The sequence below is a fragment of the Martelella sp. K41-7 genome (assembly GCF_055808365.1).
The window spans coordinates 3,998,002-4,228,687 of sequence record NZ_CM147867.1 but is presented as its reverse complement, the minus strand read 5'-3'; the positions used below and the strand labels follow the sequence as shown (position 1 = coordinate 4,228,687).

Sequence of the window (230,686 nt, the reverse complement as noted above, 5' to 3'; positions counted from 1 at the left end):
GCTGGCCGTGATTGACCGGCCCGGATCGACCCTGACCTATCTCTCCTCCAAGGCCGCGCGCACGTTCGACAATGCCCGCGTCGCCGAGAAGAATGCACGGGCGCTGGCCCGCATGAGGCCGCCGGCATGGACCTTTATTCACGGCCCGCGCTCCAATGTCAGCTCGACGGCACTCCGGCAGGAAAGCCGCCATGCGGATTGAAACCGTCGCAATCCTGAACGATCCGGGAAAGCCCGGCGGCCACAGCGAGGACCGCGCGGGCGCGACACCATCAAGCGCCTTTGTCATTGACGGTGCAACCGGAATTGCCGACCGGCAGGTGATGGCGGAATTTCCAAGCGATGCCGCCTGGCTCGCCGACCAGGCGCTCGCCACTTTTTCGCAAGCAGACAGCCAAAACCCGGTTTCCGACATCGTGCGCGGGTTGAATGCCGCAGCGCGCGAGACCTATTTCGCCACAGCCGGGGCCGATGATCTGCCACGCCATATGTGGCCGGCCGCAGCCTTCCAGATGCTGAGGATCGAAGAGCAACGGCTCGTGTCCTACGGGCTCGGCGATTGCCGGTTGTTCCTGCGCTCAGAGGCCGATGGGCGGATGTTCGAAACCACGGCGCTCAAGGGCAACCGTGAAAAGGAAATCGCAGCAGCCCGTGCCCATCTTGCCCGCACCGGCGGTTTTGGCGGCAAGAATGATATCGGCGGTGATGCACAAACGCGCGCGGCCCTGCGCGAGAGCCGTTCGAGGCACAACATGCCGGGCGGCCGTATCTTCACGCTCGGCCTTGTGCCGGAGGCTGCAACCGAGATCGTACGAGAGCAAACCGGGATCGCTGCGCCAGCACGCGGCCTGCTTTGTTCGGACGGGTTTGCAGCCCTTTGCGACAGTTACGATGCCTTCAGCCCGGCCGGACTGATCGAGGCGGCCTTTTCCGCAGGGTTGCCGGCGCTGCTCGACCGGCTGCGCGCCATCGAGCGAGTCGACGACCCCGAAGGTCAGCTTTTCCCGCGCTACAAGGTCTCCGACGACGCCACCTGCATCGCCTTTCGCATCGTCTGACTATGGGCATTGATGTCGGATTTCCACGAAAACCTTGCGTCGCTCGCCCAATAACCCTTATCTTGAGAAGGACTCATGCTTGCCACGAGTCGTAACCGTGCTTGTTCCGGTCCATGAAGAAAGGAAGACCCCTGACAACATTGCACGCCAAGGGTGCAGCAGAAAACGCTTCACCGAAGAGCAGGAAAAGCGGCGTTCATGCCGCCGATCAGGCTTTGTCCACCGTTCTCACCAGCCTTGAAGATTCAAAGGCTGAAGATATCGTGACCATCGACATCAAGGGCAAATCGGCACTCGGCGACCACATGTTGGTTGTGTCCGGGCGATCGAACCGTCATGTGATGGCGATATGCGACCATCTGGTCAAGGACATCAAGCAAGCGGGCATTGGCACGCCCAAGGTTGAAGGTCAGGCGACCGGAGACTGGGTGCTGATCGATGCCGGTGACGTGATCGTCCATGTGTTCCGGCCGGAAGTCCGCGAATTCTACAATATCGAGAAGATGTGGTCCGCGCCTGAGATGAACGAAGGACGACTGCACTAGAGCATGATCCGTCCGGAATGAAGCGAGGATCGACAGGATCATACGGCCGAAACGATAATTTGTAGCTCCGATCCGGTTCAACCGGATTGAAGGACGCAGCGACCAGTTTCGCATGTTTTGTCCACCGGTCCCGACCCGAGCGGATTTTGGCGGCGGCGTCATGATGCAGAAAAACCGCCGCGCCTTTCCGGCACCGGTGCGGTCGTGCGATGCCGTATGGCGTCTTCTTGCCTGCCACTGTCCCCGCGAGAGATGACGCACAGGCAGAGGGCTGGTTGATATTCCTCTCGATTCCTGATTTATGGCGGTTCGCTTTTGTCGCTGGCGCCGCGCCGCGCCGCCGGGAGAAAAATGTGCTCAGCCTGGAAAACCTCGACCTGCATATGGTGCAGATCCCGAAAGGAATGCTCACTCTCCGAGACGACCGGCTGGAAACGTCCTGGGTGGCGACTATCGAACCGTACCTCATTTGCAGCATCCCCGTGACCCAGGCATTCTATGCCGAAATTGCCAGACAAAATCCCTCCACTTCGGCATCAGGCGGCAACCACCCCGTTGAAACCGTATCGTGGCTCGATGCCGCGCGGTTTTGCAACCTTCTGTCGAAAATGGCTCGTTTGCCCGAACGCTACCAGTTTTCGACAGACGGGAAGGATACGCAAGCCATCGCGGAAAGCGACGGATTCCGGTTGCCGACCGAGGCTGAGTGGGAATTCGCGTGCCGTGCGGGAGCGCGGGAACCGCGTTACGGCCCGATCGATGCAATCGCCTGGTACCGGGATAATGCCGAGGGAAGCACCAGGCCGGTGGCGACCAGGCGTTCGAACGACTGGGGGCTCCACGACATGCTGGGCAATGTCTGGGAGTGGTGCGAAGACGTCTACGATCCCGCAGTTTATGGAACGTACCGCATCTTTCGCGGCGGCGGATGGGCAGATGGCGAACGGGGCTGCCTAGCCACGAACCGCCGCCGGAGCCACCCCACTTTCGCGATTGACGACCTCGGTTTTCGTGTGGCGCGATCATGCCCGTAGACAATCTGCGGCAGGCATCGGTTTCCCTGGCGCCGCCGATATGTGTTATGTGCGCCTGAAAAACAGCCGTTTCGCCAACTTCCGGGCGTTGCGGAGCATGCATGAAAAAGGTTCCGGTCCTTTCCGCCGGAGTGAAAGGCGACAGGATGCAGATCGGTATTTTCGCGGTCGGACGGCTGAAATCCGGTCCCGAAAAGGAACTTGTGGCGCGCTATCTGGACCGGCTGAAGAAGACCGGCAAGGCGCAGGGCATCGACTTCACTCGTGTCCACGAGATCAACGAAAGCCGCGCCAGCAATGCCGCCACCCGCAAACGCGAGGAGGCCCAGGCTCTGGAAGCGACACTGTCACCGGAAACCGTTTTGGTGCTGCTCGACGAAACCGGCAAATCCTTCGACAGCCCCGCCTTTGCCGAAAAGATCGCGACCCTTCGCGACCAGGGCAAGCGCGAAATGGTCTTTGCCATCGGCGGCGCAGACGGGCTTGATCCGGCTCTTGTCGGGCGCGCCGACCTGACAGTCAATTTCGGCGCGATGACATGGCCGCACCAGATTGTGCGGATTCTTGTCGCCGAACAGCTTTACCGCGCCGTGACGCTGATGGCCGGACACCCTTATCACCGGGCCTGAAAGACCTTCAAAACATTGTGTCTTATAAATATCTTCGGGTTTCGTTAACCTGTCGACGTTCTATATCGTCTGCACCGCAACCGAAAGACGGACCGAATGGGCTTTGCAAGGGCGACTACCGTGCGAATTGTGGCCGCAGGCAGCCTTGCGCTGCTGGCGGTCATGTTTTTGCGCGCGCCCCTGCCGGCATTCGCCGAAATGCGCGGCGAACCGCAGACCGATTCCGAGGAACTGGTGGAAAAGCTCGCGGCCAGGCGCAGCGACACCGAGGTCGAACTCGACAATATTCGCAGCTCGATTTCGCTGTCTGAGGACAAGATCACCGCGCTCCAGACTGAAATCGACAAGCTTTCCGGTGACACCGCCAGCCTGAAACAAGCGCTGGTCGAATCAGCTGATCGCCGCCGGGCACTGGAAGAGCAGATCGGCGAGAGCGAAACCCGGATCGCAGAACTGTCGGATCAGGAAGTATTGCTGAAGGCCGCCCTCAACGAGGAGCGTGATGTTCTGGCAAATGTACTGGCCGCGTTGCAGCGTATGGGACGCGACCCGCCGCCGGCCCTTCTGGTCTCTCCCGGCGACGCGCTCGATTCCGTCAGAAGCGCCATTCTGCTCGACGGCGTGGTGCCGGAAATGCGTACCCGCATGGAGAGTGTGCTTGGCGATCTGCGTTCGCTGCAGGCCGTCAAACAGGAACGTGAAACCACGCGCGATGCGCTGGCCGCCGATCTGGACAGTCTCGCCGAAGAAACCAAGCGCATGGACCTGCTGATCGCCGAAAACGAGAAAACCAGCGCGATAAGTGCCGCAGCCCTTGCCGAAGAGCAGCGCCAGGCCGAAACGCTGGCCGCGCGCGCCACCGACCTCAACGGGCTGATCGCAACGCTCGAGACGGAAATCACCTCCGCACGCAACGCCGCCCTGCTGGCACGGCAGGAGGAAGAGCGCCGCCGGCAGATGAGCGAGGCGCAGCGCCGGGAGGCACGGGAGCGCGCGCTTTCCGCCGCGCCCGATAAAAACCGTATTGCGCCCGCATATCCGTTTTCTGACCTGAAAAACCGTCTGGTTTTGCCGGTGGCGGGCGCTATTCTCCGCCGCTTCGGTGATCCGGACGGAACGGGCCATCAGGCAACCGGTATCACCATTGCTGCGCGTCCGGGCGCACTGGTGACGGCACCTTCCGACGGGACGGTGGTTTACGCGGGGCGCTTCAGAAGTTACGGAGAGATGATCATCCTCAATGCCGGCGACGGCTATCACATCGTGATGACGGGGATGGAAGGACTAAAGGTACATCAGGGCGATTTCGTGTTCTCCGGCGAACCGCTCGCACAAATGGGCACCAGGCGCATTGCAAGCGCTGCAACACTGGCGCTGGAAACAGACAGGCCGACGCTCTACATTGAGTTCCGGCAAGACGGCAAGCCGGTCGATTCTGAACCGTGGTGGGCGGACAAAAATGATGGAAAGGCACGCAATGATACGTAGGGCAACGCTTCTGCTGGCAGGCGCGGTAATCGGGGCTTCGGCAACCGGTATTCTGGTTTCTGCCGACATACCGGCACGCGCGGCAGGTGATGATTCCACCTATCGCGAGATGTCGCTGTTCGGTGACGTCTTCGAGCGCGTGCGCAGCCAGTATGTCTCGCCGCCGGACGAGGAACAAATGATCCAGGACGCGATCAACGGCATGCTGAGCGGTCTTGATCCGCACTCAAGCTACATGACCGCAGAAGAGTCCGACGAGATGCGCGACAATTCGAAAGGTGAATTCGGCGGCCTCGGGATCGAAGTCACGATGGAGGACGAAGTCGTCAAGGTCGTTGCCCCGATCGACGACACGCCCGCCGCCAATGCCGGTGTTCTGGCCGGAGACAGCATTGTCGAGATCGATGGCGAAAGCGTGCGCGGCATGTCGCTCAACGATGCGGTCGACCGGATGCGCGGCGAGGTCGGCGAACCGATCGATGTCACCATCATCCGTGAAGGTGTGACCAAGCCGATCGAAATGACCATCGTGCGTGGTATCATCCCGGTCCAGTCGGTGAAATGGCGGATTGAAAACGACAATATCGGCTATCTGCGGGTTTCGACCTTCATGAACGAAAAGCTGGATGAGAGCCTGAACGAGGCCATCGCGGAAATCCGGGCTGAAGTGCCCGACGATCAGCTCAAGGGTTATATCCTCGACCTGCGCCTCAACCCCGGTGGCTTCCTCAACCAGGCCGTCGCCGTCGCCGATACCTTCCTGGATGAAGGCGAGGTGGTCTCCACCCGTGGCCGCAATTCCAGCGAGACCCGCCGGTTTGACGCCGGTCCCGGTGATCTCACCAATGGCAAGCCTCTGATCGTATTGGTCAATGGCGGTTCGGCATCGGCGTCTGAAATCGTCGCCGGCGCGCTGCAAGACCTGAAACGGGCCACTCTGGTCGGCACCCGCACCTTCGGCAAGGGCTCGGTCCAGACCATCGTGCCGCTTGGTGTCGAAGGATCTCTGAGGCTGACGACGGCACTCTATTACACACCGTCCGGCACCTCGATTCAGGGCACCGGGATCAGTCCGGATATCATCGTTGAACAAGTGCTTCCCGAAGACCTTGAGGGCCTAGTCCGACCGGAAGGCGAAAGCGCTCTGCGCGGCCATATCCAGGGCGATGATGAAACCGAGGAAGGCTCGGGTTCAGTAGCCTATGTGCCGCGCGAGACCGAGGACGACGTTCAGCTGAAATATGCAATCGACCTGCTGGAGGGCACGATCACCGATGAGGCCTTCCCGGCGGACCCTGACAAGGCTGTGCAGGAATTGCAGGCGGCCAAGGCCGACGAGCAGGAGCTTGAAATGGAAGACGCCCATTAAGGGCGCCTCCACCTGCATGAACAGTCAGTGAGAAAGGCCGGGTTTTGCCCCGGCCTTTTTACGTTGACCGGGCAGAAGGCGCAAACTGGGCGACGAGCGTGTGCATGTCGCCGGGATAGGTGAGATGAACCTGGGTGATCGATCCGGACGCATTCCAGGTCCGCCGCGCGATGACAAGGCAGGGCGTGCCTTCGGCAATATCCAGCATTTCCGCGGCGGAAGCGTCGGCCCCCGTGGCTTTGATACGATGCTCGGCGGCGCTCCACGGCACCTGCTCGAGCAGCCACGTGCCCGGTGGATCCTTCCGGAAATCAACGTCCCGCGCCTTCGGCACCTCATCAAGGCTGATCAGCCGGTCTTCGAGGCAGAAGGGCCGCTGTCCTGCACTATGAAGCCCCTTTACGCTCAGGATCTTTCCTGGGCGGTCAAGGATGAGACGTTTGCGCTGCTGATCATCAGCGAGGTGCTCCACCTGTTCGATCAGCCTGAAATCATAGGCCAGACCAAGCGCCCTCACCTCCCGCTCGAGTTGGTGGATTTCCAAAACAGCCGACAACACCTCCGGCTGGCGCACATAGGATCCGGATTTGCGGCGGCGCTCGATCAGCCCCTTCTTAACGAGTTCGGAGAGCGCCTTGTTGACGGTCATGCGCGAACAGCCGTATTCGGCGGTCAGCTCGTGTTCGAAGGGAATGCGGGTGCCGGGAGGCCATTCGCCGGAGACGATCCTGTTTTCCACATCCCGTTGAATGCGGGCATGCAGCGGAAGCGGCACTGGCCTCGACTTTCCCGGAAGCACGTGCAGTCTCGTCGGACATGGGCTCAGCGCTTCCTTCTCAGCCGCGGCTGGCGGCGGCGACCACCTCGGCACGGATTTCTTCGGTCAGCTTCAACCGTATCCTGGCAAAGTCGGGATCGGCCTTTAGATGATAGTCACGCGGATGCGGGAAATCGACGGGTGTGATCGATGAAATTCGCCCCGGCCGCGCCGACATGGTGACGACCCGCGAGGCCATGAACACGGATTCCTCGATATCGTGGGTCACGAAGATCACGGTCTTCTTTTCGCGCTCCCAGATGCCGAGCAGTAGTTCCTGCATCAGCCCGCGGGTCTGGTTATCGAGCGCGCCAAAGGGCTCATCCAGAAGCAGGATCTTCGGATCATTAGCAAGCGCACGCGCAATCGCGGTTCTTTGCTGCATGCCGCCGGAAAGCTGCTTGGGCCAGTGATCGGCAAAGGCGGACAGACCGACACGATCAAGGTAAAGGTCGACGATCTCGCGAACCTCGGCATCGCGCATGCCCTTTTGGCGCAAACCGAAACCGACATTCTCGCGGATCGTCAGCCAGGGAAACAGGGTATAGGACTGGAACACCATGCCGCGGTCTGCACCGGGGCCAGCGATTGCCTTGCCCTCCAGCAGGACGGAACCGCTGGTCGGCTTGTCGAGGCCAGCAACGATGCGAAGCAGTGTCGACTTGCCACAGCCCGAGGGGCCGAGAATGGTGACGAAGTCGTTCTTTTCCAGCGTGAGGTCGGTCGGTGCCAGCGCCTCGATGGGCGTGCCGCCGCGGCGTGCGGGAAAGACGCGGGAAACGCCTTTGATTTCAAGTTCCGGCGCGCTCATGCGAACCTCCAGGCAAACAGGACACGGTTGGCCATCTTGAAGGCAAAGTCCGAGATCAGTCCGATCACGCCGATGACGATGATGCCGAAAATGATCTGGCCGGTGGCCATCAGCGCCTGCGAATTGATGATCATGTAACCGATGCCCGACGATGCCCCGATCAGTTCGGCGACGATTACGTAGGTCCAGGCCCAGCCGAGCACGAGGCGCAGGGTTTCTGCAATATCCGGCGCACTGGCAGGCAGCAGCACACGGCGGACAATGCCGTGGTGCGAGGCGCCGAGCGTATAGGCCGCTTCCACCAGATCACGGCGGGTATTAGCGACATAGACCGCCACCATCAGGATGATCTGAAAGACCGCACCGATGAAGATCACCAGCAGCTTCTGCATTTCGCCAATGCCGGCCCAGAGGATCAGCAGCGGCACAAAGGCCGATGCCGGCAGATAGCGGGCAAACGACACGAACGGTTCCAGCAGAGCCTCGATCGGCTTGTAGGCGCCCATGGCGATCCCGACAGGCACGGCGATGGCCGAGGCCAGAACGAAACCGCCCACCACACGCCAGACGGTGATGCCGATATCTCCAAGAAAGCCGCGCTCCGACAACAACCACCAGCCATTCTTCAGCATGGTGATCGGATCGGCGAGGAAGGTTTTGGATACGAAACCGCCAAAGGTCGCGAACGACCAGCCGGCGAAGAAGATCGCAAAAAACAGGATGCCGAGAGAAATTCTCAGGCGCGGACTGATCGGCTCAAGCGGTTTCATCGCATTTCCGTATGGGAGATACAAAAAGACAGGGGCCGCCGGTTTCCGGCGGCCCCTGTCTGTCGGATTATCATTTCTGGATATAGGACGGGTCGGCGAGCGTCGACAGGTCCGGGATTTCGCGGATCACGCCGGCGCTTAGCAGAAGCTCGGCGGCATCGGAGGAGAAGTCGTTGAACTCACCGCCGAAGAAGGCGATGGCCGCGTCGCGGTCCTGCCATTCGAGATATTGCGCCGAACCGGCAAACTGTTCTGCCGACTGGTTCACGTCGGCACCCATGATGCCATAGGCTTCTTCCGGGCTTTCGGCGATCATTGCGAGCGCTTCATAGTAGGAATCGGCCAGCGCCTTGGCGGCATCCGGGTTTTCTTCGAGAAAAGCGGGTGTGCAGCCGAACGTGTCCATCACGGCCGGGTAGTCAAGCGTGGTGGCGATGATCTTGCCAGCGTCAGGCGCTTCACGCACCGACGACAGATAGGGCTCATAGGTCATGGCGGCATCGTTCTGGCCGGCGATGAAGGCCTGTGCGGCCGGGCCCGGCTCAAGATTGACGACCTTGACATCATCAAGCGTCATGCCGTTTTCCTTGAGAATCCAAGCGAGATAGAAATACGGCGACGTGCCAGGCGCGGACGCCGCAACCGTCTTGCCCTTCAGGTCCGTGATCTTCTCGATATCGGAGCGGACGACCATGCCGTCGGCGCCGTGGGATTTGTCGAGCTGGAAGATCTGCGTGGTCGGAACACCGGCAGAGGCCCAGACAATCCAGGTTTCAACCGTGGTGGCGGCGCACTGGATGTCACCGGAAGCCAGCGCCAGATGGCGGCTTGCCTGCGGGATCTTGACGAGATCGACATCAAGGCCGTTCTTTTCAAAAATGCCGGCTTCTTTGGCCAGCGTCAGCGGCGCGAAACCGGTCCAGCCGGAAAGCCCGACGGAAACCTCGGTCTCCTGTGCCTGCGCGCCGGTGGTCAAAGCCGTGGCGGCGATTGCAGTTGCTGCAAGCCATTTGAAATTCATGTTGGAACCCCTCTTTTGCACGATTTTAAGCAGTTTTGCTTATTGCCATTCCGATGGGCATATTAGCCAGTTACCCAATATTTTGTCTAGACAAAATATTGGCATTACCATCCGCCAAGCAGAAAGGCACTGACCAGTCGCATCACCTACTCAATTCGCCCTGCCAATTCCGGCCATTCGGAAAAGAACTGTTCCGTTGTCAGAACACCGGGGGACGTTTTCGTGTTTTCACGCGCCTGGGTCAACCGCGCGAAGACCAGCGCCCGTCCATCCTTTTCCGCCCAACCAACATACCAGCCCCAGGCCCGCGCATAATCAAAACTGCGATCCGCGCGGCGGGGGTAGGCAGCGCCGGTTTTTCCGTGAACCATCCAGCCATCGACCGCGCGAAACTCGACGAGTTCACGGGCATGCGTCATCGCATCATCACCCACAGGCAATGCATCGAGAACCAAGGCGCGCAGAAAGCGAACCTGTTCATAGGGCGAGATTTGCAGTGAAGAAGCAATCCATGCGCGGTCAAGTCCGTTATTATAGCCCGGATCGCCGCCAAAATCGGCATTGCCGTAGGCGAACATCTCGGCATAGTCCGTCAGCGCTTCGGCACCAAGCGCATGTGTGATCCGTTGCGAATACCAGACGACGGAATAGCGGATCCAGTCTGCGGGGTCGGTATCACGCCGCCAACGGAAACCACCCCAATCAGGATCGCCTTCACGGAAGGCCAAAACAGGATGATCCGCGTCACGAAGAAACCCGGCATCGTAACCCATCACCGCAAGCGGCAGTTTGAAGGTGGAAGCCGGGGTCACGCGCGTGCGGCAATCGCCCTCCTCCACCAGCACAGCCCCCGTCGTCACGTCGGCAACCATTGTGCAGATCTTCACAGCGCGTGCCAAAGCCGGCGATGTTGCGGCAAAGAAAAGAATGAGCATTAAAGCAAATTGACGCATCTGAACCTTCCCGGCATTCATTGCGAAAAGGCCGCGCGAGAGCACAGCCTTTCATGGTCACGTCAATGCACGGGCCGGATAAAGATGTCAAAGACACCTGACCGTTTCGCGATCAGTTCCCGAGAATGCCCGGCAAGCGCAAACCGTTTTCCTTGGCGCAGTCGATTGCAACGTCGTACCCCGCATCGGCATGGCGCATGACGCCGGTCGCCGGATCATTCCACAGCACCCGGCCAATGCGCCGCGCGGCATCATCCGACCCGTCGCAGCAGATCACCATGCCTGAATGTTGTGAAAAGCCCATGCCAACGCCGCCGCCGTGATGCAGCGACACCCATGTGGCACCTGATGCCGTGTTCAAAAGCGCGTTCAAAAGTGGCCAGTCGGAAACGGCATCCGAGCCATCCTGCATCGATTCCGTCTCGCGGTTCGGCGAGGCAACGGAACCGCTGTCGAGATGATCGCGGCCGATGACAATCGGCGCTTTCAGTTCGCCGCTCTTGACCATTTCATTGAAGGCAAGGCCAAGCCTATGGCGATCACCGAGGCCGACCCAGCAAATCCGCGCGGGGAGGCCCTGGAAATGGATGCGCTCGCGCGCCATGTCGAGCCAGTTGTGCAGGTGATGATTGTCCGGCAGCAGTTCCTTGACCTTCTGGTCGGTCTTGTAGATGTCTTCCGGGTCTCCCGAAAGGGCCGCCCAGCGAAACGGGCCGACGCCACGGCAGAACAGCGGGCGGATATAGGCCGGCACAAAGCCGGGGAAGTCAAAAGCGCGCTCAAGTCCCTCTTCCTTGGCCATCTGGCGGATATTGTTGCCGTAATCGACGGTCGGGATACCCAGATCATAAAAGGCGAGCATGGCCTCGACATGGGTGCGCATCGAGGCCCGAGCAGCCTTCTCAACAGCCTTGGGATCACGCTCCGCCTTTTCGCGCCATTCGCCGAGGCTCCAGCCTGCGGGCAGATAGCCGTTGACCGGATCATGGGCCGAGGTCTGGTCGGTGACGATGTCGGGACGCACACCGCGCTTGACCAGTTCGGGCAACACCTCAGCCGTATTGCCGAGAAGGCCGACGGATTTGGCTTCGCCCGCCTTGGTCCAGGCGTCGATCATCGCCAGTGCTTCGTCCAGCGTTTCGGCCATTTCATCGACATAGCCGGTGCGGATGCGAAAATCGATCCGAGTCGGGTCGCACTCAACGGCAAGGCAGCAAGCCCCGGCCATCACGGCGGCAAGCGGCTGCGCGCCACCCATGCCACCGAGCCCGCCGGTGAGGATCCACTTGCCCTTCAGATCGCCGTTATAATGCTGGCGGCCGGCTTCGACGAAGGTTTCGTAGGTGCCCTGCACGATGCCCTGCGCGCCAATATAGATCCATGAGCCAGCCGTCATCTGGCCGTACATCATCAGCCCCTTCTTATCGAGTTCGTGGAAATGATCCCAGTTTGCCCAATGCGGCACGAGGTTGGAATTGGCGATCAGCACGCGCGGCGCATCGGCATGGGTGCGGAACACGCCGACGGGCTTGCCGGATTGCACCAGCAGCGTCTCGTCCTCTTCCAGCGTCTTCAGCGTCTCGACGATTTTATCGAAATCGCCCCAAGTGCGCGCGGCCCGGCCGATGCCGCCATAGACGACCAGTTCATGCGGCTTTTCCGCGACATCCGGGTCGAGATTGTTCATCAACATTCTGAGCGGTGCTTCGGTGAGCCAGCTCTTGGCGTTGAGTTCCGTGCCGGTGGGCGCATGGATTTCGCGGGCGTTGTGTCGCGGATTGTCAGTCATTTTTGTTCCCTCTTTTACATGCGTGCGGAGAACGACAGGCGTTCAATCCGCTCCAGAATATCCTGCAGGTGGCGTCGAATTTGTGCCGCCTTTTCTTCGTCATAGGCAAAAGGCGGTTCTTCGCTCGCCAGATGCGTGGACTGAGCCAGTTCCATCTGGATGGCGTGGATGCCGGTTTCCGGCTTGCCATAATGTCGCGTGGTCCAGCCGCCCTTGAACCGGCCATTGACGGCGTGGTCATACCCCAGTGCCAGCGAAACGACGCTTGTCACCGCGGCCTCGAACTCCGGCGCGCAGGTGACACCGAGATTGGTGCCGATATTGAAATCGGGCAGCCTGCCTTCAAACAGAAACGGAATATGCGAGCGGATCGAATGGCAGTCATAAAGAATGGCAATGCCGTGTTCCTTGCGCACCCGCTCCAGCTCGGCGGAAAGTGCGGCATGGTAAGGACGATGAAAAGCGTCCACACGGGCGGCGATATCGGCCTCATTGGGGGCCTCGCCGTCGTTCCAGATCGCTGCGCCGTCAAAATCGGTCTCCGGCACCAGGCTTGTGGTGTTCTGGCCTGGATAGAGGCTGACGCCTGCCGGGTCGCGGTTGGCATCGATGACATAGCGGTGAAAGTTCGCCTTCACCATCGTCGCGTCCTCGAGCAGACCATCATAAAGCCGGTCGACATGCCAGTCGGTATCGGCAAGTTTGCGGCCATTGTCATTCAGCCGCTTCTTAATATCTGAGGGCACAAAGGTACCGGTGTGGGGAAGGCCAAGAACCACAGGCGATGTGCCATGCGTGACCGTTACGGGATCCATGATTTCCTCCGTCGTTTTCAAAGGCCCGGAAGCAGGGCCGGATCGACCACGCCGGTCAGAAGGCCATCTTCAACCGCGTGCGTGGCCTTTTCCAGATCACCCGCCATATAGCGGTCATCTTCAAGCGCAGGCACAAGAGCACGGAAGGCAGTAATCACGTCGTTCAGTTGCGGACTGGTCTTGAGCGGCGCGCGCAGCTCCACGCCCTGGACGCTGCAGAGCGCCTCAATGCCGATGATCGCAGCAAGGTTCTCCGTCATCGCCAGCAGCCGCCGGGCACCGTGGCAGGCCATCGACACATGGTCTTCCTGATTGGCGGATGTCGGGGTGGAATCGACCGATGCCGGGTGCGTCATCTGCTTGTTTTCGCTCATCAACGCAGCAGATGTGACCTCGGCAATCATCAACCCGGAATTCAGTCCCGGTTTCTTCGACAGAAATGCTGGCAAACCAAAAGACAGCGCCGGGTCCACCAGAAGTGCGATACGGCGCTGGGCGATGGCGCCAAGCTCGGAGACGGCGATGGCGATCTGGTCAGCAGCAAAGGCGACCGGCTCGGCATGGAAATTGCCGCCGGAAACCACGCTGTCATCGGAAAGCACCAGCGGATTATCAGTCGCCGCATTGGCCTCGATCTCAAGCGTGCGGCCAGCCTGACGCAGAAGATCAAGACAGGCGCCATCGACCTGCGGCTGGCAGCGGATGCAATACGGGTCCTGAACGCGTTCGTCGCCTTCGATATGGGACACACGGATCTCGGAGCCTTCCAGCAGCCCCCGCAGCGTTGCGGCCGCGTCAATCTGGCCCTGATGGCCACGCAGCGTATGGATATCCGGGTGGAAGGGCGCGGGTGAGCCCATCGCCGCATCGGTAGACAGCGCACCGGTGATCAGCGCCGTGTCGGCACAACGCAAGGCACGGAACAGGCCGGCAAGCGCCAGTGCTGTGGAAACCTGCGTGCCATTGATGAGCGCGAGGCCTTCCTTGGCGGCAAGCGTGACCGGCGCAAGCCCTGCCTTTTCAAGGGCAGACCCGCCGGAAAGCCGTTCCCCGTTAAAGTACGCCTCGCCCTCTCCCATCATCACGGCGGCCATATGCGCCAGTGGCGCAAGGTCACCGGAGGCGCCGACAGAGCCCTTTTCCGGGATAACCGGGGTCACACCCTTTTCGATCATGCCCTCGATCAGACGAACGAGTTCGAGCCGCACGCCGGAAGCACCGCGTCCGAGCGAAATCAGCTTCAGCACCATGATCAGGCGGACGATATCCGTGACAAGCGGCGCACCGACCCCGCAACAATGCGACAGGATCAGATTGCGTTGCAGCCTGGCCGTATCGGCGGCATCTATCTTGATGGAGGCAAGCTTTCCGAAGCCGGTATTGATGCCGTAAACCGGCGCATTTCCGGCGGCAATCTCGGCAATACGGGCAGCAGCCTTTTGGATTCCCGCGTCACAGGCAGGGGCAAGCCTGACCGCCATATTGCCACGATAGATTTTTTCCAGCACCGAAAGCGTGACGGAACCGGGTTCAAGAATGATGGTCACAGCCGAACCTCCCGGCCCTCAGCGTAGAGGGCCTTCAGTGGATTGAAGCCGATGCGGTAGACAAGCTCGGCAGGCGCTTCGATATCCCATATGGCGATATCGGCGGCTTTACCGGTTTCAAGCGTACCGGTTTCGTCAGAAAGCCCGAGGGCCGCCGCCGCATGGCAGGTAACGCCCGCAAGGCATTCGGCAACGGTGAGGCCGAACAGTATTGCGCCCATATTCATGGTCAGCAGCAGCGACGTCAGCGGCGAGGTTCCGGGATTGCAATCGGTTGCCAGCGCGATTTTCGCACCTGCCTTCCGGAGCTCTGCCATTGGCGGAAGTTGCGTTTCCTTCAGTGTATAAAACGCGCCGGGCAAAAGAACCGCGACTGAGCCAGCCTTCGCCATCGCTTTCGCGCCCGCCTCATCGAGATATTCGAGATGGTCGGCGGACAGCGCCCCAAAGGAGGCCGCCATTTCCGCGCCGTGGAGATTGGAAAGCTGCTCGGCGTGGAGCTTCACCGGCAAGCCGAGGGCTTTTGCCTTTTCGAACACCGGCTTCAGCTCGTCGGGCGAAAACGCGATACCTTCGCAAAACGCATCGACGGCATCGACGAGACCTTCGCCATGGGCCGCCTCAAGGCCGGGCAGAACCACATCCGCGATATAGTCGCGATTGCGGCCCTTGTATTCCGGTGGCGTTGCGTGGGCGGCCAGATAGGTGGTCTTGATGCGCACCGGACGCAGGCCGGCAAGCCGCTTGGCTGCGCGCAACATTTTCAGCTCGGCCTCTATATTCAGACCATAGCCGGATTTGATTTCGACCGTGGCCACACCTTCGGCAATCAGCGCCTCGAGGCGCGACAGCGCGGCGGCGACCAGCTCATCTTCGGAAAGGGCGTTGGTGGCCGAAACGGTGGAAACGATACCGCCGCCGGCACGGGCGATTTCCTCGTAGGGCACGCCGTCGAGCCGCATTTCGAATTCCTTGGCACGGCTCCCGCCGTAAACAATGTGGGTGTGGCAATCGATCAGCGCAGGCGTCACCAATCTGCCACCGCAGTCGACCGTATCAAACCCGGCATATTCGTCAGGCAGCCCGTCACCCGGCCCCACATAAGCGATCCGCCCGTCACGAACGGCCAGAACACCGGAAACGGGCCCGATGTCGCTGCCGGTCATGGTCGTGATCAGGGCATTGGTGAAAAGCGTGGTCGGCGCTGAACGCATCTCTTTCCCCTTATTGTCTTGGTTGATTATTATGTATATACATAACAAGATAATCGGCAACAGTAAAATTCGAGGCGGGACAGGCAGAATGACATCCGTAATCTTCGCAGAAAACGTGCTGACACCAAGGGGCTGGCGCAAAAACGCACGGCTTTCGATCTCCAAGGGCAGAATCTCAGGCCTTGCATTCGATGCCACGCCCGAGGCCGGGGACGTGCGTCACAACATCATCGTGCCTGCTGTTGCCAATCTCCACTCTCACGCCTTTCAGCGTGCCATGGCAGGCCTAACCGAACGCCGGGGACCGGCAAGCGACAACTTCTGGAGCTGGCGCGAGGTGATGTACCGCTTCACCTTCGCAATCGAGCCGCACGAGGCGGAAGCGATTGCCGCCCAGCTCTATATGGAAATGCTCGAAGCCGGGTTTTGCCGCGTCGGCGAATTTCATTATCTCCATAATGACAAGGACGGTCGCCACTACGGAAACATCGGCGAGATGGCCGAGCGCATCGGCGCGGCCGCCTCCGAAACAGGCATTGGCCTGACGCTGCTGCCGGTGTTTTATGCCCATTCGAATTTTGGGGGCGCAGAACCGAATGACGGTCAGCGCCGTTTCATCCATGATCGCGACAGTTTTGCGCGGTTGATGGAGGTATCTCGACAGATCGTCTCAAAGCTAGATGGCGCGGTTCTCGGTGTCGCCCCGCACTCCCTGCGCGCGGTTACGCCCGAGGAACTCGACTTCGCGGCCAGCCTCACAGACGGGCCTGTGCATATGCACATCGCCGAGCAGACGAAGGAAGTCGATGACTGCCTTAGCTGGAGCGACAAGCGCCCGGTCGAATGGTTGCTGGAAAACACCGGCGTCGACAGCCGCTGGTGCCTGATCCATGCAACCCACATGACTGAGGCAGAAACGGCAGATCTTGCAAAATCCGGCGCGGTTGCAGGGCTTTGCCCGGTCACCGAAGCCAATCTCGGCGACGGCATTTTTCCGGCCGAACGTTTTCTCAAAAACGGTGGGCGGTTCGGCATCGGCTCCGATTCCAACGTGCTGATCGGGCTGTCAGACGAGTTGCGCCAGCTCGAATATGCCCAGCGACTGGGAGACCGCGCCCGCAACGTGATTGCCGAACCCGGCGGCACAACGGGCAGAAAGCTGTTCGAGCGCGCGCTTCAAGGGGGCGCTCAGGCCATGGGTATCAAGGCCGGGATTTTCGAGGGCGCGCCGGCGAGCTTCCTGTCGCTCAACAATAGCGCCGCACCATGGCTTATCGACGATCAGACCCTTGATGGCTTCATCTTTGCCGGCCAGGTGAAACCCGATTGTGTGTGGGTGAACGGCAAGAAACAGGTCGAGGGCGGACATCACGTCAAGCGCGCGGCAATCACATCTCGGTTCCGCGCAGCGATGACGGCACTGATGGCGCGCTCGGCCTGAGTTCCCACCTTTGGCAAGGCGGCGAGACGTGCTAGAGCATTTCCTGTGAACACCGGATCACAGGAGCCAAAATGCCTGACACCCGCCCCAAAGCCCACGACCTTCCCTACCGTCCGAATGTCGGCGTGATGATCCTGAACCGCGAAGGCCAGGTCTGGCTTGGCCGAAGGCTTTCGGAAGGCAACTCGGAATCCGACGGTTCGCCGCAACTCTGGCAAATGCCGCAGGGCGGCATCGACCCCGGCGAGACGCCGCTTGCGGCAGCCAAACGCGAGCTTTACGAGGAAACCGGCATGAAGACGGTGGAGATGCTCGGCCGGTCAGAAGGTTGGATCAACTATGACCTGCCCGAACATCTGATTGGTATCGGTCTGCGCGGGCGCTATCGCGGCCAGACCCAGCGCTGGTTCGCATTTCGTTTTCTGGGTAATGACAGCGAAATCGCCATCAAACCGCCGCCGGACGGCCACGAGCAGGAATTCGACGCCTGGCAATGGACCGATATCGATGAACTCCCCGGCCTGATCGTGGAATTCAAACGCGCTGTCTACGATCAGGTGGTTAGCGAATTCCGGCACTTCGCCCAAAACTGAGGCCCGGTGGAAATGAAAAAAGCCCGGACACCAGGGCCCGGGCTTTCTCAAATCAGTTGCGTGCTCTTTTATTCGGCTTCATCGGAGGCGCCGGCATTCAGCTGGGCGTATTTCTTCTCGCCGAGCGATTCCAGCAGCTCAAGCTGGGTTTCGAGGAAGTCGATATGGCCTTCTTCGTCGATCATCAGCTCTTCGAACAATTTCATGCTGACGTAATCACCAGCTTCGTGACAGATGTCGCGAGATTCCTTGTAGGAATTGCGCGCTTCATATTCACCGGCGAGGTCACCTTCGAGCACTTCCTTGACCGTCTGACCAATGCGCAGCGGCGCGACCGTCTGGAGGTTGGGATGGCCCTCGAGGAAGATGATACGGTCGGTGAGCTTGTCGGCGTGCTGCATCTCTTCGATGGACTCGGCACGCTCTTTGGACGCCAGCTTGGTCAGGCCCCAGTCTTGCAGAAGACGGTAGTGCAGCCAGTACTGGTTTACAGCACCGAGCTCAAGAAACAGTGCTTCGTTCAGCCGCTCGATTACTTTTTTGTCGCCTTTCAACGTCCGTTCTCCTTTTTCTTCCTGGAACTTTTTCAGGCGGCTCAAAAAATCACAAAACTCGGCCCCGGTCGAGTCGCGATTGATGTGATACTGCTCGGAGGTACGCACGATGATGTCGATGACGTTGGGAAAGCAGCCGCAACAGCGGCCACGCTTCTGCATTCGATTATAAACCGTGCCCGGCACGATAACGCGCCAGCAGTCCTCATCGAGGAGTTCGGTTACAACCGCCTCGATCTCTTTTTCGGTTACGAAATTGCAACTGCAAACAAGCATGCGCTCTCACCATTGACCTTCGTCAGCGATATTTCTTCCTTTTTGCGAAAGGAGAGGCCAGTTGTCAAGATTAAACGCTACGACGACCGTTCACATCGTATTGAAGCATTTGCCACGCGTTGCGGCCTGCCTACCTGATGGATGCCATAGCGCAAGGATCGACGCCGTAGGCGGGAGCACATCCCGCCTTGCTCGCCGCAATGCTGCCCGGAGCGGCCATAGAAGCCGCCATAATCATCAAAGCCGCGCCCGCAAACAGAACAGCGATTGACTTACCCATTTTCAAAGACACCTTGTTTCAGTAGGTCAGGCAAGGTCATCATCCCGATGATCCTACAATAATTGGTAAAGACGTAAGGCATGTGACGGGTTCCATTCGGCCGCGCTTTTTCACGCAAACACGAGCATGGCGCATGCGCGAACTCGGCATGAAACCCGGATTTATCGGTCAGGCAGCTCGCCCGAACTGACCGTGCTGACGGTATTGAACGAGATAGGTCGGCAAAATTGCATCAAGCTGTGCGGGACGAGATGCCGAGCCCGGCAAGTGTGCGACCGTCAGCTTCAGCTTCCTCGGAGACGACATTGTCGGTTTTCAGAAGCTTGACCTGGTCGGCCGTCAACGGCGGTGCAATCAGCGGGATCGCGCCGGCCACACTACCGAAAAGCGCTGCAAGACCAAAAGGCAACGACACGAGGCCGCGCTTGCGACCGGTGACCTTCAGCACCTCTTCGAGACATTCGCGAAAGCTCAGCACATCGCGACCGCCAAGCTCGTAGACCTTGCCGCCATCAACCTTGCCGTCGACGGAGCGCGCGATAACCTCAGCAACATCGCCGACATAGACCGGCTGGAACTTCGTCTTACCGCCGCCAATCAAGGGCAGCACCGGTGAGATCAGCGACATCTTGCCGAACTTGTTGAAGAAATCGTCCTCCGGCCCGAACACGATCGAGGGGCGCACGATCACGGCATCGGGCACGATTTCCCGGACGGAAGCCTCGGCCTCGGCCTTGGAGCGGGCATAATGCGACTTACTGTCGCTGGAGGCGCCGATTGCCGACACATGGGTGAGTTTGGCGCCCGCATCGCGCGCGGCTTCGGCGACCAGGCGCGCGCCTTCGGTCTGAACCGCATCGAAACCGTTCTTGCCGCTTTCAAACAGAATGCCAACGCAGTTGACGACATGGTCGGCGCCTTCGACGGCGCTCCGCACCGAGTCGGGGTAGCGTAGGTTGGACTGGAAGAAGGTGATCTGCCCGACATTGCCCAGCGGCTGCAGGAACAGCGCCAGATCAGGCCTGCGTACGGCAACGCGAATGCGATAGCCCCTTTTGGCCAGTGCGCGGACTACATACCGCCCGACAAAACCCGATCCGCCGAAGACCGTGACCAGCGGGGGAATGTTCGATAGCGTCATGCCTAGCTCCTGAGATCGTCGAAAGCCGAATTAATTTACAAAGTGCAATAGCCCAAACCGGGCGCAAGGTGAAGGGTCAAGCTGACGCAGTTTACCCGGCATCACCAGCCCGCGACCAAATTCCCGCCTCGCGTGTCGAAAGTGACACATAGCGCGACTTGAGCGTCGGGCGAAAAAGTGGAAACCGGTTTTTCGCCCGACGCGGCAAAGGAAAAATAGAGCGTCAGGCGATTTAAACTAAACACCTGATGCTCTACGCAGGCTGGTCCGTCGAAATAACGCTCTCGATTTCCGCGACAATGGCATCAGCAGCAGCCTTCGGGTCTTCCGCCTTGATGATCGGACGGGCAACAACGATATGCGAGGCACCGGCCGCAATCGCAAGTGCCGGCGTCATCACCCGCTTCTGATCATCGGAAGACGAACCCGCCGGCCTGATGCCCGGTGTCACGATCGCCTTTTCCGGACCGACGATATTGCGCACCAGCCTTGCTTCCGCAGCCGAGCAGACAATGCCGCCCATACCGGCTGCCGCCGCCTGTTCAGCCCGGCGTTTCACAAGCGCCTGAGCATCACCCGGATAACCGGCCTCGGCAAGGTCACCATCGTCCATCGAGGTCAGGACAGTCACACCGAGAAGGCAGAGCCCGGACCCTTCAGCCGCCCCGACCGCTGCGCGCATCGCCTTGGGATACGCATGCAGCGTCAGCATGGACATGCCCATCTTGGCGATATTCTCGACGCCCTTGGCAACTGTGTTGTCGATATCGAGCAGTTTCATATCCAGAAAGATCTGCTTGCCGCCGGCAGCCAGTTCGCGCGCAAAGGAAAGCCCGCCGGCAAAGGCCAGCTGATAACCGATCTTGTAGAAGGATACGCTGTCACCGAGCCGCGCGACCATGCGCGAAGCTTCGTCCACGGTCGGTACGTCCAGTCCCACGATCAAGCGTTCACGTGCGCCCATGCCACTGCCCTCTCTCTTTGCAGCCATTTTCCGCGGTTCAAATCGCACAAAAGCCGCCCGATGAAAAGGGCAAGGGCCGCCCTAGACCCGCATCGGCATCAGCACGTAGAGCGCGTTTTCGGTGTCGGTGTCCCTTACCAGGGTCGGCGATCCGGCATCGGCAAACAGGAAGATCGCCTCGTCCCCGGTGAGTTGTGCGGTAATATCGAGCAGATATTTCGCATTGAAGCCGATATCCATCGCCTCGCTGTCATAACCGACGGCAATCTCGTCGGTGGCGCTGCCCGAATCGGGGTTGTTGACCGTCAGTGTCAACTGCCCTTCGGCAAGCGACAGCTTGACGGCGCGCCCGCGCTCCGACGAGACGGTCGAAACACGGTCAACCGCCTTGGCGAAGGCGCCGCACTCGATCCGCATCTCGCGGTCGTTATTAGCCGGGATCACGCGCTGGTAGTCCGGGAAGGTGCCGTCGATCAGCTTGGAGGTGATAACCACCGAACCGATAGTGAAACGCATCTTGGCATCCGAGACTTCCACGGCGACAATGATTTCGGGATCATCGAGAAGCTTCTGCAACTCGCCGACTGTCTTGCGCGGAATGATCACACCCGGCATGTTTTCGCAGCCGGACGGCGCATCGATTTCGGCGCGCGCCAAACGGTGACCATCGGTCGCAACCGCGCGCAGCTTCAGGTCGGATCCTTCAGCCATGGCGTGGAAGTAGATGCCGTTCAGATAGTAACGGGTCTCCTCCGTCGAAATCGCGAACTGCGTGCGGTCAATCAGCATTTTCAGATCGGCGGCCTTCAGTTTGAAGGCATGGCTGAACGTGCCAGCCGTCAGGTCAGGAAAATCCTCCTGCGGCAGGCACTGCAGCGAGAATTTCGACTTGCCGGAGGCAACGGAAATCGTCTGGCCGTCGGCGGCTGTTGCAAGCGAAACTTCCGATCCATCGGAAAGCTTGCGGACGATCTCATAGAGAAGATGCGCCGGAACGGTGGTCGCGCCCGCCTGCTCGACCATGGCCGGAGCCTTCTCTGTGATCTCCAGATCAAGGTCGGTCGCCTTCATCTCCAGGTCGGCGCCCTCGGCCTTCAGCAGGACATTGGAAAGAATCGGGATGGTGTTGCGGCGCTCGACCACGCGATGAACATGGTTCAGGGATTTCAGCAGATTGGATCTTTCGAGCGTGATACGCATGACTTTCGCTTTCACTCTTTCGCACGTGTCAAAGGCCGGACGGCAGTCGAACAGTGCCAGCGTCCGAAAAGGCCGCAGGCGGGGAGATAAAATGACAGCAATTCAGCGTCGAATGCAAGGCCCGGCATCAAGGCTTCACCTATATTCGTCTCATGCCAGGCCGACGGGGATGCCGCCCCTTGTCGCAGCATCAAGGCCATGTTCAAAGAGGAAAAGGCAATCGCGGGATCAAAAGCATGGTTGAAGGCGACAGCAATCGATTTGAAATCGCGGGGCACTCGATCGAGGCCCGTCCGCTTTCGCCCGGTCTCTACCTGGTCGCCACCCCGATCGGCAATCTCGGCGACATCACGGTGCGCGCGCTTGAAACCCTTGCGGGCGCGGATATTCTCGCCTGTGAAGACACCCGCGTCACCCGCAAGCTGCTCGACCGTTTCGCGATCCGCAAACGCCCCTACGCCTATCACGAACACAATGCGGAAAAGGCCGGCGAACATCTACTGGCGGCGCTGAGGGACAGCAAAAGCGTCGCGCTCGTCTCCGATGCCGGCACACCGCTGGTCTCAGATCCCGGCTACAGGCTTGCAAGGGCGGCGATCACGGAGAATATCAAGGTCGTGCCGATTCCCGGCGCTTCGGCACCGCTGGCAGCCCTTGTCGGCGCGGGCCTTCCCAATGACGCCTTCCTGTTCGCCGGCTTTCTGTCACACAAGGACAAGGGGCGCCGCGACCGCCTTCAGGAACTGGCGCATATCCCCGCAACGCTGATTTTCTTCGAATCACCCCACCGCATCGGGGCGACACTTGAGGCGGCGAGCTCGGTTCTGGGCGAAAGCCGCCAGGCTGCCGTCTGCCGAGAGTTGACCAAGACCTACGAGGAATTCCGGCGCGGTACGCTTGGCGAACTCGCCGAGGCCTACCGCGAGGCAGAGGTGAAAGGCGAGATCGTGCTCGTCATCGGACCGCCGCCCGCGCCGGAAGCACCGGGTGCGGACGATGTCGACGCGCTTTTGAAGCTGCTCGTCGCCGATATGCCGGCGGCCAAGGCGGCCGCACAAGCCGCAAAAGAGACCGGACTACCGCGCAAGGACCTCTACCAGCGACTTCTTGCCATAAAGGACGGCGATGGAGCGTGAGACCGAAACAAGGCGCAAGGCTGAACGCCGCGGACGGCGTGCCGAAAGTCTTGCCGTTTTATACCTGCGCCTCCAAGGTTACCGGATCCTCGCCACACGCTTCAAATGCCATGCTGGCGAGATCGACATCATCGCCCGCAAGAGTGCGCTGGCAGTGTTCGTGGAGGTCAAGGCCCGCAAAAGCGAGCAGATCGCTATCGACGCGGTTACCGCGACAGCGCAGCGTCGAATTCGCGCGGCCTCCGATGTCTGGCTTGCACGGCAGGCCGAGGCCCACCTCATCTCGCAACGCTATGATATTCTCGCCTGCCTGCCGTTCCGTCTGCCCCGGCACTTTCCGGATGCGTTCTGACGATACGAACATTGAAAATGCGCAATTGAAAAGGCAGTCGCGTTCAGTTTTATAAATTTGAAACAAATCCTTCGTTCAGACGTCACGCTGGCGCGGTACCCCGCTTCCATCATCTTCCACGATGATTTCTCATATTCTGAACGGGGACTTTCATTATGAAGAAATTTGTTCTGGCCGCGCTGACTGTCGGCCTTTCGACCTCGACCGCATTCGCGGCCACCGACATCACCTGGTGGCACGGCATGGGCGGCAACAACCAGGCCGTCATCAACGAGATTTCCAAGCGCTTCAACGAAAGCCAGGACACCTGCAACCTGACGCCGGTTTCCAAGGGCACCTATGAAGAAGCACTGGCTTCCGGTATCGCCGCATTCCGTTCTGGCGAACAACCGAACATCCTGCAGGTATTCGACGCGGGCGCAGCAACGATCATGAATGCCAAGGGCGCTGCGATCGCCGCAGAAGACCTGATCAACAACGCCGGTTACGATTTCAACCGCGAAGACTTCATCGAAGGCGTACGCTATTTCTACGCAGACAGCGACGGCAAGTTCGTCGGCATGCCGTTCAATTCGTCGGCACCGATCATGTACATCAACACCGAAGCCTTCGAAAAGGCCGGTGTCGAGCCGCCGAAGACGTGGGAAGAGTTCGAGCAAATCGCGCCCGCGCTCAAGGATGCCGGCTACACGCCGCTCGTCCAGTCGCAGCTGACCTGGGAAATGACCGAGAACTTCTTCTCGCGCAACAATCTTCAGTTCGCCACCAACAATAATGGTTATGACAGCGTCGACGGCACCGAAATTCTCGTCAACACGCCTGAGCATGTCATGATGTATGACAAACTCAAAGACTGGTACGACAACGGCTACTTCGGTTACTACGGTGCCGGCTGGTCCGATAACCAGAAGCCGTTCGAAGAAGACAAGGTTGCCCTTTGGGTCGGTTCTTCGGGCTCCTTCGGCGGTCTGCAGAAGTCAGCCCAGATGCCATTCTCGGCTACTTTCCTTCCCTACTGGGAAGCAATCGAAGGCGCCGGTACCAACTCCTTCATCGGCGGCGCGGCCCTCTTCGCACTCTCCGGCAAGGATGATGCCCAGAACCAGTGCACCGCCGACTTCTTCCAGTTCCTGACCTCGCCGGAAATCCAGTACTTCTGGCACCAGTCGACGGGTTATGTTCCGGTCACCACCGCCGCTTACGAACTGGCCAAGGAAGATGGCTGGTATGAAAAGCAGCCGGTTGCCGAAGTTGGCATCAAGCAGCTTTCTCTGCCGGGTGGCGAATGGTCGAAGGGCTATCGCATGGGCTTTTACCCGCAGATCCGCGAAGTCATGGAACGTGAATACAACAAGATCTTCGCCGGCGAGACCTCCGTTGAAGATGCAATGAACACGATCCAGAAAGAAGGTAACGCCCTTCTCGGTCGCTTCGCCAAAACGGCTTCCAACTGATCTTCAACGATCGATCAGACATCTTCGGTCCGGGGGCATAAAGCCCCCGGACTTTGCCATATCGGAAAGTTGCCATGAAGCGCGTTCAGTTTTCATCGCCCCTGCTGCCCTATCTTTTCGTGTTGCCGCAGATGGCGATCATCGTGATCTTTTTACTGGCCGTCGGTGCAGGCGGTCCAGTCATCGTTCTATCTCGAAGACCCGTTCGGTTTCAGCGCCACCTTCGTCGGCTTCGACAATTACATCGATGCCCTGACATCGGATTATTATCTCCATGTCGCCAAGTTCACCCTGATCTTCACGATCCTGGTGACCTTCTTCTCGCTTGCGCTTGGCCTGCTTCTGGCCGCCAAGGCCGATGATGTCATTCGCGGTTCGAGCAGCTACAAGACGCTGCTGATCTCGGTCTATGCCATTGCACCGCCGGTGGCAGGGCTTATCGGCATGATGTTCTTCGATCAGCATATCGGCCCGTTCGTCAAAATGGCGGCCTGGTTCGGCTGGGACATGAAGGTGGGCATCAATTATTTCGACACCGCCTTTGCGATGATCACCGTCGCCGTGTGGAAACAGATCCCCTATAATTTCATCTTCATTCTCTCAGGCTTGCAGTCGATCCCGGTTTCCGTGCGCGAGGCAGCTGCGATCGACAACCGGTCGCGCTTTGGCCGGTTCTGGACTGTGACGCTGCCGCTTCTGGCGCCAACGGCCTTCTTTCTCCTGATCATCAACATGACCTATTCGCTGTTTGATACCTTCGGCATCATCGATGTGATCGTGAAGGACAAGGCCGCCAACAACCCGATCACGCTGGTCTACAAGGTCTATATGGACGGCTTCCGCGGCAATGACATCGGCGGCTCGGCTGCGCAATCGGTGATCCTGATGCTGATCGTGCTGGTTCTCACCTTCTTCCAGTTCCGCTTCATCGAGCGGCGTGTGCACTACAACTGAGGAGGGGCACAATGCACAAGACAACCTTTTCCGACCATCTCATCCTGCTCTTCGGCGTTTTCATCATGGTCGGTCCGATCTTTGTGGCTTTCATGACGTCGACCCACGACGCAATAGATGTCCACATGAAGGGCCTGCAGGTGGCCTGGGGCGACGATTTTGTCGACACCTACAAGGAAGTCCTGACCAAAAAGGGTGGCTTTACCGGTGACGTGACAGGCGCACGGATGGTGATGAACTCCTTCATCCTCGGCATCGGCTTTGCCGTCGGCAAGATCGTGCTTTCGATGCTGGCAGCCTATGGTCTGGTCTATTTCCGCTCGCGGTTTTCGACGCTGTTCTTCTGGATGATTTTCACCACCCTGCTTTTGCCGCTCGAAGTGCGCATCCTGCCATCCTATGACGTGATGACCAAACTTGGTCTGGTCAACACCTATACCGGGCTGATCGTCCCGCTTCTGGCGTCGGCCACTGGCACATTCTTCTTCCGCCAGTTCTTCAAGTCGGTGCCTGACGAACTTTTGGAAGCCGCCCGCATTGATGGTGCCGGCCCGTTCAAATTCTTCATCGACATTCTTGTACCGCTGTCAAAAACGATGATCGCGGCGATCTTCATCATCATGTTCGTCTATGGCTGGAACCAGTATCTGTGGCCGATGATCATGACCAATGAGGAAAGCTTCTACACGCTGGTGCGTGGCATCAAGCAGATCCTCCTCGTGTGGGTCGGAAGCCAGATCCCCGAATATAATCAGGCCTTCGCGCTGGCGGTGCTCGCCATGCTGCCGCCCGTTCTGATCGTGGTGATCTTCCAGAGCTGGTTCATCAAGGGCCTGACGGAAAGCGACAAATAGGAAAATAACAATGGCTGCTATCGAAATTTCCAGCGTTTCCAAGAGCTATACCGGCGACGCCCTTGCGGTCGATAACGTCGATATCGAAATCGAGGACGGCGAATTCATCGTGCTGGTCGGCCCCTCCGGCTGCGGCAAGTCCACCCTGCTGCGCATGGTGGCGGGCCTTGAGACCATCACCGAGGGCGAGGTGAAGATCGGCGGCAAGGTGGTCAACAAAAAGGACCCGGCCGAACGCGACATCGCCATGGTGTTCCAGAACTACGCGCTTTACCCGCACATGACGGTCTACAACAATCTTGCCTATGGCCTGAAAAACCGGGGCACGCCAAAGGCCGAGATCGCGGCGCGGGTGAATGAAGCCGCCCGGATGTTGGAGCTTGAACCCTACCTGGAACGCAAGCCGCGCGCACTTTCGGGCGGACAGCGCCAGCGTGTGGCCATGGGCCGGGCGATTGTGCGCAAGCCGGCAGCCTTCCTGTTCGACGAACCACTTTCAAACCTCGATGCGAAGCTGCGCGTTTCCATGCGCGGCGAGATCAAGCATCTGCAGAAAAGGCTCGGCACCACATCGATCTACGTGACCCATGACCAGCTTGAGGCGATGACGCTCGCAGACCGGCTTGTGGTGCTCAATGGCGGCAAGATCGAACAGATCGGCACGCCGCTCGATGTCTATCACAAGCCGGCCTCCACCTTCGTCGCCAACTTCATCGGGTCTCCGGCGATGAACCTGGTCGAGGGCAAGCTCACCGGTGGCCAGCTCATGATTGGCGACAACAGCATGCAATTTTCAAGCGCGCCGCCTGCCGATGGCCCGGTCACCGTTGGTATCCGCCCGGAAGACCTGCAGCCAACAACGGGAACAGGCATCAAGGCCCGGCTCGATTACGTCGAAGAGCTTGGCGCCACGAGGCTTGCCCATTGCATGACCGATGGTGAACGGCTGACGGCAGCGCTTTCTCCCGAGATACCGCTTGCCGACGAACTCACCTTCGCGGTGCTGCCGGAGAAGGTGCATTTCTACGACCACGCCACCGGAAAGCGGCTTTCGAACGCCTGAGCGACGCCTGCGATTGCCAAGGGGCGATGCGATGACTAAATATCGGGTCGCCTTAAACAACCGGGACACGCTTTTCATGGCCGCAATCAAAAACGTCGCCGTCCAGATGGACCATATCTCCACCGTGAAGATAGCGGGCGATTCGACCTTTGCGATGAGTCTGGAAGCCCAGAACCGCGGCTATAACCTGTTCCACTACACGCCCGAGCGGCTGAGCCTGCGCGATGGCAAGGTGTTTGCGACCGTCGAACCGATGACGCTGCGCGACAAGGAAGGCGACCACTACACGCTTGGCGCGCCGGAGCGGATCGACCTTTCGACCATGGATGTGGTGCTGCTGCGCCAGGACCCGCCCTTCGACATGGCCTATATCACCGCCACCCACCTGCTGGAGCGCATTCATCCAAAGACGCTGGTGGTCAACGATCCGGCCTGGGTGCGTAATTCACCGGAAAAGATCTTCGTCACCGAATTCGCCGACCTGATGCCGCCGACGCTGATCACCAAGGACGAAGATGAAATCCGCCGCTTCCGCGAGGAAATGGGCGATATCATTCTCAAGCCGCTTTACGGCAATGGCGGTGCAGGGGTGTTCCATTCCACCCGCGACGACCGCAACTTCACCTCGCTGCTGGAAATGTTCGCCCAGATGTTCCGCGAGCCCTATATCGCCCAGGCTTACCTGCCGGCGGTGCGCAAGGGCGACAAGCGCATCATCCTGATTGACGGCGAGTTTGCCGGCGCGATCAACCGCGTGCCGGCCGAGACCGACAGCCGCTCCAACATGCATGTTGGCGGGCGGGCGGAACCTTCCGAACTGACGGCACGCGAGGAAGAAATCTGCGCCCGCATCGGCCCATCGCTCAAGGAACGCGGCTTCATCCTCGTCGGCATCGATATCATCGGTGACTACATGACCGAGATCAACGTCACCTCGCCCACCGGCATCCGCGAAGTGCAGAAATTCGGCGGTGCCGACATTTCGGCGCTGATGTGGGATGCAATCGAGAAAAAGTGCGGCTGAGACGCTATTTCGACTGCCCGACCAGAGCCTGCTGCGTGAGTGAATTGCGCAGCGCGTTTTTCTGGGCGTCGATCATTCCTGAAATCAGAAACAGGTCGACCAGCCACCAGATGCCGAAAATGGCGAGAAACAGAAAGCCGATGAAGAACACGGCGGTCAGCCAGCCGACGACATTCAGCAGCAGCATGGTGATCGCCGATCCAGGCCTTCCGAGATAAAACCGGTGTGCGCCGGCCCAGCCGACAAAAAACCAGAGCAGATAGGCTGCCGCCGCCGATTTCGCGCCATTGGTCACCCGCTGTTCGATCAGGATCTGTTCTTCGGTCGTCAGTCCCATTTCATTCTCCGCCTTATCGAGCCGCAAGCCCGTTTCAGACGGTTTACGTCGCCGCACATGCGCATGTCCATCCCGAAGGACACGCTGCGGCCTGCTGGCACAATAAGTTCTTCTTTTGTTCTTGCAATACGGCGTGCGATATGGAATCATTACAACCATGGGGTTGGATAGAATGCTGTTTTAGGGACACTGATCGGAGCGGAGCTTGTCATGGTTTCCAGAGTACAGACGGTTTCATTTCAGGGTATCGAGGGGGTCCCGGTCGATGTTCAGGTCATGGTGGCCCCCGGCAAGATCGGCATGCAGATTGTCGGCCTGCCCGACAAGGCGGTTGCCGAAAGCCGCGAGCGGGTGCAGGCAGCCCTCCATGCCACCGGCCTTGCCCTGCCGCCCAAACGGGTGACGGTCAATCTCGCACCCGCGGACCTTCCGAAGGAAGGGTCACATTTCGACCTCGCCATTGCGCTCGCTCTGATGGCAGCGCTGGGCGCAGTGCCAGCGGATGCCCTCACCGGCTATGTCGTCATCGGCGAACTCAATCTCGACGGCACGATTGCCGCTGTAGCCGGCGCGCTACCCGCCGCAATGGCCGCAAACGCCATGGACAAGGGGCTGATCTGCCCGGCCGATTGCGGGCCGGAAGCCGCCTGGGCCGGGGCCGATATCGATGTTCTGGCGCCCAAAAGCCTGATCGCGATTGCCAATCATTTCAAGGGTACTCAGGTGCTCTCACGTCCGGTGCCAGCGGTTCGCACACCGGCTCACGGCCTGCCGGATCTTTGCGAAATCAAGGGCCAGGAAAGCGCCAAGCGCGCGCTTGAAGTGGCCGCCGCCGGCGGCCATAACCTGCTGATGGCGGGGCCGCCCGGTGCGGGAAAATCCATGCTTGCCGCCCGCCTGCCCTCCATACTGCCGCCGCTCCTGCCGCAAGAATTGCTGGATATGTCGATGGTACATTCGATAGCGGGAAAGCTTGCAGGCGGCCGCCTGTCCGATAGGCGCCCTTTCCGCGCGCCGCATCATTCCGCCAGCATGGCGTCACTGGTCGGGGGCGGGATAAAGGCACGACCGGGCGAGGCCTCGCTTGCCCATCACGGCGTTCTGTTTCTGGACGAATTGCCGGAGTTCTCGCCGCAGGTGCTCGATGCGCTGCGACAGCCGCTGGAAAATGGTGAGTGTGTGATCGCGCGCGTCAATCACCGGGTGTCCTATCCGGCAGCATTCCAACTGGTGGCTGCGATGAACCCATGCCGGTGCGGTATGGCGGGCGAACCTGGCCATACCTGCGCCAGAGGGCCGCGCTGCGCCGCCGACTATCAGGCGCGGATTTCCGGCCCGCTGATGGACCGGATCGACATCCGCATCGACGTTCCCGCCGTCAGCGCCATGGACCTCATCGGCGCTTCGGCTACCGGAGAGACCAGTGCCACGGTTGCACGCCGGGTCGCCTCTGCCCGCGAGGCCCAGCGCGATCGGTTTGCCGCGCTGGGTGAAAGCCCGGCAACCGTCAATGCGCGCTGTTCGGCCAACCTGATCGAGAAGCTTGCCGAGCCCGACGCGGCGGGGCTGGCATTGCTCCGGGAAGCGGCGGAAAAGATGCAGTTTTCCGCCCGTGGCTATCACCGTATCCTGAAGGTCGCCCGTACCATCGCCGATCTGGACGGCAAGGCAAATGTCGGTCGGGTGCATATTGGCGAAGCCATTGCCTACCGGATCTCGGCAGCCGAACGCATCCACACTGCCGCCTGACACGCGGCATGGGGTTGCACCGCGCGCCCGTCAGCAGCAGCACTTGCCAAGGCGGCACTGCAGGAAACAGCTATTTTCGAACGTTCTCGTCATTCCTGATGCGTTGAAACGCGGCCTTTGCTTTGAAAAGCATGGAGGTCCGCGCCGCGCGCGGCAACCCGGTTGTTCCGCAAAGAATATCCCGCGCTTTTCTTCAGCCATCATGCCGCTCTTCGCGCTTCCCCCACCATTTTTCCCGATCACTCCGGCAGCGTTAGGCTTGTGAGCATCAGGCCACAGGCCCGCAACAGGAGTTTATCATGTCGGATCAGACGGCCACGCTTGGCCTCCCCTTCATTCTGCCCGCCCAGGCACAGAAACATGTGACCCACAACGAGGCGCTTCAGAGGCTCGACGCGATTGTCCACCTCGCCATTGCCGGTGAGGGCAACGCGCCGCCTACAAGCCCAGACGATGGCATCTGCTATCTGGTTTCCGCCGCACCAACCGGCGAATGGGCAGGCCAGGCAGGCACCATCGCAATCTTTCAGGACGGCCACTGGCAGTTTGTAGCACCGGTTGCCGGCTGGTCGGCCTGGTTTGCAACCGATGGCAGCCTGCGCATTTTCGACGGAAGCGACTGGGTTTCACCGCCCCTGCCGGCGAACCTCGAAACCTCCATGCTCGGCATCAACGCAACCGCCGACGCCATCAACAGGCTGGCGATTTCAGCCGACGCGACACTCTTCAACAATGCCGGCAGCGGGCATCAGTTGAAGATCAACAAGGCTTCGCCCGGCGACACAGCCTCATTGCTTTACCAGACGGGCTGGTCCGGGCGCACGGAGATGGGGCTTTCCGGCTCGGACAGTTTTGCCATCAAGACCAGCGCCGATGGCGCAAGCTGGCACGAAGCGCTGCGGATCACCCCGGAAGGCGCCGTCACCATGCCCTCGCGTCCGCTGGCCCGGGCCGCTGCACCGAGCGGTTCGGTGCTGATCGCGGGTCCCGCCAACAGAGGCTTCGGCACGCTTCATGTCGGTGAAGGCGGGTTTGCGCTGGGCGCGGCCGTCACCGGCGGCGGCAACAGACTTACCTTTCCCGCAAGCGGCTATTATGCCCTCAGTCTCACCGTCACGGCCTCAGCAGCAGGCAACTACACCGTATTGCTGGAAAAGAACGGGTCGGAAAACTGCGTGGTCCTGCGCGGCATCGCCACCGGGGGCAGCCCGCTCACCCATTCGGCAACCGCCATCAGCTATTTCACAGCCGGCGATTATGCCCGTCTCGCCTTCACCGGCACGGCGACCTTCGAGTTTGGCTATGGCGCAACCGAGATGACAGCCATGCTTCTTTGATAGCCGTCTTGCAATCGACCGCCCTTCCCCGCTATGCCTTTTGAAACGGTAAACCCGAAAGGCGAAGACATGGCAGGCAAGATCGACTGGCGCGAAAGCCTCAATCTGAAACACCCATCGCTGAAGCCGCTCTGGGTCAGGGTCCTTGCCGTCGCGCTTTGCGGCGGCTGGGCCATTGCCGAGCTTTTCATCGGCACACCGTTCTGGTCGGCGCTGTTTGGCGCGGCCGCAGCCTATATGGCCTATGTGTTCTTCATCTCAGCGGATCGTCACTATTTCAATTCGCGCGAGCCTGAAGAAAAACCGGAAGACTGAGTTCCAGCCTCAAAGCGGATAGCGCCCTGAAAACGTCCGGTCAGCCAGCTTCGGCAGCATAAGCCGGAAGGCGACAGAGCGCACGCCCTGAAACAGCAACATCGCCATCCACAGGCCGTGATTGCCAAAAAGCGGCTGCAGCACGGCCCAGGCGGCGAAGTAGCAGGCCAGCGAAATCAGCATCAGCGTGCGCATTTCGCGTGACCAGGTGGCACCGATGAACACCCCATCCATTTGGAAGGCAATCACGCCAATGATCGGCATGATCGCCGCATAAGGCAGATAGACATGGGCGAGTTCCTGGGTCTCGGCGATCGGTGCGATCAGCGCGACGACCCAGGGCCCGGAGATGAAGAAGGCACCCGAAACGAACACTGCCATCGCCACCCCCCAGAGCGTGGTCAGCCGGATCACGCGGTCGAAGGCCGGGCGATAGAACGCGCCCACGGCGCGGCCGGCCAGCTGTTCGGCGGCGGTGGCAAAGCCATCGAGAAAGGCGACGCCGAAGAAATAGTAGCGGAGCAGCACCGTGTTTGCGGCCAGAACATCGATGCCCAGAACCCCACTCTGCCGGGTGAAGAACGAGATCCCGATCAAAAGCGCAAACGAGCGGATCATCATGTCGCGATTAACCGAAAACAGCCGCTTTACGGTCGAAAGGTCCGGAACTTCCCATTTGCTCCGGTCGGTTCGGCGAACAACCAGCACGACACCGGCAATGGCAGTCAGCCCTTCGGCGACAAGGCTTGCAGCGCCCGCACCGGCCAGCCCGTAGTTCAGCCACAGCACCCATAAAAAACTGAAAAACAGGTTGAGCGCATTGAGCGCGACCTGCAGCGAAAGCGCTGTTACCGCCTCGCCCCGGCCAATAACCCAACCAAAGACAACGAAATTGAAGAGCGCAAACGGCGCCGACCATACCCGCCAGGAATAGTAGGTCCAGGCCGCCTCTCCGACTTCGCCGTCGGCACCGAGCACCAACAATCCAAGATGACCAATCGGCACATGGAGCAGCAGGATGAGAAGGCCTGCGCCGATCGCGATCAGGATACCGCCAAGCAGCATGCGCTGTTCGGCGCGGCGATCATCAGCGCCGACGGCCTGCGCCGTAAAACCGGTCGTGGCCCCGCGCAGGAAATTGAAGGTGGTGAACAACACGTCGAAAATCACCGCCGCCAGCGCCACACCGCCAATCAGCACCTCATCGCGCAACTGACCGACCACGCCGGTGGCCGCAAGGCTCACCAGCGGGGTGGAAAAATGCGCGATCATCATCGGCAAGGCGATGGTGAGCACCTGCCGGTGCGTCACCGAAAAGGGGCGCGGAACGCGGCTGGCGGTGGTTTCCAAAATAACCTATTCCTTGATGTGCGGCTCGCCGAGCGTGTGCATCAGCCGGTTGGCCCAGCCGAAAATGGCGATGGCGTGGATTAGGTCGAGAATTTCCAGGTCGTCAAGGCCGGCCTCGCGCAAATGATAGAACTGATAGACCCCGACATTGTCCGGGTGAGCTGTCAGATCAACGCCGAAATTGAACAACGCCTGATCGTATTCGGGAAGATCCGCCTCAAGGCCCTTTTCGTAGATCGCGTAGATCACCTCGGGGCGCTTTTCCAGCTGGATATGGCGATTGGCGTGGACGGTGGCGCAATAGATGCATTTGTTGACGAAGGAGGCGGCAAGCGCGCCCATCTCCCGGCCGGCCCGCGACAGCCCCTCCTTGGAATACATGATATCGTTGAAGAGCGGCGAGCGCTCCTTCAGCGTCTCCGGTTCCTGCGCCAGCACCAGCACATAGTCCGACACCTTGGTATTTGACGGCGTGATCTTCAGCGCGTCGCGCTGTGCCTCGGTCGCCGTCTCAAGATCAACCGGCGTCACATAGGGGTGCCAGTCGAGTGGTTTCAGCGTGAATTCGTGAACGGGTTCGGACATGTCAGTGGTCCCTCAGCATCTTGAGCCCGGCAACGACCAGGATCTGGTAATTGACGAAGGCGGTCAGGCTCGCCAGCGTCACGATGTCCCGGTCATCGAGCCCCACGGCGTAGAGCTTTTCCACATCGTCGCGCGTCGCTTCCTTCGGCGAGAGCGTGACGGTGTCGACACGATTAAGGATCGCATCCACCTTCGGATCGGAGTCCCTCGCCCGGAAGGCCGGGTCAGGAATGGCATCGAATGCGGTTTCGCCGTAGCTCTTCAGAAGATCGCGATAATGCGCTTCAAGCTCGCCGGCCTTCCAGTGGGCGCACATGCGTGCGGCAAGGGCGGCACGCATGGCATAGCTGAAATTGCCGGGATCCTTCGGCGTCAGAGCGGCCTCATAGCTTGCCTGCGTCTTGGCCTTCAGCGTTTCGCGCCGGTTGCGCAGCGCGATAATGTCGGCATCTTCGCCAAGCGCCTTGTCGATCACATCGACCATTGGTTTCTCCCTTCAGTCCGCAGACAGTGCTTCGTCGAGAAAATCGAGCCGGTCCTGCCCCCAGTAGAGCACGTCCCTGTAGATCCAGGTCGGCGTGCCGAACACACCGCGTGCGGCGGCTTCGGCATGGCTGTCATGCCAGGCCTGAACAATCTCCGGCTGTTCCTCCATCGCCTGCAGCGCCTTGCCGTCAAGACCGATGCGGTTGGCAACGTCGATGCGAACTTCCGGCAGCGTCACGTCCAGTTCCTCGCTCCACAGCGCGTGCAGCAGGGCGTGGGAAAGTTCAAGCGCGGGCTGTCCCTCGCGATCAGCGGCAATCACCATACGCGCAGAAAACTCGTTATTCGTCGGGTAATGCGCCGGCTTCAAAACCAGCGGCATGTTGAGACGCTTGCGCCAGCGATCAAGCTCAACAGCATGGTAATCCTGACGCGGCTCCGGCCGCGAGCGCAGCGGTACACCGCCATTGTCGGTCACGATCCGGGTCGGGCGGACGACGACATCAAGGTCGTGCTTTTCAACCAGCGCCTTGAACTGCGGCCAGCCGAGATACGCCCATGGAGAAGAAAGGGCGTGGTAATAGTAGACGGTTTTCTTTGTCATCATTCTATTCTTTCAGGCCTTTTCGGCTTGGTGGGCATCGGCGTCGGCCCATTCGGACCCGTCGAGCTCCGGCTTTTCATAGGCAATCAGGTCTTCCCAGTGCTGCTCCAGGTCCTTGCGGAACAGGCTGGAGGCCACACCGCGGGCAAGCCAGACGGCACCCTCGCTGATCGCCGGGATGTCACCGGACACCTTGCCGAGGCTCATCGCCGAACTGTAGTTGAAGCAGTGGATATCACCGAGGAACGCTGACGTGCCTTGCGTCTTCGGCGCAAACGAGAAATCGTCATTCAGCCACGGAAAGCGCGCCAACCCCGGGTTCTGCTCTTCGGGCGGCGGGGTGTAGCGGTCCTCCCAGCAAGCAATCTCGCTGTTGAACGGCTCAAATTCCGGGCGCACCATCGGATCGATGGTAAAGCCGGTCCCCAGAACCAGAAAATCACAGCAGAATTCACGGCCCGTCACCGTGGTGATCACCACTTCGGCGCCGTCCTGTTTGATTTTCGCGATACCGCAATTGAAGTGGAAGAACGCATTGTCATGGCGGCTGACGCGCAGCGTGGAGCCGTGCGGTGCCGGCGTCTGCTGCTTGTCACCGTAATCCATAATGCGCCAGCGCCATTCCGGCGACAGATCCGGCAGGCCCGCCGTCACCCCATAGGAACCAATTCCCATCAGCTTGTTGATGGTCGGCATCTGCTTGCGCCGCGCCAGAAGACGAACCTCGGCTGCGCCATGCTCCAGCGCTTCGGCAGCGTTATCGACAGCCGATGCACCGACGCCGATGACGACGACGCGCTTGCCCTTCCATCTGTCGAAATCGATTTCGTCGGCCGAATGCGCCCAGCTTGACCGCGGGAGATCGGAGACAAAGCCAGGTACGGTGCCCTTGCCGAGACCGTCACGGCCCGTGGCCCAGATCAGCTTTCGGGTGATGATGGTCTCGCCATCGACCATTTCAAGCGTCAACAGCCCGTCTTCGCGCGGGATCACGCGTTCGACTTTCATGCCGTTTTCAACCGGCGCGCCGACAACCTTGCGATACCAGATCAGGTATTCCTGCCACATCGGCCGAGGGATGCGGTGAAGTGCGTCCCATGCTTGCGTGCCGAACTGGGCGCGGTACCATGCCTGAAAGGTGAGCGAGGGAATACCAAGCGCGGGGCCAAGCAGGTTTTTCGGCGAGCGCAGTGTCTCCATCCGCGCATAGGTCAGCCACGGGCCTTCCTTGCCCTTTGGCGCCATGTCGATGATGCGGGAGCTATGCATGCCCTGGCGCTTCAGTTGCAGCCAGGCCGCAAGCCCGCACATGCCAGCGCCGACGATGACGATATCGCTGACCGGCTTGCCATCGACCGGAGACACGGGTTTCACCCAGTTGGCCGAGGGAAAATTGAGATAGTCGAGATCCTGCCGGACCCGCTGGTTCAGCGCGTCCAGCGCCTTTTCATTGGTCATGTCTTCAGTCCTTCACGAATTCGCAGGCTTCAGTCGGCGAGCACTACGGCGTCTTCTTCGCGCCAGCCGATCCACACATCATCGCCCTCCAGATGGGCAAGCGCGACCGGATCAAGCTGGGCGACGAGCGATTGGCCTTCATGAAGCCCGACGGTCAGCGCGGTGAAATTACCCTTGAACAGCCGGTTGGTGACCTTGCCCGGCAAGGCGATCTTCCGGTCCGGCTGGCCGCTGACGGCGTAGATCGCCTCGGGCCTCAACGCCACGGTGACATGGCTCCCGACCTTGGCAGCCGGGCCAGTCAGCGTTGCGTGGATGATATGGCCGCACCAGTCGAGCGTGGCGATATTGCCATCAACCGAGCGAACCACGGCATCGAGGAAATTCGACTCCCCGATGAAAGTGGCGACGAAACGGTTGACCGGCCGGGCATAAAGCGCGTGAGGGTCGCCCATCTGCTCGACACGCCCCTTGTTCATCACCACGATCAGGTCGGACATGGTCAAGGCCTCCTCTTGGTCGTGGGTGACGAACAGGAAGGTCTTGCCAGTCTTTTCCTGAATGCTTTTCAGCTCGATCTGCATCTGGTGGCGCAACTTGGCATCGAGCGCGGAAAGCGGCTCATCAAGCAAAAGCACATCCGGGTCTGGCGCCAACGCGCGCATCAGCGCCACGCGCTGGCGCTGACCGCCGGAAAGCTGGTCGGGCATGCGGTCGGCATAGTCCTGTAATTCCACCAATTCCAGAAGCTCCATCACCCGTGCGTGGATCTTCTCTGACGGCATGCCCTTCAGCTCAAGGCCGAAGGCAATGTTGCGGCCAACCGTCAGATGCGGAAACAGCGCGTAGTCCTGAAACACGATATTGACGTTGCGCCGATGCGGCGGCAGATGGGTCACATCCTTGCCGTCGAGTGTGATCGTGCCCGACGACGGCGTCTCAAAACCGCCGAGCATGCGCAGCGACGTCGATTTTCCGCAGCCCGACGGTCCCAGAAGCGTGACGAATTTGCCGCGCTCGATCTGGAGGTCGAGATTGTTCACGGCAAGCGACTTGCCATAGTATTTGTTGACGTTCTTGAAGTGGACGAGGGGTTGCATTTCAGTTCCTTGAACGGCGGACACGGCGTTCGGCATAAAGCCCGATGGCGCCGGTGGCGATGAGGACGAGTGTGGCCATGGCGTTGATCTCCGGCGACATGCCGCCCGAAATCTTGGCGAAGATCAGCATGGGAAGGGTGGTCTGGTAGCCGCCCAGGAAGAAGGTGCGCACGAAGTCGTCGATGCTCGTCAGCGCGCAGAAGATCATGCCGCCGACCAGCGCCGGGCCGAGATAGGGCAGCGTGACGCGGAAGAAGGCGATGAAATTGTCTGCTCCGAGATCGCGCGCAGCATCCACAAGGTTGGACGGCATCGACCTGAGCCGGGTCATCGCCATGATCACCACGAACGGTACGGCATGGACCGTATGGCCGAGGATGATCGCGAAGGTCCCGGTCGGCACATCGATCGCGCGGATAAAAATGCGCATCGAAATCGCCTGGATCATGCCCGGTACGACGGCGGGCAGACAGGCCAGCGCGAAGATCAGGGCCTTGCCCCAGATTGCCTCGTTGGAGGCAAGAAGCGCGATCCACACGCCGATGGCAGTCGCCACGACGGTGACGATAAAAGCGATCATCAGCGAATATCCGACGGCGCTCAGGAACTGCTCGTCCTGAACCACCTGCACATACCATTTCATCGTGAAGCTATCGATCGGAAACGAGATGAAGTTCAGATCCTTGAAGCTCATCGCCGTCATCAGCATCAGCGGCACGAACAGGTAGGCAACGAAGGCCCAGTAGAAACCAGTGAGGAAGACGTTCTGGGGATTTTTCATATAAAGTCGCATGGATCAGCCCCTCACATCAGTTTCACATTGCGCCCGCCGACAACCCGCACGAACAGGCCGACAGTGGTAAGCGAGATCAACAGCATGATGATTGAGAACGCGGCACCGGCCGGCCATTTGTCGTTGGAACCGTGGAAAAGCTGGGCGATGATTTCCGGGAAAATCACGGTATTGGGGCCGCCGAGAAGCAGCGGCGCGGCGAACACACCGATCGTGGTCAGAAACACCAGGCTGCAGCCCGAAACGATGCCGTCACGCGACAAGGGCAGGATGACCCGGCGGAAGCGCTGCAACGGGCCAGCGCCGAGATCGGACGCGGCATCGAGCAGGCTGTTCGGGATCTTCTCGATCGAGGAATAAAGCGGAAGCAGCATGTAGAGCGCGATCAGGTAGACGACGCCGAAGCTCAGCGAGAAATAGGTGTAAAGCATCGGGATCGGCCGGTCGATGATGCCGAACTCGCGCAACAGCGCGTTGACGGCGCCGCGATTGGCCAGCAGCATGATGACGGAAAACACGCGGATGATCTCGCCTGCCCAGAACGGCGTCAGCAACAGCAGGAGCGCCCTGTTGCGCGAGGCCGGACGGATAACCTTGCCGATATAATAGGCAACCGGATAGACCACGATCAGCGTTGCCGCGGTTACCGCCACGGAGAACACAACGCTGCGCAGGAAGGGCATGAAATAGAGGCTTTCCTGAAAGAACAGCGCATATTGGGAAAGCGTGTAGACGGGCTCGTCGCCATCCATCAGCGGGTAATTGGCTAGCAGCGAAATATTCGCCATCTGCAGGATCGGGCCGATATTGAAAAAGGCAATCCAGGCAAGCGGAACGGCAAGCAGGGCGGCAAGCCGGGCAACCCGGCTTTCAGCCAGAAGGCCGATCGTGCCGCGGTAAAGCGGAGAACGGGCCAGCGTACCGATCCATCCGGCGTAGCGCGTCCGTCCCTTTTTCACGCCCTGACCGCTACCGGCCAAAACATCTTTGGTCATTGTTTGAAAATCCATACATTAAAAAGCTGCGGCGCGGCGATTGCTGCAGCCGGCCGGGCAGAACGCGTCCACCCGGCCAGGCGCTGATCAGGCTGCCTTGATTTCGGCAACCGCCCTGTCGATCATCTCGTTCTTCATGTCGCGGTTTTCTTCCGCGAAGAACTGGATGCGGGCGATCTGTTCTTCCGGAAGCGCGATCGCGGCGCGTTCACGATCGGACAACAGCTTGTCGACGCCGCCGAAGGCGCTTGCGAAGCCAGACTGACGCGTCATGGCTGCACCGACTGCCGGATTGGCGAGAAGCGCGGAGAAGAACTTGTAGGCGGCATCCACATTCGGCGCGTGGTTGACGAGATTGAAGGAGTAGAGGAAGCCGTAGGTGCCCTCCTTCGGGATCGACAATTCCACCGGGAAGTCTTCCATGATCAGCTTGGCAGCAGGGCCGGACCAGCCCTGGGCCACATAGACGTCCTCGTTGACCAGCATCTGCTGCATCTCGGAGCCGCCGTCATAGAACTTGCGGACCATGTCCTTGTGCTCGATCAGGAAATCGCGCGCGGCATTGGTGGCGGCCTGCGCTTCTTCGGGCTTGCCGACATAGGACACGAAATCACCGTCATAGCCGAGATATTTCATCGTGATGGAGAGGAAGTCGGAGATGATGTAGGTGGTAAACCCTTTGTATTCCGGGTCGAACATCAGGTCCCAGCTGTCGGACTTCTTGGTGTAGTCGGTGTTGCGGACCATGCCCTCGAAACCGGCGAGCAGCGGCACACCGAAAACTTCACCGTTGCGGATGAGCTGCGGAGCGCCCTTGTACGGGCCTGCGAGATTGTCCCAGGTGGTAATCCGGGAGGGATCGATCGGCTGAAGGAGATCGGACGCCATGAACTGGCTGAGACGGTGACCGGCAACGGTGACGATATCGGTGGTCGGGTCGGAACCTTCAGCGGCCAGCAAGTTGTATTGTTTGCCCTGGTCGTCCGTCAGGCGGATGCGGACCTCGATACCGGTATCGTTTTCAAACTGATCGATAAAATCGTCGGGCAGGAACTTGTCATAGGTGGTGATGTTCAGGACGTTTTCCTGCGCATAGGCCGGACGGATGATGGACGGTGCGGCGAGAAGGCCTGCACCCGTACCCATCATTTTCAGAGTAGAGCGCCGTGTCGGATTGCGAAATGTCATTCTCGATCTCCTGGTTTTTCTATGCCGCGCCCAGTCCCTCTCGGCTGGAACGCCGGCTTTTCGCCAGCCTAATGCATTAAAAGAGGCCGGCTTTCTTTCCCCTCCGCTGAAAGTTCTTCTTCCAGGGAGAATCGTACGGCTGCCTCGGCGTGAAGCAGCGTTGAGTCAAAACTCGGTATATCGAAATCTTCCGGACTAACCAGAAGGCCGACCTCGGTGCAGCCGAAGATGACGCAGTCGGCACCGGCTTGTTTGGCGCGCCCGACAATCTCGACATAGCGTTCGCGCGATGCCCTGCTGATCACACCGCAGCAGATTTCCTCGAAGATCACATCATGCACCGTGGTCCGGTCATCGGCGTCCGGGATAACGGGATCGAGGCCGAAATGGGTCCGCAGGTAATCGACATAGAACGGCTTCTCCATGGTGTAGCGGGTCGCCATCAAAAGCGGTCGCCTCATACCGGCATCCTTCACGGCGCTCCCAGTCACCTCGGCGATATGGATCAGCGGAATGTCGATTGCCGCTTGAATATCTTCGGCCAGAATATGCATCGTATTGGTGCAGATCAGCACCATGGCGCAGCCGCACTGCTCAAGTTCGCGGGCAACCGCAATCAGCGTTTCGGCGGCGAGATCCCAGCGCCCTGCCTTCTGCTGCGCAACGATTTCCGAGAAGTTGACCGAGCGCAGGCAAAGATCCGATGAAGCCAGACCGTCGCCCATCAGACGCCGGACTTCCTCGTTGATGTGCTTGTAATACACTGCGGTGCTCTCCCAGCTCATGCCGCCGATCAGGCCTATCCTTTTCATTGTCTTATTCTCAATTCTGTTTCAGGTACGAACATATTCAATGTACCGAACCTAACAGAAGATAGTTTTCTCATTTTTACAAAAAATGAGGTAATTCAGAATTTTCATCCTACATATTGACGCAAAAAGCGGAAACTCTCTTCATAGCGGCAACTTGACATAAATTCCATACTCATGCACAAATTTTACCCAAGAGATACAATTCGCTAAACTTTAGGCAGACCATGCGAAATTTTCCACGTTTTGACAAGGGTCAACCAACCAATAAAACCATACCTGCTGCCCCATTTCGGCGTCAGTTTTTGTCGAAACAGCCTGATAAATGAAATTTTCATCTCAATTTTCAGATGATTCTGAGAGATTTGTCCCGCCCTGTCGGTGACATTGGGGAGCGTATAGAATGTTTGACCAGATCGACCGCAAGATCATCGATATCCTGCAACGCCAGGCCGACCGAACGGTCAGTGATATCGCCGAAGAGGTCGGCCTGTCGCACACACCCTGCTGGCGGCGGATCAAGCGGATGGAGGATCTCGGCTTCATCCGGGCGCGGGTCGCGCTTATCGACCGCAAGATGGCCAATATACCAATGACAGTCTTTATCTCGGTCAAGGCGCCGCGCCACGCAATCGAATGGCTCGACGAGTTCCGCAAGCATATCCGGGACATCCCCGAAGTGACGGAGGCCTATCGCCTGACCGGCGATGCGGATTACCTGCTCAGGATCGTGGTTCCCGATATTGAAACCTATGACCAGGTTTACAAGAACCTGATCTCGCGGCTGGAATTTTCCGACGTCAACTCCTCGATCGCCATGGAGGAAATGAAATTCACAACCGCGTTGCCCACCAATTACATGTAGAAGACAAAGGCTCGAAGACATCATGAAAATCGCAATTCTCGGCGCTGGCAACAACGCCTATGGCCTTGCTGCCTTTATCGCCGATGCCGGCCATACACCGATCCTGTGGTCGCCTTCGGGAACCAAAGCGGTTGCACTTGCCAAAGGCACCGCGCTGACCGCCACCGGCGCAGTGGAATTTGAAGGCGCGGTGGATGTCGCCGGTTCCTGCAAAGATGCGGTCGCCAGCGCTGACCTCGTGATGATCGCCATGCCGGTGAACGGCCACAAGGCCGCAATCGATGCGATGGTGGATCATCTGAAACCCGCAACACCGGTGATCATCTCCTCCCACAGCTCCTTTGCAGCGCTTTACCTGTCGCGCGCGCTGAAACAGGCCGGCAAAAGATTGCCGATCATCGCCTGGGGCACAACGCTTCTGACCGCCCGACGCAAGGGCGACAGCGCCGTCGTGGTCAATACCGTGCGCCAGAAGGTCGACATGGCAACCGTCCCCTTCAGTGCGATGGATGAGGGTCATATGCTCTGCACCGAACTTTTCGGTGACCGTTTCGTCAAACGCGATGGCCTGATGGCGATCGCACTGTCCAATCTGAACCCGCAAAACCATCTCGGCATCGCAATGATGAACCTGACACGGATGGAAAAGGGCGAAATCTGGGGACAGGGCGAACACATCACCCCGGCGGTTGGCCGCTTCATCGAGGCGCTGGATGCCGAACGACTGGCGATTGCGGAAAAATTCGGCCTGCATGTGAAGACGGTGCGCGAGCATTTCTCGCAGTCCTTCCACGTGCCCCTCGCCTCGGTCTCGGAGATGAACCAGGAGATGCATGCCGAGGGCCGCGGCGGGCTCGGGCCGTCCACGATCGAAAGCCGTTACATCCTTGAAGATGTGCCCTTTGGACTCGTTTCAACCAGCGCGCTGGGCCGCATGGCCGGTGTTCCGGCCACCTTGCATGAGGCTGGCACGGCGATTTTTTCTGCTGCCTATGGCCACGACCTGGCCGGCGACAACGACCTCCTGCCCGCCCTCGGCTTCGACACGATCGACCGGGCTGAGCTCGAACGGCTTTGCCGCGAGGGCTATGCCGGATGAGACCAACGGGAGGCCCGTCGTATCCGGCGGCCTTATCCGCGGTTGCAGTTCAGCGCGTGGAAATAGTCGCCCCAGCCATTGATGCGGATATTGAAATAACGCCCGCCCTCAAAGACCCGGCCGCCCTCCCACACGAACGCGCCGTTTCCGGCAGTGCCGCGCATATAGACAACGCCGTTATCCGTCATGAGGTCGACGAAGCGGCTCTCCCCGGCGTCAACACGGCCGGAAACTTCCGTGAACGCTCCGCTTTCAGCCGCATCCATCGCCCGGTACAGCACGCTATAATCAACAGGAACCTCGCACCTGTTGGTGAGCACAAATGTGATGAAGAGCTTGGGATCGGCTTCGATCGCGCGAAAGAAAGGTGAGCCGACGCCGGTTACAACCCGGCCAATTGCCTCTGCCTCTGCCTTTCCGAGATAACGGCCGCGACCGGAAGAGAGATAGATCCCGACAACGCCGGAAGCCGAGCGTATAGCCGCACCCGCTGCGGCATCGGACAGCGTGCAATTGAGTGACATACTGTCACCCGCCCCGATCGACAGTGCCGCACATGCGCGGCTCAGCATCGGCGCGCCTGAGGCCGCATCGTAAAACCGGACAGCCAGTACATCATCCTGCAGAGCAGCACTGTGCCGGCGAAAGACCGCCTCATCTGTCTCCGAAGCGAATGGCGCGCGACCGGCAAGCTCGCCAACCTCGACAATCGCGATCTGGCCATCCAGCGAACGGCCCGGGCCAAAGGGGGCTTCTTCGACCGGCAGATAGACCCGCATGATAAAGCGGCGCGATACAGGAATGTTCCCCTCTTTGAGATCGAGGCGCGGCATGACCTGCCGGTCCGCAATGACCTCACCGGTGCCCGGATCGATGACACAGGCCGCCGCCGTGATGACATGGCGCGGGCCAATCACGGTCGCACTGCAGACCACCTGATCGATGCCGGTCATGATTGCGGCGAGAGAATTGTCCCCGGCTTCGCGCCCCAAGACGGGATCTGCGGCCGTCTGCGCCCGCGCATCAACCGGAACAACGGCGAGGCAAAAAATGGCAGCTGACACGCCCGTGGCAGCGCAACGAAACCAATTCAACAAGGACAGATACACCCACACGCTCCTATCTCCCCTCGGCAAAGACGAGCAGTGTCGCCGTCTCACCCGCCCTGAGGCTGTATTCCTGAACTGCAGCACCCTTGAGGACGGTTGATTGCACCATGATCGTACAGGTGTTCTGACCAACCGCGCCTTCACCGAGCGCCTTGATCGCAATCCGCACGCCCCCCGGCCTAACGGAAGGCTCGAAACGGGTGCCGCCGCTGACCAGATCCACCGTCTGCGCATAGGCGACACCGGAACTGTCGGTAATCGTCAACTCCACGCGGTCGACATCCTCACGGCCATTATCAATGAGCGTAAAGACAAGTGGCAATTCGACAAAGATCGGCTGCAGGCCGTCTTCTTCGAAAATCATCTCCACTCCGCTGGGAAGCTCTGCACGCAGAGGTCCGGGATCCTCATAGGACGCAACATCTTCTTCCAACAGCGCCATCATTGCGGCGGCATCGTCGCGGGCCTGGTTATAGGCCGTCGGATCGCCATGCTTCAGGCTTTCCGGCAGATTGAAAAGGCGCTCAAGCTTGCGCAACAGCGCGAGCGGCACTGCGGGCCGGAAGGCAGGTTCTTCGAACTGCTTCGGGTCCTCGCGCATCGCCTCGATATCATAGCCGAAACTGCGTTCGGCGCCGGAAAGCAGGCGATTGACCGCTTCAGCTGCGGCGATGGCGCGGTTGCGCATGTTTTTCTCGGCGAGATATGCCATCAGGTCGGCCGTCGACCATTCGATACCGGCGATGCGGACGCCGTCTGGCCGCAAAGCCTCGTCCCAGACCCTTTTCGCAGTCTCTTCGGAGAGCCATTCGCCCTTGGCGACGCCACTTTCCCAGCGAAAAGTCTCTGACCAATCCGGACTTTTCGGCAGATTGAAAGCCCATTCCCCGGACTGGCCCGGTGCCACCACGTTCTGAACAATGCCGACAAAGGCATTTTGACTTTCAACATAGAAGCGAAAAACCAGACTGACCGCGTGGGGATACACAAGCGGGGCGCCATCAGGCAAGGCGGCACTGCCCTCAGCCGCGCCACCCGGCGACCAGAGCTGGACATTGCCCGGACCGAGGCTCGGCAAAGCGTAAAGATAATCCTCGAGACTGTAGCGAAACCGGGTAGAAAACACCGGCTCGCCAGAAAGAAGCCCCATCGTCAGCTCGGCATCCCAGAAGATCATCACGGTCGAAGCAGGCGCGACATCCTCATCAAGGAGCGGGTGCGTGAACGTCGCCTTGTACTGATTCCCTTCGGTCACGATGACACGCTCGCCTTCCGCCATCGCTGCCACCGGCAGGAACAGCAATACCACGACGAAAAGCGCCAGCATCCTGCGTGAGGCCGCTGAAAGGTCATAGGACAACGAAGCGGCCGCCGCGGCCCGCCCCCGCTCAGGAATTGAGCCATTCTTCAAATTCCCTCTGCTGTTCGTCCGATGTGAAAAGCCGGCGTTTTCCGCCCAGCAGATCGTCGTTGACGCGCTTTCCATAATAGGTCTCGGCATGACTGCCATCGAGATCGTAGGGCACATAGGTCAAAACATACCAGCCTGAGGCGAGCACGAGGGCAATAATGCACAGCCCGGCGATGAAACCATACCCCCAACGCTTCGAGCTTGTCTGCGGTGCCGCTACAACCTCTTCTTCATCGCTTGCATCAGCCTCGCCGCCGTTGCTCGCAAAAGTACCACCCGCCAGAAGATAAACACCACTTGCTGTCCCGAGTGCCGCGGCGAGTGGGTCGTCCTCGTCGGGCTCAAGAACCGCAATCGCCCGTTGACGCGTCAGGTTGCGCTTGTCGTTGCTGGAAAGGATCCGACCGGAGAGCGGCATCTCAAGCGGGATCTCCGCACCCGATGCCGTTTCGATCGTGTAGAGCCTGCTGCCACGTTCTATGCGCCCGCCCGGCTCTGCATGCACTTTCAGGATAGTTGCCGGGTAGAGCTCGGCGTCCACGGGTGTGTGCAAATCCACCCGCCGCAGCGAGGCTGTCGCAGTCACCGCTTCAGGGTCTTCATCAGCACCCGCCTCCGACACGTCCCCGCCCCACCTAACGTCTATCTCAGCCAGAGGTTTACGTGAGGGCAGGATCGTGCCTGCCGGATGAGGCTCGGACACCGTCTTCCCGCTCTCGCTGGCGCGGATGCACATCTGCTGGCCGTTTGCAGTCGCCAGATCGTAAAGCGGAGCATCAACGACAATCAGATCGCCCCGCTTGAAATAAACCTTCTCGATCCGGACCGGATAGAATTCGTCGCCTGCCGGGCCCGGTATGATTTTGCGCGCCATCGCTCTCGCCACCCCTGTTGCAGCAAAGCGTAGTCAAGCGCTTGGCTATCGGCAAGTGCCGTCACGAACAAGATCGCTCAAGCCTTTCCGAATGCTTAAGGCTCGATGGGCCGGGCCTCAGAGGAAAGCATAATCGGAACACCATCGCGGATGGGATAGGCCAGCCGCGCCTTTTCGGAAACAAGCTCCTGGCGCTCGGCGTCGTAGGCGAGCCGGCCCTTGGTGACCGGACAGACCAGAAGCTCCAGCATTTTCGGATCGATTGCGCGATCTTTGGATTTCATCGCTCGGGGCACCTATTGCAGCTTGCCGCCGGGGTCGCCGGCAAGCGCAAATTCGATGATCGCGACAAACATCTCAGCGCGGTTCTTCAAATCCGGGGCTTCCAGCAAGGCCTGCTTTTCGGCGGGGCCGAACGGCGCCATCATCGAAAGCGAGTTGACCAGCGTCAGATTGCTCGCCTGCTCGATATGCTCCCACTCCGTATCGAGCCCCTCGGCATCGAGATAATCACGGAAGGCCTCAAGCAAGGCGGCACGATCAACATCGGCCTCCTGCGCCTCGAGGTTGAGATCACCGAGAAACGGCGTCATCTCGAAACTGCGGAACGGCTTGGCGGTGCGCACCTCCTCGATCAGCCGAACCCGGCAGATGCCGGTCAGCGCCACAAGATAACGGCCGTCACCGGTCTCAGCAAACGAGGTGATCCGCCCGACACAACCGATATTGGAAAGCGGCGTCTGATCGTCGACGTTGAGCGAGATCATCATGGTGGGACGGCTGAACCATGGCAATCAGCCGGTTACCGGTAACCGCCTGATCCACCATCGCCAGATAGCGCGGTTCGAAAATATTGAGCGGGAGTTGCCCCTGCGGCAGCAGCAAACCACCCGTCAGCGGAAAGACCGGAACGACGTCCGGCAGATCCTTGCGGGTGATATATCGGGCATTGCCAACCTGCATGACACAATCTCTTTATGAAAACAGGATCGTGGACAGCCTGCGGCGTGCAACAATCGTCGCCGGATCCTTCGGACCCCAGGCCTCGAAGAAAGCGACAAGCTGCTTGCGCGCGCCATCATCTTCGAATTCGCGATCCTTGCGCATGATCGTCAACAGATGATCGGCCGCTTCTTCACGCTTGCCTTCCGCATTCAGCACCTTGGCTAATTTCACGCGGGAAGCGTGATCATCGGGATTATCGGCCAGCGCCTGTTCAAGAACTGCCGGGTCGCCGAACTTGCGGGCTTCCTCGATCTGCGCGATGCGGGCGGCAAGCGCCTTGATTGCGTCGTCCTCTTTCAGCTCTTCCGGTACCTGATCCAGCACCTGCTTGGCGCGATCGAGCTGGCCGGCTGCGACCATGCAGCGCCCGATACCGGCAAGAGCCTTGGGGTTTTCCGGGTCGGCCTGCATGACGGCGGCAAAAAGCTGGCCGGCTTCCTGCAGCTTTTCTTCGGCCAGAAGCTGCTCGGCCTGATCGAGCGCCGAGGCAATTTCGGCCTTGCGATCCTGTTCAGACGGGCTGGCATCGGAAAGCTTGGCAATGAACTCATTCACCTGGCTTTCGGGCACGGCGCCCATGAAACCATCGACCGGCTGGCCATTGGAAAACGCGATGACAGCCGGAATGGACTGGACGCCGAGCTGGCCGGCAACCGCCGGGTGATCGTCAATATTCATTTTGGCCAGCTTGACCTTGCCGCCGGCGCCGTTGACCGCCTTTTCAATGATCGGGCCAAGCTGTTTGCACGGGCCGCACCACGGCGCCCAGAAGTCGACCAGCACAGGCTGATTGCGCGATTCTTCGATGACATCCTTGCCGAAATCGGCTGTCGTCGTGTCCTTGATCAGCCCGCCGGGCGGCGTTGCGTCATTTGTTGCGCCATCGGCCGTTACATTCATTTGACCGCCAAAGGCGCCGCCATATGGATTGTCAAAACCGCTCATCAAATTCTCCCCGTCTGGCCCGAAAGGCCCGTTCCGTCTTTGTTTGTAGATCGTGTGTCACGCTGTCACTTTCAAGACAAGCGGCTCGTGCCCCGTCGTCCGGATGAAGCGCAGCAGATCATCGCGCTGGATCGAGGTTGTTGCCGAATTGCGCAGCGGATGACAGTTGATAATTTCATTCTCCATCAGGTCGGAATCGAGAATAAACGTCACCTGATGTTTCGTATCATTGATGGCCCCGAGCGCGGTGACCGACCCCGGCTCAACGCCGAGATATGCCATCATCGCATCCGGCTTGCCGAAGGACACCCGACCCGACGCGCCAATCAGCGTATGGACCTGTTTCAGATCCACGGTCGCGTATTCTTCCACGGTCAGCAGAAAATAGCGGCTTTTCTTGTCCTTGATGAACAGGTTCTTGGTGTGACCGCCCGGAATTTCCTCGCGCAGATCATCGCCTTCGGCGACGGTGAAGACCGCGCGGTGCTCGCGGTTCTCGTAAGCAATACCGAGCGCATCAAGATGGGCAAAGAGATCGTCGGACGTCTTGGGTGCGGTCATGGCGGAAGACACTTTTCGGCGCGGTCAGCAAGGTTGCGCCTGTTTCACCACCATTCGCAGCCAAATGCAACAATGGCCCCGCTTGCGCAGGGCCATTGTAACAAAATCGCGGCAGGACGCCTCAAACGCCGCAGACGCTGACCGTCATGCCCATCTTCGCGGCAAGAGCGGCCTTTGCCATCATCGCCTTGTCGGCCTCTTCGGCTGAAAGCGCATAGGCGACCTGGATATGATTGGCCTTGTGGCGAGCCATCATCTGATCACGCGAAACGCCGGTCAAAACCGCATTCATGATCGGCCAGGGATAGTCCGTGGCGCGGCTGCGGCGCTCACATTCTTCCGGCGGCAGCTCAACCGCCTGCCCCCGACCAATATCCATGTGAAGCGCACCGTCCTTGATGAAGATACGGCTCCAGACGATTTCGCCGGGCTTGGCATAGCCCTTGAGTGTGCCACCACCGAAGGGGAAGAACATCGCCGGCTGGCGATAGCTTTCTGAACCGGCCCAGCCGCCTTCGTGGTGGGCCGGCGGAACCGCACCGGAAATCTCGAACACCCAGACGAAATCGTCGCGCGAGCCCGACTTGTCGCCGTCGCCCCAGCGCAAATCGTGCAGCGTGGTTTCCACCGGCTGCCCAAGCGCACGGTGCAAACGGTTGGTCAGCACTGCATCCAGACCGGCACATTCATCCACTTCATTGAAGTGCACGATCGCCTGCCCCTCGCGGATGACCGAGCCATCCTCACGGGCCACCGGCGGACGGTCGTCATTGTTGAGCATGCCCTCGACCAGATCGGAGGCCGGCAACAGATCCTTCAGACCCTGCTGATACTGGATGCCGATTGCCTCACAGCCGAAGAAATCAGCCAGACGGACCGCCGCGATATACATCCGGCACTGGTCAATGACCTGATCCTCGGTCAGTTCTTCCTTGGGGTCGGCACCGAAATGGAAGGTCATGCCCTTGTCGAGCATCCACTGGTAAGCCGCTCGGGCCTCGTCATCGGAGATCTGTTTGGTAGCGTGATACAGCGCAGATTGCGACAGCCGCTCCTTGAACACACCGAGCGGCATCAGCATTTCGTCCGGGATGATGGCATTATACATGCCCATGCAGCCCTCGTCGAAAACGCCGAGAATGACCTTGTTGCCTGCCATGTCGGCGGCAATGTCATCGGCCAGGCCGGCAATTTCGGTGGGCACGGTCGTCGCGTCAAACGGGCGGACATGGCTTTCGTCATGGGCAATCGTGCCGGTGTCGAGCCAACTTTTCAGGCCGCTGCGGAAGAAATCATCTTCGAAGGTCTCGCTCCAGAGCGAGGAATAGCCAATACCAGCCTTGGTCAGCGAGCCGTTGAGGTTCAATAGCCCGACAAGGCCTGGCCATTGCCCCGACCAGTTGGCGACCGTCAGGATCGGCCCCTTGTGGGAAGACAGTCCCGGCAGCACGTGGTGCGAATATTGCCAGACGGCCTCGGCTACGATGATCGGCGCATCGGGATCGATCGACTTGAAAACATCCATGCCCTCGCGCTGGGTGGCAATGAAGCCATGGCCAGCGGGCTTTTCCGGATGGGCGCGTTTCAGCGTATGCCCCATCTCAGCGACGACGGCGGCGAGCTTGTCCTCCATCGCCTTTTGCGCGGGCCAGCATTTTGTGTTGGCGCTTTCGCGCAGGTCACCACTGGCAACCAGCATGATATCGGTCATGTCTATTTCCTCCCGATTGTTGTGAAAACGAGATCACGTCTTTTGCTGGCCGGGTCAGAGCTCAGCCACCAGGCAGCCAAACATGCGATAAAACCCCATTTTTCGCTTGCAAATTCGTGTCAGCACCCTTGTTAGCGCCGAAAATTGCACTTGTCCAGTATGAAACGGACGACCGAAAGCACCCCGTTTCTGAGCCCTTTCCAGACAGCTGGAACCGGACAACAAGTGCGCCTTTCAACCACCACCGACGCTGCGGGTTATCGACAAACCACGCCTTCAACCCGAAAAAGCGTCACCACGCGTCCTCCCGCGCCGGATACTTCGCCGGCACCGCGCTAATAAATTGAAAATAATGCGACATTTCGTGGCCGCAAAAAAATGCAAAAATCCGTCATTTGCCTGTTGCATTTGAAATCGGGTTAGGCCATATACGCCCTCGTCGCCGAGACGGTGACATCGCCGGTCAAACACTTACCCCTGACCGGTATGATGAGCGGGTGTAGCTCAGGGGTAGAGCACAACCTTGCCAAGGTTGGGGTCGGGCGTTCGAATCGCCTCACCCGCTCCATTCTTTCCTTAGATATTAAAGTTGTGATTTTCCGCCTACTGGCGGTGTCGTGTTGGGCTTGGTTCTGTCTTGCCACATCGCCCCTTGCTGAGCCGGAGATGGCCGTTCGCGATCGCGGATAAAAAGCGCGCAAGAACAGCGACCTTCGCTCCGCCTCCGTTTCGGCACTCGCAGCTGATCTTGTCGGTCCTTTCAGCGAAAGAACGTTTCATCGCCAACCCAAGATATGCGCCTGGCGCATAACTCCATCGTGCTTACCTCATGACTCAGGCCGCAGGTCGGCACGTAAAAGACGAGTGCCCAAAACAACGGACAAATTTTTCCAAGAAAAAAATCATGATTTTCAATAATTAGGGCGAAAGTCAGCTGACACGTCGTGCAACCTGCGCTTGATATGAAACAAGACAAAGTTCGCAAGGGATTCAGATTCAACAGCAGGCGCTCAAAAACAGGGCTGAAACTGATGACAGCGCGCGCAATACAGGGTATATGTCAGCACATTCAAAATTTATTAATAGTCAACGTAATTGTCCACTTCCGAGGGTTTCCCAGTGAGCGCGGCAGATTTTCAGGCCATGTCAACGGCCCATATTTCAGAAGTAAACACTTTGCCAAAACGAGCATTTGGCCACGAATTGGTCATTTCTGATACGTCGAAAAGACGTACATTCCAGTGCGCACTCAAGCGTCTGTTCGATATCGTCATGTCCTTCGGGGCGCTTGTGACGCTCTCTCCGCTGTTTATCGTCGTTGCAATCCTGATCAAGCTGGACAGTCCCGGCCCCGTATTTTTCAGCCAGTTGCGCTGGGGACGCCACGGCAAGAAGATCAACATCTTCAAGTTCCGCTCTATGCGCACAGATCTTGGTGATAAAAGTGGCATCAAGCAGACTGTCGAAAACGATCCGCGCATCACCAGGATGGGTGCTTTCCTGCGGCGCTCAAACATTGATGAGCTCCCCCAGCTTATCAATGTGTTGAAGGGCGACATGTCGCTGATCGGTCCGCGTTGCCATGCCATCGGCATGCTGGCCAGCGGGATGCTGTTTGAAGAGCTCGTGCCGGAATACCATCAGCGACACATTATGCGCCCCGGCCTGAGCGGCCTTGCGCAGATCAGGGGCTGGCGTGGCCCGACCACACGGCGGGGTGAAGCACGCGCGCGCATCATGTGCGATCTCTATTATGTGTCAAACTACAGCTTCAAGCTCGACATGCAAATTCTCGTTGCAACGCTGCGCTCGGAAATCGGACGCGGAACGGGGTTCTAGGCCGCAACGGCAGGCCGGTATCGGGATGAACGACAGGCGGGACAGTGTTCCGCCTTTTTTTGTGCCCTCAGTTCGCCCGTTTCTCCTGAAAGACAGGCTTTTCTGGTTACCAGAGCGTTACCCCGCCCTTAGGCAAATTTTAAAAGTGTGTTGCTAGCTTGCGGTCATAGGTTGTGAGTTTGTGTAGAGAGTACGATGACCGAGCTAGCCCGCGTTCGCGCAAAATACGTCATAGGTCCCGATGGCAGTCCGCTGACCGTTGCAGACCTGCCTCCCTCCAACACAAGACGCTGGGTCATCCGGCGCAAGGCCGAGGTGGTTGCGGCCGTGCGTGGCGGGCTGTTGAGCCTGGAAGAGGCCTGTGAGCGCTACTGCCTGACAGTGGAGGAGTTTCTCTCCTGGCAGGCTTCGATTGATGATCACGGTCTTGCCGGTCTGCGAACCACACGTATCCAGCAATATCGCAACTGACCATCCGAAACCGGTCGGGGATCAAGCCCCGGGCATGGCCAGAAGACACAAGGCGCTCCCGTCATAAAAGGCGGTTGCGCCATTCTTTTAGATCTTTTTGTCAGGCTATCCAGAAATGAAGAAGGCCGCACCCAGAGGATGCGGCCTTTCTGCCTGCGTTTATGCCAACCTTTTGCGGACGATCAGGCGCGTTTCCTGCTCGGATTGTCGCGCATTTCCAGGGCGGCGGCCCGCTCATAGTCGATTTCCATCTGGGCAAGCTCTGCTTCCGCGACACTGCGCTGCTGGCGCAGGTCGTCCACGGAGACAGCGAGATTGTCCGCCCGTTGACGCGCAGATTTGGCATAGGTGGAATAGGCAAAATGGGCGGGATCGGTGATCCCGGATTTCTTCTCTTCGGCGGCGATCTGTTGCAGGAGCTCGTCCGACATGCGCCCGAACTCATCCATCATAAGTTGCAGCTGCTGCAACTGCCTTTTCTTTTCCTTCACCTGAAACGCCTTCAGACGCAACAGACTGTTTCGTGCCTTCATACGCAAAACTCCCCGGCTGACGAACGCATTGCCGAAAGGCGCCCCCTTTGATTTCTGACTCGCGTCTCCTCTTTCGAGAATGATTAACGAATTCGAAATCCCGGTAACCTTTCATTTACAGTCATGAAAGATCATAGTCTCCATCACTTAAGGGTCGGTAAACCGAAAGCGACAAAAAACCGAAAAATTGCGAGTCGATAGAGTCACTTAGTCAAATTGGTTAATCTTTTTTGTTGATTCTTTTCGTCAAAAAAATCAATAAAATCAACGACCTTGCAATGTTCATTAATAAATTATGTGCGCCTTGCCAAAATGAATCAGAATTTGTTAACCATTAAATGGCAGCTTCGGTATCAGGTCATCACTGAGTCCGTATCGCGTCGGGGCGACACCAGACCTTTCAAATGCGGCGGTTCAAGGGGAAAGACATGCGGGTTCTTTTAATCGAAGACGACAGTGCCACAGCTCAAAGCATCGAACTGATGCTTAAGAGCGAGAATTTCAACGTTTATACGACAGATCTCGGGGAAGAAGGCGTCGACCTCGGGAAGATCTATGACTACGACATCATCCTTCTCGATCTCAATCTTCCCGATATGTCGGGTTATGAAGTGCTGAAGGCGCTGCGCGTTTCCAAGATCGGCACACCGATCCTGATCCTGTCCGGCATGTCCGGCACCGACGACAAGGTGCGCGGCTTCGGATCCGGTGCAGACGACTACCTGACCAAGCCATTCCACAAGGAAGAGCTGGTAGCACGCATTCACGCCATCGTCCGCCGCTCCCAGGGACACGCCCAGTCGATCATCACCACCGGCGAGCTTGCCGTGAATGTCGATGCCAAGACGGTCGAAGTTGACGGCCAGCGTGTTCACCTCACGGGCAAAGAATACCAGATGCTCGAGCTGCTCTCGCTGAGGAAGGGCACCACGCTGACGAAGGAAATGTTCCTGAACCACCTTTATGGCGGCATGGACGAGCCCGAACTGAAGATCATCGACGTTTTCATCTGCAAGCTGCGTAAGAAGCTCGCAAATGCCGCCGGCGGCACCAATTTCATAGAAACCGTCTGGGGTCGCGGCTACGTGCTTCGTGATCCGGACCAGCAGGAACTGCAGAAGCGGGCCTGAGCCCGCCCTCCTCCTCATCCTCCTGAAAATGCGGCGCCTGGCGCCGCTTTTTTTGTGCTGGCCTCAAGAGTGCCTATTCAGCAGCCCCCCGCTGGCGCGCATCATCCCGCCTTTCGCCGGGCGGCGCGCACAGAAGCTGCAAATCCGCCTTGAGGCGGCCGATCCTGTATTCAGCTGCCTCGACCGCCCTTCTGGCCTTGCTGACGTCATTTTGCGCAGAGCACTGCTCCAGCGGTTCAACACCTTTCAGCAGCCGCTCGGCCCGCGCCAGCACCGAACTCGCAGCCGCAAGTTCGCTTTCTCCTGCTGCGATTTCGAGCTGCAACGAGTCAAAATCGCTCATGAAGGCGCGCCGGTTGTCGCGCGCGGTAAGGATGGTATCGAGCAGGGTAAGCCGTGCCTGCTGGGTCATGCGCAGCGCATCCCCCTCGTCGATGATCGGCAGAACATATGAGATCAGGAATTGCAGATTGAAACCGCCGGTCTGGGTCATGAAACTCGGGATCGACGTCGTCAGCCGCGAGAAACGGGACTGTTTGGCGATATCGAGCTGCGCCGCCGCCGCCTCCACAAGCAAATCCTCCAGCCGTTTTTTGCCCGAATCGGCAAAACACGCATCTGCATCATCGCTGGTGAACGGAGGGTAATCCGACAAGGCCGCCAGCACCGAACGCCCCGGGGCGACCTCATAGCCGCCCTCGGCCAGCCCGGACAGACCGAGCAATTCATCACGCTTGGATGTGAGCGAGCGTGAAACAGCCATCGCCTCGCGACGGGCAGCGTCGATCTGGTCTCTGAGTGTTTCAAGCTCCAGTGGACTGGAATTGCCAAGCGCCACCTCAACCTCCATGTCGTCGACGCGGCATTGCAGGCCTTCCCGGTTCAGGGCGACATTCTTGCGCTGGATATCGAGTTCCGTGTACTCGTTATAGGTATCCAGAAGCTCCCGCGTCGCATTACGCTGCGCCACCTGATATTGTACGGGGATGAGCCGTCCTGCGACCTTTACGGTCCTACGGTCCAGCCGCAACAACGCCCGGGAAACATCCCAGTTCACACCGAGGACAATGTTCGACACATGATCGATCTTGTCGAGATCACCTGCAAATGTCGAAATCTGCCGCGCCTCTGCGCTGATGCGCGGATAGCGGGCCGACTTCACTTCGTCCAGTTCGAGAACCGCATGCGCACGGCTGATGCGGGCACGCATGAAGTCCTTGCCCCGACTGTTTGCGCTGGTAAGAAGCTCCGAGGGACCGAGGGCCTTCCCGTCATCCGGCGGCACCGGCGGCGGAGCATCGAGTTCAGCTTCCATCACATCGATCCGCTTCACCGTTTCTTCAAGCTGCGTCGAAGCGCAGCCCGCAAGTGCCGCGCCGCCGCAAAAGACCAGCCCGGCCAAAGCGGAAGCCCGCCGCCGGCGGGGCAACCGGCGTCCAATCGGCATTGGGCGCCTAATCAAGGACAAAATCACCTGGGTTGAGGCCGGAGATGACACGGATATAGTCATCAGACATCTCGCCGAGCTCCACCTTGACCAACTTCGGCTGCCCTCCTTCATCCTTGCGCACGAAGGTCTGGTCGCCCTGAATCACGACCGCGGAAACCGGCACGGCGGGCTCCTGGCTGATGCTTGGTCTGGTGAACCGACAGGTTGCCGTCTGGTTCAAAAGCGCTATCCCGGCGGGGTCACGGAAAGCAACCTCGACGATAGTGGCCAGCTCTCCGCGGGCGCGTTCAGCCGGATTTTCGAGCGGATGAAAGGCGGAAATTTCAGCAGGCCTTGGCGTACCGTCGGGTTTCGGCGTTACGGTGACGTCGGCATTGCGCACAAGGCGCATTTCGACACTGTCAAACTCAAGCCGCGCTCCAAGCTGCTCGGGATCGACCAGCAAAGCCAGACGATCACCTTCATCGACCGTCAGCTTGCCATCTGCGGCAGTGCTGGTTTCCACATCAACGAGCCGCCCTGCCGCACTCGCCTTCACAATTGCCTTGTCGAGCTTGGAAATGACTTCGGCAAGCGCATTTTCGCGCTTTCTGACATCATGGGTCAGCCGGGTCACTTCAAGGTCGGACTCCTGCCGCTCCAGTGCGTTTTGGTGCCGTTCACGCTCAAGCGCCATATCGGCTTCATCGAGTTTGCGCTGCGCCTCCTGATAGCGCCCGAATGCCAGCCGACCCTGGCCATAGAGGCGCTTCATCTCGGCAAACTGGGCCGCGAGATAGTCCCGCACCCCCGCCTTTTCGTCTTCGTCGAGACTTTGAATGGCACGGGTATTTTCCTGATAGGAGCCGGTTCTGTAGGCAAGACGCGCCTTGACATAGTCGAGATCGAACCGGATTTCCTCTGCCCGCCGCTCAAGCGCATAGGTGTCATAGCGCCCAATCACATCGCCTGGCTCGACTTGGTGACCATTGGCGATTTCAAGTTCCAGCCGTCCCGAAACAGGCGCGACCACGGCAAGGGGGCGGCCATACCCGATTTTGCAATTGCGAACGATTTCTTGCGGGAAAGGTCGCATCTCGACCGCAACGCGCCGCACGTCCCGGGAGGGGTCGTCAACAGCGATCTGATCGGTTTTCGTCGGGTCGGCCAAGGCCATTCCCGGCAAGGCAACGGCAAGTATACCCGCTGAAATTTTCAGGGAAACCTGACTAAAACGCATGGCAGAACTCCCTCAGAAACTGACGGGAACAGTGTGATCACAACCTTCACTGAAACGCTGCACCATCGAAATTGTTTCGCGTGCGACCGTTTCCGGTAGGCTGAACCATCAGACGCTAGTGGCAAAGCTTGACGAAAATTGGATTGCGTTTTGTTGCGCTGCAGAATTTCCTCGGGGAGGCGGAGCTCAGACCACGGGCTTCGCCTCGAACACCACTTCGCCCTCATTGACGACGAATTCCACCGACATGCCGGTTTCTTCCGCCAGAAGTGCGGTGAAATAGGGCTGGACATTGTGCGAAGTGATCGGGTCCTCCATCACGCCGCCATAAATGCGGGAAAAATCGGCCGGCAGCTGCACATAGGGACCACGTGTCCGAATGATGAAGGCGAAGATATCGCCGGCCGCATCAAGACCGACATCAATCGTGCCACCGCGCGGGACTGTCGATTGGGCAACCAGAAACAGGTTCAGCAACAGCTTGACCCTGCCTTTGGGTGCATTAACCCTTGGGCCGGTCCAGTTCAGGGTCAAACGCTTGTTGAGCCCGATCAGGTCCTGAGCCGCGATCTCGGCCTCGCCGGTATCGAGCGGCGTATCCAGTGTACCCGACGCACCGAAGGCGATTCGGGCGAACTTCAGGTGGACTGTGGCGCTGAGGACACTCTGACGGACCAGATTAAGCGCCTCATCGTCCATACCGCCCGCATCGAGAAGTTCGAGGCCATTTCCGGCGGCACCGATGGGGTTCACCACATCATGACAAATACGGCTTGCCAGAAGTGCTGCCAGGTCGGCGCCGCTCAGCGTCAGATTCGGATTCTTCATCGCTGCAAATTTCCTTCCGATTGGACCGGACATCAAGCCATGGGCATCTGATACCCTTCCCGGAGGCTCCCGGGAAAAATCACTGTGTTTGGTAAATCCATTGTTAAGAGGTCTCCCTCACAATGGCGTTGGGCACCACGCTTGCCACATCCACAGAAAAAGGCAATGGCGTCGCGCCCGGTCATGCCAGAAAGCAACAGGAATGGAACCGCCATGCTTGCCAGAACAGCCCTGAGGTCCGTTTCGACCCTCTTTATCGCCCTGCTCTTGCTGACGGCGCTTAGCACCCTGCAGGCAAGTGCCCAGACCCAGCAACAGCCGCCAGCACCCGTGCAGCCACATCAAAATGGTGGTTTTACCGCCGATGAAGTAATTGATGCCGGCAATAATTTCTTCGGTTCCGCCAGTTCCGGACTGGCGTCCACAATGCAGAATGCGTTTTCCAAATATGGCCTCCCCAACGGCTATATTCTCGGTTCTGAGGGCTCCGGTGCTTTCATTGCAGGCCTCACCTATGGCGAAGGCCAGCTCAACACCAAGAATGCCGGTGTACACAAGGTGTTCTGGCAAGGTCCCTCTCTCGGCATCGATTATGGCGGCGATGGCTCGCGGGTCATGATGCTGGTTTATAACCTGCCGTCGGTACCAGACCTCTTTCGTCGTTACGGCGGCGTCTCCGGCTCAGCCTATGTCGTTGCCGGTTTTTCGATGCAGGTCTATACCAACCGCAATATCGTTATCGTGCCCGTGCGCTCCGGCGTCGGCGCGCGTCTCGGCGTCAATGTCGGCTATCTGAAGCTGACCCAGAAGCCGACCTGGAACCCCTTCTGAGCGGAGAACTCGGCTTGGTCGTCGATCCTGAAGCACAAAAGCGCGAAATCGAGGCGCGGTACGCTGCGCTTTGCGCTCGGGTGGACGCTGCTGCCGGCTCTTCCCGGGAGGATGAGGCGCTGAGGCAAGCCTTTGCCGAGCTTGCGGCCATGATGATCGCCTATGCGCATGATAGCGGATCAAAACAGACGCTCCTGGACGCACTTTCCCGCGACAACGAGAGCGGCAGTTCTCACACGCGCATCAACCTTGCCGCGCGCGCGCTGAAAAACATCCGGGAAAACGGCAAAGACTGAATGCGGATCAGCCGATGCGACCAGTTGAAAGCGCGAGCTGGTAGAGCGCAATTCCAGCCGCGGTGGCAACATTCAGGCTGTCGAGCCCGGGCGCCTGCGGAATGCGCACCGGACGGAAGGTCTTGAGAATTTCCACCGGCAGCCCCTCACCTTCTGTTCCCAGCACCAGCGCCGTGCGCCTTCCTGGCTGAAGCGCATGAAGCGCCTGATCGCCCGAGGGCGAAAGGGTGACGACCTGAAAGCCTGAGGCGTCGAGCGCCGTCAGAATTTCCTCAACGCTGCCGCCGCGGCTCCACTTCATTGTCAGTACCGACCCGACCGAGACCCGAAGCGCCTTGCGATAAAGCGGATCGCATGAGGTTTCATCGAGCAGCACGGCATCGGCGCCAAAGGCTGTGGCATTGCGGAAAATACCGCCGACATTGTCGTGGTTGGAAAGGCCGACCGCGACCGCAACCAGGGCATTGTCCGGCAGCGCGGCAATCATCCCGGCGGGCGATGGCGTGTCGGCCAGCCGGCCAAGCGCCAGCACACCGCGATGCATGTCGAAACCCGCAATCGCATTCATCACCGCCGCCCCGCAGACATACACCGGCACATCGTCAGGAAAGGCTGAAACGACATCGGCGATGCCGGCAAACCGGTTTTCCAGCACCAGAATGCGATCAGCGACAAAACGGCCCCTGCCATGCGCTTCGCAAAGCACACGCAAAACCACGGTGCCCTCGGCGATAAAAAGGCCGCGGCGTCCGACCAGATCTTTTTCCCGGATCGCCCGGAAAGGCGCTATCCGTTCGTCTTCCGCGTCCAGTATCGAAATCGGGGCAGCTGCCATCAGGGCGTCAGTCGAAACGAATTTCAACGTCGGCCGCCATCCGGCCGGTGTTGAGATCGAACAGGTAGAAGGTCTGCTCGCCATTTTCTTTTTGGCCGTATATCAGTGCCTGACCATTCCCATAACTGATATCGACGATCACAAAACCACGCGGCAGCGTGGCCGTCAGCGCTCGCGGCGCATCGGCCGGCACGATCGCGCCGGATGACGCAACCGCTGCCTTTTCGTCGGCGGATTTATCGAAAACCTTGTAGAGGATCGCGCCGAAAACGGCCATCAGCGAAACGATCATGATCAGGGCGGAAACGATCTGCAGCCTCAGCATCCGACGCCGCACCAGTTCGACGGCCGGATCAAGCGGCTGTTCTTCTTCCTGGTCTTCGATATTATGTTGCGACATTGTCCATTGCTCCACGGCGTTGTTTCGCATACAAGCGCCAGTCTTGAACCAGCCCTTGGCAAACACTCAGATGACAGACGCTCCCTTTAAACAAACAGAGGCCGATAGAAAAGTCTTTCTCGTTCCCGACGGGACGAAAGAGCGCCTCGACGCGTTTGTCGCACGCCAAATGGGTGACGGCATATCACGCACCCGCATCAAGGCGTTGATCGGCAAGGGGGCAGTCAGCATTGACGGCACTCCGGCAACGGAGCCGAGTCGCAAGGTCAAGCCCGGCACCGAAATCACGATTATTGTTCCGGAAGCGGAAGAAGCCGAACCGGAAGGCGAGGATATTCCGCTCGATATTCTGCACGAGGACGATGATATCATCGTGATCAACAAGCAGGCGGGACTTGTCGTCCATCCCGGTGCAGGGAACTGGACCGGAACGCTGGTCAACGCGCTGATCCATCATTGCGGTGATACGCTTTCGGGCATTGGCGGGGTCAAGCGGCCTGGCATCGTCCACCGCCTCGACAAAGACACCACTGGCGTGATGATCGTGGCGAAGAACGACGCCGCCCATCAGGCGCTTGCCGCGCAATTTGCCGATCACGGCCGCACAGGGCCGCTCAAACGCGCCTACAAGGCCTTGATCTGGGGCCGGCCGCGCAGTCTTCACGGCACCATCGATGCACCGCTCGGCCGTGGATCAGACCGGATCCGCCGCGCCGTGAAATCCGCAGACAGCGCCAATGCAGACTTTGCAATCACCCACTACACTGTCGAGAAGCGCTTCGGCGAGCGGCAGGACGGCACTGCGCTTGCAAGCCTTGTCGAATGCAGGCTGGAAACCGGCCGCACCCATCAGATCCGTGTTCATATGGCCCATCTCGGCCATCCTCTGATCGGCGATAATCTTTACGGCTCGGGCTTCAAGACCAAGGCAAACCTTCTGGATGAGCCGGCCAGCTCGCTTGTGCGCGGCTTTCCCCGACAGGCGCTGCATGCGGCCCTTCTGGTCATCGAACATCCAGCAATGGGTGAGGAGATGTCGTTCGAGGCTGCCCTCCCTGAAGACATGGCCGCCCTTTGCAAGGCTTTCGGCGCAGAATAGGCAGAAACATTCCAGTGAATGGAGTGTTCACCCTTTGAGAACCTTGAAACACGGAATTGCCATACTTAAATCCCGTTTTACCTTCATGAAATCGGTAACAGGTTCGCGGGGCAAAACCGCGCTGCCATGCCATGTTTCATGGAACGGTCAGACACACCAAGGGGGTGAAAGCAGTGGCCAATACATTACCCAGCATTCGCGCCGGAGAAAACGGTCTCAACCGTTATCTCGAGGAAATCCGCAAATTCCCGATGTTGGAGCCGCAGCAGGAATATATGCTCGCCAAGCGCTTTCAGGAACATGACGACCGCGGCGCCGCACATCAGCTTGTGACCAGCCATCTCCGCCTCGTTGCCAAGATCGCCATGGGCTATCGCGGCTACGGCCTGCCGATCGGTGAAGTCGTCTCGGAAGGCAATGTCGGCCTGATGCAGGCCGTAAAGAAATTCGATCCCGAACGCGGTTTCCGGCTGGCCACCTACGCTATGTGGTGGATCAAAGCCTCCATCCAGGAATACATCCTGCGCTCATGGTCGCTTGTCAAAATGGGCACGACCGCCAATCAGAAGCGGCTGTTCTTCAACCTGCGACGGCTCAAGGGCAAGATCCAGGCGATCGAGGACGGTGACCTGAAACCTGAGCAGGTTACCGAGATCGCAACCACACTCAAGGTCAGCGAGGAAGAAGTCGTTTCGATGAACCGCCGCCTGTCAGGTGACGCCTCGCTCAACGCACCGATCCGCGCGACAGAGGGCGAAAGCGGACAGTGGCAGGACTGGCTTGTCGATGAAAACGACAGCCAGGAAGACATTCTGGTCAATCAGGATGAACTCGAAAATCGCCGCGACATGCTGTCATCTGCGATGGGTTTGCTAAACGATCGCGAAAAACGAATTTTCGTGGCACGCCGTCTTTCCGAAGACCCTGAAACGCTGGAATCGCTTTCCGGCGAGTTCAACATTTCCCGCGAGCGCGTCCGCCAGATCGAGGTGCGCGCCTTTGAGAAGGTGCAGGACGCGGTGCAGAAGCAGGTTACCGCTAACGCCCGCGCGGTGCGCGCAGTGCGCGACGGCAACGACGCGTCTGAATGAGAAAAGTTCGTTTCAGTCCTGATTGGGATCAGGACCTGTGAACTGACGTCTGCAACTTCTATCGCCCTCGCAGGACACTGCGGGGGCGATTTTGCTCATTCACGCCAGACGCTTCGGCCTTGCCAACCAAACGACGCCGTATCAGATTTCAACGTCCGCATAACCCACGCACATCAGGGCGAGCGGTACAAGCGGCGCTGCCAGCCCGAGGACATCGGCGGTGGCTTCATCGCTGAACCCTCCGACCAGAACGCTGCCCAGCTCCTCCGCCACGGCCTGAAGTTGGATGTTTTGCGCCACCGCGCCGGCTTCCAGATAGACATAGCGCTCGCCGCGGGCCCCATAAGGCCGCTGTTCGGCAAACGCCTGCGCCGGGGTCGCCATATCGCCGCAAATGACAATAATGCAGGCGGCGTCCGCAATCCACTCAGGATTACCGATCGCCGCTTTGCACAAATCCGGCCGCAGATCGGCACGACCGGTAATTTTCAGATCAAGCCCGGCAGGCTCCACCGCATACAGACCGCTGTCGAGACCGCTGACCCTGCTTGCCAGAACGAACAGACGAAGCGGGTAGAGCGCGTGAGCGGAAGGCGCAGTCCTTTCCCCATTCTCGCCGGTTGTTCCCTGTGCAGCCCATATCAATTGTTTCAGGGTGCGCTGCGGTATGGCCTGTTCGGCAAATGCTCTAACGGTGCGACGCCGGGAGAGTGCCTGCGCAAGGGTGATTTCCACCGGATCGTCTCCTTCTCTGGCCCTTCGGAGCGCCTTTGCTGCCGTCAAAAGACAGCGTCAATTGCCGTCATTGATATCGCCGAGCGCCCGCCACTCCTGGATTGCCCTGTTGAAGATCGCCATGCCGGTGGTGCCTTTTTCCAGCGTCAGCAGCGCCCGGCGGCCGTTGCGGTAGGTCACCGGAATATCGATCCAGTTACGATCTCCCAAAAGCGCGAGGTTCTGGGCACGGGCCTGATCGAAATCATTCAGCGCAAGCATATAGAGGTCGTCGGTGATCTTGGCGGAAACCGCGATCAGCGGATCGCCACGCGCGGCCTCGGTTCCCTTCATCGACATCCGCTGCACATTATCGATTGCCCCGCCCTTAAAATCATCGTTCAGCGTAAACGAAATGTCGATGAGGTGGCTGGCTGGCAGCGAGGGATCATCGTTGCGACGGAACGTCAAAACACCGGAAAGACCGGCATCGGGTACATTCAGCACACCTTCGACCACCGGTTCGGAGACCGCCGTTCCGGTATTTTCCTGTTTGAGTTCCCATTCTACCGAACCCTCGAAGGCAGAGGGAACCGACTGGCCAAGCTGCTCCTCATAAAGATACATTTTCTGGGCGGCGCCAACGGGCGGCGAAGGATCGGATGTCGGCGCTGCGGCAACCGTTTCCGCCGGCGCCGATGCCGAGGTCTGATTGGCAACGGACCGCGCCGGACCGGAGGAGGCACCGGCCGCCGGAAGGCCTTCATCGACCTCTGTTCCATCGGGAAGAAGTCGTTGTGTGAAGGGCTTCTCGGTCTCCGCCGTTTCCGTCCCGGCAGGTTCAGCAGGTGTCGCGTCCGGCTGGCTTGCCGTGCTTTCCACGACGGTTTGATCCCGATCGGCCGGCGAGATCGCCGCAATAATACTGTTCCGGTTATCCCAGGCGAAGTAACCGCCTATCGCCAGGACCAGCGCGATAACGGCCGCACCGGCAATCAGAAGAACCCGGCGCTTGCCACCGGTGTCGTGATCGGCGGAATGCTGATGTTCCTCACCGCCCGCCATTTCATCATAATCGCCGAACCCGTCACCCGGATCCTCCGGCTCCAGCCCGAGAAGGCTGTCGACATGTGCCCAGTCCTTTTCAGGGACGGAGCGGCGCGGCGGCGGCGGAGCCGGTTCAAAAGAGGTCGGCGGGACGGCTGTCGCCTCGAGCTGCCATTCGCTGACCGGCTCGTCCAGCTCCTCCTCCCGGACCAGTTCCTGGTCTTCATCATCAGGCTCGACAATGACCGTTCCGACATCACTGTCGTCTTCATCCTCGGGCTCGTCATAAGAATAATTGGCCGCATCATCCTCCGGATCGTCATCCTCATAGGAAACGTGGGATGGCGCACTGACCGCCTCGAAAGTCGCCCCGTGGAGCTTTTCGTTCTCATGCAGCGGTTCTTCGGAATACGGCTCGTCTTCCGCTTCGCGATTGTTATCGCCGTCGGCGGGCATCTGGTCGAAAGACTCTTTATGCTCAGAAGCAGAATGAACAGCGTCCTCGGGTGAGGGTTGCCGCTCTTCTGGCTCATGCTGCTCTGCATCATCCCTGGGGGCATCAGACTGCCAGCGGACGGGCTCATCGCCATCGGCTTCACCGCTCAACTCAGCCGGGGCGTTGTCGGGCGCTTCTACTTCAGGCTCGACCGACAGCTCGTCCTCTACCGGCGGCAGAGCCTCGGCGAATTCGCTCTCGACCTCCGCGATGGCAGCGTCGATCTTGTCGATCTGGCGCTTGATCAATGCCTCGGGCGGGGCCGGAGACATATTTTCCATCTGCCGGACGACGGCGGAGCGCGCTTTTTCATAAACGCGCGCGCGCAACTCTGGAGACTGTTCCGGAAGGCCATCGACGGCACGTCGAATGACTGCTGTGAAATCCGCCATTGATTACCCCTATTGTGCGGGTCATTTCCGCGACAATACTATTATTTTTGCTTAATCTTCAAATGGATCGGTCACAAGAATGGTGTCATCACGCTCGGGACTTGTGGATAGAAGCGCAATCGGTGCACCGATCAGCTCTTCAACCTGTCGTACATATTTGACAGCCTGTGCGGGAAGGTCGGCCCATTTGCGCGCGCCAACAGTAGATTCCTTCCAGCCTTCAAGCGTGATGTAGATCGGTTTGACCCGCGCCTGCGCCCCCTGGCTGGCTGGCAGCGCCTCGACCCGCTCGCCATCAAGTTCATAGGCAACACAGATTTTCAATTCGTCGAGACCGTCTAGTACATCGAGCTTGGTGAGCGCGATACCGGTGATGCCGTTGGTGGCGACGGCCTGGCGCACCAACACGGCGTCGAACCAGCCACAGCGACGCTGACGCCCGGTGACCGTACCGAACTCATGTCCGCGCTCGCCGAGAAACTGACCAACCTCGTCATGAAGCTCGGTCGGGAACGGCCCTTCGCCAACGCGGGTGGTATAGGCCTTGGTGATGCCAAGCACATATTCAAGCGCGCCCGGCCCCATGCCTGAACCGGCGGCAGCCTGACCGGCGACCGTGTTCGAAGAGGTGACGAAGGGGTAGGTGCCGTGATCGATATCGAGCAGCGTGCCCTGCGCGCCCTCGAACAGGATGCGCGCACCGGAACGGCGCTTCTTGTCGAGCAGCAGCCAGACGGTTTCGCGGAAAGGCAAGACCTGATCGGCAACCGAGGTCAGTTCTTCCATGATTGCGGCATGCTCGATCTCCGGCACGCCGAAGCCACGTCTCAAAGCATTGTGATGCGTCAGCATCCGGTCGACCTTTGCCGGCAGCGTTTCCAGATTCGCCAGGTCCATAAGGCGGATCGCGCGACGGCCGACCTTGTCCTCATAGGCCGGACCGATACCACGTCGCGTCGTGCCGATCTTGGTGCCGGAATTGGAAGCGGCATCCTCGCGCATGCCATCCAGCTCGCGGTGCAGCGACAGAATCAGCGTCGCATTGTCCGCTATTCTGAGGTTTTCCGGTGAGATCGCCACGCCCTGGGCTTCCAGACGGCCGATTTCGGCTATCAAAGCATGGGGGTCGACAACGACACCATTGCCGATGACGGCAAGCTTGCCTTCACGCACGACGCCTGAGGGCAAAAGCGACAGCTTGTAGCTGACGCCGTCGATCACCAGTGTATGGCCGGCATTGTGGCCACCCTGATAGCGCACCACGATATCGGCGCGTTCGGACAACCAGTCGACGATCTTGCCCTTGCCTTCATCGCCCCATTGCGAGCCGACCACTACAACATTTGTCATTTTACCTACCTAGAAACCGATGCCTCACCTGCGGCTGAACCGCAGCATCTATAACCACCCACTACCTATATTGCGACTCCCCTTGCCCGCAAGCCCGCAAAATTTTCTCGTGACACCGGCACTTGCGGCGGACTATGCGGGGAGCGCCGTAAAACCATCATCCCTTCTTGCTTGAAGTTACGACCGAGGATGAGCCAATTGAGGGACTATGGCCATGCAATGGCGCGCCTATCTTCTTTTGACGATAACCACACTTTTTTGGGGTGGGAACCTCATCGTTGGCAGGCTGGCCATCGGCCATGTATCTCCGATGGTGATGAATTCGCTCAGATGGGGGATCGCGGCACTCATCATGTCGGCCTTCGCCATGCCGCAGATTCACAAAGACTGGCCCGCCGTCAAGAAGAACTGGCCAATCCTGTTTGCCTTTGGCGCTGTCGGTTTTGCAAGTTACAATGCGTTTCTTTATTCCGGTCTCAGGTTCACCTCCGCTATCAACGGCGCAATCGACCAGGCCGCGACCCCGATCCTGATCTTCGCCCTGAACTTCCTGTTCTTCCGCGTCCGCGCCTCACTGGCGCAGCTTGCCGGTTTCGCGCTCACTCTTGCCGGTGTTGCGGTTACGGTGTTGCATGGCGAACTCGCACGCCTGCTCAGTCTTGATATCAATTTCGGCGATCTTCTCATCCTGATAGCTGTGCTGTGCTATTCGCTCTACACGGTTACCCTGCGTTTCAAACCCAAACTCGACTGGCGGGCGATGGCCATGGCCTGCTTCCTCGGCGCTTTCATCGCCTCGCTGCCGATGGTAGCAACGGAGGCGGCCCTCGGTCTCGCCATGCTGCCACATGACCTCACCGGCTTCGGGGTAATCATCTATATCGGTGTTTTCCCGTCCTTGATCTCGCAAATACTGTTCATCCGCGGCGTGGAGATGATCGGACCGAACCGGGCAGGCCTGTTCATCAACCTCATTCCGGTCTTCGGCATGATCCTCGCCGTCGTTGTGCTTGGCGAGAGCCCTGCCGGCTACCACGCCATTGCCTTCGTGCTTGCCATTGCCGGCATCGCCCTTGCGGAATGGGGAAAACCGCAAGAGACCTGAGAGGCGCGCGCAAAAAGGCAGCGGACGGAACACAAAACGATGCTTTTGCCCGCATGATGTTTTTCTTACACCTGTTTTGAAGCCGCACGCAGGATGCGGCGCGGGAACATCAAAACAGGTTGATTGACATGGCCAAGCGCTTCTACTGGAACGAACTGACAAGCCCGGAATTCAGCGCTCTGGACCCGGCGACCACCGTCGCTATCCTGCCGCTCGCCTCGACCGAGCAGCACGGCCCCCATCTGCCCGTTGCCACCGATGTCGCGATCGCCCAGGGCATGCTCGACACGCTTCAGGCAAACCTGCCGGACAACCTCGGCGTTCTGGTGCTACCGGTACAGGAGATCGGCAAGGCCAACGAACATATCCACGGCCCCGGCACGCTCTCCTTCGGCGCAGAGCTTTTGATCCCCGCATGGACGGCAATTGGCGAAAAGGTGGCAGCGGCCGGCCTTCGCAAGATCATCATGGTCAACAGCCATGGCGGCAATCTCGATGTGATGAGCATTGTCGGGCGCGAAATGCGGGTACGCTTCAACATGATGGCGGTTGCCACCCAGTGGGCCCGTTTTGGTACACCGGAAGGTATGATCAGTGAGGAAGAGCGCACCTATGGCATTCACGGCGGCGAGGTCGAAACCTCGCTGATGCTGCATTTCCGGCCAGAGCTTGTGAAGATGGAAAATGCCGAGAACTTCGTGTCGCTGGCTAAATGGCAGAAGGAAAACACCCGCCGCCTGCAGCCGACACCGCCCAATGCGCTATCCTGGGTCGCTCACGACCTCAACCCGAAGGGCGCACTCGGAAATGCATCAATCGCGACGGCCGAAAAGGGCGCGGCAATTGCCCGCCACCAGATCGACGGCTTCATCGAACTGGTCGAGGATGTCGTCGCCTATCCGCTCGATAAGCTCTACACACCGGCCTGATCCGTTTCCGGCACCGCGCTCAGCCCGGCGACGGCGGCAGATGGTTGCGCTCCTGAAGCGTCTCGATCATCACCGAGATCTCCTTCAGCAGGTAATCGACAAACAGACTGCTCGCCGCATCCAGCGGCGAGCGGGCGCGGGAAAACAGCTTCATCGGCTGATGGCGCACATGCGGATCGGCGAGCGGGCGGAATACAAGCTCACCCTTCTGGCACTCGACATAGACATCGAGCGGATTAAGAAAGGTCAGCCCCGTACCGCGCTTGACCAGACCTTTCAGCATTTCCGAGGCATTGGTCTCGACCACCGGCTCGATCGGCAGCGAAAGCGGTGACAGCGCCAGATTGATGACATGGCGCAGACTGGTGCCGGGCTGCGCCAGAACCAGCGGCTCCTGAACGATATCGGAAACATTGACGCGCTCTTCCTTCGCCAGTCGGTGATCCGGCGGCATCACCGCGCCGATCGGCACATCGAAAGAGGCGAGCGTGCGGATGCCGGGTGTCGGCGGAATGTTGAAGCCGAGACCGAGATCGACATCGCCGGTCAGCACATTGGCAATCGTCGTAGTGCCGCCATCGGAACGCAAATGAATGCGGATACGCGGGTTTTCATCAACAAAACGCCCGATGATGTCCGGCAGCGGGCCCGCCGCCAGCCCGACAGTCGCCACCAGTGTCACCTTTCCGGCCTGCGGCATCTTCAGGGCGCGAATACGCGATTCAAGCCGCTCATAGCCCTTCAGCACCTCGCGAATATGCTCGACGCACATTTCGCCGGCCGCGGTCAGCCGCAATCCCCGCGGCAGCCGCTCGAACAGCGGCGCCCCGAATTCCTCTTCCAGCGCAAGAATTTGCCGATTGACAGCCGACGAGGCGACGTTGAGCCGCTGAGCGGCCTTGCGGATAGACCCGCATCTGGCAATTTCATCGATATATTGCAGTTTCCTGGAGTGCAGCATGGGCGTAAACTCAAGCGAGTTGAACAATTTTTGCGCAGTTCGACTACAATTATAACAATCACAAGGCTTGTGCAAAAAAAGCATCAATGCGGACGAAAATTGATGCTTCTCAAAGAGCGGTGAAGCCGCTCAAATGCAATGATGGAAAGCTTCACGACGAAAAGCGAAGGGGAATAGCTTATGTCGACCACCTCAAAGACCGCCGCGTTTGCCGGTGTTGCCCTTATGGCAGCGTCTGCAACGCCCGCCTTTGCACTGGACGAGGTCACCTACGGCACCAACTGGCTGGCGCAGGCCGAGCATGGAGGCTTCTATCAGGCCGTCGCCGACGGCACCTATGAGAAATACGGACTGGACGTCACCATCGTGCAGGGCGGCCCACAATCCGCCAACCGCGCGCTGCTGATTGCCGGCAAGGTCGATTTCTACATGGGATCGCCGCAGGGCGAGCTTGACGCTGTGGTCGAGGAAATCCCGGTCATCGATGTCGCCGCAATCTTCCAGAAGGATCCGCAGATCCTGATGGCGCATCCCGACCAGGACATCGAGGAATTCGCCGATCTGGCAGAACTGCCGACCATCTTCATGGGCAAGGACGGGTATCTTTCCTACTTTCAGTGGATGAAGTCCAATTTCGAGGGCTTCGACGACGCCCAGTACAAGCCTTACACATTCAACCCGGCCCCGTTCATCGCCGATCCGCAGTCCGCACAGCAGGGTTACCTGACCTCAGAGCCCTATTCGGTCGAGAGGGAAGCCGGCTGGACGCCGAAGGTCTTCCTTCTCGCCGACAGTGGCTATTCGCCCTACTCCACGATGATCACAGCCCAGCAAAAACTGGTTGACGAGAACCCGGACCTGGTCCAGCGCTTCGTCGACGCCTCGATTGAGGGCTGGTACAACTACCTCTACGGTGACAATGCCGCTGCCAACGAACTGATCAAGACCGACAACCCGGAAATGACGGATGAGCAGATCGCCTATTCCATCGAGAAGATGAAGGAATACGGCATCGTTGTCTCCGGCGACGCTGATGAAGGCGGCATCGGCTGCATCACCGACGCCCACTACAAGACCTTCTTTGAAGACATGGTCGATATCGGCCTGTTTGAAGCCGACCTCGACTACACCAAGGGCTTCACCACCGAGTTCGTGTGCAAGGGCGTCGGCATGGACCTGATGAAGTAAACAGGGCTTGCCCCGACATCCGTTTCGCGTCGCCCGGCGCGAAACGGCATTTTGAACTGAATGCAGGATAACCGCATGCCGAACGCAAGTGCCGAGACCCAGGCAGCGCCGCCCCTCCACAAGCCGCTTGTGAAGATGGAGCATGTCACCAAGATCTTCTCCAACGGCACGGTTGCGCTCAACGACATGTCGCTCACAGTGCGCCAGGGTGAATTCGTCAGCCTGCTCGGCCCGTCCGGCTGCGGTAAGTCTACCGCCCTCAGGATCATCGCCGCACTCGGCGATGTCACCCGTGGAGCAATCGACTGGCCAAGCTCGCGCATTTCCGCCAAGGGCCGCCCCGAAGGCGATATTAGCTTCGTGTTCCAGGAACCGACATTGATGCCCTGGGCCACGGTGTTCGGCAATGTTTACCTTCCGCTTAAATTGCGCGGCCAGTCGCAATCCGGCGTGCGCGACCAAATCATGGAAATCCTGAGGACCGTCGGCCTGCAGGATTTCGCCAACGCCTATCCGCGCGAGCTGTCCGGCGGCATGAAAATGCGCGTCTCGATTGCCCGCGCACTGGTGACCAAGCCGAAACTTCTGCTGATGGACGAACCATTTGCCGCGCTCGACGAGATCACCCGCCAGCGGCTCAACGACGATGTGCTGCGGCTCTGGCACGAGACCGGCATCACCGTCGTGTTCGTGACCCATTCGGTGTTCGAATCCGCCTACCTCTCCAATCGTATCGTGGTGATGCGCGCCCGTCCCGGACAGGTTTTTGACGATTTTGCGCTCGACACCAGTCAGATCCGCGATGAGGACTACCGCTCCTCGGATGAATATCACCAGGCCTGCGCGAAAGTGTCCCATGCGCTGCAGGGCGCGATCCACGCGGCAGGAGGAGAACACTGATGAGCGACAAGGTGAGCGCCATTGAGCACGACGGATCCGCTTATGCCAGACCCGGCTTCTGGTCCCGCCACGGCGAGACCATTCTGAAAATCCTGATTCCGGCCGCAGTCCTCGCTCTTCTGGTGGGAATCTGGCAGGCGATCGTGGTCATTTACCAAACGCCGCATTACATCCTTCCCGGCCCGCTGCTAGTGCTTGAAGCCTTCTTCGAGGATTGGGGAACGCTTGCACCGGCACTTTGGGTGACCACCAAGATCACCTTCATTTCGCTCGGCCTTGCCCTTGTCGGCGGGGTCGGCATCGCCGTGATCATGGTGCAGTCGCGCTGGATCGAGACCGCGCTTTACCCGATCACCGTGATCCTTCAGGTCACCCCGATCGTGGCGATTGCGCCGTTGATCCTGATCTACACCCCGACAACCCAGATCGCGCTTCTGATCTGCGCCTTTCTGGTCGCCTTCTTCCCGATCCTCTCCAACATGGCGCAAGGGCTGAAGAGCGTTGACCACAACCTGTTGAACCTGTTCGAGCTCTACGGCGCCTCACGCTGGCAGACGCTGATCCACCTGAAACTGCCGGCCTCGATGCCCTATTTCATGACCGGTCTCAGGATTGGCGGTGGGCTGGCGCTGATTGCCGCCGTGGTTGCCGAATTTGCGGCGGGTTCCGCAGGTGCGGGATCTGGCCTTGCCTTCCGGCTTCTGGAATCGCAATACCGACTCAACATTCCGCGTCTGTTTGCGGCCCTGTTCATGCTTGCCTGTCTCGGTGTAGCGATCTTTGCGCTCACCTCCTTCATTTCCTGGCTGTTCCTGCACCGCTGGCACGAAAGCAGCCTCAAGAGGGAAAACTGATGCCGGATTTCATGAGACTGCCGGAAGCGCGCTCATTTGCGCTCTTACGGGCGAGCGTGCCCGCTGTCTGCCTTGCGGATGCCAGCGGCCTCCAGGCGAAGGAAGGCCTGATTTCTGCCGATATTGTGGTCGAAAATGGCAAGATTGACGCCATCCTGCCGTCCGGCACCGCACCAGCGGCCCTTCCCGCCGCCGATATGCGCGACGGCATGGTGTGGCCATGCTTCACCGACATGCACACCCATATCGACAAGGGCCATATCTGGGAGCGCCGCCGCAATCCCGACGGCACCTTCATGGGGGCGCTTGAAAACGTGATGGCCGACCGTCAGGCAAATTGGTCCGCCGACGATGTCGCCGCCCGCATGGAATTCTCGCTGAAATCGGCCTATGCCCACGGCACGGGCCTGCTGCGCACCCATATAGACAGCCTGCCGCCCCAGCACGAAATCTCCTTCGAGGTGTTTTCGCACATCCGCGAGAAATGGGCGGATCGGATTGAGCTTCAGGCAGTCGCCCTATTTGCCATCGATATGATCTTCGAGCCCTTCTTCGATGATCTGATCACGCTTCTGAAACGCCATAACGGGCTGGTCGGCGGTGTGACTCAGATGTTGCCGGACCTCGATCAGCGGCTTGACCGGATGTTTCAGGCGGCCGGCGAGAACGGTCTCGACATCGATCTGCACGTTGACGAAACCGAAGACCGCGAAGTGCTGACGCTTGGCCGCATTGCCGATGCCAAGCTCCGCAACGGGTTTGAGGGTGCAGTTACCGTCGGTCACTGCTGCTCGCTGGCGCGCCAGGATGACGAAACGGCAAAGCGCACCATTGACCGTGTGGCCGAGGCCGGGCTCTCCGTTGTCTCGCTGCCGATGTGCAACATGTATCTGCAGGACCGCCACGAAGGCCGCACGCCGCGCTGGCGCGGGGTCACACTGTTCAAGGAACTGGCCGCCGCAGGCGTGAAAACCGCCGTTTCCTCCGACAATACCCGCGATCCCTTCTATGCCTATGGTGATCTTGATCCCGTTGAGGTGATCCGCGAGGCCGTGCGCATTCTCCAACTCGACCACCCGCTGGATGAGACCGCCCGGATCATCACCCGCACGCCTGCCGAAATTCTCGGGCGCCCCGAACGCGGTGTGATTGCCGAAGGCGGCCCCGCCGACCTCGTTTTATTCAGCGCACGGCGCTGGAGCGAATTCCTTTCCCGTCCGCAGGCCGACCGCATCGTGATGCGGAATGGCATGGGCATCGACCGCAGCCTGCCGGATTACCGCGAACTTGACCCGCTGATGGATAAGTGAACATGCCGGACTATCAACAGATCAAGACCGAACTCGAGGGCATCGCCATCGAAGACAATCCCAACATGGTTCTGCGCAAGAGCCGGGATTTCTACTGGTATTCGCCCATTCTCAAGCAACAGCTTGAAAGCGTGACCGGTGATCTGGTGGTCTCGCCGAAGAATGAAGACGAGCTGATCAAGATCCTGAAGGTCGCTTTCAAACATGATGTTCCGGTCACCGCGCGCGGCGGCGGCACCGGCAATTACGGCCAGTGCATGCCGCTTTCCGGCGGTATCGTGCTCGACATGACCAAGATGAACGCGATAAAGGAAATCCATCCCGGCCGCGTGGTCGTCGAAGCCGGCATCATCTGTGCCCAGCTCGACAAAGAGTTGAAGGAAAAGTCCGGTCAGGAACTGCGGTTCCATCCCTCGACCACCGGCCAGTGCCACGCTTGGCGGCTTCATTGCTGGCGGTTCCGGCGGTGTCGGTTCGGTTCACTGGGGAGGCCTTCGCGATCTCGGCAATGTGCTGCGTCTCAGGATCGTGACGCTGGAAGAAGAGCCGCGCGTGATGGAGCTGACGGCTCGGGACCTTCTCAAGGTCAGCCATGCCTATGGCACCAACGGCATTATTACCGAAGTCGAGATGCCGCTCGCGCCCGCCTATGACTGGGTGGATGTGATGGTCGGCCACGACAGTTACATGGATGCAGTACGGTTTTCCGACCGGCTGGCAAAATCGAGCGGCATTCTTGTCAAGGAAATCGCCCCGATCGCCGCGCCTGTGCCCTATGCCTATTTCAACCGCCACAAGCCATACCTAAAGGAAGGCGAAGCCGTTTCCGTCGTCATGGTCGCGCCGCATTCCATGGAGCCGTTCGAAGCGCTGGTAAACCTCTACAAGGGCGAAATCCGCTTCCGCTCCGATGAGGCGGAAAGCCTGCGTGGCCTGCCGCGTGCGTATGAACTTGGCTGGAACCACACAACGCTGCGCGCTTTGAAGATGGAGCCGGATGCGTTCACCTATCTTCAGGTTCAGTATCCCGGCCCCGATCATGTCGCCAAAGTTCAGGAAATGACCGAACTTTTCGGCGACGAGGTGATCGGCCATCTGGAGTTTCTGCGTTTTGACGGCGCCATCCAGTGTTCCGGCCTGCCGCTGGTGCGCTACACCACAGCAGAGCGGCTGGAAGAGATCATCCGCATCCATGAGGACCACGGCTGCCCGATCTTCAACCCGCATCGCTATACGCTGGAAGAAGGCGGCATGAAGCAGACCGACGAGCAGCAGCTTGCCTTCAAGAAGGAAACCGACCCGAAGGGCCTGTTGAACCCCGGCAAGATGATCGCCTGGGAAAACCCGGATTTTGACTTCAAGGCCGGCAAGAACTTCCTGTTCAAGGGCCTTTCCGAGACGGGAGCCGAGTGAGATGCGCGTTCTCGTACTTTTCAGCCATCCGGTGGAAACCAGCTATGGCGCGGCACTGCATGCACAAGTCGTTGAGAGCCTGAAAATGGCAGGCCACGAGGTCGATGACTGCGACCTCTACGGCGAAGGCTTCCAGCCGGTGCTGACCCGCGAAGAGCGGATCGGCTATCACGACTATCCGGAAAATACCGGACCGGTCGCCTCCTATGTCGAACGGCTCAGGAAAGCCGAAGCGCTGGTGATTGTCAGCCCGGTCTGGAATTTCGGTTTTCCGGCCATGTTGAAAGGCTATTTCGACCGCGTCTGGCTGCCGGGCGTCTCCTTCGCGCTTGAAGACGGAAAACTGACCCCGACGCTGCGCCATATCACCAAGCTCGCCGCCGTGTTCACCTATGGTGCAACGCCGATGCGGGCCTTTCTGGCCGGCAATCCGCCCAAGAAGATCGTCAAACGCGTTCTGCGCGCACAGATCAAGCTCGGCGCGCCTGTTTCCTTCATGGCGCATTACGACATGAACAACTGCACGGACGAGACGCGCGCCGATTTTCTGGCCAAAGTGAAGGCCGAGATGGAGGCTTTCTGAGCTTTCTGTCACCCTCCCCCTTTACATCACAGCTCAGGCCACTAGGTCTAGACGTGTCCCGCAAGTACGCCTCACAGGCGCTTGCGGGCTCTTTTGAGCGAGGCCGGAGCGCCCGACGCGGCGCATTTGCGCGTGAGATACGCTTTGGCACTTTAGGAATAGCGCATATTTCCGGGCTTTCGGACCCGCCATGCGCCAGACGCGGGAAATGAGGCCGTATGTCCACACTTGAGCAGAAAACCGCTGACGAGACCCGCCTGCGCAAATTGCGCGGCACTGTGCCGGTAAACGCGGTGCTTCATGTCTGGCTGAAGGCGGTTCATCCGCATGCCCCCGCCGAGCTCAGGCTATCGTTGAACGAGCGGGTGTTCGGCGACGTCTATGTGCAGAACTCCGAGGAATATGAATTCCGGATGTTTTTCGTGCCCCATGGCGGCGAACTCGAATGCGCCTATGATCCCGAGACCACGACGATTTCGGTTGCCTACTGGTTCACCGATGCCAAGGTGCTGGAAGAAGGCATTACCGTTCTGCGCACCCATGCGGCCAACGCCCCCGCGCCGGCGCCCGGCAGCTACCACTTCCGCCCGCCCTTCGGTTGGATGAATGACCCGAATGGTTTCGGACGCTTCAACGGTTCGACGCATCTGTTCTACCAGCATTATTCGCACGGTCTGACATGGAACACCATGCATTGGGGCCACGCGATCTCGGAGGACTATCTGCACTGGCGGCACCTGCCGATCTTCCTGTTTCCTTCAGAGGAACTGACCGCCAAACCGGACAAGCGCGGCGGTGCTTTTTCGGGCTCGGCCATTCCACTCGAAAATTCGGCCGGCGTGCGCGTGTTCTTCACCGAAAGCGTGATCGAGCGCGATCCGGAGCGCGAAATCCAGATGGTGGCCACCTCGCAATCGCTGATCTTCGCGGGCGCGGCCAAGCCCTTGATCGACAAACGTCCGGAGCTTGAGGGCCTGACACTCGATTTCCGCGATCCTTATGTCTTCCGCGGGCCGGATGGCTATTGGAAAATGCTGCTCGGCAGCCGCCAGGGCGAAGAGGGCGTTGTCCTGCTCTACCAGACGGCAGATCTGACGGCGGCAAGCGGATGGGAGTTCGTCGACATCCTTCATCGTGAAGGCCGGTTCAACACCCAGGTGGTGGAATGCCCATGCCTTTTGCCGCTCGACGGACCGGCGGGCGATCCCCATACCCATTGGGTGCTGGTCTGTGGCCTGATGCACAGCCATCATGAGGAAACCGGTCGCAAAAACCTGACCCTTGCGACCGTCGGCCATTTCGACGGAAAAGTCTTCACGCCCGACTTCGAGCAAGAACTCGACTTCGTGACCGACAATTATGCCTTCCAGGCCTTCCTCGATCATGGAACACCGGTGGGCATCGGCTGGCTGGCCAACTGGGCTGACGCCGCACCGGAGATCGACTTTCCGACAGCGATGACGCTGCCGCGCAATCTGGTTTATGATGCTGCCGACGGCACGCTGCTGACGCCGCCGATTGAAGGCGTCGAGGTGCTCCGCGACCAGTTGCTGGATGACAGCGCGCTTGCGGCGGGTGATCCTGTGATGCTGGAAGCGGGCCAGGCCGAGATCGTGATTGAACTCGATCCCCATGACGGGCCGTTCGAGCTCGACCTCTACCACAACAATATCGAGATCACGATCAAGGTCGACAACGAAGGCCTGCGGCTGATTTACATGGACGATACCAAGGCACCGACGCCCGACTACGTCGCGCCGGGCGCTAATCCGAGCCATCTGCGGGTGTTTCTCGATATCGGGTCTGTTGAAGTGTTTGCCGATAACGGCCGCTGGGCCGGAACCAAGCGCATCGCCGGTTTCGATCCCGTCCATTCGCTCAGAATTCGCGAAGGCGCGGTCAAAGCGGCGAAGGTATGGTCGCTCGCCCTGTGAGAGGAAACCGGGTTACGGCAGCTTGGCTGCCGTAACCTCGACCTCGACCAGAAACTCCGCGCGGGTGAAGCCAGAGACGATCAAAAGCGTGGATACCGGCATCGGATCACTGATGAAGCGGTCGCGGACACCCATATAGGCCGGGAAATCCTCACGCGTGGTGACATAGCCGGTAATGCGGATCACATCCTCAAACCCCATGTCAGCCTCTGCAAGAATTTTTTCGATTGCCGAAAAACAGAGTTCTGCCTGGGCGCTGACGGAACGCGGAATGACCTCGTCCAGTCCGATGCCGAGTTGGCCGGACGTCACCAGCAGGCCGGCACCCGGCGGCACGTAGAACCCATGGCTGTAATTGCCGAAAGGCTTGCGAACGCCGGCAGGGTTGATGCTCTTCTTCATGTGAAACCGCCTTATGAAAAACTGTCAAACCGCATGGCCGCAGAAAGGCCCGGCTGTCAAGCAGCCATAAGCCCGGACCGTTGGGTAATGTAGAGACCGCCACAGAAATTATAAGGCGGTGCCCGGCTTAATCCCCCGGTTTCACCGGATTTCCGCCGCGAGGTCTATTCTTGCGCCGGGTCTTCCGGCAGTTGCCAGTCCACCGGCTCCAACCCTTGCTCAAGGAGAAACTGGTTGGCTTTCGAAAAATGCCGGCAACCGAAGAAGCCGTTATAGGCAGAAAGCGGCGAAGGATGGGGTGCTTTCAGCACCAGGTGGCGGGACCGATCGACGAAGGACGCTTTTTTCTGCGCATAGGCGCCCCAGAGCATGAACACCACATGGGGGCATTCTTCATTGACCACGCGGATGACGGCATCGGTGAAATTTTCCCAGCCTTTGCCGCGATGGGAGGCGGCGGCGGCCTGCCGAACGGTCAGGACGGAGTTCAAAAGCAGCACACCCTGACGTGACCAATGCTCCAGAAAGCCGTGATTGACCTTCTGGAAACCGACATCGGTTGCCAGTTCCTTGTAGATATTGACGAGCGAAGGCGGAACGCGCACGCCCGGCTGCACCGAAAAGCAGAGCCCATGGGCCTGTCCTGGACCGTGATAGGGGTCCTGGCCCAAGATCACGACGCGAACCTGATCCAGCGGCGTCAGGTCGAGTGCGCGAAAATATTCGGTGCCCTTGGGAAACACGGTCTGACCGGCACGCTTTTCCGCGAGCAGAAAGGATCTGAGTTCTGCCATATAGGCACTCTCGAATTCCGGGCTGAGTTTCTCCCGCCAGCCGTCCTCAAGCCTGATCTCGCCGTGTGTCATTGCTGTGGTCCGTGTCTTCGAATAGCAATCAATCCGCTCATCACTGTGTTACCTGTGCCTTCAGCGATTTGCAAACCGCAAGGGGGCTGGTCAAAGACTTCGAAAACCTGCGAGAAAAAGGCTCTGCAACAACCTCCGGCGTTGACCGGCGAAAGGTGGCAGGCCAAACTGCCCCGCGTGATCACAGCGCGCAAAACCGCGCGAGAACAATCCTGACAGGGGGTTTCGAAATGCTCAATCTGAAGACTGCGGTGCTGGCCACCGCTGCTGTAGCCGCGATGGCGGGTTTCACCGCACCGGTACTGGCGCAGGACAGCGACGAGAAAACGGTTGCTATCACTTACATCGTCGAACATCCCGCGCTTGACGCCGTGCGTGAGGGCATTATCGAAAGCCTCGCCGAAAAGGGCTATACCGAAGGTGATAACCTCACCGTGGTTGCCCGCTCGGCCCAGGGCAACATGACCACCCAGACCCAGATCGCTTCCGAGTTCGCCGGCCTCAAACCCGATGTCACGGTTGGCATTTCCACGCCATCGGCCCAGGCGCTGAAGAATTCGATGGGCGATACGCCGGTCGTGTTTGCCGCCGTTACCGATCCGGTCGCCGCCGGTCTTGTCGAAAACCCGGAAGCGCCCGAAGCCAACATCACCGGCACCTCCGACAAGCAGCCGCCAAAGCCTGCGCTCGAATTGATCCAGGCGCTGGTTCCCGGCGTCAAGACCATCGGCGTGATCTACAATCCGGGTGAAGCCAACTCGGTCGTTCAGGTCGAAGACATCAAGGCAGGCGCGGCCGAACTCGGCCTCGAAGTCGTTGAAAGCCCCGCCGCCCAGTCGACCATGGTGCCGGATGCAGCGCGCAACCTTGTCGGCAAGGCTGACGCCATTCTGCTGCCGACCGACAATTCGGTGATCTCGGTGCTCGAAGCCATCATCACCGTTGGTGAGCGCGCCAAGTTGCCGGTCTTCACCACCGATACCGATTCCGTCGAGCGCGGCGCGGTTGCAGCGCTTGGCTTCAACTATGCCGAAATGGGCAAAGTCACCGGTGACATGGTTGCCGAAATCCTCGCTGGCAAGACACCGTCGGAAATCGCCGTTGTCGTTCCCGGCAATCAGGATCTGTTCCTCAACATGAAAGCTGCCGAAGCCATGGGCATCACGGTTCCGGACAGCATCAAGAACAGCGCCAAGAAGGTCATCGAATAATATGACGCTTTTCGCTCTCGCCGGGGCCTTTGAGACCGGCTTGCTCTTCGCCCTCGTGGCGTTGAGCATTTTTATGTCCTTTCGGGTGCTCGACTTTCCCGATTTGACGGTGGACGGGAGCTTTCCCCTCGGCGCGGCGGTTTCGGCCGCCGCCATCGTCAACGGTATTGATCCTTTCATCGCAACGTTTTTCGGCATGCTCGCAGGGGCTGCCGCCGGTTTCGTTACCGGCCTTTTGAACGTGCGCTTCGGGATCATGAACCTTCTGGCCGGCATCCTGTCGATGGTGGCGCTTTTTTCCATCAATCTGCGCATCATGGGACGCCCGAACCTGCCGGTTTACGGCCAGGACACCGTGTTCTCACGCTTCGAAAGCGTGGTCGATGCAGGGCTGTGGAGCAACACGATCCTGCTTTTGATCATCGCCATTGGCGCGAAGCTGATTGTCGACTGGTTCCTGAAAACCGAGATCGGCCTCGGGCTCAGGGCGTCAGGTGAAAACCCCGCCATGGCCGAAGCCCAGGGCATTCGCAACGGCGCGATGACGCTGCTCGGCATGTCGATTGCCAATGCGCTCTGCGCGCTCGCCGGCTCGCTGTTTGCGCAGATGCAGGGCGTTGCCGACGTGACCATGGGCGTCGGCACCATCGTCACAGGCCTTGCAGCCCTGATTATCGGCGAGGCGATCCTTGGCCGTCGCACGGTGTTTCTGGCAACGCTCGGCTGTGTCATCGGCGCCGTCGTCTACAGGCTTTTCATCGCGTTTGCGCTTTCGGCAGGCTTCATCGGCATCAAGCCGCAGGACCTGAACCTGATTACCGCCGTGGTGGTGGCCGTCGCCGTGGTTCTCTCCCAGAACCGTGGCAAACGCGGACGCAAGCAACTCTTCAATTTCAGGCTGGTGCGTGGCGCCCAGCAAAACGATGAGGGACAGGATTGATGCTTTCCCTTTCCGATATCCGCATCACCTTCAACCCGGGCACGGCAACGGAAGTCAAGGCGCTGCGCGGCATCTCGATGGCAATCGACGAGGGCGAGTTCGTGACCGTGATCGGTTCGAACGGCGCCGGCAAGTCGACGCTTCTCTCCACCGTGGTCGGCACCGTCAAGCCGGATCAGGGCACCGTCAAACTCGACGGACTGGATGTCACCAGCTGGCCCGCCGCCAAACGCGCGCGCTATGTCGGCCGGGTATTCCAGGAGCCACGGCTCGGCACCTGTTCCTCGCTTTCGATCGAGGAAAACCTGGCGCTGGCGGCTGCCCGCGGCAAGAAACGGGGCCTCAGTCTCGCGCTTGGCCGCAAGGGGCAGAAAGCGATGTTTGCCGAGCATCTGGAAAAGCTCGGGCTTGGCCTTGAGCACCGCATGGGCACACCCATCGGCGCGCTTTCCGGCGGTCAGCGCCAGGCCGTCAGCCTGCTGATGGCAACGCTGCTGCCGATGAAGATTCTCGTCCTTGATGAGCATACGGCCGCGCTCGATCCGTCGGCCGCCCACAAGGTGCTGTCGCTGTCTTCCGAGATCGCCGGGGGACGCAAGCTGACGACGCTGATGGTGACCCATTCTATGCGCGACGCGCTGGCCTATGGCAGCCGGACACTGATGATGAATGCCGGGCAGATCGTGCTCGACATCAAGGGCGAGGAACGCTCGAAGCTCAAGGTCTCCGACCTGCTGGAACGCTTCGGCCGCGCCGCCGGCACCGAAATCGACGATGATCAGCTTGTGCTCGCGTAAGGCAAAAAAGGCGGCTGACCTTTCGGCCAGCCGCCAGCCTCGGGAGGAAGGCTTTGTTGTTATTGCCGGGTCAGAAGCTCGGCAAACCCCATCATGAAAGGGCCGACGCCCTTGATATCGTCGGGATTAATCGTCTCGGTCAGATAGTAACCAGGCGTGCCGTCGCGATACTGGCCATTGAAGCCGCCGAGACCGGCGACGCAGACGATGGCGCCAAGCACCCGGCGCCCCTCGGCATTCGTCTCAAACGCATTCTTGTAGAGCGCCTCAAAAGCCTTGCACCCAATACCGGCACTGTCGCCGAGCCCGAGCCGATCCGCCTTCAGGCAGGCATATGCGAACATCGCCGTTGCCGAGCTTTCGGCATAATTGCCGCCAAGGTCGGGACGATCCGGCACCTGCAGCCAGCGGCCATCTGCGGTTTTGAGCGCTGCAAGCCTGTCGGCAAGCGCTACCCAGCGGGCGATAATTGCCGAGCGTTGTTCGCCCTCCGGCAAGTATTCGGCGAGATCGACCATGGCCATCGCTGCCCAGCCAATGGCACGCGACCAGTGGGCGGGTGACTGGCCTGTATCCTTGTCAGCCCAGGGCTGTGCCTTGGCGGAATCATAGGCATGCCGGTAAAGTCGGCTGTCGGGGTCATAAGTCAGCTCCAGGCCGGTCAGCAGTTCGTCTGCCGCCTCGCCGACAAGGTCCGGCCTGTCAAAGGCCAGACCGTATTCGGCCTTGAACGGCAGCCCCATATAAAGACCGTCGAGCCAGACCTGTTCGGGATAACGGTGTTTGTGCCAGTGCGGGCCTTCCGGGACGCGCGGATGGCGGGCAAGCTGAGCGACAAGCTGATCGGCGGCCTTGCGGTAACGCGGATCATTGGAGCGTCGGGCAAGCCAGATCAGCGCACGACCGGAAAGAATGTTGTCGATGTTGAAATCATCCGCCACATAGCCGTTCATCACGCCGTTTTCATCGACCTGGGCATTAATCAGGCGGACGAGGTGATCGAGCCAGCGGCTCTCGCCGGTCGTCTCGTAAAGCGCGATCAGGCCGCGATAAAGGCAGCCGTCCTCATAGCAGAACGATCCGCCCTTATAGGCGTGATAGTCTTCGGTATATTCTTCGCAGTAGCGCAGCAGCGCCTGCCGGTAATAGGGGGCCTCGGCGCCGTCGCGAAAGAAAGTAACGTTGCGGGCGGTGACGGATGCATTTTCGGCAATGATGCCGCCATGGCGGACGGGATCGATCTGGCAGGCCATCACCGGCGGCTGGGCCTCAGCGTCCGGCGCATAGGATACGGTATAGTCCTCGATGGTCACATTCTCGATCGGCATTTCCGGCAGACCGTAGAATGCGGCGGCCGAGGTATGCACATTGCGCGCGACAATGCGACGGAAGGTGATATCCGACATCCGTGGCGTTTCATTACTGACGGGGTGAGGATCACGGGACTGCACATAATCAGACTTGCCGTCGGCATCGCAGAAATAGAACGCGTTCATCACAAAGGGACTGACGACATTGTCCATGTCGCAATCCTCAACCAGAATGCGACTGACAAACCCGCCGCGCCCGCGCCGGGTCTTGACCCGGAGGCCCCGGTCGGTGTCGCGCATCTCGCAGCGCGCAACCGTGACGCCGGAGACCGAACCGCTCATTTCCGAACCGATGACGACGCCGCCATGGCCACGCTCCATGAAGCAGTTTTCGATGCGGATATTGCGCGTCGGGCCATCAAGTCCGCCCTTGGGATCACGCTTGCCGGCCTTGATGGCGATACAGTCATCACCGACGGAAAAGTGGATACCGCGCATGCGCACATTTTCGCAGCATTCCGGATCGAAACCGTCAGTGTTGGGTGAGCCGGGATCGCTCTCGATCTTTACATCAGCGACGAGCATGTCTGTTGTAAAGACCGGATGCACCATCCAGGACGGCGAATTGCGGACCGTCACGCCTGTAACGGTGACATTGCTGCAGCGGTTGAAGAACAGGCTGCGCGGACGGCGCGCGCCATTGCGGGTTTCCTTGTGCCAGCTCCACCAGTCGCCGCGATCACCGCCGGCATCGATGACGCCTGCGCCGACAATGGCGATATCGGATGCATTGATAGTGGTCAGCAGGCTTGCATAGCAGGCCTCGGCGACACCTTCCCAGGTGCCGAGAACCCGGCCTTCCTCATCACGGGCAGGCAGGATCGGATACTGTTCGCGATCGACAATGCCATAAAGCGCGGCTTGCGCATCAAGCATCAGCGTCAGCCCGGACTTTAAAAAAGCGGGCCGGTCTTCCAAACGCCGGGGCCGAAATAAAGCGTGGCTCCTTCCGGCAAGTCATTGATCGTCTGCTGGATCTGGGCTGCATTGTTTTCTGACTGAAGGCTGGCGCCGGACGCCGAAACATCAGCAAAAGCCGTCTCGGCTTTTGTGACGAAATCGAACACCTCATCGCCGATCGCCAAACAGTATGCGGTGTGCGGCTCAAGACCATTGATCGAAAACACCGTGCGCTCGGTTACGCCCTCAGCTGCCGTTGCACCGGTGTTTTCTAAGGCAAGCCGCCATGCCTGCGGCGTCTTCAGGAAATATTTGTTCTCGCCGGAAAAGACGGCAAAGGTCACCGTCCTCGCCGAAACGGCGAGCAACTCAATGGCAGTCATCACAATCGTCCAAAAAGGATTTGGGAAAGAGGGGGCGGCGAGGTTCGCCGCCCCGGCAAGGCTTCAGCTAGTTGCGGACGCGATCCAGTACTTCGTTGACATTGTAGAGGATGTCATCGGCGGCCGTTTCAGCGTCGATCTGGCCATAGGCGAACTCTTCAAGCGTGTCGCCGATCGCCGAGGCGACCTGCGGATGCTCAAAATAGGGCGAGATCGTCGGGCCGGTTGCATCCAGAATGATCTGGTGGGCTTCGATCTGTTCCTGCGTGATGGCGCCCGCAGCCGTCAGCTGGTCAAACGCCGCCTTGGAAGCCGGAATACCGCGGGTCGTGCCGAGGATTTCGATTGCGCCGTCGTCGTTCAGCAGGCAATTGACCACTTCGGCGGCCGCGTCCCCATTGTCGGAATTGCGCGAGATCGAGAACAGCATGGACGGCTTGCGGTAGACACCGTCATTGGTCGCGCCTTCGGCCAGAAGAATCTTAGAGGGAACCAGAACCTGGCCTTCCTGCAGCGGGTCGGAGATCTTGAAATAGACCGTATCCCACTGATAGGTGCCAGCGATATGGCCATCAGCCCAGTTCGGGTTTTCATGCAGAACCAGATTGCCGCCGGCGGCGACTTTCGGCCAGGGGATGATCACGCCTTCGTCCGTATAGCGCTTGTACATTTCCAGCGCGTCGACCAGTTCCTCCATGGAGTAGTTGAACTCCAGGGTTTCCGGATCGATCATCGTCTTGCCGGTCTTCTGGGTCAGGTAAGCCGTCATCAGAAGGCGGGCATCGAGGCCGTCAGTGCCGGTTGCCTCATAGGGATAATAGTCGTCGCCGAGTTTTTCCTTGAACACCTTGCCGGCTTCTTCCAGCTCGACCCAGGTGGTCGGGACGGAAAGTCCGGCCTTTTCGAAGGTCGTCTGGTTGAACCAGGGCAGACGGCCGGTGATCGACAGCGGCAGGCCCTGCAGGTGGCCGTTCACGGTCGAGGTGGCAAGTTCGCCATCGGTCCACTGCGACAGGTCGATGATGTCGGAGAAGTCATTGAGGTCAGCAAAGCCTTCGCCATTCGGCGTGAACAGCGGAAGCCAGGGCCAGTTGATCTGCATGATGTCGGCTTCGGTGCGGCCGGCAAGCTGCGTGGTGATTTTCTCCTGATGGCCAGTCCAGCCGGTGAATTCCGGAGAAATCGTGTGGCCGAGTTTGTCGCCACAATATTTCAGCGCTTCCTGGGTTGCCAGGTGACGGCTGTCGCCGCCCCACCAGGACATGCGGAGATCGGCGGCATTGGCTGCCGTCATTGATGTTGCCGCCATCAGGCCGGCAAGAATGGTCAATTTCATGGTCATATTTTCCTCCCTTTGAAAAAGACGTTTGCGAAGACTTATGCCGACAGCGAGATGTTCTCGCCGGTGCGACGGTTGAAGATGTGCAAGGCGTCTTGTTGCGGCATGATGCGGATTGCATCGTCACGCAGGTACTGACGCTCAAGCCCCGTTGCCGGGACGACGACGATGAAGGACTGATCCTCGACCGTGATGTAGAGATAGACCTCATGCCCCATGAACTCGACATGGGAGATGCGACCAAGAAGCCCCTCTTCGGCATCCTGATCCACAACGGTGAAGTGCTGCGGACGGACGCCGAAGGTCACTTCGCTCGGCGCATCCTTGTCGATACGGGCACGGGCCTTGTCATCGATGGTGAAGGTCTGTGTGCCGATCTTGAGCTTGCCGCCGTCAACCAGCGTAGCATCGCCGATATTCATCTCGGGCGAGCCGATGAAGCCTGCAACAAAGGCGTTGGCCGGCCTCTGGTACAGCGTATAGGGGTCGGCGACCTGCATGATCCGGCCTTCCTTCATCACGCAGATGCGGTTGCCCATGGTCATGGCTTCCGTCTGGTCATGGGTGACGTAGACAACGGTCGAATGCATGCCCTCCGACAGAAGCTGCTTGTGCAGATCGGTAATGCGCACGCGCATCGAGGCGCGCAGTTTGGCATCAAGGTTCGACAGCGGTTCGTCGAACAGGAACACCTGCGGCTTCTTGATCAGCGCGCGACCAACGGCAACGCGCTGGGCCTGACCACCGGAAAGCTGTTTCGGCAAGCGCTCCAGATACTCCTCGATTTCGAGGATATGCGAGACTTCCTCGGTGGAGGCGGCAATCTCGTCCTTCGGTGCATGCTTGAGGCGCAGACCGAAGGAAAGGTTATTCTTCACCTTCATATGCGGATAGAGCGCATAGTTCTGGAACACCATCGCGATGCCGCGCTGGCCCGGAGGTTTGTCGTTGACGAGATCGTCGCCGATGCGGATTTCACCGCCGGAGATGCGCTCCAGACCGGCAATCATGCGGAGCGTCGTTGACTTGGCGCAGCCGGACGGGCCGACCAGCACCATGAACTCCCCATCTTCGATTTCCAGGTCAATGCCGTGGACGGCCTTGAACTTGCCGTAGACCTTTTCGAGACTTTTCAGCTGAACTCTGGCCATGGTTGTTATCCTTTGACTCCGCCAGCGGAGATACCTTCGATGAAATATTTCTGTGCCACGAAGAACACGACGAGGGCGGGTGTGATCGCGAGCACCGACATGGAGAGTATTTTGTTCCAGGCGAATGCTTCGGTGGTATCGATCGACAGTTTGAGGGCCAGCGAGACCGGGTATTTGTCGACCGAGGACAGGTAGATCAACGGCCCGAGGAAGTCGTTCATCGTCCACATGAACTGGAACAGGCAGACCGAAATCAGGGCCGGCGTGAGCAGCGGTACGATGATGAAGAGAAGGGCCTGCCAGCTCGAGGCGCCGTCAACACGCGCGGCCTCTTCCATGTCCCGCGGGATGGCGCGCAGGAACTGAACCAGCATGAAGACGAAGAACGCATCGCCGGCAAGTGCTGACGGCACCCACAGCGGCAGGAAACTATCCAGCCAGCCGAATTCACGGAACAGCAAATACTGCGGAATGCGGGTAACCACGTTCGGCAGTAGCAGGATCGCGATCAATGATGCGAACAGCACCTTCTTTCCGGGGAACTCGAACCGGGCGAAGCCATAGGCGACGGCCGTTGCCGAGATCGCCGTCCCGATCATCTTCGGGATCAGGATCAGGAGGGTGTTGAGAAAGAACCGGCCGAACGTATAGGGCGTCGAGGTCTTCCAGCCTTCGATATAGCCGCTGACGGTCGGGTGCGTCGGCCAGAAGCCGGCGCTCGTGAACATTTCGGCATTGGTCTTGAACGATGCGCCAATCAGCCAGATCAGCGGATAGAGCATGATCAGTCCGACCACGAACAGGATCACGTAGCGAATGATCGACGAAATGAAAATCTTGCGCTGTTCGCGCTTGCGGGCGCGGATGGCTTCCAGATCGTGGGTGGACAGCATGCTCGACAAGGTTTGCTCTGTCATGATCAGCTCCTCTTGTCGCCGGCGTAGTAGACCCAGTGGCGCGACGACCAGAAGGCAATCAGCGTCAGGACCATGATGATGGCGAACATGACCCAGGCAATCGCCGAGGCATATCCCATGCGGAAATTCTTGAAGGCTTCGTCATAAATGTAGAGCGGCAGCAGGTAGGTCGATTTCAGCGGACCGCCATCGGTGATGATGTATGGACCGTTGAACTCCTGGAAAGCCTGAACCGTCTGCATGATGAGGTTGAAGAAGATCACCGGCGTGATCAGCGGCAGGGTGATGAAAAAGAAGGTCTTCCACTTGCCAGCGCCGTCAATGGCAGCCGCCTCATAAAGCGAGTTATCAACGCTCTGCAGTGCCGCCAGGAAGATCACCATTGCCGAACCAAACTGCCACAGACGCAGAAGCGTGATGGTGAACAGCGCATTGCCGGGATCACCGAACCAGTTGACGCCCTGAAGGCCGATGCCTTCAAGCATCATGTTGATCAGGCCGACATCGGCAAAAAGATAACGCCACAAAACCGCAATCGCGACCGAACCGCCAAGGATCGACGGCACGTAAAAGGCCGTGCGGAAGAAGCCGATAAACTTGAGCTTGTAGTTCAGGATCACAGCGATGAAGAGCGCGAAGACCAGCTTCAGCGGCACCGTCGAGAACACGTAGATCAGCGTGACCGACAGCGATTTGTTGAAGGTGCGGTCATGCGTGAACAGGCGGATATAGTTTTTCAGGCCGACGAAATGCGGCGCGCTCATCAGCGAGTAGTCAGTAAAGGACAACACGAATGATGCAAGAAATGGCACTGCCGTGAACAGCAGCAAGCCGATGATATATGGGGACAGATAGGCGAGCCCCATGAAACGATTCTCACCGCTCATGACCGCATTCCCGTTTGTTGATTCCGGCAGGCGCAGCTGCCCCGTGGGAGCGCATCGCCAAGGCCTTGTCCGCCGTCAAGACGGGCATCGCTAGGCATGCGTATAGGCAGCCGGCCCCGAAGGGCAGCACGGATGTTGTTGTGTTCTGATTTGTGCATGGCGCAAAGGCGCAGGCGCGGGATCAACCCAGTCGGGTTTTGATTTTTCCCATACGAGCGACATCCTCCCAGATGTTTATTTCTGCTATACGCCTTTATTTCGGCGTTTCCGCTGTTCATAATCATGTTTTGAAGTCGGTTTGGAATAGAGGGTTTCGGACAAAAAGATGGATAAAATCGAAGGTGGAGTTCTTGACGGTCTCGCGGTGAGTGCACTGAATCTGACGCTGACCCGCTCGGCCATCAGGATGCTGCACACATCGACCTGGAAAGCCGACAAGGTCAACACGGTGCATGACCTCGTCATCTGCCTGACCGGCCGGGCCGAATACGAGATTGCCGGAGAAGCTTTCGAAATGAAGCCCGGCCGTGCCATGCTGATTCCCGCCGGGGAACGCTTCATCGGATGGTCCACCTCCGAAGAGCTCTATACCGGTGTCGCGCAGCATTTCAGGGTCGAGGTTTTCGGCCGCATGGACCTGTTCGAACAGATGGACTGCCGCATATGGGTCGACCTGCCGCGCTGGGAGATGATTGCGCCGCTGGCTCGCCACTACCGCGAGACCGCCCCCTTGTCTTCAACCACATTCACCCAGCATCACATCTTCATGGTGCTGCTGATCGAATTCATCGAGGCCGCCTTCATTCGCTGGCGCCCGCAGCAGGATGTCGCCGTCAACAATCCGGACAGCCTATCGCTTTCGGTGATGGTTGCTGCATCGCAGATCGCGGCCGATCCGCTGAACCCGGAAACGGTGGAACGCGTCCTTAAAGCAATCCCCTACAATCAGGACTATTTCCGCCGCGAGTTCAAGAAACAGGTCGGGCTGACACCGCCCAAATATCAGGAGTTCAAGAGGATGGAGCGCGCTATGGCGCTTTTGGCCAGCGGGCAGACCGTCAAGCAGGCCGCCGCCTTTGTCGGCTATGACGATAGCTATTATTTCTCGCGGATGTTCAAGCGCTATATCGGCGTGAGCCCTGCCGGCTACAAGATGCTGAACAAGCGCCACCAGGAAGGCGCGTTTCCGCGCGGCGAGGAGGACGGCATGGCCGTCTTCCCCCTGCTGAGACCGCGGGAATAGATCTCACACATCCACAAGTGCGCCGCGCGCGCCGATCACACGGGCAGAAAGCGCCGAGCCCTTCGCAAGCGCCTCGACAAGGGGTGCGCCGGTCATCAGCGCGGCAATCAGGCCGGCATTGAAGCTGTCGCCGGCTGCCGTCGTATCAACCACTTTGTCCGATGGGGTGGGCTTGAACGTCACCGGTCCCTCTTTGGCGTCCTCGGCAAAGATCGTGTCCGGACCGTTCTTGACGATCACCGTCTTGACGCCGGCAGCCCGGTAGCGTGCGATCGTGGCTTGCGGATTTTCATCACCGAAGATTGCGCCATCCTCATCGAAGGACGGCAGCACGATATCGCTGACGCCGGCTGCCTGCATGATGGTCTCCGCCATGATCTCACGCGAGGGCCACAGCCGGGCGCGCATGTTCGGGTCAAAGGCGATGACGGTGCCGGCAGCGCGCGCTTCAGCGAGCAGCGCGAGCAGGGTCTGGCGATATTCGGCATTGACCACGGCCATGGTGATCCCGGAAAACAGCACCAGCCCCCTGCCCGCAAGCGCTTTGGCAAGGGCTTCGGGATCTTCGGCCAGAAGCTTTGCCGCTGACTGACCGCGCCAGTAGGAGAAACTGCGCTCGCCGTTTTTGAGCGCGATCATATAGAGCCCGACAGTGCGATCCTCGATGCGGCGCACCGAGGACGTGCCAATGCCAGCTTCATTCATGAAGGCCAGCATCTCGTCGGAAACGGTATCTGTTCCGGCACCGGTAAAATAGTCGACCGAGAGATCAGCCGGCAGCTGACGGGCGAGATACCAAGCGGAATTGAAGGTGTCGCCGGCAAAACCACGGGTATAGGCGCCATCTTCGCGCGGGGCCATTTCGACCATGCATTCGCCGACACACAAGATATTTCTGGGCAGGTTTTTCATTCGTCTTCCGTTTCGAAAAAGGCTGGATGCGAGACATTGATCCGCTCAACGATCTTGGCAATCTGCGACAGATGGCTTCGCATGGCCTTTACGGCCGCGTCTACATCATGCGCTTCGATTGCGTCCAATATCACGGCATGTTCACTGAGTGCGCTTTCCGCACCGAAGGACAGGCTGAGATACCGTACACGGTCCATATGCGCCTTGTGGTCGCGGATCAATATCCATGCGTCACTATGGCCCGAAAGCGCGCAGATCTGCTTGTGAAATCCATCGTCAAGAGCGTGAAAACCGGTCTTGTTCCCCGACCGGATAGCTGCGGACTGCTCGGCCAGATTGGTCCGCAATATATCGGCGTCTTCTCTGTTGCAGCAGGTTGCCGCAGCTTCGGCGGTTGCCAGCTCGAGCGCGCTGCGAATAAAGTGCGCCTGCATCACCGCCCGCTTCGAAATATGGGTCACGAGCGTCGCACGCTGCGGACGGATGAGCAGAAAACCTTGCTGCGACAGGCGATAGAAAGCATCGCGCACCGGTTGCCGGGAAACGCCGAGGATACGAGCAACCTCGACCTCGGAAAGCTTCGATCCGGGCGGCAATTCATTCTCGATGATCTGGCGATAGAGATGATCATAAACCAGATCGGTCACGGTCGGCTGACGCGCTTGCTCCAACGTGCCGATATTTAGTTTTCCGACCATGAACTCCTCCATTGACAGACTTCGCATACTAACATATTAGTTTTCAAGAAAAATGCAATCGCACATTTTCCGACATACAAGAAAACCTGAAGCGGGAGTCTACAAGATGCTCAACAAGGACCGGCTTTTTCCGATCGAACCGAAGACGCGGGACCTGGCGCGCGCGCTGTACAACGAAATCAGTACACTCCCCATCATCAGCCCCCACGGTCACACCGATCCGCGATGGTATGCCGAAAACGAGCCCTTCCCGGATCCGGCCAAGCTGTTCGTAGTGCCCGATCACTACGTCTTCCGCATGCTCTGCTCGCAGGGCGTCAAGCTGACCGATCTGGGTGTTCCCCGCGTCGATGGCGGCGAGACGGAAACCGACAGCCGCAAGATCTGGCGCCTGTTTGCCGAAAACTTCTACCTGCTGCGCGGAACCCCGAGCCGCGGCTGGCTGGAACACGCCTTCGAGCACGTCTTCGGCCTCACCAAGCGCTTCGGCCCCGAGACGGCAGACGAATTCTACGACCATATCGACGAGTGCCTGCAGAAGCCGGAATTCCGTCCGCGCGCGCTGTTTGAACGCTTCAACATCGAAGCGATCGCCACCACGGAAAGCCCCCTTGATGATCTGAAATGGCACGCGATGATCCGCGATTCGGGTTGGACCGGCGGCAAGGTTGTCACCTCGTATCGCCCTGACCCGGTTGTCGATCCCGATTTCGAGGGTTTTGCCGATAACATCGAAAAGTTCGGCGAACTGACCGGCGTCGATACGACAAAATACGACAACTATCTCGAAGCCCACCGCATCCGCCGTGCTTTCTTCAAGCGGTTTGGCGCCACCGCGACCGACCACGGCCACCCGACGGCGCGGACCGAGGACCTTCCGAAGGCCGAGGTTGAAGCCTTGTTCACCAAGGCGCTGAAGGGTGAATGCACCGCAGACGAGGCAGAGGCCTTCCGAGGTCACATGTTGACCGAGATGGCCCGTATGAGCGTCGAGGACGGTCTGGTTCTGCAGATTCATCCGGGCTCGACCCGCAATCATTCGGATGAAATCATGGCCCGCCATGGCCGTGACAAGGGTTTCGATATCCCCGCGCAGACCAATTACGGCAAGGCGCTGCGTCCGCTCCTCAATGCAGTCGGCATGGAGCCAGACCTGACCATCATCGTGTTCACCCTCGATGAGACCGCCTACTCACGTGAACTGGCCCCGCTTGCCGGCGTGTACCCGGCGCTGAGGCTCGGCCCCGCCTGGTGGTTCCACGACAGCCCCGAGGGCATGCGCCGCTACCGTGAAATGGTCACGGAAACGGCAGGCTTTTACAACACGGTCGGCTTCAACGACGATACGCGTGCATTCTGCTCGATCCCCGCACGCCACGATGTCGCCCGCCGCGTCGACTGCGCGTTCCTCGCAACCCTCGTCGCCACGGGCCGCCTCGATGAAGATGAGGCACCGGAAGTCGCACGTGACTTGACATACAATTTGGTCAAACGCGCCTACCGGCTCTAGCCAAAGCCACTTTCAAGCCGGGATAGAACCTCGTGAAGCGCTTGAAAGAATCTGGAATGGAAATAGCAACCGCCGCGCTCGTCGCGGCGGGCTCTGCCAGCGCCGGCTTGGCTTCGTTCTGGCGCTGTCACCAAAGGTGGGAAATCTCAGGACCGCAGCCATGGTGCAGTGGAGATTGGTCCGGCCACCTGTTTCGTCTGGCTGCTTGCCTGCCTCGGTATGGCGGCCAAAATCGTTGCCTTCATGCAGACGGTTTCGGAAATCCCGAGCTTGATCCGCAATCTGGGTATGGAGACGAAAATGGCTGAAACACTCATGCGGGAGTTCCTTCCTGCCGATGACGGCAGGGGAGTGACGCAACAAGTCGTCGCCAACAGCGCCGAACTGCTGGTGGTCGAATTCCGTTTTTCTCGAAGGCGCAGAAGGCGCGCTTTGCTCTTGCGCCACAGCACGTCGGCCTATGTGCAGTCGGGCCGTTTTGCCTTCACCGTCAACCGCGAGACCCTGGAGATCGGTCGCGGTGACAATTTTCGTGCCACCCGCCTGCGCGAGCATGACTTCAAGGCGCAGGAAAAGGGTACGTTCATTGATACACTCACGCTGCGGCGTGATGACGCCGTTTAAAACCTGAGGAGATTGAAATGTTAAATATTGAAATTCGCCACGCCATCGACCCCGTCACAGCGAGCACATTCGACACAAGCGAACTGCGCGAGCATTTTCACGTAGGCAATCTTTTCGTTCCAGGTGAAATCAATCTGATCTACACCCATTATGACCGGATGATCGTCGGCGGTGCTTGCCCGAAAGACGGTCCGCTGGAACTCGATCACGTCGCCCCGTGTGGCACGGCTTCGGTCCTTGACCGTCGCGAGATGACTATCGTGAAGCTTGGTGGTCCGGGCAAGGTCACCTGCGACGCAGAATACGACATGGTCCACGGCGACATGCTCTATCTCGGCATGGGTGCCGGCAAGGTCACCTTCTCCGGCGAAGGCCGTTTCTACATTCTCTCTGCCCCGGCGCACCAGGCCTATCCCTCACGCCTGATCAAGATCGCAGAAGCTGCCAATGTGACGCTGGGTGCCGCCGAAAACTGCAATGAGCGCACCATCTATCAGTTTGTCCATCCCGACGTGATGAAGTCCTGCCAGCTCGTTGTCGGCATGACCAAACTGCAGAAGGGTTCGATCTGGAACACCATGCCGGCCCACGTCCATGACCGCCGCTGCGAGGCCTATCTCTACATCGACCTCGATGAAGAGGCCCGTGTGTTCCACATGATGGGTGAACCCGACGAAACCCGCCACATGGTGCTGAAAAACGAGGAAGGCGCGCTGTCCCCGTCCTGGTCGATCCATTCAGGTGCAGGCACCTCCAACTATACCTTCATCTGGGCCATGGCCGGCGACAATGTCGACTACAAGGATGTTGAGATGGTATCCATGGAGACGCTGCGCTAATGGCTATTTCTTTCTCACTTGAAGGCAAGCGAGCGCTGGTCACAGGCGCCAACACCGGGATAGGCCAGGGCATTGCGATTGCCCTCGGCGCGGCCGGTGCGGAGGTTCTGTGCACCAGCCGTCAGGATAGCGATGAGACGGTGAAGATCATCAAGGAAGCTGGCGGCCAAGCCCTCAGCGAGGTTGTCGATCTTTCCGACCCGATGAATGGCAAGAAATTTATCGAGGCCCATGACAAGCCGATCGATATTTTGGTCAACAATGCCGGTATCATCCGTCGCGATGACGCTGTCGACTTCTCGGAGCAAGACTGGGACGACGTCATGGACATGAACGTCAAGGCGGTTTTCTTCACCTGCCAGGGGTTCGCAAAGAAGGTCCTGGAACGCGGCGGCACGGGCAAGATCATCAACATCGCCTCGATGCTGTCCTTCCAGGGCGGCATCCGCATTCCCTCCTACACCGCTTCAAAAAGCGGCGTTGCCGGTATCACCAAGCTGATGTGCAACGAGTGGGCGGCCAAGGGCATCAATGTGAACGCGATTGCGCCCGGCTATATCGCCACCAACAACACTGCCGCACTGCGTGCTGATGAAGCGCGCTCTGCGGAAATTCTTGGCCGGATCCCGGCCAACCGCTGGGGTGACCCGGCTGATCTGGGCGGCACTGCCGTCTTTCTTGCTTCGCCCGCGTCTGACTACATCAACGGGGCGATCCTTAATGTCGATGGAGGCTGGCTTGCCCGCTAATGCCGAAAGCCTTCCCCGCTTGAAACGTCCGGACTACCCACGTCCGGGCTCGGGGATTGTGCATCTGGGCCTGGGAGCGTTTTATCGCTCCCACGGCGCAATTTATTTTTATGAAGCAATGCAAAAGTCCGGTGGTGACTGGGGCATTGTCGGCGTCAATCTGATGACGCCGCCGAAACAGCGCGAGATCTTCGAACCGCAGGGCTTTGCCTATACCGCGGTGTCGCTCGCGCCCGAAGGCATTGAGCCGCAGGTGATCCCTGTGTTGAACGACGTCATCGATGCTCCCGATGATCCGGAAGCCGTCCTTTCCCTGATGGCCGATCCGAAAATCAAGATCGTCACCTCGACGGTCACGGAAAAGGGCTATTGCCACTTCCCCTCGACCGGCAGACTCAACCGCGAACATCCCTTCATCATTGAAGACCTGAAGGACCCGAACAAGCCGAAATCGGCACTCGGATACATTGTCCGCGCGCTCGACCGCCGCCGCAAGGCAGGCGTTCGCCCGTTCACGATGATGAGCTCGGACAACCTGCCGAACAACGGTCATGTGGTTCATGCCGTCGTCATCGAGCTGGCCGGCATGATCGATCCTGAACTGCAGGCATGGATCGAGAAGGAAGTCACCTTCCCCTGCACCATGATCGACCGCATCGTGCCGGCAACCAAGCCGGAAGACATCGAGCGCGTCGCCGAACTCACCGGCGTTTACGATCCGGTTGCGGTCATGCACGAGCCCTTCCGTCAGTGGGTTGTCGAAGACAAGTTCGTTGACGGTGAGCGTCCCGATATCGGCGCTGTCGGCGCACAGCTTGTCGAGGACGTGACCCCGTTTGAGCACATGAAGCTTCGCTGTCTCAACGGCACGCATTCCTCGATTTCCTATCTTGGCTATCTCGCCGGCAAGGAAACGATTTACGATACGGTTTCCGACACGGTGTTTGCGGCCTACTGCAAGTTCCTGTGGGAAAAGGAAATCATTCCCGCCGTTGACGCACCGCCCGGCGTGAGCCTCGAGGACTACACCGCTGCCCTGTTTAAGCGTTACTCCAACCCCTCGATCCGCCACCTGACATGGCAGATCGCCATGGATGGTTCGCAGAAACTGCCGCAGCGCATTCTCGAAACGGTTCAGGAAGACCTCGATGCCGGCCGTCCGGTCAAAGGTCTTTCGCTCGCGATTGCCGCATGGATGCGTTATGTCGGCGGCGTCGATGAACGTGGCAACCCGATCGATGTTCGCGATCCGCTCGCCGAGAAGTTCAAGGCGCTTTCCGACACCGGGGCAACGCCGCGCGAAAAGGTTGAGGCGCTGATCGGCGTTTCCGACGTTTTCCCCAAGGCGCTTCAGGACAACAAGGACTTCGTGGAGGGCCTCGTTGCCGCCTATGAAGGCCTCGTTGAAAAGGGTGCCCGTGCCATGGCCGAGGCCGTGATCAAGTAAACCAGGATGAAGGCGCCGGGCTCATCCCGCCGGGCGCCTTTTCCCACTTATATGCATTTTGCCAAAGGAGCGACCGTGGCTGATCTCTGTCTCAAACTGCACCCCAAGGACACGGTGTCTATCCTCGCCGGACGCGCCAACAAAGGCGACACGCCCCTTGGCTTCGGCATCCCGCTCGAAGCGCCTGTGACCCGCGGCCACAAGATTGCCAATACCGACATTTCCGAAGGTGGCGGCATTTTCAAATTTGGCCAGCTGATCGGCTACGCAACGCATGACATCAAGGCGGGCGAACACGTTCACGTGCACAATTGCGCCTTCGGCGACCATGGCCGCGATTATGAAATCGGCGCCGATCTGGAAGCCGCAAAGGCGGCAATCCCCACCGTTGCTCCGCGCACCTTCATGGGCTACCGCCGCGCCGATGGCTCTGCCGGCACACGCAATTTCATCGCCATCTGCGGCACGGTCAACTGTTCCGCCACGGTGATCCGCAAGGCAGCCGATATCATCAATCAGTCCGGCATTCTGAACGATTATCCGCATGTTGACGGTGTCGCCGCCTTTGCCCACGGCACCGGCTGCGGCATGGCCAGTTCCGGACCCGGTTTCGACAATCTCCAGCGCGTTTTGTGGGGTTATGCCACCCATCCTAACACCGGTGCCGCTCTCTTCGTCGGCCTCGGCTGCGAGCAGATGCAGCTTGCCCGCATGCGTGAGATCCACGGCGAGATGGACGAGAGCCGTTTCTTCATGATGACGATCCAGGAAAATGGCGGCACCCAGAAATCGATCGACATGATTGTCGAGCACATCAAGGAACTGCTGCCGAAGGTCAACGAAGCGCGACGGGTCGAGATGCCCGTTTCCGAGCTCAAGCTTGCGCTTCAGTGCGGCGGCTCCGACGGTTTTTCCGGCATCACCGCGAACCCCGCGCTCGGTATCGCCAGTGATCTGCTCGTCGGCATGGGCGGAACGGTGATCCTTTCGGAAACACCGGAAATCTACGGCGCCGAGCAATTGCTTCTGCGCCGCGCCGCCAATGGTGCGGTTGCCGACAAGCTTCTTGAGCGCATCCGCTGGTGGGAAGACTACGCCGCAGCCAATCACGGCTCGATGGACAACAACCCCTCACCCGGCAACAAGCAGGGCGGACTGACCACCATTCTGGAAAAATCGCTCGGTGCTGTCGCCAAGGCCGGCAGCACGCCGCTTGCGGGCGTTCTCGAATATGGTGAACAGATCCGCGACAAGGGCCTGTTGTTCATGGACACGCCCGGTTACGACCCGGTCTCGGCCACCGGCCAGATCGCCGGCGGTGCGCAAATCCTGTGTTTCACCACCGGTCGCGGTTCGGCTTTCGGCTCCAAGCCGACGCCAACGGTCAAGCTCGCCACCAATTCCGCCCTGTTTGCGTCCATGCCTGACGATATGGACCTGAACTGCGGCGATATTCTTTCCGATGGCGCAGACCTTCAAAAGAAGGGCGAGGAGATCCTCGACTATCTGATCGCCACTGCCTCGGGCCAGAAAACCAAGTCGGAAACGCTCGGGCTCGGTGACAATGAATTTGTGCCGTGGCAGGTCGGCGCCGTTATGTGATACCGATCAAGATCACTTACATCGTCAAAGGCCGGAAGCGGAAACGCTTCCGGCCTTTTTTCATCCGCTTTTGAGGTGGATAGCGTTTCTTGACGTCAATTATTTCCGGCAATCCAGGAAGAACAGAAACTGACATATGTCAACTTACGCTCACCTTAAATTGACTCCATCTATGCACTCCAGTCAATTTTAGTGCGTAAATACAGCGGATTAGAAAATCTTTCCTGTTCTAGTTAAGTATCTTGCGTACACGCATTCCTCGTGTCATAGAGAAATCGAACGACAGGAAAGGGCAAGTGAATGACAGTTTCCGGTGCCATGGCACCGCTGTTCAAAGAGCTCCTGTTCGGCGACGGACCGCACGCAAATGACGACATCGACCGTGAGATTGTGAGCATGGGGCACGAATGAGCAACGACCCGACCCTTGAGACGCTGCGCGAAGGGCGCATCGTCTCGCTTGAAAGCCTTCAGCCCGGCGAAAGCGGTATCGTCGAAATCGTCGAGGCCGGCAGTTTCGAAAACGGGCTTTCGGTGCGCCTCAGGGCGCTCGGCCTTTCCAGCACCCACCAGGTCTCCATGGTCCGGCGCGCCTGGTTTGGCGGGCCGCTGGTTGTCCGCGCCGGAAAGGCGACCGAAATCGCCATCCGCCGCACAGAGGCCGAACTCGTCAAGGTTCGCAAGATCCAGGACTGACCTCGCATGCGCGGCGCGCCGTGTGCGCCGCAGCCACGACAAGAATGCCGCAAAAGGCGCGCGGGTCAAAACCGAGCAAACATAACAAACGCCGCCGGCGGGTACCTCCGCCAGCTCAAGCTCCGGAAGAAGCCATGTCCCATTGTTCGCCGGCAGACGCCAATCTCGACCGCAACGATGTTCCGCGCATTGCCATGATCGGCCAGCCCAATACCGGCAAGTCGATGCTGTATAACCGTATCACAGGGGCGAGCGCCTATGTCGGCAACTGGCCGGGCATCACGGTCTCGCTCTCCAATGCCCGCGTCAATCTCGGCGGCCGGACACTGGAATTCGTCGATCTTCCCGGCATTTACGATCTTGAGGGCTTCTCCGAAGACGAGACCGTCGTTGCCAACTTCCTGAAGACCTACCCCGTCGATCTCGTCGTGATCGTCATCAATGCCAGCCAGATCGACCGGCAGATCCTGATGCCACTGCAGATCAAACAGCTCGGCCTGCCCGCCGTCGTCATGCTGAACATGGCTGATGAAGCCCGCAAGAATGCAATCGAGATTGATACGGAAACGCTCTCGGCAAGGGTCGGCCTGCCGGTCCACCTGATCAGCGCCAAATATGGCGAAGGTTACCCCGACGCGATCGCCAGCGTCGACAAGGTTCTGTCAGCGCGCGCGGACACGCCGCCCATCTACGCAGACTACGACGCTCTGCGCGAAACCCTGATGACCGAGGAAACGCTGGCCGAAACGCTTTCCGGCGCTGTCTTCTATCCCGAAATACCGCCGCAAACCATCGCGCAGAAGCTCGATCGTTTCCTGTTGCATCCGGTCTTCGGCCTGCCTCTGTTCTTCGCGGTCATGCTGTTGGTATTTTACATTGTCTGGGCCATCGGCCTGCCATCCCAGGGCTGGGTCGGAGCGATCACCGACTGGATCCAGAACCGCATTCTCGAGCCGGTCCTGGGCCTCGGCCCAGCCTGGCTGCAGAATTTCGTGATCAACGGCATATGGCTCGGCGTGGCCACCGTGGCCTCCTTCGTGCCGCTGATCATGCTGTTTTTCTTCTGCATGGCGGCGGTCGAGGATTCGGGCTATCTCTCCCGCGCGGCCTATCTCATGGACACATGGATGCGCCGGATCGGCCTCGACGGGCGCTCCTTCGTGATGCAGATGATGGGTTTCGGCTGCAATGTCCCGGCGCTGATGGGCACACGTGTGATGCGCTCGCAGCCGCTGCGTCTGTTGTCGATGCTGATCATTCCGTTTTCGCTGTGCTCGGCGCGGCTTGCGGTGTTCGTCTTCATCATCGCAGCCGTGTTTCCACCGGCCCAGGGCCCGCTAGTCCTGTTTTCCTTCTACGTCATTTCCTTTGCCGCCGCCTTTCTGGCGGCCGCGATCTTCAGCCGCTCGAAACAGTTCAAGAACACAGAGCCGTTCGTGCTGGAACTGCCGCCCTACCGGGTGCCGACCCTCAGGCAGGTGTGGCTGCGCGGCTACGGCGAACTGCGGGAATTCCTGCGCCGGGCCACCAATTTCATCATCATCGGCACCATAGCTGTGTGGTTTCTCACCAATTTCCCGACCAATGCCACGGGCCTCGACACATGGGGCGGCCAGCTGGGCGAGCTGCTGCAGCCGGTGATGGCGCCAATCGGCATCAATCCCTATCTTACGCTGGCGCTGATCTTCGGCTTCATTGCCAAGGAGGTGGTGATCGGATCGCTGTCGACCATCTACGCCATGTCTGCCGGGCTTGTTGCCCATCAGATCGGCCTCACGGTCTCGCCGGCAGCCGCTTATTCCTTCTGCCTGTTCTGCCTGCTCTACACCCTGTGCCTGACCACGGTCGCCACCGTGAAGGCGGAGAGCCGCTCCTGGGGCTTCATGATCTTTTCCCTGATCTTCTCGCTCCTCTACGCATGGGTGATCGCCTTCCTGTTTTATCAGGGCGCCCTGCTCCTCGGCTTCAACTAGGAGACACCGGCTGGCGCGCCTTTGTTCTCCGCCTCGCAAACGCTCAACGCGTTCGGCAACGCCGTCGGGTATCGTGAAAACGGCGAGATCGAAGCGCTAAGACGAAATGATTTTTTCGCCGGAGGACGCACCCAGCGGTCATCTGCCGGTTTTCAAGCCCGAAGACCGGATCCGCGCACCGTTCAAATCCCGCAACGGCAGGCCACAAAGGGGCGGCGCGCTTTACGCGTTTCTGACCGCGCAGCTTGCAACCTGCCTGCCCCGCAGCGCTGGTTGGCGACAAAACCGGCCGGTTTCAGGCCTGCCCTGCCCGTCACATTGGCCCTGACACAAAACAATCTCTTTCGTTTTCGTCAAAAAATGTGTAAGAGCGCGGCAAGTATAACAGGCGCCCCTCTTTCGGCAGCGGTCCTCCCATCGCTCCAGCATGTCGGTGCCCAGCCCCAGAGACCTATTAAAATGGCACTTCGCAACATCGCGATCATCGCGCACGTTGACCATGGCAAGACGACCCTTGTTGACGAGCTTCTGAAACAATCCGGCTCTTTCCGTGAAAACCAGCGCGTCGACGAACGCGTGATGGACAGCAATGACCTCGAAAAGGAACGCGGCATCACCATCCTCGCCAAGGCGACCTCGGTCGTGTGGAAGGATACCCGCATCAACATCGTCGACACCCCCGGCCACGCCGACTTCGGCGGAGAGGTCGAGCGCATTCTCTCCATGGTGGACGGTGCGATCGTTCTGGTAGATGCCGCAGAAGGCCCCATGCCGCAGACCAAGTTTGTGGTCGGCAAGGCGCTCAAGGTCGGCCTCAAGCCAATCGTCGCGATCAACAAGATCGACCGCCCGGATGCCCGCGCCGATGAAGTTGTCAACGAGGTCTTCGACCTGTTTGCAGCGCTCGACGCCACCGACGAACAGCTCGACTTCCACATTCTCTACGGTTCCGGTCGCGCCGGCTGGATGAACACTTCGCCCGAAGGCCCGCAGGATCAGGGTCTCGGCCCGCTCCTCGACCTGGTCGTCGAGCATGTTCCGGCTCCGACAGTTGCCGAAGGCCCGTTCTCGATGATCGGCACGCTGCTGGAAGCCAACCCCTATCTTGGCCGCATCATCACCGGTCGTGTCAATTCCGGTTCGATCAAGCCGAACCAGCCCGTCAAGGTGCTCGATCAGAACGGCAAGACGGTCGAAACCGGCCGTGTCTCAAAAATCCTCGCGTTCCGGGGCATCGAGCGCCAGCCGATCGAAGAAGCGCAGGCGGGCGACATTATCGCGATTGCCGGCCTGTCCAAGGGTACCGTCGCCGACACGTTCTGCGACCCGGCAGTGACCACGCCGCTGACCGCCCAGCCGATCGACCCGCCGACCGTCACCATGTCCTTCATCGTCAACGACAGCCCGCTTGCAGGCACCGAAGGCGACAAGGTGACCAGCCGCGTCATCCGCGACCGTCTGTTCAAGGAAGCCGAAGGCAATGTCGCGCTGAAGATCGAGGAAGCCGAGGGCAAGGACTCGTTCTACGTATCCGGTCGCGGTGAATTGCAGCTTGCCGTCCTGATCGAAACGATGCGCCGTGAAGGCTTCGAGATTGCAGTCTCGCGTCCGCGCGTTGTGATGCACACGGATGAAGAAACCGGCCAGTTGATGGAGCCCTTCGAAGAAGTCGTGATTGACGTCGATGAAGAGCATTCCGGGATCGTGGTCCAGAAGATGGCCGAACGCAAGGGTGAGATGGTTGAGCTTCGTCCCTCCGGTGGCGACCGCGTCCGTCTGGTATTCTTCGCGCCGACGCGCGGCCTGATCGGCTATCAGTCCGAGCTTCTGACCGATACCCGCGGCACGGCGATCATGAACCGCCTGTTCCACGACTACCAGCCCTTCAAGGGCGAAATCGGCGGTCGCAATCAGGGCGTTCTTCTGTCCAACCAGTCCGGTGAAGCCGTGGCCTACGCCATGTTCAACCTCGAAGATCGCGGTCCGATGATTATCGAACCCGGCGACAAGGTCTATGCCGGCATGATCGTCGGTATCCATACGCGCGAGAATGACCTTGAGGTCAACGTGCTGAAGGGCAAGCAGCTCACCAATATCCGCTCCGCCGGCAAGGACGAGGCCGTCAAGCTGACGCCGCCGATCCGCATGACGCTCGACCGGGCATTGTCGTGGATTCAGGATGATGAGCTGATGGAAGTCACGCCGAAATCGATCCGCCTCAGGAAAATTTACCTCGACGCAAATGAGCGCAAGCGCTTCGGAAAAGCCCGCGCGGCCAGCTAAGCGCTCAGAGCGTGTCATCATGACTGACCCGGCCTTGCGCCGGGTCTTTTTGTTTGAAGGTTTCAGACCTACGCTACAAAGTCGTCGACGCAGATTTCGCTTCCAGTCGTGAAGCCCTGTCTTCTGATGCGAGAAGCAGAGCTACTGCCGCGACCTCGGAGGCATCCCCGTCAACCCATCCGTCCTCTTGATACTCAGTGGCGGCGCGGTTTCTTAAGCTGGGCGATGCCCATGCGCACCAGCGGCCAACACAACGTCATCAGTGTGATGGCGAACAGCAGTGACGCAATCGGGCGCTCGAAAAAGCCCCAGAAATTGCCATGCGTGAGGATCAGCCCCTGGCGGAGCGACATTTCGATGGTCGGCTCCAGCACCATACCGATGACGATGGGGGCGACGGGAAAGCGGAAATAACGCAGCACCACACCCGCAACACCTGCCGCAAACGCGACCCAGACATCGAACACATTGCCATTGACGCCGTAGGCGCCGACCGTGGCGATGATCAGGATCAGCCCGACCAGGATCGGCTCTGGAATACGCAACACGCGGGTGAAAAGCGAGGCACCCAGCGCGCCGGTCAGGAACATCACGATATTGACGAGGATCAGACAGAGAAAGATCGCGTAGATCAGATCCAGATGATTGGCAAAAAGCTGCGGACCCGGCGCGATCCCCTGGACCACCAGCGCACCCAGCATGACCGCAGTAACGGGATCGCCTGGAATACCGAGCGCCAGTGTCGGCACCAGTGCCGAACCGGTGACCGCATTGTTGGCGCTTTCGCAAGCGACTAGTCCATCCGGCTCGCCATGCCCGAAATTGTCCTTTCGTTTGGACGCCCGCCTTGCCTCGGAATAGGCGATGAAGGCGGAGGTCGCGGCACCGGTTCCCGGCAGCGCGCCGACGAACGAACCGATCAGAGAGCCCCGCAGCAGCATGCCGATCCGGGGTCGCCAGTCCTTCCACGGCGGCATGCGGAACCCGACCCGCATTTCGCTCGCCTCCGGGCCCGGCCGGTCGATCTGGAGAACCCTGAGGAACATCTCCGAGAAGGCAAACAGACCGACAATCACCGGTATCAGGCCGATACCGGCTGAAAGCTGAAAACTGTCGAAGGTGAAGCGCAGATCGCCGGTCACCGGGTCATTGCCGATGGTGGCGAGAAGCAGCCCCAGCGCGCCGGCGACCAGCCCCTTGACCAGATTGCCGGACGACACCCCGGCAATGCAGGTCATGGCAAACAAACCGAGCGCAAAATATTCAATCGGCGTGAACTGCAGCGAAAAGGCCGCAAGCGATGGCCCGGTAATCACGAACACCAGAACAGAAAACAATCCGCCAATGGTTGACGCGGTCGTCACCCAGCCGATCGCAAGGTCTGCTTCGCCCCGCCTTGCCATGGGAAAGCCTTCGAGTGCCGTTGCAGCCGATTGCGGTGTTCCCGGCGTGTTCAGAATGATCGCCGTGATCGAACCACCGTAAACGGAGCCGCAATAGACGCCAAGCATCAGCGCGATCGCAGGGATCTGCGGCATCGAAAAGGTAAACGGCAGCACCATGGTCAGCCCGATGACCGAGCCGAGGCCCGGCAAAACCCCGACAATGACACCGACGACGGTTCCGACAATGATCGCCAGCATGGTGAGCGGTGTCGCGATCTGGGCCGCAGCAGAGACGATAAGGTCCATAAAAACTCCCTAGGCCCGGATCACAGCGGCCAGGAAAAACCTGGCAGAAGGATCAGGAAAACCCGCTCGAACAGAAACCACACAGCCAGCGAATAGCTGATAGCAACCGCGACAAGCAGGATGGTATCGCGTCGGCCAAGCACAAGCGGAACGGCGATAGCGAAAAGCACACTTGCCGCCAGAAAACCAATGAAAGGCATCAGCGCGCAATAGGTGGCGGTGGCGGCCATCAGAGCCAACATCTTCCCCGCCGGTGCAAGTGGCGGCAAAGCGCGGCTGCCGCGCCTCAGCCCCGGCAGCAGCAAAAGCAGCAGGAGCGCCATCGCGGCCAGCACAAAGCGGGGAAAGAAAAACGGACCTTTGCCCTGGCTTGCGCGGGCAAAGGCACTGATTTCCTCAAAAGTCTGAATCGTAAAGACGACGACAAGCAGGAAGAGTGCGGCAATGACCGCCGCTTCCGCCGCCCGCGATGCGAGTGATACCGCGCCACGCTTATCCGTTCCGGCCATGCCTCCTCCAAGCTCAAGATATCACCGTGTTCGGAGCGAGATGCCTCCAACATCTCGCCCCGAACATTCTGCAAACAGAAGCGCCATAGACCACTCCCGGATCCGCATTAGTTCGCCAGAAGACCAGCCTTTTCAAGCAGCTTGCGATTGGTATCGTATTTCTCGCGCACAAAGGCCTCGAAATCCGCAGCCCCCATATAGGCGGAGGGTTGTTTCAGCGCTTGCATGCGCTCCTGGAATGGACCGGAATCGATGGCGGCCTTGCAGGCCGTCTCGAATTTGGAGATATCGGCATCATCCAGACCGGCCGGCGCGACAAGGCCACCCCAAATCGGGAAATCAAGTGCATAGCCCTGCTCTTCGGCGGTGACCAAATCGGGCTGCTCCGCAAGACGGCCATCCTTCAAAAGCGCCAGTGATTTCAGCTGATCAGAATTGCTGGTGTAGAACGACACATGTGGAATGAAGATGTCCGCCGTGCCGTCCAGCAGGCTTTTCAGCGCCGGACCGTCACCGTTCACCGGCAGGAAAGTCATTTCGATACCGGCGGCGTCTGCGAGCGCCAGACCGGCAATATGCGGGATCGAGCCGATCGCCTGAACCGCAAAGGTCAGTTCACCCGGGTTTTCCTTGGCATAGGCCACCAGATCCTCAAGATTGGAAAAATCGGAATCCTGCCTGACGGCAATGACCGTTGGCGCAGAATAGGCGAGGCAGATATAGTCGAAGCTGTCGACATCATAGGGCAGCTTGCGCAGATGGGGCTGGGTGGTCAGCGGACCGACCGGCGCCATGCCGAGCGTGGTGCCGTCAGCGCGCGCGCGGGCCACTTCGCCAACACCGATCGTGCCGCCGGCACCGGCCGTGTTCTTGACCGCAACATTGGCTTTAAGCGTGTCGGACAGACTTTCCTGCATCGCCCGTGTAGTAATGTCGGTTCCACCACCGGCCGCGAACGGAACGACCACAGTGACCGGACGGTTTGACTGTGCGGTCGCATTGCCGGCGATCATCATGACCGATGCGGACAATGCGATACCGAGACGGCCTGCGGTTTCCTTGCGAAATCTCATGATGAATCTCCTCCCTTGTTCATCGCCCTCTCCCGTGGGCTGATATAAAAACCGCTAGCATGAAAGCCAAAAGTTTTGCATAGTGGTATTATGTACCATTTTTACCGATGGTCAATCACTATTCAATCCGCTGGGAGGAATGCTTTGAATAGAATGAAGGAAAGAACCGCGCTCGTGACCGGCGCCGCCGATGGTCTCGGGGCCGCAATAGCGGCACGGCTGGCGGCCGAGGGCGCGCGGATCGGTATTATCGACCGCAGCGAGGAAGCGATCGAAAAGGCGAGCCAGAGCGAAGAACTGTCATCGGGCGTCTTTGTGGCTGGCGACCTGACCGATGGCGATGATATTGCCCGGATGATGGCCGTGTTTGCTGACAGGGGCATGATTTTCGATATCCTCGTCAATAATGCCGGCGGCTCACTGCACACCCCGCGCGCCTTTCTGGAGGAAACCGACGAGGACTGGGAGCGGGTGATGTCGCTCAATGTCACGGCAGCCGTCAGGATCAGCCGCCATGTTTTGCCCGGCATGGTTCAGGGCGGCTTCGGTCGGGTGATCAATCTCGGCTCCAAGGCGGGCCGCTATGGCAGCCTGTTCACCGGCGCCAATTATGTTGCCGCCAAGGGCGCAATCCAGTCGATGACGCTGCAGATGGCGCAGGAATTCGGTCCATCCGGCATCACCTGCAATGCGGTCTGCCCCGGAGCAATCTCGACGCCGCGTGTGGAACGCCTCCTGAATGAACGCATGACGCCGGAAGAGCGGCAAAAGGCGATGGAAGGCGTTCCGGTGCGCCGCCACGGGCGCGTGGAAGATGTGGCCGCCGCTGTCGCATTTTTCGCGTCGGAGGAAGCGGGCTTCATCACCGGACAATTGCTCGACGTCAACGGCGGACAGGGAATGGCATCATGAACAATCTGGAGCACCCCCACAAGCCGCTCAGCGTCCTCGTTACCGGCGGTTCAGGCTTTCTCGGCCAGGCGCTGACATCCGCCCTTGCTGCGCGCGGCGACCATGTCACCGTGCTCGACCTCAAATTGCCGCCCGAGGAAACGCGCATACTAGGCGTCACCTATATCGAAGGCGATATCACGCGGCCCGATGCCATCGACCCGGCAATCACCCGCTTCGGTGTTGACGCGATCCTGCATTTGGCGGCCCTCGTTATTCCGGCATGCCGGCTAAACCCGGTGCTGGGCGCGCAGGTGAATGTGATCGGCCATATCAACATCATGGAGGCAGCCCGCAAGGCAGGCATTTCCCGCATCGTCTATGCGAGTTCGCTGGCTGCGCGCCCACGTGGGAAATTCGCCTCGCCGGTCAATCTTTACGGCGCATTCAAGCACTGCTGCGAGGACATCTCGAAAGTCTATTTCCTCGATCACGGCCTCGGCTCCGTCGGCCTCAGGCCGCATGTGGTCTACGGGCCGGGCCGCACCAGCGGCGAGACGGCGGCAATCACGCTTGCGATGCAAGCCGCAGCGCTTGGCGAACCGTATGAAATTCCGTTCTCAGGCGAGATGTGTTTCCAGCATATCGACGAGGTGGCCGAGATCTTCCTGCGCTCGCTCGACAAGCCGGCGCCAGCGCCGATCGTCAGCGATCTCACCACCGAGATCGGCTCGAGCGAGGATGTTGCATCGGCAATCCGCGCCGTCGTGCCCGACGCCGAGATCAGTATTGCCGCGCACAGCCGCCCGATGCCGGACGCCATCGACAATGCGCCGATCCGAGACCTCCTGGGCAGCTGGCCTGCCATTTCGCTTCAGGAAGGCACGCGCCGGACCATTGAGGCCTTTCGCAAGACCGCCCATAGCTGATAGGCATAGACCGTGCGGGAGGCTGGGTGGCCTCGCCGCACGGTAAATGTTCAGCCAGGGGCAATCTTTTGGTGACGATCAAGCCGGCCGGTGATCAGGCCGTGACCGTGGAGTTTGCAGAGATCATTGACGCCGCCGTCAGCGCACGCGTGATCGCGCTCGATGACGCGCTCAAGGCCGATCCGGTCGCGGGCATTACCGAGACTGTGCCGACCTACCGGTCGCTTCTGGTGTTCTACGATCCCGAAATCCTGCGCGGCCATGAGCTGACGGCAGTTCTGCGCGAACGTGCCGCAACCGCCGCCGAGCCCGACGAAGCGCTTGCGCGTCATTTTACTGTTCCCGTCTGTTACCAAGGGGCCGATGCGCTCGATCTTGCGGACCTCGCCGCAGCCCGGGGGATGAGCCCCGATGATGTGATCGCGCTCCACACCGGCGCGACATACCGGGTCTTCATGATCGGCTTCGCTCCGGGTTTCACCTATCTCGGTGGTCTGCCGGAGGCTTTGCATACGCCGCGCCTTGGCGAACCAAGGCAGAAAGTGCCGGCCGGTGCGGTCGGCATCGGTGGCGCTCAGGCCGCGATCAACTCCGTTTCCGGCCCGAGCGGCTGGCGCTATATCGGCCGCACACCGGTGAGGCTGTTCGACGCCGAGCGCTCAGACCCGGCGTTTTTCCGGGCGGGTGATATCATCCGCTTTCACGCCGTCTCCCCCGCAGAGATCACTGACCTAGACAGCCGTGTCGCCGCCGGGGAAACCATTGTGGAGCCGGAACAAGCATGGTGATGCTGGAGGTCGTGAAAGCCGGATTGATGGTCACCGTGCAGGCAAGCCCGCGAGCGGGCTATCTTGCCGCCGGCGTCTCGCCGTCCGGGCCGATGGATGATGATGCCTACCAGATTGCACAAGCGCTGGTCGGCAATGATGAACAGGCCGCAGCCCTCGAATTCGCCCAGTTCGGCGGCAGCTACCGCGTCTCGGAGGCCACACTTTTCGCTGTCACCGGCGGTGCGGCCAGTGTCTCGGTTGATGGCCGCCCCGTGCCATGCTGGGAAAGCCACCTGTTAAAACCGGGCCAGCAGCTCGACGTCGGCGCACTGCGCGGCGCGATGTGGGGCTATATCGCCTTTTCCGGCGGCATCGACGTCCCCGTCCTGCTCGGCTCACGCGCAACCCATGTGCGCAACGCCATGGGCGGCTTTGAGGGCCGTCCGCTTGAAACGGGTGACTGCCTCGGCCTGGCCCCGCCGCTAACGCGGATACCGCGGCGAATGACCGCGATTTTCCACCGGGCTTCAGGTCCGATCCACGTGATCGCGGGTCCACAGTACGATTACTTCGACGCCCGAACCCGATCGCTGTTTTTAAGTGAACCTTTTGCCGTTTCAGCACGGCGCGACCGGATGGCCAGCCTGCTTGTCGGTCCCGCTCTTGTGGCGGCGCGCGGCCACGACATCGTTTCCGACGGCACCCCGGCCGGCTCTATACAGGTGCCGGGATCAGGCACCGCAACCGTGCTGACCGCCGAACGGCAGACAACAGGCGGTTATCCCAAGATCGCCACCGTGATTTCCGCCGACCTGCCAAGGCTGGTGCAAATGCCCGGCGGGCGCCCTTTCAGATTTGCCCTTGTGAAACAGGACGAGGCGGAAGACCGGCTCTTGGCCGAGCGCCAGCGCGTTAAAGCGACCCTGGCACAGATCCGGGCGCCAGCAGCGGCGCTCACTTGATCAACACGTCATTGCGCAGTTGAAAGCGGGAGGGGTCGTAGATCGCCTGCGAAATTTCCACCAGTTCACCGTTTTGGCTGTAAAGATCGGCCTCGATGCTGAGCACGGGCGTGTCCACCGATAGCCCGATAGCATCGGCGGCGGGCTGCGGGCAGGCAATTGCGCTTGCGCTCTGGCTGACCCGGACGATCGGGCGATCGAACATCTCTTCAATGAGGCTATAGACAGATCCGACCCGATGACGGGACAGCGAGGGTTCGATCCCCGCGTATGGCCCGGCGACAAACATGCGAGACCAGTTGAACGGGCGAAGCCGGCCAGGGATGCAGCGGACGCCGATCACTTCCAGCCAAAAGCCGGTTGCGCTTTCCCGCCCGCCGAGCGCAGGGTCATCATGGTTTGCAACGTGACGGGATGTCCAGATTTCCAGAACAGTTTCGCGCGTAACGCGCATCAATTCCGGCATACTGTTTGTTGCCATACGAAAATGTTGCTGCGGCGTTTTCGAGACGATGATCGTCCCTACACGCTTGCGCCGAGCCACCAGGCCTTCCGCTTCCAGTTCGCTCAGCGCGCGCCGCAATGTCGTACGGCTGACGCCGCGCTCCACCGCAAACTCCACCTCCGGCGGCAAGCGGTCTCCGATCTTCCAGCGGCCTGAGGTAATTTCTTCGCGCAAAGAACGGGTTAACAATTTATGTCGCGGTGCGTTCATTCCATCTTTCCCGGCAACCAGAGCACAATCTGTGGGAACATCGCCAGAAGCAGTGCGAAGGCGACGAGGATGAGGAAAAACGGCACGACGGCGCGTACAAGTCTTCCGATCGTCTCGCCGGTCTGCGCCTGAATGACGAACAGGTTGAATCCCACCGGTGGCGTAATCTGGGATATTTCTACAGCAACTACAACAAAAATACCAAACCAAATCGGATCAAAACCTGCGGCTGTAACCAAAGGCAGAGTGATAGGCAATGTCATCACGATGATCGACGTGCCGTCGAGAAACATGCCGATCAGGACATAGAACAGCAGCAGCATGGCGATCAGAGCGAAGGGAGCTAGATCCAGCGCTGCAATCCAGCCCGCAAGGGCACGCGGCAGCCCCAGAAAACCAAGGGCGGCATTCAAAAGCGCTGCACCGATGAGAATAAGACCCATCATCGCACTGGTGCGAACCGCGCTGTTGCCGGCCGACACGAGGTTGGCGAAGCTGAGCTCGCGCCTGAGAGCCGCCAGCAATATGGCACCGAGAACGCCCACGGAGGCTAGCTCCGTCGGACTGGCAATCCCGAAGTAAAGCGCGCCCATGATCCCGGCGATCAAAACCACCATCGGGGCGATTTCGGCAAGCCCGCGCCACCTGTCGCTCCAGGAATAGCGCTGCGCTGTGCTGCGCCCGCCAGATACGGTATGTGCGACAGCGATGTAGAAGCTGTAGAGAACCGCCAGCAATAACCCCGGCACAATTCCGGCGATGAACAGACGGAGGATGCTCTGCTCGGAGACCACACCGTAGATGATCATGATGATCGACGGCGGGATCAGAAAGCCGAGTGTGCCGGCGCCTGCGAGCGAGCCGATTGACAGACGTCGGTCGTAGCCATGGGCCTGAAGCTCCGGCAGGGTCACGCGACCGACGATGGCTGTCGTCGCCGCCGACGACCCCGAAACGGCAGCAAACAGTGTCGAGCCGGCGACATTGACGTGCACGAGCCCGCCGGGAAGCCGGCTCACCCACGGCGCCAAGCCGGAAAACAACGAACGCCCGAGCCGCGCGGTCACCAGAATATCGCTCATCAGGATGAACAACGGCAGGGCCAGCAGTTCCTGTGCCGTTCCGGCCTGCCACATCAGCTTGCCGGCAAAGGCCTCAAGGGGAATATTGGGCTTGTAGACCGACAGAAGGATATAGCCGACGCCGAAAAGCGACAGGCCAACCCAGACCGAGCCGAGCAGAAGCGCGGCGAACAGAACGAGCGTGACGAGCCCGATTTCAACCATCCTGCGCTTCCTTGCTGATTTCCGGTTCCATGCCAAAAACCAGCCGCAAGAGCCTCGACATCAGCGCCAGCACGAATTCACCCGCACCGATGACAGCGACGGCCTGAGGAATGGCAAGCGGCGTGTTCATGTAACTCGACTGGCGAAGTCCGCGCGAAAGCGACGCCTGAAACACGCTCCAGAAGGCTTCGAACATCAGACAGGCGAGGATGAGCCCGCACAGGGTCGCGGCTATATCGACAGCCCGCGTCACTTTTGGCCCGCGTGACAGCAAGAGCGTTACACGAACCTGGGTGCCGTGCTGAAGCGACGGCCCGAGCCCAAGCAGGAAGACGCCGCACATGGCAAAGGCCGAGTATTCCCAGGAAAAAGCAAGGCTGCGGCTCAGAAAGCCCCGGCTTACGATTTCAGCCAGCATCATCGCGCAGAAGCAGTAAAGAAGGATCATCGCGAAGGTCTGCGCGATCCTGGCTGTCCAGTCGGTGAATGTCAGAAAGGCGCGAACCATCGCTTTCCCTGCACAGGCGCTGTCGATCGCACCGCCGCACGGCGGTTTCCGGACCGAAGAAAGGAGACCAAACAACGCAGACGTCCAAAGATCAAGGGGCGGCTGCGCTAAAGGTGCCCGCCAAAACTCTGGCAGGCAATCTGCTGCTAAACGTTATTTTCCAGCCTCTGCGGTATACTGCTCGATGATTGGCCCGGCGGCCGGAACCCGTTCGACAAAGGCATCCCACATTTCCTGGCCGGCTTGCGACATGACAGCCTTCATGGACGCCTCGGCCTCGGTCACGGTGATTCCGTTTTCAACGAGAATTTCGGTCTTTCCATCATCCTCGGCCGCGCTCTGTGCCCAGAATTCAGCCTCCAGCGTTTCGACAACGCCTTCGATTGCCTGGCGATCTTCCTCGGGAAGTGCATTCCACACATCGAGATTGACCGTCACGACGTCCGTCGACGTCGACCACTGAAGCGGGTTGAAATAGGACGTTGTATCCCAAAGCTTTCCGTCAACGCCGGACGACGTCGAGGTCGCAACGCCATCGATCGTGCCAGCGGCAAGTGCGGGAACAACATCCCCCAGGGCATCTCCAGCGGCGCCGCGCCAAGCTTGCTCAGGAACTCGAAGCTTGCGGGATTGAACGCGCGAATACGCTGGCCTTCCAGATCTTCAGCCGTTGTGATCTTGCTCTTGGAGTAAAGCCCCGGAGACGGCCAGGGAACATAATAGAGAATCTTCTGGTTGTGGCTTGCGGCGATTTCATCGAACACCGGCGAAGCCACTTCGAGGAAGGTCGCCATCTGCTCCTGCCCCTGAATAAGATAGGGCAACGTGTCGATGGCCAGCAGCGGCTCTTCGCCTGCCTGCAGGAACAACAGGAAGTCGGCCATCTGCACGATGCCGGTTTCCACGGCGGCCATGCTTTCGGTGCCGCTCACACCGATCTCGCCGCCATTGAAGACATTGATCTGCACATCGCCGTCCGTCGCCACAGTAACGGCTTCGGCAAACTGATGTGCGGCCTTGGCCTGAAAATTGGTGTCTGGCCAAGGCGTTGAAAAATCCCACTGGGTCTGAGCCGCAGCTGCGCCGGCACCCATGACGGCAGCCGTAGCAAGAGCCAATGTGTGAAATGCTTTCATGCGTTCATTCTCCTCTGTCGGTTTCTTGTCGCCTGTCACTACAATTGGTTGTATCATAGCCATATTGTTCGCCCGCAGCCACCTCGCTGATCAGCCCCTTGCGCAAATCTGCGGCCAAACGTTCCGGTGCCCGCCCTTCCGGCGGCCCGAAGCCGCCGCCGCCAGGGGTCCGCAATATCAGCGTTTCGCCCGCGGGGATGGTATAGAGGCCCTTGCTGGCAATCACGGTTCCGTCTGAAATCTCGGCATGGCCCGGCGCTCCGGCCTTGCCGCCATCCCGTCCTTCAGCGCCTTGCTTGAGGCGCTCGAAGGCCGCCGCCGACAGGGTCAGTGCCTGCCCGCGCGATGAGCGGATCCGGATCTCCTGCCCGAGACCGCCGCGCCAGGTACCTGCACCACCACTATCGGGCGCGAACTCCTTCTTCTCATAGATCAACGGCGCTACGGTTTCCGCTATTTCAACGGGAACGGTGCCAACACCCGAGGGAAATGCCGTGGTCGACAGCCCGTCCGAAGCCGGTCGCGCCCCCATGCCGCCAAGGGCGACATTGAGCGATGCAAATCCGCCTTCGCCTTCAACCGAAATCGCAAGAACCCAAAGCGCGCCTGCGCTCTCAGCAAGGATTTCGCCCCGCTTGGCCTGCGACAGGCATCCCAGCATCAGGTCCGGCAGCGCTTGGCCTACTACGTGACGCGCGGTAACTGGCCAGGGTCGCTCGGCGCTGACAATCAGTCCGGACGGTGCACCGATCTGTATCGGCGCAAGCGAGGCGTGATTGTTCGGCACTTCCGGCGCGATGGCGACCTTGATGCCAAAAGAAGCATAGGCCTGGCTGTAATTGAGCGGACAGTTGATGCCCTTCGCCACAGCCGGAGACGAACCGGCAAGGTCGACATGAATTTCGCCGCCCTTGACCGTCATCTCAGCCTTGAGACGAATTGGGGAATCATAGCCGTCAAGCTCGGTCTCGGCATGGTAAACGCCTTCCGGCACCCGTGCGATAGCGGCGCGGGTAGCCTCCGCAGAGCGCTCGAAAATGAACGCGGCAAGCGGTTCAAGCGAGATCACATGATATTCCTCCATCAGCGCAGAAAGCCGCCTGCGGCCTTCGTCATTGCAGCTCATAAGAGAAATAACATCGCCGCGCGCCTCACGCGGAACACGGGAATTGATGGCGATCAGCGCGAGCAGTTCCTCGTTGACCTCACCGGCGCGGCGCAGTCTGGAGACCGGGATCACCACCCCTTCCTCGAACACCGAACGAGCCTCGGCAGACCAGCCAAGTCCGCCGACATCGACCACATGGCATGTCGAGGCGATATAGCCGACAATACTACCCGCGACGAACACCGGCGTGACCAGCACAAAGTCAAAGACATGGCCGGCCCCGAGCCACGGGTCGTTGGTGATCAACACGTCGCCGTCGGCAAGCGTTTCGGCCGGGATATGCGCGAGCATGGCATTGACCGACTTGGCCATGGTATTGACGTGTCCGGGGGTGCCGGTGACGGCTTGGGCCATCATCCGGCCTCGGGCATCGAAGATGCCGGCGGAAAGGTCGCCGGCCTCACGCACGATGGCGCCGAAGGCAACTCGCAGCAGTGCATTTGCCTGTTCTTCGCAAACCGATATCAGGCGGTTCCACATCACATTCAGGGCGATGATATCCGCGTCCGACAATTGCTGTTCTGTCATGACGACGACACCTCCCGTTCAAGTTCGACATGCCCGAGGGCATGGATGCGTCCGCGCCAGCCGGCGGGCACATAGATCGTGGTCTGGTCCTCGATCACCATCATCGGCCCCGCGAAAAAGCCACCGGGCGTCTGCGCCTCCCGCAGACAGCGCGCGAACGCGATTTTTTCACCGGTGAGCGGAGAGAAAACCTCTGTCTTTGCGATTTCGGTCACCGGATGCGCGCGCACCGCGCTTTCCGGCGGTGCAACTATGGCCGGATCCGCCCCCTTAACCGTGATACTGAAGGCAACCAACTCGATCGCATTGGCGTAGTGATAGGCACCATAAACTGCGTGATAGGCATCCACGAAAGACTGGCGCATGTTTTCGACAGCGGCAGTTGTTTCCACCAAACCGTCAAGCGCAACTCTGAGGGCATGCCCCTGCCCCTCGTAGCGCAGTTCCGCTGCCAGCGTCATCGCGGCGCTATCGCCTGCGGCGAGCGCCGGCAGCACAACAGCATTCGCTTCATCGGCCATATCAGCCTGAAGTTTGCAAAGCCGCTTCATGTCGAGACACTCCAGCGGTGCCAGAACGCTGCGGACAACCTCGTAGGCGATCGGCGCACTCAGGAACCCAACCGCTGACCCAACCCCCGCAAAAGACGGAATGACCACTTTTGAAATACCGAGCTTTTCCGCAAGCCGAACGGCATGCAGCGGCCCCGCGCCGCCTGACGCCATGAGCGTATAGGCCGTAACATCCTTGCCCTGCTCGACGGCGTGAACCCGCGCGGCGTTGGCCATGGCCTCCTCTCCGATTTCGGTGATCCCGGCTGCCGCCCATTCCGGAGAACTCATGCCAAGCGGCTCAACAATCTTTTCTTCGATGGCCTTCAGGGCCAGCTCAGGGCGCAGCGCGAGCCGGCCACCGGCAAATCCTTCAGGCGCAAGCTTGCCCAGCACCACATTGGCATCGCTGATTGTCGGCTCAGTTCCGCCGAGCCCGTAGGCCGCAGGACCGGGCACAGCGCCCGCGCTTTTGGGGCCGACCGCGAGCCGTCCGAGTGCGTCGCACCGGGCGATGGATCCACCACCGGCACCGATCTCCACCAGCTCGGTCGTTGGAATCCGAACCGGCAGCCCAGATCCCTTTTTGTCACGCCAGGCGCGCGCCACTTCGAAGCGGCGCGCTGTCACCGGTTCGGCATTCTCGAGGAAGCAAATTTTGGCCGTTGTTCCGCCCATGTCAAAGGCGAGCATTTTTTCAATTCCGATCTCGCGTGAAACCCGCGCACCGAGCGCGACCCCTCCCGCCGGCCCCGATTCCACCAGCCTGATCGGCATGCGTGAGGCCTGATCGACCGTCGTCAGCCCGCCGCCCGATAGCATCAGCATGAACTCGCCACGGAAACCGCGCTCCCGCATCGCCTTGTCAAAACGGCTAAGATAGCGTGACATCAGCGGCCGCACATAGGCATTCGCGGCGACGGTTGAAAATCGCTCATACTCACGGATTTCAGGCGATACATCGCTGCTCAGACAAATGGTGACATCTTCTGGAAGACGCGCCCGCAGCCACTCTGCAACCGCGCGCTCATGCGCATCATTGGCCGTTGCATGGAGAAATCCGATGGCGACGGCCTCAATCCGCTCTTCCATCAGGCGCGCAGCGATATCATCGATCTCGGCTTCCGCCGGCGCGCGAAGCGGCGTGCCGTAGGCATCCATCCGCTCGTCGACCGTCAAACGCAGTTCTCGCGGCACCAACGGGGCCGGCAGCTCCAGATTGACATCATATTGTTCGAAACGGCGTTCATACCCCATTTCCAGGATATCGCGGAAACCCCGTGTCGTGATCAGAGCGGTTTTCGCACCGCGCCGCTCGATCAGGGCATTGGTTGCAAGGGTGGTCCCGTGGATAACGGTGGTGACAGCGCTGAAATCCACATCACTTTCGCCAAGAAGCGCCAAGCTGCCTTCGAGCGCAGCCTTCTCGGGCGCTTCAGGCGTGGTCAGCACCTTGAGCGAGGAGAGCGTTTCGCCTTCCAGAACGACATCCGAAAAGGTTCCGCCAATATCAATAGCAAGTCTGTACATAATTTATTATGTCCGAACTTTTTGGCAGAGGTCAACACAAGAAACGCCTGCTCAGAAGGTTCCAACGGACATCGGAACGGATGGCACCCTGCCACCATTGTCGAGGCGCCAGCAACAAGCGATGCGCCGCCCCCTTATACTAAAATATGCAACGCAGCACGACAGAGGGCTTCCGGCTCTTTCAAGCCCAAAAGCCCGGAAGAAAACAGCGAGGGGACCAAATACAAAGGGCGGCGACTCCTGAAGACCGCCGCCCGTTTTTACGACTGAAGCCGTTGCTCTCAGCGCGGCTCGCTTCTCAGCCCCTTGATGATGGCAAAGCAGGCGAGCAACAGCACGATGGTGAACGGAAAGCCGGTTGAAACCGCCATCGCCTGAAGCGCCGTCAGTCCGCCGCCGAGCAGCAGCGCGATCGCCACCAGCCCTTCGAAGCTTGCCCAGAACACCCGCTGAGGCACGGGCGCATCCACCTTGCCACCAGCGGTAATGGTATCGATCACGATCGAGCCGGAGTCGGACGAGGTCACGAAGAAGACGATGACCAGCACGATGCCGATAACCGAGGTGATCGTCGCCAGCGGCAGAGCCTCCAGCATGACAAAAAGCTTCAGGTCGAGTGGCGCATTGCCCAGCGCCTCGTAGTTGTTGACGATGATCTCGTGGATCGCCGTATCGCCAAACACGGTCATCCACACGATCGAAACCAGCGACGGAATGATCAGCACGCAGGTGAGGAATTCGCGTACCGTCCGGCCACGCGAGACGCGCGCGATAAACATACCGACAAAGGGCGACCAGGAAATCCACCAGGCCCAGTAGAACGCGGTCCAGCCATCGAGGAAGTTCTTGTCGGAGCGGCCGAACGGATTGGCAAGCTCCGGCAGATAGCGGGCATAATCGACGAAGTTGGAGAACAGACCGCCAAGAATGGCGAGAGTCGGCCCGACGAGGATGACGAACAGCAACAGAAGGCCAGCAAGCACCATGTTGATCATCGACAGCCGCTGCACGCCGGCATCCATACCGGCAACAACCGAACCCAGCGCAATACCTGTGATCGCGATGATCAGCACAACCTTCGAAAGGTCATCCACCGGAAGCCCGAAGATGTGGTTCAGGCCAGCATTCGCCTGCTCGGCACCGATGCCGAGAGACGTCGCAAGCCCGAACAACGTGGCCAGCACAGCAAGCACATCGATGATGTGACCCGTCCAGCCCCAGACCCGATCACCAAAAATCGGATAGAACACCGAACGCATGGCGAGTGGCAGGCCCTTGTTGTAGGAAAACAGCGCCAGTGCCAGTGCCACGATCGCATAGATCGCCCAGGGATGAAGCGCCCAATGGAAGATGGTTGCGGCCATCGCCAGGCTTTTGGCTTCAGCCGGGTTTCCGGGCGCGCCGCCAAGCGGTGCCCAGCTTTCAGGCGAACCGGCATTTTCAGCCACCGAAGACGTGAAGTGTGAGATCGGCTCGGAAACGCCGTAAAACATCAGCCCGATACCCATGCCGGCGGCAAACAGCATCGCAAACCATCCGGTATAGGTATAGTCCGGCGTTGCGTCGGCGCCACCGAGACGGATTTTACCGTAAGGCGAAAAGATCAGGTAAATCCCGAGCAGCACGAAAACGTTGCCGGCGGCCAGGAAGAACCAGTCAAAGGTCGAGGTCAACCAGTCCCGCATACCGTTGAAAATGGTCGCGGCCTCGTCCTGAAAGGCCAGAGTTGCGAGCACGAAAGCGACAACAGCAAGACCAGAGATCAGGAAGACCGGATTGTGGATATCCAACCCGAACGGGCCGATGTTCGTCGTGATATTATCCTGACCGATCTCGTAGTCGGTATCGATAATTTCAGTGTCGCCCTCTGGCTCGGGAATCCCCGTATCGGACATGAATAAACTCCTTATTTTGCAATCAGTTCGCACCTGAACGCTTCAGGTCGGGCAATTGCCGCTTCAGCCGCGGACCAGGAATATCGACGCGTCGGTATGGGTTGCCAGCTGGCCGCCATGCGAATGCATGAAGTGGTCTGCAAGGTTTGGAACATGGGTCGCCATGATCACCAGATCGCAGCCGATTTCGCCGACAGTGCGCGCCAGAGACTGATTGAGATCAACGGCTGGATCATGCGCAATGACAACGCGGCTGTCCGTGGCGATGCCGTATTGGGCGGATTGCGCCTCGGCAAAGGCTTTGAGCCTTGCCTTGAATTCGCTGGGATTATGCCCGAGCGCTCCGGGAGCAGAAGACGTCACGCCGACAAAGGTGACAGGCGCGTCATAGAGTTTCGCGATTTCGGCAGCCGTCTTGAGTGAACGCGTCAGCTTGTCGACATGCGCAAGATCGACGGGCACCATAATTTTTTTGAACATCTTGAATACCGGTCCTTGTTCGTTTGCGAGCTTGCCGACCCGCATATTTCCTTCCTCTTCTGCCACGCCGTACGCCAGCGGGCCGTGACGGCTCGACAAAGCCGGACACGAAAATGCCATATTTCAATTAGCATCACCAAAACTGGCCTGCAAATCAATCCCTGTTGCCGTCGCGAGCCTTGGCCCACCTAATCCAGTAGGCCGTTGGATCGCCTCCGAGGACTGTAAAACAAGGGATAACAAGTGCAGCTGCCTGCTCCGAAAAAGAGTGGGAAACTGAAGGGTCACCAACCGCAACACGCAATAAAAAAGCCCCACCGTATTCCCCGGTGAGGCTTTGAGACCTGGCAGCGCCGGCCCAAACGTCTTACGGATAAGCTTCCGCTTCTTCCAGTTGAGGCAAAATCTGCAACTCATACAGACGGCGATAGGGACCGTCATGTCCGAGTAGTTCGCGCTGCGGACCCTGCTCGAGAATCGCACCGTTCTCGAGAACGACAATATTGTCGGCCGAGGTGATGGTCGCAAGACGGTGCGCGATCACGATCGTCGTCCGGTCCTTGGTCAGCCGTGCTAGCGCATCCTGCACCAGGGATTCAGCGTAAGAATCAAGAGCACTGGTGGCTTCATCAAGGATCAGAATATCGGCATCGCGGAGCATTGCGCGTGCAATCGCAAGACGTTGCTTCTGTCCGCCTGACAGGTTGCCGCCGTTTTCGCCAACGAATGAGTCATAGCCATCGCTCATATTCATGATGAAGTCATGAGCGTGCGCTGATTTGGCTGCGTCGACAATCTCTTCTTCAGTTGCGCCCTCGCGACCAAGTGCGAGGTTCTCCCGAACCGTTCCGTTGAACAGGAACGTATCCTGTCCGACATAGGACATGTGCCTGCGAAGAGACTCGAACGAGACTTCCCTCAGGTCGAGACCATTCACGGTAATCACACCTTCGTCGGGATCGAACATGCGCATGACGAGGTTGATGATCGTCGATTTACCGCCGCCTGAGGCCCCCACAAGCGCTGTGGTCTTGCCAGCCGGAAAAATCAGATTCAGGTTGTTAAAGAGCGGGTTGTTCTGGTCGTAGGAAAACCCAACACCTTCAAAAACGATATCGCCGCCACCCGGAGGTACAGGCTGTGGATTTTCAGCCTCCGTCAGGCGGATCGGATGATCCTTGATCTCATACATCATTCGTACGCCGACCATGGCGGTTTCCAGATTGACGCGCATCCGGGCCAGCCGCTTGGCAGGCTCATAGGCCAGGAGCAGGGCGGTGATGAACGACATCAGCTCACCCGGCGTCTGGTCACCGCCGACAACCCAGAAACCACTGAGCGCAATAACACCGGCAATAGCGAGGCCGGACAGCGTTTCCATGATCGGACTGGTGGCCGCGGAAAGCCGGGCAATGCTGTTGGCGCGGTGCTCCACTTGCGTTACCTGCTTATTCATGCGGTCACGCATATGGTTTTCGAGGCCGAAGGCCTTGATAATCCGTACACCTGTTGACGCTTCCTGGACGCCTTCGATGATTTTCATGACGGCCGTCAGCTCCTGACTCATGATGTCACGAACTTTGTTCGTCAGGTAACGAACGCCGACGAAAGCGACAGGCCCGATGATGAACGACACGAGCGACAGGATCGGTTGCTGGATAAACATCACGATCACCAGCCCGACCAGGGAAAACAGATCGCGCACAGCTGATGTCAGAACAAGGTCCATAGCCGTCCGGGCTGCCTGGGCATTGTTCGTCAGACGCATAACGAGGTCAGAGGACGGAAATTTGATGAAGAAATTCAGATCCTGCTGAAGGATACGACTGAAAATACTACTCTGCGCCTTGGCAATAATATTGTTGCCAGCCTTGCTCAGGATCACGATCTGAAAGTAGGTCGCAATGCCCTTGACGATGAAAATCATCGCAACGCCACCCGCCAGCATGAACATGCGGTTCATGTTCTGGGAGACCACCGTTTCGTTGACGATATCCTTCATGATCCAGGCGCTGAGCGCAGTCATGCCAGCCACAATCAACATCGCGACTGTGGCAAGGGCATACCACGGCGCTTGGTCACGCAGATTTTCCGAAAGCAGGCGGAAGAGAAGACTACGGTTGGCTCTGGGAAGGAAACGCGCCACCAGCGCGTCGAACAAACCGGTAAAGGGCTTGGATAACTGCATGGGAATTCGAATTTCCATATTGGTTCGTGGCCTCCGTTCTTCGAAGGGACAGCATTTTCGCTGCAAACTAGTCCCTCATCGGCCTCGGCGCGAGAGAAATAGGGCAAAGAGCTTTGAAGAGCAAGCTTTCGTTTGACCCTCCCCTGCGTCGTTTGCGAACGGGACCTGTCTGCGCGAACTGTCAGGCACGGAGATATCTGAGTTCACGCACAGAGCTTTCCGGCAGATGCGAGCGTCGACGGCGCGTCACCGTGAGCACTTTCGGCTCCCCGGGCAGCAGCGTGAAGCAGTTGTCGGAATAGATGTCATCACCGCCGTGATCATAGGTTACGTAGAGCGCGGGCCGGTCGCTCGTCACCGTGATCCGAAAGTAACCATCGTCAAGCGTTTCCTCCGATGTCTCGATCTGAGGCTCCGCAAAACGGTAGGCCTTCGGCCTTTGCGGCAGATACTCATTCTCACCGAGCACGTTGCCGGCATCATCCCGCCAGTCAAACACCAGGAAGGCGCTGGCCTCCAGTGTCTCAGGGCGGATGCGCGCAATCTCGACGGCGCTGGCAGCCTTCGCCGTCATCGCATAGGCACCGATCTCCGCGATCTTTCCCGATATTGCGTCGACACTGCGCAGACGGACTGTGATCGGCGTATCTTCCATCCTGTCCGAAACGGCAAGCAGCGTGATTGCACCGGTGTCGGGATTCGGCTGTGCGGTGACCATCAGATCGGCAAAAAAACGGCGGGCGAGATACTGCGTGGCCTTCCATCCACCGCCATATTCCAGGCTCGACCAGCTTGCCACCGGCCAGGTATCGTTCAACTGCCAGAACAGCGTCCCCATGGTGCGCGGCCTGTTCGAGCGCCAGAATTCGATCGCCGTCTTCATCGCCAGCCCCTGCCCGACCTGGCTCAGATAGACCATGTCCTCGAAACGGTCGGGAAAGCGGAAATAGCGCGCGATGGTTTCCACGATCCGGCTGTTGCCGCCCTCATTGCGCTGATGCACATCCATGACGGTGGAGGAGACGTTGCGATCTTCTTCCGCAGTGAAACTCTCGATCACCCGCATGGAGGGAAAGGACTGGAACCCGAATTCCGAGCAGAAGCGCGGCCTCACGGAACGATAGTGTTCGAAGTCCTTGGCCGAATGCCATACATCCCAGAAATGCATGTCGCCGGATGTGTCCACATGCCAGCCGTCGCCGAAATCAAGACGTCCGACGGAGGGGGATGACGGGCGGAACGGCAGGCCGAGATCCTCGTCTTCAACCGCTTCTTCTAGCGCATGGTTCAACCGGTCGTAGACCGCCAGATAACGGTCGCGGTTCTCAAGGCTTTCCTTGTACCAGGTCAGCGCACCGACAAGCTCATTGTCACCGCACCAAAGCGCCATGGACGCAAAGCGCGAAAGACGGCGCAACTGCTGACGCGCCTCCTTGCGCACCAGGTCCAGCCAGTGCCGCTCATGGGCGGGGTAGAGATTGCAGGCAAACATGAAATCGTGCCAGATCATCAAGCCAAGCTCGTCGCATAGCTCATAGAACCAATCGGCCTCATATTGCCCGCCGCCCCAGATGCGGATCATGTTCATATTGGCATCGACAGCCGATTGCAGAAGATCGCGCACCTGATCGGGCGTGGCACGCTCGGGCAGCGCATCGCCCGGGATCCAGTTTGCACCCTTCATGAAAATTTCGCGCCCGTTCACCTTGAACGCAAAGCGATTGCCGATCTCGTCGGCATCGGTCAGCAACTCAACATCGCGAAGACCGATGCGGAAATCCCGTGTTTCGCCGCCGAGCGAAACAGAAAGCTCGTAGAAGGCTTGCTCGCCGTGGCCAAACGGCCACCAAAGCCGCGGATTTTCCACCCGTGCCGTCACGGTCACGCGGTTTTCACCCGGAAAGGCATGAAGCGTGGCGGTGGCCTTGTGACCGTCGATTTCGACGGTGGCTTCGTCAACCGCCGGCGCGAAGGCAAAGGCGTGGAGCGTCACATCCAGTTCCACCGCACCGTCCTCGTGGCGCTGGCGGATGGCGACGTCGTCAAGCCGGATCGATGCCGTGCGCACAACCGCAATATCCCCGTAAAAGCCGAGCGGGCAAAGCGCGATCCCCCAGTCCCATCCGCCATGGCACTGTGTCTTGCGCAGGAAATTGAGATGGCCGATGCGGCTGTTTTTCGAATAGGGCATCGGGAAATCGGAGTTTTCCGCCCGCCTCTCCGCCGCAAGCGAATTGGACAGAAACACCACCTCGATCACGTTTTCGCCTTCACGCAAGAGGTCGGTGACATCGAAGTCGTAACGCAGAAACTGGCTCTCGCTTTGCCCGGCCGGTGCGCCGTTGACGCGCACTTCGGCAAGGCAGTCGATGCTTTCAAAACGAAGCGTGAAGTGCCCGTCTTCCACACGATCCAGATTGAATGACCGCTTTGCGGTCCAGACTGAGCGATGGACCCAGTCTGTCAGGGTTTCATTATCCCGCCAATACGGATCCTCGACCTTGCCAGCGGCAAGCAGCGCGGAATGAACATCGCCGGGGACCTTCAATCCAACAGTGAGGTCCGCGTCTTCGGACGTTGCAGCAGTCCAGCCGTCATTGAGAATGATCGTTCCTGCGGCATTTGCCATGATTTTCCCATCCAGTCTTTTCGCTCATGGCCAGTCCGCTAAACGCGAAGTGGCCATCTTCCCGCTCGCCTTTTAGCCGTTTTCGGCCAGTGCGCGAACCGGTTAACCGCCAGAAAACGAAACTTTTGATTCCAGCACCTCCAAGCCTCCGATTTGCGATCTGCGGCACGCTGGCTTCATCGCCAAAATCATGCCAATGCGGCGATTTTCAGAACATAACCATTTAAGGATATAAATATATCTTTATATCATATTGACAATGACGATCCATCCTACGAAACTGCACTCGCTCTGGTTCGCTGTGATGGCTCGTCCCTTCCGGCGCCAAGAGGGAACCCGGTGCGCCGTCTGACATGATTGTCAGCGGCAATTCCGGGGCTGCCCCCGCAACTGTAAGCGGCGAGCGCCTTTCCACAATGTCACTGGGCAACCGGGAAGACGGAAAGGTGTGTTGACCCGCAAGCCAGGAGACCTGCCAGAGCCTTGTTACTGTCCACGGGCGGGGTGTCCCGGTGGTGCTGCGAAACCGGCGTGGGAACCTCTTTCCGCGGGCGATTTCGTGTGCTTTCCGCCAGCCCATGCCCCCAACTCTGTCTGGGGTATGAAATGAAAAATACAAAACCTGCCGTCGCAAGCCTCGGCTTTCCGCGCATCGGCGCACGGCGCGAACTGAAATTCGCGCTCGAATCCTATTGGTCCGGCAAATCCGACACAGCCGAACTTCTTGACACCGCCGAACATCTGCGCCGCAAGACCTGGCTTCTGCAGCGCGACAAGGGGATCAACGTGATCCCGTCCAACGATTTCTCGCTCTACGACCATGTGCTCGATACCGCCGTGATGGTCGGCGCGATACCGCATGAATATGGCTGGACCGGCGGCGATGTATCGCTTGAAACCTATTTCGCCATGGCTCGCGGCGCCCAAACGGACGCAGACCATGCCGGTTGCGGCCATCCCGGCCATGGGCGCGATGTTCGCGCGCTGGAAATGACCAAGTGGTTCGACACCAATTATCACTATCTCGTTCCCGAGCTTATCGAAGATCAGACCTTCGCGCTGTCGACCACCAAACCCATCGATCACTATTTGGAGGCAAAGGAGCTCGGCATTGAAACGCGCCCGGTCATTCTCGGTCCCGTTACCTTCCTGAAGCTGTCCAAGGCACGGGGTTCAGGTTTCGATCCGATGACCCTGCTTTCAGGCCTGTTGCCGGTTTATGCCGACCTCCTCAACCGGCTCCTTGACGCCGGCGCGCAGTGGGTGCAGATCGACGAACCGGCACTGGCGCTTGATCTGACGGAGGGCGAACGCGCTGCTTTTCAGCACGCCTATGATGCACTTGCAAAGGCCGCACCGGATCTCAAGCTGATGCTCGCCAGCTATTTCGGCGCTCTCGGTGACAATGCGGAAACGGTTGTGAACCTGCCGGTCGCAGGCCTGCACCTCGACCTTAAGCGCGCGCCTGAGGCGCTCGACGGCATTCTCGCGCAAGTCGCGCCCGGAAAGGTGCTTTCGCTCGGCGTGATCGACGGACGCAATATCTGGCGGGCAAATCTGCCGGCGCTTTTCGAACAGCTTCGCCCGGTGATCGAAGCGCGCGGCAGCGACAAAGTTCAGATCGCCCCGTCCTGCTCGCTTCTCCATGTACCGATCGATGCAGAACTGGAAACCGAACTCGACCCCGAGCTGAAAAGCTGGCTGTCCTTCGCGGTTCAAAAACTCGACGAGCTTTCGGCACTTGCCCGCGGGCTTGGCGGTGAAGCGATTGACGACACGCTGACGGCCTCCGGCGATGCGCTTGCCGCACGCAGCCGCTCGCCGCGTGTCCACAATGATGCGGTTGCCGTCCGTCTTGCCGCCGTCAGCGATGCCGACCGCCACCGCAACAGCCGCTTCTCCGACCGCATTGCCCTTCAGCACGAAAAGCTTGGGCTGCCGCTGTTCCCGACCACGACCATCGGTTCCTTTCCGCAGACAAGCGAGGTCCGCAAATCCCGCGCGGCCTTCAACCGGGGCGATCTCGACCGTGCGGCCTATGACGGCTTTCTTCAGACCGAAACGGAAGAGGCGATCCGCTTTCAGGAAGAAATCGGCCTCGACGTGCTGGTTCACGGCGAATTCGAGCGTAACGACATGGTTCAGTATTTCGGCGAAAAGCTCTCCGGCTTCGCCTTCACCAAACATGGCTGGGTGCAGAGCTATGGCTCACGCTATGTCCGCCCGCCGGTGATCTTCGGCGATGTCTCCCGGCCCGAACCGATGACCGTCGACTGGTGGCAGTTTGCGCAGTCGAAAACCGAAAAACCGGTCAAGGGCATGCTGACCGGCCCGGTCACCATCCTCAACTGGTCGTTCGTGCGTGACGACATTCCGCGCGCGCAAACCTGCCGCCAGATCGCGCTGGCCATCCGTGACGAGGTTGTGGATCTGGAAAAGGCGGGGGCTGCGATCATTCAGATTGATGAAGCAGCGTTGCGCGAAGGCCTGCCGCTTCGAAAATCAGACTGGAAGACCTATCTCGACTGGGCCATCGACGCCTTCAGGCTGTCAGCCTCCGGCGTTGCGGATGAAACCCAGATCCACACCCATATGTGCTATTCGGAGTTCAACGACATCATCGATGCGATCGCAGCGATGGATGCCGATGTGATCTCGATCGAGACATCGCGTTCGAAGATGGAGCTGCTCGATGTCTTCACCGCCTTCGATTATCCAAGCGAAATCGGACCCGGCGTCTATGACATCCATGCACCGCGCATTCCGGCAACAAGCGAAATGACCGAACTTCTGTCGCTGGCGCGCAAGCGGCTCAACGACCGTCAGATCTGGATCAACCCCGATTGCGGCCTGAAGACACGCGGCTGGGCCGAGGTCAAACCGGCGCTGATCAACATGGTGGAAGCCGCAAGAGCCTTGCGCGGCTAGGCGGCGCTCAACAAAAATCCGGCGGCTTTACGGGGCCGCCGGCACCCAGGCACTTTCCGAAGCCGCCTGCTGGCAATAGGCGGCAGCACTTTTGCGGGCTTCTTCGGCCACACCGCGCAGGATATTCTGGCCGACGGCCGTCTGATAGCTGGCGACGATCGGCATTGGCGGGAACGGCTTGGTGACGCTCACCCGGCACAGCAGCCGGTCCTGCAGTTCGCGCGCAATCGCCACAGATGGAATGGCGGCAACGCCGAAACCGCCGATCAGCAGATTGATCATCGCAAACAGAGAGTTTGAACTCGTCAACTTGGACGCCAGCACCCGCTCGTCCTGAAAATAGGGCGCCACATAAGCGTAGGGCGGCGTGCCCTTCGGAAAGGTGATGATCGGCATGTTCGACAATTCATCGACGCTGTAGGTGGTCTTCTCGTCAATCACGGCGGGCGCTGCCGCCCACACCATTTCGTAGTAGCAGATGATGAACGAGCGGAAATTGTCGCCAATCGCTGGCTCGATGCCGAAGATCAGGTCGAATTCGCCGCGCCCGAGACCTGCGACCAGATCGCGCGTGCCCTCGATGGTGAGCTCCACCCTGAGATTGGGCATGGCGTGGCTGAGGGCTTCGATGAAATCCGGCATCCAGGTGGCGACCACGGAATCGATCGCCCCGATGCGCACGATATAGGCGGCATCGCTGCCGCCTTCCTTGAGGTCGGATTTCAGCGTGTTGAGCTTTTCCAGGACGTCCTGAAACACCCTCAGCGCCTCTTCACCGGCCGGCGTCAGGCGAAATTCGCGGTCGCCGCGCTCCACCAGCCGACAGGCATATTCACGCTCCAGAATGGCAAGGCGCGAGGAGATGGCCGGCTGGGTGGCGTTGAGCTCCTGCGCCGTCCGGCCGAAATGCCGGTTGCGAGCCAGAGCAACAAAGGTGGCCATGTCGATGATGCGCATGGGCATGTTCTAACAGCCTCCCGGCATGCGCACAATCAAGCTTCAGTCCAGCGCGGTCATCACGTGACGCACCTGGGTATAGTCGAGCAGCGACTGCATGGAGAGGTCCGAGCCATAGCCCGAATTCTTCATGCCGCCATGCGGCATCTCGGTGGCGAAAACGCCATGCGTATTGACCCAGGTGACCCCGTATTCGAGTGCGCCGGCAATCCGTGTCGCCCGTGCGCTGTCCTTCGACCAGACGGAGGATGCAAGCCCATATTCCGATGCGTTGGCGATCGCAAGCGCTTCCGCCTCGTCTGCACAAGCAGTGAGAGAAATCACCGGCCCAAACACTTCCTTCTGCACGATCTCGGCTTCGGCAGGCGCCTCGACCAGCGTGGGCTCAAAGAAATAGCCTTCTCCTGCGGGCGCCTTCCCGCCGACAAGCACCTTGCCACCGTCTGATTGCGCACGCTCGACGAAACCTGCGATGCGGTCTCGGTGGCGGGCGGTGATGACCGGGCCGAACTCGACGTCGTCGCGCTCCGGTGCGCCATAGGTGAGGTCTGAGATCATGGCGACCAGCCGCTGCTTCAATTCATCGGCGCACGAGCGGTCAACGAGAATACGGCAGGCGGCGGTGCAGTCCTGTCCGGCATTATAGAAACTGGCCTCGCGCAGCGTGGCCACGAGCTTTTCCAGATCGGCATCGCCGGCGACAATCACCGGCGCCTTGCCACCAAGCTCAAGATGGGTGCGCTTGATCATCGGGCCGGCGGCGGCCTGAAGCACGGCGCGGCCGGTGCGCACATCGCCGGTGAGCGAGATCATCCGCACCAGATCATGGGAAATCAGCCTCTGGCCGACGTCAAGCCCATTGCCAAGCACGACATTGATGACGCCCGGCGGCAGTAGATCGCCGATGATCTCGACGAGCTTCAACAGGCTGAACGGCGTGTGCTCGGAGGGCTTGATCACCACCGTGTTTCCAGCCGCAACGGCCGGCGCGATCTTCCACGCCGCCATCAGCAGCGGATAGTTCCATGGCGCAATCTGTGCAATGACGCCGACCGGATCACGCCGCATTACGCTCATCATGGAAGACGAACGGTAATTCCCCACAGCGGTTGCCGGCATGTTTCGAATGGCGGAAGCAAAGAAACGGAAAACATCAGCCACATTGGCAAGTTCGCCCGCTACGACGAAGCGCAAGGGCTTGCCCGCATTGACGGATTCGATTGCCGCCAGCGCCGCATTGCCTTCGACCTTGTCGGCAATGGCGTTGAGCACGGCAGCGCGCTCCTTCGGCGTCGTCAGTGCAAAACCGGTCCTGGCAGCATCGGCAGCCTTAATGGCGCGGTCTATCTGGGCCTCAGTCGCCGAGGCGACGTCGGCGAGCATTCTGCCGGTAGCGGGTTCGAACGCGGTCTCGGGGCTACCTTCGCCTGCCTCAAACCGGCCATTGATGAAAAGTCGCGTCTCGAAATCCGACATGGGATCTTCCTTCGGTTTGAATCAGGCGTTCTGGCGCTCAAGAATGCGGATACGGTCAGGGTCAATGGCAAGCGCCACGTCTTCACCCGGCTTCAAAACGATCTCGTTTGCCGTCAGCATACGGATGGTGTGGCCCGCAAGGGTCAGCACATATCGGTTGCGCGCGCCGAGATAGACGCGGGTCTTGACGGTGGCTTTCAAGCCTTCGCCGTCAGCGGCCACGCCGAGATCCTCCTGCCTGAGTGCGACCGAAACCGGGCCGTCCGGCCTGCCGGAGACAGGCAGATCAAGCCGTTGGCCGTCTTCGAAAACCGCAACCCCCGCCTCGAAATTCGCCGGCATAATATTGGCCGAGCCGATGAAACCTGAGACAAATTCGGTGGCGGGCTCGGCATAGATCGCTTCCGGCGCCCCCTCCTGTTCTACCTTGCCGGCGTTCAGCAGCACGACGCGGTCGGAAAGGCTCAAGGCTTCCTCCTGATCGTGGGTGACGAACAGCGTGGTCAGGCCGAGGCGGCGGTGGATCTCGATCAGTTCCACCTGCATGTCTTCGCGCAGGCGCGCATCGAGATTGGAAAGCGGTTCGTCAAGCAACAGCACTTTCGGGTTGGAAACGATGGCACGCGCAAGGGCCACGCGCTGTTGCTGGCCGCCGGAAAGCTGGCGCGGCAACCGGTCGGAAAGGTGCGGAAGCTGAACCGTTTCAAGCGCATCCTTTACCCGCTGGTCCTGTTCCGACCGCGTACCGATGCGGCGCATGCGCAGCGGAAAACGGACATTCTCATAGACACTGAGATGCGGCAGCAGCGCGTAAGACTGGAACATCATCGCGATGTCGCGGCGCTCCGGTGGCAGGTTGGTGACGTCCTGACGGTCGATGATCACACGCCCCGATGTGGCGGCCTCAAGCCCCGCGACAGTGCGCAACAGCGTGGTCTTGCCGCAGCCGGATGCGCCCAGAAGGCTGACGAATTCACCGGAGGCAAGATCGAGATTGATGCCGTGCAGCACTTCCACATGGCCATAGGATTTTCTGATCTGATCGAGATGAATGTCTGACATGACTTTTTCCTATGTGCTCGCGAACTTGCCGATTCCGAGAACGCGGTCGATCACGAGAATGAGCAGCACCGTGAGCGCGATCATGATCGTGGAGACCGCGGCGACAGAGGGGTCCGGGCTAAATTCGAGCTGTCCGTAGATCTGCACCGGCAAGGTGGTAAGGTCCGGCGTCCTTAAAAACAGCGACAGCACCGCCTCGTCAAACGAGATATTGAAGGCGAAGAAGGCCCCTGCGGCAAGGCCCGGCCGGCATTGTGGCAGCACAACGAAGAAAAGCCGTTGCAGGCGTCCCGCCCCCATGGTGCGCGCCGCCTCCTCGATGAAAGGATCGGATTCCGTTAATACCGCCAGCGTGGTGCGCACCACATAGGGCAGCGTAATCGCCGTATGGCCGATCCACAGTGTAACGAAAGAAACACGGCCGAAGGTCGCGCTCCAGAACATCAGAAGGCCGATCGCATAGATGATTGTCGGCAGGATCAGCGGAGACAGGAAAAGCGCGCTCAAGAGTTCCGACTTTGGCAATTCTCGCCGGTGGATCGCGATCGCCGCCGCACCGCCGATGACGACAGAAGAGACCGTGACCATCAGCGCAATTGCAAGGCTGAGCCCCGCCGAGCCCAAATAGGCGTTCGACGACAGTACCTTCCGATACCATTCCAGCGAAAAGCCCTTTGGCGGAAACGAGATGAACTGGTTGGCCGAAAACGAGGTGCCGACGACCACGACCAGTGGTGCCAGCATCAACACCACGATCAGCGCGATGAAGACATAGTTCGCGATCTTCAGCCAGAGCGGTATCGCCTTAACCATGCTGACCTCCCGTGAGCCTGAAATAGGGAATGAGGGTGAGCGCAATGCCGAGGAACAGGATCACCGCCTGGGCAGCGGCAAAGTGCCAGTCAAGCGTCTGCGTCACTGAAGAATAAATGGAGGAGGCCAGCACCTGGAGCCGTGGTCCGCCAAGCAGGCTGGGCGTCACGAAAGAGCTTGCCGAGAGGGTAAAGGCAAGAAGCGACCCGGCGGCAATGCCGGGCATGGATAGCGGCAGCACCACATGGCGAAAGGATTGAAGAAAACTGCACCCCATGGTGCGTGCCGCCTCTTCCAGCCGTTGGTCGATGCGCGTGATCACGCCAAGGATCGAGAGCGTCATGAACGGCAGCAGCACCTGCACCATACCGATAACAATCGCCGTTTCGGTGCGCATCAATGTGAAATTGCGCTTCACCAGTCCGAGGTCATAAAGTGTGCCGGAGATAATCCCGCCGCGCTCGAAAATCACCATCCAGCCGAAGGTGCGGATGACGACACTGGTCATCAGCGGCAGCAGGATGACGATGATCAGCCAGAGCCGCGACCTTGGTCCCGACCGCGCCATCACATAGGCCAGCGGAAAACCAACAAGGGCGGCAATCAGCGTGATGATGACGGAAAGCCGGATTGTGCGCCACAAAACGCCGAGATAATAGGGTTCACTAACGAACTCGGCGAAATGAGCAAGCGTGAACCCGCCCTCTTCGCTCATGATCGACAACGCCAGCATTCGGGCTATCGGCAGAAAAAAGGCAAGCGCCAGCAGCAGAAGTCCCGGCGAAACCAGGAGCGCGTTCTCGGCACGGTCTGTTTTCATGTAAGGGTTTCCTTCGGGCTTGGTTGCCAGTGAGAGTATTTTTATCACGAACGTCGATTACGACACACCGAGACAGCGCGAAAACTGTGTCTCCTGACGGCAGTTTCCCGAAACCATCTTACCCTTGATGGGCGGGGTCCGAGCGATGTCATCAGAAAGACCTGTCGGCAATTGTGTTGCCATTCGGGCGGGATAAACTGCTTGTATATCAAAGCCGCAACGGCCACGACCGCCCGCTTCGTCAACGGCACGCGCGCAAGGCTGATTTTATAGACTGCACCCCGGTATTCCCGGGGTGCAGCCAACATACCGACTTTTATTGGGCGATAGTCTTGTTCCACTCGACAACCCAGCCGGGGCGGCTTGCCTCGATCACTTCCGGATCGAAGCGCAACAGGCTCTTCACACCTTCTTCGCCATAGGCGACATCGGCGGCAACCTCTTCCGGCAGTACGGTCTTCGAATTGGTCGGCGTATAGCGAAGCGCCTCGGCAAAGCAGGCCTGGGCTTCGGGCGAAAGTTCGATATCGATGAACTTCAGCGCCAGATCCTCATTGTCGCGACCGGCCACCAGATTGGTGGTGATATAGCTTGCCGGCGTTCCTTCCGCGCCCTGCTGGAACTTGACCGGCAGGCCGGCCTTTCTGAGCGTATAGGCATAATCGGAGGCATAAGGCGCGACGAAAGCGCCACCCTGGGCGAAGGACTGCTGGATTTCCGGCGACTTGGAGACGATATAGGCTCCGTTGTCGAGCATGGTCTTCACTGCATCAAGGCCAGGCTGGATATTCTCGAGATCGCCGCCTGCGACCTTGTTCAGCATCAGGAAGCCGAACAGGCCGTAGGTGTTGGAAATGTCGGTCAGCACCAGACCTTCAGCCATTTCCGGCTGCATAAGATCGGCCCATTTAGTGGGCGCGTCTGCAAGCTCGTCGCTATTGTAAAGAAGGCCGATGACCGCAATCTGATAAGCGGGGCCTTCGCCCTTTTCCATATTGGCGCCGGCGAACGGGTAAAGATCGGCAGCATTTGTGAGCTTGGACGGATCGATCGGAGCGAGAAGACCTTCCTCGGCACCGACAATTTCCTGTCCGCCGGAAAAGTGGATGACGTCGAACTGCGGCGCATCCTTCTGGGCGCGCAGCTGGGCAAAAGCGTCGGCCGAATAGGCGGTGACGATCTTCACATCCGCACCAGTCTCTTCGGTAAACGGCGCGATGACGCATTCGCGATGCGCTTCCTCATAGGCGCCGCCGAAGGAGTTGATGGTGATTTCCGCAGCGAAGGCAGGAGCCTGCGAAGCGGCAAGAACTGACACGGTCGCCAGCAAAGTGGTTACGCGTTTCATGCTATTCCCTTCCTTTTTTATGGTTTCGGCGGATCAGGCCAGACGGCCAAGCTCCACCCGTTTTGCGCCCTCGATACGGATCAATTTGCACTGCTCTGCAACCGCATCGAGATTTTCGGTCATTTTTCCGATATAGGTGCAGGAGATCCAGCCCGTAGGGCCGAAGGTGCGGCCGCCATTGCCATAGAACATGCCAAGCTCCCAGAATTCCTCCGGGTCGATCTTGAAGAAATTCTTGGGCTGGTAAAACCACAACATCTCGCCGGGCTCGGGCAGGATTGTCTGGTTTTCCGGCGGAAGCTTGGTCGGATCGAAATTGCGCGCTTCTTCGGGTAGACCCATCATGATTTCAGGTCCGGAAAAGATCGCATGGGTTGCCGGCCACTGGATCGGCTTTTCCAGCGCGCCCCAGATCGCATTGCAGGTCTCCGGCGCATTTTCCCAATAAAGAGAAATTATGCCCTGCACGTTGGCATCGATGAATTTGAGATAGAGTTTCTTATCGTTCAATGGATCGCTCCCGCTATTTTCCTACAATGAATGAAGCGGAACTGCGGCATCCATGTCCAATTTCAATTTCTCATGCACCGATAGATTTCTTTTATCAAACCTGGCTCGCGCAAAGTTGATGGGTAGCAAGACTGCGGTTTCTCCTATACTCGCCCGGGTTCGGCTCGAAGGAGACACAGATGACCGGAAGACGCACCATTCTCAAAGGCATGCTCGCGGGGTCGGGGCTTGCATTGTTCCCGATCAGCGCATTTTCCCATGACCCCTCGCCGGAGAACGTGTTTGCCGATCCAAGCGCGCCGGTTCTCGGCAATCCGGATGGCGATGTCACCGTGGTCGAGTATTTCGATTTTCAGTGCACCTACTGCAAGCGCGATTATCCGATGGTGCGCGAGGTCGTATCGAGCGACGGCAATGTCAAACTGGTGATGAAGGATTGGCCGATCTTCGGCGATGTCTCGGTTTATGCCGCGCAAGCGGTTCAGGGCGCAGCCATTCTTGGCGAATATGAGACCGCACTTGATGCCTTGATGACAGCAAAGGGACGGCTGAGCCATGAACGGATCGAGACGCTACTGACTGGCGCGGGCCTTGATTTCGACGCAATCGCCGCAGCTGTGAAGACGAACGAGAAAACGATTTCCGACCTGCTCGACCGCAATTATCACCAGGCCGAGGCGTTCCAGTTCAACGGCACGCCATCCTATGTGATCGGCCGGACCGTCTATCCGGGTGTTCTGGACAAGATCATGCTGGAATCAGCAATCGCCAAGGCCCGCGCCACTGCGGGCTGAGGAGCACGGCGACGGCCTGAACAGGCCGAAAACATGGTTTTCAAGAAATCTCTGGACCCCATCTCATGCGGCCGTTAGCCTCCGCAATCAAAACAAATTCTTCGGAACGGACACCCCGATCCACGCGCCACTTTGACCAGCACGAAGGCCCATCATGAGCAAGCTGACACGCTTTTCCGTCGCCCCTCTTTCCGATATGACCCGGCAGCTTGCCGATGTCGCTTCCGGGCGCAGCGCTCCCGATCTCGTCATCACCGGCGCGCGTGTGCTGTCGACCTATTCGGAACGCATGCTGGACGACCGCGAAATCTGGATTTCGGGCGGGCGCATCGCCGCGATGAAGCCTGCCGGCAGCTATCTCGGCAAGGCGGCCAGCTTTTATGACGTCAAGGGCGGCATCATCGCACCGGGTCTGGTTGACCCGCATCTGCATATTGAATCAAGCATGGTCACGGCCTGCGCCTATGCCGAGGCAGCTCTTTTGAACGGAACCACGACCATTTTCTGCGATAGCCACGAGATCGGCAATGTGATGGATGTCGCGGGCGTTGAGGCGATGCTGGAAGACGCCCGCCAGGCGCCGCTCTCGATCTTCCTGACGGTCCCGAGCACAGTGCCTGCGACAGGCCCCGAGATGGAAACAGCAGGCGGCGACCTGACGCCGGAAAAGATCGCAAGGATCTTCGACAAATGGCCGGAGGCTGTGGCGCTGGGCGAAAAAATGGACTTCGTTCCCGTAGCCATGAGCGATGAACGATCGCATGCCATCATCGCTGAATCGCTCAAACGCGGCCACCCTGTTTCCGGCCATGTCTATGGCCGCGACTTCGTTGCAGCCTATGCCGCAGCCGGCGTGACCGATACACATGAAGCGATCGACCGCGAGATTGCTAATGATCTGCTGGAAGCCGGAGTCTGGATTTTCCTGCGCGGCGGCCCCCGACCACGCCCTGGCATTCGCTGCCCGAGGCAATCAAGGCGATCACCGAACTTGGCGCCTCCCACAAGCGCGTGGCGGTTTGCACCGACGACCGCGATGCCGATGATCTTTTGATGTTCGGCCAGGACTGGGTCACGCGACAGGCGGTAAAGGCCGGTATGAAACCGGAACAGGCCTGGTCTATGGGCTCGCTCCACGGCGCCACCCGCTTCGGCATGGGCGACGAGATCGGCGGGCTCGGCGGCGGCAGACGCGCTGACATCGTGCTGCTCGATGACACGCTGAAGCCGGTTAACACTTGGTATGGCGGCGAACTTGTTGTCGAAGACGAAAAGGTGACGCCGCTGCTCGATGAAGCACTTTCGAAGCGCTACAAATATCCGGAAGCCGCCTATCACACCGTGAAGCTGCCGAAGGAGATCAAGCTGACGCCCGATCTTCCGGCCGAGAAGGTCATTGCGAACTGCATCCGCACCGAACTGCCGGGCATCACGCTTGTTCATGACAGAATAGAGCTGGAACTTGCCAATGACTGGCAGGATCATTTCGACCGCCACAATCTCTGCTTCGTTTCGGTGATCGAGCGTCACGGCAAGTCGGATGGCAACGTCGCCAATGGCCTGCTGTCCGACTTCTCGCTGAAGCGTGGAGCGGTGGCCTCTTCCGTCGGCCATGACAGCCACAACATCATCGTTGCCGGCACCAATGAGGCCGATATGCAGGTGGCGTTGCGCGCGATCGAGGAAAGCCAGGGCGGCGTCTGCGTGGTCGACGAGGGCAAGGTCCGAGCCATGGTCGAACTGCCGATCGCCGGGCTTCTTTCCGACAAGCGCGTCAACGATGTTGCCGACGACATGCGCGTCCTGAAGCTCGAATGGCAAGAGGCCGGCTGCGCCATTCCCTATATGGGCTTCAACCTGATCCCGCTGTCCGTCATCCCCGAAATCCGCATCACCGACAAGGGTCTGGTTCTGGTGCCGGAGATGCAAGTGATCGAGCTGTTCGAGAAGGTTTGAACGGGCGGGGCCTTCGGTCAGTTCATTTCCGCCGAAGGCCCCGTTACCTGCCCTTCCGCCAAGATCTTATTCTTGGCTTTTTGGCTTCCCAGGCCCACCCTACGGGCGTCATCCTCGGGCTTGACCCGAGGATCCAGTCACGTTTATCGCGGGAAGCGATGGTGCCGCCTTGCTCATTATGTCGCAAAGAACCAAGCCCAAAATCAGCGCCGTTGATGAGGAAAGGGGCTTGGATCCTCGGGTCAAGCCCGAGGATGACGCCGAGCAGATGGCAACGATAGTTGCGCTGCTTTTTGCGCTCCAGTTCGCTGTCTGAACCCGAAAATCATCTTTCTATCAACACCACCATTTTCCGTCCTGCACGTCCTTGACCGCTTTATTACTAACTGGTAGGTAATAAGCACGTTGATGGGAGGAGAATTAATGTCTGATACCAATCGTATCGGGATCATCATGCACGGCGTTACTGGCCGCATGGGGATGAACCAGCATCTGATCCGTTCGGTTCTGGCTATTCGTGATCAGGGTGGTCTGCGTCTCAAGGACGGCACCAAGGTGATGCCGGATCCGATCATTGTCGGCCGCAACGCCGCCAAGATCGAGGAGCTGGCCAAGCGCCACAACGTTGAGCGCTACACAACCGATCTCGATGCAGCCCTTGCCGATCCCTACAACATCATTTTCTTCGATGCGGCTTCCACCAAGCTGCGTCCGACGCTTCTGAAGAAGGCGATCGATGCCGGTAAGCATGTCTATTCCGAAAAGCCGGTTTCCGAAGGTCTCGGCGAGGCGGTCGATATTGCCCGTTACGCCAAGAAAAAGGGCGTCAAGAACGGCATCGTCCACGACAAGCTCGACCTCCCCGGCCTTCTCAAGCTGAAGCGCCTGCGCGACAACGGCTTCTTCGGCAAAATCCTCTCGGTCAAGGGTGAGTTCGGTTACTGGGTGTTTACCGGCGAGGACCAGCCGGCGCAGCGCCCGAGCTGGAACTACCGCGCCGCTGACGGCGGCGGCATGGTATCCGATATGCTCTGCCACTGGCGCTATGTGCTCGATAATGTGGTGGCGCCGGTCAAGGCGGTCTCTTGCACCACCGCGACCCATATTCCAACCCGCTATGATGAAGACGGCAAGGAATACGAGGCCACCGCCGATGACGCCGCCTATGCCACCTTCCAGCTCGAGGGCGATATCGTCGCCCATATCAATTCCAGTTGGTGCACCAGGGTGCGCCGCGACGATCTCGTGACCTTCCAGATCGACGGCACCCATGGTTCGGCCGTGGCGGGCTTGCACAAATGCTACAGCCAGCATCGCGCCAATACGCCGAAGCCCGTCTGGAACCCGGACGAGCCGCAGAAGATGGATTTCTTCGATGACTGGCAGGAAGTGCCGGACAACACCGTGTTCGACAACGGCTTCAAGGTGCAGTGGGAGCAGTTCCTGCGTCACGTGCTGGAAGACGGCCCCTGGGCCTATACGCTGACCGAGGGCGCCAAGGGCGTCCAGCTTGCAGAAGCCGGTTACCAAAGCGCCCGCGAGCGCCGCTGGGTGGACATCGAAGATCTGGGGATCTGAACATGAGTGCGATTATACTTCCCACCGCGTCTGGCGCGCTTGAGACCTTCAGCTTCTCAGGCACGCCGGTTGAAGCCGACAACGGCACATGGAACCGCTCGGTGTTTGCCGCAGCTCACGTCGTCGTCGATCCGCTTGCCGACAACAATCCCTGGTCCGACTGCACCGTCGACTGGGACAGGACGCTCGCCTTCCGCCACCATCTCTGGTCGCTCGGCTTCGGCGTGGCTGAAGCCATGGACACCGCACAGCGCGGCATGGGCATGGACTGGCCGACATCGCTGGAACTGATCCAGCGCTCGGTGAAGGATGCGAAGGCCGGCGGTCATTCGATCGCCTGCGGCGCGGGCACCGATCATCTCGACCCGGCAGATGCCAAAACTGTCGACGACGTCATCGCGGCTTACGAAATGCAGTGTGAAGCGGTTGAAGCGACCGGCGGACAAGTGATCCTGATGGCCTCACGGGCGCTGTGCAAAGTCGCCAAAAGCGCCGACGACTATGCCCGCGTCTATGGCCGTATCCTGCAGGGCCTGAAACAGCCGGCCGTGCTGCACTGGCTTGGCGAGATGTTCGATCCCGCACTGGAGGGTTACTGGGCCAGCACCGACCATATGGTCGCGATGGATACCTGCCTGAATGTGATCGCCGAAAACGCCGACAAGGTCGACGGCATCAAGATCTCGCTGCTTTCGGCGGAAAAGGAAATCGCCATGCGCCGCCGTCTGCCGGGTGGCGTCAAGATGTATACCGGCGATGATTTCAACTACCCCGAACTGATTGCCGGTGACGATCAGGGCTACAGCCACGCGCTTCTCGGCATTTTCGACCCGATCGCGCCGGTGGCTGCCACCGGGCTTGCCGCCCTTGCCAAGGGCGACATGCAGCGTTGGGGCGCGGTGATGGAACCGACTGTGCCGCTGTCGCGCCATATCTTCAAGGCACCGACCCGCTATTACAAGACAGGCGTCGTGTTCCTGGCCTATCTGATGGGTCATCAGGATCATTTCACCATGCTCGGCGGCCAGCAGAGCGCGCGCTCCGCACAGCATCTGGCCGAGATCGTCCGGCTTGCCGATGCAGCGGGACTGATTGCCGATGCAGAGATGGCGGCAACCCGCACCGCTCGGGTGATGGCAACGCACGGTATCGGGGTATAATCTGATGGACACGATCACCCCCGAACGTCTTTCGCTGAACACCGCCACCACGCGTCCGCAATGGACGCTGGACAAGGCAATCGATGGCTGCGCACGCCACGGCTTTGGTGGCATTTCGCCCTGGCGCGACCAGCTTCAGGCCCTTGGCGCAGAAAAAGCCGCCCGCCAGATTCGCGAGGCCGGGCTTGGTGTTTCCGGCCTTTGCCGCGGCGGCTGGTATACGGCCGAAGGCGCACTGACCGACACCATTATCGATGACAACCGCAAGGCTGTGGATGAAGCCGCGACCATCGGGGCTGCCTGCCTCGTCATGGTGGTTGGCGGGCTTTTGCCCAGAAGCCGCGATCTCGCCAGTGCCCGCGCCATGATCGAGGAAGGGCTTGCCAGAACACTCGAATACGCCCGTAGCGCTGGCGTGGAGATCGCGATCGAGCCACTGCATCCGATGTATGCCGCCGACCGCGCCGCCGTGAACACGATGGCGCAGGCGCTCGATATCTGCGACCGCCTTGGCGATGGTATCGGTGTTGCTGCCGACGTCTATCACATCTGGTGGGACCCAGCGGTGAAGGAACAGATCAAACGTGCGGGCAGAGATCGGCTGATGGCCTTTCATCTGTGCGACTGGCTGGTGCCAACAACAGACATGCTGAACGACCGTGGCATGATGGGTGACGGCATGATCGATATTCCGGACCTGCGGCAAGCCGTGGAGGCGGAAGGCTTTTCGGGCCTCAACGAAGTGGAGATTTTTTCGGCGGAGAACTGGTGGAAGCGCGATCCCGACGAGGTGATGGAGGTGATCACCGCGCGCGCTGCCGGTTACTGCTGACAGAGAAGATACCTGCCCGCGCAGGCAGGTGGCCGAATGCTGCAAATCGGGAAAGAGGAGCTCCCGGCGGTAGTACGGCCCGAAAGCTGCGCATTCGCCACACCCGGCAACAGGCCGGGCGCGCTCAACCGACCATCTGGTCGTCAAGGGAGGATACAATGCATACTACCTTTTTGAAGCTGGCCGTATCCACGGCCGCATTCGCCGTTTTCGCCACGGGAGCGGCAACCGCGCAGACATGGGAACCCGACCGCCCGATCAACATCATCGTGCCGTGGTCCGCCGGAGGGTCCACCGACCAGGTGACCCGTGTCGTTGCACCCATTCTCTCAGAGGCCCTGGGCACTGAAGTCGTCGTCGTCAACCAGCCCGGCGCATCCGGCTCTATAGGCACAAAGGCTGCGACGGACGCGCCGCGCGACGGCTATACCTGGACGGCCAATGCGATTGCCAACAACGCCACCTACGCCGTTTCGGGCCTTCTGGAAGACTCCAACATCGACGATTACCGTATCTATCTGCACGTTGCCAATGCGCCGCTGATCTCGGTTAACGCCGATGCGCCCTACAAAGATTTCGGCGAATTACTGGAAGCCATGAAGACCGGCGACGTGACAGTCGGCACGGCGGGCGTGACCTCCTCGGGCGGAACCGCCCTGGCAACGTTGAATGACGCCGCCGGCGGCAACATGACGGCGCGTATGGTGGCCTATGATGGCGGCAACCCTGCTGTGATCGCGGCGGCCTCGGGCGAGGTTGACATGACCACCCAGCTCGCCGTGGAACAAACCGAAATGATCAAGGCCGGCCGTCTGCGTCCGCTCGCCGTGCTCGCCGACACGCCGCTCGAAATCGAGGGCATCGACCCGATCCCGCCAGTGACCAAGTGGCTGGATATCGACGTCGCACCCGACTATTTCGGCGTCTTCATTCCCGTCGGCGCGCCGCAGGAAGTCTATGACACCGTCGACAAGGTCTGGGCCGACAAGGTGATGAACTCCGAAGCGCTGAAACACTATGCCAACCAGCGCGGCGCAAGCTTCGCACCGAGCTATGGCGACGAGGCCCGTGCCCGTGCCATCCCGGTGGCAACCAACGAGGCCTGCGCGATGAAGGCCCGCGGCGAAGCGGTCAAGGACCCGGCGGAAGTCGGCCTCGCCTGCCCGAAATAGTGCCGAGCGGTGCCTGAAGAGGCCAGAGCTCACTGCAATGGAATATTCTATCGGTCGTTGCCGTGCCGCGACCGGAAAGAACAAACCGAGACGGCGGCGCTGTCGCCGTCTCGTCCAATATCTCCGGAGGTTTCATGCTGAAGTTGCGATCTCTCGATCTCGCGGTAACGACCATGCTGCTGGCGGTGGGCATAGCCCAGTTTGTTGGCGGCTACACAATGGATCGCCTGGAGATCCGGCACATTCATCCGGCGAGTATTCCCGGTCTTTTGCCGATGTTTCTCGGCGTCGCGATCACCGTGGTCGCGGCCTTCCAGCTTCACGGCCTGTTTCGCGCGCGTCACATCGAGGATGAAAGCCGTCCTTCCGGCGTCATCGCCCGTGGCGAAGTGTTGCGCCTCACCGGCCTGATCGCGCTTTGTGCGATCTACGCGCTGTTTCTGGTCGGGCGCATTCATTTCTGGGTCGCAAGCAGCCTGTTTGTCGCCTGCTTCATCATGATTTTCGAACTTCACCGGGACATATCCCGCCGTCAGATGATGATCACGATAGCCCGCGCGATCATCATCGCGGTCGTCTTCGGCGGCGCGCTTTCATTCCTTTTTGAAGACCTCTTTTGGTACGGCTGCCATGACCTCGGTGTTCGACGCTCTTATTTCCGCCTTCACCAGCCTCTCAACGCCGATGATGCTGTTCCATGTCGTCTGGGCGACGCTGCTGGGCATTTTTGTCGGAGCACTTCCGGGCCTGACGGCCACCATGGGCGTCGCGCTCCTGACGACGCTGACCTATTCACTGGAGCGCGACGCCGCAATCCTGGTGCTGATCTGCATGTATGTTGGCGCGATTTACGGCGGTTCGCGCAGCGCTATTCTGCTCAACATCCCGGGAACGCCCGCCAGTGCCGCCACCTCGCTCGACGGCTTTCCGCTGGTGCGCCAGGGCAAGGGCACACTGGCCATGGCGGTCGCCACATTTGGCTCCATGTTGGGCACGCTGGTCGGCATTGTCATGCTGATCGCGATCGCGCCGCCGCTGGCCGAGGCCGCGTTCGGTTTCGGCTCATATGAGTTCTTCTGGCTGGCGCTGTTCGGTATCATCATTTCCGGACAGCTGACACATTCCGGCGAACCGCTGAAGGGATACATGGCAGGCCTCATCGGGCTTTCGGTGGCGATGATCGGCTCGGAAGGCATTCATTCCTATGTGCGCTTCAATTTCGACATCCAGCAGATGAATGGCGGGATCGACCTGATCCCGGCCATGGTCGGCGCCTTCGGCTTTGCCGAGGTGCTGTTTGCGATGACGCTGCCGGCCGCACAGATGGTCGAGAAAAAATCGGTTCCTGCGCCGATCCGCGAACTTCTTTCGACCGTCTGGCGCTACAAGCGCACCGTGCTTGAAAGCGGCATCATCGGCACACTGGTCGGCATTATTCCCGGTGTTGGTGAGGATATCGGCGCCTGGGGTTCCTATGCCGCCGCCAAGCGCCACTCAAAGGAGCGCGACCAGTTCGGCAAGGGCAGCCAGGAAGGCCTGATCGCCGCCGAAACCGGCAATTCCGCCGTTGTGCCCGGTTCCCTGATCCCGTCATTGACGCTCGGCATTCCCGGCTCGGCATCAGCTGCCGTGCTGATCGCGGCGCTCTTCCTGCATGGCGTGCGGCCCGGCCCGATGATCATGTTCGACCAGCCGGAGATGATCTACACCATCGCCGTGATGCTGATCTTCGCGACCATCGCCATGGGCATTTTCGGCATGGCGCTGACGCCGGTGTTCGTCCGGGTGCTGAAAGTACCGCGCACCATTTTGATGCCGCTGGTGTTCTGCCTCTGCGTGATTGGCCCCTATGCGCTGACCCAGCGGATCTTCGATATCTGGGTGATGTTCTTCTTCGGTGTGGTCGGCTACGTCCTGCGCCGGCTGAACTACCCGATGGCCCCGCTGGTTCTGGGTATCATCCTCGGCAGCCTGCTCGACAAGAGCCTCAGGCGCGGGCTTATTCTGTCGAACGGCGATATCACCGCCTTCTTCACACGGCCTGTTTCCGCAGGCTTTGCGATCCTGATCGCATTGATCATCCTGTTGTCGATCCCTGCCGTCCGCCGCCTTCTGCAGTTCAAACGCAAGGATGGCGATGCTAACAGGGAAAAGAAAGCAAACAGTCAGGACTAAGGAGACCCCGGTGGCGAGAAGCGGCAAGGCAACGGCAACACGGGCACGGCGGGGCGTACGCGATGCGGAAGCCTCGCGCGCTGCGATCCTTCAGGCCGCGCTCGACGAGTTTTCCTCCGTCGGCTATGACGGCGCGCGCGTCGACCGGATCGCCGCCCAGGCCGGGCTGTCGAAGCCGCTGCTCTACGACTATTTCGGTGACAAGGACGAGCTTTACAAGGCGGCGCTGCGCGAGGCCTATGTGCAGATCCGCGCAGGCGAGGAGCAACTCGCGCTCGAAGCGCTTTCGCCGGAAGACGCGGTGGCGGCGCTGGTGATGTTCACCATGACCCATTTTCGCACGCGGCCATGGTTCATCACCATGCTCAACACCGAAAACCTGCGGCAGGGCTCCTCCGTCAGCGCCATCGGCGACCGGCGCGAGATCCAGTCGAAGCTTCTGGTCAAGCTCTCGGATGTGCTCGAACGCGGCTGGGACGATGGCGTTTTTCTGCGCCGGGCCAAGCCGCTGGAGGTCTACATGCTGATTGCATCGCTGTGTTATTTCCCGGTTTCCAACCGCTTCACGCTGACGGAAGTCTTCGGCTTCGACACCGGCGAGGAAAGCCTCAACGCCCATGCGCGGCGCGCCACCGAGGCAGTGGTCGGCTGGTTGAAGCAGAAGGGAGATACCCCATGACACGGTTGGTCTGCTGTAACGAACTTTTGAGCCGCCAAGGCCTTGATTTTGCGGCGCAATGCCGTTTCGCCCGCGCAGTAGGATATGACGCGCTGGAACTCGCCATCGAGAGCTTCCCCGATGATCCGCGCGATATCTCCATGGCTGAAATCCGCAAGATACGCGAGATCGCCCGCGGCGAGGGGCTCGACATTGCCGGACTGCACTGGCTGCTGTCGTCGGCTCCCGCGCTTTCGATCACCGATCCCACATTGGCGCAGCCGACCTCGGACTATCTGATGCGTCTTGTCGATATCTGCGCCGAGCTTGGCGGCAAGGTGCTAGTGCACGGCTCGCCACATCAGCGCAAGCCGCCGGAAGGCGAAGCGCCGGAACAAACGCTGGAACGGGTGGCAAAGCTATTTGCGCCGATTGCTGACGCTGCGGCGGCGCGCGAGCTTTTCTATTGCATCGAGCCGCTTTCACGCGACCAGACGCCTTTCATCAACACCATTGATGAGGCCGTCCGTCTGGTGAAAATGGTCGATTCTGATCACTTCAGAACCATGCTCGACTGTCTCGTCCGCCGCTCTTGCCGAAGATCAGGATGTGCCGGACCTGATCGCCGAATGGATGCCAACCGGGCAGATTGCCCATGTCCATCTCAACGACAGCAATCGCGGCGCGCCGGGAACCGGATCGGACGACTTTTCCGCAATCATAGCCGCCATCATGAACAGCAACTACCGCGGCGATCTGTCTGTCGAGCCGTTCAAGACCTGCGTCAGCGGCGAGGTGACGCTGGCGATTGCTGCCGCGACCGTGAAAGCTCATCTCCAGACCTTCAGGAACACCGGATGACCAATGCACCGCGGCTGACCGTTGCGACCGTTTCCTTTGCCATGCGGCCGGTTTCATTCCGTCTGCCCTTCCACTTCGGCAACACCGTCGTCACCCATACGGATCAGGGGTTCGTTTCGCTGACGATCACGGTCGATGGCAAGCCAACGGAGGGCCGCGCCGCCCAGCTTCTGGTGCCGCGCTGGTTCGACAAACGCCCCGACCGCAGCAACGACCAGACGGTCGCCGATCTGCGTCTTTCGCTGGAGCTTGCCTGCAAGGCGGCACAGGCCATCGATCGCGCAACGATTGCCGAGGCAACCGCGCAATTGCGCGCCACCGTGGAAGCGGAAATGCCCGATGGTACGCCGCGCCTTGCCACCCATTTCGGTCCAGCACTCGTGGAGATGGCGCTGATCGACGCGCTGTGCATGGCTACCGGGCTCAACTTTCCTCAAGCTGCCCGCCACGACCTCTTTGGCGTTGCAACCATGCAGGCCCCGGACATGCCTCCCGAGGCAATCGCGGCCGCGCTTTCCGGCATCACGCCACTGCCCGCGATTGCACCGCGCCAGACCGTCGGTTTCGACGCACCGCTGAGGGAAGCCGAGATCAGCGGCGAGCCACCGGCTGACGGCCTGCCCGTTAGCCTTGAGGCGATCATCCGGGCAACCGGCATCCGCGCCTTCAAGATCAAGCTGAAGGGCGACCCGCAAGCCGACATCGCCCGACTTTCGGCCATTGCCGGTCTGGTCGGCACCATGGACGACCTGCGCGTGACGCTCGACGCCAACGAGCAATATACAACAGACCGGTTCGCGGCCTTCCTCGACCTGCTGATCGCCGATCAGGCGCTCGGCCCCTTCCGACGCGCGATCGCCTTCATCGAGCAGCCGTTTGCGCGCGAAACCGCCCTGTCGCTCGAGATCACCCCGGAACTCGGCCGATTTCCGCTAATCATCGACGAGAGCGACGACCATGACGGCGCCTTCGCCACCGCAGTGTCACGCGGCTGGTCGGGCACTTCGATCAAAAGCTGCAAGGGCGTTTTGCGGGCACTGCTCAACCATGCCCGCGTCCAGACAGCACGCGCCCGGGGCCAAAGCCTGTTCATCTCTGCGGAAGATCTCACATGCCAGCCGGGCCTCTGCTGGCAGCAGGACACGCTGGTGGCGGCCACGCTCGGCTGCAGGGATGTCGAACGCAACGGCCACCATTTCGGCGGGGGGCTGCAGGGCTATGACGAACTCGAGAAGGCCCGGCTTCTGGCCGCTCATCCGGATCTCTATCAAAAGGCCGGGGGCCATATCGGCCTGCGTATCGAGGACGGGACGATTGCCGTCGGCTCGCTGTTCAATCCCGGTTTCGCGCGGTAACGCAGGTCTCTCTGCTCATTATTGAGGCAGTAAATCAGAGCCTTGCGTTTTTTGCATAGGGGCATTGCTTTTACCCCACTGCCTCAGCGCCAAGCCTGAGGGTATATACAGATCAACAACAGCGAAGACGAAGCCAACAAGGAGACCGGAAATGAGCATGACCCGTTCGTTCAACAACTGGCTCAAGTACCGCGAAACGGTTACCGAGCTTGGCCGCATGAGCAACCGCGAATTGCACGACCTCGGCATCAATCGCGAAGACATCCGTCGCGTTGCCCGCAAGGCCACGTTTTAAAGAATTCCCCGGCTTGTAACCGAGCCGAGACAAAAGTTTTCGAAGCTGCGCCCTCCTCCTCCCAGCGCGCTTCGATCAGGACCGGCGATACTCCTCCTCCCAGTCGCTGGTCACCATGATGACGCCCACCGGATCCTCCTCCCCCGGTGGGCGTTTTCTTTTGCGTTTATCCAGCGCAGTTCTCCAAACAAGGCGCGGACCAGGGCAAAACCAAACCGCTCACACGCATCTAGGCGCCCGAATTTGCTTGAATGAACTCGACTTCGCAATCCGGACGTATAATGGCTGCCGTCAGACGGTCCGTGGCATAGGCACCCGTGTCGATAGAAATCACCCCGTTTGCCATTTCCGGCACCTGAACAATCGTATGACCGTGAACAATCCACAGGCCGTCGCGGCGCGGCAATTGCCCGAACGCTGGATGCCCCCAGGTGAGGTTGCGCCGGGACTGTTCGCCAACCGGCTTGCGAGGGTCGGCACCGGCATGGACCACAGAGATATTCCCGCTTGACCACACAAGCGGCAGGTTCCTCAACCAATCCAGTTGTGCCTCGCCCAGCCTTTCCATGATGAAATCCCTGAGACGTCGCAGATCATGTTGACCATAGGCATCACCGGCCGGTCCGAAACTCGCGACCGTCTGCAGTCCGCCATTCCGCAGCCAGCGCTCGCCCTTTTCTTCAGGGTCCTCGAGAAAACCGAGAAACATTTCCTCGTGATTGCCCATCAGACAGAAGGTGTCCCTTCTGTCGCGCTGCCGTTCAAACAGCATTTTGAGAACGCTGGCCGATTGTTCCCCCCGGTCAATATAGTCACCGACATGAACAACCGGCATGCCCGGTGCCTGCTGGTCGATCTTGTCCCAGAGACGGACGAGACTGTCTGCGCAGCCATGCACGTCGCCGATTGCAACAAAAGCCTGCTCCGGCTTCGGCAGGCCGCCAAGAAAAGCCGCGCGGGGGCCGGGCCGGGCTGTGGTTTTGGAGACGAAAACAGGCGGCGGAGCGATTTCATCAGCAATGCGAACCTCTGTTGAAAGACCTGCCGGACCAGTGCGTTCCATCCGGCGATCTCAACACTAAGGTCCGTGCAGCGGCAATTCAACACGCAAACGAAAAGACCACCCCCGTGAGAGGATGGCCTCGAATTCGCCTGCGGCAAACGGCTTATTCCGGCTGGCCGTAATAGGCCGTTGCGCCATGTTTGCGCAGGAAATGCTTGTCGAGCAGTTCCTGCTCGATGGCCTGCAGGCCCGGATTAAGCTGCATCGACATCAGCGCCATTTCGGCAATACATTCCACCGCAACCGCGACCTCGACGGCCTTCGCCACCGATTTGCCCCAGGTAAACGGCGCATGGCGGTTGACCAGGACGCCCGGAAAATCGAGCGGGTTCAGCGCCTTGAACCGTTCAAGAATGACATTGCCGGTTTCCCATTCATAAGCAGAGGCGATTTCCTCCGGTGTCATCTTCCGCGTGACCGGAATTTCGCCATAGAAATAGTCGGCATGGGTGGTGCCGAAATTGGAGATCGGCTTTCCGGCCTGGGCAAAGGCGGTCGCCTTGGTGGAATGGGTATGAACCACGCCGCCGATCCCTTCGAAAGCGAGCAGCAGACAACGATGCGTCGGCGTATCAGACGAGGGCCGCAGATTGCCCTCGACGATCTTTCCATCGAAATCAACGATCACCATGTTGTCCGGCGACAGTTCGTCATAGTCGACGCCACTCGGCTTGATGGCGAAAACGCCCTTGTCGCGATCGGCCGCACTTGCATTGCCGAAGGTCAGATTGATCAACCCGTGTTTTGGAAGCGCGAGGTTGGCTTCATAGGCCTCACGCCGGATTTCGGTATACATCGAATACCCCTTTCTCAGGCCTTGATGCCAAGTCCGAGATGCCAGTAGATCTCGTTGTTCCTGAGGTCCTGCTTGAACCGGTCGAGCTTTGTTTCCTCATTGATGACGGCCAGCTCGATCCCGGCCATGGTGGCGAAATCGTCCAGCATTTCCGTCGTTACGTCATTGCTGTAGGCCGTATGATGCGCGCCGCCAGCCAGAATCCACGCCGAAAGCGCGGTCTTGAAGTCCGGTTTGCATTCCCATACCGCGCGCGCAACCGGCAGGTTGGGCAGCTCCGGATGAGGAACCGAGGTCACTTCATTGACCAGCAGACGGAAACGGTTGCCCATATCCATCAGCGAGGCATTGAGGGCCGGTCCGAGCTTTGCGTTGAAGACCATGCGCACCGGATCTGCCTTGCCGCCAATACCGAGCGGATGAATTTCAACCGAAGGCGTATCATCGGCAATCGTCGGGCAGACTTCCAGCATGTGCGAGCCGAGCACCTGCTCCTCGCCCGGCGTCATGTGGTAGGTGTAGTCTTCCATGAACGAAGTAGCGCCGCTCATGCCGTGGCCCATGACTTTCAGCGCCCGCACCAGGGCCACCGTCTTCCAGTCGCCCTCACCGGCAAAGCCGTAGCCGGCCGCCATTGTCCGCTGGGCGGCCATGCCCGGCAGGGTTACCATGCCGTGCAGGTCCTCGAACGTATCGGTAAAGCCCTTGAAACCGCCGGCTTCCATGAACGCCTTGAGTCCGAGTTCCTGTCGCGCGGTGTTCAGGAGCGCATCATGTCGATCGCCACCCTTTTTCAACACGTCCACGACATTGTACCGGTTCTCGTAATCGGCGGCGAGAGCGGCAACGTCGTCATCGGACAGCGTGTTCATCACATCGACAAGGTCCATGATGCCGTAGCCGTTGACGGAAAAGCCAAGCTTCATTTCGGCCGCCACCTTGTCGCCTTCGGTCACTGCGACCTCGCGCATATTGTCGCCGAAGCGGCAGAACCGGCCACCCTGCCAGTCATCCCAGGCGCGCGCGGCGCGCATCCAGGCATCGATCCGGGCATGAACCTCCGGATCGGACCAGTGACCGGAAACCACCTTGCGGCCGAGCCGCATGCGGGTGTGGATGAAGCCGGCCTCACGATCGCCATGGGCGGACTGGTTGAGGTTCATGTAATCCATATCGATCGTATCCCACGGCAGTTCGCGGGCAAATTGCGTATGGAAATGAAGGAACGGCTTGTTGAGCATGGAAAGCCCGCGGATCCACATTTTCGAGGGCGAGAATGTGTGCATCCACAGGATCAGCCCCCCGCATTCGGGATCGGAATTGGCGCGCACGGCAAGCTCTGTGGCTTCGGCCGGGCTTTTGACAACGGGTTGCGGCACGATTTCGAGCGGCAGATTGCCATCCTTGCCAAGGGCTGCGGCAATGGCGTTGAACTGCGCGTCGACTTCCGCCAGCGCTTCGGGTCCGTAGAGATGCTGCGAGCCGCACACGAACCAGATCTTGAGGGGCTTCAGGCCGATCATGTTACTTAATCCTTCTGCATAAACTGTGAGGGAATGGGGCGGCTTCAGCCGCGCACCTTTTCCCTGATCTCGATCAAATCCTTCATCACCCGCGAAAGGTCGCTGTCGCGGGTGATGCCGCCGAAACCGTCGTGGAGCGTCAGGTAAAGTCCGTAAAGCTCCTCATAGATCGCGACGTTTTCAGGTATGGGGTCATAGCGGATGTCCTTCAGCCCGGTCATCGCTCTGGTCGTCACGGCAATACTCTCATGCGCGCCGCCAACCGCAGCTGCCGCCACAGCAGCACCCAGCGCGCAGGTCTGGGCCGAGCGGGTCACCAGCATGGTGCGGTTCATCACATCGGCATAGATCTGCATCAGCATCGGGTTCTTCTCGGCAATACCGCCGGCGCAGACCACCTTGTCGATCGGCACGCCGAAATCCGTCATCCGCTCGACGATGGCACGCGCACCGAAGGCCGTGGCCTCGACCAGTGCGCGGTAGATTTCCGCGCGGGTAGAATAGAGTGTCTGGCCGATCATCAGCCCCGTCAACCGCTGGTCGACGAGGATGGTGCGGTTACCATTGTTCCAGTCAAGCGCCAGAAGGCCGCTCTGGCCGGGTTTCATGGCGGTCGCATCCTCGGTCAGTTCGCGGTGCAGCTCTGCACCGCCCTCGCAGACGCGCTCGACCCACCATTTGAAGATATCGCCGACAGCCGACTGGCCAGCCTCGATCCCGAAAAAGCCCGGCAGGATAGAACCTTCGACAATGCCGCAAACGCCGGGAATGGTGTCGGACTTCGACAGGTCGACAATGGCGCAGTCGCAGGTTGACGTGCCGATGACCTTGACCAGCATGCCCTCCTCGATACCGCAGCCGATCGAGCCCAGATGGTTGTCGAAGGCGCCGGTGGCAATTGCGATGCCTTCGGGAAGGCCGAGCTTCTCCGCCCATTCTGCGCAGAGGCTGCCGGCGGGCACAGAAATATCCTGGGCAGTGTCATAAAGCCGGTCGCGCAGATCAGCGAGCGCGGGGTCGAGCTTGCCGAGAAATTCCTTATCCGGCAGGCCGCCCCATTTCGGGTTGTAGAGCCCCTTGTGGCCGGCCGCGCAGACGCCGCGCTTGATGTCGGCCGGCGCCTTGACGCCTGCAAGCACCGAAGGGATCCAGTCGGCAAGCTCCACCCAGGAGGCCGCGGCGTCAAAAACCGCACGGTCAACATTCAGGCAATGCCAGATCTTCGACCACCACCACTCCGAAGAGTATGTATCACCGACCATGGCGAGGTATTGCGGGCGCTCGGCCTTGCCAAGTGCGGTGATCTGTTCCGCCTCCCGCCAGCTGGTATGGTCCTTCCACAACCAGCAATAGGCATTGAGGTCGTCCCTAAAGCGCGGGTCCATCGACAGCGCGCCGTTTTGAGCATCAACCGGCAGAGGGCTGGATCCGGTGGAATCCACACCAATCCCGATGATCTTAGCGGCATCGAAGGCTTCATGGCTGGCCGCCTCGGCCAGCGCGCCGCGCACGCTTTCCTCAAGGCCTTTGAGATAGTCTGCCGGGCTCTGGCGCGCGAGCAACGGGTTGGTCGCATCGAGCAATACGCCCTGGTCGCCGCTTGGGTAGTTGTAGACATGGGTGCCGTATTCAAAACCGTCGTCGCAACCCACAACGAGTGCGCGAACCGAATTGGTACCGTAATCGATTCCGATGGAGAACATGATGTGCCTCGTTTTATTGCCTCGTTTCGTCCCCGTCGCGACTGCCAGAGCCGCGCCGGAGGCGGTTGGTCCGGGTCAGGGGGCGGCCGTTCGATCAACTGTCAGCTTCAAAAGCCCCTTCTGAAGCAGAATGAAGAGCAGCAGCAGGACGCCGATCGCTATTTTGGTCCACCAGCTGGACAACGTCCCGTCAAACACGATGTAGGTCTGGATCAGGCCCATGGTCAACACGCCGAAGAGCGTGCCGAAAACATAGCCTGCCCCGCCTGTCAGAAGCGTGCCGCCGATGACAACCGTTGCAATCGCCGTCAGTTCTGTCCCGACGGTTGCCAGCGGATAGCCTGAGCCGGTGTAGATCGCGAAGACAATGCCGGCCAATCCGGCCATGAAGCCGGAAAAGGCATAGATCATCACTGTCGTCTTTCCGATGCGCGAACCCATAAGCTTGGCGGTCTGCTCACCGCCGCCAATGGCGAAAACATTGGCGCCGAAGCGGGTCTTGTGGGCGACAAAATGTCCAAAAGCGAACGCGAGCAGCATGATAACGCCGATCAGTGTCAGCCGCCCCTTGCCTGGCATCAGCCAGTAAGCCCCCTGCAGCATGTCAAAGAATGAATTGTCGATCGGCACGGAATCGATGGTGAGCATGTAGGATATACCGCGTGCCAGAAACATGCCTGCCAGCGTGACGATAAATGCCGGCATGCCGAGCGTATATATCAGCCAGCCCATGGCTGCGCCGAAGGCTGTGGTCACCGCCAGCAGAAGCGCGAAGACGATCAGCGGATGCAGTCCGGTATCGCGCAGAAGAACGGCGATGAACACGCCGGAAAAGGCGATCACCGAACCGACCGAAAGGTCGATTCCGCCAGAGAGGATCACCACCGTCATGCCGACGGCGACGATACCGAGATAGGCATTGTCCGTCAGAAGGTTACCGGCCACCCGAGTCGACAGCATGAACGGAAACTGGATGTAACAGATCGCATAGGCCACGATGAAAATGGCGATGGTGGCGAACAGCGGATAAAGACGCGGATTTCTCATTTGCCTGCCTCCTGCCGGGCCGCGGCCTTGGCCCGGCCGCCGAACAGGTTCTGCCTCAGGAATTTCAGATCGCCGGTGATATTCGGCGACTGCAGCACGAGGATGATGACCACCAGCACCGCCTTAATCACAAGGTTGTACTCAGACGGGAAGCCTGCCAGCAAAATACCGGTATCGATGGTCTGAATGATCATGGCGCCGATGACGGCAGCCGAAATAGAGAACCTGCCTCCGAGCAGCGAGTTACCGCCGATGACGGTGGCAAGCACCGCATCAAGTTCGAGCCAGAGCCCGGCATTGTTGGCATCCGCACCGCGGATATCCGCCGTGATGATGATGCCCGCAAGGGCAGCACAGAAGCCGGATGCCATGTAGACGGCAATCAGCAGCACCCTTGCATTGACACCGGCAAGCGCACTGGCCTTGCGATTGACGCCGATTGCTTCAATCAAAAGGCCAAGCGCCGTTCGCCGGACCAGAAAGATCACAAGCGCCGCGGCCAGCACCCAGATCCAGACGGGAACCGGAATGCCGAGGAAGTCACCTGAACCGAGAAAGGCAAAGCTCGGCAGGTTGAAGGTCAGGATCCGCCCCTCTGTGATCAACTGCGCGATACCGCGTCCCGAGATCATCAGGATCAATGTCGCAACAATCGGCTGAATGCCGATAAAGGCAACGAGAATGCCGTTGAAAAGCCCCGCCGCCAACCCTGCGGCGATGGCCGTCACAAGCGCCGGCACAAGGCCATAGCCATTGGCGATCGTCGCCGCGCCGACCGCACCCGAAATCGCGATCACCGTGCCGACGGAAAGGTCGATGCCGCGGGTGGCGACAACGAGCGTCATGCCGATGGCAAGAAGGGCGACGGGCGCGCCGCGTTTCAAAACATCAATGACCGGTCCGACAAAGCGACCGCCGGAATATTCGATCTGCAGAAAGGTCGGAAAAAAAGGCTCACCAGCGCAATGAGGAAGATGAGCGTGACAAGTTGCGGGATCACCCGCTTGAGGCCGCTTGGCATCAGACTGCCTCCCTTTTCTTGGCCGCCGAGGATGCGATCGCCTTGACGATGTTTTCCGTGGCGATCTCCGCCCCGGTCAGCTCGGCCACATGGCGGCGGTCGCGCACGACGATGACCCGGTCGGTGACCGCGATCAGTTCGTCGAGTTCGGAGGAAATGATCAGGATCGACATGCCTTCGGCCGTGATCTGATGAATGAGATGCAGGATTTCGGCATGCGCGCCGACATCAATGCCGCGCGTCGGCTCATCAAGGATGAGGAAGCGCGGGTTCATCGCCAGCCAGCGGGCCAGAACCACCTTCTGCTGATTGCCGCCGGAAAGCTCTCCGACAGGTTTTTCGGCACTCGAGGTGCGGATATCGAGCTTTTCGATATATTCGGAGGCCAGCCGCTCCTGCTCGCCCCGGCTGATCGGCCGGGCCCAGCCACGACTCGCCTGAAGCGCCAGCGCAATGTTTTCGCGCACCGAAAGATCGGCGATGATGCCGTCGGTCTTGCGGTCTTCAGGGGCAAAACCGAAGCCTGCGGCAATCGCATCGCGCGGACTGCCGATTGAGATCTTACCATTGTCGTCCGAGACCGTCCCGGACTGTGCAGTGCGCACGCCGAAGATGAGTTCGGCCGTTTCCGTGCGGCCCGAGCCCAGAAGCCCGGCAAGGCCAACGACCTCGCCCTTGTGCACTTCGAGATCGAAGGGCTCGACGAAATTCTTTCGCCCAATGCCCTTGAAGCTCAGCAGCGGCTTTTCGCCCACCCGGCCTTCGGTATCACGCCGGACCCCGGTTTCCTCGGCCTCGTCCAGCTCGCGGCCGAGCATGTGAGAGATCAATCGCACACGGTCAAGTTCGGCGGTTTTTTCGGTGGCGATCTTGCAGCCGTTTCGGAGCACCGTCACCCGGTCGGTCAGTTCGAAAACCTGATCGAGGAAGTGCGAGACGAAAATGATGCCGAGGCCCTTGTCGCGCAATTGACGCACCACGTCGAACAGCATCTCGACCTCGCGCGTATCCAGGCTCGCGGTCGGCTCGTCGAGAATGAGCACCTTGCCGGAAAGGGCAACAGCGCGGGCAATGGCAACGATCTGCTGGACGGCAACCGAATAACTGCCAAGATCGCGATTGACATCTATGTCAAGGCCATAGCCGTCGAGCATCGCCTCGGCATCGCGGCGCATAGCGCGTCCGTCTATAATACCGAAGTAGCGTTTTTCACGCCCGAATACGAGGTTCTGGGCAACGGTCAGGTTCGGCAGGAGATTGACCTCCTGATAGACCGTGCCGATGCCAAGATCCTGCGCTTCGAGCGTCGAGCGCGGAGAAATTGTCTGGCCGTTGAGGTTGATCGTTCCCGAGTCGCGGGTATAGGCCCCGGTCAAACACTTGATCAGCGTTGACTTGCCGGCGCCGTTTTCGCCCAGAAGGGCATGCACCTCGCCGGCTTCAAGCTCAAACTCGACATCGTCGAGGGCTTTCATGCCGACAAAGGTCTTGGTGAGATTCTTGATTGTCAGTAGCATTTCCCAGCACCCTGGATCAAACGCGCGGCGCCTGTGCAAGAACCGAGGCGGCCGAAACCCAAGGGTCTCGGCCGCACCCGGGAGGAAGTAGACTCAGTAGCCGAGGCCCTTGCGACGTTCGAATTCGCCTTGAGGATCGTCTGCCTGGGTATAGAGCGCGGACTCCGTCTGGATGAATTTCGGCGGGATGGTGCCATCGGCCCAGTAGGCTTCCAATGCATCAAAGGCGGGACCGGCCATGTTCGGCGTCAGTTCCACGGTGGCATTCGCCTCGCCGGCGGCCATGGCCTGGAAGTAGTCCGGAACCGCGTCGATCGCGACGATCAGGATGTCGTCACCGGGCTTAAGGCCGGCTTCCTTGATCGCCTGGATGGCGCCGACGGCCATGTCGTCATTATGGGCGTAAAGTGCGCAGATATCGGCACCGCCGTTTTCGGCCTGCAGGAAGCTTTCCATGACTTCCTTACCCTGCGAGCGGGTGAAGTCACCGGTCTGGCTGCGCACGATTTCGAGGTTGCCGTGGCCGTCCAGAGAATTGCGGAAGCCCGTGGCGCGATCGATCGCCGGCGAAGAGCCGGTCGTGCCCTGCAATTCGACAACGCGGCAAGGTTCGCCACCCACGGTCTCTACCAGCCACTCGCCGGCCACTTCGCCTTCATGCACGAGGTTGGAACCAACGGCTGTCAGATAAAGGTCATCCGAACTGTCAACCGAACGGTCGAGCAGAACGACCGGAATTTCGGCATCCTTGGCTTCTTCCAGTGCACTGTCCCAGCCGGTGGCAACGACAGGTGCAAGCAGGATTGCGTCAACGCCCTGCGCAACAAAGGCACGGATAGCGGCGATCTGGTTTTCCTGTTTCTGCTGGGCATCGGAGAATTTCAGGTCGATACCGCGCTCTTCTGCCTGCTGTTTGGTCAGCGTGGTTTCGGCAGCGCGCCAGCCCGATTCCGAGCCGATCTGCGAAAAGCCGACAGTCTGCGCGGAAGCGGCAGCAGCGGCGAAAGTGAACGCGGCAACACCCGCAAGAAGTATAGATTTCATCAGTTATGTCCTCCCGTTTGGAACAAACGGCAATCCCGTTTGCCGTTCAGGCACCGGCCCCTCCGGATGGGGAGACCCTGCCTTTCGGCCCTTGCGGCCGAAGCGTCGCAATGCAACTGTGACACGATGTCTGACGTTTTCCTCCCGACAAATACCGTGCTGGCTTACGCAGATGGCAGAGGTGAATTTCCTGACGTATCTGCGCTAAAAGCGCCTTGCAACGAGTGAATTGTTGCAATTTCCCTCTATAGGGACAAATGAATAATCGTGTTTCTGATATAGCAGAATTGGTATGGATGTTATGATGCACAACCAACGCCACGGAAGCCAGGACGAGTTCGTCCGCCGAGGATTGCGGTTTTCGCAGATGCGTCTGATCGCGCTTCTCGACCGCAAGGGCCAGATTTCTTCTGCCGCTGCCCAGCTGGGCATGACCCAGTCGGCTGCATCCAGACTGCTGTCAGAACTCGAACACACAGTCGGCGCCAAACTCTACGAACGTCATGGGCGCGGCGTTGTCTTGAGCGAAGCCGGACAGGCGATGGCGCGTCAGGCGCTGATCATCCTCAACCAGCTCGATCACGCGCATCAGGAGATCTCGCAGATCGTCGACGGCGCACGCGGTCAGGTGCGGATCGGCGCTGTCACCGGTCCCGCGATGCAACTGGTACTGCCGGTTATTCGCAATCTCAGGGAAAACTTTCCCGAAATCGAGCTTTCGGTTCTGGTCGATACCAGCGACAAGCTGGCCGCGGCGCTGTTCTCCCACGATCTCGACTTCTATATCGGTCGCCTTCCCGAAGAAGTGGATGCGAAAACGGTGACCATGCGACCGCTCGGCGTCGAACCGATCAACATGATCGCCAGACAGGGGCATCCGCTTTGCGATCGGGGCTCGATCTCAATCGGCGACTGCCTCGACTATGACTGGGTTTTGCAGCCGGTGGGCGCGCCGATGCGCCGTTCGATCGAGGCTCATCTTCTGGCGAACGGCTTTACGTTGCCCCGCCATGTCTTCGTCACGACCTCACCGCTGCTCTCACTCGCCATTCTCTCGGAGACGGATTCGGTGACACCGGTCGCACGCGCCGTGGCCGATTTTCTGCATGTCGATGGCGCGCTCGGGGCCGCCGTTTGCCAGCTTCCGGTGCGTGAAAGCATCGATGTCAGCCCCTATTCGATCATCCAGCGCGTCACATCCGTCCAGCCGCCGCCGGTCAAACGGGTCCTCGCGCTGATCGACCGGCAGATCGAATTGAGGCCGGATCAGTTTCCCGAGGAGACAATCGGACGCTGAACTCCGAGAACCCCTTTTTCACGGCCCCACGCAGCGATATCGATGCGGGGCACACGGGTCTGTCTGATCCGCGGAAATCCGCGGAGACAGCATGCCCGCCTCGAAAATCGGCCGGGACAGGCTCGTGCTCGAGCGCAGTGGAGAACGCCTCACGCTTGACAACGCGGTTCTTTGCGACCGGCACCGGGACGAATACGCGGCCGTCTACACACGCTTTGCAGTCCTAATCGACAGGGACCAAAGCGATGTCGACGCAACGCCCCTACGACACGTCATCGAAGCCTTTGACGCTGATGAAACAACCGTCGCGGCAAGCTTTAGCTGTTGAGGTCAGAACTGTTTTGTGACGAATAGCGAGACCGTGCTCTTGTCATAGGCATAGAGTTCGACATTGGAAAAATTCTTCGCGTAGGCATATTCGAGACGAGGTGCAAAACCCTTCATCGCCAACGAGCGAAAAGTCGCGCCAAGAGCGACATCGAGCCTGCGATCGAGACGCTGTTTGGTCATCAGCGGAAAGTTGCCCTCATAATCGCGAAACGTACCACCGACCTCGATATCGGTCAGGATCCCGCCGGACCATTCACGGGCATAATTGGCGTTGATATTGTAACCGGAATACGAATTGAAATCCTTCTCTGCGGACACATAATTGAACCCGCCGCCGAAACGGATACTGCTCGAAGAGGTCAGCGCATAGCGATGGTTGATGCTCATGCCGGTATCATAACCGTCGAAGGCATCCATGTCGTGATAGTCGAGCCACTGGAACGAAAAATTTGCGGAGGTGACGCCGAGAGCACCGAAGGAGCGGCGCACTGAAAACACCGGGCCGTAGCCAACCCTGTAGGGCTCATTGCCCATCAGCACATATTCCGCCGCCATGCCGCCGCTGAAAATCCATGGATCATTGCGCCAGGCAAGCTGTGAAAATCCACCGATCTGAGTCTGGTTGTAAACCGTCTCCTTGTAGGCAAGCCCGGTAACCGAGCCGCCGAATGTCAGCGACAGATCATCAACGAGTTCAAAGGAATAGGTACCGTTCACGCCGTAATTCAAGCCCACGCCGCTTTCCGCTCTGGTGCCGGGGGCCAGCGGAATGCCGCCGACATGCACGAGGGCCTCATCGGTGGAGTTGGAGATGTTGGTGCTTGGCGCGATTGCGAAATAACCGCCAAGCGTCCATGGCCGGTCAATGTTCACCCGGTCGATATAGTCCTCATAGAAGGACCGCAGAGTTTCACTGGGCGCATTGTCGGCCAGGAGCGAGAAGTGGTAGATCGCCGCCTTCTTTTCCCCCATCAGAGCCAGCGTATGGGCAAGCTCCTGCCGCACCCGCGTGAAATTCGGCTTTTTCACCAGAACGCCGCGCATCAAAATCGCGGCCTCCCTGAACTTACCCTCATGTTTCAGGATCAGCGCATAGGTGAACTGCTGCGAAAGCGCGGAAAGTTCCGGGTCATCGGAAAGCGTTGCCGACAGCGCCATCGCCTGTTCATACTGCCCGGATTCGATCAGCACCTTGATTTCGGGAAACGGATTGACGGCAGCAGCAGCGCTGCCGGTCGCAGACACCGTCAGAAGACAGGCGAACACAAAGGCAGCGAGGCACCGCGCAGGCCCAATGTTCAGGAATGACAGGCAGAGCCTCATGAAAAATCCGATACGCATTACGCAACACTGAAAGGGTCGATGGCGAGACGCCGCCCCGTCCTGGCCGGGCTGGACAAACGGCGTGATCAATTTCGCTCGCCGACAAAGGTGCCGATCATGCCGGCGCCCCTGTTAGCACGCGCGCCATTCACCTTGTAGGTACCGGCGATGCCGGCGGCACGGTCTCCGTAGAAGGCCCCGTTCACGCTTGAATTGGCCTGATCGACATTGAGATAGTCATTGCCGACGGCAATAGAATTGGCGTTGGAGGTAAACTCCGAACCCGAAATCGTCGCGTCAAAGGTGAGATCGCCCACCTGCGTGCCCATTGCGCCGGCCAGTTGACCGCTGCCGAAGTTGACATTGGCGTTGAACGCTCCGTTGACATAGTCGAGATACTCGCCCGGCAGTGCCGCCGCTCCCAGATTCTGGCCAGAATAGCGTGCAGAACCGGACAAAGGCATATCAGCCAGCGCAGTCATGCCGTCAGTCGAGCGGAACGCCATCGCCACTTCATTGCCATCCCAAGTATCCGCATCAATCAACGCGACCACGGGGCCATCCTTTATGCCATCAACGGCGAAATAGCCGAGCCGCATATAGGCTTCGGCCCCATCGCCAAGATTTGCGGAATACCCCGCGCCGTCGGGATAGAACAACGCGGTTTCGCCGGCGTCAGGGCCGTCGGTAATCTCGACACCCACAGTGCCGTCGCCATTCATCTGGATATTGGCCGCGGCCGAGCCAGAACCCGTTACCACCGCATTTCGGGTGTCGACGTCACCATAGTAACCGAGCGCGTTCGGCGCCAGCGGCCCACCGCCTCCACCACCACTACATCCGGAAAGGCCGAGAAGCACTGCCACGCCCGTGAGAATTATCGTCTTGTTATTCATTTGCCCTGCCCCAGATCCCTGCCACTTAAATTAACGACTTGTAAATTTCCAAGCAAAGCGCGCGGTGTCAATGGCCTTTTCCGCAAGGCGGACCACAGCACAGACAAACCACGATCAGAGATCGCTTCGGTGCATTGCGAATGCCTAAAATGACCGGAGACGGGCCATGATCACCATCAATTGCAGCGACCAGAACCGAAAACCAAGAACAGTATCGCTGTTTTCAGAAAAGCTGGACGACGGTCTGCAACTCATCAACAACGAGGCTTCAAACTACAACCAAAAGCCGAAACCCGGAAGGGGGAGCAACACAGGCCAGCAGAGTTTTTCCCGTTGTGATGCCTTAAAGTCAGTGTTATCGAAAAGCATCACCGTCAAAACAGTTGTGCACAGCAACTTAAGGGCGAGTGCACAACCAGGCAGAATATACAAGGACGGAAGAATGACCGCACAGAACCCCATGCCGCTGTTCTACCACAAGCCGCAAATCTTGCGCTTTGAAGAACACAAGGGGCTCGGCCTTGTGGCTAAGAATGACTTCTCCTTTTCTTCGGAGGCCACTGCAATCCCGCTTTCGGTGACCGAATTCATGCCGGCAGTGCGGCACTATCCGATCGTCTTCATCGATGCTTCGGGTTCACCGGCACCGGTTGCAATCGTCGGCCTGAAGCAGGGGCGCAATCTGATGCTGGAGCAAGACGGAACCTGGGCGGCCTATGCCTATGTCCCGGCCTATATCCGCCGTTACCCTTTCATCCTGGTGCAGGCACCCAATGAAGATACCCGTTATCTGGCCTATGACAGCGAAAGCGGTCGTGTGAAGCCGCTTTCCGAAGCGCCCGACGCCGCGCCGATCTTCAACGAGGACGGTACGGCCAGCAAGGTCGTGGAGCCAATGCTGCAGCTTTGCGAGGCCTATCACCAGCACCGCGCCCAGGATACCGCGTTCCTGAAGGCCGTCGCCGAGGCCGATATTCTGGTTGCCCGCCACGTTGACATGGAGTTCCCGGACAAAACCCGCTACCGGCTCGACGGTTTCAGCGTGATCGACCCGGAACGCTACCGCAAGCTGCCGGCCCGCACGCTGAAACAATGGACGGAGAAGGGCTGGGCCGACGCGGTCGCGCTGCATCTTGCCTCGACCCAGAACTGGGGCCTGCTGATGGAGCGCAACCGGCTTGTTTCGGCAGAAGCAGAGGCGGCGCCCTCACGGCATTAACTGGCCGCCATTGATGTCGAGAATCTGGCCGGTGATATAGCCGGACATGGTCGGCGAGGCGAGGAAGACGAAGCTCCAGGCACAGTCGTCTGCCGTCCCGAGCCGGCCAAGCGGTATCGTATTCAACGCCGCATTGAGGGCGGAAGCCGGGGTTTCGTCATGAAACGGCGTTGCAATCACACCGGGTGAGATGGCGTTGACGCGAATGCCATCTGGCGCCATTTCCCGTGCCAGCGCCCGCGTCAGCGAATGCACCGCCGCCTTGGCCGCGGCATAGATACCGGACCCCGGCGCACCGCCGTTGCGGCCGGCAATCGAGCCCAGATTTATGATCGAGGCGCGCGCGCTCGCCTTCAGTGCCGGGCCCGCATAGCGGACCAGCCTGAGCACCGAGCGGGTGTTGAGATCGAAGACCTGTTCATAGACAGCCTCGTCGAAATCGGATGATGGTGTACGCCCGATCGCACCCGCATTGTTCACCAGGCAATCAAGCCCGCCCATCATCGCCACAGCGCGCGCAACAATGTCTTCTGCCGCGTCCGCCCGGGTCACATCACCGGAGACGACATGCACTGTGCCGCCCTCCTCGCGCAGTGCCGCCGCCAGGCTTTCGGCCTCGGCGCGCCGTGCATTGTAGTGGATGGTCACTTCCGCGCCCGAGCGGGAAAAGGCCCGTGCGGCGGCAGCGCCGATGCCGGAGCTTGCGCCGGTAACAAGGACCTTCAGTCCTTCCAGATCATTGACAGGTATCATGCGGGTCCCTTTTCCGTCGGATTACCTGTCTCTTGTAGAGCGGTTCAGGGCTAAATTGAACCGCTCTCGTGCCCTGTTTTCACCCTGCCGCAGTGTGGTGATGCTCAATGCGGGGCAAACTGATCCGGATGGAACTGACCGAGCCAGGTCTCGGTGAGCGGTTCGCCATCGTCGGCAAGATAGGCCCGCACATCAACCGTATCGACCGTGCCGTCGAATTTCAGGTCATAGGTCAGCCGCCAGTCATCGGTGCCAACAATCGGCATCGCATAGGCATTAATGACTTCAGCGCCACTCCCGACGGATATCTCTGGCTCGATGCCGTCATCGGACGTCAGCATCTCAACCGCGGGACCGGAGAAATCGACCACAACCTTGACCTGATCACCCGGGCGCGGCTGGCCCGGCACGCCACCGCGACCGATGCGGCTTGCGGTCGTTTCTGCGAGCCTGTCGTTCGGCGGTGCGGTCTCGGCCCAGCTCAGCGTATAGGAGAAATCGCGCTGTTCTCCGGCTTCCGGCAGATCCTCCGGCAGCCAGTAGGCGACGATATTGTCGTAGATTTCGTCATCGGAGGGCAGCTCGACAAGCTGAACCGCACCCTTGCCCCAATCGCCCTTAGGTTCGACCCATGCGGAAGCACGGCGATTATAAAAGACTCCGTCATCCTGATAATGGTCGAAATCGCGGTCGCGCTGAATCAGACCGAATCCTTGCGGGTTTTCATCGTAGAAGCTCGAGGTCACGACGCGCGGCGGATTGTTGAGCGGCCGCCAGATCTGCTCGCCCGAACCGGTGACGATTTCCAGCCCGTCGCTGTCATGCACCTCCGGTCGCCAGTCGAACGCCATGTTGCGGTGGGTTTCAGAATACCAGTACATCGAGGTCAGCGGCGCGACACCGAGCCGTTCCACCGCCTCCCGAAAATAGAGCCTGCTCCTGATGTTGAGGACCTGCCCCTCGCCATCCTCGTTTTGCGCTTCGATGCGATAGGCACCGGCGACGCTCTTGCTATCGAGTAGCGCATAGATGACGATGTTGTCGCCGGGCTTTTCGTCTTCTTCAAGATAAAACGCGGTAAAGCGCGGAAACTCCTCCGGACGCGCAAGTCCGGTATCGACGGCAAGGGCGCGGGCGGAAAGACCATATTGCTTATCCGGCCCATCGGTGCGGAAATAGCTCGCGCCGAGAAACGAAATCCAGTCTGTCTTCATGTCCGGCCGCATCACACGAAAACCGGCCCAGCCGGCGAAATCCTCGACTGCCTTTGCCGGGCTGTCTTCCGGCATGGTGAAGTAATCGGCGCTGTAAAGCACTTCCCGCGCCTCGCCGTCCTCGACCACGCTGATCGTTACAGGTTCCTTGAAATAGCGTCCCTGATGAAAAAACTGCACCGGAGCCTCACCGACATCGACGGTGTGGTCCTTGCGGAACACGATCTTCCAGTGGGCGTCATAATCGATGGCATCGAACAGTTCGGGCTGTTCCACCGGATAGGCCTCGAATGGCCGCTCTGAAAGCGCCTTCGCCTCCTCGGCCAGCGTTTCGAAGGAAAACGGTTCTGCCGGGCCAAGCTCGGGTTCGAAATCCTGGGCAAAAGCCGCGCCGGAAAAGCCGAGGAGTAAGACAAACGGCAGAGAAAAGCGGGCAGGCGAAACGGAACGGTTCGTCATAGGGGGCAAACTCCGAAAGGGTCGAAAACACTCTGGATGCTTAAACGCAGTCGGTGACCCGAAGTTCCCGCCTTCTCGCAAATTGCAGAAGCCCGCGCGAACGCGGGCTTCGAAACGCAAATCCGTTTACGACCGATTCAGCCGACGATGCCGGAAATCCAGCTCGAAAGCGCGGTCTTCGGCGCGGCACCGACCTTGACGTCGGCAAGCTCGCCGCCCTTGAACATGGCCAGCATCGGGATCGAACGAACACCGTACTGGACTGCCAGGTCCGGATTGTCATCGACATTGACCTTGGCGATCTTGACCTTGCCGTCCATTTCAGCGGCGATTTCCTCAAGGCTCGGACCGATCATCCGGCACGGGCCGCACCATTCGGCCCAGAAATCGACCACAACGGGTTCTTCGGATTCGAGCACTTCCTGCTTGAAATTGGCGGTATTGACCTTGACTGTCGTCATCTTGAACTCCTTGGCAAAGGCGAAAAGCGCGCCCGGCGCATGAGATACTTTCGCATTATCGTATATTTGACCTCCATGTGAGCACAGGCGGGCAAAAAATCAATGGCCCTGCCTCACTTTGTCGAGAGGCCCGCAAGCGCACCGGTCAGCTCATCAGAGGACAGCCGGCGTACCGCAGCTGTTTCAGTATAGACCAGAAGGCAGGCCACGGATTTTCCGGGGTAAAGCGGCGCCAGGATTTCCCTGTAGACCGCCATCTGCGCAGCATGGGAGAAAGGCACCGCCTCGCCCGCGCCGGGTGGGTTGCGGTTGGTCTTGAAATCGACCAGCAAAACGGCGTCTTCTTCAACTGCTAGCCGGTCGAGCCGGCCCGATACCGTAAAGTCGCCAGCCTCAAGCCGGACGGTCCCGGTCACGGAGACTTCGGCACGGGCACTGGACGAAAACACCGGTGCCAGTTCAGGATCGGCAATCACCGCCATCACGCCTTTCTGGATGGCGTCGCTTTCATCCTCCGGCAAATGAAACGCCGCGCGCGACAGATAGCGCCTGCAGGCCTCTTCGCGCTCGCTTGCCTCAAACCCCGGCAGCAACTGCATCAGACGGTGCACCAGCCGTCCGCGTTCCAGCGCCAGATTAGCGGCAGGTGTGCCAAACAAAGGCGAAGCGGTTAGCGGCGGCGGGTCCTCTACCTCAAGACCGGCGCGCGACGGGCTGAGCGGCGGCGCCGGACGCGCCTCTTCGCGGAAGGGTTCGGTCAGCGCCTTGGGAAGCGGCGGCAGCGCGGTGTCCTCATCCGCCGGACCGGCATCGCTCTCGAATGTCCGGGGCGGAATTTTCTCCTGCCACAGCAGGCCTGACCAGCTTTCCTGCGATGGCCCTTCAACTTCGATCTTCCCGGCGCGCTCCTTCTCATCAGTCGAAAGCGCCGACCAGACGATCTTGTGCCAGCAATCCGGCACCTCCGTCTGGCCGCGATAGCCCGAAACGATCAGCCGGTCGGCGGCCCGTGTCATCGCGACGTATAACAGGCGGCGATATTCCTCCTTCGCCTCATCTTCGCGGCGGGCGATATCGAAAAGCACGCTGCTGTCGGCCTCCTTCTTTGCAGCATGCCAGACGGGCAGACCCGACTCTATCACCCGAAAGCCTGCAAGGTGGCTTGCGACAAAGGGCCTGCCGCCGCTGTCGACCAGAAATACCACCGGCGCTTCCAGCCCCTTGGAGGCGTGCACCGTCATGATCCGGACCTCGTCGCGTCCCTTGTCCTGCTCGCGCTTGACCTCGAGGCCACCCTCTTCCATCACATCCAGAAAAGATTGCAGCCCCGGCAAACCCGTATCCTCGTGCCCCTTCGCCGCGTTCAGGAACTCATCAAGGATATCACCGGCCTCGCTGCCGAGCCGGGCAAGAAAGGCACGCCTGCCCCCCTCGCGCGCCAGAATGCCGGCGTAAAAATCAAAGGCGGTGCGGCGGCGGGCGGCATTGATGATCCGCTCCAGCGTGGTTACGGTTTTGGCAAATGCCTCATCGCCTGCCGCTGCCAGCCGCCTCAATGCCGAGAACACATGCTCTCCCAGCTTGCGCCTTGCGGCAATCGAAAACAGGTCGTCTTCGGAAAGGCTCAAAATCGGGCTTTTGCAGATCGCGGCCAGTGCGAGATCGTCTTCCGGCAAAACCGCAAAACGGCCAAGCGCGATCAGGTCCTTGACCGCAATATGATCGGCAAGCTTCAAGCGGTCAGCGCCTGCGACAGGGACGTCATAGGGTGATTTCAGTGCCCGTGTCAGCGCGTTGACGAAGGCATCGCGCTTTCGAACCAGCACCAGAATATCACCGGCGCGAATGGGCCGTTCGCGGTCCTTCTCGACGATGGTCTCCTTGCCGATCATCTGCGAAATGCGATGGGCGATACGCCGAGCGAGAATGGCTGCGGGCGCCTGTTCCGGCGTCGCATCGAAAGGCGCGGTCCAGTCGTCCTGATCTTCGGTTTCAGCCGGCGCAACCATTTCCCAGGCCTCGACACAACCGGGATGGCCGAGACGGTTGGAGACATGCACCGTATCCCCGCCTTCGGCCGAAAGACCCTTACGGTTTTCCGGAACCGAGAACACACAATCGACCGCAGACAGCACCGAGGCGGTGGAACGGAAGGAGAGCGGCAGGTCAATCTTGGAAAACGACGCCGCAATCGAGACAACCCGCTTTTCCGTCAGCCGACCTTCCGCAGCAAACCGTTCGGGCCGCGCCCCCTGAAACGAATAGATCGACTGTTTTTCATCGCCAACGGCAAACATGGTGCGCCGCCCCGGTCGCGCGCCCTCGCCGGTGAAAAAATCCTCGCTCAAGGCCCGCACCACATCCCATTGCAGAGGGGCCGTATCCTGCGCCTCGTCAACGAGAATATGGTCGACACCCTGATCGAGCTTGTAATGCACCCATGGCCCGGCATCCGAGCGCGCCAGAAGGGCTGCCGTACGCGCAATCAGATCCTCGAAATCCAGCTTGCCGCGCCGCTGTTTCAGCGCCTCATAGCGGGTATCGAGCCGGTCGGCGAGGATGAGCGCCGCACGTGTCTTTTCGAATATCCGATACCGGTTCAACCGGTCGCGGACCTTGAAGACCTGTTGGGCTGCTGCCAGCACCGCCTCGCCAAGCTCCGGTGCCTTGGTCCGCAGCGATTTGAACACAAGCGTCGTCTCCGCCTTCGGCGTTCCGGCCGCCGTCAAAAAGGCGCTTTCCAACGCCGAAAACCGCGAAACGGCATCGGAGGCCTCGACGGCGCTCTGCAGGTGATCGGCAAAACCGGCCGCCCGTGATCCGCCATCATCGCGCGCAATCCCGACCAGCTGCGCGAGGTCTTCCAGACCCGCAAGCGGCCAGACCTCGGCGGCGATCGTTTCCGCGCCTGCGTCCGGTGCGAACCCGTAAGCGGCGCGAAGCTGTGCCTCGAGCCCGTCATTGCGCCGCGCCTCCTCCAGAAACGGCCTGATGGCATGGCGGGCGCTGACGATCTCGCCGAGCAGTTTTTCAAGCCCGCTATCGTCTGCGATTTCCAGCACGGTCTGAAAGGCCTCCGACAATGCCGGGTCCTCCCTGCTTGCCGTTGCCGTCAAAAGCTGACGGCGGGCATCGGCCAGAAGCGTGGCGGCGGCAACATCGTCCAGCACGGAGAAATGCCCGGCAACATTGGCTTCCAGCGGAAAGCGGTGCAGCAGGCTTTCGCAAAACGCATGGATGGTCTGGATCTTCAGCCCGCCCGGCGTTTCCAGCGCATGGGCAAACAGCCGCCGCGCCACCGCAATCTTCAGCGCATCCGGGCGTACGCCCTCGATTTCGGCGATCTCGGCTGCAAGGGCTGCTTCCGGCAGCACCGCCCATTCGGCAAGCCGCGCGAACACACGGTTCGACATCTCGGACGCCGCCGCCTTGGTATAGGTGAGGCAGAGGATTGCCGACGGACGCGCGCCGGCGAGCAGCAGCCGGACCACACGCTGGGTCAGCACATGGGTCTTGCCGGAACCGGCATTGGCCGAAACCCAGACAGTGCGGGCCGGATCGGAGGCCAGCCGCTGGCGGCCGGTGGTCCATGACAGCCAGTCTTCGGGGCTGGCATTGGTGCCCGGATCGTCAGTCATCGCCGCCCTCGCCGTTATCATCCGCCGTCGACCATTCGGCAACGCGGGCCAGATGATCATATTCGCCGCCAAAATCGCGCGCGCTTGCCGGAATAAGCCGCGAGGCGAAGGGCCGGGTTCCGGTCTTCAGCGCGGTGACAAACCGTGTAAATTCCCTAAGGGCGTCACTTGCCAGCTCACCCGCCGTGATTGCCGGGTCCTTTTTGGTTTCGGCCTTTTCCAGCGCGTCGACCCCGAAGCGATGGCCGGGCCTGAGCCGCACATATTTGAGGCTTTTGGTTTCGAGCGCGGGCACATCCTTGAAGGCACCCGCCGCAAGGGCTGCCGCCTCCAGCGGCAATTGAGGCTCCAGAAGCGTGCGCGCCTGATTGAGCGATGGCGAGATGCCGGTCTTGTAGTCGATGATCTCGGCCCTTCCGTCGTCCAGAATGTCGATCCGGTCGGCAATGCCGGTCAGTCTGATGTCTGCAAGCGGAATATCGAAACCGGCACCCGCCTCCGTCAGCGTAGTATCGATCGATGTTGACAGCCGTCTTGCTGTTTCGAATTTCAGAAGCTCCGCAGCCACCGATTTCAGCCGCGGCACCCAGCTCAAGGCCAGGTGCGGCGGCAGTTCGGCTTCCAGCAGGAGACCGGCGAGCACATCCTCCATCGCCATCCGCCCGGCCTCGGTGGCGGGATCCGCGCCGGACTTGATGAACCGCTCGGCCAGCGCGTGATAGAGAATGCCGCGCTCCTTGACGGAAGGATCGGCATTGAACGGGGCAAGCGGATCCAGCTTCAGCACTTTCTGGGCATAGATCGCATAAGGATCGCGCCTCAATCGGCCGATCTCGGAGAAGGAATAGCGCTTCGGCTGGTCTTCGGCCGGCGGATAGGGCTCCGGTCGCGGCGGGATCGCCGTGCGCGGCGCATCGTCAAGGGCATAGGCCCAACCGGTCAGCCTGTCACCGCGCCGTTTCAGCGCCGCCTCAAGATCGGCGCCGGCAAAGGCCAGAAGCCGCTGCAGCCAGCGGCTGGCAACCGTCGGGGCCGAGCCTTGCCGCATCGCGCGCGAGAAGATCAGGTTAGGCACACCGGCAGCCATGGTCAGATCATGCGCCAGTTGCCCGACACGTTTTTCCGGCGGCTCAAGGCCGATTTCCGCTTTCATGCCGCGCGACAGAAACGGGTTGTTCTTCGCCTGTGTCGGCCAAACGCCTTCGTTGAACCCGCCGATGACGATGGTATCGACATCCTGCAGCCTGGCCTCGACCGCGCCGAAAATGAACACGCGCGGATTGCCCATGGAGCGCGGTTTGACGGCCTCCGATGCCGTCAGCGCTGCGATGATGTCGATCCATTGCGGGCCGTCGGCAACAATCGGTGTCACCGACCCCATCGTTTCCGACAGCACGGTCGCAAGCCGCTCGCCTGCCTCGCCGGACCATAGCGCCGAAAGGTCGCCGGCATCGTCAACGGCAATCGCCTCCAGCGCCCGGCCGGTGCGCGCGGCCCAGTCGGAAAGCGCGATTGTCTCGGTGATCGGCGGCTGGTCGGGGCCGCGCGCCACATGGGTTTCAATGAGCGGCGCCAGCGCGGTGTCGATCCTTGCCGCAAGATCGCGCGCCGTCTCGGCGGCATTCCTCGGCAAGGCCGTGCGCCAATGCGGCGGATAGCGCTCGTCCTTCTGCTTTTCCAGCGCGTCATCAACGAAGGTGGCAAGCCGGCCAAGATCGGCGGTTCTGGTGCCGCCACGCAGCGCGATCAGCTCAAAGGCAGCGCTTGCTGCCCGCATTTTCCGGGCGGACAGGCCGAAACGCGCCAGCGGATGTTTCAACAATGCGGCCAGCACAGCCGGATCGCCGGGTTTCAGTGCCGCCTCCAGCATCAGTGTCAAAAGCGTGCCCTGCCCGGTTGCCGAAAGCGGTGTACCGGCTGAATCATCGGCCTCGATAGCAAAGCGATGAAGCTCGGCCGCAACGCGCCGTGCAAGATTGCGGTCGGGCGTGATCAGCGCCGCGCGGGCAGGTCTGCCGTCCTCACCCGGCGTTTCCAGCGCCAGCCGAAGCGCCGCTGCAATCGCAAGTGCTTCCTGCCGCTCATTGCCCGCTTCCATCAGCGAGACATCGGCAAAGGCGGTTTCAATCTCGTCGGCAGTAAATTCCGTGCGCCAACGCTCCCAGCGGTCGGTCACCTCTGCCGGAGCGAAGGCGGCAGCCAGAATGCGGCGGCGCAGGGCAAGCGCCGTCCCGGGCTGCGAGAGCGTGGCAAAATCCGCGCGCTGGCGCGACAGGCGCTCGAGCAGCCGCGCCATTTCATATTGCGGATGACTGCGGATCGAGGGATCTGGCATGGCGGGGTCGGCATCGGCAGCGGTCAACGCCTGCCAGTCTTCTTCCGGCATATCGCAATCGAGCCCCGGCATCACCACCACACCCTGCGGCAGCAATGAGACGGCAGCGATCAGATCGGCAATCGCGGGAACCGAACCGGTGGAGCCGGCAATGATCACCGGCGCCCGGCCCGTGATTGCGGCGATCCGCTCTGCCTCACTGGCAAGCAGCGCATTGCGGTGGGCAACGGCGGAGGAGCGGCCAAGCTCTTCCAGCCGTCCGGGCCAGTAAAGCGCTGCAATCTTCAGGAACTCGGCAGTCAGCTGCCACCAGACCGCATAGTTATCCTGTTCCAGAGATGACAGCCGGTCCCAGCCGACCCGCTCGGTCTCCATCGCATCGATGAGTTCAGCCAGGTCGCGGGCAAGCCAGACAGCATCCGCCGGGCTGGCGGGGGCGACAAGCGGGGATGCGCCGTGAAGACCGGACAGTTCATCGGACAACCGGTTGCGCCAGGGCAGGATCAGGCCGGCAAGTTCCAGAAGCCGGGGCACTGGTTCAATCGATGGCAGGCTCTCGGCACTTTCCGGCAGGTTTTCCTCGAAATAATGCTCGTCCTCGTCCGTTTCACCAAGCGCGCGAATTTCCGGCAGGATCGTTGAGGCGCCGCCGAGAAGAGCGGAGAATTCGCCGCGCAACATACGAACAGCGCGCCGTGTCGGCAGGAATATCTTCACATCGGCAAGGGCGAGCGGGTCTTTCGGATCATATCGGAAATCCGGGGTCAGCCGGCCGGAAATCAGGCTTTCGGCAAGGCTTTGAAGAAATGGCACGCCCGGCGGTATCGTCCACAATCCGGCATTGTTCGCCTCCGCCATTTCCGGCTCCCGTTTCGATCCGATTCACTCAAGGTTTTACGGGCCAATGGCGTGCTTCGCAAGCGCCGCGGATGCCAGAGCCGCTTGCGCCACTGCCGTCATGCCAGCCTGGAAAGGCTTCAGTGAAACGCGGCCTCCAGTGCAGCAAGCCGGGACGCCGGCCCGGTGAGCACCACCCGGCGGCCATTGCCTTGTTCCTCAAAGGCAAGCGTCAGGGTCTCAGCCGGGAGTTCGCCGCGTTCCGGCCACTCGACAAGACTGATGCCATCGTCGAGCGCTTCGTCGAAACCAAGCTCGATCAGTTCGTCAGGGTCAGAAAGCCGATAGAGATCAAAATGATAAAGCGGCGGCGAACCGTCATAAATCTGAACCAGGGTGAAAGTCGGGCTGGGCACCTCCAGCGCCGGGTCTTGCAGCCGTACGCGGATCAGCGCACGGGCGAAGGTGGATTTGCCCATGCCAAGATCACCGGAAAGCGCCAGGCAGTCACCGGCTTTCAAAAGCGGTGCCAGTTTTTCAGCAAGTGCGATGGTCGCCGCCTCATCCGGCAGAAAACACTCCATCATTCCGCCGCGATGATTTCCGCTCCGCCCCGGTCTGCGGAGGCATCGGGAATGCGGCAGGAAACGGTGGTACCCGCGCCCGGCTCGCTGTCGATGAACACCCTGCCATGATGCAGACCAACGAAGCTCTCGACAATGGCGAGGCCAAGGCCGGCGCCGGCATATTGGGCCTGACGTCCGCCGGAATCGAAGCGGGAAAACACACTTTCCAGCGCATCATCGGCAATGCCCGGCCCGTTATCGGTGACAGTGAAGACGAAATCGCCCTTCTCGCGCCAGCATGACAATGCGATAATCGAGCCACGCGGCGCATATTTGACGGCGTTGCCGAGAATTTTCAGCAGAACCTGTTTCAGACGCTGGAAATCGGCGGTGATCGGCCCGAGTGCGGGTGGCGCGGTGATTTCCAGTGTCACGCCGGTCTCCTGCAGCCGGCTCGAAATATCGTCAGCGACGGAATCGATCAGGTCATCCAGCGACATCCGGTCGAATTCGAGATGCAGAATACCGGCATCGGCCGATTTCAGATCGATCATGTCGTTGACGATGGTCATCAGCACGGACGAGGAATTGGCGATGTGGTCGACATAATTGCTCTGTCGTGCGGTGAGGGAACCGGTGTCCGGCGCCTTCAGCAGTTCGGCAAAGCCCATGATCGACGTCAGCGGTGTCCTGAGCTCGTGGGAGACGTGTTCGAGGAAGGCGTTCTTCAGTTCCTCGGCCTTGCGCAACGCATCGTTTTTCTCCGTCAGCGCCCGCTCGACCTTCACCGAGTCGGTCTTATTGACGAAGGTCAGCATGGTCTGCGCGTTCGGCAATGGCGTGACCGCATAGTCGAGCACCAGACCCGAGGTCAGATCGAGACGGCCCTGACGCGAAACACGTTCATCGTCAAAAGAGGTGATCATCCGGGCAAACAGTTTCCAGCCATCGGCGCCCCCCGGATCCCCCTCGCAGGTCTGCATCAGCGTGCGAATGTGGGTGCCGGGCTCGGCGTCCCGGTCGGCAATCCGCCAAAGTGCGAGGAAAGCCGGGTTGGAAAGCTTCAGCCTTCCGTCCGGCCCGAACACCGCGACGCCTTCTGCCAGATGATCGATGGTCTCGCCCTGGACCTTTACCAGCGTATTGTAGCGGGTCTTCAGCGCGACCTGCTCGGTATGGTTTTCAAAAACCCAGGTGGTGCCGCCGCGCGGATGGGCGGAGGCAAATACACTCAGCGTTTCCCCGCTCGGCAGATACCAGAGATCGGAATAGGGCTCGACGGTGCGATAGACCGAAAGTACCTTTTCCTTCCATTCGCGCCATTGATGCGGCTCCGGCAGCTTGCCGTCGGCGCGCAGGCGCTCGAACAGTTCTCCATTGTCAGGATGGGATTCCAGGAAACCCATGTCGAGCTTCCAGAGTTTCTCAAAAGCCTGATTGTAAAATTTCAGCCGCCGGCCGTCATCGAAGATCGCAACGGCCGTGTGCAGATGGTTGAGCGTATCGGCATGGCTTTCAAGCGTCTGTTCCAGCGCATTTTCAACACTTTGAAGCTCGGAGACATCCCTCGCGATCCCTGCCGAACCATCGCCACAAGGCACTTCGCTCAGTTCAAAGAAGGTGCGATTGCCGCCGGTCACCACTGGCTGGCGACCATCAAAGCGCACACCGGAACGCACGGTTTCATCAAGTTTTTCCTGGATTGCAGCGCCAACCAGCATGCGGTTTTCGGCAATCGTGTCTGCGGCACGGCCGCCCTCGACCGCGGCGATATAGGCGCGGTTTGCCCAAATCAGCCCGCCGTCGGCATCACGTTGCCAGCACGGCATGTCGACGGCTTCGAACAACGCCTCAAAACGGGAAAGAACGGCCTTCTGGCGCTTGTGTTCGACCTTCAGTTCGGCAAGCTCGGCGCGAACACTTTCGAGCGCACCGAAGCGGACATGGGCACGCCCGCCGGTGGTGCCGCCGACAACTTCAAGCACATAGCCATTATGGGCCTCGGCCAGCATCTCGAAAGCCTTGGCCTTCTGACGCAGGGCGGCAATGGCGGTCGCCAGTTGTCGTGTGCTGCCGGGTGAAAGCCAGCCGTCAAAGGAAAGGAAGGCGTCGTCGTTTTCAGGCGCACCGGCTTCTTCCGGCAGAGTGCCGAGAAATTCCGGCTCAGCCTCGGGCCCCTCCCAGAAAATGATGCGGCGGTTGCGCTCGGCGTTCAACGCTTTCAGATTGGCAATGCGTTCGCGTTGGTTTTCCAGTTCAAGCGCAAGCCGCTGGTTTTCCGCTTCGGTGCGGCCGCGCAGGCGCATGAACCAGAGCGTGGAAAGCACGGTCGCCGCCAGAATACCGCAGAATGCCGAAAGCGCCATGACCTCGCGCGAAGACAAGACGGGCGCCGCAGGCGTCTGGGCAAAGGCGCCAGCCGCGGACAGCGAAAGTGCCGTGCCGGCGGTAAGCCATCGCGCAATCGCGCGCTTCGTGCGCCTTTTGCGAATCATCCGGCCCTCGTTGCTTTTACCGCCCCGCTCCATTCGTCTCTTCCGCATCTGTCTTTTGGCGGGCCGCGCTCAATGTGCCGCAAAGCGCGGCGGCCGCCTTCAAGAGGCTGTCCACATGTCATGAAGATCCGGCCGTTGACAGACCGAATCGCCCCTTTCAAAACATAGACGCTTGGCGAATCCGCGAAAAGAGTCCGACGGAAATAAACACCCCGCGTCCGGTCTTGGGGGACAGCGCCGAGATTAATGCGGTTATGCTTTCGGAAGTGTTAAGGACGGCGCTGATCCGCCTTAGGCAGCGACAGCCACGGGCGGGGCCGCACGCTCGCGAACCGTCAGATGGATCAGGGCCGAGACGACGCCGAGCGCGATGGCCACATACCAGATCATGTCGTAATTGCCGTAGCGGTCAAACCATATCCCGCCAAGCCAGACACCGGCAAAACCGCCGAGCTGATGGCTGAGAAAGACGAAGCCGAACAGCGTGCCCATCGCACGCGGGCCGAACATCACGATGATCAATGCACTCGTCAGCGGCACAGTCGAAAGCCAGAGCACGCCCATGACGAGGCCGAAGATCAGCACGGAAACGGGCGTCAGCGGCAACCAGATGAACACCACAATGACGACCGCTCTCAGCGCATAGATCCCCGCCAGAACATGCGGTTTGGAGAAGACATTACCGAGGCGCGCCGCAATCAGCGTACCAAAAATATTGGCAAACCCGGCGAGCGCCAGCGCTTTCAGGCCAAGCGCGCGCAATTCGGGTCCGGATAGCGCGGTCCCTGTGCAGAAATTTTGCACATAATTCGGCAAATGCGCGGTGATGAAGGCAAGGTGGAAACCGCAGACGAAGAAGCCGGCCGCCAGCATCACAAAGCTCGTATGGCCGAAGGCGTGACGGATCGTCTGCGGCAGATCGATATCGGCTTCGGCGGCAGTCCCCTTTTTCTTTACATGCAGGAAGGGGATCGCAAGCGCCATCGGCGCCAGCAATGCCGTAATGATCAGAAGCGTGGTCTGCCAGTCGAAGCGACTAATCAGGAAGGCCGTCAGAAGCGGCAGCACCGCCTGCCCCGCCGAGCCCATGGCGGACGCCACGCCGAGATAAAAGCCGCGCTTTTCAGCCGGCGCCGCACGCCCGACCACCGCCAGCACCGTGCCGAAGGCGGTGCCTGAAACACCCATGCCGACCAGCACACCCGCGCCCATGTGCTGGGCAAAGGGCGACGTGCCCATAACGCAGATCAGCATGCCGAGCACATAGCAGGCAAAGCCAAGCCAAAGCGCGCGCCGGTCACCGAACTTGTCGGCGATCATGCCGAAAAACGGCTGCGCCAGACCCCAGACAAGGTTCTGGATCGCAATCGACAGCGAGAAAATCTCGATCCGGCCGCCGAACAGATCGTCCGACAGCGGCAGGACGACGCCGCCGAAAACCGAGCGCACACCGAAGGACAGCGCCAGAACGAGCCCGCCCGCCAGCATGATAATCAGCATGTCGCGGTCGGCCCCGCGTTTTACAGCCTGTTCCATGAAATCCTATCCCGAAAAAATCCCGCCGCCAAAATTAACAGGGATCAAACGGCATGAATATCCAATATCGCTGAACTCAGAAGTCAGTATTGCTGATGAGTGTGCTTCCGGCCGGCTGCACGATGCTTGCATACCTCCTCTAACCTTGGCCAACAGTCAATTCAGGTTCCTCGACAGTGGAAACACTGGGCGGGAGAGACCGCCCCGTCGGGTTTCCTTGCACTGACATGTATCCATAAATATTTGATATTAATCATTATTTTTGCACTAAATTACAAATGTCAAATTTGCAATTCAGATGAAAACAGGTCATATGGCGGGCCGAAATCAACGGCATGACGGGGTATGACTGGTGGCAAGTGAAGTGACTGCGGAAACCGATGCATTTCTGGCTGAGGTCTGCTGGCATTATTTCATCAATGAGATGACCCAGTCCGACGTGGCGGTGCTGATGGGCGTAACCCGGTTGCGCGTCAACCAGGCGATCAGGGCCGCGCGCGCCAGCGGATTGGTGCGCGTCGACATCCAGTCGCCGCATGTCATCCGCTTCCGCCAGCAGGAGGAGCTGAAAACCCGCTTCGGCCTTGCGGATGCCATCGTGGCGCCGGCCAATCCAGACAATCACGATGACCAGATTACCGCCGGTGCGGCTCTTGCGAACTATCTTGCTAAGGGCCTGCACGAGGAGCGCTGGCGTCTGATCGGCGTTTCCTGGGGCATGACGCTCAAAAACGCGATGACGTACCTGCCCCGGATGCAGCTCCCGAAGGTTGAAATCGTCTCGATGATCGGCGGCACGGCCCAGGGCGCACCCTTCAACGCCTTCGGCCTCACCGTAGGCGTTGCTGATCGGCTCGGTGCCCAGTATTCGCTGTTCGCAGCCCCGGTTTATCTTTCTCCCGGAACAAACAGGGAAGGCTTCCTTTCCAACCTGGTTTTCAACGCGCATCTGGAAAAGCTTGAAAAACTCGATCTGGCCGTGCTGGCTGCAGGCGACCTTTCCGACAAATCCGTGCTGATGACCACGGCCCTGCCTGCCAATGTCACATCGGCAGAACTTTCCGAAAAAGGCGCGGTCGGCGATATCGTCGGCTATTTCATTGATCGCGACGGCCGGGAAATCGACCATGTTGTGAACCGTTGCGCCGTCAGCATCGGGCTCGAAGCGCTTGAAAATGTTCCGGAACGAGTGCTTGCTGCAACTGGTGTCCACAAGGTCGATGTTATTATCGCCGCAATCCATGGCGGACTTGTCACCACGCTGATTACCGACGATATCACCGCTGAACTTATTCTGGCGAGGGCCCCATGAACAAAACAGTCATCTTCGATTTCGACGGCGTGCTTGCCAACAGCGAGATCATCGCGCTTGCCGAACTCAGGACCTCGCTTGAGAAATACGGCATCGTCATCGACTGGGATACGCTGGTCGAGACTTTTCTCGGGTCCTCGATCAGGCAGATCATCGCCTTTGTCGAAGACAGGACGGGCCAGCCGATCGATCCCGATTTCCAGAAGGAATGGTATGAAAGGCTGTTTGAGCGCTATGCGCACGAACTTCAGCCGGTGGCCGGTTCCCGCGAAATGCTCGACCGGCTGGATGCCGCCGGCATCAGCTACTGCATCGCGTCCGGCGGTTCCTACAAACGACTTGGCGTCGCGCTCGACTGTATCGGCTTTGCCGACCGCTTCGAAGGCCGCGCCTTCAGCGCCGACTCGGTTGAAAACGGCAAGCCCGCGCCTGACGTCTTCCTCTACGCAGCGGAAAAGCTCGGCAAGGGCGCCGGCAATTGCGTGGTGCTCGAGGATTCGATTGCCGGTGTTATTGCCGCCGGCCGCGCGGATATGCGCGTCGTCGGTTTCGTCGGTGGCGGCCATCTGGAGGGTATCAGACCGCTCCATGCAGAGCGGCTTCTTGCTGCAGGGGCAGCCACGGTATTGGACGATCTGGCCAGCTTCGAGGTAGCAGCGTTCGGCGCTGTCTGAAGCCGGTTGACAGAGGGCCGAAAGCCCGACAAAGTCATGCAAATTCCGAGGGGAGCATCATGCGATGCTGAGATGGCAACGAGCCGGACCCTTGAACCTGATCCGGGTCATACCGGCGTAGGAACGGAAAAATCGGTCACCTCCCTTCTTTTCGTTTCCAAGCCTGATCCGGTCTCCGCAATGTCATGGAGGTCGTCATATGTCGTTGGAAATTCGCCGGATCTGCAAGAAGCCAGCTTGCGGGATGCGGCCATGAGAGCCGTCGATTATCGTCTGAACGCGCTGGTTGATGCCGGGCTCGTTGAAACCGCACCGCTGTCGGAGCTTGCCCGGCTTGCTGCCGAAAACGGTGCGACGCTGATCCAGTATCGCGACAAATACGCCAAGACCCGTCAGATGATCGAGCGGGCCATCGAGATCCGCAAGGCGCTGGCACCGACCGGCATTCCCTTTGTCGTCAACGACCGGGTTGATGTCGCCCTTGCGTCCTGCGCCGACGGCGTGCATCTGGGTGCCGACGACATGGAGCCGGAAACCGCGCGGCGGCTGCTCGGGCCGGACGCGATCATCGGCCTGACCGTCAAGAATGCCTCCGACGGCGCCAAAGCCTCATCCGCCCCGGTCAATTACGCCTGCATCGGCGGCGTCTATCAAACACTCTCCAAGATCAATCTCGATCCACCGGTCGGCATGCGCGGCTTCAGCGCGCTTCGGCGCGGTCTCAAGAGCGCGCGTCCCGACCTGCCGGTCGGCGCCATCGCCGGGATCAAGCTTGAAAACGTTGCGCAACTGATTGCCGAAGGGGCCGACGGTATCGCGGCTATTTCAGCAATTTTTCACGCGCCTGATGTCGCCGCCGCAACCCGCGACTTTCGCTGGGCCATCGACACCGCGATCGCCAACCGGCAGCAATGACAAGCACTCCGGCAACAATGCATACAAAGGCTGCCCGGCTCGCCAAGCGGCTGGAGGCGGCACTCGGGTTGATTGCCGCCGCCGTGCTGGCGGTCATGCTGGCCGTCGTGCTCACAAGTGTCGTTCTCAGATATCTGTTTCACACAGGGTTGATCGGGACGGAAGATCTCGGCATATGGCTGAATGTGGCGCTGATCGCATTGGCCGCACCGCTTGCCCTTTCCGGGCCGCTGTCGATGCGGCTTGATCTTCCCTTCAGGCCGGTTGTCGCAAAAGCGGCCCGGATCATCGCTGATGCCGTCAGTCTTTTGGCAGCGCTTGTGCTGATTTTCGGCAGCAGCCGCGTCGTGGCTCTGATCGGCGGCACATCGCCGACGCTCGGGCTTCCCGAATGGCTACGCTTTGCCGTGATCGGTGCAGGCGGCGGCCTGCTCATGATGGTCCTCATCCTTCGCCGCATCAGCGAACAGAAGGCATTATCGCTTGCAGCTTCGGCAATCCTCGCAACCGCCATCTACCTCACCTGCCTGCGCTTAACGGTAACCACCGCGCTGCCGCCGAGCGCTGCGATCGCGATTGCAGCGGCCGTCGGCCTCATAACAGCGGCACCGCTTGCCCATGCCTTTCTGGCTGCCGCAATGATCGCCATGCCGTTCGGCGGCAACCTCGCGACCGAAACGATTGTCACAACCGCCGTTTCCAGCATGTCGCATTTCCTGCTGCTTGCCATTCCGTTTTTCCTGCTGACGGGTGCGGCCCTTTCGGCCTCGGGCGCGGCAAAACAACTCGTCGCCTTTGCCGCCGCGCTTGTCGGCCACCGGCGCGGCGGGCTGGCGCAGACGGTGCTGGCCACTGGCACGCTGTTTTCCGGCGCTTCCGGCTCGTCGGTTGCCAATGCAGTGTTCTCCGCCACGACCTTTCATCCGGAACTGGTGCGCCATGGCTATCCGCCTGCCCGCGCAGGCGCAATCATCGCCGCCGCCTCGGTCCTCGATAACATCATACCGCCCTCGATTGCCTTCCTGATCCTTGCGACCGCGACCGATCTTTCGGTCGGCAAGCTGCTTGTCGGCGGGCTGTTCGCAGGCCTTTTAATGGCAGTCGCCCTCAGCATCGCCATTCACCTGACAACCCGCAACCAGCCGGGTGGCCAGCGGGCCTGCTCGGGCGAGCGAGGGCACGCCTTCCTTGCTGCCGTTCCGGCCTTCGGGCTCGGTGTCATTGTGGTTGTCGGCATCCGCGTCGGCATCGTCACCACCACCGAGGCGGCCGCTCTTGCCGCGATCTACACGCTGGCGCTGGCAGGCTTTTCGAAAACACGCCGATGCTCCCTGTTTTCGGTGTTCCGGCAGACGGCCGCTGAAGCCGCCGCTATCGGTCTGCTCATCGGCTCGGCCGGCCCCTTTGCCTTCCAGCTTGCTGTCGACGGGGTGGCCGGCATGATTTCGTCGGCTGCCGCGGCGTTCGGCGGGTCTCCCGTCGCGGTTCTCGCTCTTGCTGTTTTCGTGCTGCTCGGCGCCGGGCTGGTGCTTGATATCGGCGCGGCGATCCTGCTTCTCGGGCCTTTGCTGCTGCCGCTTGCAATCGACGCCGGGCTCGACCCGACCGCCTTCGGGGTGATCATCGTCACCACACTGATGATCGGCGGGCTGACCCCGCCTGTCGGCATGCTGGTTCTCGTGGTCGCGGGCGTGACGGAAATTCCTCAAGCTGCGCTGTTTCGCGCCGTCATACCCTATCTCACGGCCCTGCTCGCCGCCATCGCCATCCTTTGCACCTACATTCTGTTGATCTGAGAGGAGACCCCATGCAGACCCTCAATCGCCGTCGATTTCTGAAAGCCGGAACACTGGCGGTTCTGTCCGCCCCCTATATCGCCCGCCCCGCCCACGCCCAGACCACGGTGACGGTCGCCTCCCTTCTGGGCGAGGACAAGCCCGAGACCAAGATCTGGCGCTTGTTTGCCGAAAAGGCCGAGGAGCGGCTGCCCGGCCGCTTCCGCTTCAACATCGTCACCAACGGCGCGCTCGGTGGCGAAAAACAGGTCGCCGACAGCATCCGTCTCGGCTCGGTGCAGGCGAGCCTGTCTACCGTCTCCGCGTTATCGTCCTGGGTGCCGCAACTGCAAATCCTCGACCTGCCGTTCCTGTTCCGAAGCCCTGAACACCTGCGGCGCGTCGTCACCGGGCCTGTCGGCGCCGGGCTGAAGGCGCAGCTTGCCGATGAACGCTTCGTCGTCGGTGGCTTCATCGATTACGGTGCCCGCCATCTTCTGGCCAAGACGCCGGTAACACGGCCTGAGCAGCTCGAAGGCGTCACCATCAGGGTCATCAACAGCCCGCTTCACACCGGGCTCTGGAGCGCCTTCGGCGCGGTCCCCGTCGGCATTCCGATCACCGAGACTTACAACGCGCTTGCAACAGGGGTCGCGGATGCCATGGACCTGACCAAATCCGCCTATGCCGGCTTCAAGCTCTACGAGGTCGTGCCCTGCCTGACCGAGACCGGTCACATCCGCGCCTCCGGCGTGATCTATTTCGCGCAAGGGTTCTGGAACGGGCTCGACACCGAAACCCAGGCCGTGCTGAACGAAATTTCGACCGAGGCTGCACTCTATTTCAACGCACTGATCGTCGAGGACGAGACTGCGGCGATGGAAACTGCACGCGAAAACGGCGGAGAAATTTTCCAGCCTGAAGACATGGAAGCCTGGCGGGCGGGGGCCAAAGGGGTCTGGACAGAATTCGCCCCGGCTGTCGGCGGGATGGAGCTGATCGAGACAGTTGAGAACAGTTAAATCGGGCGACGGACAAGAAAGGCTTGCAGGCGCCGCCGAATTGGTAAAAATTTACCCCACTTTCATTTTTGAGGCGCATGCACATGGTTACACTGCGGGAAATTGCCAAAGCGGTCGGTGTTTCGACCGGCACGGTTTCGCGTGTTCTCAACTATGATCCGACGCTTTCGGTTTCCGAGGTCAAGCGCAAGGCGATCATCGAAACCGCCGAGGCGCTCAACTACGCCACACCGCGCAACCGGCTTCGCGCAAAGACCGGACCGCTGCGCACAGCCAAGCGGACGCAGCCTATGCCGCGCCTAGCCACGGTCCACTTTCTCGACCGCGACGAGGAACTGATCGACCCCTATTACATCGGCGTGCGTCTCGGCATCGAACGCCACTGCCAGGCGTATGGCACCGAGATCGTCAAGGTCTTCCACAGCGATCTGGAGAGCGAGGCGGCGCTTTTGCAAGGCATGACCGGGGTGATCGCGATCGGCAAGCACCGCCCCCACGAGATTGAATTTCTCGAGGAAAACAGCCGCCACCTTGTGTTTGCGGATTTCGTGCCCGAGGCGCAGCGCTTCGACTGTGTTTCAAGCGACCTCGCCCTTGCCACGCGCACCATATTGGACGGGCTTCATGCAGCCGGATACCGCCGGATCGGCTTTATCGGCGCGGAAGACCGGATCAGCCGGAAAGGCAGCCCCTACAGCGAAGCGCGCTGCCTTGCCTATGTCGAATGGCAGAAGCAACATGGCGGTTTCGATCCGGCACTGATCGCACTCAACGACGATTGCAACAACGGCCAAAACCTGCGTCTCGAGGTCGGATATGAAAATGCGCGGACCCTTCTCGAAAATCCCGACCGGCCAGACGTGATCCTGACAGCCAATGACAATATCGCCATCGGTACCTGCCGGGCGATGCAGGAAGCGGGACTTTCGGTGCCCGGGGATATCGCGGTTGCCTCGTTCAACGATATCCCGGTGGCGCAATTTCTGACCCCGCCGCTTTCAACCATGAAAATTCCCGGAGAGGCCATCGGCGAATGTGCCGTCGACCTGCTTGTGGAGAGGATCAACGGGCGCGAATACACCAAGCGCGTCGACATCCCGGCAGACATGATCTGGCGGGAGAGCTGTCGTCGGCCACCCGGTATGTAAAAAATTTACTTATTATTTTACTAAATTTTTTATTGCGGTTCGTCCGGTTTTAACGTTAGCCTTTCGTCAGGCGGCAAGGAGAGTGCCGCCGAGCGATCGTCCAAACGGGAGGAAACCAATGGATACCGTGCTGAAGCGGATTACGGGTGCAGCCCTTGCCAGCGCCTGCGTCATGAGTGCATCGGCGGCCTTTGCCGGCGAGATCACGATCTGGTGCTGGGACCCGAATTTCAATGTCGCCATCATGAAGGAAGCTGGCGAGATCTATTCGAAGACCCATCCCGACACGACCTTCAATGTCGTCGACTTCGCCAAGCTTGACGTCGAGCAGAAGCTGCAGACCGCCCTTGCTTCCGGAACCACCAAGGCGCTGCCCGATATCGTGCTGATCGAGGATTACGGCGCACAGAAATACCTTCAGTCCTTCCCCGGCTCGTTTGCGCCGATGGATGATGTCGTCGATTATTCCAAGTTCGCGCCCTACAAGGTCGAGCTGATGACGCTTGACGACAAGGTCTATGGCATGCCCTTCGACAGCGGCGTCACCGGACTTTACTATCGCAGCGACTACCTAGAAGAAGCCGGCTTCAAACCGGAAGACATGGAAAACATCACCTGGGACCGTTTCATCGAGATCGGCAAGCAGGTTGAGGCAAAGACCGGTCACAAGATGACCTCGATCGACCTCAATGACGGCGGCATGACCCGCATCATGATGCAATCGGCAGGCGGATGGTATTTCGACGAAAACGGCGACCTCGATGTCGTCGACAATCCGGCGCTCAAGGCCGCGCTTGAAACCCAGGCAAAAATGGAAAGCGCCGGAATCCTCTATCCGGCCACCGGCTGGGCCAACTATGTCAACGCCTTTACCTCGGGCAACACCGCGTCCGTGATCACCGGCGTCTGGATTACCGGCACCATCAAGGCCCAGGAAGATCAGGCCGGCAAATGGCGCGTGGCACCGATCCCGTCACTTGCCGGTGTCGAGGGCGCGACGCATGCCTCGAACCTCGGCGGCTCGAGCTGGTATGTGCTCTCCTCTTCCAGCGAGAAGGACGAGGCGATCGACTTCCTCAATGAGATCTACGCCAATGATGTCGAGTTCTATCAGAAGATCCTGACCGAACGCGGCGCCGTCGGCTCGCTTCTGGCCGCGCGTGAAGGCGCAGCCTATCAGGCGGCTGATCCATTCTTCGGCGGCGAAGAGGTCTGGCAGCGGTTTTCCGACTGGCTGAACGAAATCCCCGCAGTCGACTACGGCATCTTCACCAATGAGCTGGATACCGCGGTGACCGCCAACCTGCGCTCACTGGTCGACGGCAAGCCGATCGATGAAGTGCTGAAGGCGATCGAGCAACAGGCCAAGTATCAAATCCAGTAACAGCCGAGCGCGTTAGCGGGCGTTTGATGCCCGCTATTGCCGGTTTTTCCGGCGGGCCGACAGCCCGCCGGACGATTTGGCCATTTTTCTGAAGACTTGTGGGGCGAGATGCGGACATGAATGCGAGACCCGGCAATCTGAAACGGTTTTACGACGTGAATGGCTGGCTGTTCGTTGTGCCAGCCCTGCTGTTGATCGGCACATTCATGTTCTATCCGATCATCCGCTCACTCGTGCTTTCGTTCTATTCGGGACGGGGCATGATGATAAAGTTCGTCGGCTTCGGAAATATCGAGCGACTTTTCAACGATCCGGTGTTCCTGCAGGCACTGACCAACACGCTGACATTCCTCGTCATTCAGGTGCCGGTGATGATCATGCTGGCGCTGATCCTTGCCAGCGCGCTCAACAGCCCCAAGCTGAAATTCCGCGGCCTGTTCCGCACCGCGATCTTCCTGCCCTGCGTGTCGTCGCTTGTTGCCTATGCGATCCTGTTCAAGAGCATGTTCGCCACCGACGGCATCGTCAACTCCACGCTGCTCAGCATCGGTCTCATCGATATTCCGATCCCGTGGTTTACTGATCCGTTCTGGGCCAAGCTTCTGGTCATCCTCGCGATTACCTGGCGCTGGACCGGCTACAATATGATCTTCTATCTGGCCGCACTGCAGAACATCGACAAGTCGATCTACGAGGCCGCCCGCGTCGACGGTGTGCCGAAATGGCGGCAGTTTCTGCATCTGACGATCCCGATGCTGAAACCGGTGATCCTGTTCACCACCATCACCTCGACCATTGGCACGCTGCAGCTCTTCGATGAGGTCTACAACCTGACCGAAGGCACTGGCGGACCGGCGAATTCGACGCTGACGCTGTCGCTCTATATCTACAATCTGACATTCCGCTTCACGCCCAATTTCGGCTACGCCGCGACGGTCTCCTACGTCATCGTCGTCATTGTCGCCATTCTGTCCTTCCTGCAATTTTATGCCGCGAGGGAGCGCAAATGATGCCGCGCTACACCACACGCTATCTGTCCGGCGCCCTGCTTTACGGCGCGCTCGGGCTTGCCGCCTTCATCTCCGTCTTCCCCTTCATCTGGATGGTGATTTCGGCCACCAACACCACAGCCGATATCGTCACCGGCAAGGCCTCCTTCGGCGCGGCATTCATCGACAATCTGAAGATGTTTTTCACCCAGGTCGACGTCCCGCTGATCATGTGGAACTCGGTCAAGATCGCGGTTGCCGGCACGTTCCTGACGCTGCTGGTTTCCTCGCTTGCCGGTTACGGTTTCGAGATCTTCCGCTCGAAATTTCGCGACAGGGTCTACACGCTCGTGCTGCTGACGTTGATGGTGCCGTTTGCCGCGATCATGATCCCGCTGTTCATGCTGATGGCAAAGGCCGGGCTTATCGATACCCATATCGCAATCATCCTGCCGACAATCGCCTGGGCCTTCGTGATCTTCTATTTCCGGCAGGCCACCAAGGCTTTTCCGTCCGAACTGCGCGACGCCGCCAAGGTTGATGGCCTGAAGGAATGGCAGATTTTTTTCTATATCTATTTTCCGGTGATGCGATCGACCTACGCTGCGGCTTTCGTCATCGTGTTCATGCTCAACTGGAACAACTATTTGTGGCCGCTGATCGTGCTGCAGTCGAACGAGACCAAGACGATCACCCTCGTCGTCTCGTCGCTGGCATCGGCCTATTATCCCGACTACGGCACGGTGATGATCGGCACGATCCTTGCCACCCTTCCCACCCTCTTCATTTTCTTCGCCATGCAGCGCCAGTTCGTCCAGGGCATGCTTGGCTCGGTCAAATAGGTCATGACGATGCGCAAACTCGATAAATTCAACACCGGCTGGTTCTTCACGGAAGGCTTTGAGGAAAGCTATGCGCGGGCGCTTCAGGATGGCGAGGCGGTGATGCTGCCCCACACGGCCGTTGAACTGCCCTTCAACTATTTCGACGAAAACAGCTACCAGAAGCCCTTCACCTATCAGAAGGTCATCGCCAATGACCCCGCCTTTCAAGGTAAGGCCATTACCCTCGTTTTCGATGCGGTAATGGCGGATACGGTAGTTTATCTGAACGGCGAGAAGCTGCTTGCCCACAAGGACGGATACACGCCTTTCGAGGTTGATCTGAGCGGGCGCCTGAAGGACGGCGACAACCTGCTGACGGTCAAGATCGACGGTTCGGAGAACCCGGATATCCCGCCCTTCGGCTATATGATCGACTACCTCACCTTCGCAGGCATCTACCGCGACGTCTGGCTCAAGGTGACGACACCGACGGCAATCGAAAACGTCAAGGTCGAAACGCCCGATGCGCTCGCTCCGCAGAAAAGTGTGCGCGCGGATGTCAGTCTGAAAGGCCTCGCAGCGGACGGTGCGACGCTGAAGGCTACGCTTTACGATGCTGACGGCCATAGCCTTGCCACGACCGAGATCACTGTCACCGGCATGAACGCGATGTTCGAAATGGGCGGGCTTGAAAACATCCGACTCTGGGACATTGACGACCCGGCGCTTTATACGCTCGCAGTGACACTCGAGACGGAAGCCGGCAGCGATACCGTGACCACCCGCTTCGGCTTCCGCACCGTTGCCTTTGCCACCGACGGCTTTCGCCTCAACGGTCGCCCTTTGAAACTGCGCGGGCTGAACCGCCACCAGAGCTGGCCGCATCTGGGATATGCCATGGGCAAACGCGGGCAGGAAAAGGATGCGGATATTCTGAAATTCGATCTTGCCTGCAATGTGGTGCGCACCTCGCATTATCCGCAGTCGAAATACTTCCTGAACCGCTGCGACGAAATCGGGCTTCTGGTGTTTGAGGAAATTCCTGGCTGGCAGCATATCGGTGACAAGGGCTGGAAGCAGGAGTCGATTGCCAATGTCGAGCGGATGATCAGGCGCGACTGGAACCATCCGTCGATCTTCATCTGGGGCGTACGGATCAACGAGTCGGCAGACGACCACGACTTTTATGCCGAGACCAACCGTCTGGCGCACGAACTCGACAGCACACGGCCGACGGGCGGCGTGCGCTGTATCGAGGACAGCGAGATGCTGGAAGATGTCTACACGATGAATGATTTCGTGCTGGGCATGGAGGAAATGCCGGGCAGCAATCAATCCCGCATCCACCGTCGCGAGCAGAAAAAGGTCACCGGACTTTCGCATGACGTGCCCTACATGATCACCGAATATTGCGGCCATATGTATCCGACCAAGCGCTTCGATCAGGAGCAGCGCCAGGCCGAACATGTGACCCGCCATCTGCAGATGCTGAACGCGATCGCGGGCGATCCGACGATTGCCGGTGGCACGGGCTGGTGCATGTTCGATTACAACACCCACCAGGATTTCGGCTCGGGCGACCGCATCTGCTATCACGGCGTGCTCGACATGTACCGCGAACCGAAGCTTGCAGCCTTCGCCTACGCCTCGCAGGGGGAGCCGGAAAACGGCGTGGTGGTGAGGCCCGTGACCTTCTGGGCGCGCGGCGAGCGCAATATCGGCGGGGTGCTGCCGCTGATCATTCTCACCAATTGCGACTATATCGAGTTCAGCTTCGGCGATATGGAGCCGCGCAGGCTCGAGCCCGACCGGGCCACCTATCCGCACCTGCCGCATCCACCCGTGGTCATCGACCTGCGTTCGGTCACACCGGAAGAGTTCGGCGAGTGGGGCCGCGTCTGGAAAGACGGCAAGGTCACCGGCTATGTCGACGGCAAGCCGGTAAAAACGGTGAATCTCAGCGCCGATCCTGTACCGACAATGCTGGAGATCGCGCCCGACGACACACACATGAAGGCCGGTGAAAAGGACTGCGTCCGCGTGATCCTGCGTGCACTCGATCAGGCGGGCAATATCCTGCCCTTCTTCGACGATCCTGCCGCCCTATCGCTTGAAGGCCCCGGCCGGATCGTCGGCCCGGATCTCGTCAGCTTCAAGGGCGGCACAGCCGGGCTATACATCGAGGCTGGCGATAAGACCGGCACGATGACACTTTCCGTCCGCTGCCGGCCGTTTGCCGACCAGACCGTTACCTTCACGCTTTCCTGAGGTTTTCCCATGGCTGACGTTTCGCTGAATGCAATCCGCAAGTCGTTCGGGTCGATCGAGGTCATCAAGGGCGTCGATCTCGATATCACATCGGGGGAATTCGTCGTGTTTGTCGGCCCTTCGGGCTGCGGCAAGTCGACCTTGTTGCGCATGATCGCAGGACTTGAGGACATCACCTCGGGCACACTTGCCATCGGCGGCAAGGACATGACCGACGAGGACCCCGCCAAGCGCGGCATCGCCATGGTGTTCCAGACCTATGCGCTCTATCCGCACATGACTGTGCGCGAAAATATGGGCTTTGCGCTCAGGTTCGCGGGCATGAACAAGGCCGAGATCGAAGCCCGCGTGATGGACGCGGCCAGAATGCTGGAGCTGGAAACCTATCTCGACCGCAAGCCCAAGGCACTGTCCGGCGGCCAGCGCCAGCGGGTTGCCATCGGTCGCGCGATTGTGCGCCATCCGGATGTTTTCCTGTTCGACGAGCCACTGTCGAACCTCGACGCGGAGCTGCGCGTCCATATGCGCGCCGAGCTTTCAGCGCTTCACGGCCGGCTGAAGACGACGATGATCTATGTCACCCATGACCAGGTGGAAGCGATGACGCTGGCCAACCGGATCGTGGTTCTGCGCCAGGGTATTGTCGAGCAGATCGGGACGCCGCTGGAACTGTTCAACACGCCGGCAAATCTTTTTGTGGCAGGCTTTATCGGATCGCCGGCGATGAATTTCCTGCCAGCCACGATTACAAAGGCTGAAGCAGGCAACATCACCCTCAACCTTCTGGGCGAAGAGGAAATCGATGTGCCGGTTGAAGGCGACCTTCCGCCAGCGGGATCAAAGGTGACGGTCGGCGTCCGCCCGCAGAATATTCGTCTTGCCAGCGACGGCGAAAGCAGTTTCGCCATCGATATCACCCTTGTCGAGGCGCTTGGCACAGAAACCGTTATCTATGCCACGGCAGGCAATGGCGAGCGTGTGATGGCCGTGCTGGCCGGCCAGCATGTGCTGAAAACCGGGACATCGATTGATGTCACCTTCGATGTCGCCGATGTCCACCTCTTCGACGAGGCCGGTCAGCGCATCAAGACCCGACCGGCCACATCAACGGCACGCGCGCCTCAGTAAAGCGTCTTCTTGTAGATGTCCTCGAGATCGGCGTCGATCCGCTCCATCTCACCATCGTCCTGCGGCGCACCGGTGGTCTGGTCAAGGATGATCTTTGACAGCGAGGGAAAGCCGGAACGGTCCTGAAAATGATCGGGACTCCAAAGATGCGAGCGCCTGAAGGCCTTGGCGCAGTGCATGAACACTTCACTGATGCTGACCACAATCGCCAGACTGGGCGCGCGGTCCTTCACACGCATGGTGTCAAGCAGGGCCGGATCGCGCGTCAGCTGCGCCTTGCCATTAACCCGCAGCGTATCGTCAAACCCCGGAATGATGAACAGCAGACCGACATTCGGATTGGCGACGATGTTTGACTGGCTGTCGAGCCGGTTGTTGCCGGGCCGATCAGGGATCGCCAATGTCTTCGGATCGAGCACTTTGACGAAGCCCGCCGGATCGCCGCGCGGGCTGACATCGGCCCGGCCATCACTGCCCTGGGTGCCGAGACATAGAAAGGGCGCGCGTTCGATGAAGGCTGAAGCATGGCCGTCGAGTGCGGACAGGCACTTCTTTGAGACTGTCTAGAATTTTGTGCCCTGGCGTTGTTTCAGGACATAGGGAAACGTTCTTCGAACATGATTGCGAGCTGGCTTTTGACGGCGTGCCATTCTCGCACTGAACGCTTCCACTCGGTTGAGGTAGCATTGAGGGCCAGATAGATCAACTTGGCCGCAGCCTCATCGCTCGGGAAGTGTCCGCGCGTTCTGACGGCGCGCCGGATTTTCGAGTTCAGCGCCTCAATGGAATTCGTGGTGTAGATCAGCCTGCGCACCTCGGGCGGATAGTCGAGAAACGGGATGACCTCGTTCCAGGCCCGCCGCCAGCTTGGCGCGATCGCCGGATAGCGCCCGGCAAGGTCACTGTCCTCGAAAGTTGCCAGCGCTTCTTCCGCCGCCTCGATATTCACGGCGGTGTAGACCGTCTTGAGCGCCTTGGCGACGGCCTTGCGGTCCTTGTAGCTGGCGAAATTCATGGAATGGCGCAGGAGATGGACAATGCAGGTCTGAACCTGCGTCCTCGGGAAGGCTGCCTCGATGGCCTGCGGAAAGCCCTTGAGGCCGTCGACCACGGCGATCAGAATGTCCTGAACACCCCGGTTGCGCAGATCGGAAAGCACGCTGGCCCAGAATTTGGCGCCTTCATTGGCCTGGAACCACAGGCCCAGCACGTCGCGCGTGCCGTCCGGAAGGATCACCAGCGCCACGAACACCGCCTTGTTGGAGACCGCGCCGTCGCTGCGGATATTGACCCGGATCGCGTCCATGAAGACGATCGGATAGCAGGGCTCCAGAGGCCGGTTCTGCCATGCCGTGACCTCATCCATCACGCTATCGGTGATGGCGGAAATCAGGCCGGGGGACGCCTCCACGCCGTAGATTTCCTCGATATGCCCCTGGATCTCCCGGGTCGTCATGCCCCGGGCATACATCGAGATGATCTTGCGGTCGAAATCGGGAAAGCGGCGCTGGTATTTGGCGATCAGCACCGGATCGAAGGTGCCGTTGCGGTCGCGTGGGATGTCGAGGACCACCTTGCCGCTGTCGGTGGTCACCGTCTTGCTGCTGCTGCCATTGCGGCGGTTTGCCGGCTCGTTATGGCCTTCGGGCACAGCCTCAGCCCGCTCTTCGTCGAGATGGACGTCAATCTCGGTGCTCAGGGCACGTTCGGCCAGTGCTTTCGTCAGTTCGGACAGAATACCATCCTTGCCGAAAAGGTCACCGGGCGAGCGCCCTTGCATCAGGCGGTCCAGGAGTTCTTTGTCGATGCTCATACGTGGGTCTCCTCAAAGAGCAGTTACCACGCCAGAGCACAAAAATCAGGACAGTCCCACTTCTTTTCGGCCAACCCGCTGACCGGCGGAAACAGATCCCTCAGAGATTGCTCGTCTTCAATCAGAAAATCCGGTTTGATCTCATAGGCCGTCATTCTGGTTTCCTCCTGAAGCGAACCCGCGACCCGCGCCAACGCGAGTCTGTCTGTCGGCAAAACCGGAAACGTAGACGCTTCGCTATGAATTGGGAAGTCTTCAAGACTTGCGCACCTTTAAGCCCCACAATACCCTGCCGCTCAAGCAATTAGTACCAGCGAGGTCATCCATGTGCACGTCCCTTCTCTACACTGATCTTTCCGGCTCCGTTTACGCAGGAAGAACGCTGGAGCTTCCAGTTGAACTGCCCTATCTGGCCGCTTTCCTGCCCAAGGGCACGCCGCTTTCATCGAAGGCAGGCGGTCACGCACCGCTGAACTATGAAAGCCGCTATGACATTTTCGGCGTCGTAGTTCCCAATGGCAGCGTCAAGGATTTGAAAGTGGTCGAGGGCCTGAACGAGGCCGGGCTCAATTTCTCGCTGCTCGCCTTTGCCGACACGCATGGCCCGGATGACACCGAAGCGCAGGACGTGCCCGCACTTTCCGCGATCGACCTCGGCGCATGGATGCTGGCACAGTTTTCAACCGTGGCGGAAGTGAAACAGGCGCTGGAAAAGCAGACCGTGCTGGTCGATCCACTTGAAGCGCTCGGCGGTGTCGTTCCGCCGTTCCATTATACGGTTCACGACAAGAGCGGCGCCTCGATCGTCATCGAATTCTTCGATGGTGAGCGCCATATCTTCGACAATCCTCTGGGAGTGATGACCAACAGCCCGCGTTTTGACTGGCACGTGACCAATCTCAACAATTATACCCACCTCAACAATGTCGACCGTTCAGGCGCGACCTTCCTGGGTCAGGATTTCATCCAGCCCGATTCCGGCATCGCCACAGTGACGCTGCCTGGCTCCGACACTGCCGTCGACCGTTTCGTGCGGGCAGTCTATTACGCTCAGTTCAGTGAAAAGACGGACGGTTCCGAGGCGTCGCTCCGCCAGCTTGGCCATGTGATGAACAAGTTCGACCGGCCCAAGGGCGCCTCGGTCTACTCCAGCGCCAAGGCAAGCGCGCTGACGGAATCGGCCACGAAGCTGACCGGCCAGCAGCCGGCGCAAAAGCCGGAGTTCATTACCGAATACACCTCCTGGATCACGCTGATCGACCTGGAACGCGGAAAATTGATGCTGCGCACCTATAACAGCCTCGGCTATGTATCCTTCGATCTTGCCACGCTGAAGGCCGGGGCCACCGGGCCCAAAGTCGTCCCGCTCGAAGCCTTCAATCAGGGCAGCACCGATGCCGAAAAGGTGTTGCTGGCGCACTGAGCACCACAGAACGAAAAACGCCGCGTCCCGAAAGACGCGGCGTTATAAGCCATGCAATTAAAATCTGCCCAATTCAGTGGTGGAAGCCGGAAGCCTCGTCTTCTGTCAGCGGCTTCACGATCGGATGCGCCTTGAAATAATCGATCGCCGCCTTCATGTCGTCGATCAGCAGCGAGCAGAGATCAATCGAAACACCGTTTCTCACCAGAATGCGCTGGATCGCCTGATCACCGCAATTGGCCGGCAGCGTATAGGCCGGAACCTGCCAGCCGCGCGCGCGCAACCGGTCGGCAAGGTCGAACAGCGTGTAATTGGTCGCAATTCCTTCCTTCAGTTTCCATGACACCGCCGGAATGCCCTTTGCCATGTCGCCGTCAAAGACGATGTCGAAAAGACCGGTCTTTTCCAGCTCTTGCGCCAGATAGGCAGCGCTGCGGTAGCAGGCTCCATGAACCTTTTGGTAGCCCTGGCGGCCGAGGCGCAGGAAATTGTAGTACTGGCAGATGATCTGCCCGCCCGGGCGCGAGAAGTTGAGCGCGATATCGCGCATATTACCGCCGAGATAATTGACCCAGAACACCATCTGTTCGGGAAGGTCCTGCTCCTCGCGCCACAACACCCAGCCGACGCCGAGCGGCGACAGACCGAACTTGTGTCCGGAAGCATTGATCGATTTCACCCGCGGCAGACTGAAATCCCACTCCAGCTCCGGCGCACAGAAGGGCGCGAGAAACCCGCCGCTGGCACCATCCACATGGATCGGAATATCGAGGCCCGTACGCGCCTGAAGATCATCCAGCGCATCGGAAACTGCCTTTACCGGCTCGTATTCACCGGTATAGGTCACACCAAGGGTCGGAACGACGCCGATCGTGTTCTCATCGCAAAGCTTCAGCACCTCTTCCGGTGTCATCAGCAGACGGCCGTTCTCCATCGGGATTTCACGGTGTTCGACATCCCAGTAGCGGGTGAACTTGTGCCAGCAGATCTGCACCGGACCGGTGATCAGGTTCGGTTTGTCGGTTGGCTTGCCTTCGGCCTTTCGCTTTGCCTCCCAACGGCGCTTCAGCGCAAGCCCGCCCAGCATGGCAGCTTCCGAAGACCCCGTGGTGGACGTGCCCGTCGCCGGACCTTCCGGCGCGTGCCAGAGATCGGCCAGCATCCGCACGCAACGGGCCTCGATTTCGGCCGTCTGCGGATACTCGTCCTTGTCGATCATGTTCTTGTCGATGCACTCGTCCATCAACTTGTGGATTTCGGGCTCTTCCCAAGTCTGGCAGAAGGTCGCCAGATTCTGCCGGGCATTGCCGTCAAGCAGCAACTCGTCATGGATCGCGGCATAGGTAAGACGCGGAGCACGTTCTTTTTCAGGAAAGCCTGACTTCGGCAGGATCGCCGAAAGATCGGACGCACCGTAGGTCTCGTCGTTGAGATCAAACGGGTTGTCCTGTTCGCTTTTTTCCGTCATCGCCTTCTTCTCCCTTTGTCACAGGTCCTTGAAAAAGTGTTATCGGGTCGGTCAAAAGCGGTCAAGGCAAGCTTCGTAAGTAGAAAATTTCGTGAAATGAAACAGGTTTGCGGACGGACAATACTTGCTTTCCGGCAAGAGCGCCCGTAGGAAAAGTGAACGGGGCGACCGCCCGCGCAGACCCGAGGCAAAGAAATCGGATCATGCAGATCGCGAAGAACACTCTCGAAAATGGTATCGACCGCTTCAGCGTGCGGGTTGGTGCTGTGCGCCTCGCCCTTGCATGCCTTGCCATGCTGTTGCTTTCCGCCTGCTCAGCAAGGCCCGGTCCAGAGACGATCTATCCATATCCCGAAAACGTCGAGGACAAACGCACCGTCACCGTCTATGTCGCAACGACGCGCGAGCGCGCCGAAGAGGCGATCGACGGCTTTACTCCTGAGCGTGAGGACGAGCTGAGCTATGCGGAATTCGTGATCTCGATCCCGCCTGGCCACGACCCAGGCGAAATCGAATGGCCCTATTCCCGAATACCACGCCCGGATGAGCATTTCACGGTTCTGAAACATACCGTACTGTCGCAATCGGCATTCGATGCCCGGATTGCCAAGCGCGCGCGCGAAACCGGCAAGGGCAATGCCGGCGTCTTCGTCCATGGGTTCAATGTCTCGTTCCAGGAAGCCCTTTTCCGGATGGCCCAACTGGCCGCCGACAGCAGTGTTTCCGGTGTGCCGATTCTGTTTTCATGGCCTTCGCAGGCGCGCATTCTCGACTATGCGACCGACAAGGAATCCGCCACCTTCTCGCGCGACGGGCTGACAGATGTCCTTGAACAGGTCACGGCACTTTCCAGTGTCCGCTCAGTCTTGGTGTTCGGACACAGCATGGGGGGCTGGCTGACGATGGAAGCCTTGAGACAGCTGAGCCTTGAGGGCAACAAACAGGCACTGCGCAAGCTCAATGTGATTCTTGCCGCGCCCGATATAGACGAGGACGTCTTTGCCTCCCAGGTCGATGTGATCGGACCTCTCGATCCCCCCTTGATGGTGATGGTGTCCGGTGACGACCGCGCACTGGGCTTTTCCCGGTTCATCCAGGGTAACCGACAGCGTGCCGGCCAGCTCGACATTACCGATCCCGAAGTCCTTGAACAGGCGCAGAAGATGAATGTCGCACTGATCGACATCTCATCGGTCGGCTCGCGCGACATGCTCAATCACAGCCGCTATGCTGCTCTTGCGGCAATCTATCCCGAACTGGGCGAAGACACCGAACTCGGCAGCCGCTTCAGGAGCGCCGGTGCCCGGTTCCTCGACGGCATGGGCCGGACCGTGAATTCCTCCGCCAGTCTTGCTGAAACCACCGGCTCGCCATAGACCGAAATCATCTTCCCGAAAGGGCACAGCTTTTCATTGAATCGGTTCTGGCCAACAAGGCCGTGACCTATAAAAATTGGTCAAGCTTACCGAAGGCAACAGGAGAAGACGATGCGCGCAGGGTCAAAATACCAACATCTCGTTCACGGAGCGGGATGCCCGTGTCACGCACCGGAATTCGTACGCCTCAATCAACGCCTCATGGAAGGTTTCAGCCGGCGATCGGTCCTCAAGGGCGTTGCCGGAACCATAGCCGCCGGTGCGCTCGCCTCCGTACCATCTCTGGCTGAGGCCAATGATCGCGCGACATTGTTGACCAATGTCCGCATTTTCGACGGAGTTTCCAACAATCTGATCGAGGGACGCAACGTTCTGGTGCGCGGCAGCCGGATCGAGGCATTGCCCCCTGTCGCCGAGGACGTGGCCGCCGTTGATGTCGTCGATTGCGGCAACCGCGTCCTGATACCGGGGCTGATTGATGCCCACTGGCATTCACTGCTCTGCGCCATTTCGATGCAGACAGCGATGACTGCCCAGGTCCCCTATGTCCATCTCGTCGCCGCTGCCGAATCCGAAAAGACGCTGATGCGGGGCTTTACCACCGTGCGCGATGTTGGCGGCCCGTCCTTCGCGCTCAAACGGGCAATTGACGACGGCAAGGCGATCGGCCCGCGGATCTATCCCGCAGGCGCGATGATCACCCAGACTTCCGGCCATGGCGATTTCCGGTTTCCTTATGAGATCCCCGCCTCCGACAACACCAATCTGAGCCATGCCGAAGAAGCCGGCATCTCCTCGATCGCCAACGGCGTTCCGCAGGTTCTGAACCGCGTGCGCGAACAGCTGATGCTGGGCGCAAGCCAGATCAAGATCATGACCGGCGGCGGCGTGTCCTCGCAATATGATCCGATTTCGAGCCTGCAGTTCACCCCGGAAGAGATACGGGCGGCGGTACAGGCGGCATCGGACTGGGGCACGTATGTCTGCGCCCACGTCTACACTGCCGAAGGCATCAAGCGTTCGATCGAAAACGGCGTCGCTTGTATCGAACACGGTCAACTGGCGAACGAGGAAACCGTGCGCATGATGGTCGACACCGGCACCTGGTGGAGCATTCAGCCCTTTCTGGCCGACGCTGATTCCAACCCGCAGGCCACCGAACAGCAGCGTCAGGACCAGCGCAACATAGCCGAAGGCACCGTGCGATGTTTCGAATGGGCCGGCAAATTCAACATCGAACGCATGGTCTGGGGTACGGATATCCTGTTCAATCCGGCAAGGACGAATTCGCAAGGCCGGCAGTTGGCAAAGCTCGCCGAATGGTTCTCGCCCGCTGATGTTCTGAAGCTCGCCACCAGCCGGACCGGTGAACTGCTTCAGCTTTCCGGCGAGCGCAATCCCTATCGTGGACGTCTCGGCGTCATCGAGACCGGAGCCTTTGCCGACATGCTGCTGATCGACGGTAATCCGCTTGAGGATATTTCTCTCATCGCCGATCCTGACAACATGGCCATCATCATGAAAGATGGCCGCCTCTTCAAGAACACATTGGCCTAGGAGGCTGGGATGCACACATCTGCCGCAAAACTGGCTCTCGCGGGCCTGGTAACAATCGCAATCTGTGACGCAGCACTGGCCGCCGACCCGGTGACGCCGCAACAGCCTCAGCCGGCACCGGTGGTGCCGATCACGACCAATAGCTGGAGCTTCGAGTTGACGCCCTATATCTGGGGGGCTGGGATTTCCGGGAAAATTTCGCCCTTCAGCGGCGCCCCGACCGTGGCAGTTGACCGCAGCTTTTCTGAACTGCTGGAAAATCTGAAGCTTGCCGGCTTCGTCAATTTCCTTGCGACGGATGGCCAGTTCGGCGTCTATGCGGACGTCATGTATATCGACAGTGGCAAAGAAAATGCCACCGGCCCGGTTACACTTCCCAAATTCGGTCCTGTGCCAGGCATCGACGCCAGTCTCGACGCCCAGCTGCTCAATGCCGCGCTGTTCGGCACCTACCGTCTCGCGGATACCGACGGCTTCACATTCGACGCGCTTGCCGGCGTCCGCGTTTTCCAGGCGTGGACCGATATTTCAGTCAAAATACCCGGCACATCCAACAGCTATCGGGCAAAGCGGGACTTCGGCTGGGTCGATCCGGCCGTTGGCGCGCGCATGGAATATGATTTCGGAAAGGGCTTCGGCTTTGTCGGTCAGGCCGATATCGGCGGCTTTTCCGCCGGTTCAAACCTCACATGGCAGGCCATGGGGGCGGTCACATACGACTTCTCGCACTCCACAGCGCTGTCGCTCGGCTACAAATACCTGTCCATAGACTATGAAAATGACGGCAAACTGCTCGATGTCGATATGCAGGGCCCGACCGTGGGACTCACGTTCCGGTTCTGATCAGGCCGGTTCTGAAAAGGTCGCACCCGTTAAGCCTGACAGTCAGACCTGGTTGACACCTGCGGTCGCCGTGAAGGACAATGTCTTGCGGATGAATTTTAAGCACTAAGGGGGGCAAGTGCGCAGCGTGCATGTATTGCGTAAAGCGGGGCTTTTTCTGGCGGGACTGCTCCTGCTTGCATCCTGCAGTTCGGTGGATCGTGGACCCGTCATTCCCTTTTTCGGGGCCTATTTCCCCTCATGGATCGCCTGTTCGCTGATCGGCATTATCAGTGCGGTCATCATACGGCTCATATTCATCAAGGCCGGCATTGATGCCGTGATGCCGCTGCGCGTGATCGTTTATCTGTTTCTGGCGATCGCGATCGGCCTTTCGTCTTCAATCCTCCTGTTCGGGCGGTAACCCATGTTGAGTACAAAGGCAAAGCTTGTCGCCCTCATCCCCGTTATCGTCATCGGCGCGACCATCTATCTCGGATGGACGCATATGACGCGGATGAATGAGAATTTGCTGTCGCAGGATGCGACGCTGACCGCACCGATCACGCAAATCTCCTCGACCGTGCCCGGCCGGATCGCCGAGATCCACGTTTCCGAAAATGACGAGGTACAAAAGGGCGATCTCCTGTTTTCCCTGGAGGACGAGTCCTATCGCCTTCTGGTGGCGCAGGCCGAGGCCGATCTGAAGGCGGCCGAAGCGCTTTACGCCGCGCAACAGCGCAGCATTGCCGCCGAAACCGCCAATGCCCAGATCGCAGTCCAGCAGATCGAGCGCGCGCGCGCAAATCTGGAACTTGCAGAGGAAACACTGGAACGCCTACTGCCGCTGCAGCCCAAGGGCTACGTTACCGACCAGCAGGTGCAGGATGCCCGCACAGCAAAGCGCGACGCCGAAGTATCCCTCGAACAGGCGCTGCAGCAGTCGAAGGCAGCCGATGCGCTGATTTCCACGCCAGAAGAGACACTGGCGGTGATTGAGGCCCGCCGGGCGGCCCTCGCGCTCGCCCGACACAACCTTGCCAACACGAAAATCTACTCACCGCATGATGGCAGGGTCGTCGGCCTGAAGTTTTCAAGCGGCCAGTTCGTGATTTCGGGTGCGCCCCTCTTCACCCTCGTCAATACCGGCCAATGGTTTGCGACCGCTCTCTACCGCGAGGCCGAGCTGAAAGAGCTGAAGGCTGGCGCCTGTGCATCCGTCTATGTGATGGCCGACCGCTCGGAGGAGATCAGGGGCCGCGTGCAGGGCATTGGCTGGGGCGTTGCCACCGAAAGCATGATCGCTCTGCCAAGCGCCTTGCCCTATGTGCCTAAGGAACTCGACTGGGTGCAGATCGCGCAGCGTTTTCCGGTGCGCATCGAGTTGATCGACCCGCCGGAAAATCTGATGCGCATCGGCGCATCCGCCTCGACAGTGGTTCGCCATGGCGACGAATGCTGAAAGCGCGCTGAGGCGGAAATCGCACCGGCTGATCGATGACCTCAGGCCGTTTCCGGGGCGTTTCAGGCTGTCACTGTCCATTGGAGCCATCTGCGCGATCTCGACCGTCATCTCGATGATGTATCATTTCCCGGAAGCCGCCATCGGCTGTTATCTGGTGATCTTCCTGATGCGCGCCAATGCAGCGGAAAACGTCGTCACCGGCGTCGGCATTATCGTCGCCGTCAGCGCCGTGGTCGTGCTTTTGATCGGCATCATCAATCTGACCATCGATCATCCCCCGGCCCAGATCGCGGCAATCGTGCTTGCCTCTTTTATCTTCCTCTATCTGGATTCAGCCACCAAGGCCGGTGAGCAGGCCGGCATTGTCGCACTGGTGATTTCCTTCGTCCTGACATTGCTCGGCAACATTCCACTTGGCGAAATCGCCACCCGTGCCGTGCTCTATGCCTGGGCCATGGTTTTCGTGCCGATGGCTGTAATGGCCGTCTATAATCTGCTGTTCGGCATCCCGCCGCAGAAACTTCTGCGCCAGACCATCGCCGAGCGTCTGGAGCTTGCCGCCGATCAACTGGAACGACCGGACACCAAAAATGACCTCGCCTTCATGGACGCGCTTGGCGAAGGGACGGCAGAATCCGACAAGAGGCTGATGCTGACGAAGCTCCTGCATCTCGTCTACGGCAAGGCCTACGAATTTCTGGAGCGCGGTCAGGCCCATAGTTACCGGTTGCTGCTTGCCGTTTCCGCCCTGCCGGAAGATGCCAGCGCCGAAATCCGCGCGGCGCTTGCCCGGATTTGCCGCAACTTGGCTGAAGCTGTTCTGGCCAGGAAAGACCTGCCTGCCTTCGATACCGATGCCTTTGAGGGCGATCCCACCTTCACGGATGTCGCGTTTGCACTCGACGACCTCAGTCATATGGCCCCCCTGGACAACGGCGCACCGGTTGATGATCCGGCTGTCTCGCCGGACATCTTCTCCAACCCCGTCCATCTGCAATTCGCGCTGAAGACGACGCTTGCCGCCGTCACCTGTTTCTTCATCTATACCGCAATCGACTGGCAGGGCATTCATACCGCGATGATCACCTGTTATGTCGCGGCCCTCGGCACCACTGGCGACACCGTGCACAAGCTGGTGCTGCGCATCGCCGGATGCCTGATCGGCGCTTTTTTCGGCCTCATGGCAATCCTGTTCGTCATCCCCCAGCTCGAATCTGTCGGCGGCCTCGCCTTGCTGATCTTTGCCGTCGTATCGATGGCTGCATGGGTCTCGACCGGCAGTGAGCGGATTTCCTATGGCGGGGTCCAGATCGCACTTGCCTTCCTGCTGACGGTGCTGCAGGGCTTCGGGCCAGGCATCAGCCTGAGTGCCGCCAGTGACCGCATCATCGGCATTCTCCTCGGCAATATGGTGGTCTATCTGATTTTCACCAATATCTGGCCGGTCAGTGTTGCCGACGAAGTGAAACGGCGGGCCGGTGCGGCAACGGCCAAGCTGAAACAGCTTGCCAGCCTCGACTTTGCCACCCGCCGCGCCTCCACAGCACTCGTGGCCTCGGTGCAGACCGATCTCGGTGTGATCCGCAACGCTGTAGAGATGGCGTCTTACGAACCGCGCCGCATGCGTCCCTCGCTTGAGGACCGCAAAGGCTATGCCGGCAAGGTTCGTGCGCTCGACGCGCTCTCGCTTGCGCTCTACTTCCAGACCGACCCGCCACCTGTTACTGCCCTTGAGCCGGATCCGGGCACGCGCCCAGACGAACCGACAGAATTTTCAAACACCGCCCAACCGGGAGAAACGACGTGAACCGAAACCTTCTTTCCGGAATGGCCGGTATCATGACTGTATTCGCACTCACCGCGCTCGGCGGCTGCGCGGCCGACTCCCTGTCGCTGGCGCCGCCATCGCCCGAACGTCCGTGGCTGCCGGCAGCGGAAAACACCAATGCAGATGACCTCAGAACCACCGCGCAAGGCGGCACCGAACTGGCACTGTCAAAACCGGTGGTCGACACCAGCAAGACCTATACGCTGCCGGAACTGATCGACCTTGCCCAGCGCACCAATCCGGGAACACGAGCGGCATGGGAGCAGGCACGTCAAGCCGCTCTTGCCGTCGGCATGGCAGAGGCGACTTATCTGCCGGTGATCACTGCCAATGTCATCGCCGGTTCCAACCAGAACGCTGCGGAACTGCCGATACCGATTGGCGGCAGCGCCTATTTTGACAGCAATATTCAAGGTGTGGTGCCCTTCATGGCGCTGCAATGGCTGGCGCTCGATTTCGGGGGCCGCAGTGCGGTCGTGGAAGCGGCAAAGCAGATGTCGCTTGCCTCTAACTACCAGTTCAACGCCATGCACCAGAAACTGGTGTTCGCGGTAACCGGCGCCTATCACGATTATAATGCAGCCCGCGCCCACACGCGCGCCGCAAGTCAAGCGTTTTCCAACAGCCGGACCGTCTCCGATGCGGTGGTGGCCCGCAGGGACCGCGGACTGGCCACTTCCGTTGATCAAGCCCAGGCCGAACAGATCATGGCGCAGGCCGAACTCGGCCTCGTGCAGGCCAGGGGCACCGAGCAGGACAGCTATCAGGCGTTACTCGGCGCACTCGGCATTTCGCCGATGTCAAAGTTGAAGATCGCCGATACAGCCGGACGCGGCCTGCCCGCTTCATCGCGCGCGCCGGTCGATACCATGATCGAGATCGCACTTTCCAACCGGCCCGATATTCTGGCGGGCTATGCCACGCTTGAGGCCAGCCGCGAGGGCGTCAAAAAGGCCCGCTCCGACTTCATGCCGAAGGTCGGCATTTTCGGAACGCTGTCATCCTATGAAACAGGCGTGACTGCGGGCGGACTGCCGACCATCGACAATAACGGCCTCAACGGCAATATCATGATCGGCGCCACCATTCCGCTTTATGACGCCGGCATGCGCGACGCCAATCTGAAACAGGCCGAGAGCCGCGTGGAAGCCGCCAAACGCAATTTTGAACAGCTGAAAGACACCGCCGCCCGCGAGATCGTTGTCGCTTCCAATGCGCTGACGACCGCACTTCAGGCCAATGCCTCTTCGGTCAAACTCCGTCAGGCCGCCTACAAGACCTACGATTCTGCGCTCGAAGCCTATCAGAACGGTGTCGGCACTGTCCCGGCGCTGGCAACCGCACAGACCGGCCTCCTGGAGGCGCGGCTGGCTGAAAGCGACGCGCGGGAAGCCGCCTTTACCGCTGCCGCCAACCTTGCCTTCGTGCTGGGCACCTCGACAGCAGCCACAGTTCCCCGCTAAGAAACAGAGACGGTCGGGCAAGGCCCTCCGACCCCATTGTTCAGGAGAGACACAAATCCATGCACAGCCCGAGTTCGATACCCCTGTGGAGCGTATTGTTGCCGCTGGCCGCTGCCGTCATCGTCGCGCTCGAAATGTTCGGTGTACTGCATGATACATCGATCATCTTTCTGGTGCCTGCGGTTCTGCTTCTCGGCGGCTCGGTATTTGCATCCGTTCTCCATGCTGAAATCCTGGGAGCGAAGGTCGGAGAGCCGATGGGGTCGATCATCCTCGCCGGCTGTGTGACGCTGATCGAGGTGGCGCTGATCGTCTCGATCATGCTGTCGGGTGCTGAGGGGGCTGAGGAAGTCGCGCGCGACACGGTTTTTGCCGCCGTCATGATTGTCCTCAACGGCATTATCGGGCTTTGCCTCGTCGTCGGTGGACGGATCTATCACGAACAGAGTTTCAAGCTCGCCGCAGCGACCGCAGCCCTTGCCGTACTCGGCACGCTTTCGACACTCGCTTTCGTGCTGCCGAATTACGCAATCTCCGGCCCGGCCCGGCAATATTCATGGGCGCAGCTTCTTGTCGTCAGCATCTGCTGCCTGCTGCTTTACGGCGTTTTCCTGTTTATCCAGACCGTGCGCCACCGCAACTACTTCACCGACGAGCCGGATGGCGACGACAACGAATTCTTCCCCGCCCACCACGAAGTGCCGCCGAACCGGGTGACAGCAGCAAGCGCTGTATTGCTTCCGTTCTCGCTTCTGATGGTGATCCTGCTTGCCGAAATACTGTCAGCTCCGCTTGACCAGGCAATCTCCATGGCCGGCTTGCCGCAGACGCTGGTGGGCGTGATGATTGCCACCCTGGTGCTGATGCCGGAGGGCATTTCCTCGGTGCAGGCAGCAATGAAAAACAGGATCCAGCAGAGCATCAATCTGGTGCTCGGCTCGGCGCTTGCCAGTATCGGCATATCGATCCCGGTGGTGGCGCTGATCTCGATCGCACTCGGCCGTCAGATGACCCTCGGGCTCGAGCCAGAGCAAACGGTGATGCTGCTTCTCACGCTGTTTGTCAGTACGATCACACTTGGCACCGGCCGCACCACCGTGTTGCAGGGCGCGGTTCATCTTGTGATCTTTGCCGTCTTCGTGCTGCTGACGCTGGTGCCGTAACCCTTCAGCGCCCGGCCCGGATCACGGTTTCGCCGTCCGCCGTCAACAGAAGTTTGCCATCATCGCCAATGTCGAAGCTGTCAACGGTGCCGATCGCCGCGAAGAACTGGCGTTCCAGCTGCACCAGCGGTGCATCGCAGGCCATCGTGGTGGCGGCCAACGGTCCGATTTCAAGACCGCCCTCGCCGCCAAGCCTGATGGCACCCATATAGCGATTGCACCCGGCAGAACCGGAGATACGCCCATCGGCGCTGATTTCGATGGTCACAGACCCTGGCTCCGCAAGCGTTTCTGAACCGATCGCCGAGACGCTCCATTCCGCTCCGGCAAGAAGCGCAATCGTGTCACCGCCACAGCCTCTGAGCACACCCGAGGCCGTTGTCAACTTGGCGGTCTGCGGAAATAGCCGCCCGCTCATGTCATCCCGGCAAAGCCGGTCACTGACGGCGAAAGAAAGACCGAAAGCCTCGAACGCAAAATGATAGGCACCGTCAAAGACCTCAACTTCGGGGAGGCTGAGGTCGAGCCGGTCATCGCCGTAATTAAGGTCCAGACGGAAACGCTCGCCGTCAATGACCGCCCGCCAGCCGGGCTCATTGCCCTGAGCTGTCCAGCTTGTGTCGGCGCCAACCGCCGCACATTCGGGATAGTCCTCGCCGGCAAGCCTCAGCATGGCGCTGTGGCCCTTGCTCCAGAATTCGTTCTCGCCGTCCTCGCTGGCAAATCGCGCGCCGTCTGCAGAGACAGCCTGGGGCAACTGGAAAATCATGTCGTCGGTTTCGACAACCGCCATTTCGTCATGAAAACCGACCCCGACCTGGATATCGCCGCAAAGCCAGGTGGTCTGAAAACCGGAAGGGGTGAAACCGGAAACCCACACCGTGCCGATATCGACATCATCCGAACCAGCTGCAATCGCAACGGTTTCCCCGATGAACGCAATGGTATTGTCGATCATGATGGCAGCGGACAGCTCGCCCTCGACACCGGCCGGCACGGCGACTTCAAAGGCAAGCGGGACCTGCCCTCCACCGGTCGACTGGAAGAAACTGCCAAGCCCGGCGCCCTGAAAACCGAGCACTTCGACGGCAAGCTCGGCATCCTCCGGCAGCGCCATCCGCTCGCGATAGGTGACCTCACCGGAGACTATCCGTGTTTCCTGCGCAAGGGCGGACGACGATGCCAGCGCGGCAATAACAGTGATCAGGATTTTCGACATGATGATCTCCAGCGATTTGATTTAGGTCTGAATCCTAACCGAGCAAAGCAACAGGTCAACGCCGGTCGGCCGAGATTAAGCGTCTTTGCTAACTCTTGCTCGCGCCTGTGGCCGTTCAAATCATAACCGCCTTTGCCGTTGGCTCAGATCCCGGGGCCGCGAACCACCCGATTTACGCCGTGGCAATCCGCTGCTATCGTCATCTCTCAATTCCAGCATGGATGGTGGTGGTCGTTTCGGGGCAGCGTTGATGACACCCGACGGCGCAGGAGGATATCTTGAACGAGAACACAGGACCGGGCAAACCATCGCGTCTTGCGATTGACGTCGAGCGCTATCCCGCAACCTCACGCATCCTGCACTGGGTGATCGCAGTCCTTGTGCTTTTGACATGGCCGCTGGGCATGGTGATCAAGTTCGTCAAGAACGAAGTCTCGCTCGATTTCTATCTGATCCACGAAAGCCTTGGCTTTCTGGTGTTGTGGCTGATGCTTCTCAGGGTCGGAAACCGGCTTTTGACGCGCGCGCCGCAAGAAGACGGACCACAGATCGAGCGGATCGCAGCGGCCTCGGTCCACGGGCTTTTCTATGTGTTCCTGATCATCATGCCACTCAGCGGGTTTCTCGCCACCAACGCGCATGGCTTCCCGTTCAGCTGGTTTGGCGTCCTGCCCATCTGGAGCCCGATCGGCAAGGCGCCAGATATCGCCGGGACGCTGTCGGCCATCCATCTGGCCACCGCATGGATCCTCGCTGTTTTGTTCGTGCTTCATATCGGGGCGGTACTGATGCACCACATCATCCGGCGCGATTTCACCCTCTACCGGATATTGTAAGGCATGAAGACTGTCGAAATGACGGAACCCCTCTGGGAGCGGCTGCTTGCCCTTCGCGCGGGCGGACCAGCTCTGGACGTTACCCCCACCGCCACGCTCTACGCCCCGATCGCCGCTGCGCCCGGCTCATTTGTGCTTGCGCAGGTCGGCCAGTCGCTCGACGGGCGGGTCGCGACGCCATCAGGCGATGCCATGGATATTTCGGGGCCCGACGGGCTGGCCCACCTGCACCGCTGCCGCGCACTCGTCGAGGCGGTGATCGTCGGCGTCAACACAGTGAAGGCCGACAATCCGCGCCTTTCGGTCCGGCTGGTGAAAGGCCCCTCGCCCGTTCGTGTGGTGATCGACTGCAACGGCCAGCTTGATGGCAACGAGGGCTTGTTCCATGACGGTGGTGCGCCGGTGATCATCGTTGAAAGCACGTCCGTTCGCGCACGGCATCTGCCGAATGCCGAAATTCTGCGCCTTGCGCCTGGTGAAAACGGCATTGAAACCGGCGCAATCGTCAATGCGCTCACCGCGCGCGGCCTCAGGCGCATCCTCGTTGAAGGCGGCGCGCGCACCATTGCCCGCTTCATATCGGAAGAACAGCTCGACCGGCTGCATGTCGCCATTTCGCCGCTGATCATCGGCGCCGGACCCAACGGTCTCAACCTGCCGCCGGTCGCGCGGCTATCCGATGCACTGCGGCCCGACGCCGAAATATTCAGCCTCGGCAGCGATGTCCTGTTCGATTGCGCGCTTTCGGCGTCAGCCAGGCAGGGCGAGTAGGTCGGTATGGCCGACGGTGCACAGGCTGTCCGGCTCATCAATGACAGCGATGCGGAACGTGATCCAGGCTTCGATATCGCGGGATGTCAGACCGCCGATCTCCTGCAGCGGCTGACGGAAACCCTCGATGAAGGCGCGTTGAAGCGCTTTGCTGTCCCCGTTTAACAGCCAAGGGCTTTCCGCCGTCTCGACCCGGAAACCGTGCGCCCCGAACAGGGCTGCCAACCGTTCTGACGCCGTGGGGCCGAGTGCCACGCCAAAGCCCTTGTCAGTCTGCTGATGCCTGTTGAAGACGGCGACCACGTCATTATCGAGCGCGTGCGGCTTGGACCACTGAATGCGGCCGTTATAGTTCAGCGCGGCATAGAGCCCGACAGCGCCCATGGCGAGCCTTTCAGCGAACGCTGCCGAGAAGGCCTCTGAGCAGAGATCAAACAGTGCGGACGCGGTAACAAATGCGACCTCCTCAAGCGGAAGCCCGCCAAGGTCATTCAGATCGTGCCGGCGAAAGGCGACCCTTTTTTCCGCATCGGTCTGCCGTTCCGCAGCTCTCAGCAAAATGGGATCATTGTCGAGAAGCAGCCATTCTGTATCAGCAGGAACCGTCCCCGCAAGGCTGCGAAGCGTCGATCCAGTTCCGCAACCGATATCGACGATCCGAGGTCTGCGCTTTGCAGCAAGGTGGCGCGTGAGCGCGTCCATCAGATGGCCATTGCGGGCGGCCCGGTCTGCCGGTTCACGCAGTAAAAGCCAGTCAGCGTCAAAACTCATGTTATCTCCTCCAGCACATCGGAAACGATGCAACCTGTCTCCGCCCAACCGGGAAGCAGAGCACCCGCCCTCTGCGCCCCAACCGCCTTTTCAAGGCGTCGTTTCGGGTCGATAAGAAAGCGTCGCAGCGCGTTAGCAAAGGCCCTGACATCGTCCACCGGCACCAGGATCCCGGCATCGTCCGGCACCACATCCGGAACGGCGCCTGTGCGGCAACCGACAATGGGCAAACCATGCGCCAGCGCTTCGGCGAACACCATACCGTAGCCTTCATAACGGCTGGCCAGCGCAAAGAGATCGGCCCCGGCAAATAAAACGCCGGTGTCTTCTACCGAACCCGCCAGATTAACCCGATCGCCAAGACCCGACGCGCGGATCTGCTGTTCGATTTTCGACGCCGTATCGGCGTCAAGTCTCTGGCTGCCAGCAATTGTCGCTGTCCAGGCGAGGTCTTCGACCTGCTTCAACGCGGCAATCAGCACATCATGCCCCTTGCGCTGCGTCAGCGTGCCAACGGAGAGGATATGTGGCGGTCCATTACTCCCCGCTGCCGGTGAAACCCTGTCCGTTCCCGGCACGGCAATGGTGATGTTTTCAACATCCACGCAAAAGCCGGCAACCAATTCGCGTGCTGTCTGAGGCGAGGTTACGATGATGTGGCGAGCGTGACCCAGCGCACGGGTTTCGCTTCTCCGCAGGGCCGTGACCCGCTCCGGCGACAGCCCGGTCTCAAGCGAAAGCGGGTGATGCACCAAAGCGACGATATTCAGCCGCCGACCCTCGCGCGCAGCCCATTCATCCAGCACGCCGAAGGCAAGCCCGTCGATCAATATCAGCGCTCCGTCCGGAACCGCTGAAAGCCCCTCTTCGGCTGTTTTCAGGACAGGTCCATCGGGATATGGAAATCCGTCTCCCAGCGGCATAAGCGTCACCTGCCACCCCGAAGCCTCAAGCGCTGCGATCAACCGCCGGTCATATCCGTAGCCGCCGGTCTTCAGATCGAGACTGCCGGGGAAGGCGAAGACCAGCTTCAAAGATCGGCCTCATACCACCCGCGCGCGGCGTGGGATTCGTGCAATGTGACGCGGATCTTGCAAATCCTGCTGCTGCCCGGACCAAGGCGCCCGTCGGCGACCGCTTCGGCAAGCCGGTCGAAAATGAACTTGGCGATCACTTCCGTGGTTGTCACCTTGCCCTTGAGCGCCTCGAGTTCATCGAGGTTCTGGTAGTTCAGCGGCTTCAGCACCTCGCCCAGAACCGTGGTCGCGGCACCGATATCGACGGCCAGCCCGTCATCATCCAGATCGCGCGTGAAAAACGCGGCGTCGGTCACGAATGTCGCGCCGTGCATGGCCTGGGCAGGGCCGAACACCGGGCGGGGAAGCGAATGGGCGATCATGATGTGATCGCGAACCTCGACAGCAAACATATGGGGGTTTCCTCAATAGCGGATGCGATGGCAGAGCGTGTCTGGAGACGACAGAATGCCGGGATAGGCATCCTCAAGCTCCGTAAATGAAGTGTCGCCCGAAATCAGCGCGTCAAGGCGGGCATCGGCAAGAAGTTCGAGCGCCTTGGCCATGCGCCGCGAAAACGTCCAGCGCGCGCGATGTGACGGCGGGATCGAACCGACCTGCGAACTGACGACGGAAAGCCGGCGTGCATGAAATGATCCGCCGAGCGGGATGGCCGCATTGCCTGCACCATGCCAGCTCGCTTCCACAATCCGCGCCTCCTGTCCGGCGCTTTCGATTGCCGTGGCTAGCGCCTTGTCCGACCCCGAAGCATTGACCGCCACATCGAACGGCCCCTCATAGCCGCTTGCGCAAAATGCCACGCCGAGCTGTTGCGCAAGTGCTGCCCGCCCGGCATTGGGATCGATCAGCGTGGTCTCGGTGCCCGCAATGGAGGCTGAGAGATAGGCCACCAGCGCGCCAACCGTGCCGGCACCGAAGACGGCGACCGTATCGCCCGGCTGGATCGCCGCATCCCAGACGATGTTGAGCGCGGTCTCCATATTGGCGGCCAGCACGGCGCGTTCCGGGGCCAGGCCTTCGGGCAGGGCCGAGAGCATGGCAACGGGCGCGACAAAGCGGTCCTGATGAGGATGCAGGCAGAACACATGGCGGCCGATCAGGTTTCCCGGGCCTGCCACAACCCGGCCGACGGCGGCATAGCCATATTTCACCGGAAAGGTGAAATCGCCGGCCATGTTGGGCCCGCGCATGCGCGCCCGCTCGCTTTCCGGCACCTTGCCCATGAACACCAGCGTCTCCGTTCCGCGGCTGACGCCGGAATAGAGCGTTTCAACGAGAGCCTCATCCGCGCGCGGATCCGGAAGCGCTTCGGCGCGCAATGCGCAGCGTCCGGCCTCGGGAAACCACAAAGCTGTTGCGCGCCCCGAAATTCCGGTGTGCCCGGCCGGTGTTGAATCCGACATTGCCCTCTCCTCGCCTCAATGAAATTGCAGGTCCACAATAGGACGTTGCGCAGACGGTTTTTGTTCCGGCTCACATGAACGTGCACTTCCCTTGCTGTTTTTTGTGCAGCAGACTGAACCACTTGGGAAGTGAAAACGTTGTAAACGATGAATGCAACAATTGTTCAAGGCCAGTAGACGAGTGAGTAGACGGGCCGGCAAACGGGGGAGAGACCGCAATGGCGCAGGATGAATTTGTCGACTTTGAATCCGTTTCGCCTGAAATCGAGGTGGAGCGCGCTGTAGCGGAACTGCGCTTCGGCCGCCCCGTGATCATGCGTGATGGCGACCGGCAGCGTGTGACGCTCGCGCTCGATTGTGTGGCGCCTTCGCTTTACGACCGTTTTGCCCGCGCTGCAGAAAACCGGCACAGCCTGTTTTTGACCAAGGAACGTGCCGACCGGCTCGGCATAACGGCTGAAACGGGCATTGCCGTTCCGCTTGACGGCGCCGATTTCGAAGCCGCGTCGCGCCATGCCTATGCGCTTTCCGGTACGAAACCCGCAGCATGGGCACCCGCCGACACGCTGATGGCGGCCTCTGCTGAACTGGCGCGCCTCGCCTTGCTGCTGCCGGCCATGATCTCCACCGAAATCGAACGTGGAGACACGCGCTTTGCTGCCTGCCAGTGTGTCGACCTGAAAAACCTTCGGCGAAGCGATGCTGCACGTCAACGCTTTCAGCAGGTTGCGCGCACACGGGTGCCGTTGAAGGACATCGGCGATGCCGATTTCGCCGTGTTCCGCGGCGGGCTGGCACAAAAGGACCAGATCGCCATCATTGTCGGCAAGCCGGACACTAACGCACCCGTTCATGTGCGCATTCATTCCTCATGCCTCACCGGCGACCTGTGCGGCTCACTGAAATGCGATTGCGGCGATCAGCTCAGAAACGGCCTTGCACAGCTGAAGGCTGTCGGTGGCGGGGTTTTGATCTATCTCGATCAGGAAGGCCGGGGCACGGGGATCGGCGCCAAGATGCGTGCCTATGGTTTCCAGCATCAGGGACTTGATACCATCGACGCCGATGCCGAACTCGGCCTTGGGAGCGATCACCGCCGCTACGAGGCTGCTGCGGCAATGTTGGAACTGCTCGGCATCTCGAAGATTGTGCTGCATACCAATAACCCGACAAAGGTTGACGGCTTGCGCTCAAGCGGCATTGATGTGACAGATCAGGTTCGCGTCACGGGCACCGTGACCGCTGACAATGTGAATTATCTGAGAACCAAAGCGCTGCGAGCCGGTCACACGCTGGAGCTCGAAAGCCTGATCGCGGCGGAATAGATCGCATGAGCACGCTCGAACCACCAACAGCCAGACGAACGCCGTTGCGCGATCTCCGCCTGCGCACTGACAGAGCGCACGATACCGCAGGGCAAGACCGGAACCCGTTGCTGAAAAACACGATTGCCGCGCTTTTCTCCATCTATCTTGTATCGATGGCCGCCTATCTTGGGCTTTCAGTCTTCCTTGGAACGGGCCCCGGTACGCCGATAGCAGCAGCGCTCCTGCTTCTGGCCATCTTCGCACTTGTGCTCGTCGCCCTGCCCGGCCACCAGCATCATCGGTTCGGCCCTGCCAACATCATCACCGCCATTCGCGCCGCGATGGTCAGTTTTTTCGGCGCTGCAATGTTGTTTGGCGACCTTGCGGCCAAGGCAGACACTGTTGCGCCGGTCCTTATCGGCCTCGTCGTGTTTGCGCTCGCGCTGGACGGCGTCGACGGCTATCTTGCCCGGCGCACCGGGCTTCAGTCAGCGCTCGGCACCCGTTTCGACATGGAAGTCGATGCGCTGTTGATCCTGCTGCTCTCCGCTGCGGCCTTTCTTCTGGGCAAGGCCGGATGGTGGGTGCTGGCGATCGGTCTGATGCGCTATGGATTTGTACTGGCGCAAACCATGCTGCCATTTCTGTGCTCACCGCTTGGGCCGTCGTTCCGCCGCAAGCTGATCTGTGTGATACAGGTGTCGGCGTTGTGCGCCATTCTGGTACCGATGATAGCCCCACCGGTTTCGACGGCGATTGCGGCCATTGCCCTTGTGCTGATCAGCTATTCCTTCGGCATTGATGTTTTCCGTCTTGCCCGGCAGCGCTTCAGTGCGGCATGAGCTGGCGCTTCGACGGAACACGCAGCCTTGCCCGCTCGTTTCTGGTCTATTCCGACTTGATCTGGCGGCGGCGCTTCATCGTCGCAGCAAGGAACAAAATGCCCTGCGGCGCAACGCCCAGAAGCGAGATCATGCCGTAGAGCAGGCTTGCCGAAAGCCCCTCGGCACTGGTGAGACCGAACAGCGGCCAGAGGGCGGCAGCGGCGGCTTCGCGCGTTCCCCAGCCGCCGACACCGGCCGGAATCAGCATCGTCATCAGGCACAGCGGGATGACCGTGAGGGCGGCGACCGGCGGCAGCGGTGCACCCGTGGCAGAGGCCGCAATCATGAAGACGGCGACATAGGAGGCGACGATCAGCGTGCTGAGCGCGCTTTGCACACCGAATGCGCCACGGTTCCAGAAAACCGCCGCGAGATCCGGCCGCAACGTCTTGTAGCGCGCCAACAGCCGAGATCGTGCAATAAACAGACCAGCACAGGCAAAGACCCCGAGAAACCCTGCGCAAATGAAAACGAGACGCGCAAAACCCGGCGGCAGACGATCGGCCAGAAAAACCGGCCAGACGAACAGCCCGGCACCCGCCAGCAGGAAAAAGGCGAGCTGCCCCGAAAGCCGCTCGAGCACGATGGCTGCAGCCGGGCGTTTCCAGCCCTCTTCCGTGCGGCTGCGATAGGCCCGCACCGCATCGCCCGCCATTCCGCCCGGCAGGATTTGATTGACGAAACTGGCGATATAATATTCGCGGATCGCAAGTGCCGCAGAAAAGACATGACCGAGCCGGGCCGCCGTGAAACGCCAGCGCAGCGCCGACAGCACCACCTGAACCTGTACGATGGCAAGGGCGACAACGACCGGGCCGGCAGACACATTCTGAAACGCCGCAACAACGTCAGCGGGATCGACAGCGACAAACAGCCCGGCAATAATCGCCAGACAGAAAATCACCGCAAGAACGCCATATGCGGGCAACAGCCGCTCCTTTCCAGGGCACAATATCCGGATGACCGGACAGACAAGGAATGTTCATGATAGCTGAAGGGCCGCGTTGCAAGCAGAACCTTCCGCGCCAGTTCGCAGCGGTGCTGGTGTTTGTCATCATCGCCTTTGCCGCGCTCAACCTGCCGGATTATCCGGGTGGTTTTTCAGCGAGAGCATTTGCGCATCTACCGATAGAGATCCCGCTTCTCGGCCTGGCGCTCGTGCTTCTGCCGCGCCGTGTCGCATTGGTTCTGGCAGCGCTCGCCACTGTCGCCGTTGGTATTATCCTGTTCCTCAAGCTCGGCGATATCGGCGTGCAATCGGCCTTTCAGCGCCGCTTCAACCCCTATCTTGATCTTCGGATCTTTGCCGATGGCTGGAATGTGTTTTCCGGCACAATCGGGGGCCTTGCTGCAGCGCTGGCGGTCACTGGTGCCATCGTCCTGTTCCTCGGTATTCTCGCCGTATTTTTCCTGTCCCAGTTTTATCTGGCGCGGCTCTCGAGCAAACAGACACGTAGTCCGGTCCTCGTCTTTGCCGCTCTTCTGGCGGTCGGACTGGCGCTATGGGCCACAGGGGCTGCGACCGGGACCCGGATTTACGCCGATACCCGCGCCTCCGGCTATCTCGTCGCCCGCATCCAATCCGTCACGCAGGCGATGAAAGATATGCAGAGCTTTGACCGGTCACTGGCTGAAACCGAGGCCCTGCCGGAGGCCAACACCCTGTTCCGGGGCGTTCGCGGTCGCGATGTCGTGCTGATCTTCATTGAATCCTACGGCCGCAGCGCCGTCGAGGATCCCCGCTATGCACCGCTGATCGGACCACGGCTTGAAGCGGTCGAAACCGAACTCAAAGAGGCCGGCTTTTCCACCGCCAGCGGCTGGAGCTGGTCGCCGACCATAGGCGGGCTCAGCTGGCTTGCTCATGGCACCTTCCTCTCCGGCCTGTGGGTCGACAACCAGGCCCGCTACGACCGGCTGATGATGAGCGACCGCAAAAGCCTCAACAGACTGTTCCGCGAGGCCGGCTGGCGCACCGCCGCGGTGATGCCGGCGATCACCATGGACTGGCCGGAAAGCGCTTATTACGGCTATGACACGATCTTTGCCGCCGCTGATCTCGGTTACCGGGGAGAACCCTTCAACTGGGTGACGATGCCCGACCAGTACACGCTAACGGCCTTCGACAGGCTTGTCCGCCATGACGGTGACGACCGCCCGGTTATGGCTGAAATCGCGCTGATTTCCAGCCATGCCCCCTGGACGCCGGTTGCCGAACTGATCGACTGGGCCGATGTCGGAGATGGTAGCGTGTTCGACGAACAGGCGACAAGCGGCGATCCGCCTGCCGTGGTCTGGGCAGACCGGGAACGGGTGCGGCGGCAGTATATCGCGACCATCGATTATTCGCTTCAAACCGTCGGCGACTATATCGCCCGTTTTGGCGAAGACGCCGTCTTTATCGTGCTCGGCGACCATCAGCCGGCCCCGCTGATTACCGGGCCGGACGCCTCACGTGCCGTGCCGATCCATGTGATCAGCCGCGATGCCGGACTTGTCGAACGGTTCGAGGCCGAGGGCTTCACGCCGGGCATGATCCCTGCGGCCGAGGCCCCCGAACCGCTTATGGATACGATGCGTGAACGGGTGATCCGCATTTTCTCGGAACCGGTCTCGTCCGCAATATCGCAACCGGTCGGTCAGCCGATAAGACGCGCCGCATAAATCTCGTTTGCGGCAAGCGGCAGAAGACGATCGGCCATTTCGCGTTTCAGCGCCTCATGCCGTTTTGTTTCTTCCGCTGTCCTGTCCGGCTTTGCGCCGAGTGTAACGAACTCTTCGCGCACATGCCCGGGCTTGATGACGGCTTCGGCCGTCTTGCCGCGATAGGCGAAGCGGAACAGATAGGGGCCAGGCGGATCGGAAATCACATCCTTGCCACCGAGCGGGCGAAACACGGCCAACCTTTTGTCCGTCAGCCCGCGCGTCACCATTTCCAGCGCATCACGACCGCCCGGACCGGAAAAGGCGGTGAGCACGGAGATTTCCCGACGCTCGAGCGGCGCGTCATCAAGCAGCGGAAACGCGGCCTGCATCGCCTTGAGCCCGTGGACCACGCCACCCGGAAAGCCGCCACCATGATAGGCCATGATGTCATCAAAGGAAAAGGTGAGCGCGCGGCCGCCTTCGCTGACGGTGATCGTGTCATGCATTGAGAAAACCCTTCAGATTGGGAATGAACCGGTCGAGGAAACGCGTCGTCGCCGGCATGAAATGCGAACCGTGATGGAACATCGGGTCGAGCGAGGAAACGATCATCCGACCGGGCGTCGAGACCTCATCGATATAGAAGATAGCGCCGCCATCGCCATCGCGCACCAGAACCTCGGCACCATCCGGCGGGTCGAACCAGCCGTGCAGGTGCCAGGTCACATCGCGGTCGGTCATGCCTGCCATCAACGGATGAGCGGGTTTTGAAATCCTGACACCGAGGTCGGCGTCACGCTCCAGCCACCACCACCAATTCGTAGGCGTCTGGGTGAATTTCACATTCGGCAGCCAGAGATGAGAAAGGCTTTCGCCAAGCGCGACCACCGTGCCGCCTGCAGCAAGATGCCGGTCGATGACAGGCCTTTGCGCAATCATGCGCTGCGCCGGTGTGCGACAAGGCACCCAGAGCGTATCATCCGGCCGCAGCACGCCGTCCAGCGCTTCCGGGCTTGTGATCATATCAAAGGCTTCCGTGTGGCGCGGTCCCTCAAGGCTGTGGATCTGGTAGTAGCAGCCCGATGATGGCGCAACGATGCGCTTTGACGCGGCCAGCCTGCTCGCAAAACCCGGATACGCCTCAGCCTCTGCAAGGCGCGCACGATAGCTGTCGCCGTGTCTCGTCGCCGTCACCGGATCGGCGCAATCGCCGCCATTCGCCCACTGGATGATGCGCTCGGCAAGCGTTGGCGGCAGATCCCATTCGCGCCCCATCGTGGCAAGATCATTGCCCGCATGGCTGAATATGCGCCCGCCCTTTGGCCGTGCCCAGACCCAGTCGACCGGCACATATTCCGGCCCGAGCCCGTTGACGACGACAGCGCCTTCGGGAGGCGGGTTGCAACCACGGCCATAAAAGCCGGCGACGCCGTTATTTGTTTCGAGTTTTTTCAGATCTATACCGTCGAAAACCGGATGGGCATTGACCGCAGCAAGATCGAAATCAGCCCGTTTCGGCTCCGCGATCGGGCGATATTGCGGCATACCATCCACCAGCGGGCGCAGCATGTGGCCGTTGAAGAACCAGCGCCCACCACAATCGAGAAAGGCAGTGAGTGCCTGCTTCAGAGCAAGCATTGCGTTCTGGTCAAGCTGGTTGCCGGTGATCAGTCCGCGATGGGAGGCCAGATGCTCCGCGCTGAGATCGGATTGCGCCACAATGGTCACGAGGCCTTCAGCTTCTGCCACGCGGAACGTCTTCGATGGGCCGACATAGGCTGATTTCACATAAAGAACGCTCATGAAAACTCCCTTCCGGCGAAGGCCGGTATCACTGCTTTGCGATAGCTTCCGGCCGGCCCCGCCATATCCACCCAGCGCATATCGACACCGTAAAGCCTGGCAAGCGCGTCGGGAACGATCATCTCCTCAACCGGGCCGTTGATCTCATGCCCGCCCGGCATCATCATGAGAACGTCGTCAGCGGCCGCCAGCGCGTGGTTCGGGTCATGCGTGGTGAACAGCACCGCCTTGTCGCGACGCTGCCGCAGCATGTTGAGAAGATCGAGCGTTTTCGACTGGTTACCGAGATCAAGCGCCGAGGTCGGTTCGTCGAACACAAGCGCGGGTGAGCCGGTGGCCAGCGCGCGGGCAATCAGGATCATCTGCCGCTGACCGCCCGACATCCGGTCATAGCGATGGCCGGCAAGATCGGTCGCGCCGACGGTCTCAAGCGCGTGCTCCGCCGCCTCGATATCTTGTCTGCCCGGCTGACCGAAAAGCCCGATCTGCGCGGCATGGCCCATGACCACCACATCAAGCCCGGACAGCTTTGCCTGCGAGGCCCCGTGCTGGGGCACATAGCCGGCAATCTTTGGCGCTAACCGTCTGCCGGTCTTCAGCGGCTGGAATCCGAGCAGGGCGCGCAAAAGCGTGGTCTTGCCGCGCCCGTTCGGCCCGAGGATCGCCATGGTGCGGCCGACGGGAACCTCAAAGGTCACATCGCGGAAGATCTGATTGTGGCCGAAGGCGACGCTGGCGTTTTCAAGACCGATCATGTCTGGTTCGCTTTCGAGAAATGGCGACGCAGGAGCAAGCCGAAAACCGGTGCGCCGATCAACGCCGTCAGTACCCCGAGCGGGATTTCCGCCGATGTCAGCGTGCGCGCCAGCGTATCCACGAAGGTAAGATAGGCCGCGCCCAGAATGGCCGATGCCGGGATCAGAACCCGGTGATCCTCCCCCACCAGAATGCGCGCGGCATGGGGAATGACGAGGCCGATCCAGCCGATAATCCCGGCGACTGCCACCGAGGTTGCGGTCATCAGCGCGGTGGCGACGAAGATGAACCAGCGTTCACGGTCGGGATTGACGCCGAGCGATCGCGCCTCGGTATCTTCAAGCGCCAGAAGGTTGAGCCGGTAGCGGAACAGCCAGACCGCGATGATGCCGACCGCAAGGCCAGGAAGCCCGAGCCAGAACCGCGCCCATGTTGCGGTCGAAAACGAGCCCATCAGCCAGTAGACGATGGCTGGCAGCGAGGTGTTGGGGTCGGCGACGAACTGCACCACCGAAACCAGCGCCGAAAACAGCGCGCCGACCACCATGCCCGAGAGAATAACGGTGACGATTTCCGTGCGCCCGTTGATGCGCGCCAAAAGTCCGACGATGACCAGTGCGGCAAGGCCGAAAATGAAGGCAGGCCCCAGAAGTGTCACCCCGGCATAGCCCAGCAGAATGGCCAGTGCCCCGCCAAAGGCTGCCCCCTGACTGATGCCGAGCACCTGCTGGGAGACCAGCGGATTGCGGAAGACACCCTGCAGCGCGGCACCGCCGACAGCAAGGGCAGCTCCGGAAACAGCGGCGATCAGCACGCGTGGCATGCGCACCAGAAGCACGATCCGCTCGTCAATATTGTCAAGCGGTGCGGAAGGGGATGCGATATAGGTGACGATGATTTCGGCGATCCGGCCGGGCGAGACGGCAAACCGCCCCGCCCCGATCGCAAACACAAGGGCAGCGAACAGAGCGGCCAGAAGGCCCGCGAAAACGCCCGCCCTGAGGACACCGGCCCCGCCATGAAGGCGGGTGCCGGCCGTCACATCGCTCATGACTTGGCCTTGAACTGATCGTAATTGGCAGCGTCCGCGTTAAGTTCGGTCCAGAGAATGCCGTCAATATCCTCTTCACTGAGGTCGTAGTCGTAAATCTTGCTGTAGGCGTCTTTCATCTCGGCTCTCAGATCATAGTCGAAGACCTCCGGGTGCAGGAGTTCGGCAAGCCACATCCAGGTCAGCGGGCTTTCCGTGTTCGGCGGATCCCAGCGATAGCCGCCGAGCGGCATGCGATAGACCTTGTGGTTTTGCGCGGCATTGGTGAGCGAAAGGATCGGGTCGTCATAGATCCGCTCGGGCGAGATTTCGCTCTCGAAATTGTTGAGCAGGATCACGTCCGGGTTCCAGGTTGCGATCTGCTCCGGATTGATGGTCACGCCATTGGCTTCAAGATCGGCAGAAGCGCTCTTGCCGCCGGCAAGCTCGATATACCAGGTGTTGTAATTGTTCTTGGCGCCCGAAGCCCTCAGCGTTTCCTGGGCCCGCAGCAGGTAAAGCACTTTCGGCTTGTCGGCCTCGTCGATCGAAGCTGCCTTTTCAGCGATATCGCTGGCGACCTCTTCACGCCATTCGATCAGCGGAGCGATGCGGTCTTCGCGGCCCATGGCAACCGCCGACATGGTCATGTAGTCGCGCGCCTTTTCCTCTGTGCCATAGGAGATCAGCATGGTCGTCAGGCCGGCATTGGTGATCGGGTCAACAAGATCATTTCCGCGATCAGCCCACTGAATGACGAGATCGGGATTGGTGGCAGCCAGTTCCTCGACATTGGGAATGAAATTCGGCGCCGTGATATCGGAGGGAATATCCTTTGCCTCGGGATAGATCTTGCCGAGAATGCCATCGAGTACGGCCTGTTTGGCCACCGGGTTCATGCCGACCTGCTTTTCAACACCGCCGTCAATCGCGATCAGCGTCGAGGCCATCGGCATCGGGATCGAGGCGACACGCCCGGCGGGCTGTTCCAGAATGACCGCGCGGCCTGCCTGGTCGGTGATTTCGATCGGATCGGCATGGGCGACGCCTGCGCCGGCCAGGATGAGGGAGGCGATGCCGAACGGCATGACGGACTTCATGAAAAGCTCCTTTAACAGATGGCAGGTAGGAACTTTTATATTAATATGATTTTTCTAGTCAAGTTTTAATGCAACCAGAATGCCATTTCGCCGCAGGCATGCCAACAGTCGGCGGTAGCCGCCTCACCGCGCTCGTCCCAAAGGTTCTGTTAAAGAGCAAGCCCTACCGAGCGCGCTTTTCCGAATGCAGCTCGCCGGTCGCAAGCACAGGAGAGGCGTCGATGCCCTCGGCATCCAGCATCGTCGCAACCCGCTCAAGCGAGGCGATCAGCTGGGCCTGTTCCCAGTCCTTCAGAGCTTCGAATGCCTGGACATAGCGCTGCTGGAGCGCATCAGGTGCGCTTTCCACCATGGCACGGCCGGCTTCGGTGACGGTGACATTGGTCTGGCGCCGGTCGGTCTTCGAGGGCACCCGCTCGACCATGCCGCGCGCCACCAGCTTATCGACCAGCGTGGTGACAGAGGCCTGACGGATACCCATCTGGGTCGCCAGTGCCTTCGGCGTCACGCTGCCGCGTTCCTCGACAATCTGCAGCACACGCAATTGCGCAGGCGTCAGCCGGGCCGACTGCGCCAGATCGCGTTCATAATTTTCAGTGGCGCGGAGAATCCGCCTGAGAGCAATCAGGCTCTGATCAACGCGGTCAACGGGTATCGTCGTCATGGTTCCATTATGGCACGAAGACCAAAGTGATAAACAGCCAAAAAATCATCATAAATATTTAGGCGTTGTGAAACGCATGAGCGCCTTGATTCTCAGCAACTTCCGGAGAATTTCGCGGTTTTTGATCCCTTTTATGGTTTTATGACGATCCCGGATAGAGGGTTGATGTTTGCGGAAGAATTATTTACTTAGGAAGCCTAACTAAACGAAACGAGGTCAGACCATGTCCCGGAATGTCACCAAGCCCCGATCCAGCACGCCCCGCCTGCGCAAACCCACTGCAGCGGACGGGGCCCAGATCTGGTCACTTGTGAAGAGCTGCAAGCCGCTCGACGAAAATTCGATGTATTGCAATCTCATTCAGGCCGAACATTTCGCGGATACCTGTGTTGTCGCCGAACTTGACGGAGAGATCGTTGGCTGGATTTCCGGCCACCTTATTCCCGCCAGGCAGGAATTGTTCGTTTGGCAGGTCGCCGTCGGCGAAAAGGCGCGCGGTCTCGGCCTCGGCAAGAAGATGCTGTTCAATTTGATCGAGCGTGATGCCTGCGACGACATCAGCCACCTGAAAACGACCATCACCGAGGATAACGATGCCTCTTGGGGGTTGTTCAAGAGCTTCACCCGCTCGATCGGTGGCGAACTCAATGATGAGCCGCATTACGAGCGCGATGCCCATTTCGACGGGCATCACGATACCGAGCACATGGTGACGATCACCCTGCCGGAAGCGGACACGCTCGCCAACGCCGCTTAAGACGCGGCCTGCCCAAACCAGTTTCTCTCTAATCGCTTCAAGCGAAAGGACACGTCATGCCTATGGACATGATCAAGAATGATGTTTTCACGCGCCGCGAAAGTGCCGCACGCTCTTATTGCCGCAGCATGCCGGCTGTATTCACCCGCGCCAGCGGATCGGAAATCTTCGACGTCGACGGAAACCGCTGGATCGACTTCCTGGCCGGCTGTTCCTCGTTGAACTACGGCCACAATGACGCCGACATGAAAGCCGCGCTTATCGAGCATATTTCGTCTGACGGTATCGCCCAGGGCCTCGACCTGCACACCAATGCCAAGAGCGACTTCCTGAAGGCGATGGAAACCCATATCCTGAAGCCGCGCGGCATGGACCACAAGGTGATGTTCACCGGCCCGACCGGCGCCAATGCCGTCGAAGCCGCAATGAAGATTGCCCGCAAATCAACCGGCCGCACCAATGTGATTGCCTTTACCAACGGCTTTCACGGCGTGACCATGGGCGCCCTTGCCGCGACGGGTAACGGCTACCACCGCGGCGGCGCTTCGATGGATACGTCCGGCGTTACGCGCATCCCTTATGATGACTATGCCAAAGGCGTCGACAGTGCTGCCCTTCTCGAACAAATGCTGTCCGACCCGTCCAGCGGCGTCGATGCGCCGGCTGCAATCATGTTTGAGACAGTGCAGGGCGAAGGCGGCCTCAATGCTGCGTCTCCCGAATTTGTGCGCCGGATGGCCGATATTGCCCGCGATCACGGTGCCCTGCTGATCATCGACGACATTCAGGCAGGCTCCGGCCGCACCGGCCACTTCTTCTCCTTCGAGGAAATGGGCGTGACGCCGGATATCGTCACCATGGCGAAGTCGGTTTCCGGTTTTGGCCTGCCGATGGCGCTGGTTCTGGTCCGTCCCAAGCATGATATTTTCGGCCCGGCCGAACATAATGGCACGTTCCGCGGCAACACTCACGCCTTCGTCACCGCACGCGTTGCCATCGAAAAATTCTGGGCCGACGATGCATTCCAGAAGGAGTTGGCCGAGAAAAGCACGATGCTGACCGGCGCGCTTTCCAGGATTGCTGCCGAAATTCCCGCCGCCACGCTCAAGGGTCGTGGCCTGATGCAGGGTGTTGATGTCGGCACGGGTGAACTGGCAGAAGAAATCTGCGCCCGTTCCTTCGACAAGGGCCTCATCATCGAAACCTCCGGCAATGAGGACCAGGTGGTCAAGGTGCTGGCGCCGCTGACCACCTCGGAAGAAACCTTCAACGAAGGCTTCGCCATTCTCCTCGAAGCCGTCCGCGAAACGATCGCGGCGAAAACCCAGCTTGCAGCGGAGTAAGCACCATGATTGTACGTGACTTGAACGAAATCAACGAAAACGATCAGGACCGTGTGGTCGCGGATGCCAAATGGCGCTCGATCCGGATGCTGCTGGCCGGAGACGGCATGGGTTTTTCCTTCCACATCACAATTCTCGATGCTGGTTCGGAGCATACCTTCGAATACAAGCACCATTTCGAAAGCGTCTATTGCATCAAGGGCAAGGGCTCGATCACCGATATCGCCACCGGCGAGACCCATCCGATCAAGCCCGGTGTGATGTATGCGCTGAACGAGCATGACCGTCATATTCTGCGTTCCGAAGAGGAACTGGTAATGGCCTGCTGCTTCAATCCCCCGGTCACGGGCACGGAAGTCCACCGCGAAGATGGTTCCTATGCACCGGCGGAGGAAAACGCCTGATATCATGCCCCATACAGTCGAAAAGATCGGCGGGACCTCGATGTCCCGTATCGATGAACTCAGCGATACGCTGATCATCGGCAAACGGCGCAAGGCTGAGCTTTACGGACGGATTTTCGTGGTCTCTGCCTTTGGCGGCATCACCAATCTTCTGCTTGAGCACAAGAAGACCGGTGAGCCCGGCGTCTATGCAGCCTTCGTCAACAATCAGAGCCATCATGGCTGGCACGACCGGCTGGACCGGGTTGCCGAGGCCATGAAAGAATCCCACGTCAAGGTGCTGGACAACCCGGCCGACATCGAACGCGCCGATGCCTTCGTCCACGAGCGTATACTGGGTGCCCGCAACTGCTTGATCGACCTGCAGCGTCTTTGCTCCTACGGTCATTTCCGGCTGACCGAGCATATGAGCCAGATCCGCGAATTGCTGTCGGGGCTTGGCGAAGCGCATTCGGCCTTCGTCACCACGCTGCTGTTGAAACGCAAGGGCGTCAATGCCCGCTTTGTCGACTTGTCCGGCTGGCATGACGAGGGCGACCTCAGCCTCGATGACCGTATCCGCCAGGGGATCGACGGTATCGATCTCGATAGCGAGATGCCGATTGTCACCGGCTACGCACAATGCATCGAAGGGCTGATGAGCGAGTTCGACCGTGGTTATTCCGAGGTGACCTTTTCGCGTCTGGCCGCGCTTTCGGGTGCCAGCGAGGCGATCATTCACAAGGAATTCCACCTGTCGTCCGCCGATCCCGCACTTGTCGGCGCCGATGCTGTGCGCAAACTCGGGCGCACCAATTACGATGTCGCCGACCAGCTGTCCAATCTCGGCATGGAGGCAATCCACCCGAAGGCTGCCAAGACGCTGCGCCGTGCCGCCGTGCCGCTGCGTGTCACCAACGCCTTCGAGCCGCAGGATCCGGGTACGCTGATTGACGACCAGCCAGCGGAAACACCCGGCGTCGAGATCGTCACCGGTCTCGATCTTTATGCACTGGAAGTGTTCGAGCAGGACATGGTCGGTGTGAAGGGCTATGACGCTGCGATCCTTGATGTCCTGACCCGCCACAAGGTCAGGATCGTCTCCAAGGTCTCCAACGCCAACACCATCACCCATTATGTCGACAGTTCGCTCAAGGTTCTGCGCCGGGTGGAAAAGGACATGTCGGAACGCTGCCCGTCGGCGGAAATCTCGTCCAGAGCCATTGCCATGGCTTCGGTCGTCGGCCGGGACTTAAGCGGCCTGTCGGTGCTGACGCGTGGCCTTCAGGCGATTGCCGCAGCCGGTCATGAGGCGATTGGCGCAAGCCAGGGGCCGCGCAATGTCGATGTGCAGTTCATTGTCGACCGCGACGCGCTTGATCCGGTGATCATCGCACTTCACCGCGCGCTTTCGGAAAGCGAACGTCCTGCCCTTTCAAAGGCGGCGTAATCATCGGTGTTATGAGACACCACGGAGAGGGAATGCAGGCCGGTCTTTTTGACCGGCCTGCTGCGTTTACGATCGTCAGGTGATATCACCTGACTGTTGATATGCTTTAGCCGACGGGATGGTCAGGCGTCGCATTCAGAAGGTTGAACAGATAGGCGCCATAGTCCGTCTTCCTGAACCGCTCCGCATGCGCTTCCATGGTCGCATCATCGATCCAGCCATGGCGATAGGCGATCTCTTCCGGACAGCCCGACTGCATGCCCTGCCGCACCGAAAGGGTGCGTACAAAATTGCCGGCATCGAGCAGGCTCGAATGGGTGCCGGTATCAAGCCAGGCATAGCCGCGTCCCATGCGTTCAACGTTCAAGGAACCATCGTGGAGGTAGCTCTCAAGCAGGGTGACGATCTCAAGTTCGCCGCGTGATGAAGGCTTGACCGCCCGTGCACGGGCAGGCGCTTCGCCATCCAGAAAGTAAAGCCCGGTGACTGCATAGTTCGACGGCGAAACCTCCGGCTTTTCGACGATCTCCCTGACGTTGCCGCTCTTGTCGAAAGCAACAACACCGTAGCGTTCCGGGTCGGCAACATAATAGCCGAACACGGTTCCACCCTTCTCCTTGCGGTCCGCGCTTTCCAGAATGTCGGGCAGACCGTGCCCGAAATAGATGTTGTCACCGAGCACCATGGCAGACGGTGCGCCGTCAAGAAAATCCTCTGCCAGGATATAGGCCTGCGCCAGGCCATCCGGCGAGGGCTGCACGATATAGGTCAGCGACAGGCCCCACTGGCCGCCGTCGCCCAGAAGTTTGCGAAACTGTTCTTGGTCTCCAGGCGTGGTGATGATCGCGATCTCGCGAATCCCGCTCAGCATCAGAACTGAGAGCGGATAATAGATCATCGGCTTGTCGTAGACTGGCATCAGCTGTTTGGAAATCGCCAGTGTCAGCGGGTAAAGACGCGTACCGGAGCCCCCGGCCAGAATGATGCCTTTGCGTTGGGTCATGCTTTTGCTCCGAGCGTTTCGAGAATGTCATTCATGTCTTTTTCCCAGTCCGGCCGCTCAAGGCCGAAGTTCGAAAGCGTGGAGCAATCGAGGCGGGAATTCAGCGGCCGGACGGCCGGCGTCGGATATTCCGAGGTCGGTATGTCGTTGACAGTCATGGTCTTGCCGGCCGCCTTGAAGATCGCGCGAGCGAAATCGGCCCAGCTGACATCCGGCGAACCGGAGAAATGATAGATCCCGGACTTACCGGGATCGGTCATCAACTGTTCGGCGATTGTCTTGCAGGCAACGGCGATTGCCCGTGCCGAAGTCGGCCCGCCAATCTGATCGCCGACGACATTCAGCGTATCGCGGGTTTCGGAAAGCCGCAGCATGGTCTTCAGGAAGTTGCTGCCGTGAGCGGAGAACACCCAGCTGGTGCGCAACACGGCGTAGGTGGGACAGTTTTCCGTGATAGCCCGTTCACCGGCAAGCTTGGTCCGTCCATAAGCGCCGAGCGGAGCCGTATGGTGATCAACAGAAAACGGCGTCTCGCCAGTGCCACCGAAAACATAATCGGTGGAGATATGAACCAGCGGAATGCCGCGCTCGGCACAGGCATGGGCCATTTCACCAGGCGCCTCACCATTGATCCTGAGCGCGGTTTCTTCTTCGCTTTCGGCCTTGTCGACTGCCGTATAGGCGGCGGCATTGATGACGGCTTCGGGCGCAAGGCGTCTGATCACCTCCCCGCATGCGGCCGGATCGGCAAGATCGGCCGCGCTGCGCGACAGAAAACGAGCGTCTGGCAGAATGGCGCTGAGCTCGCTTGCGACCTGGCCCGTTTGGCCAAAAACGACAATCATGCCTTCACTCCCAGCCTCGCGCCGACACCACTGCGGCTCTGCAGGGCGCGCCACCAGTCCTCATTGTCGAGATACCACTGCACCGTCTTTTCCAGTCCCTCTTCAACCGTCACCGACGGCCGCCAACCGAGCTCTTCTCTGACGCGTTTGGGATCGATGGCATAACGCATGTCATGGCCGGGCCTGTCGGTCACGAATGTGATCTGGTCTGCATAGGAACCTTCGGAAAGCGGCTGCTTGTCGTCGAGCAGCGCACAGATGGTCTTCACAAGCTCAAGATTGGTCCGCTCGTTTTCACCGCCGATATTATAGCTGCGACCGGGCCTTCCCTTTTCCACGACCGTCAGAAGCGCTTCGGCATGATCTTCCACAAACAGCCAGTCGCGGATGTTTTCGCCCTTGCCATAAACCGGGATCGGTTTTCCGGCGAGTGCGTTGAGGATCACCACCGGGATCAGCTTTTCCGGGAAATGGTAGGGGCCGTAATTGTTGGAGCAATTGGTGACCAGCACCGGCAGGCCGTAGGTTTCATGCCAGGCACGCACCAGATGATCAGACGCGGCCTTGGAAGAGGAATAAGGCGAACGCGGATCGTAAGGGGTGTCTTCTGTGAACATCCCGGTCTCACCGAGCGAACCGAAGACTTCATCTGTCGAAATATGATGGAAACGGAAGCCTTCCGGCTTGCCCTTTTCGGCCCAGTAGCTGCGCGCCGCTTCCAGCATGTTGTATGTGCCGTTGATATTGGTCTCGATGAAGTCGCCGGGCCCGTCGATCGACCGGTCGACATGGCTTTCGGCAGCAAGGTGCATGACGATATCGGGCGTGTGTTTCGCAAATACCCTGTCAAGCGCCGCGCGGTCTCGGATATCGGCCTGCTCGAAAGCATAGAGCGGGCTGTCGGCAACGTTTGCGACATTGTCGAGACAGGCGGCATAGGTCAGCGCATCCACGTTGACGACGCTGTAACCGCGGGAAATGGCGAGGCGGACGACGGCAGAACCGATAAAGCCGGCTCCACCGGTAACGAGTAACTTCATGATTGTACCTCAGTCGCTGAACGGGCTCTGGAAATCCTTGAAGGACAGAGCGTCGCGGTCCTTTGCTGAAACGGTAAAGTCGATACCGGAGAGCGGCCATTCAATGCCGATATCGGGATCGTCAAACCGCACCGACCCGTCGCATTCGGGCGCATAATAATCAGAGCACTTGTAGATGATCTCACTGTCGGGTTCCAGCGTCATGAAGCCGTGCAGAAAACCGGCGGGGATCATCAGCTGCTGGCCGTTTTCAAAGGAGAGTTCGACACCGTGCCATTTGCCATATGTCGGCGAGCCTTTGCGAACATCGACTGCGACATCGAATATCCGGCCGCGCCCGCAACGCACCAGCTTGGCCTGCGCATGCGGCGGCGACTGGTAATGCAGGCCCCGCACCGTGCCGACCGTGCGCGACAGCGAATGGTTGTCCTGGACAAAATCGATATCGATCCCGAGATCGGTCAGAACCTTCCTGTTCCAGCTCTCTGAAAAGAACCCCCGCTCGTCGCCGAAACGCCTCGGCGTCAGAAGAAAGAGATCGGGAATCGGTGTATCTGCAACGTCCATCGTCGATAAAACTCCAAAAACCAGGTCACCTGAGATTGCTACTGCCACGCGCCAAAACTCGGCGAATGTGATCCATATTGCAATTTTGGGGTTGCATCACCCCCCAAACGGGCCCCGATCCACAAAATGTGCAATGCGCTCAGAAATAAGGGCAATTCGAGCCAACGTGTTACGCACGGTTTTGCGGGTAAATGAAAGCCGCACAAGCTCGAATCGGCAGAAAGCGCTGAAAGACGCGCCCATGTCGTGCCACTCATCATCGAGGTTTCAATGGAGCTGACCGCAAACGCCATCCTCAGGATGACAAAAGCGGTGGATCGCTCTCGCCTTCGACCAGCTCAAGCGGCCAGATCTTGCCTTTGGGAACGCCCTGATGGTCCTCTGCAAAGGCCGGCACGTTGGCCAGTAGCATCTCGCCGAGCATACGACCCAACGCATCGAGATCGAGACGGAAACAGGTGAGCCGCGGCAGCAGGAAGCGCCCGACCGGACTCTCGCGCTCGGCAATCACCGCAAGGTCACGGCCCGGCCTCAACCCGGCCTCGCCAAGGCGGCGGTAAAGGCCGACCGACATCAGCTCGGCGATCAGCAGGATCGCGGTTGGCCGGTTCTCAGTGGCCAGCACCTTGCCGGCCACGTCATAGCCACCCTCCTCGCTGGTCTCCGCACGAAATACGATACTGTCGTCAAACGCCAGGCCGCAATCCGCAAGCCCCTGACGATAGCCATCAAGAAACAGCGGGCCAAGATTGGCGTCCACATTCGGCACGGCGACCGCAATGCGTCGGTGTCCCCTTCCGCACAGACGAGTCACAGAACTGCGGGCTATACCCTCGAAATCCAGGTCGATCCAGGATGCGTCGCCAAGGCTGTCGCTGCGACCAAGCGTCACAAACGGCATGTTGGCACGCCGGAGAATATCGAAACGCGCATCATGTGTGCGCGTCCCCGTCAGGATCACCGCATCGACGATGCGCTGGGCCACCATTCGCTGGAGAAAACTGTCCTGATCCTCGTCACGCGAACACAAGAGCAACACAAGGTCGAGCTTGTGCTGCTTCAGCGCGCTTTGCAGACCGTGGATCACGCCGAAGAAGAAATTGTCATTGTTCTCGCCCAGACTGTTGCCTTGTGTCAGGATCAGCCCGACCGTGCTGGTGGTGCCCTTGCGCAGGCTGCGACCCGACTGATTGGGCACATAGCCAAGCTCAACCGCAGCCTTCA

General features: G+C 59.8%; 201 protein-coding genes, 1 tRNA gene, 9 pseudogenes and 2 riboswitches (2 of these 213 running past the window's edge). Of the genes and pseudogenes, 99 read left to right on the top strand and 112 right to left on the bottom strand.

What is annotated here, in order from left to right:
* The 7 genes from AC0L7L_RS20070 to AC0L7L_RS20040 form a co-directional block, all read left to right on the top strand.
* A protein-coding gene (locus tag AC0L7L_RS20070) for a nicotinate-nucleotide adenylyltransferase (RefSeq protein ID WP_473514024.1) crosses the window boundary here: on the top strand, positions 1 to 202 show its 3' end. It extends 392 nt beyond the left edge of the window; only the last 202 of its 594 coding nucleotides appear in the window; the start codon falls outside the window, past its left edge; it ends in the stop codon at positions 200 to 202.
* On the top strand, positions 192 to 1,058 hold the full coding sequence (locus AC0L7L_RS20065) for a hypothetical protein (RefSeq protein ID WP_272213920.1): 867 nt from the start codon (positions 192 to 194) through the stop codon (positions 1,056 to 1,058). The genes AC0L7L_RS20070 and AC0L7L_RS20065 overlap by 11 nt, the downstream gene beginning before the upstream one ends.
* 113 nt (positions 1,059 to 1,171) lie before the next feature.
* Entirely contained in the window at positions 1,172 to 1,603 is a 432-nt protein-coding gene (rsfS, locus tag AC0L7L_RS20060; protein ID WP_473510986.1) for a ribosome silencing factor, read from the top strand.
* A 275-nt stretch (positions 1,604 to 1,878) separates the two neighbouring features.
* The gene (locus tag AC0L7L_RS20055; RefSeq protein WP_473510984.1) at positions 1,879 to 2,637 is read left to right on the top strand and encodes a formylglycine-generating enzyme family protein; all 759 of its coding nucleotides are present in this window, start codon (positions 1,879 to 1,881) and stop codon (positions 2,635 to 2,637) included.
* Positions 2,638 to 2,783: 146 nt separating this feature from the next.
* Entirely contained in the window at positions 2,784 to 3,266 is a 483-nt protein-coding gene (gene rlmH, locus AC0L7L_RS20050) for a 23S rRNA (pseudouridine(1915)-N(3))-methyltransferase RlmH (protein ID WP_473514021.1), read from the top strand.
* A gap of 96 nt (positions 3,267 to 3,362) precedes the next feature.
* Entirely contained in the window at positions 3,363 to 4,754 is a 1,392-nt protein-coding gene (locus AC0L7L_RS20045) for a murein hydrolase activator EnvC family protein (RefSeq protein WP_473510982.1), read from the top strand.
* Entirely contained in the window at positions 4,744 to 6,123 is a 1,380-nt protein-coding gene (locus AC0L7L_RS20040; protein ID WP_272213914.1) for a S41 family peptidase, read from the top strand. Before AC0L7L_RS20045 ends, AC0L7L_RS20040 begins: the two co-directional genes overlap by 11 nt.
* A gap of 58 nt (positions 6,124 to 6,181) precedes the next feature.
* On the opposite strand, the gene hutC is transcribed toward AC0L7L_RS20040, so the two are convergent.
* The 9 genes from hutC to hutI form a co-directional block, all read right to left on the bottom strand.
* Complete coding sequence (gene hutC / locus AC0L7L_RS20035; protein WP_473510979.1) at positions 6,182 to 6,898, bottom strand: histidine utilization repressor; 717 nt, start codon at positions 6,896 to 6,898, stop codon at positions 6,182 to 6,184.
* A 61-nt stretch (positions 6,899 to 6,959) separates the two neighbouring features.
* Entirely contained in the window at positions 6,960 to 7,751 is a 792-nt protein-coding gene (locus AC0L7L_RS20030) for an ABC transporter ATP-binding protein (RefSeq protein ID WP_272213912.1), read from the bottom strand.
* Positions 7,748 to 8,521: an ABC transporter permease gene (locus tag AC0L7L_RS20025; RefSeq protein WP_272213910.1), complete on the bottom strand. Its 774-nt coding sequence runs from the start codon at positions 8,519 to 8,521 to the stop codon at positions 7,748 to 7,750. Before AC0L7L_RS20025 ends, AC0L7L_RS20030 begins: the two co-directional genes overlap by 4 nt.
* 70 nt (positions 8,522 to 8,591) lie before the next feature.
* A complete protein-coding gene (locus AC0L7L_RS20020) occupies positions 8,592 to 9,542 on the bottom strand; it encodes an ABC transporter substrate-binding protein (RefSeq protein WP_272213909.1) in 951 nt (316 codons plus the stop codon).
* 146 nt (positions 9,543 to 9,688) lie between these two features.
* Positions 9,689 to 10,495, bottom strand: a complete 807-nt coding sequence (gene blaOXA / locus AC0L7L_RS20015) for a class D beta-lactamase (protein WP_473510976.1) — start codon at positions 10,493 to 10,495, stop codon at positions 9,689 to 9,691.
* Between the two features lie 112 nt (positions 10,496 to 10,607).
* Complete coding sequence (hutU, locus tag AC0L7L_RS20010) at positions 10,608 to 12,284, bottom strand: urocanate hydratase (RefSeq protein WP_473510974.1); 1,677 nt, start codon at positions 12,282 to 12,284, stop codon at positions 10,608 to 10,610.
* Positions 12,285 to 12,298: 14 nt separating this feature from the next.
* Complete coding sequence (gene hutG, locus AC0L7L_RS20005; protein WP_272213907.1) at positions 12,299 to 13,099, bottom strand: N-formylglutamate deformylase; 801 nt, start codon at positions 13,097 to 13,099, stop codon at positions 12,299 to 12,301.
* 17 nt (positions 13,100 to 13,116) lie between these two features.
* Entirely contained in the window at positions 13,117 to 14,646 is a 1,530-nt protein-coding gene (hutH, locus tag AC0L7L_RS20000; RefSeq protein WP_473510972.1) for a histidine ammonia-lyase, read from the bottom strand.
* Positions 14,643 to 15,860, bottom strand: coding sequence for an imidazolonepropionase (gene hutI, locus AC0L7L_RS19995; RefSeq protein WP_272213905.1), 1,218 nt, complete (start codon positions 15,858 to 15,860; stop codon positions 14,643 to 14,645). The genes hutH and hutI overlap by 4 nt, the downstream gene beginning before the upstream one ends.
* 88 nt (positions 15,861 to 15,948) lie before the next feature.
* On the opposite strand from hutI, the gene AC0L7L_RS19990 reads away from it, so the two are divergent.
* Positions 15,949 to 17,301 (top strand): formimidoylglutamate deiminase, encoded by a 1,353-nt coding sequence (locus AC0L7L_RS19990; protein ID WP_473510970.1) that lies wholly within the window; start codon positions 15,949 to 15,951, stop codon positions 17,299 to 17,301.
* Between the two features lie 71 nt (positions 17,302 to 17,372).
* Positions 17,373 to 17,894 carry an RNA pyrophosphohydrolase gene (locus tag AC0L7L_RS19985; protein ID WP_272213903.1) on the top strand — a complete coding sequence of 174 codons (522 nt, stop codon included), beginning with the start codon at positions 17,373 to 17,375 and terminating at the stop codon, positions 17,892 to 17,894.
* Positions 17,895 to 17,962: 68 nt separating this feature from the next.
* On the opposite strand, the gene bfr is transcribed toward AC0L7L_RS19985, so the two are convergent.
* From bfr to dnaN, 4 genes and pseudogenes are all read right to left on the bottom strand, one after another.
* Positions 17,963 to 18,448 carry a bacterioferritin gene (gene bfr / locus AC0L7L_RS19980; RefSeq protein WP_272214321.1) on the bottom strand — a complete coding sequence of 162 codons (486 nt, stop codon included), beginning with the start codon at positions 18,446 to 18,448 and terminating at the stop codon, positions 17,963 to 17,965.
* A 724-nt stretch (positions 18,449 to 19,172) separates the two neighbouring features.
* Positions 19,173 to 20,145: pseudogene (locus tag AC0L7L_RS19975) on the bottom strand (complex I NDUFA9 subunit family protein).
* A gap of 253 nt (positions 20,146 to 20,398) precedes the next feature.
* Positions 20,399 to 21,109 carry an orotidine-5'-phosphate decarboxylase gene (gene pyrF, locus AC0L7L_RS19970; protein WP_473514018.1) on the bottom strand — a complete coding sequence of 237 codons (711 nt, stop codon included), beginning with the start codon at positions 21,107 to 21,109 and terminating at the stop codon, positions 20,399 to 20,401.
* A gap of 81 nt (positions 21,110 to 21,190) precedes the next feature.
* Positions 21,191 to 22,309 carry a DNA polymerase III subunit beta gene (gene dnaN, locus AC0L7L_RS19965; protein WP_272213898.1) on the bottom strand — a complete coding sequence of 373 codons (1,119 nt, stop codon included), beginning with the start codon at positions 22,307 to 22,309 and terminating at the stop codon, positions 21,191 to 21,193.
* A 236-nt stretch (positions 22,310 to 22,545) separates the two neighbouring features.
* On the opposite strand from dnaN, the gene rsmI reads away from it, so the two are divergent.
* From rsmI to gshB, 7 genes and pseudogenes are all read left to right on the top strand, one after another.
* A complete protein-coding gene (rsmI, locus tag AC0L7L_RS19960; protein WP_272213896.1) occupies positions 22,546 to 23,445 on the top strand; it encodes a 16S rRNA (cytidine(1402)-2'-O)-methyltransferase in 900 nt (299 codons plus the stop codon).
* A complete protein-coding gene (locus AC0L7L_RS19955; RefSeq protein WP_272213895.1) occupies positions 23,435 to 23,797 on the top strand; it encodes a YraN family protein in 363 nt (120 codons plus the stop codon). The genes rsmI and AC0L7L_RS19955 overlap by 11 nt, the downstream gene beginning before the upstream one ends.
* A 155-nt stretch (positions 23,798 to 23,952) precedes the next feature.
* Positions 23,953 to 25,251 carry an extracellular solute-binding protein gene (locus AC0L7L_RS19950; protein WP_272213894.1) on the top strand — a complete coding sequence of 433 codons (1,299 nt, stop codon included), beginning with the start codon at positions 23,953 to 23,955 and terminating at the stop codon, positions 25,249 to 25,251.
* Between the two features lie 74 nt (positions 25,252 to 25,325).
* Positions 25,326 to 26,205, top strand: a pseudogene (locus AC0L7L_RS19945) (ABC transporter permease subunit).
* A gap of 11 nt (positions 26,206 to 26,216) precedes the next feature.
* Positions 26,217 to 27,059 (top strand): ABC transporter permease subunit, encoded by an 843-nt coding sequence (locus AC0L7L_RS19940; RefSeq protein WP_272213891.1) that lies wholly within the window; start codon positions 26,217 to 26,219, stop codon positions 27,057 to 27,059.
* Between the two features lie 10 nt (positions 27,060 to 27,069).
* Positions 27,070 to 28,122 carry a sn-glycerol-3-phosphate import ATP-binding protein UgpC gene (locus AC0L7L_RS19935; protein ID WP_272213890.1) on the top strand — a complete coding sequence of 351 codons (1,053 nt, stop codon included), beginning with the start codon at positions 27,070 to 27,072 and terminating at the stop codon, positions 28,120 to 28,122.
* Positions 28,123 to 28,198: 76 nt separating this feature from the next.
* Complete coding sequence (gshB, locus tag AC0L7L_RS19930) at positions 28,199 to 29,146, top strand: glutathione synthase (RefSeq protein ID WP_272213889.1); 948 nt, start codon at positions 28,199 to 28,201, stop codon at positions 29,144 to 29,146.
* Between the two features lie 4 nt (positions 29,147 to 29,150).
* Here the strand turns inward: gshB and AC0L7L_RS19925 are convergent, their stop codons facing one another.
* On the bottom strand, positions 29,151 to 29,483 hold the full coding sequence (locus AC0L7L_RS19925; RefSeq protein ID WP_473510965.1) for a TM2 domain-containing protein: 333 nt from the start codon (positions 29,481 to 29,483) through the stop codon (positions 29,151 to 29,153).
* 210 nt (positions 29,484 to 29,693) lie between these two features.
* Here AC0L7L_RS19925 and AC0L7L_RS19920 point away from each other — a divergent pair, with 210 nt between their 5' ends.
* The 3 genes from AC0L7L_RS19920 to AC0L7L_RS19910 all read left to right on the top strand — a co-directional run bounded on the left by AC0L7L_RS19920 (position 29,694) and on the right by AC0L7L_RS19910 (position 32,884).
* Positions 29,694 to 31,232 (top strand): YifB family Mg chelatase-like AAA ATPase, encoded by a 1,539-nt coding sequence (locus AC0L7L_RS19920; protein ID WP_473510962.1) that lies wholly within the window; start codon positions 29,694 to 29,696, stop codon positions 31,230 to 31,232.
* 299 nt (positions 31,233 to 31,531) lie between these two features.
* A complete protein-coding gene (locus AC0L7L_RS19915; RefSeq protein WP_473510960.1) occupies positions 31,532 to 32,569 on the top strand; it encodes a DUF2793 domain-containing protein in 1,038 nt (345 codons plus the stop codon).
* A gap of 69 nt (positions 32,570 to 32,638) precedes the next feature.
* Positions 32,639 to 32,884, top strand: a complete 246-nt coding sequence (locus tag AC0L7L_RS19910) for a hypothetical protein (protein ID WP_272213885.1) — start codon at positions 32,639 to 32,641, stop codon at positions 32,882 to 32,884.
* Positions 32,885 to 32,893: 9 nt separating this feature from the next.
* Here the strand turns inward: AC0L7L_RS19910 and AC0L7L_RS19905 are convergent, their stop codons facing one another.
* The 10 genes from AC0L7L_RS19905 to AC0L7L_RS19860 all read right to left on the bottom strand — a co-directional run bounded on the left by AC0L7L_RS19905 (position 32,894) and on the right by AC0L7L_RS19860 (position 42,255).
* Positions 32,894 to 34,234, bottom strand: coding sequence for an MATE family efflux transporter (locus AC0L7L_RS19905; protein WP_473510958.1), 1,341 nt, complete (start codon positions 34,232 to 34,234; stop codon positions 32,894 to 32,896).
* A gap of 6 nt (positions 34,235 to 34,240) precedes the next feature.
* The gene (locus AC0L7L_RS19900; RefSeq protein WP_272213882.1) at positions 34,241 to 34,819 is read right to left on the bottom strand and encodes a peroxidase-related enzyme; all 579 of its coding nucleotides are present in this window, start codon (positions 34,817 to 34,819) and stop codon (positions 34,241 to 34,243) included.
* A gap of 1 nt (position 34,820) precedes the next feature.
* Positions 34,821 to 35,303 carry a CMD domain-containing protein gene (locus AC0L7L_RS19895; protein WP_272213881.1) on the bottom strand — a complete coding sequence of 161 codons (483 nt, stop codon included), beginning with the start codon at positions 35,301 to 35,303 and terminating at the stop codon, positions 34,821 to 34,823.
* 12 nt (positions 35,304 to 35,315) lie between these two features.
* Complete coding sequence (locus AC0L7L_RS19890) at positions 35,316 to 35,909, bottom strand: 2-hydroxychromene-2-carboxylate isomerase (RefSeq protein WP_272213880.1); 594 nt, start codon at positions 35,907 to 35,909, stop codon at positions 35,316 to 35,318.
* 12 nt (positions 35,910 to 35,921) lie between these two features.
* Complete coding sequence (locus AC0L7L_RS19885; protein ID WP_272213879.1) at positions 35,922 to 37,367, bottom strand: NAD(P)-binding domain-containing protein; 1,446 nt, start codon at positions 37,365 to 37,367, stop codon at positions 35,922 to 35,924.
* Positions 37,368 to 37,396: 29 nt separating this feature from the next.
* Positions 37,397 to 38,467 carry an ABC transporter ATP-binding protein gene (locus tag AC0L7L_RS19880; RefSeq protein WP_272213878.1) on the bottom strand — a complete coding sequence of 357 codons (1,071 nt, stop codon included), beginning with the start codon at positions 38,465 to 38,467 and terminating at the stop codon, positions 37,397 to 37,399.
* A gap of 1 nt (position 38,468) precedes the next feature.
* Positions 38,469 to 39,260: an ABC transporter permease gene (locus tag AC0L7L_RS19875; RefSeq protein ID WP_473510954.1), complete on the bottom strand. Its 792-nt coding sequence runs from the start codon at positions 39,258 to 39,260 to the stop codon at positions 38,469 to 38,471.
* 11 nt (positions 39,261 to 39,271) lie between these two features.
* A complete protein-coding gene (locus AC0L7L_RS19870; RefSeq protein ID WP_272213876.1) occupies positions 39,272 to 40,255 on the bottom strand; it encodes an ABC transporter permease in 984 nt (327 codons plus the stop codon).
* 87 nt (positions 40,256 to 40,342) lie between these two features.
* Positions 40,343 to 41,443, bottom strand: coding sequence for an extracellular solute-binding protein (locus AC0L7L_RS19865; RefSeq protein WP_272213875.1), 1,101 nt, complete (start codon positions 41,441 to 41,443; stop codon positions 40,343 to 40,345).
* Positions 41,444 to 41,511: 68 nt separating this feature from the next.
* Positions 41,512 to 42,255 (bottom strand): aspartate/glutamate racemase family protein, encoded by a 744-nt coding sequence (locus AC0L7L_RS19860; RefSeq protein WP_473510950.1) that lies wholly within the window; start codon positions 42,253 to 42,255, stop codon positions 41,512 to 41,514.
* Between the two features lie 400 nt (positions 42,256 to 42,655).
* Here AC0L7L_RS19860 and AC0L7L_RS19855 point away from each other — a divergent pair, with 400 nt between their 5' ends.
* Together AC0L7L_RS19855 and AC0L7L_RS19850 are read left to right on the top strand one after the other, a co-directional pair.
* Entirely contained in the window at positions 42,656 to 43,117 is a 462-nt protein-coding gene (locus AC0L7L_RS19855; RefSeq protein ID WP_272213873.1) for an Lrp/AsnC family transcriptional regulator, read from the top strand.
* 22 nt (positions 43,118 to 43,139) lie between these two features.
* A complete protein-coding gene (locus AC0L7L_RS19850) occupies positions 43,140 to 44,216 on the top strand; it encodes an NAD/NADP octopine/nopaline dehydrogenase family protein (RefSeq protein WP_473510947.1) in 1,077 nt (358 codons plus the stop codon).
* Between the two features lie 32 nt (positions 44,217 to 44,248).
* On the opposite strand, the gene AC0L7L_RS19845 is transcribed toward AC0L7L_RS19850, so the two are convergent.
* The 8 genes and pseudogenes from AC0L7L_RS19845 to AC0L7L_RS19810 all read right to left on the bottom strand — a co-directional run bounded on the left by AC0L7L_RS19845 (position 44,249) and on the right by AC0L7L_RS19810 (position 51,832).
* On the bottom strand, positions 44,249 to 45,208 hold the full coding sequence (locus AC0L7L_RS19845; RefSeq protein WP_473510945.1) for a hypothetical protein: 960 nt from the start codon (positions 45,206 to 45,208) through the stop codon (positions 44,249 to 44,251).
* A gap of 127 nt (positions 45,209 to 45,335) precedes the next feature.
* Positions 45,336 to 46,736, bottom strand: a complete 1,401-nt coding sequence (locus AC0L7L_RS19840) for a hypothetical protein (RefSeq protein WP_473510943.1) — start codon at positions 46,734 to 46,736, stop codon at positions 45,336 to 45,338.
* Entirely contained in the window at positions 46,714 to 47,610 is an 897-nt protein-coding gene (locus AC0L7L_RS19835; protein ID WP_473510941.1) for a hypothetical protein, read from the bottom strand. The genes AC0L7L_RS19840 and AC0L7L_RS19835 overlap by 23 nt, the downstream gene beginning before the upstream one ends.
* 95 nt (positions 47,611 to 47,705) lie before the next feature.
* Positions 47,706 to 47,894 carry a Trm112 family protein gene (locus AC0L7L_RS19830; protein WP_473510939.1) on the bottom strand — a complete coding sequence of 63 codons (189 nt, stop codon included), beginning with the start codon at positions 47,892 to 47,894 and terminating at the stop codon, positions 47,706 to 47,708.
* 12 nt (positions 47,895 to 47,906) lie between these two features.
* Positions 47,907 to 48,573, bottom strand: a pseudogene (locus AC0L7L_RS19825) (LON peptidase substrate-binding domain-containing protein).
* 12 nt (positions 48,574 to 48,585) lie between these two features.
* Positions 48,586 to 49,560, bottom strand: coding sequence for a thioredoxin (gene trxA, locus AC0L7L_RS19820; RefSeq protein WP_473510937.1), 975 nt, complete (start codon positions 49,558 to 49,560; stop codon positions 48,586 to 48,588).
* Between the two features lie 57 nt (positions 49,561 to 49,617).
* A complete protein-coding gene (locus tag AC0L7L_RS19815) occupies positions 49,618 to 50,121 on the bottom strand; it encodes a prolyl-tRNA synthetase associated domain-containing protein (protein ID WP_272213861.1) in 504 nt (167 codons plus the stop codon).
* Positions 50,122 to 50,242: 121 nt separating this feature from the next.
* The gene (locus tag AC0L7L_RS19810; protein WP_272213860.1) at positions 50,243 to 51,832 is read right to left on the bottom strand and encodes a hypothetical protein; all 1,590 of its coding nucleotides are present in this window, start codon (positions 51,830 to 51,832) and stop codon (positions 50,243 to 50,245) included.
* A gap of 493 nt (positions 51,833 to 52,325) precedes the next feature.
* On the opposite strand from AC0L7L_RS19810, the gene AC0L7L_RS19805 reads away from it, so the two are divergent.
* From AC0L7L_RS19805 to sciP, 3 genes are all read left to right on the top strand, one after another.
* A tRNA-Gly gene (locus AC0L7L_RS19805) sits at positions 52,326 to 52,400 on the top strand.
* Positions 52,401 to 53,035: 635 nt separating this feature from the next.
* Entirely contained in the window at positions 53,036 to 53,671 is a 636-nt protein-coding gene (locus AC0L7L_RS19800) for a sugar transferase (RefSeq protein WP_473510933.1), read from the top strand.
* 195 nt (positions 53,672 to 53,866) lie between these two features.
* Positions 53,867 to 54,142, top strand: a complete 276-nt coding sequence (sciP, locus tag AC0L7L_RS19795) for a CtrA inhibitor SciP (protein ID WP_018065061.1) — start codon at positions 53,867 to 53,869, stop codon at positions 54,140 to 54,142.
* Positions 54,143 to 54,324: 182 nt separating this feature from the next.
* Here the strand turns inward: sciP and AC0L7L_RS19790 are convergent, their stop codons facing one another.
* The gene (locus tag AC0L7L_RS19790) at positions 54,325 to 54,675 is read right to left on the bottom strand and encodes a hypothetical protein (RefSeq protein WP_272213855.1); all 351 of its coding nucleotides are present in this window, start codon (positions 54,673 to 54,675) and stop codon (positions 54,325 to 54,327) included.
* A 428-nt stretch (positions 54,676 to 55,103) separates the two neighbouring features.
* On the opposite strand from AC0L7L_RS19790, the gene ctrA reads away from it, so the two are divergent.
* Positions 55,104 to 55,805 carry a response regulator transcription factor CtrA gene (gene ctrA / locus AC0L7L_RS19785; RefSeq protein ID WP_272213854.1) on the top strand — a complete coding sequence of 234 codons (702 nt, stop codon included), beginning with the start codon at positions 55,104 to 55,106 and terminating at the stop codon, positions 55,803 to 55,805.
* Positions 55,806 to 55,878: 73 nt separating this feature from the next.
* Here the strand turns inward: ctrA and AC0L7L_RS19780 are convergent, their stop codons facing one another.
* The 3 genes from AC0L7L_RS19780 to AC0L7L_RS19770 all read right to left on the bottom strand — a co-directional run bounded on the left by AC0L7L_RS19780 (position 55,879) and on the right by AC0L7L_RS19770 (position 59,302).
* Complete coding sequence (locus AC0L7L_RS19780; RefSeq protein WP_473510931.1) at positions 55,879 to 57,207, bottom strand: TolC family protein; 1,329 nt, start codon at positions 57,205 to 57,207, stop codon at positions 55,879 to 55,881.
* Positions 57,208 to 57,259: 52 nt separating this feature from the next.
* Entirely contained in the window at positions 57,260 to 58,474 is a 1,215-nt protein-coding gene (locus tag AC0L7L_RS19775; RefSeq protein ID WP_473510929.1) for an efflux RND transporter periplasmic adaptor subunit, read from the bottom strand.
* A gap of 186 nt (positions 58,475 to 58,660) precedes the next feature.
* Entirely contained in the window at positions 58,661 to 59,302 is a 642-nt protein-coding gene (locus AC0L7L_RS19770) for a histidine phosphotransferase family protein (protein ID WP_272213848.1), read from the bottom strand.
* A gap of 213 nt (positions 59,303 to 59,515) precedes the next feature.
* On the opposite strand from AC0L7L_RS19770, the gene AC0L7L_RS19765 reads away from it, so the two are divergent.
* Both AC0L7L_RS19765 and AC0L7L_RS19760 read left to right on the top strand, forming a co-directional pair.
* Positions 59,516 to 60,133: a DUF1134 domain-containing protein gene (locus AC0L7L_RS19765; RefSeq protein WP_272213847.1), complete on the top strand. Its 618-nt coding sequence runs from the start codon at positions 59,516 to 59,518 to the stop codon at positions 60,131 to 60,133.
* A gap of 14 nt (positions 60,134 to 60,147) precedes the next feature.
* Positions 60,148 to 60,429, top strand: a complete 282-nt coding sequence (locus AC0L7L_RS19760; RefSeq protein WP_473510927.1) for a hypothetical protein — start codon at positions 60,148 to 60,150, stop codon at positions 60,427 to 60,429.
* 7 nt (positions 60,430 to 60,436) lie between these two features.
* Here AC0L7L_RS19760 and AC0L7L_RS19755 read toward each other — a convergent pair whose 3' ends face one another.
* Entirely contained in the window at positions 60,437 to 61,264 is an 828-nt protein-coding gene (locus AC0L7L_RS19755; RefSeq protein ID WP_473510925.1) for a TrmH family RNA methyltransferase, read from the bottom strand.
* Between the two features lie 7 nt (positions 61,265 to 61,271).
* Complete coding sequence (locus AC0L7L_RS19750; RefSeq protein ID WP_272213843.1) at positions 61,272 to 61,664, bottom strand: hypothetical protein; 393 nt, start codon at positions 61,662 to 61,664, stop codon at positions 61,272 to 61,274.
* A 70-nt stretch (positions 61,665 to 61,734) separates the two neighbouring features.
* Between AC0L7L_RS19750 and AC0L7L_RS19745 the strand changes: the two genes are divergently transcribed.
* A complete protein-coding gene (locus AC0L7L_RS19745; protein WP_473510922.1) occupies positions 61,735 to 62,763 on the top strand; it encodes an RluA family pseudouridine synthase in 1,029 nt (342 codons plus the stop codon).
* 173 nt (positions 62,764 to 62,936) lie between these two features.
* A complete protein-coding gene (gene rpoH / locus AC0L7L_RS19740) occupies positions 62,937 to 63,854 on the top strand; it encodes an RNA polymerase sigma factor RpoH (RefSeq protein WP_272213842.1) in 918 nt (305 codons plus the stop codon).
* A gap of 141 nt (positions 63,855 to 63,995) precedes the next feature.
* Here rpoH and AC0L7L_RS19735 read toward each other — a convergent pair whose 3' ends face one another.
* The 3 genes from AC0L7L_RS19735 to AC0L7L_RS19725 are packed head-to-tail and all read right to left on the bottom strand — an operon-like array spanning position 63,996 to position 67,853.
* Complete coding sequence (locus tag AC0L7L_RS19735; RefSeq protein WP_272213841.1) at positions 63,996 to 64,589, bottom strand: nitroreductase family protein; 594 nt, start codon at positions 64,587 to 64,589, stop codon at positions 63,996 to 63,998.
* Positions 64,590 to 64,646: 57 nt separating this feature from the next.
* Positions 64,647 to 66,503: a hypothetical protein gene (locus tag AC0L7L_RS19730; RefSeq protein ID WP_272213839.1), complete on the bottom strand. Its 1,857-nt coding sequence runs from the start codon at positions 66,501 to 66,503 to the stop codon at positions 64,647 to 64,649.
* A gap of 51 nt (positions 66,504 to 66,554) precedes the next feature.
* Positions 66,555 to 67,853: an adenylosuccinate synthase gene (locus AC0L7L_RS19725; RefSeq protein ID WP_473510919.1), complete on the bottom strand. Its 1,299-nt coding sequence runs from the start codon at positions 67,851 to 67,853 to the stop codon at positions 66,555 to 66,557.
* Positions 67,854 to 68,067: 214 nt separating this feature from the next.
* Between AC0L7L_RS19725 and AC0L7L_RS19720 the strand changes: the two genes are divergently transcribed.
* Positions 68,068 to 68,958, top strand: a complete 891-nt coding sequence (locus tag AC0L7L_RS19720) for a DMT family transporter (protein WP_473510917.1) — start codon at positions 68,068 to 68,070, stop codon at positions 68,956 to 68,958.
* A gap of 128 nt (positions 68,959 to 69,086) precedes the next feature.
* Positions 69,087 to 69,887 carry a creatininase family protein gene (locus tag AC0L7L_RS19715; RefSeq protein WP_272213837.1) on the top strand — a complete coding sequence of 267 codons (801 nt, stop codon included), beginning with the start codon at positions 69,087 to 69,089 and terminating at the stop codon, positions 69,885 to 69,887.
* A 19-nt stretch (positions 69,888 to 69,906) separates the two neighbouring features.
* Here the strand turns inward: AC0L7L_RS19715 and AC0L7L_RS19710 are convergent, their stop codons facing one another.
* Positions 69,907 to 70,848, bottom strand: coding sequence for a LysR family transcriptional regulator (locus AC0L7L_RS19710; RefSeq protein ID WP_272213836.1), 942 nt, complete (start codon positions 70,846 to 70,848; stop codon positions 69,907 to 69,909).
* 180 nt (positions 70,849 to 71,028) lie between these two features.
* On the opposite strand from AC0L7L_RS19710, the gene AC0L7L_RS19705 reads away from it, so the two are divergent.
* From AC0L7L_RS19705 to AC0L7L_RS19675, 7 genes and pseudogenes are all read left to right on the top strand, one after another.
* Positions 71,029 to 72,036, top strand: coding sequence for an ABC transporter substrate-binding protein (locus AC0L7L_RS19705; protein WP_473510914.1), 1,008 nt, complete (start codon positions 71,029 to 71,031; stop codon positions 72,034 to 72,036).
* A gap of 75 nt (positions 72,037 to 72,111) precedes the next feature.
* Positions 72,112 to 72,936, top strand: coding sequence for an ABC transporter ATP-binding protein (locus AC0L7L_RS19700; protein WP_473510912.1), 825 nt, complete (start codon positions 72,112 to 72,114; stop codon positions 72,934 to 72,936).
* Positions 72,936 to 73,790 (top strand): ABC transporter permease, encoded by an 855-nt coding sequence (locus tag AC0L7L_RS19695; RefSeq protein ID WP_272213833.1) that lies wholly within the window; start codon positions 72,936 to 72,938, stop codon positions 73,788 to 73,790. Before AC0L7L_RS19700 ends, AC0L7L_RS19695 begins: the two co-directional genes overlap by 1 nt.
* Positions 73,790 to 75,100, top strand: a complete 1,311-nt coding sequence (locus tag AC0L7L_RS19690; RefSeq protein ID WP_272213832.1) for a cytosine deaminase — start codon at positions 73,790 to 73,792, stop codon at positions 75,098 to 75,100. Before AC0L7L_RS19695 ends, AC0L7L_RS19690 begins: the two co-directional genes overlap by 1 nt.
* A 2-nt stretch (positions 75,101 to 75,102) precedes the next feature.
* Positions 75,103 to 76,513: pseudogene (locus tag AC0L7L_RS19685) on the top strand (FAD-binding oxidoreductase).
* A gap of 1 nt (position 76,514) precedes the next feature.
* A complete protein-coding gene (locus tag AC0L7L_RS19680) occupies positions 76,515 to 77,096 on the top strand; it encodes an NAD(P)H-dependent oxidoreductase (protein WP_272213830.1) in 582 nt (193 codons plus the stop codon).
* Between the two features lie 218 nt (positions 77,097 to 77,314).
* On the top strand, positions 77,315 to 79,030 hold the full coding sequence (locus AC0L7L_RS19675) for a GH32 C-terminal domain-containing protein (protein ID WP_473510909.1): 1,716 nt from the start codon (positions 77,315 to 77,317) through the stop codon (positions 79,028 to 79,030).
* A 12-nt stretch (positions 79,031 to 79,042) separates the two neighbouring features.
* Here the strand turns inward: AC0L7L_RS19675 and AC0L7L_RS19670 are convergent, their stop codons facing one another.
* Both AC0L7L_RS19670 and ung read right to left on the bottom strand, forming a co-directional pair.
* Positions 79,043 to 79,432 (bottom strand): RidA family protein, encoded by a 390-nt coding sequence (locus AC0L7L_RS19670; protein ID WP_473510907.1) that lies wholly within the window; start codon positions 79,430 to 79,432, stop codon positions 79,043 to 79,045.
* A gap of 164 nt (positions 79,433 to 79,596) precedes the next feature.
* Complete coding sequence (ung, locus tag AC0L7L_RS19665) at positions 79,597 to 80,298, bottom strand: uracil-DNA glycosylase (RefSeq protein ID WP_473510905.1); 702 nt, start codon at positions 80,296 to 80,298, stop codon at positions 79,597 to 79,599.
* A 239-nt stretch (positions 80,299 to 80,537) separates the two neighbouring features.
* Between ung and AC0L7L_RS19660 the strand changes: the two genes are divergently transcribed.
* From AC0L7L_RS19660 to AC0L7L_RS19650, 3 genes are read left to right on the top strand one after another with little or no spacing between them, the layout of a single operon-like run.
* Entirely contained in the window at positions 80,538 to 81,509 is a 972-nt protein-coding gene (locus AC0L7L_RS19660; RefSeq protein WP_473514016.1) for an ABC transporter substrate-binding protein, read from the top strand.
* A gap of 1 nt (position 81,510) precedes the next feature.
* Positions 81,511 to 82,449, top strand: coding sequence for an ABC transporter permease (locus AC0L7L_RS19655; protein ID WP_473510903.1), 939 nt, complete (start codon positions 81,511 to 81,513; stop codon positions 82,447 to 82,449).
* Positions 82,449 to 83,246 carry an ABC transporter ATP-binding protein gene (locus AC0L7L_RS19650; protein WP_473510901.1) on the top strand — a complete coding sequence of 266 codons (798 nt, stop codon included), beginning with the start codon at positions 82,449 to 82,451 and terminating at the stop codon, positions 83,244 to 83,246. The genes AC0L7L_RS19655 and AC0L7L_RS19650 overlap by 1 nt, the downstream gene beginning before the upstream one ends.
* Positions 83,247 to 83,305: 59 nt before the next feature.
* Here the strand turns inward: AC0L7L_RS19650 and AC0L7L_RS19645 are convergent, their stop codons facing one another.
* The 6 genes from AC0L7L_RS19645 to AC0L7L_RS19620 all read right to left on the bottom strand — a co-directional run bounded on the left by AC0L7L_RS19645 (position 83,306) and on the right by AC0L7L_RS19620 (position 90,193).
* Positions 83,306 to 85,492, bottom strand: coding sequence for a glycoside hydrolase family 88 protein (locus AC0L7L_RS19645; RefSeq protein ID WP_272213820.1), 2,187 nt, complete (start codon positions 85,490 to 85,492; stop codon positions 83,306 to 83,308).
* A gap of 17 nt (positions 85,493 to 85,509) precedes the next feature.
* Positions 85,510 to 85,899 carry a hypothetical protein gene (locus AC0L7L_RS19640; protein WP_272213819.1) on the bottom strand — a complete coding sequence of 130 codons (390 nt, stop codon included), beginning with the start codon at positions 85,897 to 85,899 and terminating at the stop codon, positions 85,510 to 85,512.
* 67 nt (positions 85,900 to 85,966) lie between these two features.
* Positions 85,967 to 87,241: an ABC transporter substrate-binding protein gene (locus tag AC0L7L_RS19635; RefSeq protein ID WP_473510898.1), complete on the bottom strand. Its 1,275-nt coding sequence runs from the start codon at positions 87,239 to 87,241 to the stop codon at positions 85,967 to 85,969.
* A 35-nt stretch (positions 87,242 to 87,276) separates the two neighbouring features.
* Positions 87,277 to 88,389 carry an ABC transporter ATP-binding protein gene (locus AC0L7L_RS19630; protein WP_272213816.1) on the bottom strand — a complete coding sequence of 371 codons (1,113 nt, stop codon included), beginning with the start codon at positions 88,387 to 88,389 and terminating at the stop codon, positions 87,277 to 87,279.
* Positions 88,390 to 88,394: 5 nt separating this feature from the next.
* The gene (locus tag AC0L7L_RS19625) at positions 88,395 to 89,306 is read right to left on the bottom strand and encodes a carbohydrate ABC transporter permease (RefSeq protein WP_272213815.1); all 912 of its coding nucleotides are present in this window, start codon (positions 89,304 to 89,306) and stop codon (positions 88,395 to 88,397) included.
* 2 nt (positions 89,307 to 89,308) lie between these two features.
* Complete coding sequence (locus tag AC0L7L_RS19620) at positions 89,309 to 90,193, bottom strand: carbohydrate ABC transporter permease (RefSeq protein ID WP_473510895.1); 885 nt, start codon at positions 90,191 to 90,193, stop codon at positions 89,309 to 89,311.
* A gap of 325 nt (positions 90,194 to 90,518) precedes the next feature.
* Between AC0L7L_RS19620 and AC0L7L_RS19615 the strand changes: the two genes are divergently transcribed.
* Positions 90,519 to 91,436, top strand: coding sequence for a helix-turn-helix transcriptional regulator (locus tag AC0L7L_RS19615; RefSeq protein WP_473510893.1), 918 nt, complete (start codon positions 90,519 to 90,521; stop codon positions 91,434 to 91,436).
* A gap of 3 nt (positions 91,437 to 91,439) precedes the next feature.
* On the opposite strand, the gene AC0L7L_RS19610 is transcribed toward AC0L7L_RS19615, so the two are convergent.
* Positions 91,440 to 92,348, bottom strand: a complete 909-nt coding sequence (locus AC0L7L_RS19610; RefSeq protein ID WP_272213810.1) for a sugar kinase — start codon at positions 92,346 to 92,348, stop codon at positions 91,440 to 91,442.
* Positions 92,345 to 93,046 (bottom strand): GntR family transcriptional regulator, encoded by a 702-nt coding sequence (locus AC0L7L_RS19605; RefSeq protein WP_272213809.1) that lies wholly within the window; start codon positions 93,044 to 93,046, stop codon positions 92,345 to 92,347. Before AC0L7L_RS19605 ends, AC0L7L_RS19610 begins: the two co-directional genes overlap by 4 nt.
* A gap of 106 nt (positions 93,047 to 93,152) precedes the next feature.
* On the opposite strand from AC0L7L_RS19605, the gene uxaC reads away from it, so the two are divergent.
* The 9 genes from uxaC (at position 93,153) to typA (ending at position 104,768) form a co-directional block, all read left to right on the top strand.
* Positions 93,153 to 94,556 carry a glucuronate isomerase gene (gene uxaC, locus AC0L7L_RS19600; protein WP_473510890.1) on the top strand — a complete coding sequence of 468 codons (1,404 nt, stop codon included), beginning with the start codon at positions 93,153 to 93,155 and terminating at the stop codon, positions 94,554 to 94,556.
* A gap of 270 nt (positions 94,557 to 94,826) precedes the next feature.
* Positions 94,827 to 95,180 (top strand): cupin domain-containing protein, encoded by a 354-nt coding sequence (locus AC0L7L_RS19595; protein ID WP_473510888.1) that lies wholly within the window; start codon positions 94,827 to 94,829, stop codon positions 95,178 to 95,180.
* Between the two features lie 17 nt (positions 95,181 to 95,197).
* Complete coding sequence (kduI, locus tag AC0L7L_RS19590) at positions 95,198 to 96,019, top strand: 5-dehydro-4-deoxy-D-glucuronate isomerase (protein WP_272213804.1); 822 nt, start codon at positions 95,198 to 95,200, stop codon at positions 96,017 to 96,019.
* Positions 96,019 to 96,768 (top strand): 2-dehydro-3-deoxy-D-gluconate 5-dehydrogenase KduD, encoded by a 750-nt coding sequence (gene kduD, locus AC0L7L_RS19585; protein WP_473510886.1) that lies wholly within the window; start codon positions 96,019 to 96,021, stop codon positions 96,766 to 96,768. Before kduI ends, kduD begins: the two co-directional genes overlap by 1 nt.
* Positions 96,758 to 98,215, top strand: a complete 1,458-nt coding sequence (locus tag AC0L7L_RS19580) for a mannitol dehydrogenase family protein (protein WP_473510884.1) — start codon at positions 96,758 to 96,760, stop codon at positions 98,213 to 98,215. Before kduD ends, AC0L7L_RS19580 begins: the two co-directional genes overlap by 11 nt.
* A 75-nt stretch (positions 98,216 to 98,290) precedes the next feature.
* The gene (locus AC0L7L_RS19575; RefSeq protein ID WP_272213800.1) at positions 98,291 to 99,817 is read left to right on the top strand and encodes a UxaA family hydrolase; all 1,527 of its coding nucleotides are present in this window, start codon (positions 98,291 to 98,293) and stop codon (positions 99,815 to 99,817) included.
* A 407-nt stretch (positions 99,818 to 100,224) separates the two neighbouring features.
* On the top strand, positions 100,225 to 100,512 hold the full coding sequence (locus AC0L7L_RS19570) for a FeoA family protein (protein WP_272213799.1): 288 nt from the start codon (positions 100,225 to 100,227) through the stop codon (positions 100,510 to 100,512).
* Between the two features lie 134 nt (positions 100,513 to 100,646).
* Complete coding sequence (gene feoB, locus AC0L7L_RS19565) at positions 100,647 to 102,485, top strand: ferrous iron transport protein B (RefSeq protein ID WP_473510881.1); 1,839 nt, start codon at positions 100,647 to 100,649, stop codon at positions 102,483 to 102,485.
* A gap of 459 nt (positions 102,486 to 102,944) precedes the next feature.
* A complete protein-coding gene (gene typA, locus AC0L7L_RS19560; protein ID WP_473510879.1) occupies positions 102,945 to 104,768 on the top strand; it encodes a translational GTPase TypA in 1,824 nt (607 codons plus the stop codon).
* A 194-nt stretch (positions 104,769 to 104,962) separates the two neighbouring features.
* Here typA and AC0L7L_RS19555 read toward each other — a convergent pair whose 3' ends face one another.
* From AC0L7L_RS19555 to AC0L7L_RS19545, 3 genes are all read right to left on the bottom strand, one after another.
* A complete protein-coding gene (locus tag AC0L7L_RS19555) occupies positions 104,963 to 106,459 on the bottom strand; it encodes a tripartite tricarboxylate transporter permease (protein ID WP_473510876.1) in 1,497 nt (498 codons plus the stop codon).
* Positions 106,460 to 106,479: 20 nt separating this feature from the next.
* The gene (locus tag AC0L7L_RS19550; RefSeq protein WP_272213796.1) at positions 106,480 to 106,968 is read right to left on the bottom strand and encodes a tripartite tricarboxylate transporter TctB family protein; all 489 of its coding nucleotides are present in this window, start codon (positions 106,966 to 106,968) and stop codon (positions 106,480 to 106,482) included.
* Positions 106,969 to 107,075: 107 nt separating this feature from the next.
* Positions 107,076 to 108,041 carry a Bug family tripartite tricarboxylate transporter substrate binding protein gene (locus AC0L7L_RS19545; protein ID WP_272213795.1) on the bottom strand — a complete coding sequence of 322 codons (966 nt, stop codon included), beginning with the start codon at positions 108,039 to 108,041 and terminating at the stop codon, positions 107,076 to 107,078.
* A 153-nt stretch (positions 108,042 to 108,194) separates the two neighbouring features.
* Here AC0L7L_RS19545 and AC0L7L_RS19540 point away from each other — a divergent pair, with 153 nt between their 5' ends.
* The 4 genes from AC0L7L_RS19540 to AC0L7L_RS19525 all read left to right on the top strand — a co-directional run bounded on the left by AC0L7L_RS19540 (position 108,195) and on the right by AC0L7L_RS19525 (position 111,593).
* Entirely contained in the window at positions 108,195 to 108,953 is a 759-nt protein-coding gene (locus AC0L7L_RS19540; protein WP_272213794.1) for an SDR family NAD(P)-dependent oxidoreductase, read from the top strand.
* Complete coding sequence (locus AC0L7L_RS19535; RefSeq protein WP_473510871.1) at positions 108,950 to 109,861, top strand: NAD-dependent epimerase/dehydratase family protein; 912 nt, start codon at positions 108,950 to 108,952, stop codon at positions 109,859 to 109,861. The genes AC0L7L_RS19540 and AC0L7L_RS19535 overlap by 4 nt, the downstream gene beginning before the upstream one ends.
* Before the next feature lie 71 nt (positions 109,862 to 109,932).
* Complete coding sequence (gene pxpB, locus AC0L7L_RS19530) at positions 109,933 to 110,649, top strand: 5-oxoprolinase subunit PxpB (protein WP_473510869.1); 717 nt, start codon at positions 109,933 to 109,935, stop codon at positions 110,647 to 110,649.
* Positions 110,643 to 111,593, top strand: a complete 951-nt coding sequence (locus AC0L7L_RS19525; RefSeq protein WP_272213790.1) for a 5-oxoprolinase subunit C family protein — start codon at positions 110,643 to 110,645, stop codon at positions 111,591 to 111,593. Before pxpB ends, AC0L7L_RS19525 begins: the two co-directional genes overlap by 7 nt.
* Here AC0L7L_RS19525 and AC0L7L_RS19520 read toward each other — a convergent pair.
* From AC0L7L_RS19520 to AC0L7L_RS19470, 11 genes are all read right to left on the bottom strand, one after another.
* On the bottom strand, positions 111,586 to 112,308 hold the full coding sequence (locus AC0L7L_RS19520; protein WP_473510867.1) for a GntR family transcriptional regulator: 723 nt from the start codon (positions 112,306 to 112,308) through the stop codon (positions 111,586 to 111,588). The genes AC0L7L_RS19525 and AC0L7L_RS19520 overlap by 8 nt on opposite strands.
* Positions 112,305 to 113,594, bottom strand: a complete 1,290-nt coding sequence (locus AC0L7L_RS19515) for a TRAP transporter large permease (RefSeq protein ID WP_473510865.1) — start codon at positions 113,592 to 113,594, stop codon at positions 112,305 to 112,307. The genes AC0L7L_RS19520 and AC0L7L_RS19515 overlap by 4 nt, the downstream gene beginning before the upstream one ends.
* Positions 113,587 to 114,102, bottom strand: coding sequence for a TRAP transporter small permease subunit (locus tag AC0L7L_RS19510; protein WP_272213789.1), 516 nt, complete (start codon positions 114,100 to 114,102; stop codon positions 113,587 to 113,589). Before AC0L7L_RS19510 ends, AC0L7L_RS19515 begins: the two co-directional genes overlap by 8 nt.
* Positions 114,103 to 114,255: 153 nt before the next feature.
* Positions 114,256 to 114,540, bottom strand: a complete 285-nt coding sequence (locus AC0L7L_RS19505; protein WP_272213788.1) for a type 2 periplasmic-binding domain-containing protein — start codon at positions 114,538 to 114,540, stop codon at positions 114,256 to 114,258.
* The gene (gene dctP / locus AC0L7L_RS19500; RefSeq protein WP_272213787.1) at positions 114,537 to 115,238 is read right to left on the bottom strand and encodes a TRAP transporter substrate-binding protein DctP; all 702 of its coding nucleotides are present in this window, start codon (positions 115,236 to 115,238) and stop codon (positions 114,537 to 114,539) included. The genes AC0L7L_RS19505 and dctP overlap by 4 nt, the downstream gene beginning before the upstream one ends.
* A gap of 4 nt (positions 115,239 to 115,242) precedes the next feature.
* Complete coding sequence (locus tag AC0L7L_RS19495) at positions 115,243 to 116,934, bottom strand: hydantoinase B/oxoprolinase family protein (RefSeq protein WP_473510862.1); 1,692 nt, start codon at positions 116,932 to 116,934, stop codon at positions 115,243 to 115,245.
* Positions 116,931 to 119,015, bottom strand: a complete 2,085-nt coding sequence (locus tag AC0L7L_RS19490; protein ID WP_473510860.1) for a hydantoinase/oxoprolinase family protein — start codon at positions 119,013 to 119,015, stop codon at positions 116,931 to 116,933. Before AC0L7L_RS19490 ends, AC0L7L_RS19495 begins: the two co-directional genes overlap by 4 nt.
* A 281-nt stretch (positions 119,016 to 119,296) precedes the next feature.
* On the bottom strand, positions 119,297 to 120,910 hold the full coding sequence (locus AC0L7L_RS19485; RefSeq protein ID WP_473510858.1) for a BCCT family transporter: 1,614 nt from the start codon (positions 120,908 to 120,910) through the stop codon (positions 119,297 to 119,299).
* Positions 120,911 to 120,973: 63 nt separating this feature from the next.
* Positions 120,974 to 121,390 carry a universal stress protein gene (locus tag AC0L7L_RS19480; RefSeq protein ID WP_473510856.1) on the bottom strand — a complete coding sequence of 139 codons (417 nt, stop codon included), beginning with the start codon at positions 121,388 to 121,390 and terminating at the stop codon, positions 120,974 to 120,976.
* A 367-nt stretch (positions 121,391 to 121,757) separates the two neighbouring features.
* Entirely contained in the window at positions 121,758 to 123,578 is a 1,821-nt protein-coding gene (locus AC0L7L_RS19475; RefSeq protein ID WP_272213780.1) for an ABC transporter ATP-binding protein, read from the bottom strand.
* A 181-nt stretch (positions 123,579 to 123,759) separates the two neighbouring features.
* Positions 123,760 to 126,207, bottom strand: a complete 2,448-nt coding sequence (locus AC0L7L_RS19470) for a beta-mannosidase (RefSeq protein WP_473510854.1) — start codon at positions 126,205 to 126,207, stop codon at positions 123,760 to 123,762.
* 275 nt (positions 126,208 to 126,482) lie between these two features.
* A riboswitch (cobalamin riboswitch) is annotated at positions 126,483 to 126,701 on the top strand.
* 112 nt (positions 126,702 to 126,813) lie between these two features.
* On the opposite strand from AC0L7L_RS19470, the gene metE reads away from it, so the two are divergent.
* Positions 126,814 to 129,135, top strand: a complete 2,322-nt coding sequence (gene metE / locus AC0L7L_RS19465) for a 5-methyltetrahydropteroyltriglutamate--homocysteine S-methyltransferase (protein WP_272213777.1) — start codon at positions 126,814 to 126,816, stop codon at positions 129,133 to 129,135.
* A gap of 27 nt (positions 129,136 to 129,162) precedes the next feature.
* Here metE and AC0L7L_RS19460 read toward each other — a convergent pair whose 3' ends face one another.
* From AC0L7L_RS19460 to AC0L7L_RS19430, 7 genes are all read right to left on the bottom strand, one after another.
* Positions 129,163 to 130,098: a LysR family transcriptional regulator gene (locus AC0L7L_RS19460; RefSeq protein WP_272213776.1), complete on the bottom strand. Its 936-nt coding sequence runs from the start codon at positions 130,096 to 130,098 to the stop codon at positions 129,163 to 129,165.
* Positions 130,099 to 130,134: 36 nt separating this feature from the next.
* Positions 130,135 to 131,568: an aminobutyraldehyde dehydrogenase gene (locus AC0L7L_RS19455; RefSeq protein ID WP_473510851.1), complete on the bottom strand. Its 1,434-nt coding sequence runs from the start codon at positions 131,566 to 131,568 to the stop codon at positions 130,135 to 130,137.
* A 21-nt stretch (positions 131,569 to 131,589) separates the two neighbouring features.
* Positions 131,590 to 132,630, bottom strand: a complete 1,041-nt coding sequence (locus tag AC0L7L_RS19450; protein ID WP_473510849.1) for an ABC transporter ATP-binding protein — start codon at positions 132,628 to 132,630, stop codon at positions 131,590 to 131,592.
* A 9-nt stretch (positions 132,631 to 132,639) separates the two neighbouring features.
* Positions 132,640 to 133,443: an ABC transporter permease gene (locus AC0L7L_RS19445; protein WP_272213773.1), complete on the bottom strand. Its 804-nt coding sequence runs from the start codon at positions 133,441 to 133,443 to the stop codon at positions 132,640 to 132,642.
* Complete coding sequence (locus AC0L7L_RS19440; protein ID WP_473510846.1) at positions 133,436 to 134,263, bottom strand: ABC transporter permease; 828 nt, start codon at positions 134,261 to 134,263, stop codon at positions 133,436 to 133,438. Before AC0L7L_RS19440 ends, AC0L7L_RS19445 begins: the two co-directional genes overlap by 8 nt.
* A 316-nt stretch (positions 134,264 to 134,579) precedes the next feature.
* On the bottom strand, positions 134,580 to 135,611 hold the full coding sequence (locus AC0L7L_RS19435) for an ABC transporter substrate-binding protein (protein ID WP_272213771.1): 1,032 nt from the start codon (positions 135,609 to 135,611) through the stop codon (positions 134,580 to 134,582).
* 33 nt (positions 135,612 to 135,644) lie between these two features.
* Complete coding sequence (locus AC0L7L_RS19430) at positions 135,645 to 136,121, bottom strand: DUF3830 family protein (protein WP_272213770.1); 477 nt, start codon at positions 136,119 to 136,121, stop codon at positions 135,645 to 135,647.
* A gap of 179 nt (positions 136,122 to 136,300) precedes the next feature.
* On the opposite strand from AC0L7L_RS19430, the gene AC0L7L_RS19425 reads away from it, so the two are divergent.
* The 11 genes and pseudogenes from AC0L7L_RS19425 to AC0L7L_RS19375 all read left to right on the top strand — a co-directional run bounded on the left by AC0L7L_RS19425 (position 136,301) and on the right by AC0L7L_RS19375 (position 148,957).
* On the top strand, positions 136,301 to 136,915 hold the full coding sequence (locus AC0L7L_RS19425; RefSeq protein WP_272213769.1) for a DsbA family protein: 615 nt from the start codon (positions 136,301 to 136,303) through the stop codon (positions 136,913 to 136,915).
* 154 nt (positions 136,916 to 137,069) lie between these two features.
* Positions 137,070 to 138,871 (top strand): annotated as a pseudogene (locus AC0L7L_RS19420) (adenine deaminase).
* A gap of 423 nt (positions 138,872 to 139,294) precedes the next feature.
* Entirely contained in the window at positions 139,295 to 140,449 is a 1,155-nt protein-coding gene (locus AC0L7L_RS19415; RefSeq protein ID WP_272213765.1) for a Gfo/Idh/MocA family protein, read from the top strand.
* Between the two features lie 2 nt (positions 140,450 to 140,451).
* The gene (locus AC0L7L_RS19410; RefSeq protein WP_272213764.1) at positions 140,452 to 141,609 is read left to right on the top strand and encodes a dihydrodipicolinate synthase family protein; all 1,158 of its coding nucleotides are present in this window, start codon (positions 140,452 to 140,454) and stop codon (positions 141,607 to 141,609) included.
* A gap of 4 nt (positions 141,610 to 141,613) precedes the next feature.
* Complete coding sequence (locus AC0L7L_RS19405) at positions 141,614 to 142,441, top strand: sugar phosphate isomerase/epimerase family protein (RefSeq protein ID WP_473510843.1); 828 nt, start codon at positions 141,614 to 141,616, stop codon at positions 142,439 to 142,441.
* A gap of 158 nt (positions 142,442 to 142,599) precedes the next feature.
* Positions 142,600 to 143,613, top strand: a complete 1,014-nt coding sequence (locus tag AC0L7L_RS19400) for a Bug family tripartite tricarboxylate transporter substrate binding protein (RefSeq protein WP_473510841.1) — start codon at positions 142,600 to 142,602, stop codon at positions 143,611 to 143,613.
* 134 nt (positions 143,614 to 143,747) lie between these two features.
* A pseudogene (locus AC0L7L_RS19395) lies at positions 143,748 to 144,170 on the top strand (tripartite tricarboxylate transporter TctB family protein); the annotation flags it as partial.
* A gap of 73 nt (positions 144,171 to 144,243) precedes the next feature.
* Positions 144,244 to 145,788, top strand: a complete 1,545-nt coding sequence (locus AC0L7L_RS19390) for a tripartite tricarboxylate transporter permease (protein WP_473510839.1) — start codon at positions 144,244 to 144,246, stop codon at positions 145,786 to 145,788.
* A gap of 10 nt (positions 145,789 to 145,798) precedes the next feature.
* Positions 145,799 to 146,467, top strand: a complete 669-nt coding sequence (locus AC0L7L_RS19385; RefSeq protein ID WP_272213755.1) for a TetR/AcrR family transcriptional regulator — start codon at positions 145,799 to 145,801, stop codon at positions 146,465 to 146,467.
* Positions 146,464 to 148,662 carry a TIM barrel protein gene (locus AC0L7L_RS19380; protein WP_473510836.1) on the top strand — a complete coding sequence of 733 codons (2,199 nt, stop codon included), beginning with the start codon at positions 146,464 to 146,466 and terminating at the stop codon, positions 148,660 to 148,662. Before AC0L7L_RS19385 ends, AC0L7L_RS19380 begins: the two co-directional genes overlap by 4 nt.
* 151 nt (positions 148,663 to 148,813) lie before the next feature.
* Complete coding sequence (locus AC0L7L_RS19375) at positions 148,814 to 148,957, top strand: DUF1127 domain-containing protein (protein ID WP_272213752.1); 144 nt, start codon at positions 148,814 to 148,816, stop codon at positions 148,955 to 148,957.
* Between the two features lie 229 nt (positions 148,958 to 149,186).
* Here the strand turns inward: AC0L7L_RS19375 and AC0L7L_RS19370 are convergent, their stop codons facing one another.
* The 8 genes and pseudogenes from AC0L7L_RS19370 to ytfQ all read right to left on the bottom strand — a co-directional run bounded on the left by AC0L7L_RS19370 (position 149,187) and on the right by ytfQ (position 158,671).
* On the bottom strand, positions 149,187 to 150,020 hold the full coding sequence (locus AC0L7L_RS19370) for a metallophosphoesterase family protein (protein WP_473510834.1): 834 nt from the start codon (positions 150,018 to 150,020) through the stop codon (positions 149,187 to 149,189).
* A 103-nt stretch (positions 150,021 to 150,123) separates the two neighbouring features.
* Complete coding sequence (araD, locus tag AC0L7L_RS19365; RefSeq protein WP_272213749.1) at positions 150,124 to 150,816, bottom strand: L-ribulose-5-phosphate 4-epimerase AraD; 693 nt, start codon at positions 150,814 to 150,816, stop codon at positions 150,124 to 150,126.
* Between the two features lie 14 nt (positions 150,817 to 150,830).
* The gene (araA, locus tag AC0L7L_RS19360; protein ID WP_473510832.1) at positions 150,831 to 152,339 is read right to left on the bottom strand and encodes an L-arabinose isomerase; all 1,509 of its coding nucleotides are present in this window, start codon (positions 152,337 to 152,339) and stop codon (positions 150,831 to 150,833) included.
* A 44-nt stretch (positions 152,340 to 152,383) separates the two neighbouring features.
* Entirely contained in the window at positions 152,384 to 154,042 is a 1,659-nt protein-coding gene (locus AC0L7L_RS19355) for a ribulokinase (RefSeq protein WP_473510830.1), read from the bottom strand.
* A gap of 75 nt (positions 154,043 to 154,117) precedes the next feature.
* Positions 154,118 to 155,089: a galactofuranose ABC transporter, permease protein YjfF gene (gene yjfF / locus AC0L7L_RS19350; RefSeq protein WP_473510828.1), complete on the bottom strand. Its 972-nt coding sequence runs from the start codon at positions 155,087 to 155,089 to the stop codon at positions 154,118 to 154,120.
* Positions 155,086 to 156,110 (bottom strand): annotated as a pseudogene (locus AC0L7L_RS19345) (ABC transporter permease). Before AC0L7L_RS19345 ends, yjfF begins: the two are co-directional and overlap by 4 nt.
* A complete protein-coding gene (locus AC0L7L_RS19340; RefSeq protein ID WP_473510826.1) occupies positions 156,110 to 157,627 on the bottom strand; it encodes a sugar ABC transporter ATP-binding protein in 1,518 nt (505 codons plus the stop codon). Before AC0L7L_RS19340 ends, AC0L7L_RS19345 begins: the two are co-directional and overlap by 1 nt.
* A gap of 93 nt (positions 157,628 to 157,720) precedes the next feature.
* Positions 157,721 to 158,671, bottom strand: coding sequence for a galactofuranose ABC transporter, galactofuranose-binding protein YtfQ (ytfQ, locus tag AC0L7L_RS19335; RefSeq protein ID WP_272213744.1), 951 nt, complete (start codon positions 158,669 to 158,671; stop codon positions 157,721 to 157,723).
* Between the two features lie 304 nt (positions 158,672 to 158,975).
* Here ytfQ and AC0L7L_RS19330 point away from each other — a divergent pair, with 304 nt between their 5' ends.
* Both AC0L7L_RS19330 and AC0L7L_RS19325 read left to right on the top strand, forming a co-directional pair.
* Positions 158,976 to 159,968, top strand: a complete 993-nt coding sequence (locus AC0L7L_RS19330) for a LysR substrate-binding domain-containing protein (RefSeq protein ID WP_473510823.1) — start codon at positions 158,976 to 158,978, stop codon at positions 159,966 to 159,968.
* A gap of 91 nt (positions 159,969 to 160,059) precedes the next feature.
* Positions 160,060 to 160,296: a hypothetical protein gene (locus AC0L7L_RS19325; RefSeq protein WP_272213743.1), complete on the top strand. Its 237-nt coding sequence runs from the start codon at positions 160,060 to 160,062 to the stop codon at positions 160,294 to 160,296.
* A gap of 2 nt (positions 160,297 to 160,298) precedes the next feature.
* Here the strand turns inward: AC0L7L_RS19325 and AC0L7L_RS19320 are convergent, their stop codons facing one another.
* Positions 160,299 to 161,621 carry a surface lipoprotein assembly modifier gene (locus tag AC0L7L_RS19320; RefSeq protein WP_473510821.1) on the bottom strand — a complete coding sequence of 441 codons (1,323 nt, stop codon included), beginning with the start codon at positions 161,619 to 161,621 and terminating at the stop codon, positions 160,299 to 160,301.
* 86 nt (positions 161,622 to 161,707) lie between these two features.
* Complete coding sequence (locus AC0L7L_RS19315) at positions 161,708 to 162,517, bottom strand: transferrin-binding protein-like solute binding protein (protein ID WP_272213741.1); 810 nt, start codon at positions 162,515 to 162,517, stop codon at positions 161,708 to 161,710.
* 442 nt (positions 162,518 to 162,959) lie between these two features.
* Here AC0L7L_RS19315 and AC0L7L_RS19310 point away from each other — a divergent pair, with 442 nt between their 5' ends.
* The gene (locus AC0L7L_RS19310) at positions 162,960 to 163,736 is read left to right on the top strand and encodes a SapC family protein (RefSeq protein WP_272213740.1); all 777 of its coding nucleotides are present in this window, start codon (positions 162,960 to 162,962) and stop codon (positions 163,734 to 163,736) included.
* Here the strand turns inward: AC0L7L_RS19310 and AC0L7L_RS19305 are convergent.
* The 8 genes and pseudogenes from AC0L7L_RS19305 to AC0L7L_RS19270 form a co-directional block, all read right to left on the bottom strand.
* The gene (locus AC0L7L_RS19305) at positions 163,725 to 164,489 is read right to left on the bottom strand and encodes an SDR family NAD(P)-dependent oxidoreductase (protein ID WP_272213739.1); all 765 of its coding nucleotides are present in this window, start codon (positions 164,487 to 164,489) and stop codon (positions 163,725 to 163,727) included. The two genes, AC0L7L_RS19310 and AC0L7L_RS19305, sit on opposite strands and share 12 nt — an antisense overlap.
* Positions 164,490 to 164,593: 104 nt before the next feature.
* Positions 164,594 to 166,162 carry an OpgD/OpgG family glucan biosynthesis protein gene (locus tag AC0L7L_RS19300; RefSeq protein WP_473510815.1) on the bottom strand — a complete coding sequence of 523 codons (1,569 nt, stop codon included), beginning with the start codon at positions 166,160 to 166,162 and terminating at the stop codon, positions 164,594 to 164,596.
* A gap of 137 nt (positions 166,163 to 166,299) precedes the next feature.
* Positions 166,300 to 166,689, bottom strand: coding sequence for a thioredoxin (trxA, locus tag AC0L7L_RS19295; protein WP_473514014.1), 390 nt, complete (start codon positions 166,687 to 166,689; stop codon positions 166,300 to 166,302).
* Positions 166,690 to 166,736: 47 nt separating this feature from the next.
* Positions 166,737 to 170,261: a double-strand break repair helicase AddA gene (gene addA / locus AC0L7L_RS19290; RefSeq protein WP_473510811.1), complete on the bottom strand. Its 3,525-nt coding sequence runs from the start codon at positions 170,259 to 170,261 to the stop codon at positions 166,737 to 166,739.
* Entirely contained in the window at positions 170,254 to 173,454 is a 3,201-nt protein-coding gene (gene addB / locus AC0L7L_RS19285) for a double-strand break repair protein AddB (protein ID WP_272213733.1), read from the bottom strand. The genes addA and addB overlap by 8 nt, the downstream gene beginning before the upstream one ends.
* A gap of 158 nt (positions 173,455 to 173,612) precedes the next feature.
* Positions 173,613 to 174,020, bottom strand: a pseudogene (gene tsaE, locus AC0L7L_RS19280) (tRNA (adenosine(37)-N6)-threonylcarbamoyltransferase complex ATPase subunit type 1 TsaE); the annotation flags it as partial.
* Positions 174,017 to 176,527 carry a PAS domain-containing sensor histidine kinase gene (locus AC0L7L_RS19275; protein WP_473510807.1) on the bottom strand — a complete coding sequence of 837 codons (2,511 nt, stop codon included), beginning with the start codon at positions 176,525 to 176,527 and terminating at the stop codon, positions 174,017 to 174,019. The gene AC0L7L_RS19275 and the pseudogene tsaE, both read right to left, overlap by 4 nt.
* A gap of 258 nt (positions 176,528 to 176,785) precedes the next feature.
* Positions 176,786 to 178,030, bottom strand: coding sequence for an MFS transporter (locus AC0L7L_RS19270; RefSeq protein WP_272213729.1), 1,245 nt, complete (start codon positions 178,028 to 178,030; stop codon positions 176,786 to 176,788).
* Positions 178,031 to 178,382: 352 nt separating this feature from the next.
* Here AC0L7L_RS19270 and AC0L7L_RS19265 point away from each other — a divergent pair, with 352 nt between their 5' ends.
* The 11 genes from AC0L7L_RS19265 to AC0L7L_RS19215 all read left to right on the top strand — a co-directional run bounded on the left by AC0L7L_RS19265 (position 178,383) and on the right by AC0L7L_RS19215 (position 191,469).
* Positions 178,383 to 179,342, top strand: a complete 960-nt coding sequence (locus AC0L7L_RS19265) for a sugar-binding transcriptional regulator (RefSeq protein WP_473510804.1) — start codon at positions 178,383 to 178,385, stop codon at positions 179,340 to 179,342.
* Positions 179,339 to 180,016, top strand: a complete 678-nt coding sequence (locus AC0L7L_RS19260) for an HAD family hydrolase (protein ID WP_272213727.1) — start codon at positions 179,339 to 179,341, stop codon at positions 180,014 to 180,016. Before AC0L7L_RS19265 ends, AC0L7L_RS19260 begins: the two co-directional genes overlap by 4 nt.
* Positions 180,017 to 180,054: 38 nt before the next feature.
* Positions 180,055 to 180,157: riboswitch (TPP riboswitch) on the top strand.
* A gap of 111 nt (positions 180,158 to 180,268) precedes the next feature.
* Positions 180,269 to 180,931, top strand: coding sequence for a thiamine phosphate synthase (gene thiE, locus AC0L7L_RS19255; RefSeq protein WP_272213726.1), 663 nt, complete (start codon positions 180,269 to 180,271; stop codon positions 180,929 to 180,931).
* Positions 180,928 to 182,727 (top strand): TRAP transporter large permease subunit, encoded by a 1,800-nt coding sequence (locus tag AC0L7L_RS19250; protein WP_473510798.1) that lies wholly within the window; start codon positions 180,928 to 180,930, stop codon positions 182,725 to 182,727. Before thiE ends, AC0L7L_RS19250 begins: the two co-directional genes overlap by 4 nt.
* A gap of 11 nt (positions 182,728 to 182,738) precedes the next feature.
* A complete protein-coding gene (locus AC0L7L_RS19245; protein ID WP_272213724.1) occupies positions 182,739 to 183,728 on the top strand; it encodes a TRAP transporter substrate-binding protein in 990 nt (329 codons plus the stop codon).
* 83 nt (positions 183,729 to 183,811) lie between these two features.
* Entirely contained in the window at positions 183,812 to 184,876 is a 1,065-nt protein-coding gene (locus AC0L7L_RS19240; RefSeq protein WP_272213721.1) for a LacI family DNA-binding transcriptional regulator, read from the top strand.
* 118 nt (positions 184,877 to 184,994) lie between these two features.
* Complete coding sequence (locus AC0L7L_RS19235; RefSeq protein ID WP_272213720.1) at positions 184,995 to 186,260, top strand: ABC transporter substrate-binding protein; 1,266 nt, start codon at positions 184,995 to 184,997, stop codon at positions 186,258 to 186,260.
* Positions 186,261 to 186,376: 116 nt separating this feature from the next.
* Positions 186,377 to 187,270 (top strand): carbohydrate ABC transporter permease, encoded by an 894-nt coding sequence (locus AC0L7L_RS19230; RefSeq protein ID WP_473510794.1) that lies wholly within the window; start codon positions 186,377 to 186,379, stop codon positions 187,268 to 187,270.
* A complete protein-coding gene (locus tag AC0L7L_RS19225) occupies positions 187,270 to 188,091 on the top strand; it encodes a carbohydrate ABC transporter permease (RefSeq protein WP_473510792.1) in 822 nt (273 codons plus the stop codon). Before AC0L7L_RS19230 ends, AC0L7L_RS19225 begins: the two co-directional genes overlap by 1 nt.
* Before the next feature lie 9 nt (positions 188,092 to 188,100).
* A complete protein-coding gene (locus tag AC0L7L_RS19220) occupies positions 188,101 to 190,341 on the top strand; it encodes a glycoside hydrolase family 2 protein (protein WP_473510789.1) in 2,241 nt (746 codons plus the stop codon).
* Positions 190,342 to 190,350: 9 nt separating this feature from the next.
* Positions 190,351 to 191,469, top strand: coding sequence for an ABC transporter ATP-binding protein (locus tag AC0L7L_RS19215; RefSeq protein ID WP_473510786.1), 1,119 nt, complete (start codon positions 190,351 to 190,353; stop codon positions 191,467 to 191,469).
* Here AC0L7L_RS19215 and AC0L7L_RS19210 read toward each other — a convergent pair.
* The 3 genes and pseudogenes from AC0L7L_RS19210 to AC0L7L_RS19200 all read right to left on the bottom strand — a co-directional run.
* Positions 191,463 to 192,020: pseudogene (locus AC0L7L_RS19210) on the bottom strand (pyridoxamine 5'-phosphate oxidase family protein); the annotation flags it as partial. The gene AC0L7L_RS19215 and the pseudogene AC0L7L_RS19210 overlap by 7 nt on opposite strands.
* A gap of 38 nt (positions 192,021 to 192,058) precedes the next feature.
* Positions 192,059 to 193,282: an IS256 family transposase gene (locus AC0L7L_RS19205; RefSeq protein WP_473510784.1), complete on the bottom strand. Its 1,224-nt coding sequence runs from the start codon at positions 193,280 to 193,282 to the stop codon at positions 192,059 to 192,061.
* A gap of 23 nt (positions 193,283 to 193,305) precedes the next feature.
* Positions 193,306 to 193,437: a hypothetical protein gene (locus AC0L7L_RS19200; RefSeq protein WP_272213714.1), complete on the bottom strand. Its 132-nt coding sequence runs from the start codon at positions 193,435 to 193,437 to the stop codon at positions 193,306 to 193,308.
* 170 nt (positions 193,438 to 193,607) lie between these two features.
* Between AC0L7L_RS19200 and AC0L7L_RS19195 the strand changes: the two genes are divergently transcribed.
* The gene (locus AC0L7L_RS19195; RefSeq protein ID WP_272213713.1) at positions 193,608 to 194,705 is read left to right on the top strand and encodes a linear amide C-N hydrolase; all 1,098 of its coding nucleotides are present in this window, start codon (positions 193,608 to 193,610) and stop codon (positions 194,703 to 194,705) included.
* Positions 194,706 to 194,778: 73 nt separating this feature from the next.
* Here the strand turns inward: AC0L7L_RS19195 and gad are convergent, their stop codons facing one another.
* The gene (gene gad / locus AC0L7L_RS19190; protein ID WP_473510781.1) at positions 194,779 to 196,173 is read right to left on the bottom strand and encodes a glutamate decarboxylase; all 1,395 of its coding nucleotides are present in this window, start codon (positions 196,171 to 196,173) and stop codon (positions 194,779 to 194,781) included.
* Between the two features lie 203 nt (positions 196,174 to 196,376).
* Between gad and AC0L7L_RS19185 the strand changes: the two genes are divergently transcribed.
* The 8 genes from AC0L7L_RS19185 to AC0L7L_RS19150 all read left to right on the top strand — a co-directional run bounded on the left by AC0L7L_RS19185 (position 196,377) and on the right by AC0L7L_RS19150 (position 205,847).
* Positions 196,377 to 197,549 carry an alpha/beta hydrolase gene (locus AC0L7L_RS19185; RefSeq protein WP_473510779.1) on the top strand — a complete coding sequence of 391 codons (1,173 nt, stop codon included), beginning with the start codon at positions 196,377 to 196,379 and terminating at the stop codon, positions 197,547 to 197,549.
* Positions 197,550 to 197,660: 111 nt separating this feature from the next.
* The gene (locus tag AC0L7L_RS19180; protein ID WP_272213708.1) at positions 197,661 to 199,106 is read left to right on the top strand and encodes a metal-dependent hydrolase family protein; all 1,446 of its coding nucleotides are present in this window, start codon (positions 197,661 to 197,663) and stop codon (positions 199,104 to 199,106) included.
* 9 nt (positions 199,107 to 199,115) lie between these two features.
* On the top strand, positions 199,116 to 199,949 hold the full coding sequence (locus AC0L7L_RS19175; RefSeq protein ID WP_473510777.1) for a porin family protein: 834 nt from the start codon (positions 199,116 to 199,118) through the stop codon (positions 199,947 to 199,949).
* 118 nt (positions 199,950 to 200,067) lie between these two features.
* On the top strand, positions 200,068 to 200,352 hold the full coding sequence (locus tag AC0L7L_RS19170) for a YtcA family lipoprotein (RefSeq protein ID WP_473510775.1): 285 nt from the start codon (positions 200,068 to 200,070) through the stop codon (positions 200,350 to 200,352).
* Positions 200,353 to 200,355: 3 nt separating this feature from the next.
* Positions 200,356 to 201,390: a multidrug transporter subunit MdtN gene (mdtN, locus tag AC0L7L_RS19165; protein ID WP_473510772.1), complete on the top strand. Its 1,035-nt coding sequence runs from the start codon at positions 200,356 to 200,358 to the stop codon at positions 201,388 to 201,390.
* Positions 201,374 to 203,200, top strand: a complete 1,827-nt coding sequence (locus tag AC0L7L_RS19160; protein ID WP_473510768.1) for an FUSC family protein — start codon at positions 201,374 to 201,376, stop codon at positions 203,198 to 203,200. Before mdtN ends, AC0L7L_RS19160 begins: the two co-directional genes overlap by 17 nt.
* Positions 203,197 to 204,684, top strand: coding sequence for a TolC family protein (locus tag AC0L7L_RS19155; protein ID WP_473510765.1), 1,488 nt, complete (start codon positions 203,197 to 203,199; stop codon positions 204,682 to 204,684). The genes AC0L7L_RS19160 and AC0L7L_RS19155 overlap by 4 nt, the downstream gene beginning before the upstream one ends.
* A gap of 59 nt (positions 204,685 to 204,743) precedes the next feature.
* Positions 204,744 to 205,847 (top strand): calcium:cation antiporter, encoded by a 1,104-nt coding sequence (locus AC0L7L_RS19150; protein ID WP_473510762.1) that lies wholly within the window; start codon positions 204,744 to 204,746, stop codon positions 205,845 to 205,847.
* A gap of 4 nt (positions 205,848 to 205,851) precedes the next feature.
* On the opposite strand, the gene AC0L7L_RS19145 is transcribed toward AC0L7L_RS19150, so the two are convergent.
* A complete protein-coding gene (locus AC0L7L_RS19145; protein ID WP_272213693.1) occupies positions 205,852 to 207,066 on the bottom strand; it encodes an META domain-containing protein in 1,215 nt (404 codons plus the stop codon).
* Positions 207,067 to 207,344: 278 nt separating this feature from the next.
* On the opposite strand from AC0L7L_RS19145, the gene AC0L7L_RS19140 reads away from it, so the two are divergent.
* Positions 207,345 to 207,902 carry a cytochrome b gene (locus AC0L7L_RS19140; RefSeq protein WP_272213692.1) on the top strand — a complete coding sequence of 186 codons (558 nt, stop codon included), beginning with the start codon at positions 207,345 to 207,347 and terminating at the stop codon, positions 207,900 to 207,902.
* Between the two features lie 18 nt (positions 207,903 to 207,920).
* Positions 207,921 to 208,673 carry a RibD family protein gene (locus AC0L7L_RS19135; protein ID WP_272213691.1) on the top strand — a complete coding sequence of 251 codons (753 nt, stop codon included), beginning with the start codon at positions 207,921 to 207,923 and terminating at the stop codon, positions 208,671 to 208,673.
* Here the strand turns inward: AC0L7L_RS19135 and AC0L7L_RS19130 are convergent.
* The 4 genes from AC0L7L_RS19130 to AC0L7L_RS19115 are packed head-to-tail and all read right to left on the bottom strand — an operon-like array spanning position 208,653 to position 211,884.
* Complete coding sequence (locus AC0L7L_RS19130; RefSeq protein ID WP_473510757.1) at positions 208,653 to 209,444, bottom strand: class I SAM-dependent methyltransferase; 792 nt, start codon at positions 209,442 to 209,444, stop codon at positions 208,653 to 208,655. The genes AC0L7L_RS19135 and AC0L7L_RS19130 overlap by 21 nt on opposite strands.
* Positions 209,441 to 210,478 carry a glycosyltransferase family 4 protein gene (locus AC0L7L_RS19125; RefSeq protein WP_272213687.1) on the bottom strand — a complete coding sequence of 346 codons (1,038 nt, stop codon included), beginning with the start codon at positions 210,476 to 210,478 and terminating at the stop codon, positions 209,441 to 209,443. The genes AC0L7L_RS19130 and AC0L7L_RS19125 overlap by 4 nt, the downstream gene beginning before the upstream one ends.
* Entirely contained in the window at positions 210,475 to 210,873 is a 399-nt protein-coding gene (locus tag AC0L7L_RS19120) for a 6-pyruvoyl trahydropterin synthase family protein (protein ID WP_272213686.1), read from the bottom strand. The genes AC0L7L_RS19125 and AC0L7L_RS19120 overlap by 4 nt, the downstream gene beginning before the upstream one ends.
* Positions 210,874 to 210,885: 12 nt before the next feature.
* Entirely contained in the window at positions 210,886 to 211,884 is a 999-nt protein-coding gene (locus tag AC0L7L_RS19115) for a zinc-dependent alcohol dehydrogenase (RefSeq protein WP_272213684.1), read from the bottom strand.
* A gap of 218 nt (positions 211,885 to 212,102) precedes the next feature.
* Between AC0L7L_RS19115 and ribA the strand changes: the two genes are divergently transcribed.
* Both ribA and AC0L7L_RS19105 read left to right on the top strand, forming a co-directional pair.
* On the top strand, positions 212,103 to 213,209 hold the full coding sequence (ribA, locus tag AC0L7L_RS19110) for a GTP cyclohydrolase II RibA (RefSeq protein ID WP_272213683.1): 1,107 nt from the start codon (positions 212,103 to 212,105) through the stop codon (positions 213,207 to 213,209).
* Positions 213,210 to 213,214: 5 nt separating this feature from the next.
* Complete coding sequence (locus tag AC0L7L_RS19105) at positions 213,215 to 214,033, top strand: CDP-alcohol phosphatidyltransferase family protein (protein ID WP_473510751.1); 819 nt, start codon at positions 213,215 to 213,217, stop codon at positions 214,031 to 214,033.
* A 46-nt stretch (positions 214,034 to 214,079) separates the two neighbouring features.
* Here the strand turns inward: AC0L7L_RS19105 and AC0L7L_RS19100 are convergent, their stop codons facing one another.
* The gene (locus AC0L7L_RS19100; RefSeq protein WP_272213680.1) at positions 214,080 to 215,003 is read right to left on the bottom strand and encodes a lysylphosphatidylglycerol synthase transmembrane domain-containing protein; all 924 of its coding nucleotides are present in this window, start codon (positions 215,001 to 215,003) and stop codon (positions 214,080 to 214,082) included.
* A gap of 56 nt (positions 215,004 to 215,059) precedes the next feature.
* Here AC0L7L_RS19100 and AC0L7L_RS19095 point away from each other — a divergent pair, with 56 nt between their 5' ends.
* The gene (locus AC0L7L_RS19095; RefSeq protein WP_473510748.1) at positions 215,060 to 216,739 is read left to right on the top strand and encodes a sulfatase-like hydrolase/transferase; all 1,680 of its coding nucleotides are present in this window, start codon (positions 215,060 to 215,062) and stop codon (positions 216,737 to 216,739) included.
* On the opposite strand, the gene AC0L7L_RS19090 is transcribed toward AC0L7L_RS19095, so the two are convergent.
* The 6 genes from AC0L7L_RS19090 to AC0L7L_RS19065 form a co-directional block, all read right to left on the bottom strand.
* On the bottom strand, positions 216,715 to 217,227 hold the full coding sequence (locus AC0L7L_RS19090; RefSeq protein WP_272213678.1) for a hypothetical protein: 513 nt from the start codon (positions 217,225 to 217,227) through the stop codon (positions 216,715 to 216,717). The genes AC0L7L_RS19095 and AC0L7L_RS19090 overlap by 25 nt on opposite strands.
* Positions 217,220 to 218,524, bottom strand: coding sequence for a hypothetical protein (locus tag AC0L7L_RS19085; protein WP_272213677.1), 1,305 nt, complete (start codon positions 218,522 to 218,524; stop codon positions 217,220 to 217,222). The genes AC0L7L_RS19090 and AC0L7L_RS19085 overlap by 8 nt, the downstream gene beginning before the upstream one ends.
* Positions 218,521 to 219,279, bottom strand: a complete 759-nt coding sequence (locus tag AC0L7L_RS19080; protein ID WP_272213676.1) for an ABC transporter ATP-binding protein — start codon at positions 219,277 to 219,279, stop codon at positions 218,521 to 218,523. Before AC0L7L_RS19080 ends, AC0L7L_RS19085 begins: the two co-directional genes overlap by 4 nt.
* Entirely contained in the window at positions 219,276 to 220,331 is a 1,056-nt protein-coding gene (locus AC0L7L_RS19075) for a FecCD family ABC transporter permease (RefSeq protein ID WP_473510745.1), read from the bottom strand. Before AC0L7L_RS19075 ends, AC0L7L_RS19080 begins: the two co-directional genes overlap by 4 nt.
* On the bottom strand, positions 220,328 to 221,410 hold the full coding sequence (locus AC0L7L_RS19070; RefSeq protein WP_272213675.1) for an ABC transporter substrate-binding protein: 1,083 nt from the start codon (positions 221,408 to 221,410) through the stop codon (positions 220,328 to 220,330). Before AC0L7L_RS19070 ends, AC0L7L_RS19075 begins: the two co-directional genes overlap by 4 nt.
* 163 nt (positions 221,411 to 221,573) lie before the next feature.
* The gene (locus AC0L7L_RS19065) at positions 221,574 to 222,074 is read right to left on the bottom strand and encodes a MarR family winged helix-turn-helix transcriptional regulator (protein ID WP_272213674.1); all 501 of its coding nucleotides are present in this window, start codon (positions 222,072 to 222,074) and stop codon (positions 221,574 to 221,576) included.
* Positions 222,075 to 222,297: 223 nt separating this feature from the next.
* On the opposite strand from AC0L7L_RS19065, the gene ectA reads away from it, so the two are divergent.
* Genes ectA through AC0L7L_RS19045 form a run of 4 tightly spaced genes read left to right on the top strand, consistent with a single transcriptional unit; the run spans position 222,298 to position 226,007 of the window.
* The gene (gene ectA / locus AC0L7L_RS19060; RefSeq protein WP_272213673.1) at positions 222,298 to 222,831 is read left to right on the top strand and encodes a diaminobutyrate acetyltransferase; all 534 of its coding nucleotides are present in this window, start codon (positions 222,298 to 222,300) and stop codon (positions 222,829 to 222,831) included.
* A gap of 56 nt (positions 222,832 to 222,887) precedes the next feature.
* The gene (gene ectB, locus AC0L7L_RS19055; protein ID WP_272213671.1) at positions 222,888 to 224,174 is read left to right on the top strand and encodes a diaminobutyrate--2-oxoglutarate transaminase; all 1,287 of its coding nucleotides are present in this window, start codon (positions 222,888 to 222,890) and stop codon (positions 224,172 to 224,174) included.
* A 5-nt stretch (positions 224,175 to 224,179) separates the two neighbouring features.
* Positions 224,180 to 224,578 carry an ectoine synthase gene (locus AC0L7L_RS19050; RefSeq protein ID WP_473510739.1) on the top strand — a complete coding sequence of 133 codons (399 nt, stop codon included), beginning with the start codon at positions 224,180 to 224,182 and terminating at the stop codon, positions 224,576 to 224,578.
* Positions 224,579 to 224,582: 4 nt separating this feature from the next.
* Entirely contained in the window at positions 224,583 to 226,007 is a 1,425-nt protein-coding gene (locus tag AC0L7L_RS19045; protein ID WP_473510737.1) for an aspartate kinase, read from the top strand.
* Between the two features lie 106 nt (positions 226,008 to 226,113).
* On the opposite strand, the gene rfbA is transcribed toward AC0L7L_RS19045, so the two are convergent.
* From rfbA to AC0L7L_RS19020, 5 genes are all read right to left on the bottom strand, one after another.
* Positions 226,114 to 227,010 carry a glucose-1-phosphate thymidylyltransferase RfbA gene (rfbA, locus tag AC0L7L_RS19040; protein WP_272213666.1) on the bottom strand — a complete coding sequence of 299 codons (897 nt, stop codon included), beginning with the start codon at positions 227,008 to 227,010 and terminating at the stop codon, positions 226,114 to 226,116.
* A complete protein-coding gene (rfbD, locus tag AC0L7L_RS19035; RefSeq protein WP_272213665.1) occupies positions 227,007 to 227,855 on the bottom strand; it encodes a dTDP-4-dehydrorhamnose reductase in 849 nt (282 codons plus the stop codon). The genes rfbA and rfbD overlap by 4 nt, the downstream gene beginning before the upstream one ends.
* Positions 227,852 to 228,895 (bottom strand): dTDP-glucose 4,6-dehydratase, encoded by a 1,044-nt coding sequence (rfbB, locus tag AC0L7L_RS19030; RefSeq protein ID WP_334313002.1) that lies wholly within the window; start codon positions 228,893 to 228,895, stop codon positions 227,852 to 227,854. Before rfbB ends, rfbD begins: the two co-directional genes overlap by 4 nt.
* A gap of 9 nt (positions 228,896 to 228,904) precedes the next feature.
* Positions 228,905 to 229,462, bottom strand: coding sequence for a dTDP-4-dehydrorhamnose 3,5-epimerase (rfbC, locus tag AC0L7L_RS19025; RefSeq protein ID WP_272213663.1), 558 nt, complete (start codon positions 229,460 to 229,462; stop codon positions 228,905 to 228,907).
* 295 nt (positions 229,463 to 229,757) lie between these two features.
* Positions 229,758 to 230,686: the 3' portion of a LacI family DNA-binding transcriptional regulator gene (locus AC0L7L_RS19020; protein ID WP_272213662.1), read on the bottom strand. The gene runs 109 nt beyond the window's last position; 929 of the gene's 1,038 nt are visible here — the last part of the coding sequence; the start codon falls outside the window, past its right edge; the stop codon is at positions 229,758 to 229,760.

Excerpts from the sequence above, each read along its gene's own strand:
- gad (WP_473510781.1), bottom strand. The coding sequence starts at position 196,173 with ATGACGGAAAAAAGCGAACAGGACAACCCGTTTGATCTCAACGACGAG.
- AC0L7L_RS19680 (WP_272213830.1), top strand. The coding sequence starts at position 76,515 with ATGCGCGTTCTCGTACTTTTCAGCCATCCGGTGGAAACCAGCTATGGC.
- AC0L7L_RS19520 (WP_473510867.1), bottom strand. The coding sequence starts at position 112,308 with ATGAACGCACCGCGACATAAATTGTTAACCCGTTCTTTGCGCGAAGAA.
- typA (WP_473510879.1), top strand. The coding sequence starts at position 102,945 with ATGGCACTTCGCAACATCGCGATCATCGCGCACGTTGACCATGGCAAG.
- mdtN (WP_473510772.1), top strand. The coding sequence starts at position 200,356 with ATGTTGAGTACAAAGGCAAAGCTTGTCGCCCTCATCCCCGTTATCGTC.
- AC0L7L_RS19380 (WP_473510836.1), top strand. The coding sequence starts at position 146,464 with ATGACACGGTTGGTCTGCTGTAACGAACTTTTGAGCCGCCAAGGCCTT.
- AC0L7L_RS19195 (WP_272213713.1), top strand. The coding sequence starts at position 193,608 with ATGTGCACGTCCCTTCTCTACACTGATCTTTCCGGCTCCGTTTACGCA.
- AC0L7L_RS19765 (WP_272213847.1), top strand. The coding sequence starts at position 59,516 with ATGCTTGCCAGAACAGCCCTGAGGTCCGTTTCGACCCTCTTTATCGCC.
- addB (WP_272213733.1), bottom strand. The coding sequence starts at position 173,454 with ATGGCGGAGGCGAACAATGCCGGATTGTGGACGATACCGCCGGGCGTG.
- AC0L7L_RS19425 (WP_272213769.1), top strand. The coding sequence starts at position 136,301 with ATGACCGGAAGACGCACCATTCTCAAAGGCATGCTCGCGGGGTCGGGG.
- feoB (WP_473510881.1), top strand. The coding sequence starts at position 100,647 with ATGTCCCATTGTTCGCCGGCAGACGCCAATCTCGACCGCAACGATGTT.
- AC0L7L_RS19715 (WP_272213837.1), top strand. The coding sequence starts at position 69,087 with ATGGCCAAGCGCTTCTACTGGAACGAACTGACAAGCCCGGAATTCAGC.
- AC0L7L_RS19545 (WP_272213795.1), bottom strand. The coding sequence starts at position 108,041 with ATGAGATTTCGCAAGGAAACCGCAGGCCGTCTCGGTATCGCATTGTCC.
- AC0L7L_RS19490 (WP_473510860.1), bottom strand. The coding sequence starts at position 119,015 with ATGTACAGACTTGCTATTGATATTGGCGGAACCTTTTCGGATGTCGTT.
- metE (WP_272213777.1), top strand. The coding sequence starts at position 126,814 with ATGAAAAATACAAAACCTGCCGTCGCAAGCCTCGGCTTTCCGCGCATC.
- AC0L7L_RS19085 (WP_272213677.1), bottom strand. The coding sequence starts at position 218,524 with ATGAGCGTTCTTTATGTGAAATCAGCCTATGTCGGCCCATCGAAGACG.
- AC0L7L_RS19470 (WP_473510854.1), bottom strand. The coding sequence starts at position 126,207 with ATGGCAAATGCCGCAGGAACGATCATTCTCAATGACGGCTGGACTGCT.
- AC0L7L_RS20030 (WP_272213912.1), bottom strand. The coding sequence starts at position 7,751 with ATGAGCGCGCCGGAACTTGAAATCAAAGGCGTTTCCCGCGTCTTTCCC.
- uxaC (WP_473510890.1), top strand. The coding sequence starts at position 93,153 with ATGCTCAACAAGGACCGGCTTTTTCCGATCGAACCGAAGACGCGGGAC.
- AC0L7L_RS19340 (WP_473510826.1), bottom strand. The coding sequence starts at position 157,627 with ATGCTACTGACAATCAAGAATCTCACCAAGACCTTTGTCGGCATGAAA.
- AC0L7L_RS19890 (WP_272213880.1), bottom strand. The coding sequence starts at position 35,909 with ATGACAAAGAAAACCGTCTACTATTACCACGCCCTTTCTTCTCCATGG.
- AC0L7L_RS19455 (WP_473510851.1), bottom strand. The coding sequence starts at position 131,568 with ATGTCGGATTTCGAGACGCGACTTTTCATCAATGGCCGGTTTGAGGCA.
- AC0L7L_RS19720 (WP_473510917.1), top strand. The coding sequence starts at position 68,068 with ATGCAATGGCGCGCCTATCTTCTTTTGACGATAACCACACTTTTTTGG.
- AC0L7L_RS19865 (WP_272213875.1), bottom strand. The coding sequence starts at position 41,443 with ATGACATTTCGCAATCCGACACGGCGCTCTACTCTGAAAATGATGGGT.
- AC0L7L_RS19870 (WP_272213876.1), bottom strand. The coding sequence starts at position 40,255 with ATGACCAAAGATGTTTTGGCCGGTAGCGGTCAGGGCGTGAAAAAGGGA.
- AC0L7L_RS19435 (WP_272213771.1), bottom strand. The coding sequence starts at position 135,611 with ATGAAACGCGTAACCACTTTGCTGGCGACCGTGTCAGTTCTTGCCGCT.
- rfbA (WP_272213666.1), bottom strand. The coding sequence starts at position 227,010 with ATGACCCAACGCAAAGGCATCATTCTGGCCGGGGGCTCCGGTACGCGT.
- AC0L7L_RS19330 (WP_473510823.1), top strand. The coding sequence starts at position 158,976 with ATGCACAACCAACGCCACGGAAGCCAGGACGAGTTCGTCCGCCGAGGA.
- AC0L7L_RS19400 (WP_473510841.1), top strand. The coding sequence starts at position 142,600 with ATGCATACTACCTTTTTGAAGCTGGCCGTATCCACGGCCGCATTCGCC.
- blaOXA (WP_473510976.1), bottom strand. The coding sequence starts at position 10,495 with ATGCGTCAATTTGCTTTAATGCTCATTCTTTTCTTTGCCGCAACATCG.
- rfbC (WP_272213663.1), bottom strand. The coding sequence starts at position 229,462 with ATGGACGTTGCAGATACACCGATTCCCGATCTCTTTCTTCTGACGCCG.
- AC0L7L_RS19160 (WP_473510768.1), top strand. The coding sequence starts at position 201,374 with ATGGCGACGAATGCTGAAAGCGCGCTGAGGCGGAAATCGCACCGGCTG.
- AC0L7L_RS19745 (WP_473510922.1), top strand. The coding sequence starts at position 61,735 with ATGACAGACGCTCCCTTTAAACAAACAGAGGCCGATAGAAAAGTCTTT.
- AC0L7L_RS19175 (WP_473510777.1), top strand. The coding sequence starts at position 199,116 with ATGCACACATCTGCCGCAAAACTGGCTCTCGCGGGCCTGGTAACAATC.
- AC0L7L_RS19130 (WP_473510757.1), bottom strand. The coding sequence starts at position 209,444 with ATGAGTTTTGACGCTGACTGGCTTTTACTGCGTGAACCGGCAGACCGG.
- AC0L7L_RS19410 (WP_272213764.1), top strand. The coding sequence starts at position 140,452 with ATGAGTGCGATTATACTTCCCACCGCGTCTGGCGCGCTTGAGACCTTC.
- AC0L7L_RS19485 (WP_473510858.1), bottom strand. The coding sequence starts at position 120,910 with ATGTCCGATACGGGGATTCCCGAGCCAGAGGGCGACACTGAAATTATC.
- AC0L7L_RS19230 (WP_473510794.1), top strand. The coding sequence starts at position 186,377 with ATGAATGCGAGACCCGGCAATCTGAAACGGTTTTACGACGTGAATGGC.
- AC0L7L_RS19695 (WP_272213833.1), top strand. The coding sequence starts at position 72,936 with ATGAGCGACAAGGTGAGCGCCATTGAGCACGACGGATCCGCTTATGCC.
- AC0L7L_RS19835 (WP_473510941.1), bottom strand. The coding sequence starts at position 47,610 with ATGGCGCGCAAAATCATACCGGGCCCGGCAGGCGACGAATTCTATCCG.
- AC0L7L_RS19515 (WP_473510865.1), bottom strand. The coding sequence starts at position 113,594 with ATGGTTGAAATCGGGCTCGTCACGCTCGTTCTGTTCGCCGCGCTTCTG.
- AC0L7L_RS19640 (WP_272213819.1), bottom strand. The coding sequence starts at position 85,899 with ATGACTGCCATTGAGTTGCTCGCCGTTTCGGCGAGGACGGTGACCTTT.
- araD (WP_272213749.1), bottom strand. The coding sequence starts at position 150,816 with ATGTATACCGAAATCCGGCGTGAGGCCTATGAAGCCAACCTCGCGCTT.
- AC0L7L_RS19440 (WP_473510846.1), bottom strand. The coding sequence starts at position 134,263 with ATGAAAACAGACCGTGCCGAGAACGCGCTCCTGGTTTCGCCGGGACTT.
- kduD (WP_473510886.1), top strand. The coding sequence starts at position 96,019 with ATGGCTATTTCTTTCTCACTTGAAGGCAAGCGAGCGCTGGTCACAGGC.
- pyrF (WP_473514018.1), bottom strand. The coding sequence starts at position 21,109 with ATGGGCGCACGTGAACGCTTGATCGTGGGACTGGACGTACCGACCGTG.
- AC0L7L_RS19090 (WP_272213678.1), bottom strand. The coding sequence starts at position 217,227 with ATGCATGACACGATCACCGTCAGCGAAGGCGGCCGCGCGCTCACCTTT.
- AC0L7L_RS19050 (WP_473510739.1), top strand. The coding sequence starts at position 224,180 with ATGATTGTACGTGACTTGAACGAAATCAACGAAAACGATCAGGACCGT.
- AC0L7L_RS19690 (WP_272213832.1), top strand. The coding sequence starts at position 73,790 with ATGCCGGATTTCATGAGACTGCCGGAAGCGCGCTCATTTGCGCTCTTA.
- gshB (WP_272213889.1), top strand. The coding sequence starts at position 28,199 with ATGGCCGCAATCAAAAACGTCGCCGTCCAGATGGACCATATCTCCACC.
- AC0L7L_RS19225 (WP_473510792.1), top strand. The coding sequence starts at position 187,270 with ATGCCGCGCTACACCACACGCTATCTGTCCGGCGCCCTGCTTTACGGC.
- AC0L7L_RS19150 (WP_473510762.1), top strand. The coding sequence starts at position 204,744 with ATGCACAGCCCGAGTTCGATACCCCTGTGGAGCGTATTGTTGCCGCTG.
- AC0L7L_RS19115 (WP_272213684.1), bottom strand. The coding sequence starts at position 211,884 with ATGTCGGATTCAACACCGGCCGGGCACACCGGAATTTCGGGGCGCGCA.
- AC0L7L_RS19860 (WP_473510950.1), bottom strand. The coding sequence starts at position 42,255 with ATGAAAAGGATAGGCCTGATCGGCGGCATGAGCTGGGAGAGCACCGCA.
- ribA (WP_272213683.1), top strand. The coding sequence starts at position 212,103 with ATGGCGCAGGATGAATTTGTCGACTTTGAATCCGTTTCGCCTGAAATC.
- AC0L7L_RS19320 (WP_473510821.1), bottom strand. The coding sequence starts at position 161,621 with ATGAGGCTCTGCCTGTCATTCCTGAACATTGGGCCTGCGCGGTGCCTC.
- AC0L7L_RS19305 (WP_272213739.1), bottom strand. The coding sequence starts at position 164,489 with ATGATACCTGTCAATGATCTGGAAGGACTGAAGGTCCTTGTTACCGGC.
- AC0L7L_RS19885 (WP_272213879.1), bottom strand. The coding sequence starts at position 37,367 with ATGACCAATGAAAAGGCGCTGGACGCGCTGAACCAGCGGGTCCGGCAG.
- AC0L7L_RS19405 (WP_473510843.1), top strand. The coding sequence starts at position 141,614 with ATGGACACGATCACCCCCGAACGTCTTTCGCTGAACACCGCCACCACG.
- AC0L7L_RS19095 (WP_473510748.1), top strand. The coding sequence starts at position 215,060 with ATGATAGCTGAAGGGCCGCGTTGCAAGCAGAACCTTCCGCGCCAGTTC.
- AC0L7L_RS19260 (WP_272213727.1), top strand. The coding sequence starts at position 179,339 with ATGAACAAAACAGTCATCTTCGATTTCGACGGCGTGCTTGCCAACAGC.
- AC0L7L_RS19480 (WP_473510856.1), bottom strand. The coding sequence starts at position 121,390 with ATGTTCAAAAAAATTATGGTGCCCGTCGATCTTGCGCATGTCGACAAG.
- rfbB (WP_334313002.1), bottom strand. The coding sequence starts at position 228,895 with ATGAAGTTACTCGTTACCGGTGGAGCCGGCTTTATCGGTTCTGCCGTC.
- AC0L7L_RS19620 (WP_473510895.1), bottom strand. The coding sequence starts at position 90,193 with ATGAGCGGTGAGAATCGTTTCATGGGGCTCGCCTATCTGTCCCCATAT.
- ytfQ (WP_272213744.1), bottom strand. The coding sequence starts at position 158,671 with ATGAAATCTATACTTCTTGCGGGTGTTGCCGCGTTCACTTTCGCCGCT.
- AC0L7L_RS19655 (WP_473510903.1), top strand. The coding sequence starts at position 81,511 with ATGACGCTTTTCGCTCTCGCCGGGGCCTTTGAGACCGGCTTGCTCTTC.
- thiE (WP_272213726.1), top strand. The coding sequence starts at position 180,269 with ATGAGAGCCGTCGATTATCGTCTGAACGCGCTGGTTGATGCCGGGCTC.
- AC0L7L_RS19615 (WP_473510893.1), top strand. The coding sequence starts at position 90,519 with ATGGATAAAATCGAAGGTGGAGTTCTTGACGGTCTCGCGGTGAGTGCA.
- AC0L7L_RS19250 (WP_473510798.1), top strand. The coding sequence starts at position 180,928 with ATGACAAGCACTCCGGCAACAATGCATACAAAGGCTGCCCGGCTCGCC.
- AC0L7L_RS19925 (WP_473510965.1), bottom strand. The coding sequence starts at position 29,483 with ATGGGACTGACGACCGAAGAACAGATCCTGATCGAACAGCGGGTGACC.
- AC0L7L_RS20025 (WP_272213910.1), bottom strand. The coding sequence starts at position 8,521 with ATGAAACCGCTTGAGCCGATCAGTCCGCGCCTGAGAATTTCTCTCGGC.
- AC0L7L_RS19325 (WP_272213743.1), top strand. The coding sequence starts at position 160,060 with ATGCCCGCCTCGAAAATCGGCCGGGACAGGCTCGTGCTCGAGCGCAGT.
- AC0L7L_RS19240 (WP_272213721.1), top strand. The coding sequence starts at position 183,812 with ATGGTTACACTGCGGGAAATTGCCAAAGCGGTCGGTGTTTCGACCGGC.
- AC0L7L_RS19390 (WP_473510839.1), top strand. The coding sequence starts at position 144,244 with ATGACCTCGGTGTTCGACGCTCTTATTTCCGCCTTCACCAGCCTCTCA.
- AC0L7L_RS19275 (WP_473510807.1), bottom strand. The coding sequence starts at position 176,527 with ATGGAGCGGGGCGGTAAAAGCAACGAGGGCCGGATGATTCGCAAAAGG.
- AC0L7L_RS19990 (WP_473510970.1), top strand. The coding sequence starts at position 15,949 with ATGACATCCGTAATCTTCGCAGAAAACGTGCTGACACCAAGGGGCTGG.
- AC0L7L_RS19770 (WP_272213848.1), bottom strand. The coding sequence starts at position 59,302 with ATGAAGAATCCGAATCTGACGCTGAGCGGCGCCGACCTGGCAGCACTT.
- AC0L7L_RS19875 (WP_473510954.1), bottom strand. The coding sequence starts at position 39,260 with ATGCGACTTTATATGAAAAATCCCCAGAACGTCTTCCTCACTGGTTTC.
- AC0L7L_RS19850 (WP_473510947.1), top strand. The coding sequence starts at position 43,140 with ATGAAAATCGCAATTCTCGGCGCTGGCAACAACGCCTATGGCCTTGCT.
- AC0L7L_RS19105 (WP_473510751.1), top strand. The coding sequence starts at position 213,215 with ATGAGCACGCTCGAACCACCAACAGCCAGACGAACGCCGTTGCGCGAT.
- AC0L7L_RS19180 (WP_272213708.1), top strand. The coding sequence starts at position 197,661 with ATGCGCGCAGGGTCAAAATACCAACATCTCGTTCACGGAGCGGGATGC.
- dnaN (WP_272213898.1), bottom strand. The coding sequence starts at position 22,309 with ATGCGTATCACGCTCGAAAGATCCAATCTGCTGAAATCCCTGAACCAT.
- AC0L7L_RS19900 (WP_272213882.1), bottom strand. The coding sequence starts at position 34,819 with ATGTCCGAACCCGTTCACGAATTCACGCTGAAACCACTCGACTGGCAC.
- AC0L7L_RS19200 (WP_272213714.1), bottom strand. The coding sequence starts at position 193,437 with ATGACGGCCTATGAGATCAAACCGGATTTTCTGATTGAAGACGAGCAA.
- AC0L7L_RS19935 (WP_272213890.1), top strand. The coding sequence starts at position 27,070 with ATGGCTGCTATCGAAATTTCCAGCGTTTCCAAGAGCTATACCGGCGAC.
- AC0L7L_RS19730 (WP_272213839.1), bottom strand. The coding sequence starts at position 66,503 with ATGGCGGATTTCACAGCAGTCATTCGACGTGCCGTCGATGGCCTTCCG.
- hutI (WP_272213905.1), bottom strand. The coding sequence starts at position 15,860 with ATGCGTTCAGCGCCGACCACGCTTTTCACCAATGCCCTGATCACGACC.
- AC0L7L_RS19355 (WP_473510830.1), bottom strand. The coding sequence starts at position 154,042 with ATGTTCTCCATCGGAATCGATTACGGTACCAATTCGGTTCGCGCACTC.
- AC0L7L_RS19450 (WP_473510849.1), bottom strand. The coding sequence starts at position 132,630 with ATGTCAGACATTCATCTCGATCAGATCAGAAAATCCTATGGCCATGTG.
- AC0L7L_RS19375 (WP_272213752.1), top strand. The coding sequence starts at position 148,814 with ATGAGCATGACCCGTTCGTTCAACAACTGGCTCAAGTACCGCGAAACG.
- rsfS (WP_473510986.1), top strand. The coding sequence starts at position 1,172 with ATGAAGAAAGGAAGACCCCTGACAACATTGCACGCCAAGGGTGCAGCA.
- AC0L7L_RS19810 (WP_272213860.1), bottom strand. The coding sequence starts at position 51,832 with ATGACCGATATCATGCTGGTTGCCAGTGGTGACCTGCGCGAAAGCGCC.
- AC0L7L_RS19750 (WP_272213843.1), bottom strand. The coding sequence starts at position 61,664 with ATGTCGCAACATAATATCGAAGACCAGGAAGAAGAACAGCCGCTTGAT.
- AC0L7L_RS19535 (WP_473510871.1), top strand. The coding sequence starts at position 108,950 with ATGAACAATCTGGAGCACCCCCACAAGCCGCTCAGCGTCCTCGTTACC.
- AC0L7L_RS19370 (WP_473510834.1), bottom strand. The coding sequence starts at position 150,020 with ATGGAACGCACTGGTCCGGCAGGTCTTTCAACAGAGGTTCGCATTGCT.
- AC0L7L_RS19475 (WP_272213780.1), bottom strand. The coding sequence starts at position 123,578 with ATGCAGTTATCCAAGCCCTTTACCGGTTTGTTCGACGCGCTGGTGGCG.
- AC0L7L_RS19120 (WP_272213686.1), bottom strand. The coding sequence starts at position 210,873 with ATGTTTGCTGTCGAGGTTCGCGATCACATCATGATCGCCCATTCGCTT.
- AC0L7L_RS19075 (WP_473510745.1), bottom strand. The coding sequence starts at position 220,331 with ATGAGCGATGTGACGGCCGGCACCCGCCTTCATGGCGGGGCCGGTGTC.
- AC0L7L_RS19235 (WP_272213720.1), top strand. The coding sequence starts at position 184,995 with ATGGATACCGTGCTGAAGCGGATTACGGGTGCAGCCCTTGCCAGCGCC.
- AC0L7L_RS19755 (WP_473510925.1), bottom strand. The coding sequence starts at position 61,264 with ATGGCAGCTGCCCCGATTTCGATACTGGACGCGGAAGACGAACGGATA.
- AC0L7L_RS20020 (WP_272213909.1), bottom strand. The coding sequence starts at position 9,542 with ATGAATTTCAAATGGCTTGCAGCAACTGCAATCGCCGCCACGGCTTTG.
- AC0L7L_RS19185 (WP_473510779.1), top strand. The coding sequence starts at position 196,377 with ATGCAGATCGCGAAGAACACTCTCGAAAATGGTATCGACCGCTTCAGC.
- AC0L7L_RS19895 (WP_272213881.1), bottom strand. The coding sequence starts at position 35,303 with ATGGTCGATGTGATCGACAAGGCGCTTGGCGAAGATGCCGACATTATC.
- sciP (WP_018065061.1), top strand. The coding sequence starts at position 53,867 with ATGACCGAGCTAGCCCGCGTTCGCGCAAAATACGTCATAGGTCCCGAT.
- AC0L7L_RS19940 (WP_272213891.1), top strand. The coding sequence starts at position 26,217 with ATGCACAAGACAACCTTTTCCGACCATCTCATCCTGCTCTTCGGCGTT.
- AC0L7L_RS19540 (WP_272213794.1), top strand. The coding sequence starts at position 108,195 with ATGAAGGAAAGAACCGCGCTCGTGACCGGCGCCGCCGATGGTCTCGGG.
- AC0L7L_RS20045 (WP_473510982.1), top strand. The coding sequence starts at position 3,363 with ATGGGCTTTGCAAGGGCGACTACCGTGCGAATTGTGGCCGCAGGCAGC.
- AC0L7L_RS19045 (WP_473510737.1), top strand. The coding sequence starts at position 224,583 with ATGCCCCATACAGTCGAAAAGATCGGCGGGACCTCGATGTCCCGTATC.
- AC0L7L_RS19700 (WP_473510912.1), top strand. The coding sequence starts at position 72,112 with ATGCCGAACGCAAGTGCCGAGACCCAGGCAGCGCCGCCCCTCCACAAG.
- AC0L7L_RS19445 (WP_272213773.1), bottom strand. The coding sequence starts at position 133,443 with ATGGTTAAGGCGATACCGCTCTGGCTGAAGATCGCGAACTATGTCTTC.
- rlmH (WP_473514021.1), top strand. The coding sequence starts at position 2,784 with ATGCAGATCGGTATTTTCGCGGTCGGACGGCTGAAATCCGGTCCCGAA.
- AC0L7L_RS19725 (WP_473510919.1), bottom strand. The coding sequence starts at position 67,853 with ATGACAAATGTTGTAGTGGTCGGCTCGCAATGGGGCGATGAAGGCAAG.
- AC0L7L_RS20065 (WP_272213920.1), top strand. The coding sequence starts at position 192 with ATGCGGATTGAAACCGTCGCAATCCTGAACGATCCGGGAAAGCCCGGC.
- AC0L7L_RS19300 (WP_473510815.1), bottom strand. The coding sequence starts at position 166,162 with ATGACGAACCGTTCCGTTTCGCCTGCCCGCTTTTCTCTGCCGTTTGTC.
- AC0L7L_RS19145 (WP_272213693.1), bottom strand. The coding sequence starts at position 207,066 with ATGTCGAAAATCCTGATCACTGTTATTGCCGCGCTGGCATCGTCGTCC.
- AC0L7L_RS19675 (WP_473510909.1), top strand. The coding sequence starts at position 77,315 with ATGTCCACACTTGAGCAGAAAACCGCTGACGAGACCCGCCTGCGCAAA.
- hutG (WP_272213907.1), bottom strand. The coding sequence starts at position 13,099 with ATGGATCCCGTAACGGTCACGCATGGCACATCGCCTGTGGTTCTTGGC.
- AC0L7L_RS19670 (WP_473510907.1), bottom strand. The coding sequence starts at position 79,432 with ATGAAGAAGAGCATCAACCCTGCCGGCGTTCGCAAGCCTTTCGGCAAT.
- AC0L7L_RS19205 (WP_473510784.1), bottom strand. The coding sequence starts at position 193,282 with ATGAGCATCGACAAAGAACTCCTGGACCGCCTGATGCAAGGGCGCTCG.
- AC0L7L_RS19525 (WP_272213790.1), top strand. The coding sequence starts at position 110,643 with ATGGTGATGCTGGAGGTCGTGAAAGCCGGATTGATGGTCACCGTGCAG.
- AC0L7L_RS19215 (WP_473510786.1), top strand. The coding sequence starts at position 190,351 with ATGGCTGACGTTTCGCTGAATGCAATCCGCAAGTCGTTCGGGTCGATC.
- AC0L7L_RS19135 (WP_272213691.1), top strand. The coding sequence starts at position 207,921 with ATGACGGAACCCCTCTGGGAGCGGCTGCTTGCCCTTCGCGCGGGCGGA.
- AC0L7L_RS19710 (WP_272213836.1), bottom strand. The coding sequence starts at position 70,848 with ATGCTGCACTCCAGGAAACTGCAATATATCGATGAAATTGCCAGATGC.
- ectB (WP_272213671.1), top strand. The coding sequence starts at position 222,888 with ATGCCTATGGACATGATCAAGAATGATGTTTTCACGCGCCGCGAAAGT.
- AC0L7L_RS19650 (WP_473510901.1), top strand. The coding sequence starts at position 82,449 with ATGCTTTCCCTTTCCGATATCCGCATCACCTTCAACCCGGGCACGGCA.
- AC0L7L_RS19495 (WP_473510862.1), bottom strand. The coding sequence starts at position 116,934 with ATGACAGAACAGCAATTGTCGGACGCGGATATCATCGCCCTGAATGTG.
- AC0L7L_RS19880 (WP_272213878.1), bottom strand. The coding sequence starts at position 38,467 with ATGCAACCCCTCGTCCACTTCAAGAACGTCAACAAATACTATGGCAAG.
- AC0L7L_RS19245 (WP_272213724.1), top strand. The coding sequence starts at position 182,739 with ATGCAGACCCTCAATCGCCGTCGATTTCTGAAAGCCGGAACACTGGCG.
- kduI (WP_272213804.1), top strand. The coding sequence starts at position 95,198 with ATGTTAAATATTGAAATTCGCCACGCCATCGACCCCGTCACAGCGAGC.
- AC0L7L_RS19915 (WP_473510960.1), top strand. The coding sequence starts at position 31,532 with ATGTCGGATCAGACGGCCACGCTTGGCCTCCCCTTCATTCTGCCCGCC.
- addA (WP_473510811.1), bottom strand. The coding sequence starts at position 170,261 with ATGACTGACGATCCGGGCACCAATGCCAGCCCCGAAGACTGGCTGTCA.
- AC0L7L_RS19605 (WP_272213809.1), bottom strand. The coding sequence starts at position 93,046 with ATGGTCGGAAAACTAAATATCGGCACGTTGGAGCAAGCGCGTCAGCCG.
- AC0L7L_RS19950 (WP_272213894.1), top strand. The coding sequence starts at position 23,953 with ATGAAGAAATTTGTTCTGGCCGCGCTGACTGTCGGCCTTTCGACCTCG.
- trxA (WP_473510937.1), bottom strand. The coding sequence starts at position 49,560 with ATGAGCGGTTTTGACAATCCATATGGCGGCGCCTTTGGCGGTCAAATG.
- AC0L7L_RS19610 (WP_272213810.1), bottom strand. The coding sequence starts at position 92,348 with ATGAAAAACCTGCCCAGAAATATCTTGTGTGTCGGCGAATGCATGGTC.
- AC0L7L_RS19460 (WP_272213776.1), bottom strand. The coding sequence starts at position 130,098 with ATGCCCATGCGCATCATCGACATGGCCACCTTTGTTGCTCTGGCTCGC.
- AC0L7L_RS19630 (WP_272213816.1), bottom strand. The coding sequence starts at position 88,389 with ATGGCCAGAGTTCAGCTGAAAAGTCTCGAAAAGGTCTACGGCAAGTTC.
- AC0L7L_RS19985 (WP_272213903.1), top strand. The coding sequence starts at position 17,373 with ATGCCTGACACCCGCCCCAAAGCCCACGACCTTCCCTACCGTCCGAAT.
- AC0L7L_RS19910 (WP_272213885.1), top strand. The coding sequence starts at position 32,639 with ATGGCAGGCAAGATCGACTGGCGCGAAAGCCTCAATCTGAAACACCCA.
- AC0L7L_RS19510 (WP_272213789.1), bottom strand. The coding sequence starts at position 114,102 with ATGGTTCGCGCCTTTCTGACATTCACCGACTGGACAGCCAGGATCGCG.
- ctrA (WP_272213854.1), top strand. The coding sequence starts at position 55,104 with ATGCGGGTTCTTTTAATCGAAGACGACAGTGCCACAGCTCAAAGCATC.
- hutU (WP_473510974.1), bottom strand. The coding sequence starts at position 12,284 with ATGACTGACAATCCGCGACACAACGCCCGCGAAATCCATGCGCCCACC.
- AC0L7L_RS19790 (WP_272213855.1), bottom strand. The coding sequence starts at position 54,675 with ATGAAGGCACGAAACAGTCTGTTGCGTCTGAAGGCGTTTCAGGTGAAG.
- AC0L7L_RS19955 (WP_272213895.1), top strand. The coding sequence starts at position 23,435 with ATGGAGCGTGAGACCGAAACAAGGCGCAAGGCTGAACGCCGCGGACGG.
- AC0L7L_RS19220 (WP_473510789.1), top strand. The coding sequence starts at position 188,101 with ATGCGCAAACTCGATAAATTCAACACCGGCTGGTTCTTCACGGAAGGC.
- rfbD (WP_272213665.1), bottom strand. The coding sequence starts at position 227,855 with ATGATTGTCGTTTTTGGCCAAACGGGCCAGGTCGCAAGCGAGCTCAGC.
- AC0L7L_RS19815 (WP_272213861.1), bottom strand. The coding sequence starts at position 50,121 with ATGACCGCACCCAAGACGTCCGACGATCTCTTTGCCCATCTTGATGCG.
- AC0L7L_RS19310 (WP_272213740.1), top strand. The coding sequence starts at position 162,960 with ATGACCGCACAGAACCCCATGCCGCTGTTCTACCACAAGCCGCAAATC.
- AC0L7L_RS19550 (WP_272213796.1), bottom strand. The coding sequence starts at position 106,968 with ATGGCCGGAACGGATAAGCGTGGCGCGGTATCACTCGCATCGCGGGCG.
- AC0L7L_RS19855 (WP_272213873.1), top strand. The coding sequence starts at position 42,656 with ATGTTTGACCAGATCGACCGCAAGATCATCGATATCCTGCAACGCCAG.
- AC0L7L_RS19775 (WP_473510929.1), bottom strand. The coding sequence starts at position 58,474 with ATGCGTTTTAGTCAGGTTTCCCTGAAAATTTCAGCGGGTATACTTGCC.
- rsmI (WP_272213896.1), top strand. The coding sequence starts at position 22,546 with ATGGTTGAAGGCGACAGCAATCGATTTGAAATCGCGGGGCACTCGATC.
- AC0L7L_RS19555 (WP_473510876.1), bottom strand. The coding sequence starts at position 106,459 with ATGGACCTTATCGTCTCTGCTGCGGCCCAGATCGCGACACCGCTCACC.
- ectA (WP_272213673.1), top strand. The coding sequence starts at position 222,298 with ATGTCCCGGAATGTCACCAAGCCCCGATCCAGCACGCCCCGCCTGCGC.
- AC0L7L_RS19065 (WP_272213674.1), bottom strand. The coding sequence starts at position 222,074 with ATGACGACGATACCCGTTGACCGCGTTGATCAGAGCCTGATTGCTCTC.
- dctP (WP_272213787.1), bottom strand. The coding sequence starts at position 115,238 with ATGAAAGCATTTCACACATTGGCTCTTGCTACGGCTGCCGTCATGGGT.
- AC0L7L_RS19635 (WP_473510898.1), bottom strand. The coding sequence starts at position 87,241 with ATGACCATGAAATTGACCATTCTTGCCGGCCTGATGGCGGCAACATCA.
- AC0L7L_RS20040 (WP_272213914.1), top strand. The coding sequence starts at position 4,744 with ATGATACGTAGGGCAACGCTTCTGCTGGCAGGCGCGGTAATCGGGGCT.
- AC0L7L_RS19315 (WP_272213741.1), bottom strand. The coding sequence starts at position 162,517 with ATGAATAACAAGACGATAATTCTCACGGGCGTGGCAGTGCTTCTCGGC.
- AC0L7L_RS19920 (WP_473510962.1), top strand. The coding sequence starts at position 29,694 with ATGGTTTCCAGAGTACAGACGGTTTCATTTCAGGGTATCGAGGGGGTC.
- AC0L7L_RS19570 (WP_272213799.1), top strand. The coding sequence starts at position 100,225 with ATGAGCAACGACCCGACCCTTGAGACGCTGCGCGAAGGGCGCATCGTC.
- araA (WP_473510832.1), bottom strand. The coding sequence starts at position 152,339 with ATGATCGGCCTGAAGCCCCTCAAGATCTGGTTCGTGTGCGGCTCGCAG.
- AC0L7L_RS19645 (WP_272213820.1), bottom strand. The coding sequence starts at position 85,492 with ATGCTTGATGCGCAAGCCGCGCTTTATGGCATTGTCGATCGCGAACAG.
- AC0L7L_RS19080 (WP_272213676.1), bottom strand. The coding sequence starts at position 219,279 with ATGATCGGTCTTGAAAACGCCAGCGTCGCCTTCGGCCACAATCAGATC.
- AC0L7L_RS19270 (WP_272213729.1), bottom strand. The coding sequence starts at position 178,030 with ATGGAACAGGCTGTAAAACGCGGGGCCGACCGCGACATGCTGATTATC.
- yjfF (WP_473510828.1), bottom strand. The coding sequence starts at position 155,089 with ATGAGAAATCCGCGTCTTTATCCGCTGTTCGCCACCATCGCCATTTTC.
- AC0L7L_RS19070 (WP_272213675.1), bottom strand. The coding sequence starts at position 221,410 with ATGAAGTCCGTCATGCCGTTCGGCATCGCCTCCCTCATCCTGGCCGGC.
- ung (WP_473510905.1), bottom strand. The coding sequence starts at position 80,298 with ATGACACACGGCGAGATCAGGCTTGAGGACGGCTGGCGGGAGAAACTC.
- AC0L7L_RS19415 (WP_272213765.1), top strand. The coding sequence starts at position 139,295 with ATGTCTGATACCAATCGTATCGGGATCATCATGCACGGCGTTACTGGC.
- AC0L7L_RS19830 (WP_473510939.1), bottom strand. The coding sequence starts at position 47,894 with ATGAAATCCAAAGATCGCGCAATCGATCCGAAAATGCTGGAGCTTCTG.
- AC0L7L_RS19625 (WP_272213815.1), bottom strand. The coding sequence starts at position 89,306 with ATGACAGAGCAAACCTTGTCGAGCATGCTGTCCACCCACGATCTGGAA.
- AC0L7L_RS19705 (WP_473510914.1), top strand. The coding sequence starts at position 71,029 with ATGTCGACCACCTCAAAGACCGCCGCGTTTGCCGGTGTTGCCCTTATG.